Source organism: Arenimonas terrae (genome assembly GCF_006265115.1).
GTDB lineage: Bacteria > Pseudomonadota > Gammaproteobacteria > Xanthomonadales > Xanthomonadaceae > Arenimonas > Arenimonas terrae.
This window is the reverse complement of sequence record NZ_SMDR01000001.1, coordinates 1509613-1733216: the sequence shown is the minus strand read 5'-3', so window position 1 is coordinate 1733216 and position 223604 is coordinate 1509613. Positions and strand designations below refer to the sequence as shown.

Below are 223604 nucleotides of genomic sequence, written 5' to 3'. Positions count from 1 at the left end.
GCATCGGCCAGCGCGCGCCGCCCGGCACCGATTCGCCGATCGTGTAGGAATCCCCCAGCGCCAGGTAACTCGGCACGCGCGTGGCGATGGCTCAGGCCACGTGGCGCGAGCGCGCCTGCGCCGCGTGCCGGCCCAGCGCGCGTTCGATGCGCGCGAACACCTCGCGGATCAGCGCGGCGTCCGGCAGCAGGGTCACGCGGAAATGGCGCGAGTCGGGCACGTTGAAGCCGCTGCCCGGCACCACCAGCACGTCCTCGGTTTCCAGCAGCTCCAGCGCGAAGGCCTGGTCGTCGAAACCGACGGCGGCGTCGCCGACCACGCGCGGGAACGCGTACAGCGCGCCGGACGGCGCCACCAGGTCGAGGTGTTCGCTGGCCGCACAGCAGTCGATGATCGCGCGGCGCGATTCGTGCAGCCGGCCGCCGGGGCCGGTGAGCTCGCGGATGGTTTCCGGGCCGGTCAGCGCCGCGGGCACGGCGAACTGCGCCGGCACGTTCGCGCACAGGCGCAGCGCGCTCAGCAGGTCCATCGCATGGTGGTAGTCGCCCACGCGCACCGGATCGCCCGACAGCACCGCCCAGCCCACGCGCCAGCCGCAGGCGCGCCAGACCTTGGACAGGCCGCCGAAGCTCAGGCAGGGCACGTCGCCGGCCAGCGGCGCCAGCGGGGTGAACACCGCCTCGTCGTAGAGGATGCCGTCGTAGATCTCGTCGGCCATCAGCAGCAGCTTGTGCTTCGCCGCGATCGCGACCAGCTTCTCGAGCAGCGCGCGCGGGTAGTTCGCGCCGGTCGGGTTGTTCGGGTTGATCACCACCAGCACGCGGGTGCGCGGCGTGATCAGTTTTTCGATCTGCTCCGGGTCGGGCAGGAAACCGTTCTCCGGCGCGCAGCGGTAATACACCGGCCGGCCTTGGTTGAGGATGGTGGCCGCGCTCCACAGCGGGTAGTCGGGCGAGGGCAGCAGCACCTCCTCGCCGGGGTTGAGCAGGGCGCGCAGCGAGATGTCGATCAGCTCGCTGACGCCATTGCCGACGAACACGCGCTCGGCGGTGGCGTTGGGCGTGCCGCGGCGGCGATGGAATTCGGCGATGGCCTCGCGCGCCAGCGGCAGGCCCTGCTGGTGCGTGTAGGGATCGGACTCGTGCACATTGCCGGCGATCGCGGCCTGCAGATGCTCCGGGGCGCGGAAACCGAAGGCGCCGGGGTTGCCGATGTTCAGGCGGATCAGGTGGCGGCCCTGGCCCTCGAGCTCGCGGGCGCGGCGGGAGAGTTCACCGCGGATGTCGTAACGGACCTCGCGCAGGCTTTCGCGGGTCGGCAGGGGGCTGTGGGGCATGTCGCGGACGGCTCGGAACAGGGGACTGGCCCGAGATTAACGGAACTTTGACGGGCTTTCAGCCGGTTTTTCGGCGCAGGGCCGCGATCGCCGCCAGGGTGAAGCCGATTTCCCAGACCAGGGCCCCGGCGAAGAATCCGGTGAATTCGCCGCTCAGGCCGATGCCCAGCAGCCGGGCGGCTGCGATGCCACCGTTGGACAGCGCGACCAGCCACAGCCCCGGCTCGCGCCAGGCCGGCCGGGCCGCGCAGGCCAGCAGGAAGGCCGCCAGCCCCAGCTCCAGCCCGCCATAGAAGGCCCGCAGCTCGACCAGGCCCGGGGCCGAGCCGAAGATGCCCACCGGCGCCAGCACCGCCGCCGGCGCCGCCACGATCGCCAGCCCGAAGCCCAGGAAACCCAGGCCCGCCAGCACCAGCACCGCCACGCCGAATCGGTTCATGCCGTCAGCCTGGCCCCCGGCCGGTGAGCGGCGCGTGCAGGCGGGGCGCTATCATCCGGGGCAATGTTGCCCACTCCCGAAGCCCTCGACCGCCTGCGCGCCATCGGCTGGCCCGACGATGACGCCTGGCGCGAGGCCCTGGCCGCCGCCGACGGCGCCACCCTGGCCCGCGTGGTCGGCCAGCATCGCAGCGCCTACGACGTCGCCACCCGCGCCGACGAGGCCCTGAAGGTGCAGCCGCCCATGCCCTGGACGCGGCCGCGTTTTCCGCCGGAAGACCGCGCCGCCGTCGGCGACTGGGTCACGCTCGACGCCGCCGGCAAGAACATCCTGGCCCTGCTGCCGCGCCGCTCCATCCTCAAGCGCGGCGCCGCCGGCGAACACCACAAGCAGCAGCTGATCGCCGCCAACGTCGACCACGTGCTGGTCGTGGTCGGCCTGGACCAGGACTTCAACCCGCGCCGCATCGAGCGCTACCTGGTGCTGATCCGTGCCAGCGGCGCCGACCCGGTGCTGGTGCTGACCAAGGCCGACGAGTGCGACATCGTCCAGGACTGCATCGACCTGCTGCTGGAAGTGGAAGAGAGCGGCGTGCCGATCCACGCGGTCAACGCCAAGGACAAGGACTCGGTGGCGCAGCTGGCGCCCTACCTGGGCCCGGGCCGCACGGTGGTGCTGGTCGGCAGCTCGGGCGCGGGCAAGTCCACGCTCACCAACACCCTGCTCGGCCGCGAGAAGATGAAGACGAATACGGTGCGCGTGAACGATTCGCGCGGCCGCCACACCACCACCAGCCGCGTGCTGATGCCGCTGCCCCAGGGCGGTTGCCTGATCGACACGCCGGGCATGCGCGAGGTGAAGCTCAGCGGCGACGAGGACGTGGTGGACAGCTTCGACGACATCGAGGCCATCGCGGTCAACTGCCGCTTCCGCGACTGCGCCCACGGCAACGAGCCGGGCTGCGCGGTGCAGGCCGCGATCGAGGACGGCACGCTGGACGAGGCGCGCTACCTGAACTTCGTGAAGCTGCGCGACGAACTCGAGGCCGCGGCCACCTCGCAGGCCGAACGCAAGGCCGAGGCGCGGGTGATGGGCAAGGCGCTGAACAAACGCCTCAAGGACAAATACGGCCGCCGATGAACGAAGCCGCGCACGGTCCGCTGCAGCACCACGCCGCGCTCGATGCGCGCCTGGTGCTGGCGGTCCGCAGCCTGCGCCTGCTGCAGTCGGTGAGCTGGCCGCAGCAGGCGCAGCAGGATTTCCTGGCCGCCTGGCGCAGCGGTCGCGCCGTACTGCCGCAGGTGGTGTATCCGCGCCAGGACCTGTCGCCGGTGCGCGCCGAACTGGAAACCATCAGCCGCGCCGCCGACCCGGGCGACCCGATCGGCCTGTACCTCCAGCGCACCGCGCACAGCTGGGTCGTCGCGACCCACCTGCTGGAATCGCTGGGCACGCGCGAGGTGACCGAACACTCGGTGCGCCTGTTCGGCCGCCCGGGCGACACCCTGCCCGGCGACGGGCCCAGCAACCTCGAGGCCGCGCGCCACTTCATCGACCTGGCCGATGAACTGGACCAGGAGCTCGGTTCGGCCGAGGCCGACTACGTGCTGTCGGCGCAGACGGTGCAGGAAGAGCTTCAGATCTCGCTCGACCGCTTCTTCACCGGCCACAAGGTCACGGTGGAGCTCGACCCCGAGCTGATCGCCAAGGCCGCCGCCGGCCCGACCCGCATCCGCCTGCGCAGCGGCACCGGCTTCTCCGAATACGACCGCCACCAGCTGCTCGAACACGAAGCCTTCGTGCACACGCTCACCGCGCTCAACGGCCGCGAGCAGCCGCACTTCAAGTCGCTGGCGCGCAATTCGCCGCGCGTCACCGCCACCCAGGAAGGCCTGGCCACCTTCGCCGAGCTGATCACCGGTTCGATCGACATCGAGCGCATGAAGCGCATCAGCCTGCGCATCGTCGCCATCGACATGGCCCTGCGCGGCGCCGACTTCCTGGAGGTGTTCCGCTTCTTCCTCGCCGCCGGCCAGACCGAGTCCGACAGCTTCGCCTCGACCCAGCGCGTGTTCCGCGGCGTGCCGGTGACCGGCGGCGCCGCCTTCACCAAGGACACCGTCTACCTGCACGGCCTGCTCAGCGTGCACACCTTCTTCCGCTGGTGCCTGCGCCACCGCCGGCTGCGCCTGACGCGGCTGCTGTTCGCCGGCAAGATGACCCTGCAGGACGTTTTCGCCTTCGAGCCGCTGTTCGACGCCGGCGTGCTGGCCGAACCGCTGTACCAGCCGCCCTGGATCCAGCGGGCGAACGGCCTGGCCGGCATGCTGGCGTTCTCGCTGTTCGCCAACAAGATCCGCCTGGACCGGGTGGACGCCGACGACCTGGTGCTGGGCCTCTGAGCCCGGCCATACGCTCCCGTCACCGCCCGGTCAGCCGGCCCCGCTAGAATGGCCGTCCGCGGCTCCGCCGCACCGCATTCCCGACCCCCGAGCCCCATGTCCGAACAAGAAGATTTCAACAAGGCCGCCCTCGACTACCACCGCCAGGCGCCGGCCGGAAAGATCCGCGTCACGCCGACCAAGGCCATGGTGACCCAGCGCGACCTGGCCCTGGCCTATTCGCCGGGCGTGGCCGCGGCCTGCGAAGCCATCGTCGCCGACCCGGGCGAGGCCAGCGCGCTCACCGCACGCGGCAACCTGGTGGGCGTGATCACCAACGGCACCGCCGTGCTGGGCCTGGGCAACATCGGCCCGCTGGCCGGCAAACCGGTGATGGAAGGCAAGGGCGTGCTGTTCCAGAAGTTCGCCGGCATCGACGTGTTCGACCTGGAGATCAACGAAAACGATCCCGACCGGCTGGTGGACATCATCGCCAGCCTCGAGCCGACCTTCGGCGGCATCAACCTCGAGGACATCAAGGCGCCCGAGTGTTTCGTGGTCGAGAAGAAGCTGCGCGAGCGGCTGAAGATCCCGGTCTTCCACGACGACCAGCACGGCACCGCGATCATCGTCGGTGCGGCGCTGCTCAACGCCCTGCACGTGGTCGGCAAGGACATCGCCAAGATCCGGCTGGCCGTCAGCGGCGCCGGCGCGGCCGGCATCGCCTGCCTGGACATGCTGGTGGCGCTGGGCGTGCAGCCGCAGAACATCCTGGTCAGCGACAAGGACGGCGTGCTGCACACCGGCCGCCCCGACCTGCAGCCGGGTGGCTTCAACGCCGGCATCGTGCGCTATGCGCGCGACTGCAGCGCCCGCAGCCTGGCCGAGATCGTCACCGGCGCCGACGTCTTCATCGGCGTCTCCGCCGGTGGCGTGCTCAAGCCCGAGATGGTCAAGACCATGGCCGAGCGGCCGATCATCTTCGCGCTCGCCAACCCGACGCCGGAGATCTCGCCGGAGCTGGCCAAGGCCGCGCGTCCGGACGCGATCATCGCCACCGGCCGCAGCGACTTCCCGAACCAGGTCAACAACGCGCTCTGCTTCCCCTACATCTTCCGCGGCGCGCTCGACGTCGGCGCGACCACGATCAACGAAGAGATGAAGCTGGCCTGCGTGCGCGCGATCGCCGACCTGGCCCGGCGCGAGGCCACCGACCTGGGCGCCGCCTACGCCGGCGAAACGCCGCGCTTCGGCCCCGATTACCTGATCCCGCGCCCCTTCGACCCGCGCCTGCTGGTCTCGCTGGCGCCGGCCGTTGCCAAGGCGGCGATGGATTCCGGCGTGGCCGCGCGCCCGATCGCCGACCTCGACGCCTACCGCGACCGCCTCAGCAGCTGGGTCTTCCGCACCGGCCTGCTGATGAAGCCGGTGTTCGACCGCGCCCGCGCCGACCGCAAGCGCGTGGTCTACGCCGAAGGCGAGGAAGAGACCGTGCTGCGCGCCGTGCAGACCGTGGTGGACGAAGGCCTGGCCCGGCCGATCCTGGTCGGCCGCCCGGCGGTGATCGAACGCCGCATCCACCGCCTGGGCCTTCGCCTGCGCATCGGCATCGACGTGGACGTCACCAACATCGACGACGATCCGCGCTTCAACGACTACTGGCAGCTCTACCACGAGATCATGCAGCGCAAGGGCATCACGCCCGCGGCCGCCAAGGCCATCGTGCGCTCGCGCGACGTGGTGATCGCCGCCCTGATGGTCCGCCGCGGCGAAGCCGACGCGCTGCTCTGCGGCCTGGTCGGCCGCTTCGTGCGCAAGCTCAAGTACGTGCGCGAGATCCTCGGCGTGGAAAGCGAGTGCCGCGGCCTGTCCGCGCTCAGCGCCGTGCTCAACGACAAGGGCGTGTTCTTCTTCACCGACACCCACGTCAACGTCGAGCCCAGCGCCGCCGCGATCGCCGAGTCGGTGATCCAGGCCGCGTTCCGCCTCAAGCTGTTCGGCATCGTGCCCAAGGCCGCCCTGGTCAGCCACAGCAACTTCGGCTCCAGCGAATCCGAGCCGGCGCAGAAGATGCGCGAGGCGCTGCAGATCCTGCGCGAACGCGCGCCCAAGCTCGAGGTCGAGGGCGAGATGCACGCCGACATCGCCCTGAACCAGGAGGCGCGCGAGCGCATCTTCCCGAACTCGCGCCTGTCGGGCCGCGCCAACCTGCTGGTGTTCGCCAACCTCGACGCCGCGAACGCCAGCTACAACCTGGTGCGCAGCGTCACCGACGGCGTGGGCATCGGACCGATCCTGATGGGCCTGGCGGCGTCGGCACACGTGCTCACGCCCTCGGCGACGGTGCGCCGCGTGGTCAACATGACCGCGATCGCCGCCGTGGACGCCCAGATCCGCGCCGCCCGCGCCTGACATGGTCACCACGGCCGCGGCCCAGTCGTCGCTGTCCGGCGTCGGGACCGTGGCGGATGCCCCGCCGGTGGCGACGATCCTGCTCGTCGCCTACCGGATGCAGGACACGATCGTCGAATCGCTGGAATCGGCGCTGGCCCAGACCGTGCCCTGCGAGATCATCGTCTCCGACGATTGCTCGGGCGACGACTCGCTGCAGCGCATCGCGCCGATCGTGCGCGACTACCGCGGCCCGCACCGCCTGCGCGTGCGCAGCACCGCCAGCAACGTCGGCCTGTGCGCGCACCTCACCGAACTGGCGCCGCTGGCGAACACCGGCCTGCTGGTCTTCCTGGCCGGCGACGACATCGCCTACCCGCACCGCGTCGAGCGCCTGGTCGAACACCTGCGCCGGCACCCGCAGGCGATGATCGTCGGCTCGGCGGTGAACGACATCAATTCCCGCGGCGAGATCATCAAGCCGCGCAACCGCGGCCAGAAGCCGGTGCTGACCCAGCAGGCGCTGCGCCAGGCCGGGCGCCTGGTCACCGTGCTGGGCGCGTCCATGGCGGTACGGCGCGAGCTGTTCACCGGGTTTCCGGCGCTGCAGGGCCGGGTCGAGGACAACGCGCTGCAGCTGCGCGCCGTGTTGGTCGGCGAATGCCACTGCCTGCCCGAGCCGCTGCTGGGCTACCGCCGCCACGACAGCAACCTGGGCAGCTGGGTGTTCGACCGCAGCGCGAAGGACGAGGCCACCTGGCGCCGCCGCCAGCAGCGTGTGGCGCAGATGTACCACGAGGTCGCCGACGACCAGGACCGCTGCATCGACGCCCGCCCCGACCTGCCGGCCGAGCGCCGCGAACGCGGCCGCGAGCTGGCGGCGATGTATCGCCTCGAGGCGCGCATGCGCGAGGCCATGCTGGAATCCGACCGCCGCCGTTGGCTCGGCCCGCTCTGGGCCGGCCTGCGTTTCCCCGGCCTGCGCCGCAAGGCCTTCGAGCGCCTGCTGAAACTGCCGCTGCCGCGCCGCTTCTTCGGGCGCTGAGGGCGCCGGGTCGGGCCCCGCGGCCCTTGCCCCGCCGACGGTTTCTGGCCACTCTTCGCCGCAGGGGAGGGGCCATGAAGCTGCGTTCGGACATCACCATCAACGGCAAGGTGCACCGCAAGGGCGAAGCCGCGCCGATGGGCTTCATCTACCCCTTCTTCCTGTTCCACATGGGCATGTTCGGGCTGTCGGGCTTCTTCATGGCCTACGGCACCGACGACGTGGAGCTGATGTTCCTGTACCTGCACGGCGGCATCGCCATCTTCGTGTACGTGCTGTTCTACCTGGCCATCTTCGGCCTGGACGAAGTGCGCTGGATGTTCATCAACGCGGCGCTGGGCCTGCTGGGCATCTGGGCCGAGATCCGCTACATCCTGGGCTGGTTCGGAAAATCCATCGACGACTTCCCGCTGTCGGTGCACGTCACGCCCTTCCTCTACTACATCCTCTACACCTTCCTGCTGCGGCAGATGCTGCTCGACCTCACGCGCTCGCGCGACAACCCGGCGCGCAAGCGCCTGGTCGAGATGCTCTACGTGGTCGTTTCGCTGGTGGTGTACGGCACGCTCTGGCTCAAGAGCGGCTGATCAGCGCCGCACCAGCTTCAGCGCCAGCACCGTGATGTCGTCGGATTGCGGCGCCCTGCCGGCGAAGGCGTGCGCCGCCGCGACCAGCGCCTCGCACTGCTGGCGGGCGGAATGTCCGGGCACCAACGCGTCGAGCAAGCGCTGCTCGCCGAAAGCCTGATCGTCCGGATCGAAGGCCTCGGTGACGCCGTCGGTGTAGAGCAGCAGGGTGTCGCCGACGCCGAGCCGGCCTGACCACTCCGAAAACATTCCGTCCGCCTCGAAGCCCAGCGGCCCGCCGCCCTCGAAGCGCAGCAGGCTGCGGCTGCCGTCGGCGCCCAGCCGCACCGGCGGATCGTGGCCGGCGCTGGCCAGCACGAACTGGCCATTGCCCAGGTCGATGTGGCCGCACAGCACGGTCGCGAACATGCAGGTGTCGTTGCCCTCGACCAGGTGCCGCGCCGCTTCCGACAGCGCCAGCGCCGGCGTGCCGGCCATCTGCGCCGCGACTTCCAGCACCGTCATCGTGCGCGCCATGAACAGCGCCGCTGGAATGCCCTTGTCCGACACGTCGCCGATCAGGAACCACAGCCGCCCGTCGCCCTGGTCGAAGTGGTTGTAGAAGTCGCCGCCCACCGCCTTGGCCGGCTGCAGCATCGCGTGCACGTCGGCGCGCAGGCCCAGGCCGTCGTAGCTGCGGCCCGGCGGCAGCATGGCCTGCTGGATCTCGCGGGCGATGTCGAGTTCGCTCTCCAGCTTCTGGCGGTCGCGCGCCATGCCGGCGATCTCCGCGAGCTGGCCCCGGATCGAATCGCGGGCCCGCTCCAGTGCCCGCGCCATCACCCCGACCTCGTCGCCGCGGGTGTCGTGCGGCACCGGCCATTCGAACTCGCCGGCGGCGAAATGGCCGGCCGAACTGGTCAGTTCGCTCAGCGGCACCGTGATGCGCCGCGCCAGCCGGCGCACCAGCACCGCCAGCACCACCGTGGCCAGCCCCGCGCCCACGGCCAGCCAGCGGCCCAGCTGCCGCAGGTCCTGCAGGATCACTTCGTGCGAGAGCGAGAGCTGCAGCGTCCAGCCGGTGTCGACCACCGGCGTCAGCACCGAGAACCGGGTCTCGCCGGTGGGCAGCGTATGGGTGAGTTCCAGCGGCGTGCCGGCCAGCCGCGCGGCTTCCACCGGCGCAAGGTCGACGCGGCCGCTTTCGCGCATCAGGCTCGCGAAGGTGTGGTTGAGCGCGATGCCCGGATCCGGATGCACCGCCAGTGTGCCGCCCGGCGTCATCAATGCCGGCCGCTGCCCGGCCACCTGGCGCATGCTGTCGAGCAGTTCCGACAGTCGGCGCACCGGCACGTCCAGGCTCACCATGCCCACGGTCTTGCCCTGGCCATCGCGCAGCGGCAGGTTCAGCGTGACCATCCAGACGCCGCCGGCGGTCTCGTTGAAATACGGCTCCGACCACCAGGGATGCGTCGCTGCGAGCGTGCGCCGGTACCATTCCTGCGCATGCGCGTCGTAACCCTCGGCGACCAGGTCGCGGTCGACGCTGCCGCGGCGTTCGACGCCGGCGTAATAAGCCATGGCCTGGCCGTCGTCCAGCACGCCCGGCTCGAGCGCCACCAGGCCGCCGACTGCGCTGGCGTCGGCTTCCAGCATCGCGTTGAGCGCCTGCACCAGGCCGTCGCGCTGCAGGCCCAGGCCGTTGAACAGGCCGACCAGGCCTTCGCCGGTGATGCGCACCGAGCCCATCGCCGCCGCCAGCCGTTCGCTGGCCTGGCGGGCCTCGAAGCGGGTGCGGACCTCGGCCTCGCCGACGATGCGCTGTTGCGCCACGACGTAGGCCACGCCGAAGCCGGCGATCAGCAGCGCGGTCACCAGGGTGCCGAACCACAGCATCAGCCGCGTGCGCAGGCTGTCGCGCCAAGGCACCACGAGCTCGGTCGGCGGGACGGACTGGTTCATGCGGAAGCGGGCGTCCTCGGGGGTGGAGCCGGGTGCGGTGTCGCGGACTTCAGGAGCGGGCCGTGCGGGGCTGCCCCGACGCCGTCATTCGTCGTCGTCGCCGCGCAGGACCTTCTTCTGCATGGCGTCGAGGTAGGCGTCGGCTTCCTGCACCGACGAGAAGATCTCGTCCAGCGGCACCGCCTTCACCACGTCGAACACCTTCTGGATCTGCGGCTTCGGGTTCACCACGACGACCTTGCCGCCGCGCGCCGCCAGCGCCTTGCGCGCCTTGAAGATCGAACGCACGCCGGCCGAGCTGATGTAGTCCAGCCCCGCCAGGTCGAGGATCAGCGACTGCACCTGCGAGCCCAGCACCGGCGACAGCTGCTGGTCGAGTTCGCCGTAGGTGTGGGTGTCGAGCCGTCCGGCCAGGGACACGCGCTGGATGCCGTTGCCGGCGGGGGCGATCTCGATGCTCAGGCTCATGGGGGGCTCTCCGGGTAGGGGATGTGCAGCACGATGCGCAGTACGTTGTGGAAGTCGTCGCGGGTGTAGGCGACCTGTTCGGCCAGTTCCTTGATCAGGTGCACACCCAGGCCGCCGATCGGGCGGTCTTCGATGTCGGCGTCCAGGTCCGGGGGCGGCTGCGACAGCGGGTCGAAGGCGCGGCCGTTGTCGCGGAATTCCATCGCCAGCCGGTTGCCCTCGACCGAGGCCAGCAGCTCCAGGCGCGGCTCGCGGCCTTCCTCGACGCCGTGGCTGATCACGTTGCAGGCCACTTCTTCGATCACCAGGTGCACGTCGTGCATCACCATCGGCGGCAGGTCGTGGCCGGACAGGCCGGCATCCACCTGGGCGATCAGCTGGCGGATCGCGTCGGCAGGCAGCGGCGGCTCCAGCAGGGCCTTCACGGCGAAACGCTCGCGCACGCGGGCATCGCGCTTGTAGCGGATGGCCAGCACGGTGATGTCGTCGGACTGCTGGGCGCCGTCGGCGAAGGCGTGCACGTCGCGCACCACGGCGCGGCACTGCGCCTCGGCGTCGAGCGCTGGATCGAGCGCGGCGAGCAGGCGGTCGGTGCCATAGGCGTTGTTGTCACGGTCGAAGGCCTCGGTGACGCCATCGGTGTAGGTGAACAACGTGTCGCCCGGTTTCAGGCGGCCACGCCAGGCAGGATAGCCCTCGGCGACGGCCACGCCCAGCGGGCCTTCGGTGGGCACGGGCAGGTACTCGCGGCTGCCGTCGGCGCGCAGCAGCACCGGCGGCTCGTGGCCGGCGCTGGCCAGGGACAGCGCGCCGGTGCGCAGCTCGATCACGCCACACAGCACGGTCGCGAACATGCAGGTGTCGTTGCCCTCGACCAGATGCTTGGCGGCCTCCTGCAGCGCCCGCCCGGGCGAGCCGCCCAGCTGCGCCGCCACCTCCAGCACCGTCATCGTGCGCGTCATGAACAGCGCCGCCGGCACGCCCTTGTCCGACACGTCGCCGATGACGAACCACAGCGAATCGCCGTCGCGCTCGAACAGGTTGTAGAAATCGCCGCCCACCGCCTTGGCCGGCTCCAGCAGCCCGTGGAATTCCAGGTGCGATTCACCGGCGTCGAACTGGTTGCCGACCGGCAGCATGGCCTGTTGGATGTCGGCGGCGATATTCAGCTCGCCCTCCAGCCGCGCGCGCACCGCGCCCATTTCGGCGATCTCGCTCATCTGCTGCTTGATCGAGCCGCGCGCGCTGTCGAAGGCCCGGGCCAACACGCCCACCTCGTCCTCGCGCTGGGTGTGGCCCAGCGGGTAGTCGAAGTCGCCGCGGGCGAAATGCCGCGCCGACTCGGTCAGGTCCTCGATGGGCCGGGCGATCAGGCCTGAATAGCGCCGCACCGCCGCCACGCAGATGAAGACGCCGACCAGGCCGCCCAGCAATCCCCACAGCGTGATGCGCTGCAGCTGGGCCAGCACGAAGTCCTCGTCCACCGACAGCGTGAAGGTCCAGCCGGTGGCGCCCACCGGTTCGGCGAAGGTGTAGCGCACTTCGCCGGCGTCGGGGCCGCTCCCGGCCACCACGTGTTTCATCTCGAAGGTTTCCCGGCGCAGCACGCGGTCGGCCAGGGTCGCCAAATCGCTGCGGCCCCGTGCGTCGATCAGCGAGCGAACGGTTTCCTTGCCCTCGACCATGTCGTCCGGGTGCAGCACCAGCCGGTGTTCGGGCGACAGCAGCACCGGCAGGATCGCCGGGTCCTGCGGCAGCTGTTTCAGGATCGCGTCGAGCCTGGCCAGCGGCACGTCCACGCTGACCATGCCGATGGTGCCGCCCTCGGCGCCGTCGCCCGGCCGCCGCAGCGGCAGGTTGTAGGTGGTGAAGTCGACGCCGCCGGTGGCCTTGTTGCGGTAGGGCTCGCCCCACCACGGCGTGCCGCTGGTGACGGTGCGCACGTACCAGGGCATCACCCGGTAGTCGTAGCCCAGGTCTTCGACCGTCTGTTCGACGAAGCCCGCGCCCTGGCGGCGGATGTACCAGGTGAAGCCCGGGTCGTCCGGGCTCAGCCGGCCCGGCTCGATGATCAGCATGGCGCCGGCGATGTCCGGGTCCGAGGCCACGGTGGCCATCAGCAGCTGGCGCAGGGCCACCGGTTCGCGGCCGACCACGGTGGCGTTGGCGCTCAGGGTCTGGCCGCTGACCTGCACCGTGTCCAGGGTGGCCAGCAGGCCGCGCGCGGTCTGGCTGGCCAGGCTGCGCATTTCGGTCCGGGCGTTTTCGATCAGGACACCGCGTATCGCCGCGTAGAACACCGTGGCCACGCCGAGCAGCAGCAGGATGCTGGTCAGGGACGACCAGAACATCAGCCGCGTGCGCAGGCTGCGGCGCCAGCCGGGGCGGCGCGCGGGCAGGGTGTCGGCGGCAGCGCGGATCGAATCCATGGCCTCCCCGGGACAGGGCGGGACACGCCGCCCGGGCCAAGCATAGCCGCTGGGCGGGGCCCGGAACCGTGACCGCATACGGGGGCGTCGGGCCGGCCCCCTGCGCTAAACTCCGGGGACTCACAAATCACAAAGAACGGCCCTGCCGGAACACCGGCCCGGCCGCATGCAAGGGAAGGGTTATGAACTGGCTTACCGACGTCCTGGAAAACGACCTCGACCCCGTCGAGACCCGCGAGTGGATCGAGTCGCTCAAGGCCGTGCTCGACACCGACGGCCCCGAGCGCGCGCACCAGCTGCTCGAGCGCATGGTCGAACTGACCCGCCGCGCCGGCGCCCACCTGCCGTTCCAGCCGACCACCGAATACGTCAACACCATTCCCGCGCACCTGGAAGCCAAGAGCGACGGCGACGCCACGCTGGAATGGCGCATCCGCAGCATCATCCGCTGGAACGCGATGGCGATGGTGGTGCGGGCCAACCGCAAGCCGGGCGACCTGGGCGGCCACATCGCGTCCTTCGCGTCGTCGGCCACGCTGTACGACGTGGGCTTCAACCACTTCTGGCGCGCGCCCAGCGAATCGCACCCGGGCGACATCCTGTACATCCAGGGCCACAGCTCGCCGGGCATCTACGCCCGCAGCTTCCTGGAAGGCCGCATCAGCGAGAACCAGCTCGACAACTTCCGCATGGAAGTCGACGGCAAGGGCATCAGCAGCTACCCGCACCCGTGGCTGATGCCGGACTACTGGCAGACCCCGACCGTTTCCATGGGCCTGGGCCCGATCAGCGCCATCTACCAGGCGCGCTTCCTGAAGTACCTGGAACACCGCGGCCTGATCGCGCCTTCCGACCGCAAGGTCTGGTGCTTCCTGGGCGACGGCGAGACGGACGAGCCCGAGAGCCTGGGCGCGATCGGCGTGGCCGGCCGCGAAGGCCTGGACAACCTGGTCTTCGTCATCAACTGCAACCTGCAGCGCCTGGACGGCCCGGTGCGCGGCAACGGCAAGATCATCCAGGAGCTGGAGGGCAGCTTCCGCGGCGCCGGCTGGAACGTGCTCAAGCTCGTGTGGGGCAGCTACTGGGATCCGCTGCTGGCCCGCGACGGCGACGGCATGCTGAAGAAGCTGATGATGGAAACCGTCGACGGCGAGTACCAGAACTGCAAGGCCTTCGGCGGCGCCTACACGCGCGAGAACTTCTTCGGCAAGTACGAACAGACCCGCAAGCTGGTCGACAACCTCAGCGACGACGACATCCGTCGGTTGAATCGCGGTGGCCACGACCCGCACAAGGTCTACGCCGCCTACCACCAGGCCGTGAACCACAAGGGCCAGCCCACGGTGATCCTGGCCAAGACCGTGAAGGGTTACGGTATGGGTAGCTGGGGCGAGTCGCTGAACCCGACCCACCAGACCAAGAAGCTCGACGACAGCGCCGTGAAGGCCTTCCGCGACCGCTTCCAGATTCCGGTCAGCGACGACAAGCTGGGCGAGGTGCCGTTCTACCACCCGGGCAAGGATTCGCCGGAAGTGCAGTACATGCTGAGCCGCCGCGAGAAGCTGGGTGGCTTCCTGCCGCAGCGCCGCCGCAAGACGAGCCAGGCGCTCACGGCGCCCAAGCTCGAGGTGTTCGACCGCCTGCTGAAATCAACGGGCGACCGCGAGAACAGCACCACCATGAGCTTCGTGCAGGCGCTCAACATCGTGCTGCGCGACAAGCAGGTGGGCCCGCGCTGCGTGCCGATTGTTGCCGATGAGGCAAGAACGTTCGGCATGGAAGGCCTGTTCCGCCAGATCGGCATCTACGCGCCGCACGGCCAGAAGTACAAGCCGGTCGACGCCGACCAGCTGATGTACTACCGCGAGGACGTCACCGGCCAGGTGCTGGAAGAGGGCATCACCGAAGCGGGCGCCTTCAGCTCGTGGATGGCGGCGGCGACCAGCTACTCGTCGTCCGACCAGCCGATGCTGCCGTTCTACATCTACTACAGCATGTTCGGCTTCCAGCGCATCGGCGACAGCGCCTGGCAGGCGGCCGACATGCGCGCGCGCGGCTTCCTGCTGGGCGCCACCGCGGGCCGCACCACGCTCAACGGCGAAGGCCTGCAGCACGAGGACGGCCACAGCCACCTGCTGGCCGGCGCCATCCCCAACTGCAAGGCCTACGACCCCACCTTCGGCTTCGAAGTGGCGGTGATCCTGCAGCACGGCATGCAGCGCATGCTCGAGGACCAGGTGGACGAGTACTACTACCTGACCCTGATGAACGAAAGCTACCCGCACCCGGACATGCCCGAAGGCGCGGCCGAGGGCATCCTCAAGGGCATGTACCTGCTCAAGGACGCCGGCAAGCCCAAGAAGGGCGAGCTGCGCGTGCAGCTGCTGGGCAGCGGCACCATCCTGCGCGAGGCCATCGCCGCGGCCGAACTGCTGGACAAGGACTTCGGCGTCAGCGCCGACATCTGGAGCTGCCCCAGCTTCACCGAACTGCGCCGCGACGGCTTCGAGGCCGAACGCTGGAACCGATTCCATCCGGAAGACAAGCCGAAGCAGGCCTACGTCACCCAGTGCCTGGAAGGCCGCCAGGGCCCGGCCATTGCCGCCACCGACTACGTGCGCGCCTTTGCCGACCAGATCCGCGCCTTCGTGCCCATGAAGTACACCGTGCTGGGCACCGACGGCTTCGGCCGGTCCGATACCCGCGCCAACCTGCGCAGGTTCTTTGAAGTCGACCGGTACTACATCGCGCATGCCGCGATTGCGGCGCTGGCGGCGGAGGGGAAGATGAATGGGAAGGATGTGGCGCGGGCGATCAAGCAGTACAAGATCGATCCGGACAGGGTGAACCCGATAAACGCCTAACCGTTGCGGTTATAGGCGGTAAGTCGGAAGGCCGCCCAGCTATCGTTCACCAACTTGGGTCAGAGGGTCATTCATTGTTCCCAGTCGTTCAAGTTCCTTCGCGGGAGGCCGGAATCTTCGAGCCCTTAGGCACAAAGGCGAAGTTCTGGTTCGACGACAACCGATCTCTTTTCAAAGAGGGGCGTGTTGGCACGGGAGAGAATTGGGCTGAAGTCGTTTGTGCCGAGCTCGCTGAGTTGCTTGGATTGCCTCATGCGAGCTACCGTCTGGCAGAGTTTGTCGATCAGGGTCATGTTAGGAGGGGCGTTAGCACGCCCAATTTTGTCCCTACCAACGCACGCCTGGTGCTTGGAAACGAGCTGATTAAGCCAGTCGCATCTTTTGAGACGGCGGTGCGACAGATTCGGCGACAGGAGCACACCATCCGTCGAATCGCAACAGTCATGAAGATGTCGTCGCTGTTGCCGCCGTTGGACTGGACCCCTCCATCTGGCGTAGAAGGTGCTGGTGGAACTATGGCCGGATACTTGCTTTTGGATGCCCTAGTGGCGAACCAGGACCGGCATGAAGAGAACTGGGGCTTGGTCGTTCGCGACGGCCGGCTTTATCTCGCGCCGACGTTTGATCACGCTTCAAGTCTAGGTCGCAATGAAAGAGATGAGGTGCGGCGCAAGAAGCTCGATGCGACAGCTTCCGATCATTCAGTAGTTGGCTATGCGCGGCGTGCGAGAAGTCAGATTTTTTCGTCCGATGGCGCGAGACTGACAACCCATGATGCCTTTAGGCATATTTCGGCAATCTTTCCATCGGGCGCTCAGTTTTGGCTTGACCGATTGGGCACGCTGAGCGAAGCAAGCTTCCGCGACGTCCTGAACCAGGTCCCAAACGATTGGATTTCGGAAACGGCACGTGAGTTTGCCGTGCAGATGTTAGTAACGAATCGCTTAGCTTTGTTGGAGAAGTAGACATGAAAGCCCTTTTTCTTGCGTTGCAGGAGCAGGGAACTCACCGATGGTCGCCCGTGGCAAGGGTGATCAAAGAGCAGGGCCACTATAGGCTTTCTTACACCCGCGGCGCTTTGGACGTCGATGGATTTAAGGGCTTCGGGCGGATGGGGGAGTTGGGCCGCGAGTACGTTTCGGACGCTTTGTTTCCGCTGCTTCAGAACAGAGTTCTTCCGAGGTCTCGCCCTGAATATAAGCACTATCTTGAATGGCTCGGGTTGTCTGAGGTTGCGCATGATGAGCTGGAGGAGCTTTCTAGGACTGGCGGAGTTCGCGCAACGGACTCGATCGAATTAATCCCGTGCCCCGAGCCCACTCCCGAGAACTTCTACGAGGCGTACTTCTTTGTGCGCGGCATTCGTCACTTTCCATCTGAAGTTGAGGCAAGAGTGAGTCAGCTTAGAGCAGGCGATCGACTGTTCTTGATTAAAGATGTCCAGAATGCCCACGATCAGTGTGCTCTGTTGCTCCGAACGGCTGAGCCAATTAGCTTGATTGGCTATGCGCCTAGGTATTACTCGGAGGACTTTTCTGAGTTGGCATCAGGTGAAAATGTATCGAAAGTCGAAGTGGTTGTTGAGCGCATCAATATGGACGCGCCTCTTCCATACCGAGTTCTTTGTCGAATTCGCGCGCCATGGCCGAGTCTGTTTTCGGCGTGCGGCTCTGAGAAATTTGAGCTACTAAGCAGCTCTGTCTAGACAGCTAAGCAGGCACATTCAGTTTAGGAAGCAGAGCCGCCTTGAAGGAGGGTAACGTATGCATCCATCAGCCCGTGCTTGCATTGCTTATATTGCGGCTTGTTCGATTTCCGGAAAGAAAGCCTCGGGGATCTATGACTACTCGCAGTCAAAGCACATCTCGATCAGCGGCAACGCAGATAAGAGGAGCGCATCGCTGTACGACTACAGCCGAAGCTGCCATGTGTCTGGTCACTTTCCAACCCTTTTCGACTATGGTCAGGGAGCTCACATTTCATTTGGGTTCAACGGAAAAGCATTCTCCGGTTACAATTTTAGAACGGCGAGCCATTTCTCTGGCGCCGTTAACGGATCGAGCATTAGCCTCTACGACCACGGCGTTGGAATCAACTTCCAGTTCTCAATCTAGTAATTTTCTCGCTCAGTGAGAAGTCGGCTAGCCGACGATTGTCGGTCGTCTAAGCGCATGCGCACGATCCAGGGTTCCAGCCTGGAATTGTCACCACATGAGAGCCAAAGGGCTGAGGAGTGTCGTCAAGTTTCGATCGCTCGCTAATGAGGTTTTTGGCTAAGTGACAGCGAGTCAGGTGACGCTCCGCGCGGTCAACTAACGCCCTCTATCATCTTCCTGTCATGTGCCCCGTTCGATTCTGACTTCCCAGCATTAACGTCCCGCTGCTGCCGCCGCGCCTCGCTGGTTGTTCCCTCGCTTCCGGGCGAGGGGGCGGACGATCCGCCGTCGAACCGGCACCGGACGATCTGGATCTCCGACGTGCACCTGGGCACGTCCGGCTGCAAGGCGGCCTTCCTGCTGGGCTTCCTGAAGTGGAATGACGCCGACACCATCTACCTGGTGGGCGGCATCGAGCGGACAGCCGAGGCCACACACTGATCGGGCGCTTGAGTGTCTGGTCTGCGCCGTATCAGGAATCGGCACCGCAACGGGATGCGGCAGATGTCGGCGACTCGGACTTGCTCGCCACCTGTGCTGCCCGCGGGCAAGGCTTCCGCGGCGCCCGCACCGCTACTTCGGGATGCGCCTCAAGCCACGCAATCACCCGGGGCCAGCCCTGCAGCTCGGCCACTTCAAGAAAGTCCGAAGGCAGCTCCCAGCCACGCGGCCTGTGCGCCAGCTGCGCGTCCAGCATCTGCAGCGCCAGATCCTCCCCATGCCGCACGCTGAACCGCATGAACTCGCGTTCGCCCAGCGACGCCGGGTCCAGGCCGCGGGCCAGCAGGTAGCGCATGAATTCCGGGTCGTCCGCGTGGGCGGCGATCGACAGCAGGCCGGTGCCTCGGGAGGAAAGGGCCGACAGGTCGGCACCCTGGCCGTCGAGCCAGCGGGCGATTGCGAAGCCTTCCCAGGCCTTGTCGACGAGGTCCCGCTCCAGCAGCAGCGTCACCGGCAACGCTCGTCGGGGTGAGGGTCCTTCCTCGTTCGGGTCGGGGTAGGTCAGCGCGGGATTCGACTGCACGCCGGCGATGCGCCAGAGTCGCTGCACGGGCGCCAGGCGGCCGCCCTGGATGGCGGCGCGGAAGGCGGCGTCGATCTTGCCCTGGTCCGGTCGCCCGTCGGTCATCAGCACGCCGTGCGCGATCAGCGGCTCGACCAGGGCCGCGCGCCGCTCGCGCAGGGCGATGTCCAGCACCGTCCAGGGTTCGGGCGAGGCGGCGGTTTCGGCGGAGGCGCCCAGTTCGAGCAGGCGCAGGATCGCCGCTTCGTCCAGGCGGTGACGGTGGTGGAACGACCGCACCAGCAGGTCGCGGCCGGCGGGCGAGGCGAAGTCGAAGCCTTCCTTCTGCAGCACGTCGATCGTGTCGTCGGACAAATACACCCAGCGGTGCACGCCGGTGCGCTGCACGATCGCCTCGGCCAGGCGCCGCAGGGCGATGGGGGCGGCGGGGTGCGAGGCGGGGTAGACGAGGCTCTGCTTGCGCCGGCCGCCGGCGTCGACGCGGACCATGATCGTCTCGGCGTCGTGCACCTGCGCGCGGTAGTCGTCTTCCGCGGCCCACAGCCCGGGGTCGCGGGCCAGCGCCAGCAGCGGCGCGACCTCGGCCGCGGGCAGCTTCCAGGCGCGGTCGTCCGGGACGGCGACGTGGCGCAGGCCGCGATAGCCCACCCATCCGTCGCCGCGCACGGTGATCGCGTATTCGGCGCATTGCCAGAAGCAGCCGACGCGCACCAGGGTCACGCTGGTGTCTTCGGCGCGCACCGGGGGCACCTCGACCACGCGGCCCGGAAGGATCTGCACGTCGATCGGCTGCTGCACTTGCATGGCAACGGCGCGCCCCTCGCGTTCGAAGGGCCGGTAGCGCCAGCCGGGCACGGCGGCGGCCAGCTGGGCCCTGATTTTCGGCAGTCCTTCCTCCGACGCCAGGCCGCCAACGCAGGTGGGGCGTCCCGAGGCGTCCACGCCGACCGACAGCGCGAGGTAGTCGTCGACCAACGCGGGATCCGTTCCCGCGGGGTAGTCCACCACCGGCCGTTCGAACAGCCGGTGGTCGTCGGTGGTCTGTCGATCGGCCTCCGGAAGCTTCACTTTGGTGTCGGCGCAGGACGGAAGGTCGGCGGCCACTGCGGGCAGGGCCACCGCCAGCCAGCATGCCGCGGCGATGTTCGGGAAACGCGGCATGGCCAGTGGCTCCGCTCTGCTCGCCCCGATGCTCGCCGAAGAAGCGCGGCAACGCCAGCATCGAACGCACGTGGCCGCGTCGGGGCGGGCCTGTTCAGGCGGCGGAGGCCATGGCGGCGGCGCCGGCAGGCACAATGCCCGCATGGCCAAGCCCCGCCCCCGCAAACAATCCGTCGGACCGGCTGAAGGGGCGGGCTATGTCCACGTCCGCGGCGCCCGCCACAACAACCTCAAGGACCTCGACGTCGCCATCCCGCGCGATGCGCTGGTGGTGTTCACCGGGGTGTCGGGCTCGGGCAAGTCCTCGCTGGCCTTCGGCACGCTGTATGCGGAGGCGCAGCGGCGCTACCTGGATTCGGTCGCGCCGTACGCGCGGCGGCTGATCGAGCAGCAGGCGCCGCCCGAAGTGGACGCCATCGACGGCCTGCCGCCGGCCGTGGCCCTGCAGCAGCAGCGCGGCACGCCCAGCACGCGCTCCTCGGTCGGCAGCGTCACCACGGTGTCGAACTCGCTGCGCATGCTGTACTCGCGCGCCGGCGACTACCCGAAGGGGCAGGGCGTCATCTACGCCGACGGCTTTTCGCCGAACACGCCGGCCGGCGCCTGCCCGACCTGCCATGGCCTGGGTCGCGTGCTCGAGGTCAGCGAGGCCTCGCTGGTGCCCGACCCCTCGCTGAGCATCCGCGAGCGCGCCATCGCCGCCTGGCCGCCGGCCTGGCATGGCCAGAACCTGCGCGACATCCTGGTCACGCTGGGCTACGACGTCGACATCCCGTGGAAGAAGCTGCCGAAGAAGCAGCGCGACTGGATCCTGTTCACCGACGAGCAGCCGGTGGTGCCGGTGTACCCGGGTTTCACCCCGGCCGAGACCCGCACCGCGCTCAAGCGCAAGACCGAGCCCGCCTACATGGGCACCTACACCAGCGCCCGCCGCTACGTGCTGCACACCTATGCCAGCACCGGCAGCGCGATGATGAAGAAGCGCGTGTCGCGTTTCCTGCTCGGCAGTGCCTGCCCGGAATGCCATGGCAAGCGCCTGCGGCGCGAGGCGCTGTCGGTCACCTTCGCCGGGCTCGACATCGCCGAACTGTCGGCGCTGCCGCTGCACGACGTGGCAGAGAAACTGCGCGGCGCGCTCGATGGCCCGGCCGCGCGCAAGCGCCGCAAGGACCACCCGGAGCAGGCGCTGGCCGCCGAACGCCTGGCCGGCGACGTGCTGCACCGCATCGCCGCCATCGAAGGCCTGGGCCTGGGCTATCTGTCGCTGGACCGCAGCACGCCGACGCTGTCGCCGGGCGAACTGCAGCGCCTGCGCCTGGCCACCCAGCTGCGCTCCAAACTCTTCGGCGTGGTGTACGTGCTCGACGAGCCGTCGGCCGGCCTGCACCCCGCCGACACCGAGGCCCTGCTCGACGCGCTGGTGCAGCTGCGCGCGGCCGGCAACTCGGTGTTCGTGGTCGAACACGAGATCGACGTGATCCGCCGCGCCGACTGGATCGTGGATGTCGGCCCCGGCGCGGGCGAACAGGGCGGCCGCATCGTCTACAGCGGGCCGGCCAAGGGCCTGCATGCGGTGGCCGGTTCGCGCACCCGCGAATTCCTCGAAGCTCCGCGCGCCGCACCGCGCGCGCCGCGCAAACCCGCCGGCTGGCTGAAGCTGGCCGGCGTGTACCGCAACAACCTGCACGGCGTGGACGTGGATTTCCCGCTCGGCGTGCTGACCGCGGTCACCGGCGTCTCGGGTTCGGGCAAATCCACCCTGGTGACACAGGCGCTGGTCGACCTGCTGTCCGCGCACCTGGGCCACGAGCCGCCGCCGCCCGAAGAAGCCGACGAGCTGCTGCACGAGGACGCCGCGGGCGGCCTCACCGCCGGCCATGTCAGCGAAGGCCTGGACGCGGTGACGCGGCTGGTGCAGGTGGACCAGAAACCCATCGGCCGCACGCCGCGCTCCAACCTGGCCACCTACACCGGCCTGTTCGACCCGGTGCGAAAACTCTTTGCGGCGACACCGCTGGCGAAGTCCCGCAAGTACGACGCCGGCCGATTCTCGTTCAACGTCGCCAAGGGCCGCTGCCCGACCTGCGCCGGAGAAGGTTTCGTATCGGTCGAGCTGCTGTTCATGCCCAGCGCCTATGCGCCCTGCCCGGACTGCGGCGGCGCGCGTTACAACCCCGACACGCTGGCGGTGCGCTGGCGGGGCCGCAACATCGCCGAGGTGCTGCGGCTGACGGTCGACGAGGCCGCGGACTTCTTCAAGGACGAGCCGGCCGTGCGCCATCCGCTCGACGTGCTGCGCGAAGTCGGCCTGGGCTATCTGCGCCTGGGCCAGCCGGCCACCGAGATCTCCGGCGGCGAAGCGCAGCGCATCAAGCTGGCCACCGAACTGCAGCGCGTGCAGCGCGCGGGCACGGTATACGTGCTCGACGAACCCACCACCGGCCTGCATCCGGCCGACGTCGAGCGCCTGCTGGCCCAGCTGCAGCGCCTGGTGGACGCGGGCAACACGGTGATCCTGGTCGAACACGACCTGTCCCTGGTCGCGGCCAGCGACTGGGTCATCGACCTCGGGCCCGGCGCCGGTGCGGCCGGCGGCCGCATCGTCGCCACCGGCACGCCGCAGCGGGTCGCCGCGTCGAAGACCAGCCGCACGGCGCCCTACCTGCGCCGCGCGCTGGCCTGATCCCGCCCGGCGCGCTTACTCCGCCGCGCGGACCTCGACCGTCATGCCCAGCTTCTCCAGCTGCGGCTTCACGCTCGCGGCGTCGCCCACCACCACCCACACCAGGTCCTCGTCGCGGATGATGCGGCGGGCGGCGGCGTCCATGTCGGCGGCGCTCAGGGCTTCGTACTTCGGGCCCAGGGTTTCCCAGTAGGTGTCCGGGCGGCCGTACAGCGCGTTGCCGCGCAGCGCGTTCAGCACCGCCGCCGAAGTCTCGAAACCGCCGGGCAGGGAGCGCACGCTGCCGTTGATCGTGCGTTCGCGTTCGGCGGCGGTGACGCCCTTGTCGCCCAGGAAGGCCGCGTACTGGTCGATAAGCACCTGCACCGACTCGCCGGTGCGGTTGGCCTGCACCGGTGCGCTGATGATGTAGGGCGAGCGCTGTTCGGCCAGGCTGACGCGGCCGTTGAGGCCGTAGGACCAGCCGCGCGTCTCGCGGATGTCCTGGTTGATGCGCGACAGGAAGCCGTTGCCGATCACTTCGTTGGCGGCGTTGAAGGCCACCAGGTCGTCCTTGCCGCTCACCGGCAGCACCACCGCGCCCAGGATCAGCGACTGCGGCGATTGCGGCCGGTCGATCAGCACGATGCGCGGCTGCGGCGCCGGGATGTCGGCGCTGAAATCCTTGCGGCCCTTGGCGGCTTCCGGCGCCTGCCAGTCGCCGAAGCGCGCCTCCAGCAGCGGCTGCAGTTCCGCCAGCGGCCGGTCGGAGACGACGAAGATGCGCGCGTTGTCCGGGCGCAGCCAGCGCTGGTGGAAGGCGACCAGGTCGTCGCGGTCCAGCGCCGTCACCGCCTCCGGCCGGCCCAGGCCCGAGAACGGGCGGCCATAGGGATGCGCCTTGCCGTACAGCAGGCCGGGCAGGGCGCGCAGGCCGATGCCGTTGGGCGAGCTGCGTTCCTGGTCGATCGCCGCCAGCTGCTGGGCGCGCACGCGCTCCAGGTCGGCTTCGTTGAAGGCCGGGCGGCGCACCACGTCGGCCAGCAGGTCCAGGCCCGGCGCCAGGTTCGGGCTGACGATGCCCAGCAGCACCGCGGTGCGGTCCAGGCTGGCCTGGGTGGTCAGCGTCGCGCCGAGGCGTTCGCTGGTTTCGGCGATGGCGGTGGCGTCGCGCGTGGCGGTGCCCTGGTCGAGCAGCGACAGCAGCAGGCGCTGCGTGCCCAGCGCATCGGCGGGGTCGGCGGCCACGCCGGCGTCGAACTCGACCGCGACCTGGGTCATCGGCACCGCGGTCGAGCGCGCGTACACCACCTCCAGGCCGTTGCCCAGGCGTGCGCGTTCGACGTCGGGGAAATCCAGTGGCTTCATGGTGCCGACGCCGGGCATCTTCTCGCGCGGGGTGATCGCCAGCGGCGCGACCGGCGCCGGCGCGGGGCGTTCGGCCACGGCTTCTTCATAGGCTTCGCGCTCGCCGGGCGCGACCGTGATGGCGAGCACCGGGCGCGACAGCCAGGCCTGCAGCGTCTTGCGCACCGAGGCCGGCGTGGCCGCGGCGTAGTCGGCGGTGACGGTGCGCGGGTAGTAGCCGGGGTCGCCGGCATACAGCGCGCCCTCGGCCAGGATCACCGACTTGCCGCCGAAGCCGCCGGTCGGTTCGATGGCGCGGATGAAGGAGGCCAGCCACGACGTGGTCGCGCGCGCCACTTCGTCGGCGGTCGGGCCCTTGGCCACGTAGTCGGCGATCAGCGCGTCGAGCCGGCGCCCGACCGCCTCCGGATCCTGGCCGGGCTTCACATCCACCGTCACTTCGAACAGGCCCAGGCGGTGGAAGGGCAGGTAGCTGGTGGTGACCGCCACCGCCACCTGTTCGCGACGCACCAGCGCCTCGTCCAGGCGCGAGCTGTTCAGGCCGCCGAGCACGGTGGCGGCGATGTCCAGTTCGGCGGTCTGGTCGTCCAGCGTGCCCGGCACCACCCAGGTGCGGTACAGGCGGGTGGCGGGCACGCGGTCGTGCAGGGTCAGGTCGACGCGCTTTGGCAGGGTCGGGATGTCGGCCGCGGCCGGTTCGTTGGCCGCGCCGCGCGGGATGTGGCCGAAGTATTTTTCCACCAGGCGCCGCGCGGTGGCCACGTCGATGTCGCCGGCCAGCGACAGCACCGCGTTGTTCGGGCCGTAGTTGTCGCGGTGCCACTGGCGCAGGTCTTCCAGCGTCGCGGCGTCGAGGTCGGCCATCGAGCCGATGGTCGAATGCCGGTACGGGTGGCCTTCCGGGAACAGCGTTTCCAGCTGCGCGTACTCGACCATGCCGTAGGGCTGGTTGTCGCCCTGGCGCTTTTCGTTCTGCACGACGCCGCGCTGGTTGTCCAGGCGCTCCTGGTTCAGCGCGCCCAGCAGGTGGCCCATGCGGTCGCTTTCCATGTACAGCGCCTGCTCCAGCGCGCTGGTGGGCACGGTCTGGAAGAAGTTGGTGCGGTCGAACCAGGTGGTGCCGTTCCAGTCGGTGGCGCCGATGTCGCGCAGCGGCACCATCAGGCCGCCGGGCAGGTTCTCGGTGGGGTTGAACAGGCCGATGTGCTCGAACAGGTGCGCGAAACCGGTCTTGCCCTTGGGCTCGTCCTTGCTGCCGACGTTGTACCAGGCCTGCACGGCCACCACCGGCGCCTTGCGGTCGGTGTGCACGACCACGCGCAGGCCGTTGTCGAGCGTGAAGGCTTCGTACGGGATGGTGATGCTGCGCGCCAGTTCCGACGCGGGCGCGGCCGCGGCCGTCTCGGCGGAATGGGCGGATGGCGCGAACGCCAGGCAGACGGCGACGAACAAGGCGGCATGGCGCATGCGGTTTTCTCCCCGGGCTGAGTGCCCGAACCCTAACAAACCCCGGGCCTGGAGGCAGTGCCGGATGTCACGGCGGGGGCGGGGTGCCGTCGGCAGCCAGGCGTACCGGCGCCGGGTGGGCGCGCATTTCGCGGCGATGGACCCGGAGGCCGGGTCAGACCCGTGCGGGAGGTAGGCAGCCCAGCGGAAGACCCCGGTCATTTCCCACCTGCGCTAGCATGTCTGCCCGCACATCGGAGCCGCCCCATGGACCTCGGCAACTTCTCCGTCAGCCTCGCCGTGAAGGATATCCACGCCTCGCGCGCGTTCTACGAGGCGCTGGGCTTCACCGCCTTCCACGACCAGTCCCAGCACGGCTGGATGATCCTGAAGAACGGCGACGCGGTGGTCGGGCTGTTCCAGGGCATGTTCGAAAAGAACATGCTGTGCTTCAACCCGGGCTGGGACAACAACGGCCAGAACGTCGACCCGTACACCGACGTGCGCGAGATCCAGCGCCAGCTCAAGGCCAAGGGCATCACGCCCGTCAAGGAATTCGACGAATCCACCAACGGCCGCGGCCACCTGATCGTCGTGGACCCGGACGGCAATCCGGTGCTGGTGGACCAGCACCGCTGAGCGGCCGCGCGATGCGCCAACCCATCCACCTCGTCCAGACCCCCGACGGCGTGCACCTGGCGTGGACGCGCACCGGGCGCGGGCCGACGATGGTCAAGGCGGCGAACTGGCTGACGCACCTGCGCGACGACGTCACCAGCCCGGTGTGGCGGCACTGGCTGCTGTTCCTGTCGCGGCACTTCGACCTGCTGCGTTTCGACGAGCGCGGCTGCGGGCTGTCCGACCGCGAGGTGGCCGATGTCTCCGAAGCGCACTGGCTGGGCGACCTGGAATGCGTGATCGACGCCGCGAAGGTGCGGCCGCCGCTGGTGCTGCTGGGCATCTCGCAGGGCTCGGTGGCGGCCATCCGCTATGCGATCGAACATCCCGAGCGCGTGTCGCACCTGATCCTTTACGGCGGTTACGCACGCGGCTGGGCGAAGCGCGACGGCCATGCGGCGGACCACTACCGCGCGGTGTCGGAAATGGTTCGGCTGGGCTGGGGCAGCGACAACCCGGTGTTCCGCCAAGCCTTCACCCAGCGTTTCCTGCCCGGCGGCACGCACGAGCAGGTGGACTGGTACAACGACCTGTGCCGCAACACCGTGCAACCCGAGATGGCCGTGCGCCTGCTGTCGGTGCGCGCGCACGCCGACATCACCGCGCTGCTGCCGCAGGTGCGCGTGCCGACCCTGGTGCTGCACGCGCGCCACGACGAAGTAGTGCCCTTCGCCGAAGGCCGCACGCTGGCGGCGCGGATCCCCGGCGCCGAATTCGTCGAACTGGAATCGCGCAACCACGTGCTGCTGGAACACGAGCCGGCCTGGGCGGTGTTCCAGCAGGCGGTGCTCGACTTCGTCGGCGTCGTGCCCGGCGAAAAACCCGCACCCGGCGAACTCGAGCTCAGCCCGCGGGAGCGCGAGATCCTGAAGCTGCTCGGCCAGGGCCTGGGCAATGCCGACATCGGCCGGCGCCTGTTCATCAGCGAAAAGACCGTGCGCAACCACCTCAGCCACGTCTACCGGAAGCTGGGCGTGAGCACGCGTGCCCAGGCGATCGTGCGCGGCCGCGCCGAGGCCGGGGCTTAACAACCGGGACAAACGTCCCGGGATTGGCGCGATCTGGCCGCATGGCGGGGCGCTTGGCCCATGGTCCGGGTGCGGCGGCGGCGTAGCGTGGCTCGTGTCCTTCCCCCCGAGCCCGCGCCATGAAACGTACCGCCATCCTGCTGTTCGGCCTGCTCACCTACGGCGTGTTCTTCGCCACCTTCCTTTACCTGGTCGCCTTCACCGGCAACCTGCAGGCCACCGGCCTGGCGGATCTGATCCCCGTGCTGCCGGCGCTGGTGCCGCATTCGGTGGACATCGGCGGCGCGCCCACGGCCCTGCTGCCGGCGGTGCTGATCAACCTCGGGCTGGTCGCGGTGTTCGGCCTGCAGCACAGCGTGATGGCGCGGCTGGGTTTCAAGACCTGGCTGAAGCGGCATCTGCCGGCGTCGGCCGAACGCAGCGTGTACGTGCTGCTGGCGAGCATGGTGCTGATGCTGCTGTTCTGGCAGTGGCGGCCGCTGCCGGAGCTGCTGTGGTCGGCATCGTCGACGGCGGCGCAGGCCTTCGGCTGGATCGTGTTCGCCGGTGGATTCGGGCTGGTGCTGCTGTCGACCTTCCTGATCGACCACTTCGACCTGTTCGGCCTGCGCCAGGTCTGGCAGCAGTTCACCGGCCGCTTGCCGACGCCGCACAAATTCGTGACGCCCCTCATCTACCGCCTGGTGCGCCACCCGCTGTACCTGGGCTTCCTGCTGGCGCTGTGGGGCGGGCCGACGATGAGCATCGGCCACGCGCTGTTCGCCGGCGCGCTGACGGTGTACATCCTGATCGCCATCCAGCTCGAAGAGCGCGACCTGGTGCGCGAGCTCGGCGAGCGTTACGTCAGCTACCGCAAGCAGGTGCCGATGCTGGTGCCCGGACTGGCGCGGCCTTTCGACGAAGCGCGCGACACAGCGCCGACGGCCGCCGCGGATCCGTCGCGCTAGTCGACCGGCCCACTGTCCGGCCTCAGCTGCCCCACAGCACCTCGGGCGCCGCGGGGCAGCGGGCCACGGCTTCGGCCTCGTCCTTGCGGCTGTCGAGCAGCCAGCAGTCGTCGAGCACCGAGCAGTAGCAGGCGCGCAACCGCATCTTGTGACGCGCACCGTCGAGCGATTCCCACAGGCTGTCGTCGATGGCCGCGCGCGGGATGCGCACCAGCTGGATCCATTCGTCCGCGCCCAGCACGCGCTGGCGCAGGCCGCTGGTGAAGCCCGGGCTCTCGCCCTTGTAGCCGCAGCAGGCGGCCAGCAGCTCGCGCAGGTTGTGCACGGGGCGGCCGTCGTGGCTGAGCTCGGCCCAGCGGACGCGCGCCGGGCCGATGCCGCGGTTGAGCAGGTCCAGCGCGATCTGCGGTTCGCCGTCGGTGGAGGTGTTGCTGGTGCCGAACTGCAGGCTGGGCCAGACGCTGGCCGCCAGCATCTTCTCCTGGGTGCGGTTGGCGCTGACCGCGACCCACAGCGAGATCGCCGAGATCAGCAGCACGCCCAGGCCCATCAGCAGGTCGAAGCCGCGGCCGCCGAGGAAGGGTTTGTCTTCGGCGGGCGGCGGGGTGGGGCGCGGTGCGGTGTCGTCGGTCATGGCGGATTCCTGGGCGGGAGCGGCGGTCAGCGGTCGTGCTTGAGGATGAGGTGGGTGGTCAGCGCGCGCACCCGCGGGTCGGCCGCGAACCGGTCGCGCAGCGCATTCAATGCCGCGGTGTCGGCGACGCGCACGTGCACGATCAGGTCGGTCTCGCCGCCGACCGAGCAGCAGCTCACCACGGCCGCCTGTTCACACACGGCCTGGACCATGCCGGGGTCCGGCGTGCGCGCCAGCTTCATCAGCAGATAGGCCTCGACCGCGGCGGGCATCGCCTCGGGCGCGAGCTCGACGCGGTAGCCGCGGATCACGCCGCTGGCCTCCATGCGCGCGATGCGTTCGCTGACCGAACTGCGCGCCAGGCCCACGTCCGCGGCGATGGTCTTGAGCGGAACGCGGGCGTCGCGGTCGAGCAGTTCGAGGATGCGGCGGTTGATGGCGTCCATGGGGCTCCGGGCCGGCAAAACGTCGGCGGCACCGACGCATTGCGCGTTGCGGCCGGTTCCGCGGCTTCGGAATAATCGGGCAAACCCGACGCGCGCACCGGCATGACCGCCAATCTGCCATCCCGAACCCATGTCGCCAAGCCGCTGTGCGCGCTGCTGCTGGCGATCGCCCTGCCTGGATCCGCCATGGCCACGAGCTTCCGATCGATCGAGTCCGCACAGGCGCCCTCCGCGCAGGGCGGCTATTCCCAGGCCGTGCGCGTGGACGGCGTGCAGTCGCTGGTCTATGTCAGCGGCCAGATTCCCGTCGACCGCGCCGGTGCGGTGCCGGCCGATTTCGACGCGCAGTGCCGCCTGGTCTGGGCGAACGTGCAGCACCAGCTGGCGGCGGCGGGCCTGGGCCTGGACGACGTCATCAAGGTGACTACCTATCTGGGCAGCCGCGAGCACGCGGCGCGCAACTCCGCCATCCGCCGCGAAGTGCTGGGCGAACGCCGCCCGGCGCTGACCGTGGTGATCGCCGGCATCTACGATCCCGCCTGGCTGCTCGAGATCGAGGTGGTGGCGGCGGTGACGCGGCCGGAGCCGGGAGCGGCGCCATGATCGCGGTCATGGCCCTCGGCATCGGTGGCGCCCTGCTCGCGGCCGGAGCCGAGACCTTGGCCGAGCCGCAGGTGTGGACGCCGCCGGCGCTGTCCACGGCCGACTACGAGGCCACGCCGACCTTCTCCGCCGACGGCCGCGAGCTCTACTTCATGCGCAGCGACCCCGGCTTCGCGCGCTACAGCCTGTACGTTTCGCACTGCGGTCCCGACGGCTGGTCGGCGCCGGTGCCGCCGCCCTTCGCCCGGCCGCTGCCGGTGTTCGACGGCGATCCACAGGTCGCGCCCGATGGCCGCACGCTGTGGTTCATCTCGACCCGGCAGAACACCGCGGCCGGCGACGAGGACTTCGACATCTGGCGCGTCGAGCGCCGGGACGACGGCGGGTGGGGCGCCCCCGAGCGCCTGCCCGAACCGGTGAATTCGCCGGCCTCGGAGCTGCTGCCGCGCGCCACGGCCGACGGCCGCCTCGTGTTCGGCTCCGACCGCGCGGGCGGCCATGGCGGCACCGACATCTACGAAGCGCGTGCCGGCGCCGACGGCGAGTGGACGGTGCGCAACCTCGGCCCGCCGGTCAACAGCGCGCACAGCGAATACGAGGCGGACATTTCCGCCGACGGCCGCCACCTGGTGGTGGTTGCCGACCGCGGCGACCGTTCGCACCTCTACCGTTTCGAACGGGGCGCGGGCGCCTGGCGCGAAACCGGCCGCGTGCCCGCGCGCGCCGACGTCTTCCAGGTCGGCCCGCTGCTGTCGCCGCACGCCGACCGCCTGCTGTTCGCACAGGCCGAACCCGGTCGCTCCGGCGAGCTGATGCTCGTCGAGCTTCGCCCCGGCGCCGAACCGGGCTGGCCTCCGCGCTGCCCCGGCGCAAACTAGGGCGCATGCAGGCACCACAGCGTCCCGCGCCTGCGCTGCCGCGGCGCGGGGCGCCGCAGCTAAGCTCCACCGACCCCGCCGCCGAGCCGCCCATGTCCGACGTCCTGTTGCGCGACGCCACCGAAACCGACTTCCCGCGCATTCTCGCGCTCAACGATGCCGAGGTGCAGCACACCAGCGCCATGGACGCCGCGCGCCTGCAGTGGCTGCACGAGCGCGCCGGTTACCACCGCGTCGCCTGCGTGGACGGCGAGGTCGCGGCGTTCCTGCTGGCCTTCCGCGACGGCGCCGACTATCCGAATCCGAACTTCGACTGGTTCGCGGCGCGTTATCCGCGTTTCCTCTACGTCGACCGCGTGGTGGTGGACGCCGCGTTCAACGGCCGCGGGCTGGGTTCGCAGCTGTATCGCGACGTGTTTGAACACGCCCGCGCGCAGGGCGCGGCGGTGGTGACCTGCGAGTTCAACCTGGTGCCGCCGAACGAGGCCTCGGCGCGATTCCACGCGCGCTGGGGTTTTGCCGAAGTCGGGCGCCAGTGGCTCGACGGCGGAAAGAAGCAGGTGTCGCTGCAGGCGGCGCCGGTGCCCGGCTGATCCCCCGTCTCAGGCCGACTGCTGCTGCAGCCAGGCCCGCGGCGACAGCCCGGTGTCGGCGGTGAACGCCCGCGACAGCGCCGCGGCGCTGCCGTAACCCACCTGTTCGGCGATGCGTTCGAGTCGGTCGCCGCGCTGCAGGGCGTCGCGCGCCAGCGCGATGCGATAACCCGACAGATAGCCGGCCGGCGGCTGGCCGACGACCTGCGCGAACACTTCGGCGAAGCGGCTGCGCGACATGCCTGCCATCGCGGCCAGCGAATCCAGCGTCCAGGGTCTGGCGGGTTCGTCGTGCATCGCCACCAGCGCCTTGGCCAGCTGCGGATGGCCCAGCCCGGCCAGCGGCCCGTCGGTGATGTGGCCGCTGTCGAGCAGGTGCCGCAGCAGCAGGATCAGCACCACGTCGAACAGACGGTCCACCACGGCGAGCCGCCCGCAGCGCTGGGCGAAGGCTTCGTCGAACAGCAGCTCCAGCACCGCTTCGGCGCCGCGCAGCTCGGCCAGCGGCAGGCAGGTGAAGGCCGGCAGGGCGCGGCTGATCGGATTGCCGCCGCCCACGCGCGCCGAGGCCACGCCGCCGAAGTCGAGGTTGGCGCAGGCCATGTCGGCGCCGGTGCGCTCGTCGGAGATGAAGCGGTGGCTCAACGGCCGCGGATAGAACAGCAGGCTGGGCACGGTGACGTGGTGCACTTCGCCGGCATGCCGCACTTCCACCGGCCCGCGCCGCACCAGGTGCAGCTGGCCCTGGCCGTTGTCCTCGAACACGTTGATGCCGCACAGCGGCCCGCTGTGGAAGATGCGCGCGCTGACGGAAAAACGCTGGAGCAGGCCCTGCAGGCGGTCGACGGCCATATCGGACGATCCGTTATGAAATGGGGACGATTCGTCACCCTGGCGCCGAGCCTAGGCCCGATTCTGATCGGGCGCAATCCGCGCTCACTTCCAGGAGTTCCGCCATGTCCCGTCTTCCGCTTCCGACCGCCGCCACCGCCCCCGCCGCCAGCCAGCCGCTGCTGGCGCAGATCCACGGGGCCTTCGGCGCCACCCCGAACATGTTCCGCGCGGTGGCCAATTCGCCGGCCGCGCTGGCCTCGCTGTGGGGCAGCTTCGGCGCCCTGGGCGGCGGCGTGCTGTCGGCCAAGCTCGGCGAGCAGATCGCCGTCGCCGTCGCCGACCGCAACGCCTGCCACTACTGCCTGGCCGCGCACACGATGCTGGGCAAGAAGGCCGGCGCCACCGCCGACGAAATGACCGAAGCCCAGGCCGGCCGCAGCGCCGACCCGCAGACCGCCGCCGCGCTCACCTTCGCGCTGAAGGTGGTCGAGAACCGCGCCAACGTCAGCGAGTCCGACGTCAACGCGCTGCGCGAGGTCGGTTTCAGCGACGAGGCCATCGTCGAGATCCTGGCGCACGTGGCGCTGAACCTGTTCACCAACTACGTCAACGTGGCCTTCGAAGTGCCGGTCGATTTCCCCGGCGTGAAGCTGCGCAAGGCGGCGTGATCGATGCCCACCGGGCGGCCTCGCGCCGCCCGGTCAGGCGATTCCGGGAAGACGATCGGCGACCAGGTCGATGAAGGCCTCGTGCGTCTTGAAGCAGGCGCCGGCGTCGGTGGTCGCCAGTGCGCCCGCGAACACCGTCACCTTCAGCGGCGGCTGGCTGCGGTAGCGCACGACGACCCGATGCGTGGCGCGGGCCAGGGCTTCGCCCTCGTCGCTGAAGGGCGACGAATGGAACAGGGCGGGCAGAAACCATCGGATGTCCTCGGGCGGGATGTCCCGAGCCGCCGCGCCTTCGTGGCCCAGGGCCACCGACACCTCTGCCACGTCCTCCAGGGACATTCCGTCGGGGAAAACTTGCGCAGCCACCGCGTCCAGGCGCGGCTCATCCATCCGCTTTCTGGCCGGCGGCGGTGCCGGCGCCTGCCCGGGATCCTGACGGACCCAGCGGTGGCCCTTCTCCAGATGGATGCGGGTTCCGGTCAGCGATACCAGGCCGGTATAGGCGAACACGATGCGGTTGCTCACCTGCGACAGCTGTGCCATCAGCGAAGCGCCGAGCATGCCCTGGGCCACGGAACACGACAGCAGCAACAGGGCGCCCGAATACTTGAACGTGTTGCGTTCGGCGGTGGAAAAGCCGCCCCTGAAACGGGAAAGGCGCGAGAGGTGCGGTTCCCAGTCGTGGCGGTTGCCAAAGTGCACCTGCCGTGCCGAGCTCCACAGACGCGGGCCGTCGCCCGTTTCGAAGCCGCCCGGCGATCCGTGGCCGAGCAGCGCGATGAACGGCGCCTTGCCACGTTCGTACCAATCGAAACGTTCGCCTATTTCCGCCGTCGAACCGTGTCGGTGCTGACCGCCGAGCAGACCGCGCAGCCGTTCCACCGCTCCGCCGTCGGCGCCGGTAGAAGCCGAGATGTGTTCGGGCCTGGGGCGGTTGATGGACACCAGGCCGCCGAAGTCCGCGATCTGGAAGATGCGCTGCAGGGACGCCTCCTCGAAGAACGACGTCCTGGGAAGGAGCGGGCGGGGCCAGCGTACCCGCGGGGCGTCCAGCGTCATGCGGGGCGCGCGTCCGTGACGTCCCAATGGAAGCGTTGTCCCGTCGGGCCCGGGATCGGGCAGCCCATGCGGGTGTCGAGTGGCGACACGCCGGGGCCCGCGTTCGGGTTCGAGGGCAGCACATGCTCCTGGATCTCTTCGCGCTGCTCGCCGTTGTATATCCAGTGGTGGCGTACGGTGATCCGGATCGCGATGCGCGGATGGACGTTGCGGAAATAAAGGACCTTCGCGCCGAAGGGGCCGCAATCGGCCCCGAACACCGGCTTGATGTACTGCATCTTGATCTCGTCGACCGTGAGCTCGTGCTGCGGGCCATCGGCGGTCATGCGGCGCTCCCCTGGCGTTGTGTCCCCGAAGGGTAGCCGAGCTCCTGCTGTCGTCAAAGTGGCCTTGCTTCCGGAGCAGTGCCTGCGTCCCGGAGAAGCGAGCTGCGTGTATCGACGACGTACTGCTCCAGCTGCGGGAAAAAATCCTCGAAGCGTCGCACCACCGCGGCCTCGTGCTCGCGCAGGACCGGCAGGCACTGCACGAGCTTTTCGCCGTTGCGCGACAGGCGCGTGGCGATGCGGCGCACGGCATGGTCGATCTGGTCGCGATCGCGGTAGCTGCCCAGCCAGTCGTGGCGCACGAAGCTGGGAACGATGCGCTGCAGGCTTTCGGGCAGGTCGGGCTGCGCCTGCAGCACGGCGTAGAAGTGGCCGGTGAAGTCGTCCAGCGGAACGTCGCAATGGCGCGGCCAGTCGCGCGCCAGCAGGTGGTCGAAATAGACGTCGAGCAGGATGCCGGCGTAGCGGCGGCGGCCTTCGGGGAACAGGGACTTCGACGCCAGCACGTCCGGATGGCGGTCGGTGTAGCTGTCGATCTTCCGGTGCAGCAGGATCTCGCGCTGCACTTCCGGGCGGAAGCGGTCCAGGCCCGTCGTGCCGACGAAATCGCCCAGCAGCGCGCCCAGCATGGCGTCGTCGCTGTGCCTGGCCAGGTAGAGGTGCGCGAGGAAGTTCATCGGCGCCAGTCTACGCGGCGTGGGCGAACCTCAGCCGAACAGCGTGCCCAGGCGCGCCAGCACCTGTCGCACCGCGGGCACCAGGTCCTGGCCTTCGACGAGGGTCACCTCGCGTCCGATCATCAGTATCTGCGCCACCAGCGCCTCGGGTGAATCCGCGCCGACGCGCAGCAGGCTGTGGGTGTCGGTCTCGGGTTCGAGCAGGCCGCACCACACCGGAATCACCGACTCGAGTTCGGACACCGTGCCGGCGAGCCGCAGCGTGACCCGGCAGGTGAAGGGCGCATAGGCGATGCCGCGCTCGAGCTTGGCGGCGACATCGGGCGGCGGCGGTCGCGGCACGAAGGCCTCGCCCACGCTCGGCGCGCCTTCGAAACGGTCGACGCGGAAGCTTCGCCAGTCCTCGCGCGACGGGTCCCAGGCGATCAGGTACCAGCGGCGGCCGTAGTTGGCCAGGCGCAGCGGTTCGACCTCGCGCTGGCTCTTCTCGCCCGGATGGTTGCGGTAGCGGAAGCGCAGGCGGCGGCTGTCTCGGCAGGCCATCGCGAGTTCGCTCAGCAGCGAGGCGTCGACCAGGGGCGGGCCGGTGCGCAGCGACAGCGTGACCGCGTGCAGGGCGGTGGCGCGGCGGCGCAGCCGCGTGGGCATCAGCTGGTCGAGCTTGGCGAGCAGGCGCAGGGCGGTGGATTCGATGCCGCCGACGTTCGCGCTGGCGGCGCGCAGCGCGATCGCCAGCGCCACCGCCTCTTCGTCGTCGAGCACCAGCGGCGGCAGGTCGGCGCCGCGGCCCAGGCCGTAGCCGCCGCCGACGCCGGACGAGGCCTCGACCGGATAACCGAGTTCACGCAGGCGATCGACGTCGCGGCGTACGGTGCGGGCGTCCACGCCGAGTTCCCCGGCCAGGGCCTGTCCGGGCCAGTGCCGCCGCGATTGCAGCAGGCTGGCCAGGCGCAGCAGGCGGGCGGAGGTGGACAACACGGCGCCAGCCTATCGAGGACTGAATCTGTCCGCAATTGCCGATACCTTTATATCCACATCCAACGCCGAGGTTCCGCCATGTCCGTACCCGCCCTGACGCTGTACCACAACCCGCAGTCCCGCTCCGCCGGCGCCCGCGTGCTGCTCGAGGCGCTGGGCGTGGACTACGCGGTGGTGCCCATCGACTTCGCCAGCGGCCAGAACCGCACACCGGAATTCCTGGCCATCAACCCGCTGGGCAAGCTGCCGACCCTCGTGCACGACGGCGCGGTGGTCACCGAACAGGTCGCGATCACCATCTACCTGGCCGACCGCTTCTCGGCCGGCAAGCTGGCGCCCGCACTCGACGATCCGCTGCGCGGTCCCTACCTGCGCTGGCTGGCGTTCTACGGCGCCTGCTTCGAGCCGGCCCTGGTGGACCACGCCTACAAGCGCGAGCCCGTGGTGCCCAGCGCCGCGCCCTACCGCGACTACGACACCGTGATCGACATGGTGGCGACCCAGCTCGCGCGCGGCCCCTGGCTGCTGGGCGAACGGTTCACCGCCGCCGACGTGCTCTGGGGCACGGCGCTGCGCTGGACCACGGGCTTCGGCATCGTGCCGAAGCTGCCGGCGATCACCGGCTACATCGAGCGGGCCAGCGCCCTTCCGGCCTTCGTGCGCGCCGGCGAGAAGGACGCGGCCCTGATGGCCGAACTGTCGGCGGCGTCCGCGGCCGGCTGATCCGGCTGCCGCCGCCGCGACGGATGCGGCGGCGGCCAACGCGGCGCGCGCGGCGGTGAGTCAGACCATCCGCCGGCGTCCCCTGTCGCGCCCGGGCGCCGCCCGTCGCCCGCGGCCGTGGCCCGTCGCAAGCCCGTTCACGCGTGCGCCGCGCGTCGCCAGACTCGCCCCACATCCACGGGGAGTCCGGACATGAGTGCTTACGAAGATCGGCCCGTCGCGTCGTTGCCGAGGCTCGAGCTTCCGGCGCGCCGGGTCGATCGCGCCGGCACGACCCTTTCGGCCGCCGCCGCGGCCTGGTTCACGGTTGCGGCGCTGGGGCAATGGCTGTTCGTGGTCTACATCGCCGGTTTCTACGGCCGCAGTCTGCTGGCGGGCCGCATGCGGGACTGGAACCAGGTGCTGCCGGAAGGCCACACGCCCGGCGACACGCTGGGCAACCTGATGGTGATGCTGCACATCCTGCTCGCGCTGGTGGTGACGGCAGCCGGCACCCTGCAGCTGGTGCCGGCGATCCGGCGGCGCTGGCCGCGATTCCATCGCTGGAATGGCCGGATCTATCTGGCGACGGTGGTCGCGGTGGTGCTGGCCGGCCTGTACATGGTGCTGGCGCGCGACGGCGGGCTGCGCGTGATGCAGTTCGGCATCCTGCTCAACGCCGCGGTGGTGCTGGGCTGTGCGGCGATGGCGCTGCGGCATGCGCTGGCCCGACGCATCGACCGGCACCGGCGCTGGGCGCTGCGGCTGTTCGTGGCGGCGTCGGGCGTCTGGTTCTTCCGCATCGGCCTGACCTTCTGGCTGCTGGTGAACCAGGGGCCGGTGGGCTTCGACCCGGAAACCTTCACCGGGCCCTTCCTGGTCTTCCTGAGTTTCGCCCAGACCCTGCTGCCGCTCGCCATCCTGGAGCTGTACCTGCGGGCCCGCGACAGCGGCGGACCGGCGGCGCGCTGGACCGTGGCGGCGCTGCTGGCGCTGGCGACGGGAGTCACCGCGACCGGCATCTTCGCCGCCTCGCTGATCCTCTGGCTGCCGAGACTCTGAGCCGGCGGGGCCTGCCGTCCGCGACGGGCCGGCTGCTATCGTTCCGGCATGTCGACCCCCGCACCCGCTGCCGCGCCGCGTGGCCTGGCCCGCCTGCCGGGCTGGTCGCGGCTGCGGCCGCTGCTGGTCCTGTGCCTGGTGCTGAGCCTGCTGCTGCTGCCCGGCTGGCGCGCGTCCTGGGCCGTGCTGATCCTGCGGCTGGTGCTGGTCGCGGTCGGCCTGCTGGGCGTGTTCTCGCTGTTCGAGCGCTGGCCGCGGCGCCTGCCGTCATGGCTGGCGCGCTGGGCGCTGCAGGTGGCGATGGTCGCGGCGGCGGTGCCGTTCGTGGTGGCGGGGGTCTACTTCCTGACCACGATCGGCGACGCGCTGCCCTGGTACCGCGACGTCGACGGCCGGCTCCAGGGTTACCTGATGATGGTCGTGCTCAGCCTGTTGCTGGCGCCGTGGATCGCCGTCGCGGCGCTGATCGGCCAGATCACCGGCGCGGCGCAGCGCCAGGCCCTGGCCTTCGAACTCGAGCGCAGCGAGTTCGCCCGCCGCGAGGCCGATGCGCGCCTGCGGCTGCTGCAGGCCCAGGTCGAGCCGCATTTCCTGTTCAACACCCTGGCCAACGTGCGCGAGCTGGTGGACGCGCGGTCGCCGCAGGCCTCGACGGTGCTGGGAAGCCTGATCGCCTACCTGCGCGCCGCCGTGCCGCGCCTGCATGCGCCGACCACCACCGTCGCGCAGGAAATCGAACGGGTGCGTGCCTACCTGGAGGTGATGCACATGCGCATTCCCGACCGGCTTCAGTACGCGCTGCAGGTCGACGACGCCGCGCTGCCGATGGACTGTCCGCCGATGGCGCTGCTGACCCTGGTGGAGAACGCGGTGCGCCACGGCATCGACCCGAGCGAGGAGGGCGGTCGCATCGAGGTGCGCCTGCGCCTGCGCGACGGCCGCTGCCAGGCGGACGTGACTGATACCGGCGTCGGCCTGCGCGATGGCGGCGACGGCCTGGGCACCGGCCTGGCCAACCTGCGCGAACGCCTTCGGCTCGCCTTCGACGGCGACGCCCGCCTGCAGCTTTCGCCGCTGCGGCCGCAGGGCGTGACTGCGGCCATGGATTTTCCCGCGCGCCGGAGTGGGACATGAGCTCCGCGCGCCCCACGGCCCTGATCGCCGACGATGAGCCGCTGCTGCGCAAGTCCCTGCTGCGCCTGCTGGCGGCGGCGTGGCCGGAACTCGAGGTGGTGGCGCAGGCGCGCAACGGCCGCGAGGCGGTCGCGATGTTCGAGGCGCAGCAGCCGGACGTGTGTTTCCTGGACGTGCAGATGCCCGGCCTGAGCGGTGTCGACGCCGCGCGGGCGATCGGCCGCCGCGCCCAGCTGGTCTTCGTCACCGCCTTCGACCAGTACGCGCTGCAGGCCTTCGAGCACGGCGCGCTCGACTACCTGGTCAAGCCGGTCGAACCCGCGCGCCTGGCCGACACCGTGGCGCGGCTGCAGGAGCGGCTGCGCGCCGCCCGTCCGCTGCCCGACACCGAGGCCCTGCTCGACGCGCTGGCCGCGCGCCTGCGCCGCGACCCGGCGCCCGCACCGCTGCGCTGGATCCGCGCCTCGGTCGGCGCCACCGTGCGCCTGGTGCCGGTGGACGAGATCGACTACCTGCGCTCGGACGAGAAATACACGCGCATCGCCTGCCGCGGCGACGAAGGCCGGCCGGGGGAGGCCCTGATCCGTACGCCGCTGAAGGAGCTCGTCACGCAGCTCGATCCGGCGCAGTTCGTGCAGGTGCATCGCTCGGTGGTGGTGAACCTGCGCGCGGTCGGCCAGGTCGTGCGCGGCGACAACGAAACCGCCAGCCTGCACCTGAAGGGGCGCCCCGAGGTGCTGCCGGTCAGCCGCAGCTATCTGCATCACTTCAGGCAGATGTAGCGGGCCGGGGCGGACCGGTTCGGCCCGCCAAGATGCGAATGACTTGCAAATGCGAACGGCTCGCATCTAGAATGTGCGCCATCACAGGCCCAGCAGACGCCACGCCTGGTTCCCGCTTTGTCATTCAAGGAACCCTGCATGTCTGCTTCCGTCCGCATGGCCGTGCTTCCGGCCTGCCTGCTGGCCGCCCTGGCCAGCCTGTCCGCCCGCGCCCAGTCCGTTGAATCGCCCGGCGGCGCCATCGCCGAACTCGACACCGTCGAAGTGATCGGCCAGCGCCCGGACGGCTACGCGGCCGTGCCCAGCACCGGCCCGACCCGCCTGGAACTGAGCGCGCGCGAGACGCCGCAGTCGATCAGCGTGGTGACCCGCGAGCAGATGGACCACTTCGGCCTCAACAGCATCAACCAGGTGCTGGGGCTGGCGACCGGCATCAACGTCGAGCAGGTCGAGAGCGACCGCAACTACTACACCGCGCGCGGCTTCGACATCACCAACTTCCAGCGCGACGGCCTGGGCCTGCCGCTGCCCTACGGCATCCAGAACGGCGACATCGACACCGCGCTGTACGAGCGCATCGAGATCCTGCGCGGCGCCAATGGCCTGATGTCCTCGACCGGCAATCCCTCGGCGACGATCAACTTCGTGCGCAAGCGCCCGGGCCCGGACCGCGAGGGCAGTGCGCGGGTGACCCTGGCGAGCTGGGACAACGCCCGCGTCGACCTGGACTACGCCACGCCGATCACCGCCGACGGCCGCGTGCGCGGCCGCGTGGTCGCGGCCTGGCAGGATGGCGACAGCTACCTCGACCGCTATTCGCGCGAGAAGCAGGTCTACTACGGCGTGATCGAAGCCGACCTGGGCGAGGCCACCACGATCGCGGTCGGCGCCTCGCACCAGCGCAACCGACCCGAGGGCGTGCTCTGGGGCGCGCTGCCGCTGTTCCATACCGACGGCACGCCGACCGACTACGACGTCTCCACCAGCACCGCCGCCGACTGGTCGCACTGGTACACCGATGACACCCGCGCCTTCGTCGAACTCAGCCACGCCCTCGGCGGCGACTGGACCCTGAAGGCGGCCTACAACTTCGAGGACAAGCAGGAAGACAGCCAGCTGTTCTACGTCTACGGCACGCCCGACCCGGACACCGGCCTGGGCCTGTTCGCCTACCCGTCGGACTACGAGGGCCGCTTCAAGGCGCGTTTCGCCGACGTCTATGCCAGCGGCCGCGTGTCCATCGGCGGCCGCGCGCACGACGTGGTGGTCGGCGCCAACTGGGCCCGCGGCGAGAACACCGAGATCTCCTGGTACGGCAACGACGTCGGCACGCCGCTGCCGTCGCTCGACCAGTTCGACGGCAACTACCCCAAGCCGTCCTTCGACGCCTATTCCGACGGCGCCGCCTACGACTACGGCCGCGAAAGCCTGTACGCGACCGTGCGCTGGAACCTGGCCGACCACTTCAAGCTCATCACCGGCGCCAACCACACCCGCGTCGACACCCGCGGCTACAGTTACGGCGAACAGAACACCGTGGACGAAAGCCGCACCACCCCGTTCGCCGGCGCCGTGCTCGACCTCGGCGACACCTATTCGGTGTACGCCAGCTACGGCGAGATCTTCAGCCAGCAGGGCCAGACCGACGTCGACAACCGCCTGGTCGGCGCGCTCGAAGGCCGCAATGCCGAGCTCGGGCTGAAGGGCGAGTGGTTCGGCGGCGACCTCAACGCCTCGGCGGCGGTATTCCGCACCGAACAGGACAACCTGGCCGAATACGCCGGCTTCGATCCCGCCACCGGCCGTTCCTACTACGCCGGCCTGGATGCGCGTTCGCAGGGCGTCGAGTTCGACGTCGGCGGCCGCATCGGCGACCACTGGCAGCTCAACGGCGGCTACACCCTGCTCGACGTCGAGGACGCGGCCGGTGCGGACGCGCGCAGCTACGTGCCGCGCCGCCTGCTGCGACTGTCCACCGCGGTCGAACTGCCGCAGGTCCCGGGCCTGAGCCTGGGCGCGACGCTGAAGTGGCAGAGCGACATCCACCGCGACGCCGTCGCCTACGACGCGCTCGGCAACGCCACGCCGGTGCGCATCGAGCAGGAGGCCTATGCACTGCTCGGCCTGATGGCCCGCTACGAGTTCGCGCAGGCCTGGAGCGCGACGCTCAACCTCGACAACGTCACCGACGAGAAGTACCTGCCCAGCCTGTACTGGGAGCAGGGCTACTACGCCGCGCCGCGCAGCGCCTCGCTGTCGATCGCCTACCGCTTCTGACGTCCTGCCAGGCAAGGAGGCGGCGCCTGCCGCCTCCACCGACCCCGCCGGAGCAAGCATGACCCCGATGCCTTCCACCGCCACGCAATCGACCCGGGCCCGCACGCCCGCCTGGCGCACGCGCGTCCAGGCGGCGTCGCGCATCGGCGCCGCGCTGTTCGGCGGCTATTTCCTCGCCCACGGCGCCACCGCCTTCCTCACCCTGGTGCTGCCGATGGGCAAGGTCGACCGCGTGGTGTTCGCCAGCCTGCTGTCGTTCGCGGTGTGGTGCGCGGCGGCGATCCACGCGTTCGGCGCGCGCTCGGCCTGGCGCGCCTGGGGCTGGCCGGTGCTGGTCGGCGCGGCGCTGCTGGGTCTCGCCCTGGCGTTCCCGGAACAGGCGGCGCGGCCATGAAGAACACCTTCCTGCAGTCCATGGCCTGGCTGCACACCTGGGCCGGCCTGGTGGTTGGCTGGCTGCTGTTCGTGATCTTTGTCGGCGGCACGCTCGCCTGTTTCGACCAGGAGCTCGACGACTGGATGCGGCCCTGGCTGCACGACACGTCGCTGCCGCAGCAGCCGCGTTTCGACGCCGCCATCGCCCGCTCGCGCGCCGCGCATCCGGACGCGCACGCCTGGTACGTGCTCGCGGGCAGCGAGCGCGAGCGGGCGATGGCGTCGTATGTCTACTTCGACGACGGCAGCCACGTGCAGGAGGTGCTGGACCCGCAGTCCGGCCAGCCCGTGACCGACACCGCCGGCGGCGACTTCTTCTTCACCCTGCACTACGACCTGCACGCCGGCACCGCCGGCATGTACGTGGTCGGCCTGGCCGGCATGATGATGCTGGTGGCCCTGGTTGCCGGCGTGATCATCCACCGGCGCATCTTCAAGGACTTCTTCACCTTCCGCCCCGGCGCCGGCGGCCAGCGTGCCTGGCTCGACGGCCACAACCTGACCGGCGTGCTGGGCCTGCCCTTCCATCTGCTGATGGCCTACACCGGCGTGGCGATCTTCGTCGCCAACTACATGTTCGCCGGCATCAACGCCGCGTACGGCGGCGACGTGTTCAAGTTCTACGAAGAGGCCAGCGACAGCTTCGAGCGGCCGGAAGTCGGCCAGCCCCTGGCGCGCCTGCATTCGCTCGACGCCCTGGTAGCCGACGCGCGCCAGCGCCTGGGCCAGCCGGTGACCTGGGCCAGCGTGCACCATCCCGACGACGCCAGCGCCACGATCTCCTTCGGCGGCGACCATGGCCGGCGCGTGGCCTGGAACTTCGAGCAGGTGTTCTACGACGCCGTCGATGGCCGCTTCCTGCACCACACGCGGCCGCCGGGTGCGGGCTACACGACCTACAGCTTCCTGGGCGGCCTGCACATGGCGCAGTTCGGCGGCAGCCTGGTGCGCGGCCTCTACTTCCTGCTCGGCCTGGCCGGCTGCGTGATGATCGCCAGCGGCATGCAGGTGTGGGTGGCCAAGCGCGCCCGCCGCATCGCCGAGGCCGGTGCGCTGTCGGGTTATGGGCTGGTGCTGGGGCTGAACGTCGGCGTGGTCGCCGGGCTGCCGCTGGCCTGCGTGGCGATGCTGCTGGCGAACCGGCTGCTGCCGATGGGTCTGGACGATCGCCCCGGCGCGGAAGTGCTCGTGTTCTGCGCGGCCTGGATCATCGCGGCCGCCTGGGGCGCCTGGCGCACGCGGGCCGGCCGCGGCTGGCGAGACCTGTTCGCCGCCACGGCGGTCGCGCTCCTGGCCCTGCCGCTGGTGAACCTGGCCACGACACCGCGCAGCCACCTGCTGGAAACCCTGCCGCGCGGCGAATGGGCGCTGGCCGCGGTGGACATTGCAGCGTTCGCCTTCGCCGCCGCCTTCGCCTGGCTGGCGTGGCGACAGCCGGCCGGCGCAAAGGCCGCCGTCCTCGACGCGCAAGCGCAGGAGGCCTGAGCATGTTCGCGCTCGGAAGCGGCCTGATCCTCTGGGCCTGGGTCAATCTGAGCCTGGGCCTGCCGCGGCATGCCGGCATCGCCGTGCCGCCGCAGCGACTGCGCGCGCGGCGTCTCGCCGGCGGGCTGCAGCTCGCGCTCAGTCCCGCGGTGTTCGTCGCAGGCTGGGGCTGGGAATTCGGCCTCGTCTACTGGGCCGCGATGCTGATGCTGTGCGCGATCGCCTGGGTGCTGGTGCTGGCGCGCTGGCCGCGGCGGCGTCTGCGCGCGGCGGTCGTGCTGTCCCTCGTGATCCTGGCGCTGTCGTGGCTGGCGCCGAGCGTGTGAACCCCGTCACGTTTCCCGTCGTCCTTCCGGAGTGCCCCATGTCCAAAAAGATCCGTTCCCGACGTTTCGCCGCGCTGGCCCTGGTGGCCTGCGCCCCGCTGCAGGCCGCCGACGAGGCCGCGCTGCCCGCCGGCTTCGAGGCCTACGTCACGCAGGCGCAGGCCATCGTCACGGCGTTCGAGCAGGGCGCTGCGCCCGCCGCCCAGCAGCCGGCGCTGACCGCCCTGGCCGAACGCGCGGCCGAACTCGTGCCCGCCTTCTCGGCGCGGCATCCGGTCTGCCGCGACTACCTCGCCGCCGCGCTGCCGCTGCGCGAAACCTGGCCGACGCTGAGCCTGGCGCGGATCGAGCGCGACTACCACCACGACGCCGCGCTGCCGAAGATCGCCTCCGCCGGCGACCACGGCCTGTGTTACCAGATGAAGGACCTGCTGGTGCACCCGCTCACCGCGCTGCGCATGCTCGCCGAACCCGAGATCGACCGCGCCGGCATCGCCCACGAGATCACCGAGGTGGTGGCGCACGGACGGGCGCTGCAGGCGCTGGAGGCGGCGCGCTAGGCGGCGGAGAGGCGGGACCGGACACGGCTGGCACCAAGTGCCGCCGCGTGGCGCTTCCTCTAGACTGGCGGCGTCCACCTGTGGAGCCGCTTCCATGCCTGCATTGCGTCGTCGTGCCTGCTCTCTTGGGGCAGCGGTTCTTCTCGCCACGTTCGCAGGCGCACCGGCGGTGGCAGCAACGCTCAACTATGAATACGCCTGGCACGATGACCCGGATGACGTGGAGTTGGGCGAGGGACGGATCGCGGAGGCCGAAGCGGGAGACTTCGATGGCGACGGCCTGGACGACGCCTTCTACTACGCCGTCAACCACGGCTATTTCCTTTTCAGCCGTCCCGGGCAGGCGCCGCAACGGGCCAAGATTGAACTGCCCGGAGTTCCAACGGACAGCACCTCCGTCGGTGACCTGAACGGCGACGGCCGCCCGGAAGTGATCATGGGCAGCCACAAGGGCCTGCTTTCGATTTCGTCCAACGCCCAGCGCCAGCCCAGCGTCCGTCTGCTGGCCCCCGACGAGCGGTTCATCACCGGAGCGCCCGCCCTCGCCGACCTCGACGGCGATGGACACCAGGATGTCGTCACCCACGAGACCTGGCGCACCGAAGTGGAAACGGACATCGAGCCCGGCGAGCTCGTGATCCGCTATGGCGATGGCACCGGCGCCCTGGTCCGTACGCGCCTGATCCCCGTCGGCCAACCCAACCATCACCGGCTCGAGCTCGGCGACATCAACGGCGACGGGCATCTGGACCTGGTCAGCCTGGCCTTTCCCGACTACTGGGAAGGCCTGGGCATCCCGTCGATCCGCCTGGGCGACGGCACGGGCGGGTTTCGCGGCGACAATCTCGACGGCATTCCCCGGGGGTTCGCATCGTCGATCATTGTCGGTGACACGAACGGCGATGGGCGCGACGATGTGCTCGTGCTTGGCGTGCCCCGGAAGTCGCCGGATTCCGATGGATCCGAGCAGGGCTACATCTACCTGCAGGGAAGCGACGGCAAGCTCGCTGCCGAACCGATCCAGCTCCGTCTTCTAGAAGGTGCGAAGGGCTACGACCTGATCGACGTGGACGGAGACGGCCTCAACGAACTGGTCATGCTCAACGAGCCGAGGTCCTCGCCGAAACCCACCGTGGTGGTCATGCGCCAGCGCGACGGCCGCCTGCAGCTGGAGACGACCGCCACGGTGCCGTACGCGTCCTACCGTCCGTTTGCCCCCATCCGGTATTTCCGCGACAGCATCGCCCACGGCGACTTCAGCGGCGACGGCGTCATGGACGTGGCGGTCGCGTCGGTCTTCGGCTCGTTCTCCGCGCTGCACCTGAAGAAGACGCCGTATCGGACCGATGTCCGTCCGCCGGGTGCGCCGCGCCTGGTCACGGCGGCGCACTTGCCCGACACCGTCAGCGCGGTGGTCGATTTCCAGCCGCCGGCCGACGACGGCGGCAGTCCCATCACCCGCTACGTCGTTCGAACCGAGCCGGCCCCGGCCGGGCTCGACCGGTCGGCGTTCCAGACTCCGCTGGCGCTGAGCCGCAGGATGGAAGGGCTGCCGAACCCCGGCCGCTACCGTTTCCGGGTGCAGGCCTTCAATGCGGCGGGCCCGGGACCGCTGTCCGAGCTGTCGCCGGAAGTGCACGTCCTGGAGCAACCGCGGATCAGCGGCGACGGCAGCGTGCGCGAGCCGGTGACCGGAACGGCGCCGCTGCGTTTCGTGGTGACGTCGCAGTATCCCGCGCTGCCGGGCGGCATCACCTTCGACCTGGCCACCGGCGATTCGACCGCCATCGCGGGCGAGGACTACCAGGCGACCGTCCGCACGGGCCTGCACATCCCGGAGGGCGAGAGCAAGCTGGAGGTCGAGATCCCGATCCTTTCCGATTCCGGCACCGATGACGAAGGAAACGAGATCTTCTATGTGCGGATGACCAACATCTCCGGCGCGGCCAACGCAAGTTACGAGGGCGCCGGCATCATCCGGCGCGAAGGCGTGGCGCCGATGCCCGCGCTGACGCTGGGTTCCGCGACCGTGTTCGAGGGAAGCTCCGGCGTCACGGTCATGCGCTTCCCGGTGGACCTGGGCCTGCCGGCGAACGTCGATGTCCGGTTCGACATCGCCACCCAGAGTCAGCTCGGAGCGGCGGTCCCCGGCGTCGATTACATCGCGCGTAGCGTGACGGGGATGGTCATCCCGGCCGGCCAGACGCTGGCGTGGTTCGAGGTCGAGATCGTCGCGGACCAGGTGAAGGAAGTCAGCGAGTCGTTCGAGGTGGTGCTGTCGAACGCCGGCGACATCCCTGTTTTCTCGCCCGGATCCACCGGCACGATCCTGGATGACGACGTGGTCCGGACCGGTGTTCCCGAGGCCGTGGAGATCGATGCCGAAAAGGGCTACACCGACCGCCTGTTCAGCTACATCTCCACCCACGCGGCCAAGTACCGCGGCACCGATCTGGTCACGCCGGCCGAACGGGCGGCGACGCTCGCTTCCGATCCCACGCCCGCCGCGCCCTTCGACGCGCTGGCGACCGACACCGCGTGGCTGACTTTCCCCGTGCCGGCCAATCCGGGCGCGACCGCGATCGAGGTGCGGGTGCTGGCCCTGGTGGAGTCGGCGACGGCCAGCCATGTCGCGCTGCATGTGGGCCAGGGCAACGCGCCGTCGGCGGCGTCCGCGCAGTGCACGCGCACCGCGGCGGCCGCGGCGCAGGTCTGCGAGATCCTGCTGCGTCGCGAAGCGGGCGCGCCGGCGTCGACGTTCTGGGCGCTGGCCCGCAACCTGAGCACCGGCAGTGCACGCCGTGACGCGCTTCGCCTCGAAGCCGGCGCGGTGCGCATGATCGGGCGCAACCAGGAGCTGGTCGCCACCGGGCGCGCCCGTCTCGACGGCGACGATTTCCTGATGCGGGTCGGCTGGGACATTCCGTCGCTGCTGCCCGGCCAGCGGCGGCTCGGCTACCTGCTGGTGACCAATGCCGACGAGCAGGTGATCTACCACGAGCCGCTGCGCCTGCACCGCACCGGCGCCATCAACGCCCCGCACGTGCTCGCGCAGGGCGAGTCGCGCGAAGTGCACCTCGCGCCGGGGGCGGCGCAGGACCGCATCGTCTTCGACGTGCCGGTCAACGCGCAGTCGGTGGTGTTCAGCCAGCAGGGGCAGGGCGAGGTCAGCCTGTTTGCCTCGCACGTGCCGGATCCGTCGTCTCCCGTCATCGGTCCGGCGCCGCCGCGCAGCGAAGCGCTGGCCTCGGGCCTGGATCCCGGCGCCGAGCAGACGCTGGTGGTTTCCGGCGCGACGCTGCGGCCGGGCCGCTGGTACCTCACGCCGGTGAACCGCGGCAGCACGCCCGCGCGCATCACGCTGGCGGCCGACGTCGTGCGCCAGGGCGCGCGGCCGGCCTTCCGTCCCGGCCACTACTTCAATCCGGAGCGGCCCGGCCACGGCCTGTTCCTCGACTTCGCCGGCGACCAGTGGCTGATGGTCTGGTACACCTATCTGCAGGACGGCACGCCGACCTGGTACTACACGCAGTGGGCGGCGCCCGCGGCGGACCAGGCGCAGTGGAGCGTGGACCTTCTGCGGGTGACGCGGGTCGGCACCAGCCTCACCCACGCCGTGCGGGTCGGCAGCGCCACCTTCAGCGTGCACGAAGGCGATGCCGGGGCCTCGCCCAAGCTCAGCTTCAGCTACAACCTGGACGGCGATGCGGGTTCCGAACAGCTGACGCGCCTGGGTGACGACGCCTGCCCGTCGTACATGGGCAGGGAGCTCGACACCAGCGGCCATTGGTTCACGCCGAGCGACACGGGTTACGGCTTCAGCGCCCAGGTGCTGCCCAATACCGAGGTCTACGCGGCCTACATCTACGACGGCACCGGCTTCCCGCGCTGGGTGATCGGCCAGAAGGACTACGATCCGGCGGTGACCGACGTGACGATGCAGCAGCTGAGCGGCTTCTGCCCGACCTGCGACCTGGTGCCGGTGCAGTCGCGGGTGGTGTCGTCGATGACCCGCATCTTCAACAGCGACTCGCACATCGACGGACTGCCCGGGATTCGCGTGCTCGACATCGGCGTGCCGTTCGCGCCGCCGGTGTTTGCCTCGTTCCGCAGCTCCGGTTCGGTCTACCTGCTGTCGGCCCGCAAGGGCTGCCAGTGATGTCCCGGGGCGCAGGCCCCGGGACCGCCGCCGGGCTCAGCCGCCGCGCAGCCGCAGGGTCAGGCCCTTGAGGAAGTTGCGCAGCATCTGGTCGCCGCAGGCGCGGTAGTTCTTGTGCCCGGGCTGGCGGAACAGCGCCGACAGCTCGGGCTTGGTCACCGGGAAGCCGGCGTCCTTGAAACACTGCGCCATGTCCAGGTCCTTGAGCTCGAAGGCGACGCGCAGCTTCTTGAGCACCAGGTTGTTGGTGATGCGCTTCTCGACCGGGCGCAGCGGCAGGGCCGGGTCGCGGCCGCGGAAATGCACCACCAGGCCGTCGAGGAAATGCGCCAGCACGCGGTCGGGGCATTCGGCGTAACCCTCGTCGCCGTCCTTCTTCAGGTAGGACTGCAGTTCGGCCCGCTCCAGCGTCAGGGTCTCGTCCGCCAGCTTCGCGATCTCGATGATCTTCGGTTCGCCCAGGTCGAGCATGTAGCGGATGCTGCGCAGTACGTCGTTGTTGATCATGGCGGTTTCCGGTGACCCGCCGCGTGCGGGCCAGAGCGCGCACTTTACGCGGGTTCCCGCGTCGGCGCCGCCAGCGTTGATTCCGGCGCCGCGCGGCCCCATCTTCAGGGCCTCGGCGCTGCACGCGCCGCTTCCGGCCCAGTCCCGTGCCCTTCGAGTTCGAACACCGCTACGCCGCGCTGCCGGCCACCTTCTGGCGCGAGGTCTCGCCCACGCCCGTGAAGGCGCCGCGCCTGCTGGCCTGGAACGCAGCCCTTGCCGCCGATCTCGGCCTGCCGGCGACGCCGCCTGACGCGGCCACGGTTGCCGCACTCGCCGGCAACGGCGCGCTGCCGGGCGCGCGCCCGATTGCGATGGCCTACGCCGGCCACCAGTTCGGCCACTTCGTGCCCCAGCTCGGCGACGGCCGCGCGATCCTGCTGGGCGAAGTCATCGACCGCCGCGGCGCGCGCCGCGACGTCCAGCTCAAGGGGCCGGGCCCGACGCCGTTCTCGCGCAACGGCGACGGTCGCGCGGCGATCGGCCCTGTGCTGCGCGAATTCCTGGTCAGCGAGGCCATGCATGCGATGGGCGTGCCGACAACGCGCGCGCTGGCCGCCGTCGCCACCGGCGAACACGTGATGCGCGACGGCGTGCTGCCGGGCGCGGTGCTGACGCGGGTCGCGGCCAGCCACGTGCGCATCGGCACCTTCCAGTATTTCGCCGCGCGCGAAGACGTCGCGGCGCTGCGCGCGCTGTCCGAGCACGTGATCGCGCGCCACTACCCGGAGCTGACCGGCCGCGCTGATCGCCACCTGGCGCTGCTCGAAGCCATCGCCGAACGCCAGGCTGCGCTGGTGGCCGCGTGGATGCACGTGGGTTTCGTGCACGGCGTGATGAATACCGACAACACCGCGGTGTCCGGCGAGACGCTCGACTACGGCCCCTGCGCCTTCCTCGACGAATACCACCCCGGCAAGACCTTCAGCTCGATCGACCGCCACGGCCGCTACGCGTTCGGCAATCAGGCGCCGGTGTTGCGCTGGAATCTCGCGCGCCTGGCCGAGTGCCTGCTGCCGCTGATCGCGGACGAACCCGCCGATGCGCTTCCGGCCGCGACCGCGGTGATCGATGCCTTCCCCGCGCGCTTCGAACACCACTGGCTCGCCGGCATGCGCCGCAAGCTCGGCCTGGTTTCGGAAGACACCGGGGACCTCGCGTTGGCGCATGATTTCCTCGAGGCCCTGCAGGCGGTCGAAGCCGACTACACGCTGGCCTTCCGCGGCCTGTGCGTGGCGGCGGCGGGCGACGAGCCCGAGGGCTTGCTCGCCCTGCCGAAAACCCCGGCGATGGATGCGTGGCGGGCACGCTGGAACACCCGCCTCGCCAGCGATCCGCCGTCACCCGCCGACCGCGCCGCGGCGATGCGGGCCGTCAACCCGGCGGTGATCCCGCGCAACCACCAGGTGCATGCCGCGCTGCAGGCGGCGGAGCAGGGCGACCTGGCGCCGTTCGACGCCCTGCTGGCCGCCGTGCGCCGCCCTTGCGACGACGGCGATCCGGCCCAGCCCTTCATGGTTCCGCCGCAGCCTGCGCAGCGCGTGCTGCAGACCTTCTGCGGAACCTGAGGTTCAGTTCCTGAGCCGCCAGCCGGTGCGGAAGATCCACCACACGGCGGTCAGGCAGGCGGCCAGGAAAACCAGGATCGCACTGAAGCTCACCACCACGTTCACGTCCGCTACGCCGTAGAAGCTCCAGCGGAATCCGCTGATGAGGTACACGACCGGGTTGAACAGGGCGATCTTCTGCCAGACCGGCGGCAGCATGTCGATCGAATAGAAGGCGCCGCCCAGGAAGGTCAGCGGCGTGACGATCATCAGCGGGATGACCTGCAGCTTCTGGAAGTCGTTGGCCCACAGCCCGATGATGAAGCCGAACAGGCTGAAGCTGAGCGCCGTCAGCATCAGGAACAGCACCATCCACACCGGGTGCGCGATTTCGTAGGGAACGAACAGCCGCGCCGTGGCCAGGATCAGGATGCCAAGCATCATCGACTTGCTCGCCGCCGCGCCGACGTAGCCCAGCACCGCCTCGCCCCAGCCGACCGGCGCCGACAGCAGCTCGTAGATCGTGCCGGCCCACTTCGGCATGTAGATGCCGAAGGAGGCGTTGGACAGGCTCTCGTTGAGGATCGACAGCATGATCAGGCCCGGGATGATGAAGGCTCCGTAGCTGATGCCGTCCACCTCGCCCATGCGCGAGCCGATCGCCGCGCCGAACACGACGAAATACAGCGACGTGGACAGCACCGGCGAGGCGATGGACTGGGTGATGGTGCGGAAGGTGCGGGCCATCTCGAAACGGTAGATGGCGCGGACGGCGTGCCAGTTCATGCCGCGGCCCTCCGCCCGTGCACCAGGCTGACGAAGATGTCCTCGAGCGAGCTCTCGCTCGAGTGCAGGTCCTTGAAGTCGATGCCCAGCTCGTTGAGCTGGCGCAGCAGGCCGGCGATGCCGGTTTCCTCGCTCTGCACGTCGAAGGTGTACACCAGCGCGTGGCCGTCCTCGGCCAACTCCAGCGGCAGCGCGGCCAGCGCCGGCGGGATCGCCGCCAGCGGCGCCTGCAGCTGCAGGGTCAGCTGCTTCTTGCCGAGCTTGCGCATCAGCACCGCCTTCTCCTCCACCACCACGAGTTCGCCCTTGTTGATGACGCCGATGCGGTCGGCCATCTCCTCGGCCTCCTCGATGTAGTGCGTGGTCAGGATGATGGTGACGCCGCGGTCGCGCAGCCCGCGCACCATCTGCCACATGTCGCGGCGCAGCTCGACGTCCACGCCGGCGGTGGGTTCGTCCAGGAACAGGATGGTGGGCTCGTGCGACAGCGCCTTGGCGATCATTACCCGGCGCTTCATGCCGCCCGAGAGCGTCATGATCTTGCTGTCGCGCTTTTCCCACAGCGACAGGTCGCGCAGGATCTTCTCGAGCAGGGCCGGGTCGGGCGCGCGGCCGAACAGGCCGCGGCTGAACTTCATCGTCGCCCACACCGTCTCGAAAGCGTCGGTGGAGATTTCCTGCGGCACCAGGCCGATCTTGCGGCGCGCGCCGCGCGGGTCGCCGACGATGTCGTGGCCGTCGGCCAGCACGCTGCCGGTGCTGGCGTTGACGATGCCGCAGATGATGCTGATCAGGGTGGTCTTGCCGGCGCCGTTGGGGCCGAGCAGGGCGAAGATCTCGCCGCGGCGGATGTCCAGGTCGACGTTCCTGAGCGCCTGGAAGCCGGACGCGTAGGTCTTGCTGATGCCGCGGATGGAAAGGATCGGGTCCATGGTCGGGCTCGGGAGGAAACCCGACCATGCTAGCCGAGCAGGTGTGTGCCGACCCAGCCGGTTTGCGGGGAAAGACTTTCCCGAAAAGCGCCGGTTCCGGCCGGACGGCCAAGACAGGCCGATGACGGCGGGGTGTCGGACAGGTTGCGGAACTGTCACATACGCCCGGTAATCTGCGGCTCCCGGCCGGTCCGCGGCCGTTTTCCGCAGGAATCCGCCATGTCCGCCCCGTCGCTGCGTTCCGGCCTGCTGGTTATCGTGTTGATGACCCTGGCGACCTTCGCCCGCGCCGACGACCGCGCCTGGGTCGACCTCGAGCAGCGCCTGAGCGCCGAACAGCGCGCCGCCACCGGCCTGGACACGCTGACGCCGGAGCAGCTGGCCCTGCTCAACCGCCTGCTGCGCGAACAGGCCACGGCCCTGGTCGAAGCCGCGCGCAGCGAGGCCAAGGCCGAAGCCCGCGCCGAAGGCCAGGCCGCCGGCACCCAGCGAGATCCCGATCCCTCGCGCTTCATCGGCCTGGCCGACGAACCGATCACCGCGCGCGTGCAGGGCGAGATCACCGGCTGGAAGGAGGGCGATGAATTCCGCCTCGACAACGGCCAGGTGTGGAAGGTGCTCAAGGGCCACTTCCGCCTGCGCGAGGCGATGGTTTCACCGCAGGTCGTGGTGATGCCCGGCGTCGCCGGCCGCTGGTTCCTGCAGGTGCACGAGGACCTGCCGAAGGCGCGCGTCTACCGCATCGACTGACGCGGCGGCGCGCGCGGCGTACCCTGTCGGTCCACCGCCAGGAGAAGCGCCATGACCCGTCTGCTCGGAATTTCCGGAAGCCTGCGCCGCGGCTCGTTCAACACCTCGCTGCTGCGCACGGCGGCGGAACTGGCCGGCGACGGCGTGACGCTGCAGGCGGCCGGCATCCACGGCATCCCGCTCTACGATGCCGACCTCGAGGCCGAACAGGGCCTGCCCGCGGCCGTGGTGGCGCTGAAGGACCAGGTCGCAGCCTGCGACGGGCTGCTGCTGGTGACGCCGGAATACAACAACGGCATCCCGGGCGTGTTCAAGAACGCGATCGACTGGCTGTCGCGCCCCAACGACGACGTCAAGCGTGTGTTCGGCGACCGCCCGGTGGCGGTGATCGGCGCCTCGCCCAGCGGTTTCGGCACCATCCTGGCGCAGAACGCCTGGTGGCCGGTGCTGCGCACGCTCGGCACGCGCCCCTGGTTCGGCGGGCGCCTGATGCTTTCGCGCGCGGGCAAGGCCTTCGACGCCGACGGCCAGCTGGTGGACGAGGCGGCGCGCGAGAACCTGCGCGTGTTCGTCGCGGGTTTCGCCGACTTCTGCCGGCGCGGGTGAACCTGCTGCGGCGTCGGCGCCGGAGGCGCGATCGCGCCGCCGCCTGAACCGGGGCCGCCGACCGCGGCGCCGGATAACACAAAGATCACACCGCGACGCGCACTGTGCATGGGCACCGCGACGCAATGTCGCGACGGCGACTCAGGCGCTCAAGCCGCCAACCCCGATCTGAGCATCGTGCCCCCGCTGACGCGGGGGCCTGGCTTCGGCCATCCGCGTACCGATCCCTGGCGCGCACCCAAAGGAATCCCCCCATGAACAACACCCCCAGCACCAACACGTCCGTCGCCACCAAGAACGTGGTCGACAACGCCGCCGCCAACGGTTCCTTCAAGACCTTCGGCAAGGCCCTGCGCGAGTCCGGCCTGGCCGACACCCTGCGTGGTGCCGGTCCGTTCACGCTGCTGGCGCCGACCGATGCGGCCTTCGAGAAGCTGCCGGCGGGCAGGCTCGAGAGCCTTCTCAAGCCGGAGAACAAGAAGGAGCTGATTTCGATCCTGAACTACCACGTGCTCGACGGCCGCTCCAGCGCCGCCGACATCGGCAAGATGACCGAAGCCAAGACCGTCAACGGCGCCATGGCGCCGGTGAAGCTGTCCGACGGCAAGATCAGCTTCGGCGAGGCGACCTTCGTCACGTCCGACATTGCGTCCAGCAATGGCGTGGTGCACGGCATCGACAAGGTCAACATTCCGACCAAGCAGTAATCGGTCCGCTGCAGGGACGCACGGAGACGGCGGGGCGCAAGCCCTGCCGTTTTTTTATGCGGGGACCGGGCCGGCAGGCGGGGCGGCCGACGGTCCGGGCGCCTGTATCTGCTTGCAAGCCAGGGAAAAAATTCCCGGCGGCGGGGTGGCAGGCACGGCTCCTGCAGGTCTGTGCGTGCATCAACCCACGGAGTAGACCATGTCCCTGTCCATGATCCTGCTGATCGTCCTGATCCTGATCCTCATCGGCTCCATTCCGGCCTGGCCCTACAGCCGCGGCTGGGGCTACGGCCCCAGCGGCGTCGTCGGCGCCATCGTGCTGGTCCTGGTGGTGCTGTGGCTGATGGGTCGCCTGTGACCGCCCGGGGATGACCGGAGTTTCCCGGTCATCCCCGGATTACCTGCCGGCGCCCCGGCTGGCACGGCGGTTGCAACCCTTCCCAGGCCCGCGCCTTCCGGCGCGGCCAGCCCCCCCAAAGGAGATGGCCATGACCCACACCACCCCCCACAAGCCGCAGAGCGGCAAGCCCCAGAACGCCAACATCGGCGGCCTGGACTTCGCCGCCGAGGACAAGCACTGGCGCGACCAGTACAAGCGCGAGTCCTACTACAGCGCCGACCACAGCTACGACGACTACGCGCCGGCCTACCGGGTCGGTTACGAAGGTGCCGGGCGTTACGCCGGCCGCAGGTTCGACGAGGTCGAGACCGACCTGCGCCGCGACTACGACAGCCTGCGCGGCACCTCGAAGCTGAACTGGGAAAAGGCCAAGTCCGCGGCGCGGGCGGCCTGGGACCGGATCGAGCGTGCGATGCCCGGTGACGCCGACGGCGACGGCCGCTGAACCGCCTTTGCCGCATACACACCGGCCGTGTGCGGCAGGGAACTGCGGAGCGCAAGCTCCGCAGTTTTTTTGCCCCTTATTTCTTGTTGACGCTGAAGTTGCCCGGCCCCAGCAGGGCCACCGCGATGGCGCCGAACAGGAACATGCCCTGCAGCTCCAGCGCCCAGCCGCCCGTCTGGCTGAGGGCGAACAGCTCGGCCGAGTGCACCAGGAAGATCGCCACCAGCATGTTGAACGCGATCACCGCCGCACCGATTCGCGCATGCAGGCCGAGGATGACCAGGACCGGCGCGACCACCTCGCCGATGTAGACGCCGTAGGCCAGCACGCCCGGCAGGCCGGCGCCCTGCACGACCTGGGTGATGAAATCGATGCCGCCGGTGATCTTGGCGACGCCGTGCAGCAGCACCAGCAGGCCGAGCGACAGGCGCAGCACGAGCTTTCCAAGGTCCTGGTTGTTCTGGTTCATGGCCCCTCCCCGGGGTAGTGATGGTGGCCCCGATCATACGGCCCCGGCGCGTCGGAAGCCTGTGCTAGCGTCTGCGCCATGGACGACGAAGACCTGCGCCGGCAGGGCAATGCCCTGGCCGCCCGGCGCGACTGGGCGGGCGCCGCCGCGTGTTTCCAGACCCTGGCCGCGCGCCGGCCGGACGAGGCGGCCGCCTGGATCGCCCTGGCCAAGGCGCGCGACCTGGCCGGCCGGCCGCGCGCGGCGCGTGCCGCGGCCCGTGCCGCGTACTCCGCATTCATCGCAAGCCCCGCCAGCTGGACGCATAGCCTGGCCCTGGCCCGCCTGCTGCGGAACGCCCACGAGCTGCCCCTGCTGCGCGGACTCGCGGCGCAGCTGCCTGCCCGCGCCGTCGACGCCAGCGTGCCCGAGCTGGTCGAACTGGCCGACCTGCTGGCCCGCGAGGACGCGCACGAGGACGCGCTGCCCTGGCTCGACCGTGCGCTGGCCCGCGATCCTTCGCACGCGCCGGCCTGGTACCTGCGCGGCACCACACGCCTGTTCCAGGGTCGCATGGCCGCGGCCCGCGCCGACCTGGAGCGCGCGGTGGCGATCGCGCCGCATTTCGCGCACGCGCATTGGCGGCTGTCGGAACTGCGCGCAGGCGACCGCGCGGGTGCGCCGGCGCGGGTGGCGCGGCTGCAAGCCGAACGCGTTCGGGTGGCGCCGGGATCCGAGCACGACATGCACTTCAGCTACGCGCTGCACGCCGAACTGCACGACCTGGGCGACCACACCGCCGCCTGGGAGGCGCTGGTCCGCGGCGCGCGCGCCAAACGCGCCACGCTGCGCTACGACCCCGACACCGACCGGCGCCTGTTCGAAGCCATCCGCAGGACCTGCGGCGCCGCCTTGCTCTCGGGCGCCGGCCACGACGATGCGTCGGCGCCGGTGCCGGTGTTCATCGTCGGCCTGTTCCGCTCCGGCACCACCGTGCTCGAACGGCTGCTCGCGGGGCACCCCGATGTGGCCGACGGCGGCGAGAGCCTGGGCTTCACCGCCAGCCTGCGCGTCGCGGTGGACCACCGCGCCCCGGCCGGTCTGGACGAAGAAACGCTGCGCCGCTGCATCGACATCGACTGGCCGGCGCTGGGCGCGGACTTCATGGCCGGCTCGGCCTGGCGCGCCCGCGGCCGCCGCGTCTGGACGGAAAAGCTGCCGACGAACTTCCTCGCCCTGGGACTGATCGCCCGCGCCCTGCCGCGCGCGCGTTTCATCCACATGTGGCGGCCGCCGATGGACGTGTGTTTTTCCAACCTGCGCCAGCTTTATGGCGGCATCGCGCCGTACTCCTACGACCAGGCCGAACTGGCCGCCTACCACCGCGGTTACCGCGGCCTGATGGCGCACTGGCGTGCGCATCTGGGCGACCGCCTGCTCGACGTCGCCCACGCCGACCTGGTGCGCGACCCCGAAACCACCGCGCGCCGCGTGCTGGCGCACTGCGGCCTCGACTACGATCCGCGCGTGCTGGCGATCGGCGAGCGCGGCGGCAGCGTGTCCACGGCCAGCGCCGCGCAGGTGCGCGAAGGCCTCCGCGCGCCGCGGGCGCCGGACTGGGAACCGTATCGGGAACAGCTGGCGCCCCTGGCCGCGGCGCTGGCGGCCGCGGAAGGCGAGCGCGGCTGAGGCCGCCCGGCGGGGTTCAGCTCAGGAACCAGACTTCCACGGTGCCATTGGCCTTCATGGTCATGGCGTTGCCGCGGCGGTCGAGCGACTTGCCGACCGGCAGCCGGACCCAGCCTTCGCTGATGCAGTATTCCTCGACGTTGTGGCGCTCGGTGCCGTTGAAGCGCACGCCGATGCCGCGCTCGAGCGTGGCTTCGTCGTAGTAGGGGCTGCGCGGGTTGACGCAGAGGCGGTCGGGAGGGGTGTCGCTCATGGCGGGATCCGGAAAGGGGTCGGGGCGGCATTTTAGCCCTGTTGGCGGGGCTGGGGCGTCCGGGATCGCGCCCGTGAGATCCGGCGCCGGCAGCACCGGAGGAGAGAGGTCCTCTTTCTGCTCAGTGGAGCCTTTTATTTCGCAGAAAGAGGACCTCACTCCTCCGGCACTGCCGGTTCCACTCGCGCGGTTTCGTGAGGGGAGTTCCGGAGGGGTGTGGGCGATTTGCTTGCGCGTAGGCCTCGCGGGCTTCCGCGTGTGGGATTGTTCTTGCGCCATGAGTCGGTTGAACGGAGCGCGCTCACGAACGGAGCCGGGCGGCCTATCGTGGGGCGCGTTCCTTCGAACGCGTCCGGTGCCATTGCAGCGAGCTTGCGACAAGGACTCGCCGCTGCGCGGCGAACGGCAACCGCAACTGCGCCGAGCCAAGCCAAGCAAAACCAACCCAAGCCGGAGCCGCTCCGAAGCGGGCGCCCGTCTTCTGACGCCCATTCCGCTATGGCGTTTCGCCGCGCAGCGGCGAGTACTCCTGACCAATGTGCGGCAATGGCACCGGACGCGTTCGAAGGAACGCGCCCCACGGGAGGCGCGCGGCCGACAAGGGGCGCGCGCGCCTTAGCAAACGACAAGACGCAAGAAAGATCGCGCACGCGGAAGCCCGCCAAGCCCGGGCGCAAGCAAAGCGCCGACACCACGCAGGAACTCCGGTCAGCGGCCCGGACGACACGCACCGGAAGTGCCGGAGGAAGGAGGCCCTCTTTCTGCGAAATAAAAGGCTTCACTGAGCAGAAAGAGGGCCTCCTTCCTCCGGTGCTTCCGGCTCCAGATCCGGCCAAAGAAAAAACGCCGCCCCGGAAAGGAGCGGCGTCACGAGGTCAGCCCTTGATGCAGACCACCTGGCGCAGCGTGTGCACGACCTCCACCAGGTCCGACTGCGCGGCCATGACCGCGTCGATGGACTTGTAGGCGGCCGGGGATTCGTCCACCACGCCGGCGTCCTTGCGGCATTCGACGTGGGCGGTCGCCTCCCGGTGCTGCTTGAGCGTGATCTGCTGCTTGGCCTGGGTCCGGCTCATCACGCGGCCGGCACCGTGGCTGCAGCTGTGGAAACTGTCGGCATCGCCCTTGCCACGCACGATGTAACTGCGCGTGCCCATGCTTCCCGGGATGATGCCCAGCTCTCCGGCGCGGGCACTGACAGCGCCCTTGCGGGTCACCAGCAGCTCCTCGCCGAAGTGCGTCTCGCGGTTGACATAGTTGTGGTGGCAATTGACCGCCATCTTCTCCAGCTGGAACTTCGGCAGCTTGTGCCGCAGGTCGTGCAGCACCCGCGACATCATCGCCTCGCGGTTGTGGCGCGCGTAGTCCTGCGCCCACGACACCGCGTCCACGTAGTCCTCAAACAGCGGCTCGCCCTCCATGAAGAAGGCCAGGTCCTGGTCGGGCAGGTGGAAACCGAGCACGCGCTTCTCCAGCTGGCGGCGCGCCAGCTCGATGAAGTAGGTGCCGATCAGGTTGCCGGTGCCGCGCGAACCCGAATGCAGCATCACCCACACCTGGTCGGCCTCGTCGAGGCAGAGTTCGATGAAGTGGTTGCCGCCGCCGAGCGTGCCCAGCTGCTTGTCCAGCTTGTCGGGACGGATCTTCGGGTGCCTGGCGCGGATCGCCTGCAGCCGCGCCTCCAGCCCCGAGTCCACCAGCCGCGTGCCGATGCTGTCCGGGATCTTCCAGTGCTCGCCGCCGCGGCCGTTGCCGACCGGGATGGCGCGCTCGAGCGAGGCGCGGATCGGCGCCAGGTCGTCGGGCAGCTGGTCGGCGCGCAGCGTGGTCCGCACCGCGGCCATGCCGCAGCCGATGTCGACGCCGACCGCCGCCGGGATGATCGCGCCACGGGTCGGGATCACCGAGCCCACGGTCGCGCCCTTGCCCAGGTGCACGTCGGGCATCACCGCCACCCACGGCCCCACGAAGGGAATGCCGGCGATGTTCTGCAGCTGGCGGTGCGCGCCCTCGTCCAGCGGCACGCCCTTCACCCAGCCCTTGATCGGGGTCGGGCTGCCTTCGGCGTGCAGCAGTTCGTAGTTGTGTCCGTTCATGTCCTTTCCTTCCTTGAATAACCGGATGGCGGCGTCCCTGCCGCCATCCGGAGCTTACTGCTTCAACGTCACCAGCTGCTTCAGCACGCCGTCCAGGCCGCCGAACACGGTGAGCTTGTCGATCTTCTCGGTGACCTTCTCCAGCGCCTCGAGTTCCTTGAGGCGCATGAGCGTGGGGCTCTCCTCCACCAGGCGCGCGGTGTTGAGCAGGGAACGCGTGGCGTTCGCCTCCTCGCGACGGCGGATGACGTTGGCCTGGGCCGCCTTCTCCGCCTGCACCACGCCGTTGAGGATGTCCTTCATCTCACCGGGCAGGATCACGTCCTTGATGCCGACGCCGATCACCTCGACGCCGAAACCGGTCACCTGGCCGCGCACGTACGCGAAGATGTCCGCGTCCAGCGAGGCCTTGTCGCCCAGCAGTTCGTCCAGCGACTTGGCGGAGACCGCCTTGCGCAGGCCGTACTGCAGTTCGCGGTAGACCTGGTCGGCGTACTTGGCGACCTTGCTGCGTGCGGCGACCGGGTCGGTCACGCGCAGGCTGGCCGCCAGGTTCACGCGCAGCGACACCTTGTCGCGGGTCAGCAGTTCCTGGCCCGAGACCTCCATCGCCTGCACGCGCAGGTCCACCACATCTACCGCGACGTTCTTGCGGACGTTCCAGAACGCGGCCGCACCGGGCGCCAGAACGCGCACGAACTTGCCGTCGACGAACAGCAGACCCGCGGACTCCGACGGCACCGTCACGGCCACCGCCAGCTTGTCGAGCACGTTGAGCTGGCGCAGGCGGTGGGCGGTGCCGGCGTCGACCTCGAGGCCGTCGGACAGCGCGATGCGCTGCACGTCGATCTGCGTCAGGCCCTTCCAGTACAGCTTGCGGCTGCCCGGCGCCAGCACATCCACCAGCTTGCCCTGCTTGTGCACCAGGCCGATCTCCTGCATACCCAGGTCGACCAGCTGGAAGGTTTCCGCCAGCGTCGCGCCCAGGGCCTGCACCAGCGCCTCGATGTCCTTGCCGGTGTATTCGGCGGTGGCCAGGTCGTGCACGGTCACCTGCAGGCCGAAACCCCAGAGGCGGTACACGCCCGGGCCCAGCACTCGCTGGAACCGGCGGTTCTTGTATACGAGGGCGCGCTCGGCATCGCCGACCACGACCTTACGGATCATCAACATCGCGTCCTCCTTGATTCGTTGATGGTTCGACCCGGTTATCGGTTCGCGCCGCGGCGGCGGGTCGTCCGCGCGCGTCGTGTTCGGAGCGGTCGCTCCGGAAAAAGTGGGCACGCCCCTGCGCCGGACCCGCACGGAGTCGGCCGCGTGCGCGTGGCGGCGGTCGGCGCTTTGCGCCACGCGCGCTGGCCGTCCTGGCCCGCGTGCGTGGCGTTCCGCGCGTCCCGGCGCCTGGCGAAGGCGGCCGCCCGGTGCGGGCGGCGTGCGTGACGTTGCGCCGGCCGATGGGCTGGCCGTTGCGACGGCACGCGCGGGGCGTGTCCCTTGGGCTTGCGCCCGGTGTTGCATCACCAGCTGCCTTTACAAGCAGATGTGGAGCGGGAATCGAACCCGCGACACCAGCGTTTAACGCGCTGTGCTCTACCCGACTGAGCTATCCAGTGGTGGCGAGTCGGAATCGAACCGGCCTCATGCGGTTTCCCGCTGCTCTCTCCAGTGAGCAATCGCCTTGACGAAGCGGGCGCGCGAGGTCGAGGCAAACGCCACGGCAGAGCCGCGCGTTCCGGTCGGGGGTTTGAGCCCGATCCGCTTCGACGTCCGATGTTCCCGCTTCGTTTTTGCCGCCGGTCGCCCGGCGGCAAATCGTCCGGATCCTTCGATCCGATCTGTTCGCGTTTTCCTTCCGTCTCCGCCCGTGCCGAAGCACCCAGGCACAGCGCTGCCAGCGCCGTCTTGCGGATCTCGCCGTTACCTCGGACCGCCGGTCCGGGTGCTTCGTGGCGGGAAGGGAATCGCCGATTCGTTTCCTGTGCGAACGCCCAAAACAAAACGCCCCCGGGGCGGAACCCGAGGGCGTTCGCGAGGCCTCGGGAGATCGGGGTGACCGATCTCCCGTGCGCGGAAATCAGTCTGGAATGACGCCGTCCAGTGCCCGGCGATAATTCGCCGGGGCGCACGCGTCCGCGCCGAAGTTTTCGGGCTTCGGAAGTCGCAGGTCGGCGATGTGCGGTATGCGGAGGGTCATGGTGTGTTCTGTTTTATCTTCGCCGTCAGTGGCGAAGGTTGCGCACGATACGCCTTTGCGAAGCGCTGTCAATAGGTTTCGAAAAAAATACTCCGCGATGCCGGGCGCGCGCGACGGGCGGTGGTGCAACTGCGGACGGACGGAGAAAAAGAAACGGGGCGGCCAGGCCGCCCCGTCGGGGAACGCGCGGACGGACTCAGAGCCGCTCGATGCGCTCGGCCTTGCCGTCGCGAAGCGCCTGGTCGATCAGGCTCAGCGTCTCGCGGTTGGCGGCGTCGCTCAGCACTTCCATCTGCTTGCCCAGCGCTTCCATCTGCGCGCCCAGGTCTTCCATCGGCTTGCCGGCGAGCTCCATTTCCTTGCCCAGGGCGTCCATCGGCGCGTGCACGGCCTCAAGCTGCGCGCCCAGCGTTTCCATGCGCCGGCCCAGCGTCTCCATCTGCGCGCTCACGCTGTCGATCTCCGCGTGCAGGCGGTCGCGCTCCGCGTCGTCGTCGGTGCGGAGCATGGCCCGGGTCAGCGGCTCCATGCGCTCGCCGAGCGCGCCCATCTGTTCGCCCAGCTTTTCCATCTCGGTGCTGATCGGCTCGCTGCCCGCGGTCTGGCGCTCCATGCGCGCGCCGATCGCTTCCATCTTCTCGCCGTGGACTTCCATCTGGTCGCCCAGGGCGCCCATCCGGTTGCCGACAGGTTCGGTCGGCTGCCAGGCCTGGCGCGCCTGGCGCACCAGCGCCGGGTCGCGGATCACGTAGTCGCGGCCGTCGCGGCGGAACCAGATGAAGTTGTCGCCGAGCTCGCGGCGCAGCCGGGTGATGTCCTCGAGCTGGTCGTAGTGGCCGGTGAACTTGATCGAATCGTCGCCCTTGTCGCCGACCACGGCGTAGTGGGTGTCCTGGCCCGCGCGCACCGAGATGCGCGCCGGCTCCTCGTCCTTGGCGACGATGCCGGCGACATGGCCCTGCGCGAAGGCGGTCATGCAGGCGGCGCTGAGGCCCAGGATGGGCAGGGCGAGTTTCCAGCTAAGGGACTGCCTGCGCGGGCGGACGAGGCGTTGGATGCGGGACATGAGCAAACCTCCTTGGGCGGCCGGGGCCAGGTGCGGGTCGGGGGCGCGGAACTGCGCCAGTTCGTTGAGCGCGATCGCCAGCCGGCGCGGCTCGCCCAGGGCCTGGGCGGCGATGTCGTCGGCGATCTGCTCGCGTTCGATGCGGATGCGGCGCGACAGCCACCACACCACCGGGTGGTAGAACAGCAGGGCTTCGACCGCGCTCTGCACCAGGTTCACCAGGTAATCGTGGCGGCGCACGTGCGCCAGTTCGTGGGCGAGCAGGGCTTCGAGCAGGTCGGCAGGCAGGCGGGCGATCAGCGCCGCGGGCACGATCACCACCGGCCGCCAGATGCGCGCGGCCACCGGGCCGTCGAGGTCGTCGACCACGCGCAGCAGCACGCGCCGCGGCAGGGCCATGCGTTCGGACAGCGCATCGAGCTGCGCCTGCCAGTAGGCGTGCGTGCGGCCGTGTCCGGGGCGGGCGGCGCGCGCCACCCAGGCCAGGCCCAGGGCCATGCGCAGCGAGAACAGCCCGGTGCCCAGCGACCACAGCGCGACGATGCCCGGCAGCCAGGGCTGCAGCTGTCCGCGCCATTCGCGCGTGGTGTCGATCAGGGGCTGGCGCAGGCCCTCGACCACGCCGGCGGCGAAGGAAACCTCGCCGTCGGCCGGCGTGGCCACGCGCGAGGGTGCATCGGCCATCGTCGCCCCGCGCAGCGTCGTCGCCGCCGGCAGCAGCAGGCACAGGGCCAGCGCCGCGCAGGCCACCGCATATCGCAGCTGCGGCCGCGCATTGCCCAGCAGCGCCAGCACCAGGCCGGCGGCCAGGCCGACCAGCAGGCCCTGCCAGAGGAAGTGCAGCAGCGCCCAGCCGAGCGCGGCGGTGAGTCCCGATGCGGTGATCATTCTCCGTCCTCCTGCAGCAGCCTGCGGATTTCGTCCTTTTCTTCCTGGCTGACGTGGCCGCGCAGGGCCGCCATCACGAGCTCCTTGCCGGAGCCCGAGTAGGCCTTGTGGATCAGGTCCTTGAGCAGGCTGGTGCGCAGCGATTCCTGTGCGTGCGCCGGCGCATAGACGTGCGAGCGTTCGCTTTCGTCGCGGACCAGCAGGCCCTTGCCGTGCATGATCTGCAGCAGCCGCAGCACGGTGGCGTAGGCCAGCTCCGGGCGGTCGCGCTGCGCGACTTCGTGCACCTGCTTGGCGGTGGCGGCACCCAGCGGCCACAGCACGCGCAGCAGGTCGAGTTCGGCCGGGGTGGGCTTGGGCGGGGCGGGTTTGCGGGCCATGTCCATCCGATGCGCGAGGGCGACGGAGGGCAGCCTAGACCCACTAGAACAGTTTGTCTAGAACAAACTGTCTATGACTGATGGCACATCCCGGCGCCGCACTGCGTTGGTGGAAAACGTCCCCCGCCGCACCCGGAGCCCGCATGTCGCACGTGAAGCTGCCCGACATCCCCTTCGACCAGCTCGCCCTGGAGCCGCTGGAGGGCGAAAGCGCGCCGGCCCCCACCACGGGCCGCGCCAAATTCACCGCCAATACCCGCGACGGCGGCGACCGCCGCAAGGGCGAGGACCGTCGCGACAAGGTCCGCTACCAGGCCGACCGCCGCAAGACCGCCGACCGCCGGCCCGCCCGGGTGAAGGCCTGGGACAAGGGCGCCTGCTGATCCGGGGTGCGCGGCCGGCGCCGGGCCGGCTCGCCTGACCATCCCTTGCGCGGGCCGCGGACCGGCAGGCTCGTGCGTAATGCACGGTTTCGTAACATCCGGGACTGCAAAGTGCATGGCGCCTGGCCCGGGTGATCGCGGAAACGCCGGATCGACAGGGGTCCGGCGACTGGCATGTGTCTTGCTGACGTTCCTCCAGACCCGGAGCGCCCTGTGTCCGACAGCCCCGCCGCCCCCCTCGGGCGGATCCTCGCCATCGACGACGACCGCGACCTGCTCGAGAACTTCAGCTTCTGCCTGGAGTCCTCGGGCTTTCGCGTGCATACGGCGTCCACCCTCCAGGACGGCATGAAACTCGCCGCGAGCCAGCCCTTCCACGTCTGCCTGCTCGACCGCAGCATCGGTGCGGAGTCGGGGATGGACGCGCTGCCGCGCCTGCGCGAGCTCGCGCCGCAGATGCGCGTGATCATGGTCACGGCCCATTCGCGGGTGGACGACGCCGTGCGGGCGATCGCCGAAGGCGCCGCCGATTACCTGGTCAAACCCTGTTCGCCGGAACAGCTGCGCGTGGCCGTGGCCCGCCAGATGGACACCCAGCGCATGCTCGAGAAGCTCGAGCGCCTGGAGCGCGAAGGCCCGCGCGAACGCGCCGCGCCGACCAGTCGCAATCCGGCGATGGCCCGTCTGCTGACGCTCGCCGAACAGGTCGCGCGCACCGACGCCAACATCCTGCTGCTGGGCGAGAGCGGCACCGGCAAGGGCGTGCTGGCCAACGCGCTGCACGAGTGGAGCCCGCGCGCCGCGGCGCCGATGGCCACCATCAACTGCCCGTCGCTGCCGGCCGAGCTGCTGGAAAGCGAACTGTTCGGCCACGCCAAGGGCTCGTTCACCGGCGCCACCCAGAGCACCCAGGGCCGGGTCAGCAATGCCGACGGTGGCACGCTGTTCCTGGACGAGGTCGGCGACTTCCCGCTGGCGTTGCAGCCCAAGCTGCTGCGCTTCATCCAGGACAAGGAGTACGAGCGCATCGGCGATCCGGTCACGCGCCGCGCCGATGTGCGCATCGTCTCGGCCACCAACCGCGATCTCGACGCGATGGTGCGCGACAACAGCTTCCGCCTCGACCTGCTCTACCGCCTGAACGTGATCAGCCTGGTGCTGCCGCCGCTGCGCGAACGCCTCGAGGATCTGGAAGACCTCGCCATGACGTTCATCGCGCGCTACGCCCGCAGCTACCACCTGCCGGCCGCGCGCCTGGCGCCCTCGGCGCTGGCGCGCATGCGCGCCTATGCCTGGCCGGGCAACGTGCGCGAGCTGCAGAACGTCATGGAGCGGGCGGTGATCCTGTGCCCTGGCGAGGAGATCGGCGCCGACCTGCTGTCGCTGGGTTCGGCGCCGGCCGGCGCCGGTGACCCCGCGGCGGTCCTTTCGCCCGGCGCGCCGGTCACGCTCGACGAGCTCGAGCGGCGCCACATCGAAGCCGTGCTGGCCAATGCCGAGACGCTCGACGCGGCCGCACGCACCCTGGGAATCGACAGCTCCACCCTCTACCGCAAGCGCAAGGCCTACGGGCTGTGAGCGTGCGCGGAACCAATACGGAGGATCCGCACGTGCACGCCAAGGCCCCCGCCCCCCAGTCCGCGAACACCCGTCCGTCCCACGCCACCGTGCAACGGCCACCGCTGGATGCCCGGGCCATCGCCACCTGGCTGCTGTGGGTGCTGGCCGTGGTCGCGGCCGGTTCGCTGGTGGGCGTGCTGTTTTCACCCGGCGCCTGGTTCGCCGGGCTGGCGAAGCCGAGCTGGAATCCGCCGTCGTGGCTGTTCGGCCCGGTCTGGACCACGCTTTACGCGCTCATGGGCACCAGTGCCTGGCTGGTCTGGCGCGAACCCGCGGGCACCCCCGCCGAGCGCCGCGGCGCCTGGCTCGCCTTCGCCGTGCATGCGGCGCTCAACCTGGCGTGGACGCCGCTGTTCTTCGGGCTGCAGCAGCCGGGGTTGGCCTTCCTCGACATCTGCCTGGTCTGGCTGGCGCTGCTGGCGATGACGCTGCGCTTCGGCCGGCTCCGGCCGCTGGCGGGTTACCTGCTGCTGCCGCAGGTGCTCTGGGTCAGTTTCGCGCTCGTGCTCAACGGCACGATCTGGCTGATGAACACCTGACCCCCGCGACGCGGGACCACGCGACACCACAGGGGAACAGGGGACGCCATGCCACACCGCCCGCCAGCAACCTTCCGCTACCGCGTCTACAACGGCCTGCTGCTGTTTGCGGTCATGGTGGTCATGGGCACTTCGCTGCTGTCGCTGCGCGCCACCAACCAGATGCAGGCTTCGGTGGAGTTGGCCAGCCACACCCAGCGCGTGCTGCAGGAAATCAGCAGTTTCTGGGGCCTGATGGGCGACAGCGAATCGCACGGCCTGCGTTTCGCCATCACCGGCGGCGAACCTTTCCTGCTCGAATACCGGCGCACGGTGCTGGCGATGGACGAGGCGCTGGACCAGCTGCAGCAGCTGGTGCGCGACAACCCCTCCCAGGCCAACAACCTCGAGGCGCTGCGCCAGCTGCACACGCGCCGGCTGCAGTACGCCGCCACCACGCAGGCGCTGCAGCTGCAGGCCAACCGCGGCAGCGGCGCGGCGGCGCAGGCGGTGAGGCAGCGGCTCAACGAGGGTGTCGGCGCCCGGATGGGCGCCGAGATGCGGGTGCTGATCGAACAGATGATCCGCATGGAGGGCGAACTGCTGGAGCTGCGCAACGAAGAGCGCAACCAGATGATCCGGCAGAACTGGGCGACGGTGCTGGTCGCCAACGCCCTGGCCCTGGTCGCCGGCCTGTTCGGGTTTTCGGCGACGCGGCGCATGCAGGCGCAGGCGGCCGAGGCGTTCCGCGCCGCGGTGCAGGCCGAGCAGGCCCGCCGCACCAGCCAGGAAAAGTCGGTGTTCCTGGCCAGCATGAGCCACGAGATCCGCACCCCGATGAACGCGATCTTCGGTTTCACCAACCTGCTGGCCGAGCGCACCACCGACCCGGTGCAGGCCGACTACGTCGCCTCGATCCGCAAGAGCGGCCAGGCCCTGCTGTCGCTGATCAACGATGTGCTGGACCTGTCGAAGATGGAGGCCGGCAAGCTCGAGCTGCGCGAGGAGCCGACCGACTTGCACGAGGTGGTCGACCAGGTGCTGACGATGTTCAGGCAGGCCGCCGCCGACAAGGGCATCAGCCTCGCCGCGGAGTTCACCGGCCAGGCCGGGCTGCCGCTGCTGGTCGATCCGGTGCGGTTGCGCCAGGTGCTGATCAACCTGGTCAGCAACGCCGTCAAGTACACCGAGCAGGGCGGGGTGATCGTCCGCGTCAGCTGTGTTCCGTGCAAACGCGACGGCCGCTGCGACCTGCGCGTGGAGGTGGCCGACAGCGGCACCGGCATCGCCGCGCACCAGCTGGGCCTGATCTTCGAACCGTTCGAGCAGGGCGACAGCGTGGACGGCAAGAGCCGCGAAGGCACCGGCCTGGGCCTGAGCATCGCGCGCCGGCTCGCCGACCTGATGGGCGGCACGCTGCGCGCGCACAGCACGCTGGGCGAGGGCTCGTCGTTCACCCTGGAGATCCCCGACCGGGCGTTGACCGATGCGCCCGTGAGCGTGCAGCCCAGCACCGGACCCAGCGTGGACTTCAACCGCCTGCCCCCGCTGAAGCTGCTGGTGGTGGATGACGTGGCCTGGAACCGCGACCTGGCCCTGGCCTACCTGCGCGACACCCACCACACGGTGCGGCAGGCCGACGACGGCATCGCCGCCCTGGCCGACATCCGCGAACAGCGTCCGGACGTGGTGCTGATGGACCTGCGCATGCCGCGCCTGTCGGGCGAACAGGCGCTGCTGCGGATCAAGTCCGATCCGCTCAGCGCCAACTTGCCTGTCATCGCCGTGACTGCGTCGAGCATGAGCGAGGACGAGCACTGGCTGCGGCAGCGTTTCGACGGCTACGTGCGCAAGCCCTATTCGAAGGTGGACCTGTTCGAGGCCCTGGCCGCGCATTTTCCGCCGTCGCCCGAGGACGCCGCACCCGACGCCGGCGAGGCCCCGGTGGCCCGGGACGAACCGGGGCCGGGCCGCGACGATGCCGAGGCGATGGCCGAACTGCGCCAGCTCGCCGGCGACGCCCGCCAGCGCCTGCGCGCCAGCCTGCGCATGCGCGAGGTCGGCCACTACGCCGACCGCCTGCAGGCCCTGGCCGAAGCGTTGCGCTGGCCGGCGCTGGAAGCGCACGCCGCGCGCCTGCACGCGGCGGTCGAGGCCTTCGACGTGCCCGCCGTCAAACGCCTGCTCGATGCCAGCCCGCTGCCGGAGGAGCCCAGCGATGACTGACCCGGTCCCCGGCGCGGTGATCATGGTCGTGGACGACCAGGAGGCCAATGTCCGCACCGTCGGCAGCCTGCTGAGCCGCGCCGGTTTCGACGTGGTGCCCTGTTTCAGCGGCCTCGAGGCGCTGGACCGCATCGCGGTAGAGCCGCCCGACCTGGTGCTGCTGGACATGCGGATGCCGCACATGGACGGTTTCCAGGTGCTGCAGGCGCTGCGCGCCAGCGAGGCCACACGTGGCCTGCCGGTGATCTTCCTCACTGCCGACCACGAGCGCGAATCGCTGGTGCGCGCCTTCTCCAGCGGCGCGGTCGACTACGTCACCAAACCTTTCGTGCCGGAAGAGCTGCTGGCCCGCGTGCGCACCCACGCCGAACTCAAGCGGGCGCGCGACCGCGTCCAGCGCCTGGCGCAGGAGCGCCAGGCCAGCCTGGACCTGATCGCCCACGATCTGCGCAACCACTTCACCAACGTGCTGTTCGCCGGCGAGCTGCTGCAGGCCGCCGATCTCGATCCGGACCGGCGCGGCAAGCTGCTCGACTCGGTGCGCAGTTCGGCCAACAGCGGCCTGCTGTTCCTGCAGGCGGTGCTGGACCAGGCGGCGGACGAAGCCCACGGCGCGCCGTTGGAACCGCTGCCGGCGGCCCAGGTCGTCCAGGACGCGGTGGAGGGTTACGCCGCGCAGGCCAGCGGCAAGGGCATGCGCTTCGACCTGCGCCTGGACCGCAGCCTGCTGGTGCGTGGGCAGCGCGTGGCGGTCGCGCACGTGCTCAACAACCTGATCTCCAACGCGGTGAAGTACGCGCCGCGCGACAGCCTGATCACCGTCGCTGCGGCGCGGCACGAGGCGGCGGCGCGTTTCCAGGTCATGGACCAGGGGCCGGGCCTGTCCGGCCAGGACCGCGCGCGCCTGTTCCGCCGCTACGAGCCGCTCGCCAGCCAGGGAACCGGCGGCGAGGCCTCGACCGGCCTGGGCCTGGCCCTGGCCAAGCAGAAGGCGCGCGCCATGGGCGGCGACCTCTGGTACGACCCGAGGCCCGGCGGCGGCGCCTGCTTCACCCTCGAGCTGCCGCGGGTGGAATGAAAAAGGCGCCCGCAAGGGGCGCCTTTTTCACAACGGAGCGGACGGCGGCTCAGTTCTTGGTTTCGTCGGCCGCTTCTTCGACTTCCTCGCCCACTTCCTGGACGTCCTTGCCGACACCTTCGATGGTGTTGCACGCGGACAGGGAAGCGAGCATCAGGGCAAGCAGGGCCAGGGCGGAGCTCTTGCGCAGCAGAGTGTTCATGGCGTTGTCCTTGGTGTGCGATGGGGATGGAAAGCCCCGGACCGCGGTCCGGCACCGAAAGACCATCAAGTTCCGTGCCAGCGCCGCGGCGCATTGAAATCGCGTTCCTGGCGCGGTTTCCCGGCGGTGGACCGTGCGTTGTGCAGCCGCCACCGGCACGCGGCCGTGCAGGCTGCACGGCCGCGCGCGCTGCGACCGCGAGCAGGCGCCGTTTCACCGGGTTCTCGGCCTTGGCACGGTCCTTGCGACTCTTTTTTGGTCGGCACATGTCCCGGGCCACGCCAGGCCCGGGGCGCGCGACGAAATCCTTCCCCCACGGAGATCCCGCATGAACAGAATCCTTCTCTCCACCCTGTCGCTCGCCATCGTGCTCGGCCTGGGCGCGTGCAAGCCCGAAACGCCGGCCGAAGTCCAGGAGGACGTCGCCGAGGCGAATGCCGAGGCCGCCGACGAGGTCCGCGAACAGCAGGCCGACGCCAGCGAGACCGTCGCCGAAGCCAACCAGGAAATTGCCGAGGCCAATGCCGATGGCGACCTCGAGGACCAGGCCGAGGCGCGCGCCGACGCCACCGAGGACACCGCGCAGGCGCGTTACGACGTCGAGATCGCCAAGGCCGAAGGCGCGCTGTCCGTCGCCAAGGAGCGTTGCGACGGACTCGCCGACTCCGAGCGCGACGCCTGCAACGCCGATGCGCAGGCCGAGTACGAGGACGCCAAGGCGCGCGCCACGTCCGACCTCGAAGCGGCGAAGGCGCAGGCCGACGCGATCGACCGCTGATCGCGGACCCATCCATCGGCCGCATCGCGGCCGCTCCCTCCGGTCCACCGCGCTCCTGCGGCGGACCTCCCCCCACGGAGAATACCCATGACCAAGACCGCCACCACGCTCAATGGCCTCGTGCAGGCACTCAACGACGGCATCGACTTCTACGAGCATGCCGCCCGCCAGACCACCAACACCGCCTACCAGGACCTGTTCCTGAAGATGAGCCGGCTCAAGAGCATGATCGCCGCCGACCTGAAGGCCGAGATCGCCCACGAGGGTGATTCGCCCGACCAGGACGGCACCTGGCTTGGCAGCGTGCGCAAGGGTTATGCCGATCTCAAGGCGACCTTGTCCAAGGATTCGGACGCGGCCTACATCGGCTCGCTGGAAGAGCAGGAGGACCGCGTGCTGCACGCGTTCCGCGACGCACTGGGCGGCGACCAGCCGCCGAAGGTGCGCGAGCTCGCCACCCGCTACCTGCCGGAAGTGCAGCAGATGCACGACCGGATGCGGGCACTCAAAAAGGCCAAGGCCGCCTAGGCCCGGCCCCCGCGCGGAACGCCCGGCGTGCTGGCCGGGTCCGCGCGGGACCTTTGCTTCCGGGCGCCGAAGTCGCCCGGCGCGGCGCTCTCCTGGGGCATGGGGGCGCCGTATTTTTTTGTCCGCCGGTCGCTACACTCGGGCCATGACTCCGCCCGTCGCCCTGAATGTCCTCGGCCGCCCCCTGCAGCCCTGCGGCCTGGATCCGCCCACGGGTTATTTCCGCGACGGCTGCTGCCGCACCGACGCCAGCGACCGCGGCCTGCACGTGGTCTGCGCGGTGATGAGCGCGGAGTTCCTGGCGTTTTCGAAAGCCCGCGGCAACGACCTGTCGACGCCGCGCCCCGAGTTCGACTTTCCCGGCCTGCGCCCCGGTGACCGCTGGTGCCTGTGCGCGACCCGCTGGCTGGAAGCCTGGCAGGCGGGCATGGCGCCGTTCGTGGTGCTGGAAGCGACCCACCTCAACGCCCTGGGCGTGGTGGACCTGGAGCAGCTGCGGCTGTACGCGGCGACCTCGACGTGACTTCAGGACAGAAGGTGTCGCCCGGCCTACGTGCGGGCCGTATCGGCGTGTTGGTCGGCGCGTGGTGCGGGCTATGCCTGGCGCTCACCTTCGTGGGGTCCTGGTTTGGATGGGGTGTTGTCGCGGGTGACCACCTTACGGCACGCATTCTTGCGGAGGCGATCCAGCGGCGCTGGGGGGTGGATGCCGACTTCAGGGCGTTGGCCGCCACCCTTCTTCTCGTGCCGGTGCTGGCAGGTGCGCTGTCCGGCGGGGTGGTGGAAGTCATCGCGCGTCTGCTGCGCGTGGACACGCAAGGCCATTCCATCGCGGCATGGCGCTGGACCTGGGCCGTGGCACGCGGCTGGTGGCCGCTGCTGGTCCTGCCCCTGCTGGCACTGATCGTGCTTGAGTGGCTGGACATGACGTGGATCGCCTGGTTCACGGTCCTGCTGTACCTACCGCTGTCCTTTTTCGTGAGCGACAGGATCCTGCTCGCCGGCGATCCGGCCCGTTGGCGCCCGCGGTGGCGGTGGCCGGGAATGCACGCCTTGGCCGCGTTGCTGGTGCTGCTGTTGCTCGACTGGGGCGTCGACTTCGCATCCGGCCGGGCTGCAGGGCATCTGCGCGCGCAATCGTTCCCGCAAGCCGCCTGGCTGGGCCTGCCGTTCCTTCTTGCGGTCCTGCTGGTCTTCGGTGCCTGGACCAGTGCCGCCAGCGACGGCCTGTGGATCGACGGATCGGGCGAGCGCGGCGCGGTCCGCCGCATCCTTTGCAAGGCGCTGGATCGCGGCCGGATCGGCGCGTACGTGGCCATGGACTTCCGCATCGGCGCCGCCGTGGCCGCAATCGCGGTGCCGTTGTTGCTATGCAAAGTCCTGGGCATCTACGAGTGGCCCCAGGTCGCGTGGGACCTCCGCGAGCGGGGCGAAACCCTCCCGGTCCCGCTGCGGTTCCTTCAGGTGCTGTCCCGCGAGGGGGTCCTGCCGCTGCTTGCGGTTCCGCTGGCCGTTCCCGGGATGCTGCTCTACCGCCGGCTGTGGGTCGGCCTGGACCGCGATCAACCCACGTGAGAGGTGGGTTTGGCCGGACGTGGACCCGATCCATTCGGCCGCCCGCAAAAAAACCGGGTTTTTTTGCCGTTTTGGGCTTGGCGGCGGCGCGCTGTTGCCCTACATTCGCACTGCCGGAGGGTTTTCCAGGCACCCCAACAACCCAATCAAGCAACAACGGGAACAAAAAAACATGGCTACCAAGAAAGCTGCGAAGAAGAAGGCTGCCCCGAAGGCCGCTGCCAAGCCGGCCGCGCCGAAGCCGATCAAGGAAGCGCTCAGCAAGTCGGGCCTGGTCTCGCACATCGCCGAGTCCACCGGCGTCGCCGCCAAGGACGTCCGCGCCGTGATGGGCGCGCTCGAGGGCGCGGTGCACGGTTCGGTCAGCAAGAAGGGCGCGGGCAGCTTCACCCTGCCGGGCCTGCTGAAGATCACCGTCGTGAACGTTCCGGCCAAGCCGAAGCGCAAGGGCATCAACCCGTTCACCAAGGAAGAGCAGTGGTTCGCCGCCAAGCCGGCCACCGTCAAGGTGAAGGTGCGCCCGCTCAAGAAGCTCAAGGACGCCGCGGCCTGATCACCGCGCAGCGGCGGTGCGCCTGACGGCGCCCGCGGCGAAAAACACGGGGCGGGTCGCGCGAGCGGCCCGCCCCGTTCTTTTGTGGCTTCGCGGCGCCTCAGGGCTTGGCGTAGGTCACCAGCTCGCGGTCGCCTTCGCGGGTGACCGTGGTGCGGGTCTGCGGGCCGCGCGCCGGGTCCTGCTGGCGGGCCACGCCCAGGCGCAGGGTGTCGCGGATGACGATGCGGAACTGGACCACGCCGCTGCTGCTCAGCGCGCCCGAGCCCTGGACCAGGCTGGCGGTGCTGCTGCGATCGGCGGCCGCGTGGGCGGTGTCGGCGAAGGCGGTGCCTGCGAGCGCGAGCAGCAGCGCCAGGCCGAGACGGGCGGCGAGGTGGGGGCGGTTCGTGAGCGGGCGGTTCGCGTTCATGAGCCTTCTGCCTTCTTCCAGAGTCCTGCCGTGGGGGTACGGCGGATCGTTGGAGCGCAGTCTAGGCAGCTGTTTTTCAAGCGGTTGCGCGCTGCCTCACAGTTGCGTGCTGTGGGATTTCGCGCACGTTTTCGAGGCAAAAACGCGCGTGCTCACAGTATGTGCAACGACTGCTTCACAGTTTTCCGGCGATCTGTGCGCTGCCTCACGATGCGAAGCTGAGCGGCAGCTGCATGGAATCCAACGCCCGGCGCTCCGGGCATCGGCCACGCGCCGCGCGCGGGTGCGCAAACCGCGGTCCCGGCCGTATCGGTGGCCGTTGGCCAGGCCGGTGCGCGTTTTGCGCCGCGCTGAACGCTGAGTCCCGTCGCGGCGGTTGTGCGCGCCCGGTCTGGTCGGCTGCAATGGACGCCCCACCGGAAGGAGATCCCCCATGGAATACCGCTATCTCGGCCGCTCCGGCTTCCGCGTTCCCGTGCTCAGTTTCGGCACCGGCACCTTCGGCGGCGAAGGCGAGTTCTTCAAGGCCTGGGGCGCCACCGATGTCGCCGAGGCGCGGCGCCTGGTGGACGTCTGCCTCGAGGCCGGCGCCAACATGTTCGACAGCGCCGACATCTATTCGAAGGGCGCTTCGGAATCGATCCTCGGCGAAGCGCTCAAGGGCCGAGCGCGCGACCAGCTGATCATCTCCACCAAGGCCACCTTCCGCTTCGGCGAGGGCGAGAACGAGGTGGGCTCCTCGCGCTACCACCTGCTGCGTTCGGTGGACGCCTCGCTCAAGCGGCTCGGCACCGATTACATCGACCTGTTCCAGCTGCATGGTTACGACGCGCGCACGCCGGCCGAGGAAGTGCTGTCCACGCTCGACGGCCTGGTGCGCGCCGGCAAGATCCGCTACCTCGGCGTGTCCAACTTCAGCGGCTGGCACCTGATGAAGGGCCTGGCCCTGGCGGAACGCCACGGCTGGAGCCGCTACGTCGCCCACCAGGCCTATTACTCGCTGATCGGCCGCGACTACGAGTGGGAGCTGATGCCGCTGGGCCTGGAGCAGGGCGTTGGCGCCGTGGTCTGGAGCCCGCTGGGCTGGGGCCGCTTGACCGGCAAGATCCGCCGCGGCCAGCCGCTGCCGGCCGGCAGCCGTCTGAATTCCAAGGTCGCCGCCGACGGCGGCCCGCAGGTCGAGGACGAGTACCTCTACCGCGTCGTGGATGCGCTCGATGCCGTGGCCGCGGAAACCGGCCGGACCGTGCCCCAGGTCGCGCTCAACTGGGTGCTGCAGCGCCCGACGGTGAGCAGCGTGATCGTCGGTGCGCGCAACGAGGCGCAGCTTCGCCAGAACCTGGGCGCGGTGGGCTGGAACCTCACCGCGGAGCAGGTCGCGCGCCTGGACGCCGCCAGCGAGCGGCCCAAGCCCTATCCCTACTGGCACCAGGCGAGCTTCAAGTACCGCAATCCCACGCCGGTGTGAGCGGCGGCGGCGCGGCCGCCGCTCAGCGCGACAGCGCCGCCAGGATCTCCAGCGCCATGCGCCGCCGGCTCGGCGAGAAGTGCCGCAGGTAGCTCAGCGCCTGGCTTTCGTGCTCGTCGCGGGCGAAGTCGTCCAGGATCACCGGCGGCACCGGTTCGCTGCTGTTGCTGCGGGTCGGGCCGCGGCCGGTGGCCAGCCACTCGAAAGCGACGTCGGTTTCCATCGCGATGCGGATCAGGTGGTCCACGCTGGGGCGGGTGCCCGCCGGGTGTTCCCACTGGGTGACGGCGCTGCGTTTGACGCCGACACGAAGGGCGATTTCGGCCTGAGACAGGCCGGCCGTCGCCCGGGCCTTGCGGATACGGAGGGAAAGCGCACTCACGGAAGCTGCTCCTGGGAAACGGCGACGCCGGGGGGAGTCGTGCCGGATGCCCGCGGTGCTGCCAGTCCGGCCGGTGGATCCCCTGGCCTTTCACTGTCCGCGCCCGGAGGCGCCAGCGCCGCTTGCCTGTTGATCAACGGCCGGGAAAGCCGAGGCCGGTCACGCGGCCTTCCGGACCGGCCGGCGGACGCGCCGGTTCAGGCGGCCGGACGGTCCGCGGCGTACACCGCAAGCGGCTCGCCACCGAAGGCCTGCATGCGCTCAAGGCGCATGCCCAGCTTCTCCAGCACCCGCACCGAGCCGGCATTGGCCGGGGTGACGATGGCCAGCAGCCGGTCCAGGCCGGCCCGGGTGAAGGCGAAGTCCAGGGTCGCCGCGGCCGCTTCGAAGGCGTACCCCTGTCCGCGGAAGGCGGGCAGGTAGGCATACCCCAGGTCCGGGCCGGGCAGGGTGTCGCGGCTCACCAGCCCGCACATGCCGATCAGCGCGCCGTCCTCGCGGCGCTCCACCGCCCACAGTCCCCAACCGCGGCCGGCATAACTCGCCACCGGCCCGGTGGCGATGTAACGAAGCGCGTCCTCGTGGCTGTGCACGCCACGGTCGCCGATGTGGCGCAGGAAGTCGGGGTCGTTGAGCAGCTCGAAGATGAAACCGGCGTCGCCGTCGTGCAGCTCGCGCAGGCGCAGGCGGGGGGTTTCCAGGATCACCCGGCTCATCGGCACCGTTCCGTCGCTGCATCCATGCCGTGCCTCCGGAGTCAGGCGGGCAGCACGCCCGGCGTCGCCATTGCCGCGCCGTGCACGGTGACGCGGTCGCGACCCTCGCGCTTGGACCGGTACATGGCTTCGTCGGCGCGGGCGAGCAGGGCCTGGAAGTCGTAACTGGCGTCCGATGTGGCGGCGACGCCGAAGCTCGCGGTCACCCGGAACCGCGCGCCGGTGTTGGCGGTGTCGATGGCGGTGATGTTCTCGCGGCACTGCTGGGCCAGCTGGGTCCCGGCTTTCGCGTCGGCGCCGACCATCAGGAAGGCGAACTCCTCACCGCCCAGCCGCCCGAACAGGTCGTGCTTGCGGCCGACCCGACCGCAGGCCGCGCTGACCTGCTGCAGCACCCAGTCGCCCATCGCGTGGCCGTGCTGGTCGTTGATGGCCTTGAACTCGTCGAGGTCGAACATCACCAGCACCGCGTCCTCGCGGTTGCGGCGGCAGTAGTCAAGCGCCTGTTCGGCCTGGCGGCTGAAGTGCAGACGGTTGCTGATGCCGGTGAGCGCATCGGTTTCCGCCAGGCGCCGGAATGAGACCTGCATGCGCTTGATCTTCACCGCCCAGTAGGCGATCGAAGCCAGCAGCACGCAGAGCAGGGCCACCAGCAGCTGGGTGGCCTGCGTGCTCTTGGCGCTGACCTGCTGTTCGAGCTGCAGCACGCGGTTCTGGTTGTTGAGCAGTTCGATGGTCTGGTTCTTCTGCGCGGTCTCGTGCTTGATCGTGAGGTAGGCCTGCTCGCGGGCCTTGATCGAATCCAGGTAGGCCTTGTCGGCCTCGGCGTAGCGCCGGTAGTGGCCCAGCGCGGCGGCACTGTCGCCACGCGCGAGCGCGACCTCGTAGAGCACGCGGTGGGCGTTCACCAGCGGCAGCGAGAAGGCGATGTCATGGCTCTGGCGCACCGCCTGCTGGGCATAGGACTCGGCCTGCGCGTGCTGGCCCAGGGCCAGGTTCAGCTCCGCCAGAACGGACTGCGCGTCGCCGACCAGGCGCGGGTAGCGCGTGGATTCGATTTCCGGGAGCCGCGGCTCCAGCATCGCGATCGCGGCGCCGTGTTCCCCCTTCCGGGCCCACTGGCGCGCCAGCAGGGTGCGGCCGAGGTTGGCGACCAGGACCTCGCGCTGGGAATCGCACAGGTCCACCAGCGCACGGGTCTCGGCGTCGTTTCCGGCAAGTTCGCCCAGGTGCAGCATCGCCTCCAGCCGCTGCAGGCCGGCGAAGCAGCGGGTGCGCGGCACGGTGCTCGCCTCCAGCACGCGTTCGGCGTAGTGCCGGGCCAGTTCATGCTGTCCAAGCTGAGTGTAGAGCGAGGCCGCGGCGAACCAGGCGTGGCTGCGCAGCTCGGTGTCGGGGACGCGGTCGATCAGAAGCAGGGTCTGGTCGAGGTAGCGCAGGCCCTCGGGGAAATTGCGGGCGATGGCGTAGGAGTTGACGATCAGCGCTCCGGCGCGTAGCCGCAGGCGCGGGTCGTCCACCTCCTTCATCAGCTCGATGGCCGCTTCCGCGGCGAGGTCGAAACGGCCGGTGTAGCCGAGCTCGTAGGCCTTCAGGTAGCGCAGCTGCTGGCGCTGCGCCGGCGTTGCTTCCTGCACCCGGGCATTGAGCTCGCCCACCAGCGACTGGAAACGCTCCGGTTCGCTGCTGCGCAGCTCCTCGGCATTGTCGAGCAGGGACTGGTAGTCCTCCGCGGCGCCGGCTGGCGCCGCGGAGCACAGCAACGAACCCGCCAGCAGCAGGCTTGCGAGGAACGGGCGGAGTGCAATCACCCGGGGCCTCAGTGGCGACCGCGGCCGCCGATGGATTCCTTCTGCTCGTCGGGCGTGTCTTCCTGCGGGGTGTCGCCATCGTCGTTCTCGCGGGCCGGGGTGTCCTCGGCGGGGAACAGCGCGCAGACCATCGCCGGGCGGCCGCCCAGCAGGTCGTTCAGCGCGCCGGCATCCTTGGCGAGCAGCGCCTGGCGGGCATCGTCATCCAGCGGCAGCGCCCGAACGGCGGCGGCATAGTCGTCTCCGGACAGGCGGGCGAGGCGGGCATCCTGCCCGAGGGACTCAAGGAACGAGATCACGTTCGACATCGGTGTTTCCCCTAGTGGTGGTGGTGGAACGGTTCTGCGTGGAGCGGGTGCTTCGATCACTGGCTTCCAGCGCCGCCAGCCGGGCCAGCATGTCCTCGTTGGGCTGAAGGACGCGGCCGGGGGGCAGCACCACGGTCGTCTGCAGACGCAAACCGGACCGTGGCAGGTCACGCAGGGGCACCACCTCGATCCGCGCCGCCTGGATGGGCAGGGTCGCGGCCTCGTAGAGGGTGCACGGGTGGTCCAACGGGTAGTCCTCGGCCAGCAGGTCAACGAGCAGTTGCTGGTGGGCGGAGCTGGTGAGGAAGCGGCGGAAGCTGCGGTCGCCGGCGATGGCCGCCTGCCAAACCACCAGGTAGGCGCTGGGATCGATCCGGCGCCGGTAGAACATCAGCTGGCTGGCCTCGAAGTGCTGGCAGCCGACGGTGCCGGGGTCGATGCCCAGGTCGGCGTACAGGCAGTCCTCGGCCGAGATCCCCGGTTCCATCACGGCCTCGAACCCTTCGGCCCTGGCCTGTGCGATGGCGCGATGCGGAGCCTGTGCGAATACGCCCGGGTGGCCGTAGAACGCGCCGCAGACGCGGCGACCGGCGCGCACTTCGCAGAGCAGGGCCTCGACCATCTCGCGATAGGTGTCGTGGCGCGACTTGCCCTCGGCGTAAAGGGGCTGGAGGCTGCGCACGTCCGGGTGCATCTGCTGCAGCCAGAGTTCCACCACCGGGTCGGACACGGCCGCGAAGACCACGTCGGCGGTTTCGATATGGCTGCGCGCACGCGGGCTCAGGTGGGCGCCCAGGGTCATGCCGAGGCCGACGCAGGCAAGGCTTCCGGTGGTGTCCATATCCCCGGGGACGCGTGTGGCGGAAGGGCACTCAGGTTAGCGGATTCGCGGCTCCGCCGCTGCACCCGCCGGCGATCGGAGACGGGGCGGCCAGGGCCCAGTGGCGCTCACCGGGCGGCGCTGCCGCCGGCTCAAAACCCGCGTGGGCGAACAGCCGGTGGGCCGCCCGGTTGTCCAACCCGTGGCGCGCCGAGATCGACGACAGCGCCTGCTCGCGGAAGGCGTATGCGCACAGCGCGCGCACGGCCTCGCTCGCCAGGCCCCGGCCTTGCCAGGCCGGACGCAGCAGGATGCCCAGTTCAGCGCCAACCCCGGCATAGGCCAGGCCGGCAAGGCCAAAGGTTTCCGTCCCGTCGGGGGTCTGCAGCGTCCACCAGCGGCGGCGCGGCGGAACTTCCCGCTGCTGCCGGAGCGCCTCGGAAAAACTTCGCCGTGCCTCGGGTTCGGCCAGCGGCGGCCGCACGTGGCGCATCACCGTCACGTTGCCGTACAGCGCCACGTAGCTGTCGCCGTCTTCGCCGGCCAACGGTCGCAATTGCAATCGGGAGGTGACGAGCAGGTTCATGCCGCCGTCGCCAGCCTTACCTGGCCCTGGCCACTGCCGCCGCGCCGGTCGAATACGCTGTAGTGCCCGGCGAACAGCGGCAGCCCCAGGATCGCCTGGCGCGGGAAGTCGGGCAGCGGCGCCATCAGCAGGCACAAGGTCTGGCCATGGCGCAGCGCGTTACGCGGCCAGTAGTTGGATGCGGCGATGCGCAGTACGGCGTCGTGGCCGCCGGGCGCTTCCAGATGCAGGTGCAGGTCCGGCCAGTCGTGCGCGTACACCGCGTCGCAGGACAGGCCCTGGCCCGCGGCGAAGGCCTGCGCCGAGGCCGCCACCTGGTCGGGCAGACTCGGATCGTGGCGCGAGAAGGCCGCCATCATCGCCCGCCAGGTCGGGCCGTCGAACACCAGGAAACTGCTGCCGGTGTCGAGCAGGGCGTTGCTGTGCCAGCGCGCCGTTTCCGCCGCGTCCAATGGCGAAACCGGAATCGGATCTCCGCTGCCGACCCGCACCGCCCGCAGGTTGGCGTTGTAGTACAGATCGTGCACCACGCGCACATCCACGAACGGGCCGCGGTAGAGGTGCTGCTGCTCCGCGCCGCCGCCGAGCACCAGCACGCCGCGGTTGAGCGGATCGGCGGCCTGCGCCTGGCGCGGGCCCGCGTCGTCGGCGACATGCACGATCGCGCGCCCGACCGACAGCGCGAACCGGTCGCGGACCACGCCCTCCTGCTCGAGCGCGCTAAAGGCAGGCGTCAGCAGCGTGCGCGGCTGCTGCCGCAGCGTGTCGCCGAAGGCGTCCATGCCGAGCGCGTCGCCGACGGGGAAGGGCCAGGGCCAGGTCACGGCGGGCGACCCCTGGCGCGCCTGCAGCAGCGCACCGAGGTCGTAGGCCGGATCCAGCCCGCGGTACGCCAGCCCGAACAGGCCGTCGGCGCCGCGCAGGAAGGGGCTGTCGGTTTCGATCAGCGCGAACAGCGCATCGTCGATCGCCCGCGCGTGGTGGCCGTGGCCGAAGGCCAGACGCGAGCGCAGCACCGGCCCGGCCCAGGCGCCGCCGCCGTAGCGGATTTCCTGCGCCCAGGCGGTGGCGCGCAGGGCACGGTCGCGCGCCGGGTCGTAGGCCGGCGGCCGCACTGCCAGCGTGCTGCTGCCCGTGTCCAGGATCAGATGGGCGACGTTGCCTTCGCTGCCGAAGGCGGTCGCGACGGTGTAGGCGCCCTGGGCGTGGGCGAGGGTGGTGGCGAGTTCGATGGCGGCGGGCATGGTGCCAGCATAACCGCCGAAAAAAAAGGCGGAAGCCGGAAGGCTTCCGCCGTGCGCGCCCCCCAAGGCGCGTTCAATCGTCGCGCGAGACGCTACCGCGGGCCGAGGCCGAGGCGCCGACCGACGCGCCGCGGCGCGAGGCCCGGGCATCGGCGTCGGCATCCGCGTCGGCCGACGCGCGGGCGCCGGAGCGCGGGCTGCGCGGCTGGCGCGAACCCGGCTGCGGGCGCGGCGCCTCGGTGGCGTGCTCGTTCTCGTCCACGCGGCGCTCGTCCTGGCGCGCGTCGCCGCTGTCTTCGGCGTCCTCGCCGTCGTCGCGGCCCATGTCCACCAGCGGGATCTGCGCGGCCTGGGCGTGCGCGCGGCGCACCATGTCCATTTGGTCCGGCGGTTCGCCGGCGGCGCCGTCGGCCTGGCCGGATCCGCCGCGGCCTTCGCCCGAGAGCGCGCCGCTGGCTTCACCGATCAGCTCGCCGCTGCCCGAGCCGTTGCCCACATCACCGGCACCCGACAGCGCGCCGGTGGCTTCGCCCGCCAGCGAACCGGCGGCCTGAACGGCATCGCCGCCGCGGGAGGCTTCGCCAGCGATTGAGCCGGCGGCCTGGGCGGCGGCATCGAGCTGGGACACGGCGCCGCGCGCGCTGCCGCCGATCTCGCCGGCACCCGCCACGCCGTCGCGGCCGAGCGTTCCGTCGAGGCTGCCGCCGGCTTCGGCCGCGGCTTCCGCGGCCTTGCGCTGCAGGCGGGCTTCGCGCGCCAGGCGGCGCAGTTCGGCGCGTTCCTGGGCGGCCTCGCGGGTTTCGCGCAGGGTGCCGCGCGCATCCAGGCCGCCGAGGCCGCCGCGGCCGACGTCGCCGCCGAGCGTGCCGCTGACGGTGCCGCCGATGCGGCCGGTGGCGCCGCCGACCAGGGACTGCGACTGCGCCACCGGCGCGGCGGCGAGCAGGGCGGCGAAAATCGCGGAGGCGAGAAGTTTGCTGTTCATGACGGACTCCTTGGCGTCGCCGCGGGGAAATCCGCGGCTTCAAGGATGTCTACGAACCGGTGGCGGGGTTTCTTCCCGCGGGCGGGAATTTTTTCAGTCTTCGTTCATCGGCGCGGACCAGCGCGCGCGCTGCTCGCCGCCGAGCAGGCCGCGGCCGTAGCGCGCATCGTCGCCGCGCGGGCCGGCGTCGCGCGCCTGCGCGGCGAGCGCCGACTGCACGCGCAGCGCGGCGCCGGGGCTGGGCTGCGGCGCCTGCGCGCCCGCCAGCCGCGCCACCAGGGGCGCCGCGAACGACGTGCCGCGCACGTCCCACCAGCCGCCGCCGTCGCCGGCGGCCGACAGGCCGGCGCCGGGTGCGGCGAAATCCACCTGCTCGCCGCGTCCGGCTTCGGGCAGCACGCGGTCGCGCGCGTCCACCGCGGTGACGCCGATCACGCCGGGATAGGCGGCCGGATACAGCGGCGGCGCCGCCGGTCCGTCGTTGCCCACCGCCGCCACCAGCACGTGGCCGCGCGCCAGCATCGCCTGCACGCCGCGTTCGAGCAGCTGGTTCGGCGGGCCGACGAGGCTGAGGTTCACCACCGCGACCTTCTCCTGCGCGAGCCAGGCGAAGGCTTCGGCGAGCCCGGTCACGGCGCCGCCGGTCGGGCGGCCGCAGTAGATGTCGGCCGCGTAGAGGCGGTGCCGCGCCGGCGCCGCGCGCACGCGGCTGCCGACCAGCAGCGAGGCGACGGCGGTGCCGTGGCGGTGCGGTTTCGCTGCACCGCCGCAGCCCCAGGTGTCGACCCGCACGCCGGCCAGCGCCGGATGTGCGGCGTCCACCCCGGTGTCCACCAGGCCCACGCGCAGCGCGGTGCGCTCGGCCGATGCGGGCATCGGTGCCGGCACGCCGGCGGCCGTTCCCGATCCCAGGTAAAGGTGGTTGAAGTCGTAGCTGCCCGACGGATCGAGCCGGCGCAGCGCCTTGAGCGCGGCGCGGCTGCGCTGGCCCTCGCGCGCCTGCAGCACCACGATGCGCAGGCCCAGGCCTTCGAGGCGACGTTCGTCGCGCACGCGGAAACCGGCGTCGCGGGCGCGCTGCAGCGCCTCGGGCGTGGGGTCGATCGCGACCACTTCGCCGCGCACCACCGGCGCGCCGCGCGGGTCGGTGTCCAGGAATTTCCGGTGCTCGCGCAGCAGCTGGCGGACCTGCAGCTGCCGCAGTCCCGCCAGGTCGCGCGTGCTGCGGTCCAGCGGCTCGACCACGTCGCCGCGCAGGTCCACCGGCAGCGCGGGCAGCGGGGCCGGCAGGCCGAGCGCCAGCGCCGCCGGCGGGGCGAGCAGCAGCGGCAGCAGCAGGGAAAGGATCCGGGTCATGCCAATACCCTACGCGCGGAGAGGGCCGTTTCATCCGGGCTCCGCGCCGGCCGGTGCTAGCATCCGGCCAGCCCGGCGCCGCGGCGGTGCGGGCGGGAAGAAAATGCCCTCCCCGGACGTAATCGGACATGAAGGCAATGGAACCGGCCATGGACCTGCGTGAGGGACTGTGCGCGCTGCTGCCGCGGCTGCGGCGCTTCGCGCGGACCCTGGCGCGGGACCCCGCGGATGCCGATGACCTGGTGCAGGTGGCGCTGGAACGCGCCCTGGCCCGGGCGGCGCAGTGGCGGCCGGAGCAGGGCCTGGACGCCTGGGTGTTCGGCATCGTCCGCAACGCCTGGATCGACGAGGTGCGGGCCCGCCGGCGCGGCGGGCGGCTGTTCGCACCGGAGGAACAGGGCGCCACGGTCGGGGACGGTTCGGCCGAGGCGCGGGAGGTGGCGATGTCGGTGCACAGCGCGATGATGGGATTGCCGGAAGAACAGCGCGAGGCGATCGCCCTGGTGCTGGTGGAAGGCCTGTCCTACAAGGAAGCCGCGGCGGTCCTGGATATCCCGATCGGCACGCTGACCAGCCGCCTGGCGCGCGGCCGCGAGGCGCTGCAGGCGCGGCTGGGCGGTACGGACGGAGTAGGCGCATGAGGATCACCGACGAACAGCTGATGGCCTATGCCGACGGCGAGCTCGACGCCGCGGCCGTCGTCGAGGTCGAAGTCGCGATCGCCGCCGACCCGGCCCTGGCCGAAGCGGTGGCGCGCCACCGCGCACTGCGCCGGCAGCTGCGCGACGCCTTCGCGCCGGCGCTGGACGAGCCCGTGCCCGAACACCTGCTGGCGCGGGTGCGCGCGCCCGCCGCGCCGGCGGCAGCGGTCGTGCCGCTGCGGCCGCGACGCCGCTGGGCGCTGCCGGAATGGGCGGGCCTGGCGGCCGCGCTGGCGCTGGGCGTGGCGCTGTCGCAGGCCTTCCTGCAGCCGGGCGAGGCCGACCTGCGCACCGTCGCGGGCGGCGCACTGCGCGCCGACGGCGCGCTCGCCCAGGCCCTGGACCACCAGCTGGCCGCGGACAACCGCGCCGACGCCCGCATCGCCATCGGCCTGAGTTTCCGCGACGGCAGCGGCGCCTATTGCCGCAGCTTCGTGCTGCGCCAGGCGCGGCCGCTGGCCGGCCTGGCCTGCCGCGGCGACGACGGCTGGCACGTGCCGGTCACCAGCGAAGCGGCCGCCGAAAACGGCGAACTGCGCCCCGCCGCCGCGGCCCTGCCGCCGGCCGTGCTGCTGGCGGTGGAAACGCGCCTGGCCGGCGACACCCTCGACGCCGACGCCGAACGCCGCGCCCGCGACGCCGGCTGGCGCTGAGGCCCCGGCCCGCTCAGTCGGCGGTCGGCGCGGGCGCGCGCTCCAGCGGCATGCGCGGTTCGAACCAGCGGGTCAGCCGGTACGCGGCCGGCGGATCGAAGTGGCTCAGGCTCACCAGCACCCAGCCCGATTCCGGGAACACCCGGAAGTCGGCGTTCATGCCGTCCGCATCGCCGCCGTGGCCGAATCGCCGCAGTGGCCCTTCGCCAACGGTGATGAAGCCGAAGCCATACCAGTTTTCGGCCATCTGCGGCGTAGTGGCCTGGCGGAACATCTCCGGCGACAGCAGCTTTCCGTCCGCCAGCGCCTGCGCGAACTTCAGCAGGTCGCCCACCGTGGTGTAGCCGCCGCCGGCAGCCATGCCGCGCCAGGGCAGAGTGTCGGCGGCGTCCACCCACGCATCGCCTTCGCGGCGGTAGGCAAGCGCGCGGCCCTCGACGCGGGCCGATTCCGGTTCGGCGCCGGTGCGGGTCATGCCCGCGGGGGCGAACACCTTCTCCTCGAGCAGCGTGTAGTAGTCCTTGCCGCTGGCGTTTTCCAGGATCGCGCCCAGCAGCACGTAGCCATAGTTCGAGTAGTCCACCTTCGTGCCGGGCGCGAACGCGACGCCGCGCGCACCGTGGTGCTCCAGATAGTCGGCATGGGTGCGCAGCGCGCGCCGGTTGGCGGCGAACTCCGGACCGAAGATGTCGATGCCGCCGGTGCCGCCCGTGTGGGTCAGCAGCTGCCGCAGCGTGACCCGCGCCACGTCGCGGTTCGGGTAGCCCTGGAGGTAGTCGTCCACGGTGCCGTCGAGCGAGAGGGTTCCGGCCTCCACCAGCTGCAGCACCGCCACCGCGGTGAACATCTTGCCGGCGGAGCCGAAGCGGAAACGCGTGTCGAGCGTATTGGCCGTCTTCGCACGGCGGTCGGCCAGGCCGTGCGCCGCCTGGCCCAGGATCCGGCCGTCGCGGGCGACCAGCCAGGCGCCGGAAAACCGGTCGGCCTCGGCCAGCTCGCGGGCACGCTGCGCCAGCCCGGCGACGGCGGCGGCCTCGTCCAGCCGTCCGATGTCGAGGCCTTCCGGAGCCACCCCCAGCAGTCGGCCGTCAGGGTCGCCGGCGACGGTGGCCACCAGGCGAACGGGCGCCATCTGTCCGTCGCGTTCCTGCGCGCGCACGACCAGCCGGTGCGGCTGGCTGGATTCGACCGCGAGCAGGGTGAAGCCTCCGGTGAACTCGCGATAGCCGAGGGTGTCGTCGACCGGCTCGGGCGTCGCAAATGCCTGCTGCAGGGTTTCCAGACGGGCCCGGTCGGCGGCGTTGAACGCCTGCAGCCAGGCGTCGAAGGCGCGGCCGGCGGGCGTGTCGGGCAGGACCACCGTGGCCCGGACGGGCGCGGCGAGGGCAAGCAGCCACAGCGGAAGCAACAGGATGCGCAGCATGGTCGGCGGCCGACGGGGAAAGTCCACACGCTACCTGTCGGCAAGCGCGAAAGCGACGCCCCGGCACCGTGCCGGCGGCTGGCCGCCCGGCGCCCGATTGCGCGGCGCGGGCTTTGGCGTCAGTGTGGGCGCGGACCTCCGCCAGCCCATCGCCATGTACCGCGAAGACGACATCCTCGCCCGCCTCGAAACCCTCAACGCCATCGGCGTCGCGCTGTCGAGCGAACGCGACCTGCCTACCCTGCTCGAACGCATCCTCGAGGCCGCGCGCGAGTTCGCCGACGCCGACGGCGGCACGCTCTACCGCGTGGACGGCGACAAGCTGGTGTTCGAGGTGCTGCGCAACCACACGCTGGGTTTCGTGATGGGCGGCCGCCAGGGCCAGCCGATCGCCTTCCCGCCGCTGCCGCTTTACTGCGCCGATGGCCAGGGCAACCACGGCATGGTGGTGGCGCATGCGGCGCTGACCGGACGCACCGTCAACATCGCCGACGCCTATGCGGCCGAAGGTTTCGACTTCAGCGGCACCCGCGCCTTCGATGCCCGCACCGGCTACCGCTCGCAGTCCTTCCTCACCGTGCCGATGAAGGACCACGAGGGCCGCGTCATCGGCGTATTGCAGCTGATCAACGCCAAGGGCCCCGACGGCGCCACCCGCGCCTTCACCGACGCCGACCAGCACCTGGTGGAATCGCTGGCTTCGCAGGCGGCGATCGCGCTCAACAACCGCCGCCTGGTCGAGCAGCTGGAGAACCTGTTCGAGGCCCTGATCAAGCTGATCAACACCGCCATCGACGAAAAGTCGCCCTATACCGGCGGCCACTGCGAACGCGTGCCGGCCCTGACCAACCTGCTGGCCGATGCGGTCGCGCGCACCACGACCGGGCCGCTGGCCGAGTTCACGATGGACGATGCCGACCGCTACGAACTCAAGATCGCCGGCCTGCTGCACGACTGCGGCAAGATCACCACGCCGGTGCACGTGGTGGACAAGGCCACCAAGCTGCAGACCCTGTTCGACCGCATCGAGCTGGTGGACACGCGCTTCGAGGTGCTCAGGCGCGACGCAGAGATCGCCCACCTGCGCGGCGAACTCGATGCCGGCGCCTACGCCGCCCGCCTGGCCCAGCTCGAGGCCGACCGCGCCGCCGTGCGCGCCGCCAATACCGGCGGCGAGTTCATGGACGATGGCAAGGTCGAGCAGATCCGCCGCATCGCCGCCTATCGCTGGCGCGGCTCCGACGGCAGCGACCAGCCCTTCCTGAGCGCCGACGAGGTCGAGAACCTGACGATCCGCCGCGGCACGCTCAACAACGCCGAGCGCGAGATCATCAACCACCACATCACCATGACCATCCGCCTGCTCGAGGCGCTGCCCTGGCCGGCGCACCTGGTGAACGTGCCCGAATACGCCGGCGGCCACCACGAGCGCATGGACGGCAAGGGTTACCCGCGCGGCCTGACCCGCGAGCAGATGAGCGTGCAGGCGCGGGTGATGGGCATCGCCGACATCTTCGAGGCGCTGACCGCCAGCGACCGGCCCTACAAGCCGGGCAAGACCCTGAGCGAATCGCTGACCATCCTGGGCCGCATGAAGCTCGACCACCACGTCGACCCGGACCTGTTCGACGTGTTCCTGCGCGAACGCGTGTACCTGGACTACGCGCGCCGGTTCCTGCCGGCGACGCAGATCGACCGCATCGACTGGAGCCGCATCCCGGGCGTGTCGCCCGAACTGGCGGCCGAGCTGGCGGCAGGGGAGCCCGGCCTGGCCTGAGACGGGGCCGGCCGCCGTTGCTGAGGGAACCATCAAGGGGAGTTGATCCATGGGCAACCGGCATCCGCACTACCTGTTCGCGCTGTGCGCGGCCTGCCTGGCCGCGCCGGCGGTCGGCCAGGCCCAGGTCCAGACCACGACCGAATCCTTCGGTTACATGGAGACCTACGACTACGCCTACGACGGACGGCGCAACGACAGCTACCAGACCAACGTCATCGGCATCATCGACGGCCAGGCGGTCGTGTTCGACCTGACCTTCAACCGCGCCTTCGAGGATCCGGACGTGGTGAACGGCCTCGCCGGCCACATCGCCACCCGCGGCGTGAACGTCGGCGGTGCGCCCGGCGTGCTGACCTGGGGCGATGCGCAGCTGGTGGATGCCTACGAGGAGTTCCTCGACAGTTTCACCGAGACCAGCTACAGCACGGTCACCAGCAGCGTCGTCACCACCCAGCTGACCTCCGGCGACGCGCCCAACAACATCGCCTTCGTCGGCAACCGAGGCTACTGCTATTCCTTCGGCGTGTCCGGCGAGACCAACTTCGGCGGCCTCGACGGCTACTTCGCCGACTGCGACACCTCCGAGGAGTTCGAAGTCGCGGCGGGAACGGTGAACACCAACACCCATACGACGACCGTCGTGACGACCCTGGAGACCAGCTTCACCAACGAGGATTACCTCAACTACGGTTTCTACCAGTACACCGGCACCGTCACCCTCATCGGCGCGGTGCACACCGCCGTGCAGTCGGGCGCGTTCGAGGCCGGCACCGGCTTCCGGTCGCGCCTGCTGGGCGAAGGCGGGCCGCGCGGCGGCATCCGCGCCGCGCAGGCCGCGCGTGCCGGGGGCGGCGGGTCGCCGGTGCGGTTCTGGTTCGGCGGCCATGGCGGCGAGAGCGAAACGCCCGTGCGCGGCGCCGTCGCCGGCAGCCGGCGCAGCCGCTCGGGCCTGTCGGGCGGCGTGGTGTTCGCCCCGGCGGAAGGATTTGCCCTGGGCCTGGCGCTCGATCGCACCGAGTCGGATATTGATGCCGTCGGCGCCGTCGAAGCCGCCGATTTCGAGCTGACCCAGTACGGGCTGACGGCGGCCTGGGAAGGCGAGGCCTGGTTCGTGTCGTCGGCGGCGATGCAGGGGCGCGGACGGGTGGACGCCGTGCACGGCAACCTGGCACTGGGCGGCGTATCCACGGCGGACTACAGCCTGGACGTGCAGCAGCTGGCGGCGGAAGCCGGCTACCGTTTCCGCTTCGGCCGCTTCCACGTCGCGCCCCTGCTGGGCGCGGACTGGCAGCGGGTGCGCACCGGCGGTTTCGCCGAGCAGGGCGGCGTGGCCCTGGCGGCCGACGGCCACGGCGTGCGCCGCAGCAATGCCTGGGCCGGACTGGATGCAGGCCACGAATGGCGTTTCGGCGGTGAAGCCTACCTGCAGCTCGGCGGCCGTCTGACCTATACGCACGAACTGTCCGGCGATGCGCGCGCGCTGCCGGTGACCCTGGTCGGCGCGCCCGGCGATCCGCTGCGCATCACCGGCGCGACGGACGAGGACAGCCACGTCGCGCTGGCGCTCGAGGCGGTATGGGGCATCAGCCGCGAGGCGGCGATCTACGTCTCCGCCCAGGCCGAGCGCCACGACGGCAAGGACTTCCACCACGTCATGGCCGGCATGCGCATCGGCTGGTGACGCGGTGCCGGCTCAGGCCCGCGCGGTCGCGGCGCGCGGGCGCTCCAGCCACCACAGCAGGGCGCTGGCCAGCAGCCAGCCCAGGCCCCAGGGCCAGCGCGGGCCGGGCATCGCGGCCGGTATCGCCGCCGCATGCGCCGCCCCGGCGCCGGCGAGGGCTGCCGTGGCCTCGCGGCGTTCGGCGGCGGCCAGGCCGGCGGCGGCTTCCGCGGCGCGCACCGGGAAGGCGCTGCGGATATCTCCATCCACGCGTTCGTGCCAGCCGGCCTGCGCCGGCCAGTAGGCGGCGCAGGTGCGGGTGCCGCTGGCCGGGTCCACCGCCAGCGCGACGCCGGTGCCGTCCGGCGCCAGCACCGCGGTCTCCGCGGTGGCGGCGCAAAGCATCGTGCGTTCACCCACCCGCGCGTTTTCCGGCACGGCGCCTGCTGCCAGTCCGGCCGGACGTGCCAGCGTGGCGAAGGTCTGCGCCCACAGGCTGCCGTGCGCCGCGCGACGGCCGGCAAGTACCAGGCGGAAGCTGTCGGACAGGGTCCAGAGCGCGATGCGGCCGCGGCCCTCGGCGCGCCAAAGCGCGAACGGTTCGCCATCGGGCGCGCGCTGCAGCACCACGCCGTCGGCGGCGCGCAGCTGCAGCGGCCGGCGGCTGAGCAGGGGCGGGGTGTCGGTGGCGCGGGCCTCGGCGTCGTCGGCATCCGTGCTCGCGGCGACCGCGTCCGCCGCTTCGCTGCCCGGAAGGCGCAGGCTGCGCGCGAGCTCGGCGGTTTCGACCTGGAAGCCCCATTCCTGCAGCAGGCGGCGTTCGCCGGTGCCGGGATCGGCGGTGAGCCGCAGCAACACGCCCAGGCCTTCGCGCACCGCGTCGCGCAGTGCACCGCGGCCCCGTTCGCCCAGGTCGCGCCAGGCGCGGTCGTCGATCACGACCAGGTCGACCTCGCGCAGCGTCGCGGGCGTCATGGCCCGCGGTGGATCGCCCAGGTCGACGCCGCCGCCGACGGCGATCTGCGTGTGCAGGGACAGGCCGGCGTCGCGGGCCCAGCGGCGCAGGTATTTCAGTTCGGGGCCGGGACCGCCGGCCAGCAGCCACACGCGCAGCGGCGCGCCGGCGCGCACGTCCAGGGGCAGCGCGATCTCTTCCTGCACCTGCTCGTCGCGGGCCTTCGTGCGCAGGCGGTAGTCCACGCGTCCGGCCGGGCCGGCGACGGCGGTGAGCCGGAAACGGCCGGTGTCGTCGAGCGTCGCGCCGTCCACGCGCGCGCCGGCCGGATCCAGCAGCTCGACCTGGCCGCCCGCCAACCCTTCGACGCGGCCGGCGACCGCGAACTGCCGGCCGCTGCCGACCTGCACCGGCGCGGCCAGTTCGACCAGGCCGGCCGGCAGCGGTGGCGGCGAGAATTCCAGCGCCAGGCCGGTCGCGGCATCGCGGTCGCGCGCGGCCAGGCCCTCGCCGCGCACGCGCAGCGGCGACGCGCCCGGATACCGGCGCAGTGCGGTGCCCAGGTCGGGCACGCGCGCCACGCCGGGCAGGGCCGGGGCTTCCGGCAGCGCCAGCACGATCCCGTCGCCGGCCGGCGCCGCGTCTGCGGCGCTGCTGCCGGCAGTCAGCAGGGTGAGCGCGCGCGGCCGCGGCGTGCTGGCCGGCGGCAGCAGGAAGAAGTACAGCAGCGCGGCGGCGGCGAGCATCGCCAGCAGTCGCGCGGCGGCGTGCGGCCCGGCGCCGGGCGTGCGACGCGCGGCGGACAGGATGCGCAGCGCGGCGGCGGCGACGATCGCGGCCAGGACAGCGGCGAGGGCGAAGGCGGCGCTCATGGTTTCGACTCCGGCGCCAGCGCTTCGAGATAGGCCTGTCCGGCGCGGTCCGGCACGGCGCGCGGCAGCACCGCCGCCGCGGGCCGCGGCAGCAGCGGCCACAGGCGCTCGCGCAGGCGCGCGCGGCAGTCGCTGCAGGCCGGATCGGCGCGCACGGCTTCCAGCGCGGCGACCAGGTCGAGCGGATCGGCGAGGCGCATTTCGTTCTCGCGCAGCCAGGCCGCGAAGGCATCCAGCGCCGCGCCGGTTTCGGCATCGGCTTCCGGCGCCAGTGCCTGCCACAGCGCCAGCGCCGGGCTGTCCGGTGCGACGGCGGCGACCAGGCCGTCGCGGCGGTCGCCCAAGCCGGTGCGATCGCCGCCCATGCGCCGTGTTTCGTCGATCGGCGGCAGCTCCAGGCCGACACGCGCCAGGTAGATGCGCGTGGCCTGCTGCACCTGCTTGATGTAGCCGAGCGCGCGGTAGGCATGCGGCAGTGCGCGTCCGGGCTGGCCTTGGCGCAGCTCGCCCTCCGAGGACCACATCGCGTCCAGCGCCTTCTTCAGGATCGCGCGCGTTTCCGGGTCCAGCAGGGTGGCGGCTTCCGCGTCGTCGTGGGTGTGGCCGTAGTCCTCGAGCACGTTGACCGGGCCGCCGAAATCGGCCGGCGGTTCGGCGCCGTGGTCGTGGCCGTCGCCGGCGTGGTGTTCGTCTTCGGGCTGGCCGGCTTCTCCCGCGGGCGCGTCTTCGCCGCCGACGTTTTCCTCGCCGAGGAACTGGCCGTAGCGCATGCGCAGGATGCGCTGGTCCACACCCAGGCCGTCGGAGCGCGCCAGGAAGTCGTCCGCCGCCAGGCGCGGGCGTTCGGAGATCAGGGCCTCGGCATCGAGGATGATCTGACGCTGACTGCGGAAATAGGCCGGCAAGGCGCGTTTGACCAGGCCTTCCATGCCGGTGGCCTCGGTGGCCGGCGGCAGCGGCCAGCGCAGGATGTAGCTGGCGCTGCGGCGGGTCTGCGCCTGCGGGCGGCGATTGTCGTCCACTTCCAGGCGCACGATCAGGTCGTCGCCCTGGGCCAGGCCGAGCGCGGCCAGGTCGAGCCGGCGCGCGTAGCGGCGCTGCTTGGCGTCGCCTTCGCCGGCGAGCGCGAGGCGGCGTTCGCTCACCGTCACCTGTTCGCCGCTGCCCTGGGCCAGCGTGATCACCAGCCGCGCGTTGCCCAGGCCGTGGTCGTCGCTGGCCTCGAAGGACAGCGCCCAGTCGCGCTGGCCTTCGGCGCGCAGCGTCAGGTTGCGTTCCGGTGCGAGCACGCGCAGCTGCGGCGGCTCGTCGGCGATCGCATCGAGCCGGTGCAGGCGGCCGTCGCGCAGCGGCAGCGCGCCATCGGGCACGATGCGGTAGAGCGTGGAGCGCGCCAGCACGTGCCCGCCGGTCCAGTCCTCGCCCTCGCGCTGCAGTTCGATGCGCCGGCCGTCGTGCAGCACCAGCGCCACCGCCGGCGGCTGCGGCGAGAAGCGCAGCCGCCAGGCCAGGCGCGAACCTTCCGGCGCCTTGGCCCCGAGCTCGCCGCCGCCGCGCGCCGGCAGGCCGGTGTAGGCGGGCGGTGCGATGTCCAGGCTTGCGGAGACCAGGGCGATGTCGGTCGCGGGGGTGCCGGGCGCTTCGGCAGTGGCCGGCCCACGTTCGACCGGCGGCGCGGTGCGGGCCGGCCAGAACAGCAGCACCAGGACCAGCGGCAGTGCGGCCAGGAAAAGCATCGCCAACCGGCGCGCAGGCCAGGGCTCGCGCAGTTCGGGTGCGGCTCCGGTGGCAAGGCGTCCGCGCAGGCGTTCGCGCTGCAGCGCCTGCAGGCCGGACAGTGGCGTTGCCGCGAACAGCAGGTCGGCGCTGTCCTCCATGTCGGCGCGCCGGTCAAGCCGGCGCGCCAGCCAGCGGGCGTCCAGGTCCTGCGCGGCGCGCCACGCCAGCAGCGACAGGAGGCCGGCGGCGGCGATCGCCACCGCCACCGCGGCGCTTCCGCCGGACAGCCGCCAGGCGCCGGCGATGGCCACGGCCGCCGGCGCCAGTCCGGTAGCGATACGGATCGCGGCCCGCCGGTGTCGCGCCGCGGCAGCCGCCTGCTGCAGGCGCCGTTCAGCGCTCATGCCTGGGCCTCCGGGCGACGGCGTGTCGCCCACAGCCGTTCGAGCGCGAACAGCGCCACCGCCGCCCACAGCAGCGGCGTGTCGAGCGGCCGCGGTGTTTCCGGAAAGCCCGGGCCGCCCGCGAGCGGTACGTGCGCGGCGGCATCGGCGCGGGTCGGCGCCGGGGCGGGGGCGTGCAGCAGGTCGTGCAGGTGGCGCGGGAAGCCGGCGTCGAGCAGGGCCGGAAGGACGTCCGGCGCCAGCGGATGCTGCAGCTGGCTGAGGCGGCCGCGTCCGAACGCGGCGCTGCGCGCGAGCACGGTGCCGTCGTCAGCGCGCCAGGCCGGTACGCCCGGCGCGGGCAGCGGCCAGTTGCTGGCCGGTTCGATCAGCGCATGGCCGCCGCTGCGCAGCCAGTCGCGCAGTGCGGCCGGCAGTTCGCCCGGCACCAGCCAGACCAGGGGGCGGTCGGTCGCGGGCAGTGCGGCATCGGCACCCGCGACGTCCAGCGGTGCCGCCGAGGGTGCATCCGCCGAAGCGGCATCCGGCGCCGCGTCCGAAGCGGCGTGCAGAGCGGTCCAGGCCGCCGCTGCCGCGCGCAGGTAGCGCAGGGCGGGTTCGCGTTCGGGGGCGTGGCGCACCGCCAGTCGCGGTGCCGGCGATGGCGGGACGGTATCGGTCGGGGTCTCGCCGGCGACGATCCGCCAGTCGAGCCGGCGCGCCAGCCGCGGCCGCTCGCCGTCGGCGCCGTCGAACACGGCCGGCACCAGCACGGTGACGGGCGTCAATGCCGGCAGTTCGGCATCGAGCTGGCGCAGCAGGCTCGAGACCGCGACCGGTTCCGTCGGACGCGGCGCATCGAGCGACGGGAAACCGGGCGCGAGCCAGCGGCGCTGCGCGCCTTCGGGCAGCGGCGGCGCGGCGGTGGGATCCGCGCCGGGCAGCACCAGCAGCCAGGGCGCATCGCCGGCGCCGCCGAACAGCACCGGCCGCGCCAGCAGCAGCGCCAGCGTCGCGACCAGGGCCAGGCGCAGCGCAAGCAGCACCAGGTCTTCGAAGCGGATCCTGGCGCGCGGCTTGAGCCGCGCCGACAGCCAGCGCAGCGCGGCGAAATCGGTGGGTCGCTGCTCCTCGCGGCGCACCAGGTGGATCAACAGCGGCAGCGCCAGCGCCGCCAGCGCCGCCAGGCCGAGCGGGAACAGCAGGGCCAGGCTCATGCGCGCTCCGCCGGCGAGGCCGCGAGCAGGCGACGCAGCGGCGCGTCCAGCGCCTCGTCGAGCACGTGGGCGGTGTGGCGGATGCCGCTGGCGGCCAGGCGCGCCGATAGTGCGCGCCGAGCCTGCGCGAAGGCGGCGAGGAAGCCCTCGCGCGCCGACGCGCCGTCGCTCAGGGTTTCGGCGCCGGTTTCGGCATCGCGGAAGCGGTGGCCGCCGCGGAACGGGAAGTCGCGCTCCTCGGCGGTGAGGATCTGCAGGTTCAGCACCTCGCGGCGCGCGGCCGCCAGGCGTTCGCACAGCTGCACCGTCCCCTCGTCGAAATCGTCGCTCAGCACCAGCACCAGGTGGCCGGCGGCGATGCGTTCCCACAGCGGCCGCAGCGCCGTTTCTGCCGGCCAGTCGCCGTGCGCGCGCAGGCCCTGCAGTTCCAGCAGGCAGCGGTCGCGCTGGCGCGGGCCGGCGCCGGGCGGCACCAGGCGCAGGCCGTCGCCGCCGACCGCGGCCAGGCCGAAGCGGTCGCCCTGGCGCAGCGCGAGTTCGAACACGCAGGCGGCGAGCGCGCGCGCGGCCTCAAGGCGAGACCAGCCCGGCCGCGCCGCATCGCCCTGCGCCATCGATGCCGTGCAGTCGACCACCACCCAGGCGGTCAGCGGGCTGTCGCGTTCGGCCTCGCGCACGAAGAAGCGGTCCGAACGTGCATAGAGTTTCCAGTCGATCTGACGCAGTTCGTCGCCCGGTTCGTAGGCGCGGTACTGCGCGAACTCCAGCCCGGCGCCGCGGCTGCGGCTGGGGTGCTGGCCGAAGCCATGCCCGCCCGCGGTCCGGCGCCCGGCCAGGCGCAGGTCCTTGAGCCGGGCGCGCACCGGCGCGGGGATGAAGTCGGGTCCGGACATCGGGCTCAGGCGGCGAAGGGCACGCCGCGCAGCAGCACGCCGACCACGTCATCGGCCGACTTCTGTTCGGCTTCGGCGGCGAAGGACAGCAGAAGACGATGGCGCAGCACCGGCGCGGCCAGCGCCACCACGTCCTCGCGGGTGGCGGCGAAGCGTCCGTGCAGCAGGGCGCGCGCCTTCGCCGCGAGCACGAGCGACTGGCCGGCGCGCGGGCCGGCGCCCCACTTCACGTACTGCAGGATCTCCGGCAGCGCACCCGGCAGCGGCCGGCTGGCGCGCACCAGGCGCGTGATCCAGTCCAGCAGGTCGGCGCCCAGGTGCACTTCGCGCACGCGTGCCTGCAGGGCCAGCACGTCCTCGCCGCGCATCACCTGCGGCACCTGTGCCGACGTCGCGCCGGTGGTCTGTTCGATGATGTCGCGCTCTTCCGCCTCGCTCGGGTAGTCCACGCGCACATGCAGCAGGAAGCGGTCGAGCTGGGCTTCCGGCAGCGGGTAGGTGCCGGCCTGTTCCAGCGGGTTCTGGGTGGCGAGCACGAAGAAGGGCTTCGGCAGTTCGTGCGTCACGCCGGCGTAGCTGACGGTCTTTTCCTGCATCGCCTCCAGCAGTGCGGCCTGGGTCTTGGGCGGCGTGCGGTTGAGCTCGTCGGCCAGCAGCAGGTTGGTGAACACCGGGCCGGGCTGGAACTTGAAATGGCGGTGGCCGGTGCCGTGGTCCTCTTCCAGGATCTCGGTGCCCAGGATGTCGCTGGGCATCAGGTCGGGCGTGAACTGCACGCGCCGGAACTGCAGCTCCAGCGCCTGGCCCAGGGTGCGCACCAGCAGGGTCTTGCCCAGGCCGGGCACGCCCTCGAGCAGGCAGTGGCCGCCGGCGAGCAGGCCGATCAGCAGCTGCTCGACGACGTCGTGCTGGCCGACGATGGCCTGGGCGATGGCGGCGCGCAGGGGCTGGAGGCGGGCGAGCTGCGCTTCGAGGTTGGATGCGTTGGTCTTGTCGTTCATGTGTTCCTTGGGGAGCCTGTCCGAAAGGAAGTAGTGGGGAGGAAGTAGGAAGTAGAGAAAGCGGGGTCACGGAATTGCAGCTTTCTCTACTTCCTATTCACTACTTCCTACTTTCTCGATGCCATGTCGCTAACTGGTAAGTGCGTACATCACGATGTTGACGGCGAACTTGGTGTTGTCCTCGGCCAGCCAGCGCTTGTTGCGCCAGTCGTAATCCCACTCGCAACCGTAGTCCTTGTTGCTGTAAAGCACGCCCAGGCGGCCGTCGACGTGGATGCCCTTGAGGTAGTCGTGCACCAGGTCGTCGCCCCAGCCGTTGAGCTCGAAGCCGGTGGCGGGCGGGCCGTCGAACTTGAAGAAGCTCGAATAGATCGGGTGTCGCTCCGGCAGCTTCTGCAGGGCGCGTGGTCCGAAGATCGCCGCCATCTGTTCCTCGAAGGACTTGGCGAACAGGCCGTCGATGTCGTGGTTGCAGTCGTCCACGAACACGAAACCGCCGCCGCGCACGTAGCGCTCGAAGTTGCGGCGCTCGTCGGGATTGAACTCGACCAGCTTGTGCCCGGACAGGTAGCAGAACGGCGCCTGCAGCATGCGCGGGTCCGACAGCGCCAGCACGTGCTCCTTGGGGTCCACGCGCAGCTGTGTGTAGTCGATCAGCGAGGTGATGACGTTGGCCGGCATGCGCTGGTCCACGTCCCAGTCGCCCGAGTCGTACATCAGGCGGGTGAACCAGAAGTCGTAGTCGGCGGTCGCTGCGTGCAGCGGACGCGTGGCGCCGGCGGCAAGGGCGGCAGTGGCGGCGGTGAGGAAGCGGCGGCGGTTCATCGGAGGGCGAGGGCAGCGTGGCTTGGCGGCGGGCCCCCACCCCAACCCTCCCCCGCGCACGGGGGAGGGAGCGGAGCGGTCACACCGCGTCGGACAGGGAGCTGAAGGTGAAATCGCGCAGCTTCATCGGCGGGATCATCATCACGAACGGCGACTCGTCGCCGCTGAGCCGGATGGGCTTGCCCAGTTCCTCGATGTTGTTGAGCATGATCACTGGCGACTCGTTGAAGCGGAAGTTCTTCACCGGGTGCTTGATCTCGCCGTTCTCGATGTAGAAGGTGCCGTCGCGGGTCAGGCCGGTCAGCAGCACGGTCTGCGGGTCGACCATGCGGATGTACCAGGTGCGCGTGACCAGGATGCCCTTCTGCGTGCCCTTGACCAGCTCGGCCGTGGACTTGTTGCCGCCGGACATGATCAGGTTGCCGGGCTGGCCGATCGCACGCTTGCCCTTTTCCTTGGCCCAGTAGCGCGAGTACTGCAGGTACTCGACCTTGCCGTCCTTGATGATCGGATGCTTCTCGCGCGGCAGCCCGCCACCGTCCCAGGGCATGACCGCGGCTTCCGGGTGCCAGGGGTCGGCCTCGATGTTCACGCGCGGGTCGTAGACCTGCTCGCCGAGCTTGGTGCCGCCGCCCTTCTTGGACAGGAAGCTGCGGCCTTCGTCGGCCTGGCGGGCGTCGAAGAAGAACATCATGAAGCTGATCAGGCCCGCGGCCGCGGCCGGTTCCAGGATCACGGTGTATTTGCCCGGCTCCAGCGCCTTGGCCTCGGCCGAATCGCGCGCCTTCTGGATCGCCACCTGGATGTCGTCGGCGGCATTGAACTTGCCGATGTCGGCGGCGTTGCGCGAGACCCAGCCGGAACCGCGGCCGTCCTCGGTGCGCACCGTGCAGGTGTAGTCGAGGTTGGTGGCGCGCTGGTAGCCGAAGTTGCCCTTGGAGTTGGCGAAGGCGAAGAAGGTCTGGTCGTCCTGCAGGAAACCGGCCGCGATCAGCTTGTTGTCCTTGCAGGGGCCGATCGAGGCCTTGGCGACCTGGGCGCGCAGCTCCGGGGTGATGTCGGCGGTGGCCTGCACGAAGGTCGGGCTGGGGCGGTAGGTCTGCTTCTCCAGCGCCGGCATGTACTCCGGGTTTTCCGGGGCCAGCTTCGCCAGGTCCTCGGCGCGGCGCACGACGCGCTCGAGCGCGGCGTCGTCGAACTCGTTGATGGTGGCGATGCCTTCGCGCTTGCCGAACGCCGACTGCACGATCAGCTGGGTGTCGCTGACCTTGCCGCTGGTGGACACCGCGTTCAGCGCGAAGCGGATGTTGCCGGTGATGTTGCCGGCCAGCGTGGCGGTGCACTCGTCGGCGGTGGACAGCTTGAGGACCTTGTCCAGGATGGCCTTGGCCTGTTCTTCGGTGAAGATGCTCATGTCGTGGGCTCCTGGCCGGTCAGCCGATGTTGCGGGCGGTGTTGATGACGTTCATGCCGTCGAAGCGCGTGGTGCTGGCGCCATGCGACACGGCCGAGATCTGGCCGGGCTGGCCCTTGCCGTCGAAGAACGAACCGCCCAGGCGGTAGTCGGACTCGTCGCAGATGGCCGAGCAGGCGTTCCAGAACTCCGGCGTGCGGATCTGGTAGGCCACGTCCTCGAGCATGCGGGTGATCTTGCCGTTCTCGATCTCGTAGAACAGCTGCCCGCCGAACTGGGCGTTGTAGCGCTGCTGGTCGATCGAGAACGAGCCGTCGCCGACGATGTAGATGCCCTTCTCGACGTCCTTGATCATCGCGTCGACGCTGAGCGGGGTCTTGCCCGGCGCCAGCGACACATTGGCCATGCGCTGGAACTGCACGCTCGACCAGGAGTCGGCGTAGCAGCAGCCGTGCGATTCGGTCTCGCCGATGATGTGGGCCTGGTCGCGGATGGCCTGGTAGTTGACCAGGATGCCGTCCTTGACGAGGTCCCACTTCTTGCACTTCACGCCCTCGTCGTCGTAACCGACGGCGCCCAGGCTGCCTTCCTGCACCTTGTCGGCGAACAGGTTGACGATGCCGCTGCCGTACTGGAACTTGTTCTCGCGCTTGTCGAGCGTGGCGAAACTGGTGCCGGCGTAGTTGGCTTCGTAGCCGAGCACGCGGTCGAGCTCGAGCGGGTGGCCGACGTTTTCGTGGATGGTCAGGTACAGGTTGGTCGGGTCGAGCACCAGGTCGTACTTGCCGGGCTTGACCGAGGGTGCGGTCAGCTTCTCGCGCGCCTGCTTGGCGGCGGCGACGGCGTCCTCGAGCATGTCGTAACGGTCGCCGTAGTTGATCACGCCGTTGGGCGAGACGTATTTCTTGCCGCCGCCGTCGAGGTATTCGTAGCCCATGCCCATCGGCGCCGACAGGCCGTCGCGGGTGCGGAACTTGCCGCTGGCCTTGTCCACCGCGGTGACGGTGAACGGCGCCCAGATGCGGTGCACGTCCTGGTCGATGTAGCTGCCGTCGGTGCTGGCGAAGTACTTCTGTTCGTTGACCAGGAACAGGGTGGAATTGACGAAGTCGGCGCCGGCCTTGACCGCGGCCGCGTTCACGCCCAGCAGCAGGTCCACCTTCTCCTTGAGCGGCACTTCCATCGAGTTCTTCTTGATCGGCGCCTTCCAGCTGACCTCGCCCACGCCCTTGACTGGCGCCAGCTGCACCGGCTTGTCCTGCAGGCTGGAGTTGGCCTTGGCGATGGCGGCGGCCTGGCGGGCCGCGGCGGCGACGCCGGCGGTGCTCAGGTCGCGGGTGGCGGCGAAGCCCCAGGCGCCATTGGCGATCACGCGGATGCCGACGCCGGTGGATTCGGTGTTCACCACGTTCTGGACCTTGTCCTCGCGGGTGATGACGAACTGCTGCAGGTAGCGGCCGATGCGCACGTCGCAGTAGCTGGCGCCGGCATCGGTGGCGGCCTGCAGGGCGGCGTCGGCGATCGCCTTCTTGATCGCGATGTCGAGGCCGGATACCAGCTCCTCGGCGGCGATCGCGCGGCTGTAGGGGAAGATCAGGCCGGCAAGGCCGACGCCCGAGATCGCAAGGAAGTCTCGTCTGTCCATCGTGTCACTCCAACGGGGTTGGCAGGGCCGGGCAGCGAAATGATCGTCGCCGACGGCGAGAGGAAAGCCCGGCCGACTCTGGGCATGGCGCCAGAGAGCGTCAAGTGACGAATGGCCTAGGACGCGTGACCTCGCTCGCAGCGAGCGTGCCGCGACCCGGGCGGATCAGCGTTCGCGCGCCTGGGGTGCGGGCGGGCGGCGCAGCGGCGGGGTTGCCGGACGTGCCGGCGCGGTGGCCGGGCGCAGCCAGCGGTCGCGCGCCGGCACCACGCCGGCGCTGCAGGCCTGGGAATCGGCGTTGCAGACACGCCAGGGCAGCGACGGGCTGCCGCCGTGTTTGCCCAGCCAGCGGCCCTGGTTGTCCACGGTGGACACGAGCTGGTCGCCGCGCCAGACGTCCATGCGTTCGCCGCCGCCGGTCCAGTCCAGCTGCACCTGCATCGGGCCCCGGTGTTTCGCGATCAGGGTCGCGGTCAGTCCGGCGGGATCGGGCGCGTCGACGTTGCGCTCGCATTCCCAGGTCTCGAGGATGCGCGGCCCGGTGTCGAGCACGACGAAGTCCTGCGCCCGCACCGGCGAGCCGGGCACGGCCTGGTCGAAGATGCGCGAGTTGATGCCCTGCTCGGCCCAGGTGTGGTCGGTGTAGCGGTCGGATTCGGCGGTCAGGGCGATGTTGCCGCCGTCCGAGAGCACGATGCCGTAGCGCTGCATCGTCCGCAGGATCACCTGCGCCGCCGCCGGATACAGGTTCACCGGGAAATCCGCCCGCAGCCGCAGCCGCGAGCCGTAGGGAATGGTGCCCTCGGGTCCGTTCGGGCCGCCGGCGTGGCTGGCCGGGCGCACGTACTGGCCATAGCGGTCGCCATCCACGATCGTGCTGGCCATGCGCGCGTTGGGCAGGATGAAGCGGATCGCGTGGCCCAGGTCGCCGTTGGCCACCTGCATCGCGGCGTGCACCTCGTCGGCGTTGAACAGCAGCGGCGCGATCGGGAAGCCGGCGGCGTCGGCGCTGGTGCAGTGTTCGCCGCGGTTGTCGGCCGGATAGACCTGTTCGAGCTTCCACACCGCCAGGCACTGCGCCTGCAGGCCGTCCTGTCCGACCGCGTTGGCGCGGTAGGCTTCGTAAAGGCGGTCGCCCTGCACCACCAGCAGGTGGCAGTCGCCGTTGGCATTGGTGCAGCTCAGCCCGGCCTGGCCCTCGATGGCCGCGTCCAGCGGCACCGGCATCGGCGTGCCGATCGGTTCGCAGTCGGGCGCGTAGTACTCGCCGGCGCTTGGGTAGCCGATGATGTTGCGGGTCGGTGCGCCCGGCGCGGCGTTCACGATGTGGAAGCTGAAGTCGATCTGCATGCGGCCATAGCCGAAGCCGCCCAGGCCGACCCAGGTGCTGATCATCGACGCGGACTGCGGATGCACCGGCGCGCCCGAGATGTCCTGGTGCCAGACCGCCTGCGGCGGAAACCGCGGGGGCGCTTCGGCGCGCGCGGCGCAGGCAAGGGCCAGGCTCGTCAGCAGCAGGGACCAGCGTGCAGCGTTCATCGGGATCGGGCCGGGGAGCGGGTAGGCCACAGGATACTCCCGTGATGGGCCGGTGCCGCGTTCGGCCTGACTTCAGGCAGAAGAGGACAAGGTAGGGCCGGACACGAGCCGTGTTCCCGATGGAGGGTGGGTGATGGCCCGCAGTGTTTCCTATGGCCCCTGGCTGGCCGGCCTGGTGCTGGCCGCCAGCGGCGGTGCGCTCTGGTTCTTCTATCCGCGCGGCGCGCCCGCGCCGGCGCCCGCAACCGCCGCGCCGCCGCCGGCCCTGGCGACGGCGCCCGAGGCCGTGCCGGAAGTGCGCCATCCGATCGAACAGGTGGCGGTGCCGCCGGCCGAGTCGGCGGAGCCGCTGCCCGCCCTGGCCGACAGCGACGCCGCCGCGCTGGCGGCGCTGGGTGCGCTGATGGCGGGCACCGACCCGTCCAACTGGCTGGTGCCGCAGTTCCTGGTGCAGCGCCTGGTCACCACCATCGACAACCTGCCCAAGGCCAGCATGCCGCGCCAGGTGTACGCGGCGCAGCCGGTCGCCGGCACGCTGGCGGTGGCGCAGGCCGATGGACGGCGCTGGCTCGACGCCGCCAACTACGCCCGCTACGACACCGCGGTGGCGGTGTTCGAAGGCGCCGATTCGCGCCAGCTGGTCGCGGCCTACGTGCGCTTCTATCCGCTGTTCCAGCAGGCCTGGGCCGAACTGGGCACCGGCGGCCAGTTCAACGACCGCCTGGTGCAGGTGATCGACCACCTGCTGGCGGCGCCCGAGATCGCCGGTCCGATCGAGCTGGTGCCGGCCGCCGACGGCCGCCCGCGCCTGGCCTTCGCCGATCCGCGGCTGGAGGGCGCGTCGGTCGGGCACAAGGCGATGCTGCGCATCGGGCCGGACCACGCGGCGCGGGTGAAGACAAAACTGCGCCAGCTGCGCGACCTGCTGGCCGGGCAGCGCCCGGCCGGCTGAGCGCAGGGCTGCCGGCCCGCGGCGCTTGCGCTACGCTGTCGCGGTATTCACTGGTCAGGGGCCGGCATGTCGCCGCTGCAGTACCTCGGACGCCAGCTGGCCCGTTTCCTGGCCAAGCCGCGCGACCGCAACAGCCATATCCCGACCAGCCCCTACGGCCTGCTGGCGGCGACGTTGCGCAAGGGCGACGTGGTGCTGGTCGAGGGCAGCAGCCGCTTCGCGACGGCGATCAAGTACCTGACGCAATCCACCTGGTCGCACGCCGCCCTCTACATCGGCGACACCCTGGGCCCTCCGCCCGAAGGCGAAGAGCCGCGCGTGCTGGTGGACGTGGACGTGGTGGAGGGCGTGCGCACGATTCCGCTGAGCACCTTCTCCGGCCTGCACACCCGCATCTGCCGTCCGGTCGGACTGAACAACGCCGAGGTGGATGCGGTGATCCGCTTCATGCTCGATCGCAAGGGCATCACCTACGACCTGAAGAACATCTTCGACCTGGCGCGCTATTTCATCCGCACGCCGCCGCTGCCGGGTTCGATGCGCCGGCGCGCGCTGTCGCTGGGCAGCGGCGAGCCGACCAAGGCGATCTGTTCGACCCTGCTGGCGCAGGCCTTCGCCTCGGTGCGGTATCCGATATTGCCCGAGGTCGAGCTGATCGACGCCGACGCGCCGGGCGTGCGGCGCGCACGCCGCGAGATCCTGCACATCCGCCACCACAGCCTGTATGCGCCGCGGGATTTCGACGTCTCGCCCTTCTTCGCCGTGGTGAAGCCGCGGCTGGAGCAGGGCTTCGACTTCCGCCAGCTCGAGTGGCGCGCGCCGGAACCCGAGGCCGCGGCGTCGCCGGCGCCTCAGGGCGCGGCTTCGGTCGCCAGCCGCTTCTCGAGCCCGGACGCGCCGCCCTCGGCATAGGTCCGGCACGACTGCGGATCGAGCAGGGCGTTGACCGAAGGGTCGGCCTCGCGCCGCGCGAGTTTTTCCATCAGCCCCGAGGCCGAAGGATGCGCCGACACGACCAGGTCGCAGGGCAGGCCGGCGACGCGGGCGATCGATTCGCGCAGTGCCGCCACCTGCTCCGGATGGTCGCTGAAGCGGTAATCGGGCGAGGACACGGCGCTGAGGCTGTCGGCGAACACCAGATCGCGGCAGTCGTCTCCCGCGCAGCTGCGCCAGGTCCAGGTGCTGCCGCCGTCGGTATGGCCGGGCGTGGCGTGCATCGTGAAGGTGGTGCCGCCCAGCGTCAGCGTGCCGCGGTCGGCAATCGTCCGGATCACGGCGATCGGCGGATAGGCGTTGGCCTTTTCGCCGAAGCCGGCCTGCGAGTCGCCGTGCGGCGAGTTGCCGCGGCGCATCGCCGCGGCCGCCGCGGCGCTGGCCACCACGGGCGCGCCGGTCAGGCGCTGCAGCGCGGCCAGGCCGCCGGCGTGGTCCCAGTGCGGATGCGAGTTCAGCAGATAGCGCACGTCGCCCAGCTCGAAGCCCAGTGACTGGATGTTCGCGGCGATCAGCGGCGCGCTCTGCGGCAGGCCGCCGTCGATCAGCACGAGTCCCTCGGGCGTGGCGACCAGCACCGCGCTCAGCCCCTTCGTGCCTACGTACCAGCTGTCGCCGTGCAGGCGGAACGGCGCCTGCGCCTCGTTCCAGGCCGCGCAGTTGCTGCAGTTGATCGGCGCCAGGTCGGCGGGCGGGGCCGTGGCAGCGGCAGCGGCGAGCAGCAGGGTCGTGAGCATGGGCGGGCGCGTGGGGAAGGGAGCACGGATTGTGAAACGCGCCCGGCCGCCGCGGCCACCCCTGACCTCAAGCCCATTACTTCGCGGTACAGGCCGGTGCAAAGTGGGCGCCGGAGACCGCCCATGACCCGCTGCCACCGCTCCCTGATCGTCCTGGCCGTGTTCGTGTCCTGCGTGCTCGCGGGCTGCGCCTCGACGCCTGCATCGCCGCCGTCCGAAAACGCGGGGGTGCGGGCGCTCGCGCCCGGCGTGTTCCTGCTGCGCGGCGACTATGCGCCGCCGCGGCAGCCCGATGGCAACAGCGTCGTGTTCGAAGGGCCGGACGGTCTGCTGGTGGTCGACACCGGCCGCCACGCGGCGCACGCCCGCCGTCTGCTCGAGCTTGCGGCCGCGCGCGGCAAGCCGGTGCAGGCGGTGCTCAACACCCACTGGCATCTGGATCACATCGGCAACAACCCGGCGCTGCGCGCGGCTTTCCCGAGGCTGGAGGTGCACGCCAGCGCGGCGATCGACGGCGCGCTGGTGGGCTTCCTCGCCGACTACCGACGGCAGCTGCAGGCGCAGCTGGCGGGCGGCGGCGACGCGGCGGCGCGCGCCGACTGGCAGGCCGAGATCGCCCGGATCGATGCCGGTGCGGCCCTGCGCCCGGACCGGGTGGTGCAGGCGGACGCCGAACGCATGCTCGCCGGTCGCCCGCGCCGGATCGGCCATGCCGCCGATGCGGTCACGGCCGGCGATCTGTGGCTCTGGGACGCGGCCAGCGGAGTGCTGGCGGCCGGCGACCTGGTCACGCTGCCGGCCCCCTTCTTCGACACCGCCTGCCCGCGGCGCTGGTCCGCGGAGCTGGCGCGGATCGAGGACGTGCCGTTCACGACCCTGGTGCCCGGGCACGGCGCGCCGATGGACCGGGATGGTTTCCGCACCTATCGCCGCGCCTTCGGGCAGCTGCTGGCCTGCGCCGACGGCACCGCGCCGGCCGCGGACTGCATCTCCGGCTGGCAGCGCGATGCCGCGCCCCTGCTGCCGGATCCGGCCCAGGCCGCCCTGGCCCGCGACCTGCTGGCCTACTACTTCCAGGCGGTGCTGCGCGGGCCGCGCGCCGGCCGCCATTGCCCGGTGGACGGTTCCGCTTGACGGGGTCGGCGGGCTGGCCGACTGTGGCCGCTGGACCGCGCCCCGGCGCGGTTCATCCGGGGGCGAGGCATGGCGCTGACTGATCCAGCCATCGATAGCGGCCAGGGCGCGCGCGACTGGCGCCGCCAGCAGGTGGTGGCCGACACCTACCAGCGTTCCAAGCTCGCCGGTTTCCTGTATCTGTTCGGCTGGACGGTGGTGGCCCTGATCGGCCATGTCCAGGAATTCGAGCCCATGGCGGCGATCGGCATCGGCCTGGCCTTCCTGGGGCTGGGCGTGCTGCGCCTGCGCATGCGGCCCCCGGCCGGCTCCGACGCGGCGGCGAACCGGCGCTGGCTGCGTCACTACGCCTGGGTGCTGCCGCTGGCGCCGGCGCTGTGGTCGACGGTGCAGGTGTGGATCCTGCTCGATCCGCGTTTCGACGGCAGCACGCGCCTGGTCGCGCTGATCGCCACCATCGGCTACGCCACCGTGTTCGCCAACCTCTATTCGACCCTGCGCACACTGGCGGCGATCGGCGTGGGCCTGCTGTTCCTGCCGATGCTGGCGGTGCTGTGGTCGGACCCGGTGCACCGCGCGCTGGCGATCGCGATGTCGTTCTACCTGCTGTACCTGGCCGGCGCCCTGCTGCGCAGCCACGCCGAGTACCGCCGGCGCCTGGACCTGGATCTGGCCCTGCGCGAGCAGCGCGACCTGTTCCAGCAGCTCAGCCGCACCGATCCGCTGACCAGCGTGCACAACCGCCGCCACTTCACCGCCAAGCTCGACGAGGCGGCGCAGTTCGCCGCCGCGGGCGGGCCGGTGTTCTCGCTGCTGATACTGGACATCGACCACTTCAAGCGCGTCAACGACCAGCACGGCCACGCCATCGGCGACGCCTGCCTGGTGGCGGTGGCCGACCGCCTGCAGCGGGCCTTTCCGCCGCCGGCCAACCTGCTGGCGCGGCTGGGCGGCGAGGAGTTCGGCGTGCTGATCCCCGGCGATCCGCGCGTGGCCTCGGCCGTGGCCGAGACCTTCCGTTACGACCTGGCCCGTCATCCGCTCGAATGCGAGGGCCGGCGCCTGGAGATCACCGCCAGCATCGGCATCGGCGCCTTCGACCCGGCCAAGCACCGCGACGGCGACGGGCTTTACCGCGCGGTGGACCTGGCGCTGTACGCGGCCAAGTCGCAGGGCCGCAACCGCGTGCAGCCGACCCGCACCGCCGACGTCTGAGCGCGGAGGTCGCGGGGCCTTCCTATAGAATCGCCGCCTTCCCCCGCGGAGCTCCCCGCTTGGCCGTGCCCGCCGAAGATCCCGCGCTCGACGTGCTGTTCCTGCCGCTCGATTCCGGCGCCCTGGCCTGGCCGGCGCCGGGCGCGACGCTGTTCCTGCGCGCGCGCGCCGGCGTGGCCCTGAATGCCGTGCGTCGGTACCGCCCGGTCTGCGAGCAGAGCTTCCGGCCCTGGGCCGGGGCGCTGGAGCGCGACGGGCTGGCGGTGTCGGACGCGAACTCCGGCCGCTTCGCCCAGGTGCTGGTGCTGGCGCCGCGCCAGCGCGACGAATCGCGGGCGCTGCTGGCGCGCGCCATCGCCCAGGCCGAAGCCGGCGGCGTGGTGGTCGCCTGCGCGCCGAACAAGGAGGGCGCGCGCTCGCTGGAAGACGACCTGGCCCGGCTCGCCGGCCCGGTGCACAGCCTGTCCAAGCGGCACTGCCGGGTTTGCTGGACCGCACCGCTGGGCGAGGGCGTGGACCGCGCCCTGGTGGAGCAATGGCGCGCGCTGGATGCGCCGCGGGCGATCGCCGACGGGCGGTTCCGCAGCCGGCCCGGGCTGTTCGCCTGGGACCGCGTCGACGCCGCGTCGGCCCTGCTGGCCGCGGAACTGCCGGCCGGGCTGGCCGGGCGCGCCGCCGATCTCGGCGCCGGCTGGGGCTACCTGTCGGCCGAGCTGCTGGCGCGCTGCCCGGGCATCACCGCGCTCGACCTCTACGAAGCCGAAGCGCGCGCGCTGGCGCTGGCGCGCGAAAACCTGGCGGATGCGAGTGTGCCGCTGGGGTTCCACTGGCACGACGTGGCGGCCGGACTGCCGTCGGCCGGCTACGACGTGATCGTGGCCAATCCGCCCTTCCACCAGGGCCGCGCCGACGATCCGGACCTGGGCCGCGCCTTCATCGCCGCCGCGGCGAAGGCGCTGCGTCCGGGGGGGCGCTTCTGGCTGGTGGCCAACCGCCACCTGGCCTACGAACAGGCGCTGGCCCGCGGTTTCGCCAGCGTGCGCACGGTGCGCGAACAGGACGGATTCAAGGTGATCGAGGCGGTGAAGGCATGAAGCTGGTGAAACTGATCGCCAACCTCGGTTACGGCAGCCGCAAGCAGGTGGCGCTGATGTTCCGCGAGGGCCGCATCACCGATCCGCAGGGCGAGGTGCTTTACGCCGACGACGCCGTAGCGCACGCCGACGTGCGCGTGGACGGCGAGCCGCTGGATCCGCCGCAGGGCCTGCTGATCCTGCTGCACAAGCCGATCGGCTACACCTGTTCGACCAAGGACCCGGGCCGCGTGGTCTACGACCTGTTGCCGCCGCGCTTCCGGCTGCGTGATCCGGTGCTCTCCACCGTCGGCCGGCTCGACCGCGATACCTCGGGCCTGCTGCTGATGACCGACGACGGCGGCCTGCTGCACCGGATCACCTCGCCCAAGGCCAACCTGCCCAAGGTCTACGAGGCGACGCTGGCGCAGGATTTCCGCGGCGACGAAGCCGCGGTCTTCGGCAGCGGCACCCTGATGCTGGAATCGGAAAAGACGCCACTGGCGCCGGCCGGTTTCGAGGCCCTGGGCCCGCGACGCGCGCGCATCGTCCTGGTCGAGGGCCGCTACCACCAGATCCGGCGCATGTTCGCCGCGGTCGGCAACCACGTCGAAACCCTGCACCGGCATTCGTTGGGCGGGCTGGGCCTGGGCGGCCTGGAGCCGGGCGCGTGGCGCGAGCTCGGCGAGGCCGATCGCGCCGAAATCTGGAACACAGACTCCGGGGTCGGAGTGCCTTTATCGAGATAAAGGCACTCCGACCCCGGATTTTTTCAGTCGCGGAAATTGTCGAACTGCAGCGGGATCTCGAGGTCGGTCTTGCGCAGCAGGGCCATCGCCTCCTGCAGGTCGTCGCGCTTCTTGCCGCTGACCCGCAGCTTGTCGCCGTTGATCTGCGCCTCGACCTTGAGCTTGGCCTCCTTGAGCGTGGCGACGATCTTCTTGGCCAGCTTCTGCTCGATGCCCTGCTTGATGGTGACCTTCTGGCGTGCACCGGCCAGATTCACCTCGGGCTCGGCCGCGTCCAGGCAGCGGATGTCGATGCCGCGGGCGACCAGGCGCGCGCGCAGGATGTCGAGCATCTGCTTTAGCTGGAAATCGCTCGGCGCCTTCTGCGTGACCACGAAACCGTCGAGCTCGAAGCTCGCGTCCTGGCCCTTGAAGTCGAACCGGTTGCCCAGTTCGCGGTTGGCCGTGTCCACGGCATTGGTCAGTTCGTGCTTGTCGACTTCCGAGACGACGTCGAAGGAGGGCATGGCGGTGGCGTGAAGGGGGTCCGGGGCCGGATTCTAGCCGGTCGGCAGCCGGCGGGGCAGGTCCCGACAAGCTGACTGGGCGGCAACCCTTGCCGGCAGGGTGAAAAATGTTCAACACGAATTCAGTCGTCCGGGAGCGAAGATTCGCGCCGTGGATCAAACGGTCCGCGCCCCGAAACCGAGGTGGAAAATGAACAAGCTGAAGCTCGCTACCCTGACCCTGTTGCTGGCCGGCGCAACGGCTCTTCCAGCAGCGGCCGACGACGACCGCCGGGGCGGCCGCCATGAACGAGGCGACCGCAGCGAACACCGGGACGATCGGCGCGGCGACCGCCGCGACTGGCGTGAGGACCGTCGTGACGACCGCCGCGAGTGGCGGGGCGACCGTCGCGAATGGCGCGACGACCGCCGCGACTGGCGCGACGACCGCCGCGAATGGCGCGACGACCGCCGCGACTGGCGCGACGACCGCCGTGACCACGGCCGCTACGCCCGCCACGACGACCGCCGCTGGCACGGCTACCACTGGTATCCGCAATACCGCTACCGCGCGCCGGTGCGCTACGTCTACCCGCCGGGTTATCGCGCTTACCAGTGGCGTGTGGGCCATCGCCTGCCGCGCGGCTACTACGACCGCCACTACTACGTCGACTACCGCCACTACCGCCTGCCGCCGCCGCCCTATGGCCACCACTGGGTGCGCGTCGACCGCGACGTGGTGCTGGTCGCGATCGCCACCGGCCTGGTGCTGGACGTGCTTTACGGCGTCTACTACTGACGGATCGCGCATAGTGCAGCCCGAAGGGCCGGCCTTGCCGGCCCTTCTTCTTTTGCCAGGACGGGTTGCAGGCGGCATCCGTCGGAAAAATTTTCACGGTGACGGTCCGCGCTAACGCAATGCTTACTTTTCGCTCAGCGCCCGTTGTTTTTCGCTGAGGCATGGTGGCCTCGAAGCCGGTGGCTTCATCCCCCCAAGCGATAGGAGTTCGACAATGAACAAGCTCAACTCGACCGTGCTGGCGGCCTCGCTCACCCTGCTGCTCTCCGGTACCGCTTTCGCCAGCACCATGCCCCCGCCGGCCGACCCGGCCCCGACGCCCGCGGCCCCCGCCGAAGTGACCTTCGAGCAGCTCGACACCGACGCCGACGGTTATGTCGCCAAGACCGACATCCCGGTCGAGCACGAACTGTCCCTGCAGTTCGCGGTCGCCGACAGCAACCAGGACTCGCGCCTGAGCCGCGACGAGTTCAACGCCTACCAGGACCAGCCGGAGGAAGAGGAAGCCGAGGAATAAACCTTCCGGCTCCGCTTTCCCTGAAGGACGGGCGGCCTGCGGGCCGCCCGTTTTTTTCAGGGCCCGAACAGCTCCGGCTGCGGCGGCAGCTCGTCGTGCCGGCGGAAGTTCGCCAGCCCCACGCCGACCAGGCGGTAGCGCGTGCGCACCGGCAGCTCGACCCGCGAACGCAGTTCGAGCGCGATCGCCACCACCTGGGCCAGCGAAGTCGGCGGCGCCTGCGGCGTCAGGCTGCGGGTGAGGATGCGGAAGTCGGCAGTCTTGAGCTTGAGCACCACGGTGCGGCCGCTGCGGTCGCTCTCGCGCATCGCGGCCTCCCAGGCCTTGCCCGCCAGCCGCTCGATCGCCTCGGTGGTGGCCTCCAGCGGCACATCGGTGGCGAAGGTGTCTTCCGCCGAAACCTGGGTGGTCGGACGTTCGGATTCCACGGCATGTTCGTCGATGCCCAGCGACAGCTCGTGCAGGCGCCGGCCCCAGCGGCCGAAGCGGCGCTCCAGTTCGGCGCCGCCGTGCGCGCGCAGCTGCCCGACGCTGGCGATGCCCAGCTGCGCCAGTTTCGCCTCCATCACCTTGCCCACGCCCGGCAGTTTGCCCACCGGCAGCGGCGCCAGGAAATCGAGCACCATCGCCGGCTTGATCACGAACTGGCCGTCGGGCTTGCGCCAGTCGCTGGCGATCTTGGCCAGGAACTTGTTGGGCGCGATGCCGGCCGAGGCCGTGAGCTTGGTCTCCTCGCGGATCGCGGCGCGGATGGCCTCGGCCACCGCGGTGGCGCTGGCCAGCCCCTGCTTGTTGCCGGTGACGTCCAGATAGGCCTCGTCCAGCGACAGCGGTTCGATCAGGTCGGTGTGGCGGGCGAAGATCTCCCGCACCTGGCGCGACACCGCCTTGTAGCGCACGAAATCCGGCGGTACGAACACGGCCTGCGGGCACAGCTTCTCGGCCCGCAGCGCCGGCATCGCCGAGCGCACGCCGAACTTCCGCGCCTCGTAGCTGGCCGCGCACACCACCGAGCGCGCGCCGCGCCAGGCCACCACCACCGGCCGGCCGCGCAGCGACGGGTCGTCGCGCTGTTCGACCGACGCGTAGAACGCGTCCATGTCCACGTGCACGATCTTGCGGGGGCCGGCCATGGCGCTATTCTCCTCCAGGTCGTCCACGCCGAGGGGCCCCGATGGCCGCGGATCCGCCCATCTCCACGCCTGTCCGCATTCCGGAGGCGGTCGCGCGTTATCGCGACGATTACCGCGCCGCCTGGATCCCGCCGGGCTACCGCGGCGGTGCACATGCGCTGTTCACCTTCGGCGTCGGTTCGGCGGTGCTGCTGGCCTGCCTGGCGCAGCTGCAGGACGTGCGGCCGATGGAATGGCTGGCGGTGCCGCTGTCGCTGCTGTACGCGAACCTGGCCGAGTATTTCGGCCACCGTTTCCCGATGCACCGCCCGTTCCGCGGGCTGGGCCTGGTCTACCGGCGGCATGCCGGCCAGCACCACCGCTTTTTCACCCACGAGGCGATGCCGGTGGAATCGGCGCGCGATTTCCGGGCGCTGCTGTTCCCACCGGTGCTGGTCGTCTTCTTCTTCGGGCTGTTCGGGGTGCCGGTCTGGTTCGCGCTGGAATGGCTGCTGTCGGCCAACGTGGCCTGGCTGTTCATCGCCTCGGGCCTGGCCTACTTCCTCAACTACGAGCTGCTGCACACGGCCTACCATCTGCCGCCGGAGCACTGGCTGGCGCGTCATGCGCTGGTGCGGCGGCTGCGCGGGTTGCACCAGGCGCACCACGATCCGCGGCTGATGGCGCACCACAACTTCAACATCACCTATCCGCTGGGCGACTGGCTGTTCCGCACCCGGCATCGCTCCCGAGTTTGAGGGCCCTGCGTGTGAGGTTGTTGTGCCGGGATCGCGCTAGGCGATAGGCCGCCGCGTGTGAGGTCGTTGTGCCGGGCTCGCGCTAGGCGATAGGCCGCCGTACGTGAGGGCTTTTTCCGGGAACGCCGTGAATCCATCCATGGAGGCTCTTCGAAAACGTCCATGTTTTCGAAGCCCCGGAAAAAGCCCTCACGCACGACGGCCTGCGGACCGTCCGGGCCGGGTTATCGAGCTTGAGAAGCTCGCTTGGAAAAGGCTTCTGGCATTTCCTCCGCTGACTTGCGGCTCGCCCGGATCTGTCCTTGAAGCCGATTCCACCCAATCTGCGAGCTTCCGTGCCTTCCGGGGGCACGCGCTTGTCCCATCGGCTCGCGAAGGTGAGTCGTGGCGACGACGTAGACCAGAGGGGGTACCTGAAGTGGAGGGTAGGATGCCCGCAACGGCCGCTCGTGAGTTGGGCAGGATGCCGCTCACGCCCGAGCGGGCAGGCACCCCCTCTGGTCTGCGGCGGCGCACGCCGGATCAACCGCCCTCGAGTACTTGACCTGCTTGCGAACGCAAGCGCTGTCTGCGGCGGCGCACGCCGGATCAACCGCCCTCGAGCACTTGACCTGCTTGCGAACGCAAGGGCTAAACCGCCCGGTCGCGGAGGGCGGAGCGGTAGCGGCGGCTGCAGGGCAGGGTGCTGCCGTCCTTGAGATGCAGCCGCGCGTCGCCGGTGTCGAGCGGCTCGATCATGGCGACGTGGTCGAGATTGACGATGTGGCTGCGGTGCACCCGCTGGAACCGCGCCGGGTCCAGCCGCGCCTCGAGCGCGGCGATCGTGCTGCGCAGCGGATAGTCCCGCCCGCGCACCCGCAGGTTGACGTAATTGCCCGACGCCTGCAGCGACTCGATGTCGGCTGCGGCCACCAGGAATTCCCGGCCCAGCTTGCGCACCAGGAAACGCTCCGGTCGGTCCACCGGCTCCACCGGCGGCGCATCGTCGTCTGGCGCGTCGAGCAGGCTCGCTTCGCCCTGCAGCCGGCGCAGAAGGAAACGGTAGGCCTCGATCGTCAGCACCGCGCCGAGGAAGGTCCGGGCGTCCTTGATGTACTCGTACAGCAGCTGCCGCGGCCAGTCACCGAAGTCGTAGCTTTCGCCCGCCGCCGCGTAGATCGCCTTGCGGACCCCCACCATCGCGACCACATGCAGCAGGCAGTAGGCACCGCTGGCCAGCACGTACCAGGGCAACTGCCGGCGCCAGGTGTCCAGGTGCAGTGGAAAGCGCCGGGTGAACCAGACCATGGCCGGTACCAGGAGCAGATGCACGGCATTGCTGCTGCCCTCCCAGATCGCCGGCTCGGCCGGGTGGAAGGGCAGGCCGGCCCGTGTCATCTCCATCGTCACCGTGATCGTGTTGCCGACCGCCGCCAGCAGAGCGAAGAAGACCCAGTAGCCGACCTCGACCCAGCGCCGATGCGGCAGGTAACGCTCGTAGGCAGAGGGTCTACGCGGGGCGGGGTCGGTCATGGCGTCATTCTAGGCGCCGCGCCGCCGCGGACGGTCGCGGTTCGTCCCAGGGTTCCGCCTTTCGTCCCCGGGGACGGGCGGGACATCCCCCGGCGCTGGGCGGTTGCGGGTCGCCACCCGCAGTCTGGCGGCCCTTTCCCACGGAGCGCTCCATGGAACGCCGCCACGACCTCGACGCCCTGCGTGTCCTCGCCCTGCTGTCCCTGATCGCCTACCACTGCGCCATGCTCTACGTGGCCGAGTGGGACTGGCACCTCAAGAGCAGCTACCTGCAGGACTGGCTGCAGTGGCCGATGCTGGCCATGAACCGATGGCGCATGCCCCTGCTGTTCCTGGTCTCGGGCCTGGCGATCGGGCTGTACCAGCCCTGGCGGGCGCCGGGTCGTTTCGCCCTGACCCGCACCTGGCGGCTGTTCGTCCCCCTGCTGTTCGGCATGCTGGTGACGGTGCCGGTCCAGCCCTACTGCGAAGGCGTGGCCAACGGCGACCTGGCGCCGGGTTTCGGCAGCTTCATGCTCAGCTACTGGGGCCTGCAGCCGTTTCCGCCGGGCCTGGAGCCGGGGCGCTACGACCTGACCTGGAACCACCTGTGGTACCTGGCCTACCTGTGGCTCTACACCCTGGCGCTGACGGCCCTGCTGCCGCTGCTGGAATCGGGGCCTGGCCGGCGCGTCCAGGCCTGGGCCGGGGCGCTGCGCGGGTGGCGGCTGGTGCTGTTGCCGGCGCTGCCGCTGGTGCTCTGGCTGACGGTGCTGCTGCCGCGCTACGGCGACGCCGACCGCAACTTCGTCGAGGACTGGTTCCGCAACGCCGAATATTTCACCGTCTTCCTCTACGGCTACGTGTTCGCGCGTTCGGCCGGTTTCTGGAACGAGTTGCTGCGGCTGCGCCGGCCGCTGCTGTGGGCGGCGCTGGCGATGATGGTGGTCTACGTCGGGCTGCTGAAGTCCGACGTTGTTTTCCCGGAACCGGCGGTGACGGCGATCCGGGCGCTGCGCGGCCTGTTCGTCTGGACCACGCTGCTGGCCATCCTGGCCTGGAGCCGGCAAACGCTGGACCGACCGTTCCGCTGGCTGCCCTATGCCAGCGAGGCGGTGTTCCCCTGGTACGTGATCCACCAGACCGCGACCGTGCTGATCGCGTTCTGGCTGGTGCCGATGCACCTGGGCGCGCCGCTGGAAGCCCTGCTCGTGGTGGGCGGCACGATCGTGGCCTGCTGGCTGGGCCACGAGATCGTGCGCCGCGTGGCCGTGCTGCGGCCGCTGTTCGGCCTCAAGTGGCGGGCGGGCTCAGGCCGCCCGCAGCCGGAAGCGCTCGCGGTAGTCGGCGGGCGTGAGTGAGGTCGCGCGCTTGAACAGCTTGCGGAAGCTGGAGGCGTCGCTGTAGCCGCAGCGCTCGACGATCTCGTCGAAGCTCAGCAGCGTCGTCTCCAGCAGCGCTTTGGCGCGCTCGACCCGCAGGTGCTGGATGTGGCCCAGCGGCGAGTTGCCGTAGTGCTGGCGGAAGTGCCGCAGCAGGCTGCGCTCGCTGGTGCCGCAGGCCTCGGCCAGTTCGCCGATGCTCAGCTCGCGGTGCAGCTCCTTCTGCAGGAAATGTTCGGCCTTTTCCGACAGCGAGTGGCGCGGGCGTTCGGTCAGGGCCAGGCTGATGTAGGGCGCCTGGCTCTGGCGGTCGGGGTCGATCAGCATCATGCGGCCGGTGTGCTGGGCCAGGGCCGGGTCGACCTTGCTGGCGAGCAGCTGCAGCACGTAGCTCATCACCGCGGTGCTGGCGCCGGTGGTGGTGACATTGCCGTCTTCGACCACCATGCGCTCGATGTCCACCTTCACCCGCGGGTAGCGCTTGCGGAAGGCCGCGTGCAGCCACCAGCTGGTGGTGGCTTCGCGGCCGTCGAGCAGGCCGGCTTCGGCCAGCAGGAAGGTGCCGCAGCAACTGCCGGCGATCGCGACGCCGCGCAGGTTCATGGCGCGCAGCAGCTCCATCTCGGGGCCGTAGCCCTGCACGCGCTCGAGCAGGTCCTCGGCGCTCGAATGCATGAAGCCGGGCACCAGCAGCAGGTCCAGCGCCACGTCGGGCGAGCGCACCGGGCCGACGCTCAGGCCTCCGCTGCCCGAGACGCTGCCCTGGCCGCGGGCGCCGACCAGCACGGTCTGCAGGCGCAGGGGCGTGGCGGGGTCGCGCACCTCGGCCAGCTTCTGCGCGACCCGCAGGATGTCCATCGGCCCCGTCAGGCTGGAGAGGATGCAGCCGTCCATGGCCAGCAGGCCGATGGTGAAGCGCTTTTCCGGGCGGTGCGTATCAGTGAGCGACATAGATGGTTCCCGAGTTCTGCTGCAGCCAGGCGATCAGGCCGGGCGGGAGGGCGAGGGTGGCGTCGCCGGCGGCGACCGGCTGGTCGCAGCCGACCAGGCGGATATGGCCGGGATGGCCGGCGGGCAGCGGCGTCGCCGAGGGCGCGACCAGCTGCGGGCGGCCGCGGCCGTCCAGGGTCAGCAGCCACAGGCCGCGCGGTGGAGCCTGGCCGGCGCGGCAATGCTCGGCGACGTTGAGCCGCAGTTCGCCGCCGGCGGCGGGCAGCAGGCGCCAGGCGTTGGCGCCGCGGCTGAGCACCGCGGTGTAACGCGCGCCTTCGACGAAGACGGCATCGTCCGCCGCCGGCGCCGCGGCCAGGGCGGCGGGGGCGATCAGGGTCAGGGACAGCAGGGCGGTCAGCATCAGACGTTTCATGGTCGTACTCCGTGCGGATCGGGCCGGGGCCCGGGGCAGGCACAGGGTCGCGCTGGCCGGACCGGCCCGGCAGTGGCGAAAACGACACTATGGAGGTGAATCCGGCCAAATGCACCGTCCGGGGCGATTTCCGACAGCCAGCGGGCCGCTGCAGTCCCGGGCCCGGGCGGGACCCGCCGGAAACCGGGCATTCCGGCCACCCCGGAAACAAGACGGGCCGCTTGCGCGGCCCGTCGGTTCTGCCGGGTCTGCAGGCCTCAGCCGGTGGGGCAGCCCTGGGTGTAGTGCAGGTAGCCGCGCACGGTGTCGCCCACGTCCATCACCCGCTCGACCTTGCCGCAGTCGAGCACCGGCGGCGTGTCGCCGGCGGGCAGCCAGAGCGGGCCGGCCTGTTCGGCGGGGGTCGGTTCGCCGGCCGGCGCGACCGATTCGATCTCGCCGGTTTCCAGATCGATCAGGCAGTCGAAGCGGTCCTTGCCGGCATCGCGCAACCGCACCATGGCCTTTCCGCGGTTCATCGGCCAGGCGGCCGTGACGGCTTCGGTGGCGACGCCGGCATCGAGCGCGCAGCGGTCGATCGCGTCGGAAAGTTCGGCCAGGTGCCGCGTCCATTCCGCCTCGGGTTTGGCCGAGGCCTCGAAGGCCGGCGCCGTGGCGAGGTCGAGACCGAATTCGACGCTGCAGCAGCCGCTGCCTTCGCGGCCTTCGCCCATGCGCACGACCGCACTGTAGGGCGAGGCGGGGCCGTCGGCCATCGAGTCGAAACACTGGCCGGGCGTGATCATCGCTTCCACCGCCGCTTCCGGCTCGTCCTCGGGTGCGCCGCGGAAGGCGAAGGCGCCGGTACCGGTGGCCTCGAGTTCGCCGGCCAGCGCGGTTTCGGCGTCGGGGGTCTTTAGCAGGGCGCTGCCGGCGCTGATGTCCAGGGCCCAGAAGGGTTCGTTGCCGCGGCAGAGGAAGGCGCGCGGCACCTGGCCAGCGGGTGGTTCGGCCGGTGCGGCGACGGGTTCGGCCGGTGCGGCGGCCACGGCGGGTTCGACGGCGGGCGCGGGTTCCGGCGCCGGGTCCTGGCGGCAGCCGGCGAGCGCGATCACGAGCAGCAGGGGCAGATGGGCGCGGGACATCGGCGGTCTCCTGGCGTGGGGGGGCGGCATGACCATGCCGCAGCCGCTGCGTCCGGGCAAGTTCGGCTCGCGGCTGAACGGCGCGGCATGGGCGTCAACGCGGGTCCGGCCCGGACGTTCTTGCAGGCACAGGCGGACTTCACCGCCCACTACGGAGACGATCATGTTCAAGCCCCTGTTCTGCACCGCCCTGGTCCTGGCCAGCGGCTTCGCGCTGGCCCAGTCCGGCGATGCCGACCGCGAGGCGCGCCGCGCCGAGTGGCAGGCCAAGGCCGAAGCGCGTTTCGCCGAGGCCGACACCGACCGCGACGGGCGCCTCGACCGCGTCGAAGCCCGGGCTTTCGGCGAACGTTTCAACAAGCACTTCGACCGCATCGACGCCAACAAGGACGGCGAGGTCGACAAGCAGGAGATTGCCCAGGCCCGCCAGCACATGCGCAAGGGCCGCCACGGCATGCGCGCCGGCATGGCTTACCAGCGCGGCCTGATCAAGGGCATGGACGACGATGGCGACGGCGCCATCAGTCGCGCCGAGCTGGGCAGCAAGGTGCCGCGCTGGAGCGACAACTTCGCCACCATCGACAGCAACGGCGACGGTGAACTGAGCCGCGAGGAGCTGCATGCGGCCAAGCGCGCCGCCCGCGAAGAGCGCCAGGCGTCGCGCGAGGGCTGATGCCGCGGGTGCGGGGCGGGGCGGCGTGGCCGGGGGGCCGCGCCGCCCCCTTTTTTAGAAGCGCAGGCCGGCGCTGAGGCCGTAGACCAGCGGATCGACTTCGGCGGTGCCGACATTGCCCAGCGTCTCGACCGTCACCTCGGTGTCGAAGTCGAGGCGGCGGACGTCGGCGCGCAGGAAGAAGCGGTCGGTGACGTAGTAGTCGGCGCCGAGCGTGAAGCTGATGCCGTTGGCGTTGTCGCCGTCGATGCCCAGGCCCGCCAGCGCGCCGCGGCTCTGTTCTCCGCTGACGTTGATCCAGCCGTAGCCGACGCCGACGAAGGGCCGGAACTTGCTCTCGGGCAGGAAGTGGTAATTCACGCTCAGGCTGGTCGGACGATGTTCGACCGTGGCCACGGTGCCCAGCCCCTGCAGCGAAACCTCGTGCTGGAACTTGCCCAGGCCGCTCCAGAGTTCCACCGACCACTGGTCGTTGAAGCCATAGGCGAAGCTGCCGGTCAGGCTCCAGTCATCGTTGACCGAGGCATCGGCGCCCGCGAGCGTGCCGTTGTCGGATTTGGGATCGGTGTTCTGGTAGCCGAGCGTGGCGGTGAATCCCTCGGCAGCGGCCACGGGAGACGCGAGCGCGGCGGCAAGGGCAAGGCAGGACAGGGCAAGGCGGGGCATGGAAGGACTCCTCTGGGATTCGGGGGGCGCCGGACCGGACCGGCGCGAAAGGGTGGCCCGGGGCACTTCAAGCTGCGGTGAGCCCGGCGTTGACGGCAGGTGAACATGCGACCCGCGGAACTTGTCCCGGGGTTCGCGGTCCATGGCTTCGTCAAGCCGGGCGATACCGGCCGAATGGCACAGGTGCCGGTGATTCCCCTGGTCCACACTGGCACCGCAAGTTCTCGGGTTCCGGGCGTTTCTCCCGCGGGCCCGGCAGGATTCCTCTTGCGCTCGGGTTTGGTCACCGAACCCCGCCAAGGCGCGAACAGCACGCGCGCCTCCCGCGTTTGCGCTCCCCAAAGCCCTCCGGAACCACGGAGGGTCTTTTTTTTGTCCCGTCGGGCCAATACGCCCGCGTAGGCGTGGCCGCGCACCGCGGCGCTTGGCCCCCAGTGGCCAACGGGGCGAGAATAGGGCCGAGACTCTAACGCGGGATCCAGGTGGAACCATGGCCGAGCTGAAGGAAGCGCGGGTGCCGGATATCGGCGACGACAAGGATGTGCCGGTGATCGAGCTGCTCGTGCAGCCCGGCGACACCGTGAAGAAGGACCAGGGCCTGGTGACGCTGGAATCGGACAAGGCCACGATGGAAGTGCCGGCGCCGTTCGACGGCATCGTGCGCGAGCTCAAGGTCAAGATCGGTGACGAGCTGTCGGAAGGCTCGGTGGTGGCGCTGATCGAGCCGGTCGCCGGTGCGGCCGCGCCCGCCGCCAAAGCCGGCGCCGCGCCGGCATCTGCCGCGAAGCCGGCGCCCGATGCCGCGCCGGCGGAAAAGCCGCTGCCCGCGCCCGACACCCGTCCGGCGGCGGAGGCCGCGGCGAAGACGCCGATGGCCGCGGCCCATTCCGATGCCGCGGTCGCGGCCGTCGCGCCGACCCGTTCGCCGCCGGTCGCCTTCGACGCCGATGCGCTGATGCCCGGCAAGGTGCCGCATGCCAGCCCGGCCGTGCGCTTGTTCGCGCGCGAGCTCGGCGTGGACCTGGGCCAGCTCAGCGGCACGGCCCGTGCCGGCCGGATCACAAAAGAAGACGTGCAGGCTTTCGTCAAGGCTGCGTTGGCCGGCGGCGCCGCACCGCGCGCCAGCGGCGGTGGCGGCGGGCTGGACCTGATTCCGTGGCCGAAGGTGGACTTCGCGAAGTTCGGTCCGGTCGAAAGCCGTCCGCTCACCCGCATCCAGAAGCTCAGCGGCGCCAACCTGGCCCGCAACTGGGCGATGATCCCACACGTCACCCAGCACGACGACGCCGACATCACCGAGATGGAGGCCTTCCGCAAGAAGCTGGGCGAAGAGAACAAGGACACCAAGGTCACGCCGCTGGTCTTCCTGATCAAGGCCGCCGTCGCCGCGCTGAAGAAATTCCCGAACTTCAACGCCTCGCTCGAGGGCGAGAACCTGGTGCTCAAGCAGTACTTCCACATCGGCATCGCCGTGGACACGCCCGACGGCCTGGTGGTGCCGGTGATCCGCGACGCCGACCGCAAGGGCCTGCTGGAGCTGGCGAAGGAGCTGGGCGAGATCAGCGCCAAGGCGCGCGAAAAGAAGCTGACGAGCGCCGACATGCAGGGCGGGTGTTTTTCGATCAGCTCGCTGGGCGGCATCGGCGGCACCGCGTTCACCCCGATCATCAACGCGCCGGAGGTCGCCATCCTGGGCGTGTCGCGCAGCGCGACGAAGCCGGTCTGGAACGGCAAGGACTTCGAGCCGCGCCTGATGCTGCCGCTGAGCCTGAGCTACGACCACCGCGTGATCGACGGCGCCGCCGCCGCGCGCTTCACCGCCTACCTGGCCCAGGTGCTGGGCGACCTGCGCCGGCTGCTGCTCTGATGCCCCATCCGCTGCCCGCGGTTCCCGGCCAGCCGCCGGCGCGCGTGCGCGTCGCGGCGGTGCAGTACGGCCAGCGCAGGGTGGCGGGTTTCGACGGTTTCGCGGCGCAGGTGGAGGAGTTCGTGCGGGTGGCTGCGGATTACGGCAGCGACTTCGTGGTCTTCCCCGAACTGTTCACCCTGCAGCTGCTCAGCGCCGAGCCGCGCATGCTCGATCCGGCCGCGGCGATGGAGCGCCTGAGCCAGCACACCGGCGAGTTCACCGCGCTGCTGCAGCGGCTGGCCAGGCAGTACCGCGTCCATGTGGTCGGCGGCACGCACCCGACCCGCACGCCCGAGGGCACGCTGCGCAACATCTGCTACGTCGCCACCCGCGACGGCAAGCTGCACCGGCGCGACAAGCTGCACATCACCCCCAGCGAGCAGGGCAGCTGGGCGGTCGGCGGCGGCGACAGCGCCGGCGTGATCGAGACCGACGCCGGCCCGGTCGGCGTCATGGTCTGCTACGACAGCGAATTCCCCGAGCTCGGGCGGCACCTCACCGACCAGGGCGCGCTGATCCTGTTCGTGCCCTACTGCACCGACCTGCGCAGCGGCCACCTGCGGGTGCGCTACAGCTGCCAGGCGCGCGCGGTCGAGAACCAGGTCTACGTGGTCGCGGCCGGAAACGTCGGCCACTGCCCGAACGTCGCCAACTTCGACATCCAGTACGCGCAGTCGGCGGTGTACACGCCCTGCGACGTGCCGTTCCCGCCCGAGGGCATCGCCGCGGAGGCGGCGCCGCAGGTGGAACAGCTGGTCTTCGCCGACCTCGACCTGGCCGCGCTGCAGCAGGCCCGCCGCGACGGCACGGTGAAGAACCTGATCGACCGCCGCCCCGAGCTGTATGCGCAGTGGCGCGGTGAAACGAACTGATCCGAACATTTGATCCAGGACGGTGCGCCCGGCGCGCCAGGCTCAAGGAGAACCACATGGCCAAGATCGAACTGCGGGTGCCCGACCTGGGCGACGACAAGGATGTGCCGGTCATCGAACTGCTGGTCGCGGTCGGCGACACCGTGAAGAAGGACCAGGGCCTGGTGACGCTGGAGTCGGACAAGGCGACGATGGAAGTGCCGGCGAGCGCCGCCGGAAAGATCGTCGAGTTGAAGGTGAAGCTGGGCGACACGGTGTCGGCGGGTGATGTGATCGCGATTGCCGAGGGCGAAGGCGCGGCCGTCGAAGCCCCGAAGACGAGTGCGCCCGCGGCCGCGGCGACGCCCGCTCCGGCGAAAAGCACCCCGGCGCCCCAGCTCGCTCCCGCAGGGGGCGCTGCGTCCGCGGCGGCCGCGCCGGTCGCGTCGCCCGGCGTTGGACGCAAGGCCGACATCGAATGCCGCATGCTGGTGCTGGGCGCCGGCCCGGGCGGCTACACGGCGGCCTTCCGCTCCGCCGACCTGGGCATGGACACCGTGCTGGTCGAGCGTTACGCGAGCCTGGGCGGCGTCTGCCTCAACGTCGGCTGCATCCCGTCCAAGGCCCTGCTGCACGCGGCCGAAGTGCTGACCGAGGCGAAACACGCCGCCGATTTCGGCATCAGCTTCGGCGAGCCGAAGATCGACCTGGACAAACTGCGCGCGCACAAGGACAAGGTCGTCGGCCAGATGGTCAAGGGCCTGTCGGGCATGGCCAAGGCGCGCAAGGTGCGCACGGTCACCGGCACCGGCGTGTTCGTGTCGCCCAACGAGATCGAAGTGACCGGCGACGAGGGCAAGAAGCTGGTTCGCTTCGAACACTGCATCATCGCCGCCGGCTCCCAGCCGGTGAAGCTGCCGGGTTTCCCCTGGGACGATGCGCGCGTGATGGACTCCACCGACGCGCTGCTCTTGGTCGACATCCCGAAGCAGCTGCTGGTGGTCGGCGGCGGCATCATCGGCCTCGAGATGGCCTGCGTGTACTCCGCGCTCGGCAGCCAGGTCACCGTGGTCGAGTTCATGCCGCAGCTGATGCCGGGCGCCGACCCCGACCTGGTCAAACCGCTGGCCGACCTGCTCAGGAAACGCGGCGTCGCCGTGCACCTGGGCTGCAAGGTCGCCAAGGTGGACGCGAAGAAGGACGGCCTGCACGCCAGCTTCGAAGGCGAATCGGTGCCGGCGAACACGAAGTACGACCGTGTGCTGGTGTCGGTGGGCCGCACGCCCAACGGCGGCAAGCTCGACGCCGGCAAGGCCGGCGTGGTGGTCAGCGACCGCGGCTTCATTCCGGTGGACCGGCAGATGCGCACCAATGTGCCGCACATCTTCGCCATCGGCGACCTGGTGGGCCAGCCCATGCTGGCGCACAAGGCCACGCACGAAGGCAAGCTCGCCGCCGAAGTCGCCTTCGGCGAAAAGAAGGAATGGGTCGCCCGCGTGATCCCGTCGGTGGCCTACACCGACCCCGAGATCGCCTGGGTCGGCGTCACCGAAACCGAAGCCAAGGCCAAGGGCCTGGCGATCGGCGTCGCCAAGTTCCCCTGGGCGGCGTCGGGCCGCGCGGTCGGCATCGGCCGCACCGAAGGGTTCACCAAGCTCATCTTCGACGAACACACCGACCGCATCATCGGCGCCGGCATCGTCGGCGTGCACGCCGGCGACCTGATCGCCGAACTGGCGCTGGCGATCGAGATGGGCTGCGAAGCCGCCGACATCGGCCACACCATCCACCCGCACCCGACGCTTAGCGAGTCGGTGGGCATGGCGGCCGAGATCCAGGAAGGCAGCATCACCGACCTCTACATCCCGAAGAAAAAATGAAGACGATCCTGTGCTTCCTGCTGGTCCTGTGCGCCACGCCGGCGCTGGCCTGTTCCTGCCTGGCGGATGAGCGCACGCTGGAGCAGCGCGTGGACGCCGCCGAGCGCGTCGTCCGCGTCCGGATCGTGGCCGCCGAGCTGGCGGGGGATCCCGGGCCCACGGCGGAGGCCTTCGAGCGCTGGGAACAGGAGCGGATCAGCTACCGCCTGCGTGCGATCGAAACCCTCAAGGGAGCCGACCAAACCCTTCCCCGGCTGGTCGGCCTGGCCGGCACCGGCGGCGGCGACTGCACCGTTCGCCTCGAGGTCGGTCGCGACCTGATCCTGTTCATCGGGGCGGGCGAACAGGAAATCAGCTTCAGCCAGTGCAGCCAGCCCTACGAGCTGCTGCCGTGGTACGAGGATTCGACGCTCCTGCTCGAATCCGTCCGCCAGTACGCCCGCGACCGCACGCCGATCCACGCCTGCGACAACCTGCGTTCGGCCGCATGGGAGCGCACCGCGGAGTGCGAGGCGCGGCAGGAAGACTGGTCGCGGCGTCGCGAGCAAGAATCCAGCGCAGGGTCGTGACACAACCCGATCCGTCCGGCCTTCCGGAGACCAGATGAAAGACGCCCCGGCGCGGACCGCCGGGGCGCCCGAACCTGCCGCGGCGCTCCTGCCCCGGTGCGTGGGGCGGCAAGGGTCGAGGGGTGGAAACTAGATCCGCAGCGGCTGCAGCGACCGCGCGGCGCGCCGGGCTTCGATGCGCCGCCAGACCTTTTCGTGGAAGTAGTAGGCCACGGTGTTCACAGCGGGCTCGACCAGGGCCATTACGCTGCCGACCACGACGCTGCCGGTGAGCGCATAACCGACGCCAAAGGCGACGGTGAAATGCACGGCGGCGAAAGACAGGGTCTTGGTCATGGCGGCACTCCGGTGTTTCCGTGGCCAAGATGCTGGCCCCGCACCGCCGGCCCGTCCATTCGATTGTTCGGATTCCCCCGATTGGCATTGCCTATCGTGGGTTTGCGGGGTTGGATTCTGCTTGGCGCCGGGCTTGTTCCCGGCGATAGGCCGCCGTACGTGAGGGCTCTTTCCGCGGACGCCGTGAATCCATCCATGGAGGCTCTTCGAAAACCTCCATGTTTTCGAAGCCGCGGAAAGAGCCCTCACGTACGGCGGCCTGCGGACCTTCCGGGCCGGTCTATCGAATCTGTGAAGCTTGCTGGGACATGGCTTCTGGCATCTCCGTCGTTGGCTTGCGCCTCGCCCGGATCCGCCCTTCAAGCCGATCCCGTCCAATGTGCGAGCTTGCGTGCCTTCTGAGGGCACGCGCTTATCCCATCGGCTCGCCTCGACGATCCGTGGCGACGACGTAGACAAGAGGGGGTCCCTGAAGTGGAGGGCAGGATGCCCGCAACGGCCGCTCGTGAGTTGGGCAGGATGCCGCTCACGCCGGACAGGAGTCCAAGTGCCGCGAAGGGCAGGATGCCCGAGAGCGGCCGCCCGAGCGGGCAGGGACCCCCTCTTGTCTACGGCGACGCACGCCGGATCACCCGCCAGCGAGAACTGGATCTACTTGCGCCAGCAAGTCCTAGACAAAGGCGAGATAGCAGACCACGCAGAGAACGACCACGCCGACCAGGTCCAGCACCGCGCCCTCCCGCAGCATGCGCTGCGCATCGACCTCGCCACTGCCATAGGCGATCGCATTCGGCGCCGTCGCCACCGGCAGCATGAAACCGACGCTCGCGGCCAGCACCGCCGGGAACATGAAGAGCGCCGGATCAACGTCCACCGCCATTGCCGTCGCTGCCAGGATCGGCATCAACAGCACCGCCGTGGCGGTGTTGCTTGCGATCTCAGACAACAGCACCACCCCGCCGACGATGCCCAGCAGCAGCAGCGGCAAGGGCAGTGTGTTGAGCCCCGACAGCCCCTGCGCGACGGCGCTGCTCAGGCCCGAACTCTGGAATGCCGCGGCCAGCGCGATGCCGCCGCCGAACAGCACCAGCGCGCCCCAGGGAACCCGCTCGGCGGTTTCCCAGTCGAGCAGCCGGCCGCCGCGCCCGTCGGGGATCACGCACAGCGCGACCACGGCGATCAGCGCGACGCTGGCGTCGTTGGCGCCGGGCAGCCCCAGCAGCGCGCTCCAGCCGCCGAAAGGTTCGCCGCGAAAGATCCAGGCGGCGGCGGTGAGCGCGAACACCGCCATCACGCGTTTTTCCGCCCGCGTCCATGCCCCGGATTCCGGCAGCTGCGCCGCCGGCGCGCCCGCCAGGTCGCGGCCGAGCCACAGTGCCATCAGCGGCAGGAACAGCAGCACCACCGGCACGCCGATCGTCATCCAGTCCAGGAAGCCGTAGGCCTGGCCGGTGGTTTCGGCGTAGACCTGCATGAAGACCAGGTTGGGCGGCGAACCGATCGGCGTGCCCAGGCCGCCGACGCTGGCGGCGTAGGCGATCGAGAGGATCAGCGGCGCGTGCAGGCGGCGGTCGGCATAGGTCTCGAGGATGGCCAGCGCGACCGGCAGCATCAGCAGCGTGGTCGCGGTGTTGGAGATCCACATGCTGATGAAGCCGGTGGCGAAGATGAAGCCCCAGAGCAGGCTGCGGCCGCTGCCGCCGCCGAACGCGCGCACCATCGTCAGCGCCAGGCGCCGGTGCGCGCCGCTGCGCTCGAGCGCGCGCGAGAGCATGAAGCCGCCGCCCAGCAGCAGGATCAGTTCATGGCCGTAACTCTGTGCCACCTGCTTGGCATCCAGCACGCCCAGCAGCGGCAGCACCGCCAGCGGCAGCAGCGCGGTGACAGGCCCCTTCACCGGCTCCAGGATCCACCACAGCGCGCACCAGGAAGTCAGCGCCACGGTGACGGCCATTGCGTGCCCGGCGCCCTGTCCGTGCAGCACCAGATAGGCGGCCGCGGCCAGCGCCGGGCCGGCAGGCAGGGCGAAACGCTGCAGGCTCGAGGTCACGTGGGCTCCGCGTCGGCGATCCGGGGCGGCCACCATACAACGGCGGGCGGCGCGTCCGGCAGTCGTCGGGACCGGTTGGCCGGCGATGGGCCCGCAACGCGGTCTGTCTATAATCGACTCTGGAATCGCCCCGGAGTCGCGCCGATCATGCCCCCTGCTGTCCAGACGCTGGCGCAACGCGCCGCCAAGGAGTTCGCTGATTTCATCCGGCTCGAATCCTTCGGCGGCATGCTGCTGGTGATCACCGCGGCGCTGGCGCTGATCGCGGCCAACTCGCCGCTGTCGGGGCTCTACGCCGAACTCTTCCATCTGCCGGTCCAGGTCCGCGTCGGCGCGCTGAACATCGACAAGCCGCTGTTGCTGTGGATCAACGACGGCCTGATGGCGGTTTTTTTCCTGCTCGTGGGTCTGGAACTCAAGCGCGAGATGATCGACGGCCAGTTCGCCGACCGCGCCCAGATCGTGCTTCCGGCGGCCTGCGCCGCGGCGGGCATGATCGTTCCCATGGGCATCTATGCCTGGATCAACCGCGGCGACCCGGTGGCGATGGCGGGCGTGGCGATTCCCGCCGCCACCGACATCGCCTTCGCGCTGGGCATCTTGGCCCTGCTCGGCAGCCGCGTGCCGTTGGCCCTGAAGATGCTGCTGACCGCGATCGCGGTCGCCGACGACCTGGGCGCGATCATCATCATCGCCGTCTACTACACCAGCGACCTGTCGATGTTTTCGCTGGGTGTGGCCCTGGCCGCTCTCGCCGCGCTGGCCTTGATCAGCCGCCTGGGCGTGACCCGGCTTTCGGTCTACCTGGTGATCGGCGTGGTGATGTGGGTGGCGATGCTCAAGTCTGGCGTGCACGCGACGCTGGCCGGGGTGATGCTGGGCATGACCATCCCGATGCGCGGCGGCCCGGAGGAAGAAGGGCCGCTGGAGGCGCTCGAGAACGCGCTGCATCCCTGGGTGGCGTACGGCATCCTGCCGCTCTTCGCCTTCGCCAACGCCGGCGTGTCGCTGGCAGGTCTGGGCCTGGAGAGCCTGTTGGAGCCGGTGCCGATGGGCATCGCGCTGGGCCTGTTCGTCGGCAAGCAGGTCGGCATCTTCGCCACCGCCGCGGCCCTGATCGGCCTGGGACTGGTGCGCCGGCCCGAAGGGGTGACCTGGGGCGGGCTGTACGGCATGTCCGTCCTGTGCGGCATCGGTTTCACCATGAGCCTGTTCATCGGCGCGCTGTCCTTCGACGCCAGCCACGCCGATCTGCTGGTGGCGAACCGCATCGGCATCCTGGCGGGTTCACTGGTGTCGGCCGTCGTCGGCTATTTCGCGCTGGCATGGCTGCTGCCGCGCCGCAGCCCATGAAACGCTGGCTGGTTTTCGGGCTGAGCGGGCAGGTCGGAGCCGCCCTGCGCGAACAGCTGATGCCCGGAGAGGCGGACATCCTGGCGATTTCCCGCCAGCCGCAGGAGGACCTGCCCGGATTGCGCTGGCGCCGGGCCGGCTACTGGGACGCCTTCGACTATCAGGGCCAGTTCGATGCCGTGGTCAGCCTCGGGCCGCTGGACGTGTTCGCCCGATGGCTCGAAGCCGACTCCGGACTGGCGCCGCCCCGACTGGTCGCACTGGGTTCGACCAGCGTGCACAGCAAGCTGGCGTCGCCGGATCCTTCCGAGCGCGGGCTGGCGCTGCGCCTGGCCGATGCCGAGGCCAGGCTGGCCGACTACTGCCGCGAGCATGGTTGCGCGTTGAGCCTTCTGCGGCCGACCCTGATCTATGGCGGCGGTGAGCGCAGCCTGAGCCGGATCGTTGCTCTGGCCCGGCGCTGGCGCTATGTCCCCCTGCCCACGGATGCCACGGGCCTGCGTCAGCCGGTGCATGCCGGCGACCTGGCTGCCGCCGTGCTCGGCTGCCTGCGTGCGGAACGGCCGGTCCCCGGCAGCTACGACCTGCCGGGCGGCGAGACCCTTTCCTATGGCGAGATGATCCGGCGCACGCTGGCGGTCACCGTGCCCGATGCCCGCCTGGTGCGCCTGCCGGGCTTCCTGTTCCGGTCCGGGATGCGGGCGCTGGCCGCCGTCGGCGCGGCGGACGTCGGCGAGGGTCATCTGGCCCGGCTGGACCGGGACCTGGTCTACGACGACACGCCGGCGCGGCGGGATCTCGGCTATTCGCCCCGGCCGTTCCGTCCGGAAGCCGCCATGTTCAAGGGCTGATGCTGCGTCGCAGCAGACCGTATGGACAGGGACCATACGCGGGAGCATTGCCATTTCGTAACGAACATTTAATATGCCTAGAGGAAATGCTCTAGAGTCTGGGGGGAGCCAGAACGTTATGAAGAACAGTTCCATCACGACGCGCTCACGGCCGTCGATTCCGCCCGCCGCCGCCGGCGGTGCTCCGAATTCCGCACGCACGCACTGACCCGAGGAAGCACCCATGAAGAAACTGCACGCACACCACGGGCTGGTCGCTCGTGCCCCGCTCGCCGCCGCCGTCGCGCTCGGCCTGCTGATGGCCCCGGCCGCACAGGCCTTCGAGTTCTCCCGCGGCGAGCTGACCGGCAGCCTGGACACCACCGTGTCCTATGGCTACTCCTGGCGCGTCGACGAGCAGGATCCGAACCTGATCGCCAAGTCCTGGTTCAACCCGCTGCTGTGCACGCAGAACGTCCCGCTGGGCGCCATTCCGGTCGGTCCCGGCCGCTGCACCAGCACCGGCGGCGTGCCGGGCTCGCCGACCCAGATCGCGGCCCCGGGCCGCTTCTCGGCCAACCGTGACGACGGCAACCTCAAGTACGACGAGGGCGATGCGATCTCCAGCGCCGTCAAGATCACCTCCGAGCTGAGCCTGAACTGGCGCAGCTGGGGCGCCTTCATGCGCGCCACGTATTTCCACGACTTCGAGAACGAAGGCCGCGACGACCTGACCGAAATCGCCCAGGACCGCATCGGCCAGCGTTTCCGCATGCTCGACGCGTTCGTGTTCAAGGATTTCACCCTGGGTGACGACGGCGCCCTCGGCGGCACAGTGCGCGTCGGCCGCCAGGTGGTGAGCTGGGGCGAGGGCACCTTCATCCAGAACGGCATCAACGTCATCAACCCGGTCGACCTGTCCGCGCTGCGCGTGGCCGGCGCCGAGCTGAAGGAAGCCTTCCTGCCGATCGACATGGCCTGGGGCTCGATCAACCTCTCCGAGAACGTCGCCCTCGAGGCGCTGTACATGTTCGAGTTCGAAGAGATCGAAGTCGACGCCGCCGGCACCTACTTCAGCGCCAACGATTTCGGCACCCCGGGCGGCACCTACGTGATGCTGGGCTTCGGCACCACGCCGCAGCCGGTCTACAACCCGGAGCGTTTCTTCAGCACCTGCTATGCCGGCCCGGCCGGCTACGCGACCTCGGACCGCTTCGCCGATCTGTCGGCGCAGTACGGCGCCGCCACCGCGGCCCAGATCATCGCCATCGGCTGCGGCAACGCCGTCGGCCGCATCGAGGACCGCGCCGCGCGTGACGACGGCCAGTTCGGCCTGGCCCTGCGCTGGTACGCGGAGGCCCTGAACGAAACCGAGTTCGGCTTCTACTTCCTGAACTACCACAGCCGCGTGCCGCTGCTCTCGGGCCGCGCCGTCAACAATCCGGCGGTGGGCGCCGCCAGCGGCCGCTTCTTCGTCGAGTATCCGGAAGACATCCAGATGTTCGGCGTGAGCTGGAACACCACGCTGCCCGGCGGCGTCGCCTGGCAGGGCGAGATCAGCCACCGCCCGAACGCGCCGCTGCAGGTCGACGACGTCGAACTGCTGTACGCCGCGCTCAGCCCGCTCAACCCCTTCATCCCGGTGCCGGCGCTGAAGTTCAACAGCCAGCTCGGCCAGTACGCGCTGGGCCAGGAAGTGCGCGGCTGGCGCGAGCACGAGATGAGCCAGCTGCAGATGACCTTCACCAAGGCCTTCGCCCAGGTGCTGGGTGCCGACCAGATCGCCGTGGTCGCCGAAGTCGGCGCCACCGAGGTCTGGGATCTGCCGTCGCATTCCGAGCTGCGTTACGAAGGCGAAGGCACCGACACCGGCGGCGGCTGCGACGTCGCCGATTCGCTGGCGGGCGGTTTCCCGGGCCCCGGCGCCCTGCTGTTCGGCTGCATGCGCAACCCGCAGACCCTGACCGGCGGTTTCCCGACGGCGTTCTCGTGGGGCTACCGCCTCGCCGCGCGCGCCGACTACGCCAGCGCCTTCGGCACGCCGTTCACGCTGTCTCCGCGCCTGGCGTTCAACCATGACGTGAGCGGCACGACCCCGGGACCGGGCGGCAACTTCCTCGAAGACCGCAAGTCGCTCACGCTGGGCGTCGAAGCCAACTACCTCAACCAGTGGATCTTCGACCTGAGCTACACCCGTTTCAGCGGCGCCGAGCAGTTCAACCAGATCCACGACCGCGACTTCGCGTCGTTCACCGTGAAGTATTCGTTCTGAAGCCACAGGGAGGCAGAGGATGAAAATCAACAAGAAGCACGCCTTGACCGTTTTGGTCGGGGCCGCGGTACTCGCCACCGGCATGGCTCAGGCCGCGGTCAGCGCCCAGGAAGCGGCGAAACTCGGCACCACGCTCACCCCGGTGGGCGCCGAGAAGGCCGGCAACGCGGCCGGCACGATCCCGGCCTGGGAAGGCGGCATCGTCCGCCCGCCCGCGGGTTTCCGCGTCGGCACCTTCCACCTGGATCCGTTCGCGGCCGACAAGCCGCTGTACTCGGTGACGCGCGCCAACCAGGCCACCTACGCCAACGTGCTCACGGCCGGCCAGAAGGCGATGTTCGCCAAGTACCCGACCTTCCGCATGGACGTGTACCCGACCCGCCGCAGCGCCTCGTTCCCGCAGCGCACGTACGAATTCTCCAAGCGCAACGCCACGCAGTGCCGCCTGGTGGCGGACGGCGAGGGCATCCAGAACTGCGCCGAGGGCATTCCGTTCCCGATCCCGCAGAACGCCTACGAGGTCATCTGGAACCACAAGCTCAAGTACAAGGGCCTGTCGGTGAGCAGCTACTCGAACCAGGCGGCGCCGACCGCCGGCGGTGCGTTCACGCTGATCAAGCTGCGCGAGGAGATCCTGGGCCTGTACTACAAGCCGGGCAACACCACCGAGAACATCAACAACATCCTGCTGTACTTCAAGCAGGAAGTGCTCGGTCCGGCGCGCCTGGCCGGCCAGGTGCTGCTGGTGCACGAAACGCTGAACGCCAAGGCGGCTCCGCGCCAGGCGTGGGTGTACAACCCGGGCCAGCGCCGCGTGCGCCGCGCCCCGAACGTCGCCTACGACAACCCGGGCACCGCGTCCGACGGCCTGCGCACCAATGACATGACCGACATGTTCAACGGCGCGATGGACCGCTTCACCTGGACCCTGGTCGGCAAGAAGGAAATGCTGGTCCCGTACAACTCGTACCGGGCCCATTCCGACAAGACCAAGGTGCGCGACCTGATCCGCCCGGGCCACCTCAACCCCGACTTCATGCGCTACGAGCTGCACCGCGTGTGGGTGGTCGAGGCCAAGCTCAAGGCCGGCCAGCGCCACATCAACAGCCGTCGCACCTTCTACATCGACGAAGACAGCTGGCAGATCCTGCTGATGGACCACTACGACGGCCAGGGCAACCTGTGGCGTTATTCGGATGCGCCGTCGGTGAACTACTACGAGGTGCCGACCTTCTGGTCCACCCTCGAGACCCACCACGACCTCAAGTCCGGCCGCTACATCACCATGCTGCTCGACAACGAGGACAAGCCGCGCGACTTCGGTTACCAGAGCACTCCGGCGAACTACTCGCCGCAGAACCTGCGCACCGCAGGCGTCCGCTGATCCGAAGCACTTGAACCAACCAGCCGCGCCCGAAAGGGCGCGGCTGCGTTCCAGGCCCCCCGCGTGCCGGGCCATGGAGGAGGAAACGATGCCCAGAACCCCGATTCGCAGCACGCGCCTTTACGGTGCCCTGTTGTTGGCCTTGGCCCTGCCGCTTGCGGCGCAGTCGCCCGAAGACGAAGCCACGACCGACGACCCGGCGGCCCATGCCGCCGAAGCGCCGCCCGCCGACGCGGCCCCGCTGGACGCGACCGCGGAAACGCCGGTCGAAGCACCCGCCGAAGCGGCCCGTCCCGCCCCGACCGACCCCGCCCTGCTCGACGCCGAGATCATGCCGCGTGCCGGCCGCTCGATGCTGCTCGATGCCGTGCGCACCAATTCCGGTTACTTCGCCGTCGGCGAACGTGGCCACGTGCTGGTTTCCGAGGACGGCCAGTCCTGGAAGCAGGCCGCCATCCCCACCCGCGCCACCCTCACCTCGATCGCCACCGCCGACGGCATGCTCTGGGCCGCCGGCCATGACGGCGTGATCGTGCATTCCACCGACGGCGGCCAGACCTGGGCCCGACGCCGCGCCGCGCCCTGGAGCTACGACATCGTCGACCCCAGCGAAGGCGTGCCGGTGCTGGACCTGCTGTTCACCGACGCCACCCACGGCTTCGCCATCGGCGCTTACAGCCTGATGCTGGTCACCACCGACGGCGGCGTCACCTGGACCGCGCGCAGCGTGCTGGGCGACAGCGCCGCCGATGCGGCGCCCGTCGCGGAAACGCCTGCCGCCGAAGAGGGCGACGACTGGACCTTCGACGAATCCGACCTGGCGCTGGACGCCGAGTCCGACCCGCACCTCAACGCGATGGCCCGCGCCGGCTCCGGCGCCCTGGTCATCGCCGGCGAGCGCGGCACCTTCCTGCGCTCGCGCGACAACGGCGAGACCTGGGAGAGCAAGCGTCTGCCCTACGAGGGTTCGATGTTCGGCGTGCTGGCCTGGGACGGCGACCACATCCTGGTCTTCGGCCTGCGCGGCAACGTCTACGAATCCCAGGATCTCGGCGACAGCTGGACCCGCGTCGAAACCGGCGTCGGCACCAGCCTGATGGGCGGCACCGCACTGCCCAACGGCGGTGCCGTCCTGGTCGGCGCCAACGGCGTGGTGCTGCACCGCGCCGACGGCTCGGCGCCGTTCGCGGCGACCACGTTCCAGACCGCGACCGGCGAAACGCCGCTGCTGTCGGGCGTGCTCCCCGCCGGCGACGCCGGTTACCTCGTGATCGGCGACAAGGGCGCCGACCTGTACCGCCCGCAGTGACGGAGATCCAATGAGCCTGCCCAACAGCCAACCCGGCCCGTTCGCCCGCTTTGCCGAGAACCTCGTTTTCGGCAACCGGCCGCTCATCCTCATCGTCTTCGCGGCGGTCACCCTGGCGATGCTGTACTTCGCCAGCCAGCTGAAGGTGGACGCCGGCTTCAAGAAGCAGGTGCCGCTGCAGCACGAGTACATGCAGACCTTCCAGGATTACGAGCTCGAGTTCGGCGGCGCCAACCGCGTGCTCGTGGCCGTGATCGCCAAGGACGGCGACATGTTCGACCAGGACTTCATGAAGACCCTGGAGAACGTCACCAACGAGGTCATCAACCTCGACTCCACCGACGACGCCCGTTCGCGTTCGCTGTTCACGCCCAACGTGCGCTTCATCGAGGTGGTCGAGGACGGCCTGTCCGGCGGCAACGTCATTCCGCAGACCTTCACCCCGAACGTCGAGGGCTTCCAGTCCGTGCCGGAAGACTTCGAAGCCATCCGCGGCAACATCGTCAAGGCCAACATCGTCGGCCGGCTGGTGGCCAAGGACTGGTCCGGCGCGATGATCTGGGCCGACCTGATCCCGGAGAGCGCCACCAACAAGGTCGACTACCAGCAGGTCGCCGACCAGTTCGAGGCGATCCGTACCAAGTACGAAGACGCCAACCACACCGTCCACATCATCGGTTTCGCCAAGGTTGTCGGCGACATCAGCGACGGCGCGCGTTCGGTGATCAAGTTCTTCGCGCTCACCATCGCCTTCACCTGGCTGCTGCTGTTCCTGTATTCGACCTCGGGCAAGCTGGCCAGCCTCACGGTCGCCGCGGCCCTGGTGTCGGTGGTGTGGATGCTGGGCGCCCTGAAGCTGATGGGCTTCGGCATCGATCCGATGAACATGCTGACGCCGTTCCTGATCTTCGCGATCGCGGTCAGCCACGGCGAGCAGATGATCAACCGCTTCCGCGGCGAGATCTTCTTCGGCGGCCTGGAAGAGGGCACGGTCGAGGAGCTGCGCGCACGCGCCAAGGATGCCGTCGAGCCGCTCGAGGCCGCGCGCCTGTCCTTCCGCATGCTGCTGATCCCGGGCACCGTGGCCCTGCTGGCCGGCTGCATCGGCTTCGCCGCGATCATGGTCATCCCGATCGCGATGGTGCGCGAACTGGCGATCACCGCCACCGTCGGCGTCGCCCTGACCATCCTCACCGACCTGGTGCTGCTGCCGGTGCTGCTCAGCTACACCAGGCTGCGCAACCTCGACCGCAAGCGCGAGTTCCGCCTGCGCCAGCTCACCCGCTTCGACCGCATCTGGGCCGCGCTGTCCAAGCTGTCCAAGCCCGGCGCCGCCGGCGCGGTGATCCTGGTCGGCCTGGTGGTGTGGTTCTTCGCCTGGCAGCACGGCAACAAGGTGATGATCGGCGACGCCCAGAAGGGCGTGGCCGAGCTGCGCCCGGAAGCGCGCTACAACCAGGACGCGCTGCTGATCGCCGAGAAGTTCTCGCTGGGCGTGGACATGCTCAATGTCATCGCCGAAGCCGGCCCCTCGGCCTGCACCACCAGCTTCGCGGCGATGGAGACCATCGACCGCTTCGCCTGGCACATGGAGAACGTCGAGGGCGTCGAGCAGGTCATCACGCTGCCGGCCATGGCCAAGATCGTCAACGCCGGCTGGAACGACGGTTCAGTGCGCTGGCGCGTGCTGCCGCGCGATCCGGACACGCTGCGCCAGGCCACCCAGAGCTTCGAGACCGACTCGGGCCTGCTCAACGCCGACTGCAGCGCGATGCCGGTCACCATCTTCACCTCCGACCACCAGGCCACCACCATCGACCGCGTGGTCGCGGCGGTGAAGGAGTTCCGCGAGAAGAACGACGCCTTCACGCCGGGCAACCTGCAGCGGAAGCTCGCCGCGGAAGCCGCCGAAAATCCCGACTTCACCAGCGACCAGGTCAACCTGCGCCTGGGCACCGGCAATATCGGCGTGGCCGCGGCCACCAACGACACGGTGCGGGCCTCCGAGCACACCATCCTGTACCTGCTGTACGCAGCGGTGTTCCTGATGTGCTGGCTCAGCTTCCGCAACCCGCTGGCCGCGCTCTGCGTCCTGGCGCCGCTGGTGCTGGTGACCGAGCTGGGCCATTCGCTGATGGTCGAGCTCGACATCGGCATGAAAGTGAACACGCTGTGCGTGGTGGCCCTGGGCGTGGGCATCGGCGTGGACTACGGCATCTACATCTTCGCGCGCATGCGCGAGGCGATGCAGCAGGGCCGCACCCTGTCGGAGAGCTACTTCATCGCGCTCAAGACCACGGGCATCGCGATCTTCTACACCGCGCTGACCCTGGCGGTGGGCGTGGCGATGTGGATCTTCTCGGACCTGAAGTTCCAGGCCGACATGGGCATCATGCTGACCTTCATGTTCGTGGTGAACATGATCGCCGCCATCATCTTCCTGCCGGCCCTGTGCCGCTGGTTCCTGCGCCCGCGCGAGAAGGATGACTGGACGCCCAAGCTTTAATCGATCTAGGCTTCGGGCAGGCCGGGCCTGCACCAGAAGGGCGCCCCTCGGGGCGCCCTTTTTTTTCGCGGGGCGGCGACTTCCAGAGAGGCCCTGCCCATGCTGCGTTCTTCCCCGCTGCTGCTTTCTCTCGCGATCGCGCTGGCCCTGCCCGCCGGCCAGGCCGCGCACGCGGCCGACGCTCCCGCAGCGGCGGACGAACGCAGCGTCTACATCGTTGTGTTCGAAGAACCGGCGGTCGCGGAGTTCCGCGGTTTCGCCGCCACCGACAAGCAGCGACCGGGCCTGAAGCCCACCGCGCCCGCAGCCACCGGTGCCGGCCGCCTCGACCCGCGCAGCGAGGCGGTGGCCGCCTACCGCGACTATCTCGGCGGCATGCGCCGCATCCGCCTGGGCGATGCCTCCGCCCGCATCGGCCGCGCGCTGGCGCCGCGGTTCGTCTACGACTTCGCGCTCAATGGCGTGGCGGTGGAACTTTCGGCCGCGGAGGCCGCGACCCTGGCTTCGCAGCCGGGCATCCGGCGCGTGCAGCGCGAATTCGTGCACCGTCCGATGACCGACCGCGGCCCGGCCTGGGTGCAGGCGCCGGCGGTCTGGGACGGCACCGCCACCGGCACGGCGCGCCGCGGCGAGGGCGCGGTCGTGGGCATCGTCGACACCGGCGTGCGCGCCACGCACGCCAGCTTCGCCGCGGTCTCGGCCCTCGACGGCTACGCGCACGCCAATCCGCGCGGCGTTTTCCTCGGAAACTCAGGCACCGGCAGCACGCCGGCGCCCAAGAACAACAAACTCATCGGCGTCTGGGACTTCACCCTGGGCACGGGCGATGCCGAGGCCAACGACGGCGGCGACCTCGACGGCCACGGCACCCACGTCGCGGCCACGGTCGCCGGCAATCCGGTGGACTTCACGGCCGGTGTCTATTCGGCCCGGATGTCGGGCGTCGCGCCGCGCGCCAACCTGGTGTCCTACAAGGCCTGCGAACTCGAGGCGCTGTGCCGCGGCTCCTGGACCCTGGCGGCCATCAACCAGGCCATCGCCGACCAGGTCGACGTCATCAACTATTCGATCGGCGGCGACGCCGAGGACCCGTGGCTGCGCTTCGGCGGCACGCCGACCGCCGACGATTCCGCCGAGGCCATGCTCAACGCCCGCGCGGCCGGCATCACCGTGGTGGTCGCCGCCGGCAACGACGGCCCGCAGCCGGGAACGCTCAACAGCCCGGGCAATTCGCCCTGGGTGGTCGGCGTGGCGGCCGTCAGCCACGACCGCGCGGTGATCAACACCCTGACCGGCCTGGCCGGGGCCGGTACGCCGCCGGGCGGGGGCAGCCTGGTCGGATCGGGCAATACCAACCTGGGCACGGGCACCGCCCTGGTCCCCATCGTCCGCGACCCGGCGCATCCCTACTGCGCGGCCGGCAGCAATCCCGGCGCCTCGCCGCCCACCGGCGCGACCCTGCCGCCAACCTGGACCCCGACCACCTTCAGCGGAATGATCGTCGTCTGCGAGCGCGCGACCGTGCACCCGGTCGGTTATGCGCGGGTGGAGATGGCCCACAACGTCCAGCAGGCCGGCGGCGTCGGCATGATCCTGCTCAACCAGGACGGCGACGGCCTGAGCACGGTCGCGGACAGCTATGTGATCCCGATGGTCCATCTCTCGGCGACCGATTCGCAGGCGATGCGCGCCTGGCTGGATTCGGGCAGTGGCCAGGTCGGGCGGCTGACCGGGGCGATGACGCAGACCGCGCCTTCGTTCGGCGATCGCCTGGCCAGTTTCAGCGGCCGCGGGCCGGTGCCGGCGATGGGCGTGCTCAAGCCCGACGTCGCGGCGCCGGGCGTGTCGATCTACGCAGCCGGCATCACCTCGGACAGCAGCGTGGCGGTGAAGGGCGGCACATCGATGGCGTCGCCGCACGTGGCCGGCGCTGCGGCCCTGCTGCGCTCGCTCAATCCCGCGCTCACGCCGAGCCAGATCGGATCCGCCCTGGTGATGACCGCGCGCGATTCGGTGCTGCTGCCCAGCGCCGCACCGGCCACACCGCACGACCAGGGCGCGGGCACCATCGACGTGGCCCGCGCGTCCCGCGCCGGCCTCTACCTCGAGGCCACGGCGGCGGAGTTCCGCGCCGCCCGGTCCACCACCGCGCACACCCTGAACCTGCCGGCCATCGCCAGCCAGCGCTGCTTCGAGACCTGCACCCTGAGCCGCCGCTTCCGGCTGATGCCGGGCGTGGCCAGCGGCCAGTACAGCATCAGCGTCGACATGCCGGTCGGCACCTCGGCCACGCCGAGCGTATCGGCACTGAGCCTGAGCGGCGTCGGCACCGCCACGCTGGATCTCACCTTCGACGTCGCCGCGCTCGCCAACCAGTGGGTCTACGGCCGGCTGAACCTGGTCAACACCTCGGGCGATGGCCGGCCCGACCTGCACCTGCCGATCGCGATCTATTCCGATCCCTTCCAGAGCGGCAATGCGCCGGCCGACGTCGAGCGGACCGTCACGCTCGAGCGCGGCCATTTCGACGTCGTCCTGTCTGGGATGGTCGCGATGCCGGACGCACGTTTCATCGCCTCCGACCTGGTGGAGCCGGTCACCCGGAACGCGAGCCTGGGCCAGGACCTGACCTCGGACCCCTACGACGACCTGAGCGTCATCGAGATCAATCCCAAGAACGTGCGCTACACCGGCACGGTGCCGGCGAGCGGCGCGCAAGGCGCGGTCGACTACCGCGTGCGCACCGCCATCACCTCGCCGGCACCGGACCTGGACCTGTTCATCGGCCTGGATACGAACGGCGACGGCCTGCCCAGCCTGGCCGAAGAGCTGTGCCGCGCCACCGGCCCGACGGCGATCGAGCAGTGCGCGTTCACCGTGCGCTCGCGCAGCACGCCGCAGACCTACTGGGTGCTGGTCCAGGGCAGCAATGTCGGCGGCGGCCTCCAGACCGTGGCCGCCGAGTCCAGTGCGATCCCCTTGGACGCCGGATCGCCGCGCGGCCTCGTCGCCACCGGGCCCGGCATGACCGACAGCACCGAGGCATTCACGCTCCGCCTGGGTTATGACGCCCCGGGCCTGGTCGCTGGCGCACGCCGGGTCGGCGTCGTGACGATCCAGTCGCGCGAGGGCAACACGATCGCCGAGTTGCCGGTGGGCCTGGTCCGCTCCGGCAGCGGCGTCGCGCCGTTCGCGCTCGCGGACAACGTAGGGCGCAGGCTGACGCTGCCGGCCGGAACGGCCCAGGACCGCCTGTTCTTCGACGTGCCGCCGCACGCGACCGAAGTGGTCTTCCGCACGCAGAGCGCCGCCAATGTCGACCTGTACGTGGCGCGCGTCGCCAATGGCGCGGCGAGCGCCGATTCGACCATCGCCCCAGCGCCGGCGCGCGCGCAGGCGAGCGCTTCCGCGACTACGGCCAGCGGCGACGAGACGATCACGCTGAGCGGTGCCGCCCTGTCCGCGGGCCGCTGGTACGTGACGCCGGTCAACGGCTCGGGCGCCGCCGCCGACGTCATCGTGACCGCGCAGGTCAGCGCCAGCGGCGCGCGGCCGGGCTTCCGCGCCGGTCACTACTTCAATCCCGCGCGCTCGGGCCACGGCGCCTTCATCGACTTCGCGGGGCCCGCCGGCAATCCCGACCAGTGGCTGATGGTCTGGTACACCTATCTCGAGGACGGCACGCCGACCTGGTACTACACGCAGGGCGCGTCGCCTGGCGCCGACGGCATCTTCCGCGGCGACCTGATGCGCGTGGTCTGGAACGGCAGCGCCAGCCACGCCACCGACGTCGGCGACGTCAGCCTGACCGAGCTGGGCGCCGAGAGCGTCGCCTTCAGCTACAACCTCGACGGCAGCAGCGGTTCGGAAACCCTGTCGCGGCTCGGCGCCGGCGGCGGCTGCGCGACCTTCAATGCCCAGCCGCTGGACGTGTCCGGCCACTGGTACTCGCCGAGCCTGTCCGGCTTCGGCTACAGCTACCAGGTGATCGGCGGGGCGTCGCCGCAGGAAGTGTTCGTGCCCTACGTCTACGACGGCAACGGCTTCCCGCGCTGGGTCTACGGCCAGCGCGCCTTCGATGGCGGCGCTTCGGCGCTGACGCTGCAGTGGTTCGACGGCTTCTGCCCGACCTGCGCGGCGTCGGGCCTGGTGCCTTCCGCCGCCGGTTCCGGAACCCGCAGCCTGGTGACCAATGGTGTCGGCGCCATGTCCAGCAGTCTCGTGTTCACCGGCGCGCTCTCCGGTGCCTGGAACCAGTCGCGGCCGGTGGCCCTGCTGTCGCAGCCCAAGTCCTGCGACTGAGGGCCCGATGGGGCGGGCCTGCCGGAGGCGCCGCGCGCGATCGCGGCGTACGCGCGGCCAGGCACCGCGCCAGCCGGTTCGCGCGCCGGGTCAGACGTCTTCCGCCACCGGCGCCGGTCGCGATGTCGCCTGGCTGCGCAGCGCGATCACCAGGATGCCGGCCAGGGTCATGGCGCCGCCGATCCACAGCTTCGGCCCCGGCCTATCGCCCCAGTAGGCCATGCCCAGGCCGGTGACGAACACTGGCGTCAGCAGCAGCCAGGGCATCACCCTCGCCACCGGGTGGCGTTGGATCAGCGTGTAGTAGATGCCGTGGCCGAACAGTGAGGCGACCACGGCCGCGTAGGCGACGCCGAACCAGGCCGTCGCGCTGAGTCCGCCCAGGCCGGCGAACCCGCCCGGCTCCAGCCACAGGCTCAGGCCCAGCAGCGGGCCGACGCCGATCGCCGCGGTCCAGCCCAGCATGCCGTAGCGGTCCATGCCACCGAGCCCGCGCATCAGCACGGTGCCGACCGCCAGGAAAAACGCCGAGGCGAGCATCAGCCCGAGCGAGGCCGGGTTGTCGAGCACCAGCGGATCGAAGCCCAGCACCAGCACGCCGCCGAAGCTGATGGCGATCGCCGTGCCGGTGCGCCAGGCGAAACGTTCGCCCAGCAGCATCCAGGCCAGCAGCACCGACATCGGGATATAGCTCTGCATCACGATCGCGGGAGACGAGAGGTCGCCGGCCAGCTTCAGCGACCAGAAGCTCAGCCCGAAATGCAGCACGCCCGTGCACAGGCCGATCGCCAGCAGGCGCGGCCACTGGCCCGGCGCCGGCCGCCGAAGCAGGGCGCCGAGCAGCAGCGCAAGCAGCGCCAGGCGCAGGCCGGAAAACAGCAGCGGCGGCATTTCCCGCAGCGCCAGCGCCGAGCACAGGAAGTTGCCGGCCCAGGCCAGGCAGATCAGCAGGGCCAGCAGGATGTCGCGCGGGGGCATCGGCGGGCTCTTGGGGTCGGAGCGGCATTATCGGCCGTCGCGGGAGCGGCGTCTTGCCCCGCCGCCGGGCGTGGGGCAGAGTTCGAGCGCGTTTCGCGCAATCCAAATCGACTGGGGAGAGATTCGATGGACATGGCGGTAGTGGGGGGGATGCTGGTGGGTTTCCTGGTGGCGGCGATCATCGGCCTGCTGTTCGCGGGCCTGGTCCTGAAGTTCTCGGTGCGCCTGGTCGAGGGCTTCTCGCCGGGTTACGGCCGCTCGCTGCTGGTGGTGTTCCTGGCCGCGGTGACTGGTTTCATCGTCAACGTCGTGACCACGATGGTGCTGGGCGTCGGCACGAACATGGCGGCGATGGGCGCCGACGCCGACCCGGCCGCCGCGATGGCGGCGATGGGCAGCAGCATGCTGCTGGTCTGGGGCATCAGCCTGGTGGCGGGCCTGGTGATCAACGCGGCCTTCATCAACCTGCTGATCAAGCACCCCGATGGCCGCGCGATCGGCTTCGGGCGCTCGCTGCTGGTGGCCTTGCTCTACTTGATGGTGATGGTGGTGCTGACGGTCGTGATCAGCATCGTGCTGGGCGTCGTGCTGGGCCTGGGCGCCGCCGGCATGGCCGGCGCGATGGGCTGACGCCCGCCGCCAGGGTTGTCGACGCGGGCGCTTCGGCGCCCGCGTTCTTTTTCAATGCGCCCAGCCGAACTTTCGGTAGAGCTTGTCGAGCGTCCACAGCGGCCCGACCAGCAGGTAACTCAGGTCGGTGAGGAAGCTGGGCTTGCGCCCTTCGATCTTGTGGCCGATGAACTGGCCGATCCACGCGACCACGAACACGCCCAGGGCCAGCCAGCCAAGATTGGCCGCGCCCAGGCGTTCCCACAGCAGCCGGTTGATCACGCCGAAGGCGACGAACACCACCAGCATGCCCAGGGCCAGCGGCCGCGACAGCCGCCAGTACCAGGCCCAGGCCAGGAACATCGCCACCGCCATCCAGGTGCCCGGCTGGGCGAAGGCCGCCGGCACCGGAATGATCCAGAAACCGGCGGTCACCGACCAGACGATGGCCGGCACGCAGATCAGGTGGATCAGCTGGTTGGTCGGATGGACGTGGTCGCCGGAATAGCTGAACAGCCAGCGGTCGATCGGGCGGCGCGGGTCGGGCACGTCCGCGAGGTCGGGTGAAGTCGCCATGGCCGGTCTCCGAAGGGCGGGGATGGACCCATCATAGACCCGGCCCGGGCCCGGAACATCAGTCCAGGCGCAGGTCGGCCAGCCGGTCGAGGGCCTCGGCGTACTTGCGGCGCGTGCCCTCGATCACGTCGGCCGGCACCTTCGGCCCGGGGGCCGTCTTGTTCCAGTCCAGCGTCTCCAGGTAGTCGCGCACGAACTGCTTGTCGTAGCTGGGCGGGCTGATGCCGACCCGGTACTGGTCGGCCGGCCAGAAGCGCGAGCTGTCCGGCGTCAGCATCTCGTCCATCACGTGCAGCACGCCATTTTCGTCCAGGCCGAACTCGAGCTTGGTGTCGGCGATGATGATGCCGCGCTCGGCCGCGTAGGCCGCCGCGAACCGGTAGATCGCCAGCGTCGCGTCGCGCACGTGGCCGGCGAGTTCCGCGCCGACCTTGTCCACGACGGCGTCGAAGCTGACGTTTTCGTCGTGGTCGCCGACGGCGGCCTTGGTCGAAGGCGTGAAGATCGGTTCCGGCAGCTGCTGCGCCTGCTGCAGGCCGGTGGGCAGGGTGATGCCGCAGACTGCGCCGGTCTTCTGGTAGTCCTTCCAGCCGCTGCCGATGAGGTAGCCGCGGGCGATGGCTTCCACCGGCACCGGCTTCAGGCGCTTGGTCACCACCGCGCGGCGCGCATACAGCGCCGGGTCCACGCCGGCCGGCAGCACCGACGCCACGTCCTCGTGGGTGAGGTGGTTGGGCATCAGGTGGGCGGTCTTGTCGAACCAGAAGTTGCTGATCTGGCAGAGCATCTCGCCCTTGCCCGGGATCGGGTCGGGCAGCACCACGTCGAAGGCCGAAAGCCGGTCGGTGGCGACCATCAGCAGGCGGTTGCCCGGCAGCTCGTAGACGTCGCGGACCTTGCCGCGGTGGACCAGGCGCAGGCCGGGCAGGTCGGAGGTATGCAGGGTGGTGGGCACGGCGGGCTCGGGCGAACGGGGCAGGGCGCCATTGTAAGGGCGCGTCCGGCCGCCCGGCACCGGTGGGGGACGGAAGGAGCCGGCGCGCAGGGGCCGGCGCCCGGACTCCGCTGCTAGACTTCGGCCATGCTCAAGCGCCTCCTGCTGCTCCCCCTCGCGGCCGCCTCCCTGGCGGCCTGCGCCGAATCCGCCGCCCCTTCCTCCGCGTCGGCCACCCCGCCGGCCGCGAGCCCCGAACGTCCGGCCAAGCTGGGCCTGTGCGTGGCCTGCCACGGAGAAGATGGCATCAGCCGCATCGCCGGCACGCCGCACCTGGCCGGCCAGGACGGCCAGTACCTGGAGCGCGCGCTGGTCGACTACCGCAGCGGCAAGCGCCAGCACGTGCCGATGACCAGCCTGGCCAACAGCCTGCAGCCGGCCGACATCCGGGCCCTGGCCGCCTGGTATGCCTCGCGGCCGGGATTCCACGCGGGAGACGCCCGATGAGGTGGTATGGAAAGCTGCTGGGGTTTGTCGCTGGCTGGCTGCTGCTGCGCCACCCGGCCGGCGCCCTGATCGGCCTGCTGATCGGCCACGCCTTCGACGCCGACTGGCTGCGCCCGAAAAAACACGATCCCTATGCCGTGCTCGGCCTGGGCGAGGACGCCACCGACGGTGAAGTGGACCGCGCCTATCGCCGCCTGATCGCCCAGTACCACCCGGACCGCCTGACCGGGGCTGCCGAGGAGCTGCGCCACCAGGCCGAAAGCAAGGCGCGCGAGATCAACGCCGCCTACGACCAGATCCAGAAGCTGCGCCGCAAGTAGGCCCGCGCGGCGGCCCCGGCCCGGCCGGGGCGCTAGAATCGTCCCGTCGCGGGCCCGGCCCGCTCCCGCCGGAACCGCCCATGTCGTCCTGCCTGATCGCGCCCTCCATCCTGTCCGCCAACTTCGCCCGTCTCGGCGAGGAAGTGGACAACGTGCTCAAGGCCGGCGCCGACTGGGTGCACTTCGACGTGATGGACAACCATTACGTGCCCAACCTCACCATCGGCCCCCTGGTCTGCGAGGCGCTGCGCAAGCACGGCGTCACCGCGCCGATCGACGTGCACCTGATGGTCAAGCCGGTGGACCGCATCGTGCCCGACTTCGCCAAGGCCGGCGCCACGCTCATCAGCTTCCATCCCGAGGCCAGCGAGCACGTGCACCGCACCGTGCAGCTGATCAAGGCCAACGGCTGCCAGGCCGGCCTGGTGCTCAACCCGGCCACGCCGGTCGAGGTTCTGGACTACGTGTTGCCCGAGCTCGACCTGGTGCTGCTGATGTCGGTGAACCCGGGCTTCGGCGGCCAGGCCTTCATTCCTTCGGCGCTGGACAAGCTCAAGCGCGTGCGCGAGCGCATCGACCGCCTGGGCAAGGACATCCGCCTGGAGATCGACGGCGGCGTGAAGGCCGACAACATCCGCGAGATCGCCGCCGCCGGCGCCGACACCTTCGTCGCCGGCTCGGCCATCTTCAACGCGCCGGATTACGCGACGGTGATCGCGCAGATGCGCGCCGAAGTGGCGGCCGCGCGCCGCTGAGCCCGTGTTCCGGCGCCGCCGCGGCGCCGCGTCGTCCACCCGCTGCGGGAATCGAACCATGGCCCTCAAGACCGCCGACCTCTGCGACGCCCACGACCACGCCTGCGTGCTCGACCTGCCGCTGCGCGACTACGGCGGCCGCATCGCCTTCCACGGCCCGGTCAGCACCGTGCACGCCTTCGAGGACAACTCGCGCGTGCGCGAGGCGGTGGCCGAAGCGGGGCAGGGCCGGGTGCTGGTGGTGGACGGCGGCGGATCGATGAAACGATCGATGCTGGGCGACAACCTGGCGGCGATGGCGGTGAAAAACGGCTGGGCCGGCGTGCTCGTGTTCGGCGCGATCCGCGACACGGAGGCGATCGGCCGGCTCGACCTGGGCGTCAAGGCGCTGGGCACCTGCCCGCGCAAGACCGAAAAACTCGGCAAGGGCCAGCGCGACGTGGCCTTGGACATCGGCGGCGTGCACATCGAACCCGGGCACTGGCTATACGCCGACGAGGACGGCGTGGTCCTCCTTCCTTCCGAGGTCTAGTTTTTTCCGCGGGCCAACGCGGATGGAAGTCGATGAGCGGATCAAACGGGCGTCAGGGGTGCCAATGCTCCACTTGGAATATCGCAAGCTGTTTGCCATCAACGGACTCATTGACGATTTCGTTCTATACGGCAAGCCGAGCGATTACGTCGAATTCTCCAGAGCCGTTGAAGCGGCAATCCGCGGCAAGACGGTTGCGACCCTTTACACCGCGTCGCACATCCGGATCGAGATCGACAGCGACTCTGAAGCAGGAATTCTGATGACTTCGCTTCAGAATCAGGACAACCGCTATCCCTCGGTGAGTGACTGGGAGCAGCGCGACATCCTCCGCATCTGGGGGAGTCCCGCCGTTCTCGAGCAGCTTCGCCTGTTCTTGTTGGACTTGGCTGGGCGCGGAAAGGGATACAGCTACCTGGCGGAGTTCTCCGAAGAATACGCTTGCCATCAGTCCTCACCGGAGTGGAGGCTCCATGTCCTTTACTAGGCTGTAGGACCCAGGCCCCCGCGGCTGCACCCTCTCATGCTTCCACCGCCACCAATGTGACCAGATAGCGCATCGGGCCGCGCGGCGCGGTGGCGTCGAAGGGCCAGCAGGTGACTAGTACGAGCTGGTCGTGGTCGGTGGCGGACAGGCGATGGCGACGGGAATCGACGACGTCGAAGGCGGTGACGCGGTAGTCGCGCTGGCCGCCGCCGTGTTCGAGCCGCACGATGTCGCCGGCCCGCAGGTCGCGCAGCCACGCGAAGTGGGTGTCGCGATGGCCGCTGATGACTACCGTGCCGGCCGCGCTGCCCGGCCGTGCGCTCGATTCCGCCCAGCCGGGACCGAAGGCCAATGGCCGGCCGGCATCGCCGGCCAGCACCACCTGCGAGATGCCCAGGCGCGGCTGCTCGATGCGCGCGACGGGGTGGGTGTCGGCCCAGGGCCAGGGGCGGTGCGGGTAGCCGTCGTGCTTGCTCGATTCCCACGACGAGGCCAGAAGTTGCTGGGCGAGCACCGCCTTGGCCGGGAGCCAGCTCGCATGAAGCGCCAGCGCTAGTGAACCGACCATCAGGCTGCGTTGGAGCCAGCATCGCAACTCGTTGGGTGGGGCTTCCTTGCCCCGAGGGTACATCCCTGATGCGGACCGCGCGCGACGGAAGATCACGGCGCCTCCTGCGCCGTCGGTGACGAAGACAGGAAGCTCGCCCGGCGCTGCACCAGCGGGCTGGCGTCGCCCGGAAGGAAGTGCCAATGCATGTGCTTGAGCGCGCGCTCGAGCGAACGCGGGCCGGGATCCACGATGGCCGTGGGCGACGGGGCATCGCGGCGTTCGACGATCAGGACCATGGCGCATTTCTCCAGGGTGGCGTGGGATCAGGCCTGTGCGGGATCGCGCAGCAGGCAGAGCAGGGCGACGCAGAACAGGCAGGCGACGAAGCGGGCGATCATGGGTCAGCTCCGGAAACGCATCAGGACGAAGGCGGTGAGGGCGAGCACCAGGGCGATCAGCAGCTCGCGCTGCCAGCCGAGGCTGCCCTGGGCGAACTGCAGCGACCCCTCGGGCGTGGCATTGAGCAGGCGTGTGCTGCCCATCGCCTCGTCCTTCGGCCGCGCCGGCGTGCGGTCCACCGCCACCAGGCTGGTGTAGGTGCTGACCAGCCCGTGGCGCAGCGCGACGTCCACCACCTGGGCGCGCAGGCTGTGGGCGTCGCCGCCGCGGCGAAGTTCGTCCTCCAGCGAATCGATGCGGGCGCGGGCCCAGAGCCGGCCGATGCCGGGCGAGGCAGTGGCGTGGCCGCCGGTCAGCGGCACGCGGCGCACCCAGGGCTGCGGACGCAGGCCGCGCACGGTGACGGCGTCCTGCAGGCGGTCCAGGCGCGCGATCACCTGCACGGCCTCGCCGGCGTAGAGGTCGGGAACGCGTGCCGGGTACATCTCGGCCACGCCCGGCCAGTCCAGCTGCACGTCGCGCATGGCAGGCTTGTCGAGCTTGGCCAGCAGCGCGTCCATGCGCTCGGTGACTTCATTGACGTCGCGGATCAGGGTCTGGGTGCCGCGGCCGGCCTCGGCGGCCTTGCGCAGGAAGTGGCCGTTGGGCGCACTGCCGATGCCGATCGGGAACAGGCGGGCCTCGCCGCGCGCGCTTTCGATCAGCTGCAGCAGCTCGTCCTCGTTGCCGACGGCGGCGTCGGTGGCCAGCACCACCTGGCGCAGGAAACCGGCCGGCGCCTGGCCTTCGAAAGCCGCGCGCAGGGCCGGCAGCATCTCGGTGCCGCCGTCGGCGGTGAGCGAGCGCACGTAGGCGCGGGCGCGGGCGACATTGCCCGGCTGCGCCGGCACCGGCGTCGGGAACAGCAGGTCGAAGGTGTCGTCGAAGCGCACCACGTTGAAGCGGTCGCCCGGCTGCAGGCGGGCCAGGGCGCGGTCGGCGGCCTCGATCGCCTGCGTCATGGACGCGCCGGACATCGAGCCGGAGTTGTCGATCACCAGGATCAGTTCGCGGGGCAGCGGCGCGGTCGGCAGGGTCGGCGGCACCAGCATCACCAGGGCGAAGTCCTCGCCGGCGTAGCGGTCGGTGAACACCGCGCTGCGCGGCGCCTTGCTCGGCACCGGCTCCCAGCGCAGCTCGAAATCGCGGTCGCCGGACTCGACGAGCTGGGCCAGCGTGACCCGATAGGTCGGGCCCTCGGCCGCAACGGTCACCGCGTGGCTGGGGCTGGTTAGGCTCTGCAGCGGCAGGCCGGGCTCGATCTCGGCGGTCACCGACACGGTCGGCGGCAGCGCCGAACCGGCGTCGTGGGCACCGGCGACGGCGGGCAGCGCTTCAGGCGCATTTGCGGCGGGCAGCATCCGGAAGTCTTCGGTCTGCTGCGCATAGGATCCGCCGTCGTTGCCCGGCAGGTAGCGCGGCGTCAGCGTCAGCGGCAGGGTCAGCGAGAACACGCCGTCGCGGTAGAGCACCGGCTGCCAGTAGCGCACCTCGATCTCCACCTCTTCGCCCGGGCCGATGTTGGCAACGGCGGTCTGGAACAGGTTCGGGCGGTTCTGTTCCACCAGGCTGGCGCGCTGGCCGCTGGCGACCGCCGCGGCGTATTCGGCCTGGGCCTGCGCCTTCTCGCGGATTTCGCCTTCGATCAGGCGCTCGCCGATGCGCAGGGTCAGCGCACCCACCGCGCCGTTCTCGGGCAGCGGCAGCAGGTAGCGGCCTTCGCGCCATTCGCTGGTGTCGTTGCGGTAGGTCTGGCGCACGCTGACTTCGGCAAGCAGTCCGTGCACCTGCATGTCCACCGTGGTGTCCATGGCGATGGACGCGACCCACTGGTCGCCGGCGCGCAGCATCAGGCCTTCGGGCTCGGGGTCGGTGGCCTGCGCCCGCTCGCTGGCGAAGGCCGGCAGGCAGGCGAAGACCAGGGCCACGGCCAGGCTCAGCCACAGGTAGAACCAGATCACCGGCCGCGGCGGCAGGCGGCGGGATCGGAAGAGGCGGGGCTTTCGGGTTTCGCGCTGGTGCATGGTGGGCTCCTGGGTGACGGGGCCATTCCACGCCCGTTGCGGGCGGGCGCCGGGGCCCGCTGCGGGCAGCGCGGCGATGAAATGTGGCGATTTGCGGGCAGCGCATTGCCCGCGCCCCTGCGGCTGGCCTAGGCTGGCCGCCATGTCACGCACCGTCGCCATCGTCGAAGACGAACCCGCCATCCGCGCCAACTACGCCGAGGCGCTGCGCCGCCACGGCTACGGCGTGCTTCCATTCGCCAGCCGCGCCGAGGCCAGGGCCGGCTTCGCGCTGAAGCTGCCCGACCTGGTCATCATCGACGTCGGCCTGGGCGACGAGCCCGAGGGCGGCTTCGACCTCTGTCGCGAGCTGCGTGCGCGCTCGGCCACCCTGCCGATCCTGTTCCTGACCGCGCGCGATTCCGACTTCGACGTGATCTCGGGCCTGCGCCTGGGCGCCGACGACTACCTGAGCAAGGACACCAGCCTGCCGCAGCTGACCGCGCGCATCCACGCGCTGTTCCGGCGCCTGGATTCGCTGGCGGCGCCGCAGGCGCGCGAGTCGGTGTTCCGGCTGCGCGGGCTCACGCTCGAGCTCGAGCGCATGCGCATCACCTGGAACGAGCAGGACGTCGCCCTTACCGTCACCGAGTTCTGGATGGTGCATGCGATGGTGCGCTACCCCGGCCACGTGAAATCGCGCGAGCAGCTGATGCGCGAAGCCCAGGTAGTGGTGGACGACGCGACGATCACCTCGCACATCAAGCGCATCCGCCGGAAGTTCCAGGCCCTCGACGCCGCCTTCGACGAGATCGACACCGTGCACGGCGCCGGCTACCGCTGGCGCGCCTGAATGACCCTGCGCGGAAAACTGCTGCTGGTCGCGCTGTCGATCCTGGTGCTGCCCTGGGCCGGCTGGCAGTTCGTGCGGCAGATGGAGTTCCTGCTGCGCCAGGGCCAGGAGCAGGCGCTGCTGGCCTCGGCGGAAGCGCTGGCGCGCAGCGTCGCGGTCCGCCCCGGGCGCCTGCCGCCGGCGCAGCCGGGCTGGTTCGTGCATCGCCTCGATTTCGCGCCGCGCCTGGATGGCGAGGCCGGCGACTGGCAGGGCGCGCAGGCCGATCCCTACACGTTCGGCAGCGGCCGGCCCTGGCTGCGCCTGAGCGCCGCGCGCGCCAACGAGCGCCTGCACCTGCTGGTCCAGGTCGACGACACCAGCCGCCAGCGCGGCGAGGCGCACTGGCCGGCCGATCTCGAGTTCGACCGCCTGCGGCTGCGGGTGTCGGGTCCGTCCGGCGACCTGGTGCTGCGCCTGGCCAACAGCGCCAGCGGCGAACTGCACGTCGCCGGCGAGGACGGACTGCCGCCGCCGATCCGCGTGGAAGGCTTCTGGCGCGAACACGAACAGGGCTACACCGTCGAACTGGCGCTGCCTCAGGCCGTGGTCGTGCGTGCGCTGGCGATCGAGGCGCGCGACCTGGACGCCGACGGCGGCCGCCGCACCGCCGGCAGTCTCGATGCCGAGGGCCGGCTGCAGCTGCGGCCCGTGCACGGCTATGTCGGCGCGCTGGAGCCGGAGCTGCTGGCGCTGGCGCCGCCGGGCATGCGCGTCACGCTGACCGACCGCGAGGCCTGGGTGATCACGCGCGCCGGCCGCCTGCAGGCCGACGACACCGAAGAGGACCTTCTGCCCTGGCGCCGCGGCCTCTATCGCGGCCTGCTGTTCCGCGACGTACGCGCCGTCGCCGACGACGCACCCGACGCGCGCCGGCTGATGCGTGCCGAGCTGGCCGCCGCGATCGCCGGTGAACCCGGCGTGGCCTGGCGCCGCGACCCCTACGGCACGCGCCTGCTGCTGTCGGCCGCGGTGCCACTGCGGGTGGACGGCCAGGTGCGCGCGGCCCTGCTGCTCGAACGCACCAACTCCGAAGTGCTGCTGCTCACCGACCGCGCCTTCTCCGGCCTGCTCGGTGTCAGCGTGGTGGCGCTGCTGGCCTCGGGTGGCGTGATGTTCCTGTTCGCCTCGCGCCTGAGCGCGCGCATCCGCCGCCTGCGTGACGCCGCCGAACGCGCGCTCGACCGCGAGGGCAAGGTCACGCCCTTCCCGCGCACGGCGGCCAGCGACGAAGTCGGCGACCTTTCGCGCAGCTTCGCCAGCCTGCTCGACCAGGTCTCGGCCTACACCGACTACCTGCGTTCGCTGTCGGGCAAGCTCTCGCACGAGCTCAACACGCCGCTGGCCATCGTGCGCACCTCGCTCGACAACCTCGAGTCGGCGGCGCTGCCGCCCGAGGCGCGGCCCTACGTGCAGCGCGCCCGCGACGGCGTCGAGCGCATGGGTACGCTGGTGCGCACGATGAGCGAGGTGACGCGCATCGAGCACGCGATCGAATCGTCGGAAGCCGAGGCCTTCGACCTGCGCGCGCTGATCGAGGGCTGCGCCGAGGGCTATCGCAGCCTGCTGCAGCCGCGCGCATTCACGGTCGAGCTTCCGTCGGCGCCGCTGCCGATGCGCGGCGCGCCGGAGCTGGTGGTGCAGGCATTGGACAAGCTGGTCGACAACGCGCGCGGCTTCTGTCCGGACGACGGCTGGGTGCGGCTGTCGCTGCAGTCCGACGGCGAAGGGGCGCGGCTGGTGCTGGCCAACCAGGGGCCGACGGTGCCGGAGGCGATGCGGGCGCGGCTGTTCGATTCGCTGGTCAGCCTGCGCGGCAAGCCGCAGCGGGCCGAGGGCGGGGCGCACCTGGGTTTCGGCCTGTACGTGGTGAAGCTGGTCGCCGAGCTGCACCGGGGCCACGCGGAGGCGCGCAATCTCCCCGCCGGCGACGGCGTCGAATTCATCCTGCGTCTGCGCGGCATGCCCTGAGGCGTGGTCGGGGGCGTCCCTGCCCCCTGCGGTCGTCCCTGGTCAAGCCGGTCGCTTCCGCGCCACGCCATCCTGCCTGCGGAATATTTCTTTTCTCCCCGTTCGCCGGCGCACGCTTGCGTCTTGCGCGTTGCGCAAGCAGGTCATTTGCTCGGGTCCTTGTTGGTCTGGTGCCGGGACCGGTTCTGGCGATGGTCCGCCGTACGTGAGGGCTCTTCCCGGGGACGCCGTGAATCCATCCATGGAGGCTCATCGAAAACGTCCCTGTTTTCGAAGCCCCGGGAAGAGACCTCACGCACGACGGCCTGCGGACCCTCCGGGCCGGCTTGTCGAATCCGTGAAGCTCGCTTTGGCGAAGCATTTGGCGCCTACGCTTTCGAGCTGCGGCTCGCCCCGGTCTGCCCCGAAGCCATTTCTATCCAAGCAGCGAGCTTCCGTGCCTTCTGGGGGCACGCGCTTGTCCCCTCGGCTCGCCAAGATGAGTCGTGGCGACGCCGTAGACAGGAGGGGGTGCCTGAAGTGGAGGGCAGGATGCCCGCAACGGCCGCGAGTGAGTTGGGCAGGATGCCGCTCACGCCCGAGCGGGCAGGCACCCCCTCCTGTCTGCGGTGGCGCACACCGGAACAACCGCAAGCGAGCAAGTGACCTGCTTGCGCGCCAAGCGCAAGGGCAAGGGGCGCGGATATACTCCAAGGCCGCCTGGAACCGACCGAAGCCCGTGATCGACGCCGAAGAGTTCAAACGCCTCGCCGCCGAAGGCCACAACCGCATCCCCGTGGTGCGCGAAGTCCTGTCCGACCTGGATACCCCCCTGTCGGTGTACCTGAAACTGGCGGACGGCCCCCACACCTACCTGTTCGAATCCGTCGAGGGCGGCGAGACCTGGGGACGGTATTCGATCATCGGCCTGCCCGCGCGACGCACCTACACCTTCCGCGGCCATGCCTTGGAAGTGCGCGAACACGGCGAACTGACCGAGACCCGGCAGCTCGACGACCCGCTGGCCGAAGTCGACCGCCTCCGCGAATCGTTCGCCGTGCCGAAGATGCCCGACCTGCCGGCGTTCACCGGCGGCCTGGTGGGCTATTTCGGCTTCGAGACCATCGGCTGGATCGAGCCGCGCCTGGCCGGCCCGATGTCCGACGGCACGCAGAAGCCCGACCAGCTCGGCACGCCCGATGCCCTGCTGATGCTCAGCGAGGAAGTCGCGGTGTTCGACAACCTCAAGGGCCGGCTGTACCTGGTCGTGCACGCCGATCCGGCCGAGCCGCAGGCTTATGCCAAGGCCGTGCGCCGGCTTGACGAGCTGGTTTACCGCCTGCGCCACTCCGGCCGCAGCTATCCCGACGTGCTCGACCCGTCGCTGCTGAGCGAACAGGACTTCGTTTCCGGCTTCACGAAGGAAGGCTTCCTGGCCGCGGTCGAAAAGTCGAAGGAATACATCCGCGCCGGCGACATCTTCCAGGTGGTGCTGAGCCAGCGCATGAGCGTGCCGTTCCGCGCGCGGCCGGTGGACGTGTACCGGGCGCTGCGCGCGCTCAATCCCTCGCCCTACATGTATTTCCTCGACCTCGGCGGCACCCAGGTGGTGGGCAGCTCGCCGGAGATCCTGGTACGGCTGCAGGGCGGCGAAGTGACCGTGCGCCCGATCGCCGGCACCCGCCCGCGCGGCGCCACGCACGAGCGGGACCTGGCGCTGGAAGCCGAGCTGCTGGCCGACCCGAAGGAACGTGCCGAGCACCTGATGCTGATCGACCTGGGCCGCAACGACGTCGGCCGGGTCGCGCAGCCCGGCAGCGTGCGCGTGCCGGACCGCTTCATCATCGAACGCTATTCGCACGTCATGCACATCGTCAGCGAGGTGCAGGGGCGCCTGCGCGAGGGCGTGGGTTTCGCCGAAGTGCTGCGCGCCACATTCCCGGCCGGCACGGTCAGCGGCGCGCCGAAGATCCGCGCGCTGGAAGTGATCCGAGAGCTCGAGCCGGTCAAGCGCAACATCTATTCCGGTGCGGTCGGCTACCTCAACTGGTGGGGCGATGCCGATACCGCCATCGCCATCCGCACCGCGGTGATCCAGGATGGCCGCCTGCACGTGCAGGCGGGCGCCGGGATCGTGCACGACTCCGACCCGCAGAAGGAGTGGGAGGAGACGATGAACAAGGGCCGTGCCCTGTTCCGGGCAGTGGCGCAGGCGGCGGGCGGACTGTAAGTTTCGGGGCGTGCCCTTGGACCTGCGCGCCCTCGCCGACCGCCTCCGCCCCCGCAGCGCCGGCCTGCGCCTGTGGCTGGGCCTGAGCTACGGCGTGCTGGCCGTGGTGCTGGTCGGCGCCCTGTCCCTGTTGGTCGAGCGCGCGGCCACCCAGAAGCTGCGCGAGGACATCGGCCTGCGTCTGGCCGGCACCTCGCGCTCGCTCGCCGACCGCATGGACGAGGGGCTGTACGAACGCCTCAACGACATGCGCGCCCTGTCGCTGCTGCCGGGCCTCGACGAGCCGATGGCCAACCAGTCCTTGCTGCGCGACCTGTTCGGGATGATGCAGCTCAATTACCCCGACTATGCCTGGATCGGCGTCACCGACGCCGAAGGCCGCGTGCAGATCGCCAGCCGCGGCATGCTCGAGGGCATCAGCGTGGCGCAGCGGCCCTGGTTCCAGGCCGGCCGCAAGGAACCCTACGTCGGCGACATCCACGAGGCGGTGCTGCTGGCCAAACTGCTGCCGGTGCAGGGCGACGAACCGCTGCGCCTGATCGACGTCGCGGCGCCGATCCACGACGACCACGGCGTGGTGATCGGTGTGCTGGGTGCGCACCTGTCCTGGCAATGGGCCGAGACCATGCGCCAGGGCCTGCTGCAGCCGCTGATGCTCACCGACCCGGTCGAGATCTTCGTGGTCAACCGGCAGGGTGAAGTGGTGCTGGGGCCGAAATCCTGGCGCGGCCAGCGCCTCGACATCCCGAGCGTGCAGCAGGTGCTGCGCGGCGAAAGCGCGGCGGTGCTGGAGACGTGGCCGGACGGCGGCGAGTACCTCACCGGCTTCGCCCCCACCATCGGTCGCGAGACCTTCCATAGCCTGGGCTGGGCGGTGCTGGTGCGCAAGGACGCGGGCCTGGCCTTCCAGCCGGTGGCCGAGCTGCGCCGGCAGATCTGGCTCGCGGCGGCCGCGCTGACCCTGAGCTTCCTGTTGGTCGCCACCGTGATGGCGCGCCTGATCGGCGCGCCGCTGCGCGCGCTCGCCGGCGCGGCGCGGCGCATCCAGGCCGGCGAGCCGGACGCCCGCTTTCCACGCGAACGCGGCTACCGCGAGGCCCGCCAGCTGACCGCCGCGCTGCGCAGCCTGGTCGAGGACCTGACCCAGCACCAGGACGAACTGACGGCGCTGACCCAGCAGCTCGAGCAGCGGGTGCGCGACCGCACCCTGGAACTGCGCGAGGCCAATGCCCAGCTCGAAGTGCTGGCCATGACCGACGCGCTCACCGGCCTGGCCAACCGCCGCCACTTCGGCGACCAGCTGGCGCGCGAGGTCACGCGCTGCGCCGAGGCCGGAAAGCCCATCGCCCTGGTCACCCTCGACATCGACCACTTCAAGGCCATCAACGACCAGTACGGCCACCCGGCCGGCGACACCGTGCTGCGGCGGGTGGCGATGCTGCTGGAAGAGCAGGTGCGCGGCGGCGACCTGCTGGCCCGGGTCGGCGGCGAGGAGTTCGCGGTGCTGGCGGTGGAAGCCGCACTGTCCGAAGCCAGCCAGTTGGGCGAACGGCTGCGCGCCTGCATCGAGAACGCCGGGCCGATCTCGGTCGGCCGGGCGGCGGTGCCGGTGACGGTCAGCGTCGGCGTGGCCGCGCTGTGGGCCCGCCAGGGCGAAATCCTGAAGGCGCCCGAGCGGCTGTTGGCCGCGGCGGACGATGCGCTGTACCGCGCCAAGCGAAATGGCCGGAACCGCGTCGAAGTGGCCGCGCAGTAGGGCGGGCGGCCTTATACTCAGCGGCCCCTCCGCGCCGGCCGTCCCCATGCTGTTGATGATCGACAACTACGACAGCTTCACCTACAACCTCGTGCAGTACTTCGGCGAGTTGGGGCAGGACGTGAAGGTCGTGCGCAACGACGCGCTGACGGTGGCGGAAATCGCCGCCCTCAAGCCCGAGCGCATCGTGATCTCGCCCGGCCCGTGCACGCCCAACGAAGCCGGCGTGTCGCTGGAGGTGCTGGAGAAGCTGTCGGGCACGGTGCCGATCCTGGGCGTCTGCCTGGGCCACCAGAGCCTGGGCCAGGCCTTCGGCGGCGAAGTGGTGCGGGCGCGCACGATCATGCACGGCAAGACCTCGCCGATCCGGCACACCGGCGTGGGCGTGTTCGCCGGCCTGCCCGATCCCTTCGAGGCCACGCGCTACCACTCGCTGGTGGTGCGCAAGGAGTCGCTGCCCGACTGCCTGGAGGTGACCGCGTGGACGGAAAATCCCGATGGCTCGGTCGACGAGATCATGGGCCTGCGCCACCGCACGCTGCCGGTCGAGGGCGTGCAGTTCCACCCCGAATCCATCCTCACCCAGCATGGCCACGACATGCTGCGCAATTTCCTCAGCCGCTGAGGCCGCCATGCCCATCACCCCGCAGGACGCCCTGCAGCGCATCATCGAGAACCGCGAGATCTTCCACGACGAGATGGTCGAGTTGATGCGGCAGATCATGCGCGGCGACGTGTCGCCGGTGCTGACCGCCGCCATCCTGTCCGGCCTGCGCGTGAAGAAGGAAACCGTCGGCGAGATCGCCGGTGCGGCGCGGGTGATGCGCGAGTTCGCGGCCAAGGTGGTCGTGCCCGACGCGCACAACTTCGTCGACATCGTCGGCACGGGCGGCGACGGCGCGCACACCTTCAACATCTCCACCGCCAGCATGTTCGTGGTGGCGGCGGCCGGGGCGAAGGTCGCCAAACACGGCAACCGCAGCGTCTCGTCCAAGTCCGGCAGCGCCGACGTGCTGGAGGCCCTGGGCGCGGTGATCGAGCTGCAGCCCGAGCAGGTTTCGGCCTGCATCGCCGAGACCGGCATGGGCTTCATGTTTGCGCCGATCCACCACCCGGCGATGAAAAACGTCGCACCGGTGCGCAAGGAGCTCGGCGTACGCACCCTCTTCAACATCCTCGGCCCGCTGACCAATCCGGCCGGCGCGCCGAACATCCTGATGGGCGTATTCCATCCGGACCTGGTCGGCATCCAGGTGCGCGTGCTGCAGCGCCTGGGCGCCAAGCGCGCCCTGGTGGTCTGGGGCCGCGACGGCATGGACGAGATCTCGCTGGGCGGCGCCACCATGGTCGGCGAGCTGCGCGGCGACGATGTCGTCGAATACGAGATCCATCCCGAGGACTTCGGCATCTCGATGGCGGCCAGCCGCAACCTGCGCGTAGAGAATTCGGCCGAGTCGATGGTCCTGTTGAAGGAAGCCCTGGACGGCAAGGACGGCCTGCCGCGCGAGATTGTCGCGCTCAACGCCGGCGCCGCGCTGTACGCCGCCGGGCGCGCGGTGTCGATCGCCGACGGCATCGACCAGGCGCGCAGGGCGATCGCCTCCGGCCTGGCCCGCGCCAAGCTCGACCAGTTCGTCGCCACCACCCGCCGGCTTGCCGGCAAGTAGGAATCATGTCCAACGAGGGTTTCGCCCGCACGCCAGCGCCGCCGTACTACGCGGTCGTCTTCACCAGCCAGCGCCGCGACGGCGACCAGGGCTACGGCGCCACCGCCGACCGCATGGCCGAGCTGGCGGCGCAGCAGCCCGGCTACCTCGGCGTCGAAAGCGTGCGCGACGCCAGCGGCCTGGGCATCACCGTGAGCTACTGGGAAAGCGAGGCCGCGATCCTGGCTTGGCGCCGTCACGCCGAACACACGCTGGCGCGCGAACGCGGCCGCACCGAGTGGTACGAACACTTCGAACTGCGCGTGGCGAAAGTCGAGCGCGCCTACGGCGGTCCGGCAATCCGGGGTCAGAGTGCATTTAACTCCGACTCCGGCATGCCTTCGGACCCGCCGGAAGAATAAATGCACTCTGACCCCGGATATTCATGAGCGATATTTTGCAGACGATCCTGCGCCGCAAGGCGGAAGAAGTGGCCGAGCGGGCCGCGCGGCTGCCGCTGCGCGAGCTGTCGGCGCGCTGCGAGGGCCTGGCCCCGGCCCGCGGTTTCGCCGCCGCGCTGCAGGCGAAAATCGCCGCCGGCCTGCCGGCGGTGATCGCCGAGGTGAAGAAGGCGAGCCCGAGCAAGGGCGTGATCCGCCCGGATTTCCATCCCGCGCAGATCGCCGCCAGCTACGAACGCGGCGGCGCCGCCTGTCTGTCGGTGCTGACCGACGTGGACTTCTTCCAGGGCGCCGACGATTACCTGGTGCAGGCCCGCGCTGCCTGCACGCTGCCGGTGCTGCGCAAGGATTTCACCATCGACGCCTGGCAGGTGTACGAGGCGCGCGCGCTCGGCGCCGACTGCATCCTGCTGATCGTTGCAGCTCTGGGGGACGCGGCGCTGGCCGAACTTTCGCACCTCGCCATGGACCTGGGCATGGATGTGCTGGTGGAAGTGCACGACATCGACGAACTCGAGCGCGCGCTGCAGGTGGGCGTGCCGCTCGTGGGCATCAACAACCGCAGCCTGCGCACCTTCGAAGTGTCGCTGCAGACCACGCTCGACCTGCGCGACGCCGTGCCGCGCGACCGCGTCCTGGTGACCGAGAGCGGCATCGCCACGCCGGCCGACGTGGCGCGGATGCGTGGCCAGGGCGTGCACGCCTTCCTGGTCGGCGAGACCTTCATGCGCGCTCCCGACCCGGGCGCCGAGCTGGCGCGGCTGTTCGCATGAGCGCGCGCCCGGCCGCGGTACTGTTCGACTTCGACGGCACCCTGGTGCGGGGCGACTGCGCCGCCGCCTGGCTGCGCGGCCAGCTCGGCAGCCACCCGCTGCGCCGGCTTGCGGCGGGCCTGAGCTTTCCCTTCCTGGCGCCGGGCTTCGCCTGGTGGCGCAGCGCCTGGCTGCCCGCAAGCTTCTACACCTGGCTGGCCACGGTCGGCCGCACCCAAGAGGCGATCACCGAGGCGCGCGAGGACTTCCTTCAGGACTGCGCCGCCCGCCGCGACGAGCTGCTGATCGCGCCCGCGGTCGCCCGCCTGCATGCCCACCTCGCCGCCGGCGACCGGGTGGTAATCGTCACCGGCGCCGAAGCGGGCCTGGCCCGCGACCTGTGGCGCGCCCTCGGGCAGCCGGACGTGCCGGTGGTCGGTTCGACGGTGAAGCCGGCCTTCGGCGGCTACATCGGCGTCGAACACACGATCGGCCCGCGCAAGCTGGTGGCCCTGGCCCGGCACGACATCCGCCCGCCCTTCGCCGCCGTCTACAGCGACAGCGCCCGCGACCTGCCCATCCTGTGCGAAACGGCGCGGCCGGTGCTGGTGCTGCCGGACCGGCGCAGCGTCGCGCGGGTCAACCGCCGGCTGCGCGGCGCCTTCGAACTGCTGCTCTAGGCGGTTCGCCGGGGCTCAGGCGCCCAGGCGCTTGAGGAAACGCAGCGCGCTCTCGCCGAAGCCGCAGGCCCGGTAGAACTCGTGGGCTTCGTGCCGGTGCGTGGCCGAGGTCAGCTCGATGCGTGCGGCGCCGGCCTGGCGGGCCCGGGTTTCCGCCTCGCGCAGCAGCAGGCGGCCGACGCCGCGGCGCTGCTCGCCGTCGGCGACCACCAGGGCGGTGATGCGGCAGGTGCGTGCGCCGAGCGGCAGGTAATACATCAGGTCCAGGGCCAGCAGGCCGACCAGGCAGCCGTGGCGGTCCGCGACCAGGATCTGCTGGTCGGCTTCGTCTTCGATGGCACGCAGCCGGGCGGCGGCTTCGGCGCGGTCGCAGGGATAACCCAGCACGCCCAGCAGGGTGGCGACACCGGCCGCGTCCTGCGCGGACGCGGGGCGGACCAGCAGCGATTCGCTACCGGCGCTCGAGGCCATGGATCAGCGCGTGCCGTACACCACGATGGTCTTGCCACGCGCGTGCAGCACGCCCTGCTCCTGCAGCTGCTTGAGCACGCGGCCGGCCATCTCGCGCGAGCAGCCGACGATGCGGGCCAGCTCCTGGCGCGAGACCCGGATCTGGGTGCCCTGCGGGTGCGACAGCGCATCCGGCTCCTGGCACAGATCATTCAGGGTCCGGACGATGCGGCCGCTGACGTCCAGGAAGGCCAGGCGGCTGGCCTTGCGGCTGGTGTCGAGCAGGCGCTTGGACAGCTGCAGGCCGATGGCGTACAGGATGCGCGGACACTCGGACTGCAGCGGGCCGGCGAACAGCTGGTGCAGGCGTTCGTAGTTGATCTCGGCCAGCTCGCAGGCGCTGCGGGTGCGGACCACCACGGCGCGCTGGTCGGCGGCGAAGAACAGGCCCATCTCGCCGATGAACTCGCCGGCGTTGATGTAGCCCAGGATCAGTTCGCGGCCGTCCGGCTCCTCGCTGACCACGCTGAGCGAGCCGCTGACGACGTAATAGAGCGAGGTGGCGGGCGTGCCCGGGCGGAACACGTCTGTCCGCGACGGGTAGCGGCGGCGGTGGCAATGGTCGAGGAAGCGGCCCAGCGTGGCCGCGTCGGGCGCGAGCGGGCTGTTGACGACCTTGTGCGGCTGCAGCGGCATCGGTGAACTCCTGTTCAGCGCCATGGCGGTGCCTGGGCCCCGGTTAGGCATTCAGCTTAGGCCGTGAGGCCGGCCCCGGCAATGGCGGCGGGGCCCCGGCCGGGCGGAGGTTTCCCCCGGGGGCGGTTTGGCCGATAATGCGCCCCCTCGCTCCACCCCCCTCCGCACGCAGGAACGCCCACGTGGTCAAGCCGCTTCCTCGCCTCAGGCTCCAGGGTTTCAACAACCTGACCAAGGCCCTGAGCTTCAACATCTACGACGTCTGCTACGCGGTGTCGGAGGAGCAGCGCCAGCGCTACATCGAGTACATCGATGAAGCCTACAACGCCGAGCGCCTGACCCAGATACTGACCGACGTGGCCGAGATCATCGGCGCCAACATCCTGAACGTGGCCCGCCAGGACTACGACCCGCAGGGTGCCTCGGTGACGATCCTGATCTCCGAAGAACCGGTGATCGACAAGAAGGCCGCCGGCAAGGAGCTGATCTCCGACGCCGTGGTCGCGCACCTGGACAAGTCGCACATCACCGTGCACACCTATCCGGAAACGCACCCGCACAACGGCATCGCGACCTTCCGCGCCGACATCGACGTCGCGACCTGCGGCGTCATCTCGCCGCTGAAGGCCCTGAACTACCTGATCGAGAGCTTCGAGTCCGACATCGTGGTGATGGACTACCGCGTGCGCGGTTTCACCCGCGACGTGAAGGGCAAGAAGCACTACATCGACCACAAGATCAACTCGATCCAGGACTTCCTGTCCAAGCCGATCAAGAACAAGTACGAGATGATCGACGTCAACGTGTACCAGGAAAACCTGTTCCACACGAAGATGCACCTGAAGGAATTCGACCTCGACACCTACCTGTTCGAGGAGAAGGCCAAGAACCTCGGCTTCAAGGACCGGCTGCGGATCGAGAGCCAGCTCAAGCGCGAGATCGTGGAGCTGTTCAACGGCCACAACCTGGCCGACTGATCCCTCACTGCGGGACGACCCGCGGCCGGGACCGTTCCCGGCAAGGCATCACCGACGACGGTCCGGAGCGCAGGCTCCGGGCCGTTTTTTCTGGCGAAGGAAGGAGAAGGGAGATGGCGTGGATCTATCTGGCGATCGCCGGCGTGCTCGAGATCGTCTGGGCGATCGGGCTCAAGTACACCGAGGGCTTCACCCGCCCGCTGGCCAGCACGATCACGGTCGCGGCGATGGCGGCGAGCATGTGGTGCCTGGCGCTGGCGCTCAAGGAGATCCCGATCGGCACCGGTTACGCGGTCTGGGTCGGCATCGGCGCGGTCGGCACCGCGATCCTGGGCGTCGTGCTGTTCGGCGAGTCGGCGGCCTGGCCGCGCCTGGCCTGCATCGCCCTGATCCTGGCCGGCATCGTCGGCCTCAAGCTCACCTCGCCCTGACTCAGAGGCGGTAGGCGACCAGCTTCATCAGCTGGGAGCTGAGCGCCATCAGGCGCGGGATGGGCTGGGGAAGCTTGCGGGCGCCGGCCTGTTCGGCGTGGTCGGCGTGGCGGGCCTCGTCGGCCTTCATCGTGCGGATGATGGCGCGGCTGCGCTCGTCGCCGGCCGGCAGGCTGCCCAGGTGTTCGTCCAGATGGGCCTCGACCTGGCGCTCGGTCTCGACCACGAAACCCAGGTTCCAGCCATCGCCGCGCAGGCCCGCGGCCAGGCCGATGGCATAGCTGCCGGCATACCAGAGCGGGTTGAACAGGCTGGGCCGGCTGTCGAGTTCGCGCAGGCGGTCGCCGCACCAGGCCAGGTGGTCGGTTTCCTCCTGGGCGGCGTGCAGCAGCTGGGCGCGGGTGGCCTCGTCGCGGGCGACGGCAGCCTGGCCGACATACAGGGCCTGGGCGCAGACCTCGCCGGTGTGGTTGATGCGCATCAGGCCGGCGGCGTGGCGTCGGTCGGCGACGTCCAGCGCCGGGTCGCGCAGGGAGCCGGCCGGATTCGGGCGTTCCGCCCGGGCCTGGCCCAGGCTGGTACCCAGGGCGTGCTGCGCTTCGATCAGCAGGCGGTCCAGCGGGCTGTAGCGGCGGGTCGCGCTCATGTCAGGTGCTCGGCCAGGAAATCAATCGGATGCCGGACGGGGATTGTAGTGCCCCCGGCCAGATGCAGGCGGCAGCCGATGTTGGCCGAAACCAGTTCGGTGGCCCCGCTGGCGGCCAGGGCCTCGAGCAGGGGCTGGCGCAGCGCGGCCGCGCGCGCGGGTTCAGCCAGCTGGTGCAGGCCGGCGGCGCCGCAGCAGCCGGTGTCCGGCAGTTCGACAAGGTCCAGGCCGGGCACGCGGGCCAGCAGCCGGCGCAGCGCGGCGTCGCTGCGGACCACGCTGCGCTGGGTGCAGGGCAGGTGCAGGGCGACCCGGCCCCGGGCCGGCCGGAAGCTGAGCCGGTCGCCGACCCGGTCCAGGGCCTGCAGGGCGTCCTCGACCGCCGGGCCTTCGCCCAGGCTGCGGGCCAGGCTGTCCTGGCAGCCGCTGGCCAGGCAGAGCACGCGATCCTGGCCGGCGAAGGCGGCGCGGTTGGTGGTGGCCAGGCGGGTGGCGGTGGCGGCGTCGCCAGCGTGGGCCGCCGCCGCTCCGCAGCAGGTCTGGCCGGCCGGCTGCACGACCTGGATGCCGGCCCGGGCCAGAAGGCGGGCAAGGGCGGCGCGGCTGCCGGATTCATATCTATCCGCCACGCAGCCCGAGAACAGGGCCAGGGTCGGCGCGGCCAGCACCGGCGCGGCCAGCGGGACCGGGGCGGGCGGGCGCGGCAGCGGCGGCCGCAGGGCGCGGGGCAGCATGCCGCCCAGGTGACGATAGAGATCGAGCAGCGGACCCAGCAGGGCGGGGCGCGCCAGCAGGGCGCCGGCCCAGCGCAGGCGCCGCGGCGGCGGTTGCCGCTGCACCTGCGCGGTGCGCGCACCGACGAGCAGTTCGCCGTAGGAAACGCCGGCCGGGCAGACCGGTTCGCAGCGGCGGCAGCCCAGGCAGTGGTCCAGATGCGCATCGCCGGCGGGGCTCGGTGCAAGCCGGCCTTCGGCGACGGCCTTGACGTAGGCGATGCGGCCGCGCGGCGACTCGGCTTCGCTGCGGTCCAGCCGGTAGGTGGGACAATGCGGCAGGCACAATCCGCACTGCACGCAGCGGTCGGCCAGGGCGACCAGGCCGTGGGCGGCGGGGCTTTCCGGCGCGGGGCGGGGGCCCTGGACAGGCGTAACGGGCATGGCCGGATGCTAACACGGGGTTAATTCGGGCTTGCGCGGGCCGGAAAGGGCCGCTATCATTCCGCCTCTTTCCAACCCCGAATTCTTATTGGAGCCGTCATGAAGTCCATGACCGTCAGCGCCAAGCCGGAGACCGTCAAGCAGGACTGGTATGTGGTCGATGCCAGCGGCAAGACGCTTGGTCGCCTGTGCTCGGAACTCGCGCGCCGTCTGCGCGGCAAGCACAAGCCTGTCTACACCCCGCACGTGGATACCGGCGATTACATCGTCGTGATCAATGCCGAGAAGATCCACGTCACCGGCAACAAGCTGCAGGACAAGAAGTACCACCGCTTCACCGGCTACGTCGGCAACCTGAAGACCGAGTCGCTCGGCCAGGCGCTGGACGCGCACCCGGAGCGCGTGATCGAGATCGGCGTCAAGGGCATGCTGCCCAAGAATCCGCTCGGCCGCGCCATGTTCCGCAAGCTCAAGGTCTACAAGGGCTCGGAGCATCCGCATTCCGCCCAGCAGCCGCAGGCTCTGGACTTCAAGGCTTAAGGCATCCACATGGCTACCCAGCAGAATTACGGCACCGGCCGTCGCAAGTCCTCCACCGCCCGCGTGTTCCTGCGCTCCGGTAAGGGCGCCATCGTCGTCAACGGCCGTCCGGTCGACGAGTTCTTCGGCCGCGAGACCTCGCGCATGATCGTGCGCCAGCCGCTCGAAGTGACCAAGATGGGCGACAAGTTCGACATCACCGTCACGGTCGAGGGCGGTGGCATCACCGGCCAGGCCGGCGCCATCCGCCTGGGCATCGCCCGCGCGCTGGTCGAGTACAACGAGACGCTGAAGCCGGACCTGCGCAAGGCTGGCCTCATGACGCGCGACGCCCGCGAGGTCGAGCGCAAGAAGGTCGGCCTGCACAAGGCCCGCCGCGCCACCCAGTTCTCGAAGCGCTAATACGCTTCAAGGTCTGGCGGCGACCCCGAATTGGGGGATCGTCTAATGGTAGGACTGCAGACTCTGACTCTGCCTATCTAGGTTCGAATCCTAGTCCCCCAGCCAAAATAGAAGGGCCCCCGAAAGGGGGCCCTTCTATTTTGGCTGGGGGAAAGGCAAGTCGGACCTCGTTCGAGAAAATTGTCCGGAACAATTTTCGTCGGCGCAGCCGACCCGGAGCGAAGCGCAGGGCCAAGGACATGGATGTCCTTGGCAATCCTGGTCCCCCAGCCCCCGCGAAGCGGGCGCTCTTGATCTTCGCCAGAGGTCGGCAGTCGAAAGTCCTGCGTCCCCGCTACCGCATCCCACCTTCACAGCGATAGACTCGACCCATCCAGCGCCCGGAGCCACTTCCATGCCCGTCCCCGCCACCGAACTGGCCCGTCTGTTCCAGCTCGACACCCTGCGCCCGGAAACGCGCGACCAGCTCGCCCGCGAAGCCATGGTGTCGGACTACCAGCGGGGCGAGAACGTGTTCGAAGCCGGCGACCTGGACGACGATACCGTCTATCTGCTCGACGGCGAGCTCAAGTGCAATTACCCCGACGGCCGCAGCGTGAGCCATATCGCCAGCGCGCCGCATGGCCGTTATTCGCTCAACGACGCCATTCCGCGCCGATTCACCGCCAAGGTCGTCTCGGGCAAGGCGCGCGTGATGCGCCTGGACCGGCGCTACCTCGAGAAGCTGATCACCTGGGACCAGCTGAGCCGCGACGAAAACTACCGCCATTTCGGCGGCGCGCCCGGCGGCAACAACTGGGTGTTCCGGCTGCTGCGCGCGCCGGCTTTCGCGCGCCTGCCGACCGGCAACATCGAGAAGATGTTCCAGATGTTCGAGCCGGTGACGGTCAAGCCCAGCGAGATCGTGATGCGCGAGGGTGATGCGCCGGACTACTTCTACGTGGTGCGCGAAGGCACGGCATCGGTGTCCAAGTACCTCGACGGCGCGCCGCAGGTGGTCGCCTATCTGCGCGAGGGCGATACCTTCGGCGAGGACGCGCTGCTGTCGAACCTGCCGCGCAACGCCACGGTGCGCATGATGCAGGGCGGCCAGCTGATGCGGCTTTCGCGCGAGGCCTTCGAGGCGGTGCTCAAGCCGCCGATGCTGTCCTGGGTGCTGCCGGCGGAAGCCGCGCGCCTGGTGCATGCTGGCGCGGCGCTGCTGGACGTGCGCATGCCCGAAGAACATGCGCAGCGGGCGATCGACGGTTCGGTCAACGTGCCGCTGTACCGGCTGCGCGAGGACGTCGCCAACGTGCTGCCCTCGGGCAGCCGCGTCATCGTCTACTGCAACACCGGCGAGCGCTCCGCCGCCGCGGCTTTCGTGCTCAAGCGGCTCGGCTACGAAGTGAGCGCGCTGCATGGCGGCCTCGGCGCCATGCTGCGCCTGCTGGCGGCCAACACGCCTGCCTGATCCCTCCCGCGCTTGCGCCATGCGCAAGCAGGTCACTTTCTCGCATCTGACTGGGTGCGGTTCGCCGGGATCGTTCTTGGCGATTGGCCGCCGTATGTCGGTTTACGGCGCCGGGCTCGTTCCTGGCGATAGTCCGCCGCACGTGAGGGCTCTTTCCGCGGACGCCGTGAATCCATCCATGGAGGCTCTTCGAAAACGTCCATGTTCTCGAAGCCGCGGAAAGAGCCCTCACGCACGACGGCCTGCGGACCATCCGGACCGGAACGCCGAGCCTGGGCGAGCTCGCGAGCAGCCTCTTCGGGCGAGCTTGACGTGTGCGGAGAGCACGCGCTTATCTCTTCGGCTCGCGATGACGCTCCGTGGCGACGGCACGCATCGTGATAGCCCCCTGAAGTGGAGGGCAGGATGCCCGCAACGGCCGCGAGTGAGTTGGGCAGGATGCCGCTTACGCCCGAGCGGGCAGGGGGCTATCACGATGCGGGGCGGCGCACGCCGGATGAGATGCCCGCGAGCACTTGACCTGCTTGCGCAGAGGCGCAAGTCCGGGATCAGGTGAGTTTGCGGAGAGGGCGCAGTTGGCCGTTGATGACCACCTCGTCGGCCGGGCGCGCCGCGAACAGCCCGTTCGCCACCACGCCGACGATCTGGTTGAGCTTGGCCTCGAGGCCGACCGGGTCCTGGATGCGCCAGTTGTGCACGTCCAGGATCCAGTTGCCGTTGTCCGTCACCACGCCCTCGCGCCACACCGGCAGCCCGTCCATGTCGGCGATCGCGCGTGCGACGTGGCTGCGCGCCATCGGGATCACCTCGACCGGCAGCGGGAACTTGCCCAGCAGCTCGACCTGCTTGGCCTCGTCGATGATGCAGATGAAACGATCGCTGGCCGCCGCGATGATCTTCTCCCGCGTCAGCGCCGCGCCGCCGCCCTTGATCAGGCGGTTGTAGGGATCGCACTCGTCGGCGCCGTCCACGTAGAGCTTCAGCGGCCCGACCGCGTTGAGGTCGAACACCGGGATGCCGTGCGACTGCAGCTGGCGCGTGCTCTGCTCCGAGCTCGACACCGCACCCTCGATGCGCGACTTCATCCGCGCCAGCCCGTCGATGAAGAACGCCACCGTCGAACCGGTGCCGACGCCGACCACGCTGCCGTCCTCGACGAATTCCAGGGCCTTTTCGGCGGCGAGTTTTTTCTGGGCGTCGCGCGACATCGGTGGCTCCGGCTTATTCGAGGGAAAGGATGTGCTTGTACTGCGCCGCCGTCACCGGCAGCACCGACAGCCGGTTGCCGCGATTGAGCAGGGCGAACTCGCCGAGCGCGTCGGATTCGGCCTTGAGCTGCTCGAGCGTGATCACGCGCTTGAGCTTGCGCTTGAAGCCGACGTCCACCAGCCACCAGCGCGGCTCTTCGGGCTTGCTGGCCGGATCGTAGTAGTCGGACTTGGGCTTGAACTGGGTCGGGTCCGGGTAGAGGTCCGACACCACCTCGGCGATGCCGACGACGCCGGGCACCGCGCAGCTGGAGTGGTAGAACAGGATCGGGTCGCCGACCTTCATCGCCTTCATGAAGTTGCGCGCCTGGTAGTTGCGCACGCCGCTCCAGGGCTCCCGGCCGACCTTCTTGAGGGCGTCGATCGAGAATTCGTCGGGTTCGGATTTCATCAGCCAGTGGTTCATGGCCGGCATTATCGCCCGATCGCGAGGAAACCGTCCTCGGTCGCGACCCCGTCCAGGTGCACGTCCCAGGCCTCGGCGGGCAGGGCCGGCAGCTCCTGGCAGGCATAGCCGACGCCGACCAAGTGCGGCGGCGCCGGCTGCTGCTGGCGGAAGGCGAAGGCCCGGTCGTAATAGCCGCCGCCCATGCCCAGGCGGGCGCCACGGCGGTCGAAGCCCAGCAGGGGCAGCAGGACCAGGGAAAGCTCCTGCGGGGCCAGGGTGACCGCGGCATCGGGTTCGGGAATGCCGAAACGGTTGGGGACCAGCGGATCGCCGGCGCGCCAGGGCGCGAAGCGCAGGCCGCCGTCGGCCTGTACCACCGGCAGGCACCAGACCTGGCCGGGGGCCAGACGCAGCTGCACCGCATGCAGGGGCAGTTCGCCGTTCACGGCCCAATAGCCGCCGACGTAGCCGGGCTGGCGCAGTTCTTCGCGTCCGCCCAGGTGGCGGGCGACGGCGTCGGCGGCGGCCAGGCGTTCGCCGGGCTTGAGCGCCGCGCGGCGGGCGCGCAGGTCGGCGCGGAGTTGGGCGCGCGTGCGATCCAGAAGAAGTTCCTCCACCATGCCGATGCGTACGAAACGACCTTGATCCCAGGGATCAAGTGGGTACCCGAACCGCCGCTTCAGGCTTTCCGCAACAGGGCGGACATGCACACCACGGACGGGGCGGATTCCCGGGTCGTGTTTATGGGACAAGGTGTAATGTTAAGCACGCTGTCAAACACGGCAGAGGACGGCGCGATTATAGGCCGGCCACCGGAAAAAATCGTGAACGGAAACGCGCGGTTTCAGCGCGGCGCGTCGAACAGGCCGTCGAGCTTGCGGTTCAGCTCGCCCAGCGTGCGGTTGAGCGCCTGGTCGCGCTGCTCGGCGGCCTGCTTGAGCTGCAGCAGTTCGTGGGCCAGGTTCAGGGCGGTAAGCACCGCGACGCGGTCGAGAGCGGCCATGCGGTTGCTGCCGCGGATCTCGCGCATGCGGGCGTCGAGCAGGTGCGCCGCGGCCATCAGGCTTTCGCGCTCGTCCGGCTCCACGCCCACGGTGAACTCGCGGTCGAGGATCTTGACGTTGACCGGTTCGCTCACGCGTTGTGCTCCAGCGACTTGAGCCGCGTGATCATGGCTTCGACCCGGGACCGGGCCTGCTCGTTCTTGTTCAGCAGCTGGGCGCGTTCGGCCACCAGCTGTTCCTGGCCCTGGCGCAGGCTCTTGTTTTCCTCGAGCAGGCGACGGTGCTGCTCGGCCAGGCGCTCGAAGCGCTCGGCCAGGGCCTGCAGCTGGGTTACCGGGTCGGTCTGGCTCATCGCGGCCACCTTAGGCGGGGCGGGTGACGGGGTCAATACGGCGCCGGGATGGCGGCGACCGTGGCGGGTTGCCAGCTGCGGATGAAGGCCAGGCAGCGGTGCGCGTCCAGCGGCGGCGACAGCCAGAAGCCCTGGATCTCGTCGCAGCCCTGTTCGCGCAGGTAGCTCAGCTGCTGCTCGCTCTCCACGCCCTCGGCGATCACGTTCAGGCCCAGGGAATGGCCCATGGTGATGACGGTGGCGGTGATCGCTTCGTCATCCGGGTCTCGGGTCAGGTCGCCGATGAATTCCTTGTCGATCTTCAGGGTGTCGATCGGCAGGCGCTTGAGGTAGACCAGCGACGAATACCCGGTGCCGAAGTCGTCGATCGCCAGGGTGACGCCGAGCTTGCGCAGCTCGTTGAGCACCGTCGTGGTCTGTTCGGCGTTCTGCATCACCATCGACTCGGTGACTTCCAGCTCGATGCGGTTGGCGGGCACGCCCAGTTCATGGATCAGGTTGCGCAGCTGTTCGGGCAGGTTGCCGCGCAGCAGCTGCAGCACCGAGACGTTCACGCCGATCGAGATTTCGTTCAGGCCGTGGCTGCGCCAGCGCTTGAGCGTCTGCAGCGCCTCGCTCAGCACCCAGTCGCCGATCTGCAGGATCAGGCCCGATTCTTCCGCCAGCGGGATGAACACCGTCGGCGGGATCTCGCCCAGCTCGGCGCTGTGCCAGCGCAGCAGCGACTCGACGCCGGTGATGCGGCCGTCGGCCAGGGCCATGCGCGGCTGGTAGACCAGGCGGAATTCGCCGCGGTCGAGCGCCTTGCGCAGCGAAGCCAGCACGGTGGCGCGCCGGCGCGACTCGGCGTCCATGGTCTCGTTGTAGATCTGGTAGGTGTTCCGGCCTTCGGCCTTGGCCTGGTACATCGCCGTGTCGGCGAACTTCAGCAGGTCGGTCGGCACCAGGGCGTGGTCGGGATAGAGGCTGATGCCCAGCGAGGGCGTGATCGAGACGTCGTGTCGTTCGTCGACTTCCAGCGGCATCGAGAAGGCGGTGAGGATCTCGCGCGCCATGCGCTCGACCGCCGGGATCGACTCGACGTCCTCAAGCACCACGGTGAACTCGTCGCCGCCCAGCCGCGCCACGGTGTCGGAGGCGCCGACGGTGGCCTGCAGGCGCGTCGCCGCGGCCTTGAGCAGTCGGTCGCCGGCGGCGTGGCCCAGCGAGTCGTTGATGTCCTTGAATCGGTCGAGGTCGAGGAACAGCACCGCCACCCGCGTCTCCTGCCGGCGTGCCCGCACGATCGCGCGGCCCAGGCGTTCGCTCAGCAGCGCGCGGTTGGGCAGGCCGGTCAGCGTGTCGTAGTTGGCGAGGTAGCGGAGCTCCTGCTCGGCGCGCTTCTTGTCGGTGATGTCGTTGACCACCGCCACGAAGTGGCTGCGCAGGCCCATCGCATCGCGCACCTCGCTCATCTCGATCCAGCCCAGGAACTCCTCGCCGTCCTTGCGCCGCTGCCACATCTCGCCGGCCCAGTGGCCCGTGCGCTCGAGCACGTCGCGCACGCGGCGGTAGAACTCGGCGCTGTGCTGGCTCGAGTCGAGCAGGCGGCTGTTCTGGCCGATCACTTCCTCTTCGCTGTAGCCGGTGATGCGCGAGAAGGCCGGGTTGACCGAGATGAAGCGGAAGTCGAGGTCGATCACCGCCACGGCTTCGCTCATGCTGCGCAGCACTTCCAGCGCGACGCGGCGCTCGCGCTCGGCGCGGCGGATGACGGTGATGTCGCGGGCGGTGCCGGCCATGCGCAGCGGGCTGCCGGCCGCGTCGCGTTCGACCACCTTGCCGCGCGAGCGCACCCAGACCCACTCGCCGCGCGCGTTGCGGATGCGGTGCTCGGACTCGAACACGTCGGTGTGGCCGACGATGTGTTCCTGCAACAGCTTCTGCACCCGCGGCAGGTCTTCGGGGTGGATCGAGTGCGTGCGCCAGTCGTCGGTGCTCAGCTCTTCGCGGCTGCCCTGGCCGAGCAGCTGGTTGGCGCCGAGCCGGTAGAGGCTGTTGTCGCGGATGTTCCAGTCCCAGAACTCGTCGCCGGACCCCCACAGCGCCAGGTTCAGGCGCTCCTCGCGCTCGCGGATCTCGCCCAGCAGCGACTTCTCCTGGCGCCGGCGGTGGCTCCAGACCCGCCAGAGCAGCCAGCTCAGGAACAGCGCGATGCCGAACAGCACGGCCTGCAGCAGCCAGCTCGCGCCCGGCGCGGACACCGGTCCGACCGCCGCGCCTGCCGGCGCGGCCAGCACGGAAGCGATGCAGGCGCCCACGACGGCTGCCGGACCCATGCCCCTGTTTCGCCACTGCCTCATTAGGCCCGGAGGTCCCCTGATTCGTTCCGTGCTATCGCTCGCAGTGTAGGGTGGCGCTAACAGCCCCACAAGCCGCCATTTCCGGGCGCCCCGGCCCGGCCTTGCTAGAATGCGGGCACTTCCACGGCACCGACCCCATGTCCGAACCCCTGCTGCCTGAACACGCCGAAATCGCCGCCGAACTTCGCGCGCTGGAAGCCGGCCTGGACCCGTCCGAACTGCACGGCTCGCTCTGCGGCTACCTGTCCGGGGGCGGCCGCCACGACCGCGGCAGCTGGTTCGCCCTGGTGATGTCCGACCCGCTGCTGTCGCCGCCGGTGGCCGACGGCGCCCTGGACCGCCTGTACGTCGCCAGCACCCGCCAGCTCGATTCCCCGGATTTCGAGTTCGAGCTGCTGCTGCCGCCGGAAGACCGGCCGGTGAGCGAGCGTGGTGATGGCCTGCTGGCCTGGGGCCGCGGTTTCCTGGGCGGTTTCGGCCTGGCCGCCGGCGCCAACCCGCCGCTGTCCGAGGAGTCGCAGGAAGCCCTGGCCGACCTCGCCCGCATCGCCGCCAGCGACCTGAGCTACGAAGACCCCGAGGCCGACGAGGAAGCGCTGGAGGAGGTCTCCGAATTCGTCCGCGTGGCGGTGATGCTGCTGCACAGCGACTGCGTGCTGGGTCCCCGGCACCGCCGCAAGCTGAACTGAGCGCCGCCATGGTCAAGCCGGCCGAGTTCGCCCGCCGCCGCAAGCAGCTGATGCGCATGGCCGACCAGGACGCGATCCTGATCCTGCCCAGCGCCCCGCAGCGGATCCGCAGCCACGACACCCATTACCCGTACCGCCAGGACAGCGACTTCTGGTACCTCAGCGGCTTCGCCGAGCCGGAAGCGGTGCTGGTGCTGGTGCCGGGCCGCAAGCACGGCGAGACCCTGCTGTTCTGCCGGGAGCGCGACCCCGAACGTGAAGCCTGGGACGGTCCGCGCGCCGGGCCCGAGGGCGCGGTGGAAACCTTCGGCTTCGACGACGCCTACCCGATCAGCGACCTCGACGAGATCCTGCCGGGCCTGCTCGAAGGCCGCAGCCGCGTCTACTACCACTTCGGTCGCGACACCGACTTCGACCTCAAGCTGATCGGCTGGGTGAACCGGGTGCGCTCGCAGGTCCGACACGGCGCGCAGCCGCCGCACGAGTTCCTCGAGCTCGGCCACCTGCTGCACGAGCTGCGCCTGTTCAAGAGCCCGGGCGAGCTCAAGCTGATGCGCCGCGCCGCCGCGATCGCCTGCGAGGCGCAGATCGCGGCCATGCGCGCCACCCGTGCCGGCGGCCGCGAATACGAGGTCGAGGCGGCGCTGCAGTACGTGTACCGGAAGAACGACGCGGTCGCCGCCTACGAACCGATCGTCGGCAGCGGCGCCAACGCCTGCGTGCTGCACTACCGCGCCAACAACGCGCCGATCGCCGACGGCGACCTGCTGCTGTGCGACGCCGGCGCCGAATACGCCGGCTACGCCTCGGACATCACCCGCACCTGGCCGGTGAGCGGCACGTACTCGAAGGAACAGCGTGCGCTCTACGAGGTCGTGCTGGCGGCGCAGGCCGCGGCGCTCGCCAAGGCGCGGCCCGGCCAGTCCTGGATCGCGGGCCATGACGCCGCGGTGGAAACCCTGACGGACGGCCTATTGTCGCTGGGTCTGCTCAAGGGCACGCTCAAGGCGGCGCTGGCATCGGGCGCCTACAAGAAGTTCTACATGCACAAGACCGGACACTGGCTGGGCCTGGACGTGCACGACGTCGGCGAATACAAGCTCGCCGGCGACTACCGCGAGCTCGAGCCGGGCATGGTGTTCACCATCGAGCCCGGCCTGTACATCGCGCCCGGCAGCAAGGGCGTGCCGGCGAAGTGGCAGGGCATCGGCATCCGCATCGAGGATGACGTGCTGGTCACCGCCGACGGCCACGAGGTGCTGACCGGCGCCGTGCCCCGCGACATCGAGGCGGTGGAAGCCGTGCTCGCCACCCGCTGAAGGACATCCACATGCCCCTTGCTTCGTTCCGCCCCTTCGCCGTCGCCGCGCTGCTCCTGGCGGTCGCCCTGCCGGCCCACGGCAATGAAACCGAAACGGACACCGCGCCGGCCGCGGACGCGCCGCCGCCGATCACCGTGGTCCGCGGCGGCGGTGTCGCCGAGGTCTACCGGGAAGAGGGCGCCGGCTTCGCGGCCTACGGCCCGGACGAAAAGCAGCCACCGGCGGTGTCGGAATCGACCGAATCGCTCGTGCTGCGTGCGCTGAAGGGCGCCACCACCATCGAGCTGGTCGCCCTGTCGACGACCGCCGGCCAGACGGCCGATGGCTCCTGCGGCAGCGCCTGCGTGGGCGGTTATGCCGTGGCCGGCCGCGTGCCGGTGGAGGACGAAGGCGGACTGGCCCAGGTCCGGGCCATCGCCGCGTCCTGGATCGGCGAGCCGGGTGCCGCGCCGTCCGACTGCGCCGCGACCTACACCCACGCGCTGAAGTTCACCGACGGCAGTTTCCGCTACGAGCTGCTGCTGGCGCCGGACTGCCGCCGTTACCGGATCCTGCGCGGCGGACTGGTCGGTGCCGAGGCCGAGCTGGCCAGCGCGCCGTCGCTGGATGCGATCGACGCGCGCCTGCGCGCGCGCTGATCAGACGGCGACCGCGGTTTCCGGCGGCTCCGGAAGGGGCGGCGGTTCGGCCGCCGAGGCGAAGCTGCGGTCCTGCGCTTCCCGCACGCGGCGTGCGATGCGCACGAATACCAGCGCGAGCGGGATGCTGAGCACGCAGACGGCGATGCCGAGCCACTGCGACACCCGCAACCACTCCAGCGTCTCGGCATTGAGCGCCAGCCGGAAGTTGATGTTGCCCAGGATGTTGCTGCTGATCCAGAGCGCCCACCAGAGCGACAGCAGGCCGACACTGCCGGGCTGCCAGCGGTGCGGGTCGTGGCTGGCGTGCCAGATTTCCTTCATCGCGCGGAATGGAAAGACCAGGTTCGCGAACGGAACGAAGTACCAGCCCACCGACCAGCCCGGGCTGAACTCGAGCCGGCGGGCGCCCAGGTGCCGCACGTTCCAGGCCGCACGGAAGATCCAGCGGGCGATCAGCACGACCAGCAGCAGGCTGACCAGGGTCGCGGGGATGGCGATCAGGGCCTGGATGATTTCCGAGGGTGCGAGCGCTTCCGGGTCGGTGACGGTCACGCGGCCGGACTGCAGGTCGCCGATGTAGCCGATCACCGCCAGGCTGGACAGCGCGTACAGCGCCTGCAGGACGATGTCGATCCAGAGAAAGGCGATCACGATCCCGCCCAGGCGGGTCAGGGATTCATAGCGGTCCTTCGCGGCCATCCGTCGACTCCCCTGGGTCACATGTCGTGTTTGCCGAGCTCCACGCCGCGCGCCTGGTACTGCTTCCAGCGCTCGCGCAGCGGGCCGCGCGCCGATTCGTCGGCGGGCACCACTTCCAGCACGCGTTCGAAGCCGTCGGGCACGGCGGCGTCGCGCAGGTTCAGCACCAGCGGACGCAGGGCGGCGTCGTGTTCGGGCGCGGCGATCAGCACCGGCACTTCGTCCTCGTCCTCGTCGGCGCCGACGATCTGATGCGGCACGTAGGCGTCCGGGTCGAAGGACCACAGCAGGTCGTCCAGCGCCTCGGCCTGGGCGGTCGAGGCGCACAGCACCAGCATCGGCAGGCCGGCGTCGCTGGCCTTGCGCGCCAGCTCGCACACCAGCAGCAGCGGCTGCTCGCGGAAGCGCGGTTTGCCGATCAGGTAGAAGTCGGCGCGTGGCATCAGCCCGCCTGGTCGATCAGCCACTGGGTCAGCAGGCCGACCGGGCGGCCGCTGGCCAGGCCTTTGCGGCCCTCGCCATTGCTGACGCCGGCGATGTCCAGGTGCGCCCAGCGCTGGCCTTCGGTGAAGCGGGCCAGGAAGCAGCCGGCGGTGATCGCACCGGCGTTCTTGCCGCCGATGTTGTAGACGTCGGCGAAGGCGGACTCGAGCTGGGTCTGGTACTCGTCCCACAGCGGCAGGCGCCAGGCGCGGTCGAACACGGTCTCGCCGGCGGCCAGCAGCTCGTCGGCCAGGTCGTCGTGCTTGCTCATCAGGCCCGAGGCGAACTTGCCCAGCGCCACCACGCAGGCGCCGGTGAGAGTGGCCACGTCGACGGTGGCCTGCGGCTCGAAGCGCTGCACGTAGGTCAGCGCGTCGCAGAGGATCAGGCGGCCTTCGGCATCGGTATTGCCAACTTCGATGGTCTTGCCGGACATCGAGGTCAGGATGTCGCTGGGCCGGTAGGCGTCGGCGTCGGGCATGTTCTCGACCGCGGGCACCACGGTGACCAGGTTGAGCGGAAGCTTCATCTTCGCCACCGCGGCGAAGCTGCCGATGACGGTGGCGGCGCCGCACATGTCGAACTTCATCTCCTCGATGCCGCCCTGCACCTTGAGGTTGATGCCGCCGGTGTCGAAGGTGATGCCCTTGCCGACCAGCGCATGCGGCCTGGCCGCACCGGCGCCGGTGTAGCGCAGCACGATGAGCTTGGGCGCATTGGCCGAACCGCGGGCGACCGCCAGCAGCGAGCCCATGCCCAGCTTCTCCATGTCCGCGCGTTCGAGCACTTCCACGCTGACGTCGGCATGCTCGGCGGCGATCTTGCGCGCGGTTTCGGCCAGATAGGCCGGATTGCAGATGTTGGGCGGCAGGTTGCCCAGCTCGCGCGCCAGCTCCACGCCGGCGGCGATGGCGACGCCCTGGTCGAAGGCGCTGCGTTCGCCGACGTCGCCCAGCAGGGTAAGGGCCTGCACGCCGTCTTCGCCGTTCTTGCGGCTGCGGGTGGCGGTGTAGCTGTAGGCGGCGTGGTCGGCGGCGATCGCGGCCTGGCGCAGGTTCCAGCCGATGTCGCGGCCGGGCACGGCCAGTTCCGTCAGCGTCAGCAGGGCGTGGCGGGCCGGACCGGTCTTGAGCGCGCGCACGGCGTCAGCCACGGCCTTGAGGTACTGCGGCACGGCGAACTTGCCGGCATCACCCAGGCCCACGACCAGCACACGCGGCGCCTTCACGCCGGCCAGGTCGGGGATGAGTGCGGTGCGGCCGGTCTTGCCGGACACGTCGCCGCGCTGCGCCAGCGCCGCCAGGCGGCCGCCGCTGGCCCGGTCCAGGGCCTGGGCCGATGCCGGCAGGCTGCCGTCGGCGAAGAGGCCGACGACGATGCAGTCGGCATCGGCGGTAGCGGGGTCGGTGCGGTTCAGGCGGAGTTCGAGGGCCATGGGTCGTGATTCCGTACAATCAGGGGGGATTCGGGGTCGGCGCCGCCAGCAGAGGGGCGGACGGCCGCGTTGACCCGGACGATTCTAGCAAGCCCACTCCCACCAGGCCGCGCAACCGCATGCTTCTGATCGAGCGATACCTGTTGCGCCAGTTCGCCGCCAGTGTCCTGGCCGTGGCCGCGGTGCTGCTGCTGGTGGGCCTGGGCGGCCTGCTCGTGGACCTGATGTCCGAGATCGCCCGCGGCAAGGTCCCGGCCGCCCTGCTGCTGTCGCAACTCGGCCTGCGCTCGATCCAGGTGCTGCCGATCCTGCTGCCGCTGGCCCTGTTCGTGGGCCTGTTGCTGGCGATCGGCCGCCTGTACGGCGAGAGCGAGATGGCCGTGCTGTCCTCGGTGGGCCTGGGTCCGCAGAGGCTGTGGCGGCCGCTGCTGCTGGTTACCCTGCCGGTGGTGGGGGTGGTGGCGGCGACCTCGCTGTGGGCGGCGCCCTACGGCGCGCGCCTGGCGCGCGACATGATCGAGACCGCCAACCGCTCCTTCCTGGTCGCCGGGCTCGAGGCCGGGCGTTTCATGGAGCTGCCCGGCCGCGGCGGCATCCTCTATGTCGGTGAACTCAGCAGCGATGGCACCCAGTTCGGCAGGATGTTCGTGCAGTCCGAGCGCGACGGCCGCCTGGACGTGATCACCGCCACCGAGGGCGAGCTTTTCTTCGAGGGCGACACCGGCCGCTTCCTGCGCCTGCGCGACGGCTTCCGCGTCGAAGGCGTGCCGACCGGCAAGGATTTCCGCCTGATGCGCTTCGCCGAGAATGAGCTGCGCGTACCCGACCGCGAGATCGAAGCCGAAAGCAACGAGCTCGAGGCCCGCGGCACCCTGGCCCTGATGGCGCAGACGGATGCACCCGCGCGCGCCGAATTCAACTGGCGACTGGCGACGCCGCTGCTGGCCCTCACCCTGGGGTTCCTCGCGCTGCCGCTGGGGCGCGGCGAGGCCCGGCAGGCGCGCTACGGCCGCATCCTCGCGGCGCTGCTGATCTACATCAATGCCATGGTGCTGCTGATCCTGGGCAAGGGCTGGCTGAGCACCGGCGCGATCCCGGCCTGGCTGGGCCTGTGGTGGCTGCTGCTGCCGATGGCGCTGCTGGCCGCCTGGCTGTTCCGCATCGACGGCCGCCTGCGCCGGCCGCGCCCGGAGGCCGCATGAGCTTCAGCCTGCGTCCGCGCGTGGTCGACCTGTACCTGTCGCGCTGCGTGCTGGTGGCGACCCTCGGCGCCTGGGCGGTGCTGGTGGGCTTCGACGTCATCCTGGCCCTGGTCAACGAACTCGACGAGATCGGCGAGGGCGGCTACACGCTCAGCCATGCCGTGCTGTATTCGGCCTACACCGTGCCGCGCCGCATCTACGAACTGTTTCCGACCGCGGCCCTGATCGGCTGCGTGCTCGGCCTGGGCGGGTTGGCCGCGCGGTCGGAGCTGACGGCGATGCGCGCCGTCGGCATGTCCAGGCTGCGCATCGGCCTGGGCGCGCTGCTGGCCCTGGCCGGCGTCACCGCGCTGATGGTGGTGAACGCTGAGACGGCGGCGCCCTACGGCGAGCAGAGCGCGCAGTCGGTCGCCAGCGCGGCCAAGACCGGCGACGTGGTGATGGCGCGCGTGTCGGGCCTGTGGGCGCGCGAAGGCAATGTCTTCCTCAATGCCCGCGACGGCGTGCGCCGCCAGGTCGATGGCCAGGAATGGACCGAGCTGCAGGGCGTGCGCCTGTTCGAGTTCGACGCCGAAGGCAAACTGCTGTCGCTGGCCGAGGCGCGCACCGCCGAACACCGCGGCGACGGCTGGGTGCTGCGCGACGTCACCCGGTCCACGTTCGGCGAGCGCTCGGCGCAGAGCCAGACGCTGGCGGAAGAGCGCTGGGAAACCGGCCTGGACGACCAGGCGCTGGCCGCGGCGGCCTCGCGCCCGCGATACCTCAGCAGCGCCGAGCTCAGCCGCAACATCAGCTACATGCAGCGCAACGGCCTGGACCCCAAGGCCTTCGAAAACGCCTACTGGGCGCGCTGGTTCTACCCGGTGAACGTGGCGGTGCTGTGCCTGGCGGCGCTGCCTTTCGCCTTCGGTTCGCTGCGCTCGGGCGGCTTCGGCAAGCGCCTGTTCATCGCCATCGTCATCGGTGTGGCCTACCTGCTGGTGCAGCGCCTGGTGGTGAGCCTGTCGGACGTCTACCGCTTCGACGCGCGCCTGGCCTACCTGATTCCGCCGGTCGCGCTGATGGGGCTGTGCTGGGGCGTGTTCGCGCGCCGCGACTAGGGCGGGGCGGGCATCAGCCGGACCAGCACGGTGCCGCTGGCGAGGTCGTGCCAGGTGCGGCGTTCGCGTTCGAACAGCGACCACCAGAAACCCAGGCCGAAGGCCGCCAGCGACAGCGTCGCGACCGCGTAGCGCAGTGCGAGCGCGCCCAGGCCGGCGCGCTGGCCGTCGGCCGCGGTGACCTTCAGGCGCCAGGGGCGCATGCCCAGGGTCTGGCCGCCGCGGCGCCACGACAGCAGGGCATAAGCGCCGGTGACGGCCCAGAGCAGGAACAGTTCCAGCCACGAGGCCGGCGTGCCCGGCGCCACCGGCACGCCGCCGCGCACCAGCAGCAGCAATCCGCCGACCGCGAACCACAGCGCCAGCGCCGGGAAAAAATCGTAGACCAGGGCGAACAGGCGCCAGCCCAGGTGGGCGGGGCGCGCGGGGGTGGGCGAAGGGGCATTCATCGCCACAGCATAGCGGCGCCCGGCGGCCGAGGCTAAGCTGGGGCCATGCCCGCCAGCCGTCCCGCCGACCGTCGCGCCCGTGCGCAAGCGCAGCCGCCGGCCTCGGCCGAGGACCAGCGCGCGATCGCCGGTTTCCTCGACCGCGCCTGGGCCGAGTCCGGCCTCTCGCGGCTGACGCTCGACAGCTATCGCCGCGACCTCGAGGGCCTGGCGCGCTGGCTGGGCAATCGGGGCCGCGGGCTTTCCGGCGTCGACCGCCAGGTGCTGTTCGACTACCTCGCCGAACGCACCGGCGCCGGCTATGCCGCGCGCAGCAACGCCCGCCTGCTGTCGTCGCTGCGCGCCTTTTTCGGCCAGCAGCTGCGGTTGGGCCTGCGCGACAGCGATCCGACCGCCCTGCTGGACCTGCCCAAGCTCGGCCGCTCCCTGCCCAAGGCCCTGTCCGAAAGCGAGGTGGAGGCGCTGCTGAACGCGCCCGACCTGGACTCGGCGGCCGGCCTGCGCGACCGCGCCATGGTCGAGCTGATGTATGCGACGGGCCTGCGCGTGAGCGAACTGGTGAACCTGCCCGCGACCGGCGTGAACCTGCGCCAGGGCGTGCTGCGGGTGATGGGCAAGGGCAGCAAGGAGCGGCTGGTGCCGCTGGGCGAAGAAGCGCAGCACTGGCTCGAACGCTACCTGGCGCAGGCGCGGCCGCAGCTGTCCGGTGGCCGCGCGGTGGCAGCGCTTTTCCCCGGACGGGACGGCGGCGCCCTGAGCCGGCAGCAGTTCTGGAATGTGGTCAAGCGCCTGGCGGCGGCGGCCGGCATCGACCCCGCGCGCGTCAGTCCGCACGGCCTGCGCCACAGCTTCGCCACCCACCTGCTCAACCACGGCGCCGACCTGCGCGCCCTGCAGATGCTGCTGGGCCACAGCTCGCTCTCGACCACCCAGATCTACACGCTGGTCGCGCGTGAAGGCCTCAAGCGCCTGCACCAGCAGCACCATCCGCGGGCATGAGCCGGGCCCCGCGTGCGAGAATCCGCGAACTTTCCGCTCCGCCCGGGGTCGGAAGCGCACTGAATCCAAGGAATCGACGCATGCTCCGCCGCCCCCTGTCGCTGCTGATCCTGCTGGCCAGCCTGTCGGCCTGCGCCGCCGAACCGACGCCGGCGAACGCCCCGGCCAAGGCGGCCCCCGGGGAGGCGGCCGTGCGCGCGGCCCTGGCGACCCTGCTGCCCGACGCCCGCCCGGTCTACGTCAAGCCGGCGCCCTTCGCGGGATTCAGCGAGGTTGGCATCGACGGCCGCGTGCTCTACGTCAGCAACGACGGCCGGCATCTGATCCAGGGCGCCCTGGTGGACGTCGCCCGGCGCGAGAACCTGACCCTGCTGGCCGAGGCGGGCCTGCGCAAGACCGCCCTGGCCGCGGTCGGCCCCGAGCGCCGCATCGTGTTCGCGGCGGCCCAGCCCAAGCACACGGTCACCGTCTTCACCGACATCGACTGCGGCTACTGCCGCAAGCTGCACGAGCAGATCGCCGAGTACAACCGACTCGGCATCAGCGTCGAGTACCTGTTCTACCCCCGCGAGGGCATCGGTTCGGAATCCTTCGAGAAGGCCGTGTCGGTCTGGTGCGCCACCGACCGCCGTCAGGCGCTGACCGCCGCCAAGGCTGGCCAGGCCCTGCCGCGGGGCACCTGCAAGAACCCGGTGACGATGGACTACGACCTGGGCCGCCGGATCGGCCTGGACGGCACGCCGGCCATCTACAACGCCGACGGGCGCCAGATCGGCGGTTATGTGGCCCCGGCCGATATGCTGGCCCGGCTGGAGGAGCTGGCGGCCAAGCCCTGAGGGCGGGGCCGGGCCAGGGGCCCGGTCTTCCTCTACAATACGGCGCTCGTTTCCCACGGAATTGTGCGGACATGATCGTCCTCGAGGGCCTGCCGGCCCTGTCGCCCTTCCGGCGCGACCGCTTGCAAGCCCGCCTGCAGTCACTGGCCAACGGCCTCCGGGTCACCGGGGCCTGGCACATCTACTTCATCGAGCCCGAGGCCGGCGCGTCGCCCGACCTCGAGGCCCTGGGCCGCATCCTGGAAGGCTGCGTCGCGCGCGAGGCGCCCGAGGCTGGGGCGCAGTCCCGCTTCGTGGTGCCCCGTCTGGGCACGCTGTCGCCCTGGGCCAGCAAGGCCACCGAGATCCTGCGCGGCGCCGGCCTGGCGGTGAAACGCGTCGAACGCGGCCTGCGTCTGGACCTGGCCGGCCTGCCGCCCGCCGGCGACGCCGCCTGGCCGAAGCTGGCCCGGGCGCTGCACGACCCGATGACCCAGTCCCTGCTGACCGACCGCGAGCAGGCGGCGCGCCTGTTCACGGTGCCGGCCGCCGGCCAGGTCGAGCGCATCGCGCTCCCGACCCTGGCCGCCGCCAACGCCCGCCTGGGCCTGGCGCTGTCGGAGGACGAGATCGACTACCTGCAGCAGCGCTACGCCGAACTCGGCCGCGACCCGTCCGACGCCGAGCTGATGATGTTCGCGCAGGCCAACTCCGAACACTGCCGGCACAAGATCTTCAACGCCGACTGGACCATCGACGGCGAGCCGCAGCCGCTCTCGCTGTTCAAGATGATCAAGAACACCCACGCCCAGTCCCCGCAGTTCACCCTGAGCGCGTACAAGGACAACGCGGCGGTGGTGGAAGGCCACCCGGGCGCGCGTTTCCGCGCCGACGCCAGCGGCGAATACGGCCACAGCGCGCCGATGGATTCGGCCTTCTGCATCAAGGTCGAAACGCACAACCATCCCACCGCGATCTCGCCCTTCCCCGGGGCCGCCACCGGCGCCGGCGGCGAGATCCGCGACGAGGGTGCGACCGGCCGCGGCGGCAAGCCCAAGGCCGGCCTCACCGGCTTCTCGGTCTCGCACCTGCGCATTCCGTCGCTGCCGCGCCCGTGGGAAGCCGAGCGTCCGCTCAACCCGCGCATGGCCACGGCGCTGGAGATCATGACCGACGGCCCGATCGGCGCCGCCGCGTTCAACAATGAATTCGGCCGTCCGGCGCTGACCGGCTATTTCCGCAGCTTCGAGCTGCCGACCGACCAGCCCGGCCTGAGCCGTGCCTACGACAAGCCGATCATGCTGGCCGGCGGCCTGGGCGCGATCGACCGCGGCCAGGTGAAGAAACTCGACCTGCGCCCCGGCGACGCCGTGGTGGTGCTGGGCGGCCCGGCGATGCTGATCGGCCTGGGCGGCGGCGCCGCTTCGTCGGTGGCTTCGGGCCAGAGTTCGGAAGACCTCGATTTCGCCTCGGTGCAGCGCGACAACGCCGAGATGCAGCGCCGCTGCCAGGAAGTGATCGACCGCTGCTTCGCCCAGGGCGAACGCAACCCGATCCTGACCGCGCACGACGTCGGCGCCGGCGGCCTGTCCAACGCCATCCCCGAGCTGCTGCACGACTCCAACGTCGGCGGCGTGATCGAGATGGCGAAGGTCCCCAGCGACGATCCCTCGCTGAGCCCGATGCAGCTGTGGTCGAACGAAGCGCAGGAGCGCTACGTGCTCGGCGTCGCCGCCGACCGCGTGGCCGACTTCGAGGCGATCTGCCGGCGCGAGCGCGCGGTGTTCGCGGTGGTCGGCCACGCCACCGCCGAAGAGCGCCTGGTGCTGAAGGCGCCGGACGGCTCGCTGCCGATCGACCTGCCGATGGACGTGCTGTTCGGCAAGTCGCCCAAGATGCACCGCGACACCCAGCGCACCCCGGCGCCGCGCTGGCCGCGCCTGGACATGGCGAAACTCGAGCTGCGCGACGCCGGCCTGCGCGTGCTCGCGCACCCGACCGTGGCGGCCAAGAACTTCCTGGTCACCATCGGCGACCGCAGCGTCGGCGGCCTGTGCTCGCGCGACCAGATGGTCGGGCCGTGGCAGCTGCCGCTGGCCGACGTCGCCGTCACGCTCACCGACTTCAACGGCCGCGCCGGCGAAGCCATGGCCGTGGGCGAACGCACGCCGCTGGCCCTGATCGACGCCGCCGCGTCCGCGCGCATGGCCGTGGGCGAAGCGATCACCAACCTCGCCGCCGCGCCGGTCGCGGCGCTGTCGGAAGTGAAACTCTCGGCCAACTGGATGGCCGCGGCCTCGTTCCCGGGCGAAGACGCGCTGCTGTTCGACGCCGTCAAGGCGGTCGGCATGGAGCTGTGCCCGGAACTCGACCTGAGCATCCCGGTCGGCAAGGACTCGCTGTCCATGCAGGCGCAGTGGCAGGCGCCGGAAGGCCCGCAGAAGTCGGTGTCGCCGGTGTCGCTGATCGTGAGCGCCTTCGCCCGCGTCGCCGATGCCGGCCAGACCCTGGTGCCGGTGCTCGACCGCGCGGTCGAGTCCGAGCTGTGGCTGATCGGCCTGGGCGCCGGCCAGCGCCGCATGGGCGGGTCGATCCTGGCGCAGGTGCACGGCGCCTTCGGCGGCGCCAGCCCGGACCTGGACGAACCGCAGCGCCTGCGCGCCTTCTTCGAGCTGATCCAGGCCGCCCGCGCCGACGGGCTGCTGCTGGCCTACCACGACCGCTCAGACGGCGGCGCGTTCGCGGCGTTGTGCGAGATGGCCTTCGCCAGCCACTGCGGCCTCGAGCTCAGCCTCGACGGCTGGGGCGACGACCCGTTCAGTACCCTGTTCAACGAAGAGCTCGGCGCGGTCGTGCAGATCGCCGCCGAGGACCGCGCGGCCTTCGCCGACCTGGTCAACCGCCACGACCTCACGCACTGCGCGCAGCGCATCGGCAAGCCGAGCACGGCGCCGGTGGTGCGCATCAGCGAAGGGCGCGAAACCCTGGCCGAGTGGAGCTGGCAGGAGCTGTTCGAGGCCTGGTGGTCGGTGACGCATGCGATCCAGTCGCTGCGCGACGACCCCGCCGGCGCCGACAGCGAGCGCGCCGCGCGCCTGGACTTCAACGACCCCGGCCTGGCGCCGAAGCTGGCCTTCGACCCCATGCAGGACATCGCCGCGCCCTACATCGTCACCGGCGTGCGTCCGCGCGTGGCGATCCTGCGCGAGCAGGGCGTCAACGGCCAGGTGGAAATGGCGGCGGCCTTCGACCGCGCCGGCTTCACCGCCGTGGACGTGCACATGTCGGACCTGATCAGCGGCCGCGTCGCGCTGGAATCGTTCAAGGGCCTGGCGGCCTGCGGCGGCTTCAGCTACGGCGACGTGCTGGGCGCGGGCCGCGGCTGGGCGACGTCGATCCTGGAGCGGCCGGACCTGCGCGAGCAGTTCGCGCGTTTCTTCGAGCGCGCCGACAGCTTCAGCCTGGGCGTCTGCAACGGCTGCCAGATGCTGGCCCAGCTCAAGGGCCTGGTGCCGGGCGCCGAACACTGGCCGCGTTTCCTGCGCAACCGCAGCGAGCAGTACGAAGCGCGCCTGGCCCAGGTGCAGGTGCAGGACTCGCCATCGATCCTGTTCGCCGGCATGGCCGGTTCGCGGATTCCGGTGGTGGTGGCGCATGGCGAGGGTTACGCGCGTTTTGACGCTCCCGAGCACGAATCCGCGGCGAAGATCGCCCTGCGTTTCGTCGATGGCCACGGCCAGCCGACCGAAGCCTATCCGGCCAACCCGAATGGCTCGCCGGCCGGCATCACCGGCCTGACCAGCCGCGACGGCCGCGCCACGCTGATGATGCCGCACCCGGAGCGGGTGTTCCGCACCCTGCAGATGAGCTGGCATCCGGCGGAGTGGGGCGAGGATTCGCCTTGGCTGCGGATCTTCCGCAACGCCCGCGCCTGGGTCGGCTGAGCCGCGCCATGTTCCGGATCCTCGCCTTGCTGCTGCTCCTGCCGCTCGCCGCCACCGCGGCGGTGCCGCTGCCGGCGCCGGATGCGCACTATCTCGAGCCCGACCCGGCGGCGATGGCCCTGCAGGCCAAACCCGGCGACGACGCCGGTTTCCGGCGCAAGCTCAACGCCGCGATCCGCAAGGACCCGCGCAACAGCTTCGCGCTGGTGCATCGCGGTTATCTGCTGCACGCCAGTGGCGACGCCGCCAAGGGCGACCGCGACTACCTGCGCGTGCTCGAGCTGACCGACGCCGATCCGGTCAACCGCCGGCGCGCGTTCTGGTCCCTGGGCTGGAGCGCCTTCAACCGCGGCGAACCGGCGCATGCGCTGGCGTACTGGCGGCAGGCCGGCGAACTGCATGGCGGGTTTCCCTTCTGGTACCCGTATACGGTGGCTGTCGGCCTGTGGGCCCAGGGTGACCGGGAGGCCGCCCTGGCCTGGTACGACGTCGCCGCCCGGAGCAATCCGCAGTGGTCCCAGGAAGAGGGCGTCGCCCTGCGCACGCGGCACTGGCGCGACCGGGAGAGGCAGATCGTCCAGGCCCTGTTCGAGGCCTGGACGGCGCGCTCCAGGAGCACCGGCGTCTGATCCCGCGGGACGGCGAGACCTGCTAAATTTCGGCCTCCCCGTGACGGAGTCGCCCGTGGCCGAGGCCATTCAGGAATCGATCGAAAGCGCCGACGGACGCATCGCCGCGGCCCTGATCGCGCGCGGCCGCCTGAAGGACGCCGACCTGGGCCGTGCGCAGCGCCTGCACGGCGAAGCCGGCGGTTCGCTGTCGGCCCTGCTGCTGCGCCTGGGCATGGTGTCCGAACGCGACATGGCCGAAGCGGCCGCCGAAGTGCTGGACTTGCCGCTGCTGTCGGCCAAGGACTGCCCCGACGCGCCGCCGCCGGGCGTGCAGCTGTCGCTGCGTTTCCTCAAGCAGCTGTCGGTCTGCCCGGTGGGCGAGGACGAACAGCACGTCGACCTGCTGGTCGCCGAGCCGCAGGATCCCTATGCCGCCGGCGCCGTGGCCCTGGCCACCGGCCGCCGCGTGCGGGTGAAGGTCGGCCTGCGCGCCGAGATCGCCGACCTGATCGAGCGCTATTACGGCTCCGGACGCTCCGCCATGGGCGCGATCGTCGAGAACCTCGGCGACGAGAGCAGCGGCGACGAAGCCGACGTCGAACAGCTGCGCGACCTGGCCTCGGAAGCGCCGGTGATCCGGCTGGTCAACCTGGTGATCCAGCGCGCGGTCGAACTGCGCGCCTCCGACATCCACATCGAGCCCTTCGAAAGCCGGCTGAAGGTGCGCTACCGCGTCGACGGCGTGCTGGAAGAGGCGGAGTCGCCGCCGGCCAACCTCACCGCGGCGGTGATCTCGCGCATCAAGATCATGGCCAAGCTCAACATCGCCGAGCGCCGGCTGCCGCAGGACGGCCGCATCATGGTGCGCGTGCAGGGCAAGGAGCTGGACCTGCGCGTCAGCACCGTGCCGACCGCGCACGGCGAAAGCGTGGTCATGCGACTGCTCGACCGCGAGTCGGTCGTGCTCGACTTCAAGGCCCTGGGCTTCACCGACGAATTCCTCGGCCAGTTCCTGAAGGTGCTCGAGCAGCCGCACGGCATCCTGCTGGTCACCGGCCCCACCGGCTCGGGCAAGACCACCACGCTCTACGCGGCGCTGAGCCAGCTCAACACGCCCGACGTGAAGATCATCACCGTCGAAGACCCGGTCGAATACCAGATCGAGGGCATCAACCAGATCCAGGCCAAGCCGCAGATCGGCCTGGACTTCGCCCACGCCCTGCGCAGCATCGTGCGCCAGGACCCCGACATCATCATGATCGGCGAGATGCGCGACCTGGAAACCTCGCGCATCGCCATCCAGTCCGCGCTCACCGGCCACCTGGTGCTGTCCACGCTGCACACCAACAACGCCGCCGGCGGCATCACCCGCATGATGGACATGGGCGTCGAGGACTACCTGCTCACCTCGACGGTCAACGGCATCCTGGCCCAGCGCCTGGTGCGCCGGATCGAACCGACGCACATGGAGAAGTACGAAGCGCTGCCGGAAGTGATCGCAGAATTTGGCCTGCGCAAGTTCCAACCCGAAGGCACGATCTGGCTGTACCGGCCCAAGCCCTCGGCGCTGACGCCCACCGGCTACCTCGGCCGCACCACCATCATGGAATTCCTGGTGATGGACGACAGCCTGCGGCGCCTGGTGATGCAGCACGCCGGCATGGGCGAGCTGGAAGAGGCGGCGCGCGCGCGCGGCATGCGCACCATGTACGAGGACGGTCTGATCAAGGCGATGCAGGGCCTGACCACCATCGAGGAAGTCCTGCGCGTCACGCAGGAAGCCTAGGCCGATGGCGCTGTTCCGCTACAAGGCACTGTCGGCGGCCGGCGAAACCCTGGACGGGCAGATGGAGGCCGCCAGCGCCGAGGAAGTGATCGTGCGCCTGCAGGACCAGGGCCACCTGCCGGTCGAGGCGCGACGCGCCGATGCCGGCGGCGGCGAAGGCTTGGGATCGCTGTTCAAGCGCAAGCAGTTCAGCGACGAACAGGTGCTGCAGTTCACCCAGCAGCTGGCGACCCTGCTCGGTGCCGGCCAGCCGCTGGACCGCGCGCTCGGCATCCTGCTCGAACTGCCCGACAGCGCCGAGGCCCGCCGCGTGGTCGAACGCGTGCGCGAATCGGTGCGCGGCGGCACGCCGCTGTCGACCGCGCTCGAGCAGCAGCACGGTCTCTTCTCGCGCCTGTACGTGAACCTGGTCCGCGCCGGCGAGGCCGGCGGCAGCCTGCAGGAAAGCCTGCGCCGCCTGGCCGACTACCTCGAGCGCAGCGCCGCGCTGCGCGGCCGCGTGGTCAACGCGCTGATCTACCCGGTGATCCTGCTGGTGCTGGTATTCGTGTCGGTGACCTTCCTGCTGGCGGTGGTGGTGCCGCAGTTCCAGGCCCTGTTCGAATCGATGAATGCCGAAATCCCGTGGTATTCGGCGGCGGTGCTGCACGTGAGCCTGTTCCTGCGCGCCTGGTGGTGGCTGCTGCTGCCGGTCACGGCCGGCGGGCTGGCCTGGGCCGGCTGGCGGCTGAACCAGCCGTCCGCACGCCGCGCGCTGGACCAGCGGTTGCTGGGCTGGCGTTTCGTCGGCGACCTGGTGGCCAAGCTCGACACCGCCCGGCTGACCCGCACGCTCGGCACCCTGGTGCGCAACGGCGTGCCCCTGCTCAACGCGCTGAACCTGTCGCGCCCGGTGCTGTCGAACCGGGTGCTGGCCGAGGCGGTCGAGGCGGCCAGCGAAGAGGTGAAGACCGGCAGCGGCCTCGGTTACGCACTCGGGCGGCAGAAGGTGTTTCCGCGCCTGGCCGTGCAGATGATCCAGGTCGGCGAGGAGTCGGGCGAACTCGACGCCATGCTGCTCAAGGTCGCCGACACCTTCGACCAGGAGACCGGCAACGCGCTCGACCGCCTGCTGGCTGCGCTGGTGCCGCTGTTGACCGTGGTGATGACCGGCATCATCGGCGCGATCATGCTGTCGGTACTGTTGCCCATCTACGACCTGACTTCCTCCATCTAGGACCGGACCCATGCATCGAATCCCGCAATCCCCGCGCCGCGTCGGCGGTTTCAGCCTCGTCGAGATCATGATCGTCATCGTGCTGATCGGCGGCATCCTGGCCCTGGTCACCAACCGCGTGATGAACTCCCAGTCGCAGGCGAACGTGCGCCTGGCCGGCGTGCAGCTGACGACGCTGGCCGGAAAGGTCGACCAGTTCCGCTCCGACACCGGCAAGCTGCCCGAGTCGCTCGAGCAGATGGTCACCTCGCCGGGCCTGCCGGGCTGGCTCGGCCCCTACGCCAAGGCCGAGGAGCTGCGCGATCCCTGGGGCACGGCGATCGAATACCGCCGCCCCGGCGAAAACGGCCCCTTCGAACTGGTGAGCCTGGGCGCCGACGGCGCGGCCGGCGGTGAAAGCGTCGACGCCGACATCCGCAAGCCCTGAAACCCCGGGTAGCCCGCCGATGAAACGCCTGCGCGGGTTTTCCCTGATCGAGCTGACGGTGGTGCTGGTGCTGATCGCCACGCTCGCCGGCATCGGCGCGATGGTGATCACCGCTGCGCTTCCCGGCCAGCAGCTGCGCAGCGCCGCGCGCGAGGTGGCCGTGCAGCTGCGTTTCACCCGCGCCCAGGCCATCGCCACCGGCCGCCCGCAGACCTTCTCGATGGACGTGATCGGCAGGCGCTGGAGCGCGGCGGGGCAGCGCGAGGGCGCACTGCCCGCCGAACTCGAGCTCGTCGCCACCACCGCGCGCGAAGCGCAGCCCGCCGACCGCACCGCCAGCGTGCGGTTTTTCCCGGATGGCGCCGCCACCGGCGGGCGTTTCGTGCTCAAGCGCGGCGACGCCGCCTGGCGCGTGGACGTGGCCTGGCTCACGGGCGAAGTCACGCTCAGCCGCGGCGAGGGCCGGCCGTGACGCCGCGGCAGAAACGACCGCAGAGCGGCTTCAGCCTGCTCGAGGTAATGCTGGCCTTCGCCCTGCTGGCGGTGGGCCTGGGCATCCTGATCGCCATCCTCGGCGGCGGCCTGACCCAGGTTCGCGACGCCGGCGACGCCAGCGAAGCCACCCTGCATGCGCAGTCGGTGCTGGACGAACTGGGCGTGCTGGCGCCGATCGAACCGGGCCGCCAGGAAGGGCAGAGCGAGGACGGCCGCTACCGCTGGGTCATGGAGATCCGCGAGACCGAGGATCCGCTGCCGGTCGATCCCGTCGACCCCGGCACCGCGCCGGTGGAGACGGTCGGCCTGCAGATGGCCGGCGCGCCGGTGCTCTACCGCGTACAGCTCGACATCGCCTGGGGCGAGGACGCCTATGCGCGCAGCCTGCGCTTCGCGACGCTGCGCGCGCGCCTGCCGACGCCGCCGGCCGGAGCCCTGCCGTGAAGCGCGTGCGCGGCTTCAGCCTGATCGAGGTGCTGCTGGCCACGGCCCTGCTCGCGACCGGGTTGGCCCTGGCCTTCGGCGCCCTGGTCAACGCCACTCGCGCCACCGAACGCGCCGAGGCCATGGCCCAGCGCCAGGAGCGGCTGCGCGCCGTGCAGGGTTTCCTGCGCCGCCAGCTCGACGGCGCGCTGAACCTGCCGTTCGAGTTCAACGAAGGCACCGGCGAATCGAAGGTGTTCGAGGCCGACGAACGCCTGCTGCGTTTCGTCGCGCCCATGCCCGGGTATCTCTCCCGCGGCGGTCCCTACCTGCAGACCTTTCGCCTGGTGCCCGGCGGCGACGGCCTGCGGCTGGAGTTCGAGCACCAGCTGCTGACGCCGGAAGGCGCGATCGAGGCCGAGCGCGAGCCCGAGGTGCTGCTCGAGGGTATCGCCGAGGGTGCGTTCGCGCTGCGCACGCTCGACGAGCAGGGCCAGCTCGGCGGCTGGCTGCCGCGCTGGGAGCGGCCGGAGACGATTCCGCGGCTGGTGCGGCTGGACCTGCGGATGCGGGATCCGGCCTCCGCCTGGCCGCGCCTGGTCGCCGCGCCCCGCCTGGGCGGTGGCCTCTCCATCCAGCCTGCGCTCGGCGGGCCGACGCCCGATGCCGAGGAGGGCCAGCAGTGATCCGGCCGATGCGCGGCGCCGCCCTGCTGCTGGTGCTCTGGCTGCTGATGCTGCTGGCCGGCCTGGTGTCGGTGTTCGCGCTGTCGGCGCGCACCGAAGCGCTGCAGGGCAGCGCGCTGCGCGTGCAGGCCGCGGCGCGGCACGCCGCCGACGCCGGCATCGAGCTGGCCGCGCTGCGCATGTCGGCGCCGGACAGCCGCCAGCGCTGGGTGCCCGATGCGCGCGCCAACGAATTCCCCTTCGAGGGTTACCGCATCCAGGTGCGGGTGCAGGACGAGGCCGGCAAGTTCGACCTCAACGTGACCGACCCGACGCGTCTCGCGGCGCTGATGGTGGCGCTGGGTGTGGAGGAGTCGCGGGCCCGGGTCCTGGCCGGCACCATCCAGGACTGGCGCGACCCGGACGAACTGCTGGCGCTCGAAGGCGGCGCCGAGGACCGCGACTACGCAGCCGCCGACCTGCCTTACGGCGCCAAGGACCAGCCCTTCACCACGCTGTCGGAACTGCAGCAGCTGCTGGGCATGGACGAGGCCACCTACCGGCTGCTGGTGCCCTACGTCACCGTGTTCACCGCGCGCGCCTCGCCGGAAGCGGCCTTCGCGCAGCCGCCGGTGCTGCAGGCGATGGGCCTGGAGCCGGCGCAGATCGCGCAGCTGGTGGCGGCGCGCGAGTCCTGGCGGCCCGGCCTTCCGCCCCCGCTGATGCCCGATGGCAGCACCCTCGCCGCGGTGGGGTCCGGCACGTATAGTGTGGCCAGCCGCGCCACCCGCCCGGACGGCTCGCAGGTCGAAGTCACCGCCACGCTGCGCATCGGCGCCGGCACCGGCTTCGGCCAACTGTATGCTCCGCTGGCCTGGCGGGCGGGAGAACCTGACTGATGCCCGCCGCCGATCGATTCTCCGCACTGGTCGAACCCCTGAGACTGCGCCTGGCGGCGAGCCCGCTGCCGCGATGGTCGCGCGACGCCGCGCAGACCGTGCTCGGCCTGCTGCCGGCGCGCTGGCGCGACTGGGTCGTCGGCGAACAGCAGCGCCTCTACCTGCTGCGGCACCAGGACGAGATCGCCCTGATCGCCGGCGGCCGCAGCGGCGACCGCGAGCTGGGCCGCCTGCCGCTGGAGGAGTCGGTGCTGGCCTCGGTGCGCCAGCGGCTGGACGACGCGGCCATCCCGGCCTGGCTGCTGCTGCCTTCGGCCAATGTCCTGCGCCGCAGCCTCAGTCTGCCCACCGCCGCCGAACCGCGCCTGCGCGAAGTGCTGGCCTTCGAACTCGACCGGCAGACGCCGTTCAGCGCCGACCAGGTCAGCCACCAGGGCCGCGTGCTGTCGCGCGATCCCGCCACACAGCAGATGCAGGTCGAGCTGCTGGTGCTGCCGCGCGCCCGTCTGGAGGCCGAGCTGCATGCGTTGGGTCCCCTGGCCGAGGGCCTGGCCGGCGTCGACGCGATCGAACCCGACGGCCGTCGCCTGGGCCTGAACCTGCTGCCGGCCGGTCGCCGCGAGCAGGGACGCGATCCGGTGCGCCGCCTGAATGCCCTGCTTGCCCTGGTCGCCGGTGCCGCGCTCCTGGGCGCGCTGCTGCTCACCCTGCACAACCGCAGCGAGCGGCTCGAGGACCTGCGCCGCCAGGTCGCCCAGGCCACCGACGACGCGCGCCAGGCGCGCCAGGTGCGCAACCAGCTGCAGATATCCGCGCAGGCGGCGAACTTCCTCGCCACCAGCCGCGCCAGCCGGCCGACGATGCTCGAACTGCTCGACGACCTGAGCCGGCGCATTCCCGACGACACCTCGCTCGACAAGCTGGCGGTGAACGAGGGCAAGCTGGTGATGGTCGGCCAGAGCCGCGCCGCGCCCGCCCTGGTCGGCCTGCTGCAGGCTTCGCCGCTGCTGTCGGGCCCGGCGCTGTCGGGCGCCGTGCAGGCCGATCCGCGCAGCGGCCGCGACCGTTTCACCCTGACCGCCGACGTGGTCGAACAAGGCAGCCCGGAGGCCGGCGATGACGTCCGCCGCTGAGCGCCTGCGCGTTGCCGCGATCGCCACCGCGGCCCTGGCGTTGGTCTACCTGGTCACGCTGCACTGGTGGTTCACCGCACCGATGCTGGCGATGGGCGACCAGATCGCCAGCCTGCGCGACGAAGAACTGGCGCTGCGCATGGAGATCGCGCAGCGTCCCGAACTCGAGCGCGAGCTGGCCCGCGTCCGCGAGTTCGAGGCCGGCAACCCGGGCTTCCTGCCCGAAGCCAACCGCCAGCTCGCCACCGCGGCGCTCGTGCAGCGGCTCGAGTCGGTGGTCGGCCAGGCCAGCCCACAGGCCTCGCGCTGCCAGATCACCGCCCGTACCCCCTCCGACACCCGCAGCGAAGAACCGTTCGAGCGCGCCACCGTGCAGGTGCGCCTGCGCTGCGGCATGGCCGAGCTGGGCGCGGTGCTGCACGCGCTGGAAAGCGGCAGCCCGCAGCTGTTCGTGGACAATCTCGACCTGCTGTCGCGGCGCAGCTACCTGGGCACCGGCCTGGAGGGCGGCGCGCTGGACGTGAGCTTCGACCTGTACGGCTACCTCAAGTCCTCGCCCGCCGCGGGAGCCGCGCCATGATCGGTGCGCTGCGGCCGACGGGTGCCCTGCTGGCGGCATTGGCGGCCTGGTCGCTGGCCCTGCTGGCGCTGGCGATCATGGGGCTCGGCGCGCGCGTCGGCCTGCATCCGTCGAACGCCACGCTGGCGCCACCGCTGCCGCAGGTGTCGCTGACCCCGACCGACTCGCGCCTGGGTCCGCTGTCGGACTATCTGGAAGTCGGCAGCCGGCCGCTGCTCAGCGCCGATCGGCGTCCGCCGCCGGTCACCGACGCCGGCGACGGCAGCGACGAAGCCCCGCTCGACGTGATCCTGACCAGCGTGCTGATCGCCGGCGACGTGAAACTCGCGATCGTGCAGCGCCAGGGTGATCCGGCCAGCCTGCGCGTGCGCCTGGGCGAAACGGTGGCCGGCACCGGTTGGCGGCTGGTCGAACTGCAGCCGCGCCGCGCCGTGTTCGAAGGCCCGCAGGGGCGGCGCGAGCTGGATCTGCGCGTGTTCGACGGCAGCGGCGGCACCACCGTCGTCTCGGGCACGCCGAGGCCGCCGCCTGCGGCCGCGCTGCCCGCTCCGGCCGCACCCAAGCCCGCGGGCGGGGCCGTCACCCAGGGCGGCACCGAAGCGGTCGCCGCGGCACCGGCGCCGTCCGAGGATTCGCAGCCCGCGGCCGAGATGACCCAGGAACAGCAGGTCGAAGCGATCCGTCGCCGCATCGAGGCGCGCCGCGCCCAGATGCGCGCCGAGAACGCGCGACGCGACAGCCAACAGGTAGAGTAGCCGCATGAATCGAGCGTTCCGTCCCCGCCTCTTCGCCGCGACCGTGCTGCTGGTCTTCCTGTCGGGCTGCGTCACGGCGCCCCGGCCGGTGCTCAGCCGCGGCGGCGACCCGCTGGCCGGCCGCGCGCCGGCCCAGGCGCCCGCCGCCGGCAGCGACACGGCATCCGCCGAAGCGGCGCCGGTCGCCGCCGAAACGCCGGGCGCCAGCCTCACGCCCGGCACCGGCCGCGTCATCGACCAGCGCATCGCCGCGCAGCCGGCGCCGTCGCTGGACATGCCCGGCGAGGCGACCTTCAACTTCGAGGGCGAACCGGTGCACGCCGTGGTCAAGGCCATCCTCGGTGACCTGCTGCAGCAGAACTATGTCATCGCCCCGAACGTGCAGGGCCAGGTGACGCTGGCGACGCCGCGCCCGGTCAACGCGGCGCAGGCGCTGAGCCTGCTGGAGATGGTGCTGGGCTGGAACAACGCCCGCCTGGTCTGGTCCGACGGCCGCTACAACGTGCTGCCGACCGAACAGGCCATCGCCGGCAACCTCTCGCCGCGTACCGGCGGCGCCGCCGATGCACGCGGCTACGAAGTGCGCGCGGTGCCGCTGCAGTACATCTCGGCCAGCGAGATGAAGAAGGTGCTCGAGCCGTACGCGCGCCCGAACGCGGTGGTCAATGTCGACAACGCCCGCAACCTGATCACCCTCGCCGGCACCCGCGCCGAGCTGCAGAACTACCTGCGCACGGTGCAGATTTTCGACGTCGACTGGCTGGCCGGCATGTCGGTGGGCGTGTTCCCGCTGCAGTCGGGCGAAGCCACCAAGATCGTCGACTCGCTCGAGGGCATCTTCGGCGACGGCGGCAACACGCCGGTGTCGGGCATGTTCCGGTTCATGCCGCTGGAAGGGCAGAACGCGGTGATGGTGATCACGCCGCAGCCGCGCTACCTGCGCGAGGCCCAGATCTGGATCGAGCGCCTGGACGCCGGCGGCGGCGAAGGCGCGCGGCTCTACACCTACGAAGTCCTGTACATGAAGGCCGTGGACCTGGCCGAGCAGCTGAGCCAGGTGTTCGGCGGCGGCAGCGGCGGCACCCAGGAGGGCCCCGCCGGCCCGCCCTCGCTGATGCCCGGCCTGGAGCCGGTGCAGATACGCTCCATCGACCAGCCCGCGCCCGACGCCGCCGACCCGAAGGCGCGCGCCGAAAGCGCCGCCCGGGCCGCCGGCCCGTCCGGCGCCGCCGGCAAGGGCGGCGAAGGCATCGCGCTGGGCAACAGCAGCGACGTGTCCATCAGCGCGGTCGAAGAATCCAACGCCCTGCTGGTGCGCGCCACGCCCGGGCAGTGGGAGTCGATCCGCCGCGCCATCGAGCGCCTGGACACGATGCCGCTGCAGGTGCACATCGAGGCGCAGATCATCGAGGTGCAGCTGCAGGGCCAGCTCAGCTACGGCGTGAACTGGTTCTTCGAGAATGCGGTGGTGGACGAGGCCGAGCTGCCCAGCGCGCTGGGCCGCAACATCTGGGGCGACATCACCGGCAGCGCCGGCCAGGGCGGCCTGGGCTGGACCTTCCTGGGCCGCAACGCCGCCGCGGTGATCACCGCGCTCGACGACGTCTCGGACGTGCGCGTGCTGTCGACGCCCTCGGTGGTGGTGCGCAACAACGCCGAGGCCAAGCTCGACGTCGGCACCAAGATCCCGGTCAACAGCACCAGCTTCAACCCGATCGCCGGCGACCCGGGCTCGGGCAACGGAACCTTCACCCAGGTGCAGTACCTGGACACCGGCGTGATCCTGACCGTGACCCCGCGCATCAGCCGCGACGGCACCGTGTTCATGGAGATCGAGCAGGAAGTCAGCTCGCCCGGCGACACGCCGGACGACAACGGCAACCTGCCGATCAACAAGCGCAACCTGATTACCGAGGCGGCGATCCAGAGCGGCGAGACCGTGATGCTGGCCGGCCTGATCTCCGACAGCACGCTCGACGGCAGCGTCGGCGTGCCCGGCCTGAGCCGCCTCCCGGTGATCGGCGCCCTGTTCGGCAAGAAGACCCAGAACTCGCTGCGCACCGAGGTGGTGATCCTGGTCACGCCGCGCGTGATCCGCGACCCGGCCGAAGCGCGCAAGCTCACCGACGAGTACGGCGAACGCTTCCGCGCGCTCGAGCCGTTGCGCAAGGCGGAAGCCGAAGCCCGCTGACATGGGCCCGGCCGTACCCGCCGTCTTCCGCGAGCTGTTGCGCCGCGAGCTGGAGGAACGCTATCGCGGCAGCGTGCTGGGCGTGGCCTGGCTGGTGCTGCTGCCGCTGCTGCAGCTGGCGGTGCTGGCCTGGGTCTTCGGCCACCTGCTGCCGGCCCGCGCGAACGCCGGAACCCTGCCGTACGCCGCCTTTCTCGCGCTGGGCCTGTGGCCCTGGAACCTGTTCGCCAACGCCGCCAACCGCGGCGTCACCGCGCTCACCGACAACGCCGCGCTGATCGGCAAGGTCGCGGTGCCGCATCGGCTGTACCCGGACGTGCGCGTGACGGCCAGCGTGGTGATCGACCTGGTCGGCTTCGCCCTGGTGCTGGTCGCGCTGCGGCTGATCGGGGTCGAGCTGCACGTCGCGGGCCTGCCGGCGGCGCTGGCCGCACTGGCGGTGATCGGCATGTTCGCGCTGGCGGCGGCGCGGCTGCTGGCGGTGCTGCAGGTGTTCCTGCGCGACATCGCCACCCTGGTGGGCCAGCTGCTGGTGCTGGGCTTCTTCCTGACCCCGGTGCTGTACGAGCGCAGCCTGCTGCCGGCGGCCGCGGCGCACTGGCTGGTGTTCAACCCGCTGGTGGTGCCGGTGGAAAGCGTTCGACATGCGCTGGAGGGAGCGCCGGTGGACTGGCCCGCGCTGGCGCTGTGCGCGGTGCTGGCGGGGGTGCTGCTGGTGCTGGCCACCGCCTTGTTCCGCGCCGCGCGCAGCCACCTGGAGGATTTCCTGTGAGCGTCGAACCGCTGGTCCGGGTCGCCGGCCTGGGCAAGCGCTATCCGGTGCTGGGCCATCGCGGCGACCGCATCAGCGCGCTCTGGGACGTGGTGCGCGGCCGGCCGCCGCGGCGCGTGGTCAGCGTGCTAGAGGACGTGAACTTCGAGGTGCGCCCCGGCGAGTCGCTGGCGGTTATCGGCGAAAACGGCGCCGGCAAGTCCACCCTGCTCAAGCTGCTGACCGGCGTGCTGACGCCCAGCCGCGGCAGTGTCTCGACCCGCGGCAGCATCGGCGCGCTGCTGGAGCTGGGCGCGGGCTTCCACCCCGAGCTCAGCGGCCGCGACAACGTTCGCCTGTCGGCGGCGCTGCACGGGCTGGACGCCTCGACGCTGGCGGCCAGGCTGCCCGAGATCGAGGCCTTCGCCGACATCGGCGGCTATATCGACGAACCGGTGAAACACTACTCGTCCGGCATGGTCGTGCGGCTGGGGTTCGCGGTGATCGCCGCGGTGCGGCCGCAGCTGCTGATCACCGACGAAGTGCTGGCCGTGGGCGACGAGAACTTCCAGCGCAAGTGCATCCGCTGGCTCGACGACTACCTGGCCACCGGCGGGACCCTGTTGCTGGTCTCGCACAGCATGTACCACGTGCAGAAGCTGTGCCGCCGCGCGATATGGCTGCACGAGGGGCGGGTGGCCGCGTTGGGCGACGTGTTCGAGGTCAGCCAGCGTTATCTCGCGGCGCAGGAGGCGCGCCAGGCGGTCGAAGCCGCGGCGCCTGTGCCGGCGGGGCGCCCGGAGTTCAGCGTCGAATCGGTGGCCATCAACGGCAGCGACGGCCAGGGGCCGGCCACGGTGCTCGCCGGCGACCGCCTGGTGCAGGACGTGGTGCTGCACAGCCGCGACGGCCGCGCGCCGGTGATGCTCAACGGCTGGGTGCGGGCCGACGGCACCCCGGTCTACGGCGTCAGTTCCGAGATGGACGGCATCGCGGCCGAGGCGCTGGGCGACGGGCGCTTTCGTTTCCGCCTCTGTTTCGAGCCGTTGACCCTGCTGCCGGGCAGTTACCGGCTGCGCACGCACGCGCTCGACCCCGAGGGCCTGCGCCTGTTCGACACCCTCGACCGCGAAGTCGAGGTCGCCGGCCAGGCGCGCGAATACGGCCTGGTGCGGCTGCCGCACCGCTGGCTGGAGCCGGGCGCATGAGCCGGCGGCCGACCGTGGTCGTGCCGGTCTACAACGCGCTCGACGACCTCGACGCGTGCCTGGCCTCGCTCGACCGTACCCTGCCGGCAGCCAGCCCGGTGCTGCTGGCCGACGACGCCTCGACCGACCCGCGCATCGAGCCGCTGGCCCGCGGCTGGTGCGAACGCAGCGCGCTGGCGGCGCGCTACCTCCGGCGCGAATCCAACCTCGGCTTCCCCGGCAACTGCAACGCCGCCTTCGCCGACACCGGCGACGCCGACGTGGTGCTGCTCAATTCCGACACCGTCACCACGCCGGGCTGGCTGGAGCAGATCGCCCGCTGCGCCGCCAGCGACCCGCGCATCGCCACCATCACGCCGTGGTCGAACAACGCCGAGATCTGCTCCTTCCCGCGCTTTTGCGAGGACAACCCCGTGCCCGAGCACCCGGACGCGGTGGCCGAAGCGGCCGCCGGCCTGCATCCGGCGCAATACCCGGAACTGCCGACCGCGGTCGGCTTCTGCATGTTCCTGCGCCGCGCCGCCCTGGACCAGCTGGGCGGTTTCGACGCCGCCACCTTCGGCCAGGGCTATGGCGAGGAGAATGATTTCTGCCTGCGCGCCGCCGCCATGGGCTGGCGCAACGTGCTGTGCGAGACCGCCTATGTGGTGCACCGCGGCGGCGCTTCCTTCGGCCCCTTGGGGCTGGCGCCCAACGGCGACAACCTGGCCCGGCTGCTGGCGCGCTGGCCCGACTACAACGAACGGGTCGCGCGTTTCATCATGGCCGACCCGCTGCGGACGCTGCGCGGGCGGCTGCAGGAGCGCATCGAGGCCCTGGCGCGTTCGGGCCCGCAGCGTGACCTGTTCGGCTAGCATTCGCGCATGGACGAGCCGATCCTTCCCTTCACCGGCGAGCGCTACACGCCCGAGCGCGATCGCGAGATCGCCTACGAGCACTGGCACCGCTACGCCTTCGCCCGCGCCTTCGCGCCCGGCCGCCGCGTGCTCGACGCCGCCTGCGGCGAGGGCTACGGCAGCGCGCTGCTGGCCCGCGGCGGCGGTCAGGTGCTGGGCGTGGACATCGAACCCGGGGCCGTGGCGCATGCGCGCGCCCGTTACGCCGGCGTGCCCGGCCTGCGCTTCGAGGCCGGCGACGCCACCGCGCTGGACGCGCTGCCGGACGCCGGCTTCGACCTGATCGTCAGCTTCGAGACGCTGGAACACGTGCACGCGCACGAGCGCCTGATGGACGGCTTCGCCCGCCTGCTGGCGCCGGGCGGGCTGCTGCTGGTCTCGACGCCCGACAAACACACCTACACCGACCTCACCGGCGAGCAGAACCCGCACCACGTACGCGAGCTCTACCGCGACCAGTTCGAGGCGCTGCTGGCGGCGCGCTTCCCGGCGCGGCGGCTGTACGCGCAGAAGCTGCTGTTCCAGTCGGTGCTGTGGTCGCTCGACGGTGCGCCCGGCGCGGTCGCAGGGCTGACCCAGGACGGGCAGGGCATCGCCGACGGGTTCGGTTACGCGCCGATGTACTACGTCGCCGCCTGCGCCCGCAGCGATGGGGACCTGCCGGTGCTGCCGGCGCTGTCGCTGTTCGGCGATTCCGCCGAATCGGTGTACGCCGACTACCGCGACGAAGTGCGGCGCAACCGCGCCGCCGCCGCCCATATCGCCCATCTCGAAGCCGAGCTGGCGCGCCTGCGGGGCCAGGGGTGAGCAACACCACCCACGATTTCCCGGTGATCGGCGACACCGGCCAGCGCGACTTCAACGCGCGCGACATCGGCGTGGTGGTGGTGAGCTATGCCAGCGCCGCGACCATCGAGGCCTGCCTGTTCCGCCTTCTGGCCGCGCGCGATGTCGCCCGGGTGGTGGTGATCGACAACGCCTCGCCCGACGACAGCGCCGACCGCGCCGAACGCATGGCCGCGCGCGACCGCCGCCTGACCGTGGTGCGCAACGCCGAAAACCGCGGCTTCGCCGCCGCCTGCAACCAGGGCGCGACGGCGATGTCGCAGTCCTGGGTGGCCTTCGTGAACCCGGACGCCTACGTCGAGCGCGACACGCTCGCGCGCCTGGTATCGCACGCGCGCACGCGGCCGGGCGCCGGCCTGCTGGGTGTGGAGCTGGTGGACGAGGCCGGCGTCGTGGACCTGGCCTCGCGCCGCGCCGATCCCTCGCTGCGCGCGCAGATGACCGGCCTGGGCAACCGCGACGACCTCTATCTGGGCCGCGATCCCGCGCTGGCGCTGCAGCCCGTGGACGCGGTGTCCGGCGCGCTGATGCTGATGCCGCTGGGCCTGTTCGTGCGCCTGGAGGGTTTCGACGAAGGCTACCGCCTGCACGCCGAGGACCTGGACCTGTGCCGCCGGGTGCGCGCCGCCGGCTACGAGGTGGTCGTGGCCAACGACCTGCGCGTGGTGCACGTGCGCGGCGTGTCGAGCCGGCGCCGCCCGTTCTGGGTCGAATGGCAGAAGCACCGAGGGCTGTGGCGCTACTTCCGCAAGTTCGAGGCCGCCGACACGCCGGCCTGGCAGCGGCCGCTGCTGTGGTGCGCGGTCTGGGCGCATTACGGACTGGCCGCGCCGCGCGCCTGGTGGCGCGCCCGCCAAAACTGATCCGGGGTCAGAGTGCATTTATCTTCGGTCGCGACCGAAGATAAATGCACTCTGACCCCGGATTTCCGCTTACTTGAGCGCCTTGTAGCGCAGGCGGTGCGGCCGCGCGCCTTCTTCGCCCAGGCGGCGCTTCTTGTCTTCTTCGTACTCGCGGTAGTTGCCCTGGTAGAACTCGACGTGCGAGTCGCCTTCGAAGGCGATGATGTGCGTGGCGATGCGGTCGAGGAACCAGCGGTCATGCGAGATGACCAGGGCGCAGCCCGGGAACTCCAGCAGCGCGTCTTCCAGCGCACGCAGGGTTTCGATGTCGAGGTCGTTGGACGGTTCGTCGAGCAGCAGCACGTTGCCGCCCTGCAGCAGGGTCTTGGCCATGTGCAGGCGGCCGCGTTCACCACCCGAGAGCGTGCCGACCAGCTTCTGCTGGTCGCTGCCCTTGAAGTTGAAGCGGCCGATGTAGGCGCGCGATTGGATCTCGACCTTGCCGATCGTGATGATGTCGCTGCCGCCGGACACCGCCTGCCAGACGTTCTTGTCGGCTTCCAGCGCGTCGCGGCTCTGGTCGACATAGGCGATCTTGACCGTGTGGCCGACGTTGACTTCGCCCTTGTCCGGCTTCTCGGCGCCGGTGATCATCTTGAACAGCGTCGACTTGCCGGCGCCGTTGGGGCCGATGATGCCGACGATGGCGCCCGGCGGGATGGTGATGTTGAGGTCGTCGATCAGCAGGCGGTCGCCGAAGCTCTTGGAGACGTTCTTGAACTCGATCACCTTGTCGCCCAGGCGCTCGCCCGGCGGGATGAAGAGTTCGTTGGTCTCGTTGCGCTTCTGGTATTCGACCGACTGCAGGTCCTCGAGCCTCTGCAGACGGGCCTTGCCCTTGCTGCGGCCGCCCTTGGCGTTCTGGCGCGACCACTCCAGCTCCTTCTGCAGGGCTTTCTGACGGCCCTTCTCGGCCGACTCTTCCTGCTTCAGGCGCTCGGTCTTCTGGGTCAGCCACTCGCTGTAGTTGCCCTTCCACGGAATGCCGCGGCCGCGGTCGAGTTCGAGGATCCACTCGGCGGCGTTGTCGAGGAAGTAGCGGTCGTGGGTGACGGCCACCACGGTGCCCGGGAAGCGGGTGAGGAACTGTTCCAGCCACTCGACCGACTCGGCGTCGAGGTGGTTGGTGGGTTCGTCGAGCAGCAGCATGTCGGGCTTGGACAGCAGCAGGCGGCACAGCGCCACGCGGCGCTTCTCGCCGCCGGAGAGCTTGCCGCAGATCGCGTCCCAGGGCGGCAGGCGCAGCGCGTCGGCGGCGATTTCCAGCTGCAGCTCCAGCGTGGCGGCGTCGCCGGTGGCCAGGATGGCCTCCAGGCGCTGCTGCTCGGCGGCGAGCTTGTCGAAGTCGGCGTCTTCTTCCGCGTACGCGGCATAGACCTTGTCCAGCAGCTCCTGCGCGTGAAGCAGGTCGCCCACGCCTTCCTCGACGGCCTGGCGCACGGTGTGCTCGGGGTTCAGGCGCGGCTCCTGCTCGAGGTAGCCGACCTTGATGCCCGGCTGCGGGCGCGCTTCGCCGGTGAAGTCCTGGTCGACGCCGGCCATGATGCGCAGCACGGTGGACTTGCCCGAACCGTTCAGGCCCAGCAGGCCGATCTTGGCGCCCGGATAGAAGGACAGCGAGATGTCCTTGATGATCTGGCGCTTCGGCGGCACGGTCTTGCTGACGCCGATCATGGTGTAGATGTACTGCATTGCACGCTCTCTCTGGCGCAGGGCGCGGCCGCGCGGTGGAACGGCGGGGCCGGGCAGGGTGGGGCCGCGCGCGAAGGGCGTGCAGCCGGTCCGGAATCGGAGGGTGGCGCATTATACCGGTAAGGAATCCGGGGTCAGAGTCGATTTATCTTCGGGACGCCCAGAGCCTTCAGGCCTGTTCCGCCGAAGATAAATCGACTCTGACCCCGGATTTCCCGGTTTTCTGCCCGGGGATTGCCAGAATTCGCCCCGCGCCTGCCCCGGCCGCCTGTTTTCATGCCCCTGCCGCGCTGGGCGGCGTTAGTGGGGGAGCGCGCCATGCGCATTGGATTGAAACTCGGGCTGGTCGGATTCCTGCTGCTGTTGCTGCTGATCCCGCTGGCCATGCTCGGCGGCCTGGTCGAGGAGCGGCAGGCGCGCGGCCAGGAAGTCGCCGCCGACATCGCCCGGTCCTCGGCCGGCGCGCAGGACCTGGTGGGCCCGCTGCTGCTGGTCGAGGCGCAGAAGATCACCGAGAAAAAGCGCGTCGTCAGCCGCGACGGCCACCTCACCCAGGAAACCGAGCAGGCCGCCGAAACCGTGCACTACCTGGTCAGCCCGGCCAAACTGGCCGTGGACAACCGCCTGCGCTTCGAGCGCCGCGGCCGCAGCCTGTTCACCGTGCCGCTCTACCACGGGGCGCTGAGCCTGAAGGGCCAGTTCCGGCACAGCCTGCCGCCGTCCGACGACGGCCTGCTGCGGCCGGTGCGGGCCTGGCTGGTGCTGGGCCTGGGCGACAACCGCGGCGTGCGGGCGCTGACGATCAAGCTCGACGGCCGCCCGGTGAACGCCGACCCCGGCACCCGCATCGGCTGGCTGCCCGAAGGCCTGAGCGCGCCGGTGCCGCTGGCCGCGCTCGAGCGCCCCTTCGACTTCGACGTGGCCCTGGACCTGAGCGGCACCGGCCACCTGGGCTGGCTGCCGGTCGGCGCCGAAACCACCGTGACGGCCAGCGGCGCCTGGCCGCACCCCGCCTTCGAAGGCCGCCACCTGCCGGAAACCCCGCAGGTCGGCGATGCCGGCTTCAAGGCCCGCTGGGCGGTATCGCGGCTGTCGAGCCGGGTGCAGCAGGTGCTGGCCGGCTGCCCGCCGGTGAGCGGCGAATGCGCCGGCCTGGCCGACGGCCGCTTCAGCCTGCGCCTGGTCGAACCGGTGGACCGTTACCTGATGACCGACCGGGCGATGAAATACGCCCTGCTGTTCCTGGCCCTGGTGTTCGGCGCGGTGTTCCTGGTCGAGGCCCTGGCGGCGCGGCCCGTGCACTTCGTGCAGTACGGCCTGACCGGGCTGGCCATGGCGATGTTCTACCTGCTGCTGCTGTCGCTGTCCGAGCACATCGGCTTCGGGCCGGCCTATGCGACCGCGGCGACCGCCTGCAGCGCCCTGATCGGCCATTACCTGGGCGGGGTGCTGGGCGGGGGCTGGCGCGGCCTGGCCTTCGGCGCGGGCCTGGCGACGCTGTACGGCCTGCTCTACGTGCTGCTGCGCTCGGAAGACCACGCCCTGCTGGTGGGCGCCGGCGTGCTGTTCGCGGCCCTGGCCACGGTGATGGCGCTGACCCGTCGGGTGGACTGGAACCGCCTGGGTTCGACCTGAGGCCCGCTCCCCCTGTCCGCAGGGGGAATCCGCCCCGGCGCTAGGCGCAAGTCCGCGCCGGGGCTACAATTTCGGGCCCCCACGCTGCCCAGGAAGCCCGCGCCGATGTTCGCCAAGGATATGAAGATTGCCGGTTACGACGACGTGCTGGCCCAGGCCATGGTCCACGAGCGGCAGCGCCAGGAAGACCACGTCGAACTGATCGCCTCGGAGAACTACGCCAGCCCGCGCGTGCTCGAAGCCCAGGGCAGCGTGCTGACCAACAAGTACGCCGAGGGTTACCCCGGCAAGCGTTATTACGGCGGCTGCGAGTTCGTCGACGTGGCCGAGAAGCTGGCCATCGAGCGCGTGAAGCAGCTGTTCGGCGCCCACTACGCCAACGTGCAGCCGCACTCGGGTTCGCAGGCCAATGCCGCGGTGTACCTCGCGCTGCTGCAGCCGGGCGACACCATCCTGGGCATGTCGCTGGCCCACGGCGGCCACCTGACCCACGGCGCCAAGGTGAACTTCAGCGGCAAGCTCTTCAACGCCGTGCAGTACGGCGTGAACGAGGCCGGCCTGATCGACTACGACGACGTGCAGCGCCTGGCCACCGAACACAAGCCCAAGATGCTGGTCGCCGGTTTCAGCGCCTATTCGCAGGTGATCGACTGGGAGCGCATGGCGGCGATCGCCAAGTCGGTCGGCGCCTACTTCTTCGTGGACATGGCGCATGTCGCCGGCCTGGTGGCCGCGGGCGTGTATCCGAACCCGGTGCCGTTCGCCGACGTCGTCACCTCGACCACGCACAAGACCCTGCGCGGCCCGCGCGGCGGCATCATCCTGGCGCGCCCGAACGAGGAGCTGGAGAAGAAGTTCCAGTCCATGGTCTTCCCGGGCACCCAGGGCGGCCCGCTGATGCACGTGATCGCCGCCAAGGCGGTCGCGTTCAAGGAAGCGCTGGAGCCGTCCTTCACCGACTACCAGAAGCAGGTCGTCAAGAACGCCCAGGCCATGGCCAAGGCGATGATGGCGCGCGGTTACAAGATCGTCTCGGGCGGTACGGAAAACCACCTGATGCTGATCGACCTGATCGGCCGCGATGTCACCGGCAAGGACGCGGAGGCCGCGCTCGGCGCCGCCCACATCACCGTCAACAAGAACGCCGTGCCGGGCGACCCGCGCTCGCCCTTCGTCACCTCGGGCCTGCGCATCGGCACCCCGGCCGTAACCACCCGCGGCTACAAGGAACCGGAGTGCGTGGCGCTGGCGAATTGGATCTGCGACGTGCTGGACGCGCCCACGGATGATCGCGTGATCGCGGGGGTTCGGGACAATGTCACGAAGCAGTGTCGCGCCTTCCCGGTTTACGGATGAATCGAGGAAGTAGTGAAAGACAGGAAGTAGGAAGTAGAGAAATGCCTTCCCACTCCCCGGCGCCCTCCACCTCTACTTCCTAATTCCTAGCCACTACTTCCTAAATCATGCACTGCCCCTTCTGCCAGCACGAAGACACCCGCGTGATCGACTCGCGCGTGTCCGAGGATGGGTCCACCATCCGGCGCCGGCGCGAGTGCGAGAAGTGCAACGAGCGTTTCAACACCTTCGAGGTGGCCGAGCTCAAGCTGCCGGCCATCGTGAAGAGCGACGGCCGCCGCGAGGCCTTCGACGAGCGCAAGCTGCGCGTGAGTTTCGACCGCGCGCTGCAGAAGCGGCCGGTGTCGGCCGAGCAGATCGACGACGCGGTGCGTTCGGTCATCCACTCCCTGCGCCTGAGCGGCGAGCGCGAACTGCCCTCGCTGCGCGTCGGCGAGTTCGTGATGGCCGAGCTCAAGAAGCTCGACCAGGTCGCCTACGTGCGTTTCGCCTCGGTCTACCGCAAGTTCGAGGACGTGCAGGCCTTCCGCGAAGAGATCGAGCGCCTCGAGCGCGACCTGCCCGGCCTCGAGGGCCTGCAGCTGCCCCTGCTGGACGTGCCGGCCCCCGACAAGGCCAGGCGCTGAGTCCCATGGACATCCGCTACCTGGCCGACCACCCCGGCCACGTGCCGGCGCTGGCGCGCTGGCACCACGCGCAGTGGGGCCATCTGTACGACGACTGGACGCTCGACGTCGCCGAGGCCGAGCTGCGCGACCACGCCACCCGCCGCGTGATGCCCACGACCCTGATCGCGCTCGAAGGCGATCAGCTGCTCGGCTCGGTCAGCCTGGTGGAAGAGGACGCGCCGGAACTGCGCGACCACGGCGACGCCTGGCTGGCCAGCCTGTACGTGCGCCCGGAAGCGCGCGGCCGCGGCCTGGGCGCGCTGCTCACCCGCGCCCTCGTCGCCTTCGCGGCCGACCAGGGCATCGAACGCCTGTGGCTGTTCACGCCCGAGCACGAGCACTTCTACCGCCAGCTCGGCTGGCGCAGCGACGGCACCGCCACGTTGCGCGGCACGCCGGTGCATCTGATGGATATCCTTCCCGCATGAGCTTCACCGCCGCCGACCACGCCCACATGGCCCGCGCGCTCCAGCTGGCGGAGCGGGCGGCGTTCACCACCAAGCCCAACCCGATGGTGGGCTGCGTGATCGCCGACGGCGAACGCGTGCTGGGCGAAGGCTGGCACGAACGCGCCGGCGAGCCGCATGCCGAAGTGCATGCGCTGCGCGCCGCCGGTTCGCGCGCGCAGGGCGCCACCGCCTACGTCACGCTGGAGCCGTGTTCGCACCACGGCCGCACGCCGCCCTGCGCCGATGCGCTGGTCGGCGCCGGCGTCACCCGCGTGGTCGCCGCCAGCCGCGACCCGTTCTACCAGGTGGCGGGGCAGGGTTTCGCCAAGCTGCAGGCCGCCGGCATCACGGTCGAACACGGGTTGATGGAGGCCGCGGCGCGGCACCTCAACCGCGGCTTCTTCTCGCGCATCGAGCGCGGCCGCCCCTGGGTGCGGGTGAAGCTGGGCATGAGTCTGGACGGCCGCACCGCCCTGGCCAGCGGCGAATCCAAGTGGATCACCTCGGACGCCTCGCGCGCCGACGTGATGCGCTGGCGGGCGCGCTCCGGCGCGATCCTGACCGGCATCGGCACCGTGCTGGCCGACGACCCCAAGCTCACCGTGCGCCTGCCCGACGACCAGGCTTTCGTGCCGCCCCTGCGCGTGGTGCTGGACGAACGCGGCCGGCTGCCGGCCAGGTCCGCCCTGCTCACCGACGGCGCCGCGCCGACGATGGCCGTGCACGCCGACGACGTGGTGCCCGACTACGGCGACGAAGTCACCGCCTTCGCGGTGCGCCGCGGCGGCCTGGGCCTGGACCTCAACGCCGTGCTGTCGCAGCTGGCCCAGCGCGGCGTCAACGAACTGCAGGTCGAGGCCGGCGCTACCCTTTCCGGGGCGCTGATCAAGGCCGGCCTGGTCGATGAACTGCTGCTCTACGTCGCACCCGTGCTGCTGGGCGAACGGGGCAAGCCGCTGTTCGCGGGTATCGACTCGGCGACGATGTCGGAACGGCTGGGGCTGCGGCTGGTCGAGACCCGGCAGATCGGGCCGGACCTGCGACTGCTTCTGGCGCCCTAGGCCCGTTCCCGCAAGCCAGCGTTCCAGCCGCAATGGGCCTGCGCAGAGGCTCGGCTGCCGCGCAGCGCTTACAATGACGGCCCCGCCCGCCGCTTCGGCCGGCCTCTGGTCCTGCTCATGTTCACTGGCCTGATCCAATCCGTCGGCCGCCTGGTCGCCCGCGAGACCCGCGGCGGCGACCAGCGCCTGCGCTTTTCCTGGGGCACGATGCCCGCGCACGACATCGCCCTGGGCGAGTCCATCGCCGTCAGCGGCTGCTGCCTGACGGTCGTCGCCTTCGATGCCGAAGGCTGGGATGCGGACGTGTCGAACGAGACGTTGGCCCTGACCACGCTGGGCGCACTGGAGGAGGGGAGTGCGGTGAACCTGGAACGTTCGCTGCTGCCGACCGACCGCCTGGGTGGCCACCTGGTCTCCGGTCATGTCGACGCCGTCGGCAAGGTCGACAAGGTCTGGGACGACGGCCGCAGCCAGCGTTGGCGCTTCAGCGCGCCGGCGTCGGTGCTGCGCTATGTCGCGGTGAAGGGCTCGATCGCGGTGGACGGCACCAGCCTCACCGTGAATGCCGTGGACGCCGGCGGTTTCGAAGTGAACCTGGTGCCGCACACCGTCGCCCACACCGCCTTCGGCGAAACCGCCGTCGGCGCCGCCGTCAATCTCGAGGTCGACACCGTCGCCCGCTACGTCGAGCGCCTGCTGGTGGCTCGCGAGGAAAAGGCATGAGCTTCGCCACCGTTCCCGAACTGCTGGAAGAGATCCGCCAGGGCCGCATGGTGGTCATCGTCGACGACGAGGACCGCGAGAACGAAGGCGACCTGATCATGGCCGCCGAACTGGTGCGGCCCGGCGACATCAACTTCATGGTCACGCACGCGCGCGGCCTGGTCTGCCTGTCGCTGACCCGCGAACGCTGCCGCCAGCTGGGCCTGGGCCCGATGGTGCGCGACAACAACTCGCCCTACCACACCAATTTCACCGTCAGCATCGAAGCGGCCGAGGGCGTAACCACCGGCATCAGCGCCTACGACCGCGCCCACACCATCCGCACCGCGGTGCGCCCGGATGCCGGCGCCGAGGACCTGACCCAGCCGGGCCACATCTTCCCGCTGATGGCCCAGCCGGGCGGCGTGCTGACCCGCAGCGGCCACACCGAGGCGGCCAGCGACCTGGCCCTGCTGGCGGGGCTGGAGCCGGCGGGCGTGCTGGTGGAGATCCTCAATGCCGACGGTTCGATGGCGCGCCGTCCGGAGCTCGAGAAGTTCGCGAAGGAACACGGCCTGAAGATCGGCTCGATCGAAGAGCTGATCCGCTACCGCCTGGAAACCGAACACACGGTCGAGCGCGTGGACGAACGCGCGATCGACACCGCGCACGGCCCGTTCACCCTGGTGACCTACCGCGACCGCGTCAGCCGCGACCTGCATTTCGCCCTGGTGCACGGCCAGCCGACCGCGGACAAACCGACGCTGGTGCGGGTGCACGTCAAGAACCCGCTGTCGGACGTGCTGGCCTGGCGCCGCCCCGATTTCGGCGTCAGCGCCGGCCAGGCCCTGGCGGCCGTGGCCGCGGCGGGCGAGGGCGTGGTGGTGATGCTGTCCGAACCGGTCAGCCCCGACGACCTGCTGGCCCGCATCACCGAAACCGACCAGGCCGCCGCGCCCAAGACCCGGGAATGGCGCCGCAACGGCGCCGGCGCCCAGATCCTGGCCGACCTGGGCCTGGGCAAGCTGCGGGTGCTGGGCACGCCGCGCCGCCAGGTCGGCCTGGCCGGTTACGGCCTGGAAGTGGTCGAATACGTCACCCCCTAGCCAGAACCCGCCAGAAATCCGGGGTCAGAGTCGATTTATCTTCGGGATGTCCGGGCCACGGCACCTGCCACGGCCGAAGATAAATCGACTCTGACCCCGGATTTGATGGCCGCGGGGTAAACTGGCGCACCTTTCGCCCCGGTCGTCCCCATGAGCCACTACGAAGGCGACGTGCAGAGCCCCGGCTCCGCCCGCTACGCCATCATTTCCAGCCGCTGGAACCCGCGCATCACCGACACCCTGGTGGACGGCGCGCGCCGCGCCTTCCTGGCCAACGGCGTGCCGGCGGAGAACGTGGACGTGATCCGCGTGCCCGGCGCCTGGGAACTGCCGGTGGCCGCCGCCAACGCCATCGACCGCATCGGCTATGCCGGCGTCGTGGCCCTGGGCTGCGTGGTGCGCGGCGACACCCGCCATTTCGAGCAGGTGGCCGACGAATGCGCCCGCGGCCTGATGCGCGTGGCCCTGGACACCGGCGTGCCGGTCGCCAACGGCGTGCTCGCCGTCGACGACTACGCCCACGCCGAGGCCCGCGCCGGCGGCAACCACGGCAACAAGGGCGAAGAAGCCGCCCTGGTCATCATCGAGATGGCGAACCTGATCGGAAAACTCGCATGAAGCATCCCCGTCCCGACGGCGTCGACCCGCACGCCCGCTCCCGCGCCCGCCGCCGTGCGCTGCAGGCCGTCTACGCCTGGCAGCTGTCGAACACCGCCATCAACAAGGTGATCGACCAGTTCCGCAACGAGCAGGACATGGAAGTGGCCGACCTCGAATATTTCGAGGACCTGGTGCGCGGCGTCGAAGCCAACCTGGGCACGCTGGACGAAGCGCTGGCGAACTTCCTGGACCGCGACATCGCCCAGGTGGACCCGATCGAACGCGCCGTGCTGCGCATCGCCGCCTACGAGCTGCGGCATCGTCTCGATGTGCCCTACCGCGTGGTGATCAACGAAGCCATCGAAACCACCAAACGTTTCGGCAGCGAACACGGCCACACCTACGTCAACGGCGTGCTCGACCACGCCGCGGCGCAATGGCGCAAGGCCGAGGCGCAGGCGCAGCGCAAGCCCTGATGCCGGGCGAGTTCGCCCTGATCGAACGCATCCGCGCGCGTGTGCGCGCCCGGCCCGACGTGGCCCTGGGCATCGGCGACGATGCCGCGCTGCTGGACGTTCCCGCGGGCCACCAGCTCGTGGTCACCAGCGACACCCTGGTGGCCGGCGTGCATTTCCCGCCGGAAACCGCGCCCGCCGACATCGGCTGGAAAGCCCTGGCGGTGAACCTGAGCGACCTGGCCGCGATGGCCGCCGCCCCGGCGTGGTGCACGCTGGCATTGACGCTGCCGGAAGCCGACGACGTGTGGCTCGACGGTTTCCTGGATGGTTTTTTCGAGTTGGCCGATGAACACGGCGTCTCGTTGGTCGGCGGCGACACCACCCACGGCCCGCTCAGCATCACGATCACCGCGCACGGCTTCGTGCCCGAAGGCCAGGCCCTGCGCCGCGACGGTGCCAAGGCCGGCGACGAGGTCTGGGTCACCGGCACGCTCGGCGACGCCGCCGGCGCCCTGCAGCAGTGGCGCGCCCGCGGCCCCTTCAGCGCCAAGCTGCGCTACCGCCTCGACCGCCCCACGCCGCGCATCGAAGCGGGCCTGGCCCTGCGCGGCCTGGCCACCGCCGGCATCGACCTCAGCGACGGCCTGGCCGCCGACCTGGGCCATGTGCTGACCGCCAGCGGCCTGGGCGCCCGCATCGACCTGGGCCGCCTGCCGACCTCGCGCACCCTGGCCGACCACTTCGACGAAACCGCGCGCTGGCCGCTGCAGCTGTCCGGCGGCGACGACTACGAACTATGCTTCACCGCCCCCGCGTCCGCCGCCTTCGCCATCGAACAGGCGCTGTCGGAACGCGGCGTCACCGCCACCGTCATCGGCCAGCTCGAGCCACAACCCGGCCTGCGCTGCACCACGCCCGACGGCGCCGACTACGCGCCGCCGCGCGCCGGCTACCAGCATTTCCAGGGAGTGCACTGATGGCCGTGCTGCCGGTCGGCACCCGCCGCAAACTGATGAAACACCCGCTGGGCTGGATCGCCGCCGGCTTCGGCGCGGGTTTTTCGCCCAAGGCCCCGGGCACGGTGGGCAGCCTGGCCGCCCTGCTGCCCTGGTGGTTCCTGATGAAGGACCTGCCGCTGCCGGCCTACCTGGCCGTGCTGGCCGCGGGCTTCGGCATCGGCGTGTGGGCGTCGCACTGGGTGATCACCCGCACCGGCATCGAAGACCCGTCCCTGGTGGTGTGGGACGAATACATCGGCATGTGGATCACCCTGCTGATGGCGCCGGCCGGCTGGCCCTGGATGGTCGTGGCCTTCGTGCTGTTTCGCCTCTTCGACATCGCCAAGCCCTGGCCGGTGAGCTGGGCGGATGAGAAAGTGCACGGCGGGTTCGGCGCCATGCTCGACGATGCGATCGCCGGCGTGTATGCGCTGCTGGCCCTGCAGCTGATCGCCTTTTTCCTACCCCGCTGAGCGGCTGATTCGCCGGGCCGGCCGCCGTAGCGGCGGCCAGACTTCGTGCCCAGAGAGGCGCACGAATGTCCCTGCCGTTGTTCCGCACCGAGGCCCTGCAGGCGCGCCGGCACAGCTGGCTGGGCGAGGTCGTGCTCGACCAGCCGGTGTCGGCGCGCGCGTTGGCTGTCGGCGTGCTGCTGGCCTGCGCCGGCGTCGTCTGGTTGCTGGCCTGCGGCGACTACACGCGGCGCACGCGCGTTGTCGGGCAGCTGGTGCCGACGCAGGGACTGGCTACCGTGGTCGCGCCCGTGTCGGGCGTGGTCGCCGACCTGCCGGTGCAGGAAGGCCAGCGCCTGTTGCCGGGCGACGTGCTGGCGCAGCTGGTTGTTCCCGGCGCGACGCGCGATGTGGGCAATACCCGCGATTCGGTTGAACGCTCGCTGCTGGCCCGCCGCGAGGGTGCGCGGTCCGGGTATCGGGCCCAGCGCGAGCGTCTGCGGGCCCAGGCAGATGGCCTTCAAGCGCAGGCGGCACTGGTCGGATCCGAGCTCGGCCAGATCGAGGCGGAGCTGGTAACGCGCCGGCAGCAGCAGGGGCTCGCGGAACAGGCGCTGCAGAAGTTCAGGCGGCTGCACGCGCAGCGCTATGTCACCGACCTGCAGCTGCAGCAGCAGGAGAACCAGACGCTCGACCTGCAGGCGGCCGTACAGGCGCTGCAGCGCCAGCGTGCGGCCGCGGGCCAGCGGCGGGCGCAGCTGCAGCAGGCGCTGCGGGAAGTTCCGCAGGAGCTGGCCGCCTCGGAAGCGGCGGAGCTGCGCGAACTCTCTGCGCTCGAACAGGAGCGCATCGAACTGCGTGCGCGCGGCGAGGCCGTGGTGACGGCGCCGATCGCGGGCGCGGTCGGCGTGCTGTTCGTGCACGCCGGCCAGGCCGTGCAGGCCGGGCAGCCGCTGCTGGCGCTGTTGCCGGCATCGAGCCAGCTGGAAGCGCACCTGGCCGTGCCCGGTGCGGCCATCGGTTTCATCGCCCCGGGCGACGAGGTCCGGCTGCGTTATGCCGCCTATCCGCACCAGAAGTTCGGCCAGCACCGCGGGCGCGTTGCGCGCATCAGCCGCAATGCGCTGGCGGCGGGCGAGGGCGGCGGTGAGCCGACCTATCGCGTGGTCGTGGCGCTGGAGCGGCAGAGCGTGCGCGCCGCGGGAACCGAGCGACCGCTGCGGCCAGGCCTGGTGCTGGAGGCGGACATCCTGGGCGAGCGTCGCCGTTTGTGGGAATGGCTGGTCGAACCGCTGCAGACGCTGCGCGGACAGCTGGCGGCTGCAGGAAACGGGCGGGCCGATGTGTCGGCGGATGGCGGCGCCGCGATTGAAGCTTCCGCTCATTCCGCCGCAGCGCATGCCTCGATGCAGGTGAAGACGGTTCGCGCGATGGCGCCGCGGCGCGGTCTTGCGGTGGCGGCGACGTCGATCCGGCGACGGAGCAGGGAGCCGACAGCGCCGTGGTTCCGTCTTGCGACCTACCTGGGTAGGCGCGGTGAGGTGGGCCCGCCCGCAATCAGCGGGCTTTCAACGAGGGATGTGCCATGCGTGAACTGAGCCATGTCGAGCTGGAAATGGTGGAAGGCGGCAACCCGGTGGTTGTCGCCGGCCTGGTGATCGGCGGCGCGCTGCTGATCGGCGGCCTGGTCGTGGTGGCCTACGGCGTCAGCCAGGGTTGCAGCGGTTCGGTCGAGGTCAGCAAGGAAGCGATCAAGGTCGAAGTCACCTGCCCGCCGAAGACGAACTGAGCACACCGGCGTTGGCTGCCCGCAGCCAACGCCTTTCCAGGAGGCAAGATGAAGACGATGTTCCGCAACTGTCCCGAACTGCTCGGCATGATGCTTGGCCTGAGCGACGCCCTGTTCCGGGCGATCGCCGCCTTCGCTTTCAATCCGGGCGAAGCGCGGATCTACGGCGCCCTGCTGCTCGGCAACGTGCACCACCACAACGAGGTCCGCGCCTTCGGCTTGCCGACCATGGCCTGGTTCGGCATTGCCGCGGTGGTGTTCGCCATGCTTTATGCCGGCGTCCGCATCGCCGAATACGGCGCCCGTCCGGGCAACACGGGGTTCCTGCTTTGCCGCGCCCTGCTGGGGGCGGTGGCGGGCGTGCTGACCTTGAACATGATCGAGTCCCTGGCCACCGCCAAGGTGACGAACTACATCGGTTGGGTGCTCGGCGGCCGCTTCACCGCCATCAACTTCGGCGATGTGCTCACCTGGCTGTGCCTGGCCCTGCTGGTGCCGGCGTTTGTCACCGCGTTGGCCCAGTACCTCGCGGGCCGGCCGCGCATCGGATGAAGCCGATCCTGCAAGCGGAGGCCGCCGAGTGCGGCCTGGCCTGCCTGGCGATGGTGGCCAGCCACCATGGCCATCGCTGCAGCCTGGCGGAACTGCGGCAGCGTTTCGGCCTGTCGCTGAAAGGCGCCAGCCTGGCCCGGCTGACGGACATCGCGCGGAGCCTTGGTCTGCAGCCCCGGCCGCTGCGCCTGGAGCTGGACGATGTCGACAAGCTGCGCCTTCCCTGCATCCTGCACTGGGACCTCAACCACTTCGTCGTGCTGACCCGCTGCGGGCGGCGCGGCGCAACTGTCGTGGACCCGGGGTTTGGCGAGCGGGTGCTACGCCCGGAGGAGTTGTCGACGCACTTCACCGGCGTGGCGCTCGAACTCTCGCCCGGCCACGACTTCGTGCGTCGTGCCGCACCGCCGGCGATCGGTCTCCGGCAGCTGACCGGGCGCATCCGCGGCCTCGGCGGCGCGCTGGCGCAACTGCTCGGGCTCTCTCTGGCCCTGCAGGTGTTCGTCGTGCTCGCCCCGTTCTACCTGCAGTGGGTGATCGACCAAGTCCTGGTGTCGGCGGACCGTGGCCTGCTGTCGCTACTGGCGCTGGCCTTCGGCGGACTGCTTCTGCTGCAGGTGGCGACCGGCTGGGTGCGCGGTGCGGCGGTGCTGCACCTGTCGTCGCGGCTGGGCCAGCAGTGGACCGGCAATGTGTTCGCGCACCTGCTGCGGCTGCCGCTGCAGTTCTTCGAGCGTCGGCAGCTGGCCGACGTGGTGTCGCGGCTGGGCGCGGTGCAGGCGATCCAGCGCTCGTTGACCACCAGTGCGGTGGAGGCCGTGGTCGACGGCGCCATGGCCCTGGTCACGCTGGCGATGATGCTGGCCTACAGTCCGCGGCTGGCCATGTTTACCGGCGTGGCCGTGCTGGTCTATCTCGCGATGCGCACCGCGACCTACGGGCCGCTGCGTCGCGGCACCGAACGCCAGCTGGTCACCGCGGCCCGGCAGCAGGGCCACCTGCTGGAGACCCTGCGCGGCATGCAGAGCCTGAAGGTTTCCGGACAGGAGGCGTCGCGGCAGTCCGCCTACGCCAACCTGCTGGCGCGCACGCTCAACGCTGAAGTCGGGCTTGCGCGGCTCGGGCTCGGGCTGTCGGGCGCCAATCTGGCGGTGTTCGGGCTGGAGCGGCTGCTGGTCGTGTGGTTCGGCGCCGGCCTGGTGCTCGACGGCGCGTTTTCGGTGGGCATGCTGGTGGCCTACCTGGCCTACAAGGACCAGTTCGCGCAGCGGGTCGCGGGCCTGATCGACAAGGGGTTGGAATTCCGCATGCTGCGGCTGCACGGCGAACGGCTGGCGGATGTCGTGCTGGCGCCGCCGGAGTCGGATGCCGCCGATACGCGGCTGCCCGAAGTGGCGGGCGAGCGCGGGCTGCGGGTCGACGGGCTCGGGTTCCGCTACGCCGACGGCGAACCCTGGGTCCTGCGCGAGTGCGGCTTCAGCATCGGTGCCGGCGAGTGCGTGGCGATCGTCGGGCCTTCGGGCTGCGGCAAGACCACGCTGCTCAAGCTGATGCTGGGCCTGCTTCCGGCCAGCGAAGGCCAGGTGCGCGTGGATGGCCGGCCGCTGGCGGCGATCGGGTTGCGCGAGTTCCGCGCAACCGTGGGCGCGGTGATGCAGGACGACACTCTGTTCGCCGGTTCGATCGCCGACAACATTGCCTTCGGCGAAGTCGATCCGGATGCAACGCGCATCGAGGCCGCGGCGCGCCTGGCGGCCGTGCATGACGAGATCGTGGCCATGCCGATGGGCTACCACAGCCTGATCGGCGACATGGGCAACAGCCTGTCGGGCGGGCAGCGCCAGCGCGTGATCCTGGCACGTGCGCTTTACCGGCAGCCGCGTTTCCTGTTCCTGGACGAGGCCACCAGCCACCTGGATGTCGAACGCGAGCGGCAGGTGAACGACGCCGTGCGGCGGCTGCGCATCACGCGGGTGATCATCGCGCACCGGCCGGAGACGATCGCGTCGGCGGACCGGGTGCTGGTGATGCATCAGGGCCGGATCGTCGCCGATCATCGGGTCGAGCGCCGCCCCGTCACGCCGGATCCACTAGCGGCATCCGAGGCCTCGCCCGTCACCGCCTGATCAATCGGCTTTACCCAGTACGCCCTGCACCTGCTGGCGCAGCGCCGGCACCACTTCCTTCTCGAACCACGGGTTGTGCATGAACCACCCGACATTGCGCGGGCTGGGGTGGGGCAGGGGGAATACGGCCGGGGCGTACTCGCGCCAGGCCTGCACGGTTTCGGTCAGGGTCTTCTTGCGGCGTTCGCCCAGGAAGTAGGCCTGCGCGTACTGGCCGATGGCCAGCACGGTGGTCACGTCCGGCAGCAGCGGCAGCAGGCGCGGGTGCCAGGTGGCGCGGCATTCGGGCCGGGGCGGCAGGTCGCCGCTGGTGCCGCGGCCGGGGTAGCAGAAGCCCATCGGCACGATGCCGATCTTCGTCTCGTCGTAGAAGGCGGCCTTGTCCAGGCCCAGCCAGCCGCGCAGGCGCACGCCGCTGGCGTCGTCCCAGGGCACGCCGCTGCCGTGCACCAGGGTGCCCGGGGCCTGGCCGACGATCAGCAGTTTCGCGGTGGCGCTGGCGCGCAGCACCGGGCGCGGGCCCAGGGGCAGGTGGGCTTCGCACAGCCGGCAGGCCCGGATCTCGACGAGCAGCTGGTCGAGCTCGCTGGGGGCGCGGCTCGGGCTCAATCGGGCAGCACCTTGCCGGGGTTGAGGATCCCGTCCGGGTCGAACTGCGCCTTGATCGCCCGCATCAGCGCCATCGCCTGCGGGCTCAGGGCGCGGGCCAGCAGTTCGCGTTTGGCCAGGCCGATGCCGTGTTCGCCCGACACCTGGCCGTCGAGCGCGATCACCGCGTCGAACACCGCTTCCAGCGCGGCGTCGGCACGCGCGGCTTGGGCGGCATCGGCCGGGTCGTACAGGATGTTCACGTGCAGGTTGCCGTTGCCCGCGTGGCCGAAACACACGATCGGCAGCGTCTGCGCGGCGGCGGTGGCGCGCACCGCGGCCACCAGCTCGGGGATGCGCGACACCGGCACCACCACGTCTTCGTTGATCTTGCCCGGCGCGATCGTGCGCAGCGCCGGGGACAGGGCCTTGCGGGCGGCCCAAAGGGATTCGCGCGAGGCCTCGTCCGGGGCGGCGGTTACTTCCAGGCAGCCGGGTCCCCGGGCCGCGGCGGTGAGCGCGGCCACGGCGGCATCGAGCACCGCGGCCTCGCCATCGGCCTCGATCATCAGCAGCGCGCCGGCGGCGGGGCGCCGCTCTTGCGCATCCTGCGCTCGCGGCATTAGGCCATCCATGGCCGGCATGTCCGCACCGCCCACCTCGCGCGCCAGCCGCACGCACTCGCCGTCCATGAATTCCAGCATCGACGGCGTCACCGGCTGCGCCATCAGCCGCGCCACCGCAGCGGCGGCGCTGTCCACGTCTTCGTACAGCGCGCGCAGGGCGCGGCGCTGGCTGGCGACGGGCGTCAGCTTCAGCGTGGCCTCGACGATCAGGGCCAGCGTGCCTTCGGAACCGATCAGGATGCGCGACAGGTCGTAACCGCTGGCGCCCTTGGTGGTGGGCGCGCCGAAACGCACCAGTTCGCCGGTGCCGGTGACGGCGGTGACCGCCAGCACGTTGTCGCGAGTGGCGCCGTATTTCACCGCGCGCGGGCCGCCGGCATTGCAGGCCAGGTTGCCGCCGATGCTGCAGTAGGCCGCGCTGGTCGGGTCCGGCGGCCAGAACAGCCCGTGCGGCGCCAGCGCCGCCTGCAGGTCGCCGTTGAGCAGCCCCGGTTCGACCACCGCCACCCGGTCCCCGGGCCGGATCGCCAGCACCCGGTTCATGCGTTCGAAGGACACCACCAGCGCATCCTCGCCCGGCACGCTGGCCCCGGTGGTATTGGTGCCGCGCCCGCGCGCCACGATCGGCAGCTTCGCCGCCCGGCACCGCCGCACGATGCCCTGCACCTGCGCCGCCGTGGTCGGCAGCGCCACCGCCAGCGGCAGCCCCTGGCGGCGGGAGTTGTCGTAGCCGTAGGCCAGCCGCTCGGCCGGGTCCACCAGCAGGCCGTCGGGGCCGAGCAGGGCGGTGAGGTCGGCGAGCAGCGGGGCGGGAAGGGTGGGGCTCATGGCCGGGCAATCATAGCCCGGGGCTCGCGACCCGTTCGACGACTATGCTTTTCCGCTTCCCTTGGTGACAAAGAATAGTGTCGTTATCACAAGTACTAATAGGAGAAAAGCTATGGAAAGAAGTAAAGAAATCCAAAGCCATTTCGGAAGTGTCCCGTGTAGAAAGCAAAGCGCAAGGAATGCAGTCAAAAGAAGATAGTCAGCCGCAATGAGGTTGTTCTTGGTTATTCGCATGATGTCTCCGTGGTGCAGCTTTGGTAGCCAGTTGCAAACCCAACTCCCCAGCCCTTAAGTCCTCCGCTAACGCTCGCAGAGTCGTCAGAGAAATCGGCGGAAATGAAGAAAAGCTGAGCGTGTACTGGTTCCAGAATCGCTGAAGTCGCTAAGAAAAGAAGTTAACCTGACCCCGTTCTTGTTCTTGTCGTTATTAGGCAGCTGGCGATGGTCCAGGGCATCTGCCTCGCGCCCGAACTGATGTTCTCGACCTCGCAGGGCTTCGGCCGCTGCCTTCGCCCGAACTACAGACACCCGCTGGATACGCGAATGGGCGAGGCGCTGCGCCATGTCGGCGAGATGGCGAAGCAGTTGGCGGGGTGAGGTGCATTTGCCAATCGGATGGGCTGCACCGATATCGGGGACCTTCAGGTCGGTAGGTTTCTATGAACCCCGGCGCGATTCAATCAGTCGCCGCCTCTAGCGAAAGTGCGAGCAGGATTCTCTGGCCTGAGTCCAGGGTGCCATCCGAATCCCAGTCGGTTCGAAAAATATCGTCACTCCACATGTTGTTCCGCAAAAGATACCCGCGTATCGCGTCGGCAAAGAGGTACATGTCGCTCAATGGATCGATTTTGCTGCAAATGCGCTTCCTCACAAACTCGGCATGAAGCTCTCCAACAATTTCCGTCCTTAACTCGTCGGTAGCTGTGATCTGTCCTCTCAGACTATTGCCTGCGACGCGAGTAAGAATTTCGCGCTCTTGAGACGGTAGGGACAGCCAGATGTGTTCACGAATTTCGCCAGGCGATCCGTTCGGGATTTTTCCTTCGAACGCCAGTCGGATCTTTTCCCTGTACGCTCCTATGCATTCATCTTTCTCTGCAATCTTTGCCATCCACAGCGAATCGTCTTGATCGTCTCGCCCATCCGAAGGAGTAGCGCAGCCGCCGGCGGTCAGAATCAAAAGAGAAAATAGAAGAGCCTTCATGATTAGCAATCTCCATGGATGCATGTGCCTTCAGCTCCGCCAAACCTTTGGATGTGATGATCAACGTCTCGCGACCTCGATCTTCGAATCTCTCTCTCTTTAGAATTGCTTTGTTCAGGAGTCGAACTTGGCCTGCTTGATTCCTCATAAAATAAGTCCAATTCCCCATGCCTCGAACATCGTCGGGCGAAAAACGCAAGTTTCTATCAAAGTGGGTATGGACAAGCCCACGAAGCTTGAGGCCGTGCACGGCCTTAAGTGCTTCGGAGTACTCTCGCATTTGAACAATGGTCTCCCCTTTCGCGCCCCAGATCGGGTTTGTGTATCCGAAGTTTTCTGATCCTATTTCTACAATCCCCGCATTCGGCTCTGAAGAGTCTTCTTTTGCTTTTTCAGCGGTATCCTCACCGAACGCAATAGCGGCATCTTCCGCGGTCTTGTGGCCAGAGGAAACAATCCTTACCAGTTCCTCTTGTCGCTTTTTCATTTCCCCCCATGCTTGCCGCAATTTTTCACAGAACATGCCGCATGTGAGTCCTGAAATCCGACGCCCGTCTGGGTCGACGAATCTATATGGATTATTCGCCGCGTAGCTGTTGCGATTGAAATTCCACCCGTTCTGTGTATCTGAAATCATTGGATCAGCTGACAAGAACCGCCCCACCACCGGATCGTAATACCGCTGCTGCATGTAAACGAGCTTCGAGCTGGCATCCATCTGATGCCCCGTGAACCCGGGCCCGGCCTGCCAGGTGCCATCGGCCGGTTCGCCGTAGGCGGTCAGGCGCTCGCGGGGTTGGGCCAGGGCGCCCGCTTCGTTGGTCTCCGCCACCGGGCTGCCCAAGGCGTTGGTGTGCTGGTAGCGGATGCTGGTGGTGCCGCTGAACGGCACCAGCCGCTTGGCCACCAGGCTGCCGGCCAGGTGGATGTGGTTGTAGCGGTTCACGCCGTCCTGGCTGAACAGCAGTTGCCCGGCCTGGCCGTAGACGAAGTAGGACGAGACCCCGGCCTCGGTCTGCTGCATGCGCCGGCCCAGGCCGTCGTAGCGGTAGGTGCTGGCCACGCCGTTGATGCTGGTGGCCTTGAGGCGGTTGGCCTTGTCGAAGGTGAAGGTATCGGTGACGGCGCCGGTGGTGCGCTGCACCAGGTTGCCGCGCGTGTCCTGTACGTAGGTCGACAGCGTGGTGCCCGCGGCGTTGGTGATCGCGCTGAGGCGGTTCGAGGTGTTGTAGGTGTGCCGCACCGTGCGCGTGCCTTGGTCGAGCTGGCGGATGTTGTCGAGCACGTCGTAGGCGAATACGGCGTTGCCACCTTGGGCGCTGCCGGCGGTCACGCCGATAAGGGCAGCTATTCCGTATACCAGCCGCGGGCGCAGAACAGCGAGACCAGGCCTGCAAGGTCGCTCGGGGCCGGAGCTTCATCGGGGCTCGCACGGGCCAGGCAAGAGCGCAGGAACCCCGCCAGCTCCGCCGATCCGTCGCTTGCGGTCTCCGGAACCACCAGGTGGACCGGCGAAAGGCTGGCCAACCACCGCGAGGGTTTCGGCGCGGGCCCCTCCGCCTCAAGCGAAAGGCGGCGGCCTTCCGCGTCGAAAACCCTGTACCCGGGGATGTCGGGGGACTCGACGTACTGCTCGAGCGCCGTCGCCGAGCGGAACATCAGCACATCGCCATCGTCGATCACGAAAAGCGGGAGGGTCATCGGGAGGGGTGCCTGGAAGGAGTCCTGACGTGGAGTCGTTGCCACGGCGGGCGGCGATGACGCTGCCAGCGACACCCACGCCTGAGTGTAAAAGGTCGCAGCGGCGGCGGCGACGAAGTAGGCGATGGGCAGCAGCCCGAACAGGACCCAGCCCGGCGGGGCGAACAGGATCGCGACCGGGAACACGGCGAAAGGAAGCATGCCGAAGACGGCCGAAACCAGCGGCATCTGCGGACCCCGGACGGCGCGGTACTCGACGCCGCATTGCCGGCATGTCTGATGGCCGGTCCGGAACCTGTCCAGCCTGGCCCCGCAGCTGCAGTGGGTCATCGGTTTGGGTTTCCTGTGCAGACCGCATCCTAGCCCAGGCGGCTGGCCGCGGTCCGCGCCGGAGCTCCGTGCTTCCGGTAACCTGCGCGCTTTCCGCCGCGCCCCCGGAGGGCGACGCATGATCTGGCTGCTCCCCTGGAAGTCCGACGCCGAGCTGCGGCACCTGCCGCTGCTGACCTGGACGCTGATGGCGGTGAACATCGCGGTGTTCCTGTTCGCGCCGCGCGAGAGCCCCGAAGGTTTCGCCGCCT

General features: G+C 70.3%; 213 protein-coding genes, 2 tRNA genes and 1 other RNA gene (2 of these 216 only partly in view). 133 read left to right on the top strand and 83 right to left on the bottom strand.

Annotated features, from left to right (window positions below; genetic code table 11):
- The 3 genes in view from E1B00_RS08245 to E1B00_RS08235 are tightly spaced (at most 58 nt apart) and all read right to left on the bottom strand, a layout consistent with a single transcriptional unit that may run on beyond the window.
- Positions 1-76: the 5' portion of an SGNH/GDSL hydrolase family protein gene (locus tag E1B00_RS08245; RefSeq protein ID WP_139447454.1), read on the bottom strand. Its footprint begins 533 nt before the window's first position; only the first 76 of its 609 coding nucleotides appear in the window; it begins with the start codon at positions 74-76; its stop codon lies off the left edge, out of view.
- Between the two features lie 15 nt (positions 77-91).
- On the bottom strand, positions 92-1336 hold the full coding sequence (locus E1B00_RS08240; protein WP_139447452.1) for an aminotransferase class I/II-fold pyridoxal phosphate-dependent enzyme: 1245 nt from the start codon (positions 1334-1336) through the stop codon (positions 92-94).
- Between the two features lie 58 nt (positions 1337-1394).
- Positions 1395-1775 (bottom strand): DUF4345 family protein, encoded by a 381-nt coding sequence (locus E1B00_RS08235; protein WP_139447450.1) that lies wholly within the window; start codon positions 1773-1775, stop codon positions 1395-1397.
- Positions 1776-1838: 63 nt separating this feature from the next.
- Between E1B00_RS08235 and rsgA the strand changes: the two genes are divergently transcribed.
- From rsgA to E1B00_RS08210, 5 genes are all read left to right on the top strand, one after another.
- A complete protein-coding gene (gene rsgA / locus E1B00_RS08230; protein WP_139447448.1) occupies positions 1839-2915 on the top strand; it encodes a ribosome small subunit-dependent GTPase A in 1077 nt (358 codons plus the stop codon).
- A complete protein-coding gene (locus tag E1B00_RS08225; protein ID WP_139447446.1) occupies positions 2912-4177 on the top strand; it encodes a peptidase MATCAP family protein in 1266 nt (421 codons plus the stop codon). Before rsgA ends, E1B00_RS08225 begins: the two co-directional genes overlap by 4 nt.
- A 96-nt stretch (positions 4178-4273) precedes the next feature.
- A complete protein-coding gene (locus tag E1B00_RS08220; protein ID WP_139447444.1) occupies positions 4274-6568 on the top strand; it encodes an NADP-dependent malic enzyme in 2295 nt (764 codons plus the stop codon).
- Position 6569: 1 nt separating this feature from the next.
- Positions 6570-7592 (top strand): glycosyltransferase, encoded by a 1023-nt coding sequence (locus E1B00_RS08215; RefSeq protein WP_139447442.1) that lies wholly within the window; start codon positions 6570-6572, stop codon positions 7590-7592.
- Positions 7593-7666: 74 nt separating this feature from the next.
- Positions 7667-8179: a hypothetical protein gene (locus tag E1B00_RS08210; RefSeq protein WP_139447440.1), complete on the top strand. Its 513-nt coding sequence runs from the start codon at positions 7667-7669 to the stop codon at positions 8177-8179.
- On the opposite strand, the gene E1B00_RS08205 is transcribed toward E1B00_RS08210, so the two are convergent.
- The 3 genes from E1B00_RS08205 to E1B00_RS08195 form a co-directional block, all read right to left on the bottom strand.
- Positions 8180-10120, bottom strand: coding sequence for a SpoIIE family protein phosphatase (locus tag E1B00_RS08205; RefSeq protein ID WP_139447438.1), 1941 nt, complete (start codon positions 10118-10120; stop codon positions 8180-8182).
- Between the two features lie 84 nt (positions 10121-10204).
- On the bottom strand, positions 10205-10588 hold the full coding sequence (locus E1B00_RS08200) for an STAS domain-containing protein (protein ID WP_139447436.1): 384 nt from the start codon (positions 10586-10588) through the stop codon (positions 10205-10207).
- A complete protein-coding gene (locus E1B00_RS08195) occupies positions 10585-13017 on the bottom strand; it encodes a SpoIIE family protein phosphatase (RefSeq protein ID WP_176693167.1) in 2433 nt (810 codons plus the stop codon). The genes E1B00_RS08200 and E1B00_RS08195 overlap by 4 nt, the downstream gene beginning before the upstream one ends.
- Before the next feature lie 182 nt (positions 13018-13199).
- Here E1B00_RS08195 and aceE point away from each other — a divergent pair, with 182 nt between their 5' ends.
- From aceE to E1B00_RS08180, 3 genes are all read left to right on the top strand, one after another.
- A complete protein-coding gene (aceE, locus tag E1B00_RS08190; RefSeq protein WP_139447434.1) occupies positions 13200-15881 on the top strand; it encodes a pyruvate dehydrogenase (acetyl-transferring), homodimeric type in 2682 nt (893 codons plus the stop codon).
- Between the two features lie 74 nt (positions 15882-15955).
- Positions 15956-16846: a HipA domain-containing protein gene (locus E1B00_RS08185; protein WP_139447432.1), complete on the top strand. Its 891-nt coding sequence runs from the start codon at positions 15956-15958 to the stop codon at positions 16844-16846.
- 2 nt (positions 16847-16848) lie between these two features.
- A complete protein-coding gene (locus tag E1B00_RS08180; protein ID WP_139447429.1) occupies positions 16849-17586 on the top strand; it encodes an HIRAN domain-containing protein in 738 nt (245 codons plus the stop codon).
- Positions 17587-18509: 923 nt separating this feature from the next.
- Here the strand turns inward: E1B00_RS08180 and E1B00_RS08170 are convergent.
- Complete coding sequence (locus tag E1B00_RS08170; protein WP_139447425.1) at positions 18510-20222, bottom strand: DUF6438 domain-containing protein; 1713 nt, start codon at positions 20220-20222, stop codon at positions 18510-18512.
- A 142-nt stretch (positions 20223-20364) separates the two neighbouring features.
- Here E1B00_RS08170 and E1B00_RS08165 point away from each other — a divergent pair, with 142 nt between their 5' ends.
- Entirely contained in the window at positions 20365-22905 is a 2541-nt protein-coding gene (locus E1B00_RS08165) for an excinuclease ABC subunit UvrA (protein ID WP_139447423.1), read from the top strand.
- A 15-nt stretch (positions 22906-22920) separates the two neighbouring features.
- Here the strand turns inward: E1B00_RS08165 and E1B00_RS08160 are convergent, their stop codons facing one another.
- On the bottom strand, positions 22921-25719 hold the full coding sequence (locus E1B00_RS08160) for a M16 family metallopeptidase (protein ID WP_139447421.1): 2799 nt from the start codon (positions 25717-25719) through the stop codon (positions 22921-22923).
- 246 nt (positions 25720-25965) lie between these two features.
- On the opposite strand from E1B00_RS08160, the gene E1B00_RS08155 reads away from it, so the two are divergent.
- The 3 genes from E1B00_RS08155 (at position 25966) to mddA (ending at position 28351) form a co-directional block, all read left to right on the top strand.
- Entirely contained in the window at positions 25966-26337 is a 372-nt protein-coding gene (locus E1B00_RS08155) for a VOC family protein (RefSeq protein ID WP_139447418.1), read from the top strand.
- An 11-nt stretch (positions 26338-26348) separates the two neighbouring features.
- A complete protein-coding gene (locus E1B00_RS15875; protein ID WP_220396245.1) occupies positions 26349-27404 on the top strand; it encodes an alpha/beta fold hydrolase in 1056 nt (351 codons plus the stop codon).
- 119 nt (positions 27405-27523) lie between these two features.
- On the top strand, positions 27524-28351 hold the full coding sequence (gene mddA, locus E1B00_RS08145; RefSeq protein WP_139447416.1) for a methanethiol S-methyltransferase: 828 nt from the start codon (positions 27524-27526) through the stop codon (positions 28349-28351).
- A 22-nt stretch (positions 28352-28373) separates the two neighbouring features.
- Here mddA and E1B00_RS08140 read toward each other — a convergent pair whose 3' ends face one another.
- Together E1B00_RS08140 and E1B00_RS08135 are read right to left on the bottom strand one after the other, a co-directional pair.
- Positions 28374-28985, bottom strand: coding sequence for a hypothetical protein (locus E1B00_RS08140; protein WP_139447414.1), 612 nt, complete (start codon positions 28983-28985; stop codon positions 28374-28376).
- 26 nt (positions 28986-29011) lie between these two features.
- The gene (locus E1B00_RS08135; protein WP_176693166.1) at positions 29012-29431 is read right to left on the bottom strand and encodes an Lrp/AsnC family transcriptional regulator; all 420 of its coding nucleotides are present in this window, start codon (positions 29429-29431) and stop codon (positions 29012-29014) included.
- A gap of 102 nt (positions 29432-29533) precedes the next feature.
- Here E1B00_RS08135 and E1B00_RS08130 point away from each other — a divergent pair, with 102 nt between their 5' ends.
- The 3 genes from E1B00_RS08130 to E1B00_RS08120 all read left to right on the top strand — a co-directional run bounded on the left by E1B00_RS08130 (position 29534) and on the right by E1B00_RS08120 (position 31505).
- Positions 29534-30034, top strand: a complete 501-nt coding sequence (locus E1B00_RS08130) for a RidA family protein (RefSeq protein ID WP_220396244.1) — start codon at positions 29534-29536, stop codon at positions 30032-30034.
- A complete protein-coding gene (locus E1B00_RS08125) occupies positions 30031-30912 on the top strand; it encodes a TolB family protein (protein ID WP_139447401.1) in 882 nt (293 codons plus the stop codon). The genes E1B00_RS08130 and E1B00_RS08125 overlap by 4 nt, the downstream gene beginning before the upstream one ends.
- A 92-nt stretch (positions 30913-31004) precedes the next feature.
- Positions 31005-31505 (top strand): GNAT family N-acetyltransferase, encoded by a 501-nt coding sequence (locus E1B00_RS08120; RefSeq protein WP_246048527.1) that lies wholly within the window; start codon positions 31005-31007, stop codon positions 31503-31505.
- Positions 31506-31514: 9 nt separating this feature from the next.
- Here E1B00_RS08120 and E1B00_RS08115 read toward each other — a convergent pair whose 3' ends face one another.
- Positions 31515-32357, bottom strand: coding sequence for an AraC family transcriptional regulator (locus E1B00_RS08115; RefSeq protein WP_139447399.1), 843 nt, complete (start codon positions 32355-32357; stop codon positions 31515-31517).
- A gap of 104 nt (positions 32358-32461) precedes the next feature.
- Between E1B00_RS08115 and E1B00_RS08110 the strand changes: the two genes are divergently transcribed.
- Positions 32462-33007, top strand: coding sequence for a carboxymuconolactone decarboxylase family protein (locus E1B00_RS08110; RefSeq protein WP_139447397.1), 546 nt, complete (start codon positions 32462-32464; stop codon positions 33005-33007).
- Positions 33008-33040: 33 nt separating this feature from the next.
- Here E1B00_RS08110 and E1B00_RS08105 read toward each other — a convergent pair whose 3' ends face one another.
- Genes E1B00_RS08105 through E1B00_RS08090 form a run of 4 tightly spaced genes read right to left on the bottom strand, consistent with a single transcriptional unit; the run spans position 33041 to position 36047 of the window.
- Positions 33041-34066 carry a hypothetical protein gene (locus E1B00_RS08105; protein ID WP_139447395.1) on the bottom strand — a complete coding sequence of 342 codons (1026 nt, stop codon included), beginning with the start codon at positions 34064-34066 and terminating at the stop codon, positions 33041-33043.
- Complete coding sequence (locus E1B00_RS08100) at positions 34063-34392, bottom strand: hypothetical protein (protein WP_139447393.1); 330 nt, start codon at positions 34390-34392, stop codon at positions 34063-34065. Before E1B00_RS08100 ends, E1B00_RS08105 begins: the two co-directional genes overlap by 4 nt.
- A 53-nt stretch (positions 34393-34445) precedes the next feature.
- Positions 34446-35069: an acyl carrier protein phosphodiesterase gene (locus tag E1B00_RS08095; RefSeq protein ID WP_139447391.1), complete on the bottom strand. Its 624-nt coding sequence runs from the start codon at positions 35067-35069 to the stop codon at positions 34446-34448.
- Between the two features lie 30 nt (positions 35070-35099).
- A complete protein-coding gene (locus tag E1B00_RS08090) occupies positions 35100-36047 on the bottom strand; it encodes a helix-turn-helix transcriptional regulator (protein ID WP_139447389.1) in 948 nt (315 codons plus the stop codon).
- Positions 36048-36125: 78 nt separating this feature from the next.
- On the opposite strand from E1B00_RS08090, the gene E1B00_RS08085 reads away from it, so the two are divergent.
- The 10 genes from E1B00_RS08085 (at position 36126) to E1B00_RS08040 (ending at position 48969) form a co-directional block, all read left to right on the top strand.
- Entirely contained in the window at positions 36126-36770 is a 645-nt protein-coding gene (locus E1B00_RS08085; protein WP_139447387.1) for a glutathione S-transferase family protein, read from the top strand.
- 192 nt (positions 36771-36962) lie between these two features.
- Entirely contained in the window at positions 36963-37811 is an 849-nt protein-coding gene (locus E1B00_RS08080; protein ID WP_139447385.1) for a DUF2306 domain-containing protein, read from the top strand.
- Positions 37812-37859: 48 nt separating this feature from the next.
- On the top strand, positions 37860-38945 hold the full coding sequence (locus E1B00_RS08075; RefSeq protein WP_139447383.1) for a sensor histidine kinase: 1086 nt from the start codon (positions 37860-37862) through the stop codon (positions 38943-38945).
- Positions 38942-39727: a LytR/AlgR family response regulator transcription factor gene (locus E1B00_RS08070; protein ID WP_139447381.1), complete on the top strand. Its 786-nt coding sequence runs from the start codon at positions 38942-38944 to the stop codon at positions 39725-39727. Before E1B00_RS08075 ends, E1B00_RS08070 begins: the two co-directional genes overlap by 4 nt.
- Before the next feature lie 138 nt (positions 39728-39865).
- The gene (locus tag E1B00_RS08065; protein ID WP_139447379.1) at positions 39866-42004 is read left to right on the top strand and encodes a TonB-dependent siderophore receptor; all 2139 of its coding nucleotides are present in this window, start codon (positions 39866-39868) and stop codon (positions 42002-42004) included.
- Between the two features lie 58 nt (positions 42005-42062).
- Complete coding sequence (locus E1B00_RS08060) at positions 42063-42398, top strand: hypothetical protein (protein ID WP_220396243.1); 336 nt, start codon at positions 42063-42065, stop codon at positions 42396-42398.
- The gene (locus tag E1B00_RS08055) at positions 42395-43924 is read left to right on the top strand and encodes a PepSY-associated TM helix domain-containing protein (protein WP_139447377.1); all 1530 of its coding nucleotides are present in this window, start codon (positions 42395-42397) and stop codon (positions 43922-43924) included. Before E1B00_RS08060 ends, E1B00_RS08055 begins: the two co-directional genes overlap by 4 nt.
- 2 nt (positions 43925-43926) lie before the next feature.
- On the top strand, positions 43927-44250 hold the full coding sequence (locus tag E1B00_RS08050; protein WP_176693165.1) for a DUF3325 domain-containing protein: 324 nt from the start codon (positions 43927-43929) through the stop codon (positions 44248-44250).
- A gap of 38 nt (positions 44251-44288) precedes the next feature.
- Entirely contained in the window at positions 44289-44810 is a 522-nt protein-coding gene (locus tag E1B00_RS08045; RefSeq protein WP_139447373.1) for a hypothetical protein, read from the top strand.
- Between the two features lie 169 nt (positions 44811-44979).
- Positions 44980-48969 carry an FG-GAP-like repeat-containing protein gene (locus E1B00_RS08040; protein WP_176693164.1) on the top strand — a complete coding sequence of 1330 codons (3990 nt, stop codon included), beginning with the start codon at positions 44980-44982 and terminating at the stop codon, positions 48967-48969.
- Between the two features lie 36 nt (positions 48970-49005).
- Here E1B00_RS08040 and E1B00_RS08035 read toward each other — a convergent pair whose 3' ends face one another.
- A complete protein-coding gene (locus E1B00_RS08035; RefSeq protein ID WP_139447369.1) occupies positions 49006-49476 on the bottom strand; it encodes a YehS family protein in 471 nt (156 codons plus the stop codon).
- Between the two features lie 146 nt (positions 49477-49622).
- Between E1B00_RS08035 and E1B00_RS08030 the strand changes: the two genes are divergently transcribed.
- Positions 49623-51083 (top strand): protein adenylyltransferase SelO, encoded by a 1461-nt coding sequence (locus E1B00_RS08030; RefSeq protein WP_139447367.1) that lies wholly within the window; start codon positions 49623-49625, stop codon positions 51081-51083.
- A 3-nt stretch (positions 51084-51086) separates the two neighbouring features.
- On the opposite strand, the gene E1B00_RS08025 is transcribed toward E1B00_RS08030, so the two are convergent.
- Together E1B00_RS08025 and E1B00_RS08020 are read right to left on the bottom strand one after the other, a co-directional pair.
- Positions 51087-51848, bottom strand: a complete 762-nt coding sequence (locus E1B00_RS08025; protein WP_139447365.1) for an ABC transporter permease — start codon at positions 51846-51848, stop codon at positions 51087-51089.
- Positions 51845-52780: an ABC transporter ATP-binding protein gene (locus E1B00_RS08020; protein WP_139447363.1), complete on the bottom strand. Its 936-nt coding sequence runs from the start codon at positions 52778-52780 to the stop codon at positions 51845-51847. The genes E1B00_RS08025 and E1B00_RS08020 overlap by 4 nt, the downstream gene beginning before the upstream one ends.
- A gap of 219 nt (positions 52781-52999) precedes the next feature.
- Here E1B00_RS08020 and E1B00_RS15605 point away from each other — a divergent pair, with 219 nt between their 5' ends.
- The 5 genes from E1B00_RS15605 to E1B00_RS07995 all read left to right on the top strand — a co-directional run bounded on the left by E1B00_RS15605 (position 53000) and on the right by E1B00_RS07995 (position 55688).
- Positions 53000-53530, top strand: a complete 531-nt coding sequence (locus E1B00_RS15605; RefSeq protein ID WP_176693163.1) for a hypothetical protein — start codon at positions 53000-53002, stop codon at positions 53528-53530.
- Between the two features lie 51 nt (positions 53531-53581).
- Positions 53582-54136, top strand: coding sequence for an NADPH-dependent FMN reductase (locus E1B00_RS08010; protein ID WP_139447361.1), 555 nt, complete (start codon positions 53582-53584; stop codon positions 54134-54136).
- Between the two features lie 254 nt (positions 54137-54390).
- The gene (locus tag E1B00_RS08005) at positions 54391-54843 is read left to right on the top strand and encodes a fasciclin domain-containing protein (protein WP_139447359.1); all 453 of its coding nucleotides are present in this window, start codon (positions 54391-54393) and stop codon (positions 54841-54843) included.
- A gap of 199 nt (positions 54844-55042) precedes the next feature.
- On the top strand, positions 55043-55201 hold the full coding sequence (locus E1B00_RS08000) for a DUF3309 family protein (protein ID WP_139447357.1): 159 nt from the start codon (positions 55043-55045) through the stop codon (positions 55199-55201).
- A 130-nt stretch (positions 55202-55331) separates the two neighbouring features.
- On the top strand, positions 55332-55688 hold the full coding sequence (locus E1B00_RS07995; protein WP_139447355.1) for a hypothetical protein: 357 nt from the start codon (positions 55332-55334) through the stop codon (positions 55686-55688).
- Positions 55689-55764: 76 nt separating this feature from the next.
- On the opposite strand, the gene E1B00_RS07990 is transcribed toward E1B00_RS07995, so the two are convergent.
- The gene (locus E1B00_RS07990; RefSeq protein ID WP_139447353.1) at positions 55765-56157 is read right to left on the bottom strand and encodes a DoxX family protein; all 393 of its coding nucleotides are present in this window, start codon (positions 56155-56157) and stop codon (positions 55765-55767) included.
- A gap of 78 nt (positions 56158-56235) precedes the next feature.
- Here E1B00_RS07990 and E1B00_RS07985 point away from each other — a divergent pair, with 78 nt between their 5' ends.
- A complete protein-coding gene (locus E1B00_RS07985) occupies positions 56236-57825 on the top strand; it encodes a tetratricopeptide repeat-containing sulfotransferase family protein (RefSeq protein WP_139447351.1) in 1590 nt (529 codons plus the stop codon).
- A gap of 16 nt (positions 57826-57841) precedes the next feature.
- Here the strand turns inward: E1B00_RS07985 and E1B00_RS07980 are convergent, their stop codons facing one another.
- The 6 genes from E1B00_RS07980 to E1B00_RS07960 all read right to left on the bottom strand — a co-directional run bounded on the left by E1B00_RS07980 (position 57842) and on the right by E1B00_RS07960 (position 64702).
- Entirely contained in the window at positions 57842-58078 is a 237-nt protein-coding gene (locus E1B00_RS07980; RefSeq protein WP_139447349.1) for a DUF3297 family protein, read from the bottom strand.
- Between the two features lie 875 nt (positions 58079-58953).
- A complete protein-coding gene (locus E1B00_RS07975; RefSeq protein WP_139447347.1) occupies positions 58954-60174 on the bottom strand; it encodes an RtcB family protein in 1221 nt (406 codons plus the stop codon).
- Positions 60175-60228: 54 nt separating this feature from the next.
- The gene (locus E1B00_RS07970) at positions 60229-61347 is read right to left on the bottom strand and encodes a slipin family protein (protein ID WP_139447345.1); all 1119 of its coding nucleotides are present in this window, start codon (positions 61345-61347) and stop codon (positions 60229-60231) included.
- 442 nt (positions 61348-61789) lie between these two features.
- Positions 61790-61854 (bottom strand) — tRNA-OTHER (locus tag E1B00_RS15600).
- A 710-nt stretch (positions 61855-62564) separates the two neighbouring features.
- Positions 62565-64322: a M56 family metallopeptidase gene (locus tag E1B00_RS07965; RefSeq protein ID WP_139447343.1), complete on the bottom strand. Its 1758-nt coding sequence runs from the start codon at positions 64320-64322 to the stop codon at positions 62565-62567.
- Complete coding sequence (locus E1B00_RS07960; protein WP_220396242.1) at positions 64319-64702, bottom strand: BlaI/MecI/CopY family transcriptional regulator; 384 nt, start codon at positions 64700-64702, stop codon at positions 64319-64321. Before E1B00_RS07960 ends, E1B00_RS07965 begins: the two co-directional genes overlap by 4 nt.
- A 143-nt stretch (positions 64703-64845) precedes the next feature.
- On the opposite strand from E1B00_RS07960, the gene E1B00_RS07955 reads away from it, so the two are divergent.
- The 5 genes from E1B00_RS07955 to E1B00_RS07935 all read left to right on the top strand — a co-directional run bounded on the left by E1B00_RS07955 (position 64846) and on the right by E1B00_RS07935 (position 70527).
- A complete protein-coding gene (locus tag E1B00_RS07955) occupies positions 64846-65085 on the top strand; it encodes a hypothetical protein (protein WP_139447339.1) in 240 nt (79 codons plus the stop codon).
- A gap of 213 nt (positions 65086-65298) precedes the next feature.
- Positions 65299-66663, top strand: coding sequence for a sigma-54-dependent transcriptional regulator (locus E1B00_RS07950; RefSeq protein WP_246048522.1), 1365 nt, complete (start codon positions 65299-65301; stop codon positions 66661-66663).
- Between the two features lie 32 nt (positions 66664-66695).
- Entirely contained in the window at positions 66696-67244 is a 549-nt protein-coding gene (locus E1B00_RS07945; protein ID WP_220396241.1) for a TspO/MBR family protein, read from the top strand.
- 48 nt (positions 67245-67292) lie between these two features.
- Positions 67293-69449, top strand: coding sequence for an ATP-binding protein (locus tag E1B00_RS07940; protein WP_139447336.1), 2157 nt, complete (start codon positions 67293-67295; stop codon positions 69447-69449).
- Complete coding sequence (locus tag E1B00_RS07935; RefSeq protein WP_176693162.1) at positions 69442-70527, top strand: hybrid sensor histidine kinase/response regulator; 1086 nt, start codon at positions 69442-69444, stop codon at positions 70525-70527. The genes E1B00_RS07940 and E1B00_RS07935 overlap by 8 nt, the downstream gene beginning before the upstream one ends.
- Positions 70528-70576: 49 nt before the next feature.
- Here E1B00_RS07935 and E1B00_RS07930 read toward each other — a convergent pair whose 3' ends face one another.
- Positions 70577-70729, bottom strand: a complete 153-nt coding sequence (locus tag E1B00_RS07930) for an entericidin A/B family lipoprotein (RefSeq protein ID WP_139447332.1) — start codon at positions 70727-70729, stop codon at positions 70577-70579.
- A gap of 328 nt (positions 70730-71057) precedes the next feature.
- Here E1B00_RS07930 and E1B00_RS07925 point away from each other — a divergent pair, with 328 nt between their 5' ends.
- The 5 genes from E1B00_RS07925 (at position 71058) to E1B00_RS07905 (ending at position 74163) form a co-directional block, all read left to right on the top strand.
- Positions 71058-71507, top strand: a complete 450-nt coding sequence (locus tag E1B00_RS07925) for a hypothetical protein (protein WP_139447330.1) — start codon at positions 71058-71060, stop codon at positions 71505-71507.
- 87 nt (positions 71508-71594) lie between these two features.
- Positions 71595-72035, top strand: coding sequence for a ferritin-like domain-containing protein (locus E1B00_RS07920; RefSeq protein ID WP_139447328.1), 441 nt, complete (start codon positions 71595-71597; stop codon positions 72033-72035).
- A 145-nt stretch (positions 72036-72180) separates the two neighbouring features.
- Entirely contained in the window at positions 72181-72558 is a 378-nt protein-coding gene (locus tag E1B00_RS07915) for a DUF2237 family protein (protein WP_139447326.1), read from the top strand.
- Entirely contained in the window at positions 72555-73610 is a 1056-nt protein-coding gene (locus tag E1B00_RS07910; protein WP_139447324.1) for a hypothetical protein, read from the top strand. Before E1B00_RS07915 ends, E1B00_RS07910 begins: the two co-directional genes overlap by 4 nt.
- Positions 73611-73782: 172 nt before the next feature.
- Positions 73783-74163 carry an HU family DNA-binding protein gene (locus E1B00_RS07905; protein WP_139447322.1) on the top strand — a complete coding sequence of 127 codons (381 nt, stop codon included), beginning with the start codon at positions 73783-73785 and terminating at the stop codon, positions 74161-74163.
- Positions 74164-74263: 100 nt separating this feature from the next.
- On the opposite strand, the gene E1B00_RS07900 is transcribed toward E1B00_RS07905, so the two are convergent.
- Positions 74264-74575: a hypothetical protein gene (locus E1B00_RS07900; RefSeq protein WP_139447320.1), complete on the bottom strand. Its 312-nt coding sequence runs from the start codon at positions 74573-74575 to the stop codon at positions 74264-74266.
- Positions 74576-75008: 433 nt separating this feature from the next.
- Here E1B00_RS07900 and E1B00_RS07895 point away from each other — a divergent pair, with 433 nt between their 5' ends.
- Positions 75009-76043, top strand: a complete 1035-nt coding sequence (locus tag E1B00_RS07895) for an aldo/keto reductase (protein ID WP_139447318.1) — start codon at positions 75009-75011, stop codon at positions 76041-76043.
- Positions 76044-76065: 22 nt separating this feature from the next.
- Here E1B00_RS07895 and E1B00_RS07890 read toward each other — a convergent pair whose 3' ends face one another.
- The 9 genes from E1B00_RS07890 to E1B00_RS07850 form a co-directional block, all read right to left on the bottom strand.
- A complete protein-coding gene (locus tag E1B00_RS07890) occupies positions 76066-76425 on the bottom strand; it encodes a helix-turn-helix domain-containing protein (RefSeq protein WP_139447316.1) in 360 nt (119 codons plus the stop codon).
- A gap of 197 nt (positions 76426-76622) precedes the next feature.
- Complete coding sequence (locus tag E1B00_RS07885) at positions 76623-77141, bottom strand: GNAT family N-acetyltransferase (RefSeq protein WP_139447313.1); 519 nt, start codon at positions 77139-77141, stop codon at positions 76623-76625.
- 41 nt (positions 77142-77182) lie between these two features.
- Positions 77183-78952, bottom strand: coding sequence for a diguanylate cyclase (locus E1B00_RS07880; RefSeq protein WP_139447311.1), 1770 nt, complete (start codon positions 78950-78952; stop codon positions 77183-77185).
- A gap of 8 nt (positions 78953-78960) precedes the next feature.
- Positions 78961-79260 (bottom strand): hypothetical protein, encoded by a 300-nt coding sequence (locus tag E1B00_RS07875; protein ID WP_139447309.1) that lies wholly within the window; start codon positions 79258-79260, stop codon positions 78961-78963.
- Positions 79235-80101: an SAM-dependent methyltransferase gene (locus tag E1B00_RS07870; RefSeq protein WP_139447308.1), complete on the bottom strand. Its 867-nt coding sequence runs from the start codon at positions 80099-80101 to the stop codon at positions 79235-79237. The genes E1B00_RS07875 and E1B00_RS07870 overlap by 26 nt, the downstream gene beginning before the upstream one ends.
- Before the next feature lie 31 nt (positions 80102-80132).
- Entirely contained in the window at positions 80133-80666 is a 534-nt protein-coding gene (locus tag E1B00_RS07865; protein ID WP_139447306.1) for a GNAT family N-acetyltransferase, read from the bottom strand.
- Complete coding sequence (locus E1B00_RS07860; RefSeq protein WP_139447304.1) at positions 80663-81910, bottom strand: pepsin-like aspartic protease; 1248 nt, start codon at positions 81908-81910, stop codon at positions 80663-80665. The genes E1B00_RS07865 and E1B00_RS07860 overlap by 4 nt, the downstream gene beginning before the upstream one ends.
- Positions 81911-81983: 73 nt before the next feature.
- Positions 81984-82895: a hypothetical protein gene (locus tag E1B00_RS07855; protein ID WP_139447302.1), complete on the bottom strand. Its 912-nt coding sequence runs from the start codon at positions 82893-82895 to the stop codon at positions 81984-81986.
- A 93-nt stretch (positions 82896-82988) separates the two neighbouring features.
- Positions 82989-84251: a S8 family serine peptidase gene (locus E1B00_RS07850; protein ID WP_246048520.1), complete on the bottom strand. Its 1263-nt coding sequence runs from the start codon at positions 84249-84251 to the stop codon at positions 82989-82991.
- Positions 84252-84400: 149 nt separating this feature from the next.
- On the opposite strand from E1B00_RS07850, the gene E1B00_RS07845 reads away from it, so the two are divergent.
- Together E1B00_RS07845 and E1B00_RS07840 are read left to right on the top strand one after the other, a co-directional pair.
- Positions 84401-84892, top strand: a complete 492-nt coding sequence (locus E1B00_RS07845) for a sigma-70 family RNA polymerase sigma factor (RefSeq protein ID WP_425456455.1) — start codon at positions 84401-84403, stop codon at positions 84890-84892.
- Positions 84889-85605 (top strand): anti-sigma factor, encoded by a 717-nt coding sequence (locus tag E1B00_RS07840; RefSeq protein WP_139447298.1) that lies wholly within the window; start codon positions 84889-84891, stop codon positions 85603-85605. The genes E1B00_RS07845 and E1B00_RS07840 overlap by 4 nt, the downstream gene beginning before the upstream one ends.
- 13 nt (positions 85606-85618) lie before the next feature.
- Here the strand turns inward: E1B00_RS07840 and E1B00_RS07835 are convergent, their stop codons facing one another.
- Entirely contained in the window at positions 85619-87028 is a 1410-nt protein-coding gene (locus E1B00_RS07835; protein WP_139447296.1) for a serine hydrolase domain-containing protein, read from the bottom strand.
- Positions 87029-87152: 124 nt separating this feature from the next.
- Here E1B00_RS07835 and E1B00_RS07830 point away from each other — a divergent pair, with 124 nt between their 5' ends.
- Positions 87153-88805: an HD family phosphohydrolase gene (locus E1B00_RS07830; RefSeq protein WP_220396240.1), complete on the top strand. Its 1653-nt coding sequence runs from the start codon at positions 87153-87155 to the stop codon at positions 88803-88805.
- A gap of 49 nt (positions 88806-88854) precedes the next feature.
- Entirely contained in the window at positions 88855-90489 is a 1635-nt protein-coding gene (locus tag E1B00_RS07825) for an autotransporter outer membrane beta-barrel domain-containing protein (protein ID WP_139447292.1), read from the top strand.
- Between the two features lie 12 nt (positions 90490-90501).
- Here E1B00_RS07825 and E1B00_RS07820 read toward each other — a convergent pair whose 3' ends face one another.
- From E1B00_RS07820 to E1B00_RS07780, 9 genes are all read right to left on the bottom strand, one after another.
- Positions 90502-92295, bottom strand: coding sequence for a carboxypeptidase regulatory-like domain-containing protein (locus tag E1B00_RS07820; protein ID WP_139447290.1), 1794 nt, complete (start codon positions 92293-92295; stop codon positions 90502-90504).
- Entirely contained in the window at positions 92292-94418 is a 2127-nt protein-coding gene (locus tag E1B00_RS07815) for a DUF4175 domain-containing protein (protein ID WP_139447288.1), read from the bottom strand. Before E1B00_RS07815 ends, E1B00_RS07820 begins: the two co-directional genes overlap by 4 nt.
- On the bottom strand, positions 94415-95614 hold the full coding sequence (locus tag E1B00_RS07810) for a BatA domain-containing protein (protein ID WP_139447286.1): 1200 nt from the start codon (positions 95612-95614) through the stop codon (positions 94415-94417). The genes E1B00_RS07815 and E1B00_RS07810 overlap by 4 nt, the downstream gene beginning before the upstream one ends.
- Positions 95611-96507 carry a DUF58 domain-containing protein gene (locus E1B00_RS07805; RefSeq protein ID WP_139447284.1) on the bottom strand — a complete coding sequence of 299 codons (897 nt, stop codon included), beginning with the start codon at positions 96505-96507 and terminating at the stop codon, positions 95611-95613. The genes E1B00_RS07810 and E1B00_RS07805 overlap by 4 nt, the downstream gene beginning before the upstream one ends.
- A gap of 5 nt (positions 96508-96512) precedes the next feature.
- Positions 96513-97508, bottom strand: a complete 996-nt coding sequence (locus E1B00_RS07800; protein WP_139447282.1) for an AAA family ATPase — start codon at positions 97506-97508, stop codon at positions 96513-96515.
- Between the two features lie 129 nt (positions 97509-97637).
- Positions 97638-98333 (bottom strand): DUF4159 domain-containing protein, encoded by a 696-nt coding sequence (locus E1B00_RS07795; RefSeq protein ID WP_139447280.1) that lies wholly within the window; start codon positions 98331-98333, stop codon positions 97638-97640.
- A gap of 79 nt (positions 98334-98412) precedes the next feature.
- A complete protein-coding gene (locus E1B00_RS07790) occupies positions 98413-99747 on the bottom strand; it encodes a TldD/PmbA family protein (protein ID WP_139447278.1) in 1335 nt (444 codons plus the stop codon).
- A 19-nt stretch (positions 99748-99766) separates the two neighbouring features.
- On the bottom strand, positions 99767-101392 hold the full coding sequence (locus tag E1B00_RS07785; protein ID WP_139447276.1) for a TldD/PmbA family protein: 1626 nt from the start codon (positions 101390-101392) through the stop codon (positions 99767-99769).
- A 165-nt stretch (positions 101393-101557) separates the two neighbouring features.
- The gene (locus E1B00_RS07780) at positions 101558-102961 is read right to left on the bottom strand and encodes a hypothetical protein (protein WP_139447274.1); all 1404 of its coding nucleotides are present in this window, start codon (positions 102959-102961) and stop codon (positions 101558-101560) included.
- 103 nt (positions 102962-103064) lie between these two features.
- Between E1B00_RS07780 and E1B00_RS07775 the strand changes: the two genes are divergently transcribed.
- Both E1B00_RS07775 and E1B00_RS07770 read left to right on the top strand, forming a co-directional pair.
- Positions 103065-103883: a DUF3014 domain-containing protein gene (locus E1B00_RS07775; protein WP_139447272.1), complete on the top strand. Its 819-nt coding sequence runs from the start codon at positions 103065-103067 to the stop codon at positions 103881-103883.
- Positions 103884-103949: 66 nt separating this feature from the next.
- On the top strand, positions 103950-104795 hold the full coding sequence (locus E1B00_RS07770; protein ID WP_139447270.1) for a C40 family peptidase: 846 nt from the start codon (positions 103950-103952) through the stop codon (positions 104793-104795).
- Here the strand turns inward: E1B00_RS07770 and bla are convergent.
- Positions 104735-105613: a subclass B3 metallo-beta-lactamase gene (gene bla / locus E1B00_RS07765; protein ID WP_139447268.1), complete on the bottom strand. Its 879-nt coding sequence runs from the start codon at positions 105611-105613 to the stop codon at positions 104735-104737. The genes E1B00_RS07770 and bla overlap by 61 nt on opposite strands.
- A gap of 123 nt (positions 105614-105736) precedes the next feature.
- Between bla and E1B00_RS07760 the strand changes: the two genes are divergently transcribed.
- From E1B00_RS07760 to E1B00_RS07745, 4 genes are all read left to right on the top strand, one after another.
- Positions 105737-106747 carry an MBL fold metallo-hydrolase gene (locus E1B00_RS07760; RefSeq protein WP_139447266.1) on the top strand — a complete coding sequence of 337 codons (1011 nt, stop codon included), beginning with the start codon at positions 105737-105739 and terminating at the stop codon, positions 106745-106747.
- A gap of 69 nt (positions 106748-106816) precedes the next feature.
- Positions 106817-107962 carry a GGDEF domain-containing protein gene (locus tag E1B00_RS07755; RefSeq protein ID WP_139447264.1) on the top strand — a complete coding sequence of 382 codons (1146 nt, stop codon included), beginning with the start codon at positions 106817-106819 and terminating at the stop codon, positions 107960-107962.
- 65 nt (positions 107963-108027) lie between these two features.
- A complete protein-coding gene (locus tag E1B00_RS07750; protein WP_139447786.1) occupies positions 108028-109056 on the top strand; it encodes a class I SAM-dependent methyltransferase in 1029 nt (342 codons plus the stop codon).
- Complete coding sequence (locus E1B00_RS07745; protein ID WP_139447262.1) at positions 109053-109784, top strand: pseudouridine synthase; 732 nt, start codon at positions 109053-109055, stop codon at positions 109782-109784. Before E1B00_RS07750 ends, E1B00_RS07745 begins: the two co-directional genes overlap by 4 nt.
- Before the next feature lie 23 nt (positions 109785-109807).
- Here E1B00_RS07745 and E1B00_RS07740 read toward each other — a convergent pair whose 3' ends face one another.
- Positions 109808-110290, bottom strand: coding sequence for a YajQ family cyclic di-GMP-binding protein (locus E1B00_RS07740; protein ID WP_139447260.1), 483 nt, complete (start codon positions 110288-110290; stop codon positions 109808-109810).
- Between the two features lie 190 nt (positions 110291-110480).
- Here E1B00_RS07740 and E1B00_RS07735 point away from each other — a divergent pair, with 190 nt between their 5' ends.
- Positions 110481-111068 (top strand): RcnB family protein, encoded by a 588-nt coding sequence (locus tag E1B00_RS07735; protein ID WP_139447258.1) that lies wholly within the window; start codon positions 110481-110483, stop codon positions 111066-111068.
- 214 nt (positions 111069-111282) lie between these two features.
- Positions 111283-111585: an EF-hand domain-containing protein gene (locus E1B00_RS07730; protein ID WP_139447256.1), complete on the top strand. Its 303-nt coding sequence runs from the start codon at positions 111283-111285 to the stop codon at positions 111583-111585.
- A 56-nt stretch (positions 111586-111641) separates the two neighbouring features.
- Here E1B00_RS07730 and dinB read toward each other — a convergent pair whose 3' ends face one another.
- Positions 111642-112718, bottom strand: coding sequence for a DNA polymerase IV (gene dinB, locus E1B00_RS07725; RefSeq protein ID WP_139447254.1), 1077 nt, complete (start codon positions 112716-112718; stop codon positions 111642-111644).
- A 41-nt stretch (positions 112719-112759) separates the two neighbouring features.
- On the opposite strand from dinB, the gene E1B00_RS07720 reads away from it, so the two are divergent.
- Entirely contained in the window at positions 112760-113455 is a 696-nt protein-coding gene (locus E1B00_RS07720; protein ID WP_139447252.1) for a sterol desaturase family protein, read from the top strand.
- A 630-nt stretch (positions 113456-114085) separates the two neighbouring features.
- Here the strand turns inward: E1B00_RS07720 and E1B00_RS07715 are convergent.
- Positions 114086-114967, bottom strand: coding sequence for a LytTR family DNA-binding domain-containing protein (locus E1B00_RS07715; RefSeq protein ID WP_139447250.1), 882 nt, complete (start codon positions 114965-114967; stop codon positions 114086-114088).
- 152 nt (positions 114968-115119) lie between these two features.
- Here E1B00_RS07715 and E1B00_RS07710 point away from each other — a divergent pair, with 152 nt between their 5' ends.
- Positions 115120-116307, top strand: coding sequence for an acyltransferase family protein (locus E1B00_RS07710; RefSeq protein ID WP_139447248.1), 1188 nt, complete (start codon positions 115120-115122; stop codon positions 116305-116307).
- On the opposite strand, the gene E1B00_RS07705 is transcribed toward E1B00_RS07710, so the two are convergent.
- The 3 genes from E1B00_RS07705 to E1B00_RS07695 form a co-directional block, all read right to left on the bottom strand.
- Positions 116257-117279 carry a GlxA family transcriptional regulator gene (locus E1B00_RS07705; RefSeq protein ID WP_139447246.1) on the bottom strand — a complete coding sequence of 341 codons (1023 nt, stop codon included), beginning with the start codon at positions 117277-117279 and terminating at the stop codon, positions 116257-116259. The genes E1B00_RS07710 and E1B00_RS07705 overlap by 51 nt on opposite strands.
- Positions 117266-117694 carry a hypothetical protein gene (locus tag E1B00_RS07700; protein WP_139447244.1) on the bottom strand — a complete coding sequence of 143 codons (429 nt, stop codon included), beginning with the start codon at positions 117692-117694 and terminating at the stop codon, positions 117266-117268. The genes E1B00_RS07705 and E1B00_RS07700 overlap by 14 nt, the downstream gene beginning before the upstream one ends.
- Before the next feature lie 257 nt (positions 117695-117951).
- On the bottom strand, positions 117952-118818 hold the full coding sequence (locus tag E1B00_RS07695) for a hypothetical protein (RefSeq protein ID WP_176693160.1): 867 nt from the start codon (positions 118816-118818) through the stop codon (positions 117952-117954).
- Between the two features lie 163 nt (positions 118819-118981).
- Here E1B00_RS07695 and E1B00_RS15595 point away from each other — a divergent pair, with 163 nt between their 5' ends.
- Complete coding sequence (locus E1B00_RS15595) at positions 118982-119491, top strand: EF-hand domain-containing protein (protein ID WP_176693159.1); 510 nt, start codon at positions 118982-118984, stop codon at positions 119489-119491.
- Between the two features lie 54 nt (positions 119492-119545).
- Here the strand turns inward: E1B00_RS15595 and E1B00_RS15590 are convergent, their stop codons facing one another.
- Entirely contained in the window at positions 119546-120157 is a 612-nt protein-coding gene (locus E1B00_RS15590; protein WP_176693158.1) for an OmpW/AlkL family protein, read from the bottom strand.
- Positions 120158-120647: 490 nt separating this feature from the next.
- On the opposite strand from E1B00_RS15590, the gene E1B00_RS07680 reads away from it, so the two are divergent.
- The 4 genes from E1B00_RS07680 to E1B00_RS07665 are packed head-to-tail and all read left to right on the top strand — an operon-like array spanning position 120648 to position 125366.
- Positions 120648-122024 carry a dihydrolipoyllysine-residue acetyltransferase gene (locus tag E1B00_RS07680; RefSeq protein WP_139447236.1) on the top strand — a complete coding sequence of 459 codons (1377 nt, stop codon included), beginning with the start codon at positions 120648-120650 and terminating at the stop codon, positions 122022-122024.
- The gene (locus E1B00_RS07675) at positions 122024-122938 is read left to right on the top strand and encodes a carbon-nitrogen hydrolase family protein (protein WP_139447234.1); all 915 of its coding nucleotides are present in this window, start codon (positions 122024-122026) and stop codon (positions 122936-122938) included. The genes E1B00_RS07680 and E1B00_RS07675 overlap by 1 nt, the downstream gene beginning before the upstream one ends.
- A gap of 56 nt (positions 122939-122994) precedes the next feature.
- Positions 122995-124797 carry a dihydrolipoyl dehydrogenase gene (gene lpdA, locus E1B00_RS07670; protein WP_139447232.1) on the top strand — a complete coding sequence of 601 codons (1803 nt, stop codon included), beginning with the start codon at positions 122995-122997 and terminating at the stop codon, positions 124795-124797.
- Complete coding sequence (locus tag E1B00_RS07665; RefSeq protein WP_139447231.1) at positions 124794-125366, top strand: hypothetical protein; 573 nt, start codon at positions 124794-124796, stop codon at positions 125364-125366. The genes lpdA and E1B00_RS07665 overlap by 4 nt, the downstream gene beginning before the upstream one ends.
- Before the next feature lie 129 nt (positions 125367-125495).
- Here E1B00_RS07665 and E1B00_RS07660 read toward each other — a convergent pair whose 3' ends face one another.
- Complete coding sequence (locus E1B00_RS07660; protein WP_139447229.1) at positions 125496-125702, bottom strand: DUF2061 domain-containing protein; 207 nt, start codon at positions 125700-125702, stop codon at positions 125496-125498.
- 670 nt (positions 125703-126372) lie between these two features.
- Positions 126373-127752: an SLC13 family permease gene (locus E1B00_RS07655; protein ID WP_176693157.1), complete on the bottom strand. Its 1380-nt coding sequence runs from the start codon at positions 127750-127752 to the stop codon at positions 126373-126375.
- Positions 127753-127899: 147 nt separating this feature from the next.
- Here E1B00_RS07655 and nhaA point away from each other — a divergent pair, with 147 nt between their 5' ends.
- The 7 genes from nhaA (at position 127900) to E1B00_RS15585 (ending at position 141708) form a co-directional block, all read left to right on the top strand.
- On the top strand, positions 127900-129105 hold the full coding sequence (nhaA, locus tag E1B00_RS07650; RefSeq protein ID WP_139447225.1) for a Na+/H+ antiporter NhaA: 1206 nt from the start codon (positions 127900-127902) through the stop codon (positions 129103-129105).
- Positions 129102-129956 carry an NAD-dependent epimerase/dehydratase family protein gene (locus E1B00_RS07645; RefSeq protein WP_139447223.1) on the top strand — a complete coding sequence of 285 codons (855 nt, stop codon included), beginning with the start codon at positions 129102-129104 and terminating at the stop codon, positions 129954-129956. Before nhaA ends, E1B00_RS07645 begins: the two co-directional genes overlap by 4 nt.
- Before the next feature lie 223 nt (positions 129957-130179).
- The gene (locus E1B00_RS07640) at positions 130180-132207 is read left to right on the top strand and encodes a DUF1302 domain-containing protein (RefSeq protein WP_139447221.1); all 2028 of its coding nucleotides are present in this window, start codon (positions 130180-130182) and stop codon (positions 132205-132207) included.
- A 19-nt stretch (positions 132208-132226) separates the two neighbouring features.
- The gene (locus E1B00_RS07635; protein WP_139447219.1) at positions 132227-133591 is read left to right on the top strand and encodes a DUF1329 domain-containing protein; all 1365 of its coding nucleotides are present in this window, start codon (positions 132227-132229) and stop codon (positions 133589-133591) included.
- A gap of 88 nt (positions 133592-133679) precedes the next feature.
- Positions 133680-134900, top strand: a complete 1221-nt coding sequence (locus E1B00_RS07630) for a WD40/YVTN/BNR-like repeat-containing protein (protein ID WP_139447217.1) — start codon at positions 133680-133682, stop codon at positions 134898-134900.
- A gap of 10 nt (positions 134901-134910) precedes the next feature.
- Positions 134911-137406 carry an efflux RND transporter permease subunit gene (locus E1B00_RS07625; RefSeq protein WP_139447215.1) on the top strand — a complete coding sequence of 832 codons (2496 nt, stop codon included), beginning with the start codon at positions 134911-134913 and terminating at the stop codon, positions 137404-137406.
- 99 nt (positions 137407-137505) lie between these two features.
- On the top strand, positions 137506-141708 hold the full coding sequence (locus E1B00_RS15585; protein ID WP_176693156.1) for a S8 family serine peptidase: 4203 nt from the start codon (positions 137506-137508) through the stop codon (positions 141706-141708).
- Between the two features lie 90 nt (positions 141709-141798).
- Here the strand turns inward: E1B00_RS15585 and E1B00_RS07615 are convergent, their stop codons facing one another.
- Positions 141799-142686, bottom strand: coding sequence for a DMT family transporter (locus E1B00_RS07615; RefSeq protein ID WP_139447213.1), 888 nt, complete (start codon positions 142684-142686; stop codon positions 141799-141801).
- Positions 142687-142812: 126 nt separating this feature from the next.
- Here E1B00_RS07615 and E1B00_RS07610 point away from each other — a divergent pair, with 126 nt between their 5' ends.
- The gene (locus E1B00_RS07610; RefSeq protein WP_139447211.1) at positions 142813-143316 is read left to right on the top strand and encodes a hypothetical protein; all 504 of its coding nucleotides are present in this window, start codon (positions 142813-142815) and stop codon (positions 143314-143316) included.
- A gap of 51 nt (positions 143317-143367) precedes the next feature.
- Here E1B00_RS07610 and E1B00_RS07605 read toward each other — a convergent pair whose 3' ends face one another.
- Together E1B00_RS07605 and E1B00_RS07600 are read right to left on the bottom strand one after the other, a co-directional pair.
- Positions 143368-143871, bottom strand: coding sequence for an Mpo1 family 2-hydroxy fatty acid dioxygenase (locus tag E1B00_RS07605; protein WP_139447209.1), 504 nt, complete (start codon positions 143869-143871; stop codon positions 143368-143370).
- Between the two features lie 58 nt (positions 143872-143929).
- Positions 143930-144826, bottom strand: coding sequence for a phosphoribosylaminoimidazolesuccinocarboxamide synthase (locus E1B00_RS07600; protein ID WP_139447207.1), 897 nt, complete (start codon positions 144824-144826; stop codon positions 143930-143932).
- A 126-nt stretch (positions 144827-144952) separates the two neighbouring features.
- Here E1B00_RS07600 and E1B00_RS07595 point away from each other — a divergent pair, with 126 nt between their 5' ends.
- The 5 genes from E1B00_RS07595 to E1B00_RS07575 all read left to right on the top strand — a co-directional run bounded on the left by E1B00_RS07595 (position 144953) and on the right by E1B00_RS07575 (position 147406).
- Positions 144953-145312, top strand: a complete 360-nt coding sequence (locus tag E1B00_RS07595) for a c-type cytochrome (protein ID WP_246048518.1) — start codon at positions 144953-144955, stop codon at positions 145310-145312.
- Complete coding sequence (locus E1B00_RS07590; protein ID WP_139447205.1) at positions 145309-145632, top strand: J domain-containing protein; 324 nt, start codon at positions 145309-145311, stop codon at positions 145630-145632. Before E1B00_RS07595 ends, E1B00_RS07590 begins: the two co-directional genes overlap by 4 nt.
- 80 nt (positions 145633-145712) lie before the next feature.
- Positions 145713-146387, top strand: a complete 675-nt coding sequence (rpe, locus tag E1B00_RS07585; protein WP_139447203.1) for a ribulose-phosphate 3-epimerase — start codon at positions 145713-145715, stop codon at positions 146385-146387.
- 58 nt (positions 146388-146445) lie between these two features.
- Complete coding sequence (gene rraA, locus E1B00_RS07580) at positions 146446-146919, top strand: ribonuclease E activity regulator RraA (protein WP_139447201.1); 474 nt, start codon at positions 146446-146448, stop codon at positions 146917-146919.
- A 22-nt stretch (positions 146920-146941) separates the two neighbouring features.
- Positions 146942-147406, top strand: a complete 465-nt coding sequence (locus E1B00_RS07575) for a hypothetical protein (protein ID WP_220396239.1) — start codon at positions 146942-146944, stop codon at positions 147404-147406.
- 34 nt (positions 147407-147440) lie between these two features.
- Here the strand turns inward: E1B00_RS07575 and E1B00_RS07570 are convergent, their stop codons facing one another.
- The 3 genes from E1B00_RS07570 to E1B00_RS07565 all read right to left on the bottom strand — a co-directional run bounded on the left by E1B00_RS07570 (position 147441) and on the right by E1B00_RS07565 (position 150418).
- Positions 147441-147974: a class GN sortase gene (locus E1B00_RS07570; protein WP_176693155.1), complete on the bottom strand. Its 534-nt coding sequence runs from the start codon at positions 147972-147974 to the stop codon at positions 147441-147443.
- Between the two features lie 92 nt (positions 147975-148066).
- Positions 148067-148252 carry a hypothetical protein gene (locus E1B00_RS15580; protein WP_176693154.1) on the bottom strand — a complete coding sequence of 62 codons (186 nt, stop codon included), beginning with the start codon at positions 148250-148252 and terminating at the stop codon, positions 148067-148069.
- Between the two features lie 105 nt (positions 148253-148357).
- Entirely contained in the window at positions 148358-150418 is a 2061-nt protein-coding gene (locus E1B00_RS07565; RefSeq protein WP_176693153.1) for a marine proteobacterial sortase target protein, read from the bottom strand.
- 142 nt (positions 150419-150560) lie between these two features.
- On the opposite strand from E1B00_RS07565, the gene pdsR reads away from it, so the two are divergent.
- The 9 genes from pdsR (at position 150561) to E1B00_RS07520 (ending at position 160764) form a co-directional block, all read left to right on the top strand.
- Complete coding sequence (gene pdsR / locus E1B00_RS07560; protein ID WP_139447193.1) at positions 150561-151250, top strand: proteobacterial dedicated sortase system response regulator; 690 nt, start codon at positions 150561-150563, stop codon at positions 151248-151250.
- Positions 151251-153260 carry an ATP-binding protein gene (locus tag E1B00_RS07555; protein WP_139447191.1) on the top strand — a complete coding sequence of 670 codons (2010 nt, stop codon included), beginning with the start codon at positions 151251-151253 and terminating at the stop codon, positions 153258-153260. It begins immediately after the preceding gene.
- A gap of 718 nt (positions 153261-153978) precedes the next feature.
- Positions 153979-155469, top strand: coding sequence for an anthranilate synthase component I (trpE, locus tag E1B00_RS07550; RefSeq protein ID WP_139447189.1), 1491 nt, complete (start codon positions 153979-153981; stop codon positions 155467-155469).
- Between the two features lie 16 nt (positions 155470-155485).
- Positions 155486-157225: a sensor domain-containing diguanylate cyclase gene (locus E1B00_RS07545; RefSeq protein ID WP_176693152.1), complete on the top strand. Its 1740-nt coding sequence runs from the start codon at positions 155486-155488 to the stop codon at positions 157223-157225.
- A gap of 46 nt (positions 157226-157271) precedes the next feature.
- Positions 157272-157850, top strand: coding sequence for an anthranilate synthase component II (locus E1B00_RS07540; RefSeq protein WP_139447185.1), 579 nt, complete (start codon positions 157272-157274; stop codon positions 157848-157850).
- Between the two features lie 7 nt (positions 157851-157857).
- Positions 157858-158892, top strand: coding sequence for an anthranilate phosphoribosyltransferase (trpD, locus tag E1B00_RS07535; RefSeq protein WP_139447183.1), 1035 nt, complete (start codon positions 157858-157860; stop codon positions 158890-158892).
- Positions 158893-158897: 5 nt separating this feature from the next.
- Entirely contained in the window at positions 158898-159293 is a 396-nt protein-coding gene (locus tag E1B00_RS07530; RefSeq protein ID WP_139447181.1) for an antibiotic biosynthesis monooxygenase family protein, read from the top strand.
- A 23-nt stretch (positions 159294-159316) separates the two neighbouring features.
- Positions 159317-160105, top strand: coding sequence for an indole-3-glycerol phosphate synthase TrpC (gene trpC / locus E1B00_RS07525; protein ID WP_139447179.1), 789 nt, complete (start codon positions 159317-159319; stop codon positions 160103-160105).
- Positions 160102-160764: a haloacid dehalogenase-like hydrolase gene (locus E1B00_RS07520; protein ID WP_139447177.1), complete on the top strand. Its 663-nt coding sequence runs from the start codon at positions 160102-160104 to the stop codon at positions 160762-160764. The genes trpC and E1B00_RS07520 overlap by 4 nt, the downstream gene beginning before the upstream one ends.
- Positions 160765-160779: 15 nt before the next feature.
- Here E1B00_RS07520 and E1B00_RS07515 read toward each other — a convergent pair whose 3' ends face one another.
- Entirely contained in the window at positions 160780-161235 is a 456-nt protein-coding gene (locus E1B00_RS07515; protein ID WP_139447175.1) for a GNAT family N-acetyltransferase, read from the bottom strand.
- Between the two features lie 3 nt (positions 161236-161238).
- Entirely contained in the window at positions 161239-161910 is a 672-nt protein-coding gene (gene crp / locus E1B00_RS07510) for a cAMP-activated global transcriptional regulator CRP (protein ID WP_139447173.1), read from the bottom strand.
- Between the two features lie 182 nt (positions 161911-162092).
- On the opposite strand from crp, the gene speD reads away from it, so the two are divergent.
- Together speD and sugE are read left to right on the top strand one after the other, a co-directional pair.
- Entirely contained in the window at positions 162093-162887 is a 795-nt protein-coding gene (gene speD / locus E1B00_RS07505; RefSeq protein ID WP_139447171.1) for an adenosylmethionine decarboxylase, read from the top strand.
- Between the two features lie 113 nt (positions 162888-163000).
- Positions 163001-163318: a quaternary ammonium compound efflux SMR transporter SugE gene (gene sugE, locus E1B00_RS07500; protein WP_139447169.1), complete on the top strand. Its 318-nt coding sequence runs from the start codon at positions 163001-163003 to the stop codon at positions 163316-163318.
- A 1-nt stretch (position 163319) separates the two neighbouring features.
- Here the strand turns inward: sugE and coq7 are convergent, their stop codons facing one another.
- The gene (gene coq7 / locus E1B00_RS07495) at positions 163320-163964 is read right to left on the bottom strand and encodes a 2-polyprenyl-3-methyl-6-methoxy-1,4-benzoquinone monooxygenase (protein ID WP_139447167.1); all 645 of its coding nucleotides are present in this window, start codon (positions 163962-163964) and stop codon (positions 163320-163322) included.
- A complete protein-coding gene (locus E1B00_RS07490) occupies positions 163961-165121 on the bottom strand; it encodes a (Fe-S)-binding protein (protein ID WP_139447165.1) in 1161 nt (386 codons plus the stop codon). Before E1B00_RS07490 ends, coq7 begins: the two co-directional genes overlap by 4 nt.
- Positions 165122-165229: 108 nt before the next feature.
- Between E1B00_RS07490 and rplM the strand changes: the two genes are divergently transcribed.
- The 4 genes from rplM to E1B00_RS07470 all read left to right on the top strand — a co-directional run bounded on the left by rplM (position 165230) and on the right by E1B00_RS07470 (position 167516).
- Complete coding sequence (gene rplM / locus E1B00_RS07485) at positions 165230-165661, top strand: 50S ribosomal protein L13 (RefSeq protein ID WP_139447782.1); 432 nt, start codon at positions 165230-165232, stop codon at positions 165659-165661.
- A 9-nt stretch (positions 165662-165670) separates the two neighbouring features.
- The gene (gene rpsI / locus E1B00_RS07480; RefSeq protein WP_139447163.1) at positions 165671-166063 is read left to right on the top strand and encodes a 30S ribosomal protein S9; all 393 of its coding nucleotides are present in this window, start codon (positions 165671-165673) and stop codon (positions 166061-166063) included.
- Between the two features lie 31 nt (positions 166064-166094).
- A tRNA-Gln gene (locus E1B00_RS07475) sits at positions 166095-166168 on the top strand.
- Positions 166169-166457: 289 nt separating this feature from the next.
- Positions 166458-167516 carry a cyclic nucleotide-binding domain-containing protein gene (locus tag E1B00_RS07470; protein ID WP_139447161.1) on the top strand — a complete coding sequence of 353 codons (1059 nt, stop codon included), beginning with the start codon at positions 166458-166460 and terminating at the stop codon, positions 167514-167516.
- 548 nt (positions 167517-168064) lie between these two features.
- Here the strand turns inward: E1B00_RS07470 and rpiA are convergent.
- The 7 genes from rpiA to E1B00_RS07435 all read right to left on the bottom strand — a co-directional run bounded on the left by rpiA (position 168065) and on the right by E1B00_RS07435 (position 172846).
- Positions 168065-168724 carry a ribose-5-phosphate isomerase RpiA gene (gene rpiA / locus E1B00_RS07465; RefSeq protein WP_139447159.1) on the bottom strand — a complete coding sequence of 220 codons (660 nt, stop codon included), beginning with the start codon at positions 168722-168724 and terminating at the stop codon, positions 168065-168067.
- A gap of 13 nt (positions 168725-168737) precedes the next feature.
- Positions 168738-169202 carry an EVE domain-containing protein gene (locus E1B00_RS07460; protein ID WP_425456472.1) on the bottom strand — a complete coding sequence of 155 codons (465 nt, stop codon included), beginning with the start codon at positions 169200-169202 and terminating at the stop codon, positions 168738-168740.
- Positions 169199-169792, bottom strand: a complete 594-nt coding sequence (locus E1B00_RS07455; protein WP_139447155.1) for a 5-formyltetrahydrofolate cyclo-ligase — start codon at positions 169790-169792, stop codon at positions 169199-169201. The genes E1B00_RS07460 and E1B00_RS07455 overlap by 4 nt, the downstream gene beginning before the upstream one ends.
- A non-coding RNA gene (gene ssrS, locus E1B00_RS07450) (6S RNA) lies at positions 169779-169964 on the bottom strand. Before ssrS ends, E1B00_RS07455 begins: the two co-directional genes overlap by 14 nt.
- 52 nt (positions 169965-170016) lie before the next feature.
- Positions 170017-170310 (bottom strand): cell division protein ZapA, encoded by a 294-nt coding sequence (locus E1B00_RS07445; RefSeq protein ID WP_139447154.1) that lies wholly within the window; start codon positions 170308-170310, stop codon positions 170017-170019.
- The gene (locus E1B00_RS07440; protein WP_139447152.1) at positions 170307-170528 is read right to left on the bottom strand and encodes a TIGR02449 family protein; all 222 of its coding nucleotides are present in this window, start codon (positions 170526-170528) and stop codon (positions 170307-170309) included. Before E1B00_RS07440 ends, E1B00_RS07445 begins: the two co-directional genes overlap by 4 nt.
- A gap of 32 nt (positions 170529-170560) precedes the next feature.
- Positions 170561-172846: a putative bifunctional diguanylate cyclase/phosphodiesterase gene (locus E1B00_RS07435; protein WP_176693151.1), complete on the bottom strand. Its 2286-nt coding sequence runs from the start codon at positions 172844-172846 to the stop codon at positions 170561-170563.
- A gap of 161 nt (positions 172847-173007) precedes the next feature.
- Between E1B00_RS07435 and E1B00_RS07430 the strand changes: the two genes are divergently transcribed.
- The 3 genes from E1B00_RS07430 to E1B00_RS07420 are packed head-to-tail and all read left to right on the top strand — an operon-like array spanning position 173008 to position 175519.
- A complete protein-coding gene (locus E1B00_RS07430) occupies positions 173008-173559 on the top strand; it encodes a UPF0149 family protein (protein ID WP_139447147.1) in 552 nt (183 codons plus the stop codon).
- A gap of 8 nt (positions 173560-173567) precedes the next feature.
- On the top strand, positions 173568-174878 hold the full coding sequence (locus E1B00_RS07425) for an aminopeptidase P N-terminal domain-containing protein (RefSeq protein ID WP_139447145.1): 1311 nt from the start codon (positions 173568-173570) through the stop codon (positions 174876-174878).
- A gap of 11 nt (positions 174879-174889) precedes the next feature.
- Positions 174890-175519, top strand: a complete 630-nt coding sequence (locus E1B00_RS07420; RefSeq protein WP_139447143.1) for a hypothetical protein — start codon at positions 174890-174892, stop codon at positions 175517-175519.
- Here E1B00_RS07420 and E1B00_RS07415 read toward each other — a convergent pair whose 3' ends face one another.
- Genes E1B00_RS07415 through E1B00_RS07405 form a run of 3 tightly spaced genes read right to left on the bottom strand, consistent with a single transcriptional unit; the run spans position 175520 to position 178139 of the window.
- Positions 175520-176221 carry a DUF4328 domain-containing protein gene (locus E1B00_RS07415; RefSeq protein WP_139447142.1) on the bottom strand — a complete coding sequence of 234 codons (702 nt, stop codon included), beginning with the start codon at positions 176219-176221 and terminating at the stop codon, positions 175520-175522.
- 17 nt (positions 176222-176238) lie between these two features.
- Positions 176239-176664, bottom strand: coding sequence for a DNA polymerase III subunit chi (locus tag E1B00_RS07410; protein WP_139447140.1), 426 nt, complete (start codon positions 176662-176664; stop codon positions 176239-176241).
- Positions 176664-178139 (bottom strand): leucyl aminopeptidase, encoded by a 1476-nt coding sequence (locus E1B00_RS07405; RefSeq protein WP_139447138.1) that lies wholly within the window; start codon positions 178137-178139, stop codon positions 176664-176666. The genes E1B00_RS07410 and E1B00_RS07405 overlap by 1 nt, the downstream gene beginning before the upstream one ends.
- Before the next feature lie 119 nt (positions 178140-178258).
- On the opposite strand from E1B00_RS07405, the gene lptF reads away from it, so the two are divergent.
- Both lptF and lptG read left to right on the top strand, forming a co-directional pair.
- Positions 178259-179341: an LPS export ABC transporter permease LptF gene (gene lptF / locus E1B00_RS07400; protein ID WP_139447137.1), complete on the top strand. Its 1083-nt coding sequence runs from the start codon at positions 178259-178261 to the stop codon at positions 179339-179341.
- Entirely contained in the window at positions 179338-180441 is a 1104-nt protein-coding gene (gene lptG, locus E1B00_RS07395; RefSeq protein ID WP_139447134.1) for an LPS export ABC transporter permease LptG, read from the top strand. The genes lptF and lptG overlap by 4 nt, the downstream gene beginning before the upstream one ends.
- Here the strand turns inward: lptG and E1B00_RS07390 are convergent.
- On the bottom strand, positions 180438-180890 hold the full coding sequence (locus tag E1B00_RS07390) for an RDD family protein (RefSeq protein ID WP_139447132.1): 453 nt from the start codon (positions 180888-180890) through the stop codon (positions 180438-180440). The two genes, lptG and E1B00_RS07390, sit on opposite strands and share 4 nt — an antisense overlap.
- Positions 180891-180935: 45 nt before the next feature.
- Here E1B00_RS07390 and xerD point away from each other — a divergent pair, with 45 nt between their 5' ends.
- From xerD to E1B00_RS07300, 20 genes are all read left to right on the top strand, one after another.
- Positions 180936-181889 carry a site-specific tyrosine recombinase XerD gene (gene xerD / locus E1B00_RS07385; RefSeq protein WP_139447130.1) on the top strand — a complete coding sequence of 318 codons (954 nt, stop codon included), beginning with the start codon at positions 180936-180938 and terminating at the stop codon, positions 181887-181889.
- 80 nt (positions 181890-181969) lie between these two features.
- Entirely contained in the window at positions 181970-182725 is a 756-nt protein-coding gene (locus E1B00_RS07380) for a thioredoxin fold domain-containing protein (protein WP_139447128.1), read from the top strand.
- A gap of 71 nt (positions 182726-182796) precedes the next feature.
- Positions 182797-186648, top strand: a complete 3852-nt coding sequence (gene purL / locus E1B00_RS07375) for a phosphoribosylformylglycinamidine synthase (protein ID WP_139447126.1) — start codon at positions 182797-182799, stop codon at positions 186646-186648.
- An 8-nt stretch (positions 186649-186656) separates the two neighbouring features.
- Positions 186657-187277: a tetratricopeptide repeat protein gene (locus tag E1B00_RS15785; RefSeq protein ID WP_246048515.1), complete on the top strand. Its 621-nt coding sequence runs from the start codon at positions 186657-186659 to the stop codon at positions 187275-187277.
- A gap of 55 nt (positions 187278-187332) precedes the next feature.
- Entirely contained in the window at positions 187333-189045 is a 1713-nt protein-coding gene (gene gspE, locus E1B00_RS07370) for a type II secretion system ATPase GspE (RefSeq protein WP_246048512.1), read from the top strand.
- Positions 189046-189049: 4 nt separating this feature from the next.
- Entirely contained in the window at positions 189050-190261 is a 1212-nt protein-coding gene (locus E1B00_RS07365; protein ID WP_139447122.1) for a type II secretion system F family protein, read from the top strand.
- 10 nt (positions 190262-190271) lie between these two features.
- Complete coding sequence (gspG, locus tag E1B00_RS07360) at positions 190272-190688, top strand: type II secretion system major pseudopilin GspG (RefSeq protein WP_139447120.1); 417 nt, start codon at positions 190272-190274, stop codon at positions 190686-190688.
- A gap of 19 nt (positions 190689-190707) precedes the next feature.
- A complete protein-coding gene (xpsH, locus tag E1B00_RS07355) occupies positions 190708-191160 on the top strand; it encodes a type II secretion system protein XpsH (protein ID WP_139447118.1) in 453 nt (150 codons plus the stop codon).
- Positions 191157-191627, top strand: a complete 471-nt coding sequence (locus E1B00_RS15575) for a type IV pilus modification PilV family protein (RefSeq protein ID WP_176693150.1) — start codon at positions 191157-191159, stop codon at positions 191625-191627. The genes xpsH and E1B00_RS15575 overlap by 4 nt, the downstream gene beginning before the upstream one ends.
- A complete protein-coding gene (locus tag E1B00_RS15570; protein ID WP_176693149.1) occupies positions 191624-192292 on the top strand; it encodes a prepilin-type N-terminal cleavage/methylation domain-containing protein in 669 nt (222 codons plus the stop codon). Before E1B00_RS15575 ends, E1B00_RS15570 begins: the two co-directional genes overlap by 4 nt.
- Positions 192289-193170, top strand: a complete 882-nt coding sequence (locus E1B00_RS07345; protein WP_139447114.1) for a type II secretion system minor pseudopilin — start codon at positions 192289-192291, stop codon at positions 193168-193170. Before E1B00_RS15570 ends, E1B00_RS07345 begins: the two co-directional genes overlap by 4 nt.
- A complete protein-coding gene (locus E1B00_RS07340; RefSeq protein WP_139447112.1) occupies positions 193170-194303 on the top strand; it encodes a PilN domain-containing protein in 1134 nt (377 codons plus the stop codon). The genes E1B00_RS07345 and E1B00_RS07340 overlap by 1 nt, the downstream gene beginning before the upstream one ends.
- Positions 194287-194883: a type II secretion system protein GspM gene (gene gspM, locus E1B00_RS07335; protein ID WP_139447110.1), complete on the top strand. Its 597-nt coding sequence runs from the start codon at positions 194287-194289 to the stop codon at positions 194881-194883. Before E1B00_RS07340 ends, gspM begins: the two co-directional genes overlap by 17 nt.
- The gene (locus E1B00_RS07330) at positions 194880-195638 is read left to right on the top strand and encodes a hypothetical protein (RefSeq protein WP_139447107.1); all 759 of its coding nucleotides are present in this window, start codon (positions 194880-194882) and stop codon (positions 195636-195638) included. Before gspM ends, E1B00_RS07330 begins: the two co-directional genes overlap by 4 nt.
- 4 nt (positions 195639-195642) lie before the next feature.
- On the top strand, positions 195643-197829 hold the full coding sequence (gene gspD / locus E1B00_RS07325; RefSeq protein WP_139447104.1) for a type II secretion system secretin GspD: 2187 nt from the start codon (positions 195643-195645) through the stop codon (positions 197827-197829).
- A 1-nt stretch (position 197830) separates the two neighbouring features.
- On the top strand, positions 197831-198601 hold the full coding sequence (locus tag E1B00_RS07320; RefSeq protein ID WP_139447102.1) for an ABC transporter permease: 771 nt from the start codon (positions 197831-197833) through the stop codon (positions 198599-198601).
- Positions 198598-199788, top strand: a complete 1191-nt coding sequence (locus tag E1B00_RS07315) for an ABC transporter ATP-binding protein (RefSeq protein WP_139447100.1) — start codon at positions 198598-198600, stop codon at positions 199786-199788. The genes E1B00_RS07320 and E1B00_RS07315 overlap by 4 nt, the downstream gene beginning before the upstream one ends.
- Positions 199785-200642, top strand: a complete 858-nt coding sequence (locus E1B00_RS07310) for a glycosyltransferase family 2 protein (protein WP_139447098.1) — start codon at positions 199785-199787, stop codon at positions 200640-200642. Before E1B00_RS07315 ends, E1B00_RS07310 begins: the two co-directional genes overlap by 4 nt.
- A gap of 9 nt (positions 200643-200651) precedes the next feature.
- Positions 200652-201491, top strand: a complete 840-nt coding sequence (locus tag E1B00_RS07305; RefSeq protein WP_139447096.1) for a class I SAM-dependent methyltransferase — start codon at positions 200652-200654, stop codon at positions 201489-201491.
- Between the two features lie 65 nt (positions 201492-201556).
- Positions 201557-202393, top strand: a complete 837-nt coding sequence (locus E1B00_RS07300; protein WP_425456471.1) for a glycosyltransferase family 2 protein — start codon at positions 201557-201559, stop codon at positions 202391-202393.
- A gap of 69 nt (positions 202394-202462) precedes the next feature.
- Here E1B00_RS07300 and ettA read toward each other — a convergent pair whose 3' ends face one another.
- Positions 202463-204124, bottom strand: coding sequence for an energy-dependent translational throttle protein EttA (ettA, locus tag E1B00_RS07295; RefSeq protein WP_139447092.1), 1662 nt, complete (start codon positions 204122-204124; stop codon positions 202463-202465).
- A 318-nt stretch (positions 204125-204442) separates the two neighbouring features.
- Between ettA and creD the strand changes: the two genes are divergently transcribed.
- The 15 genes from creD (at position 204443) to E1B00_RS07220 (ending at position 218076) form a co-directional block, all read left to right on the top strand.
- On the top strand, positions 204443-205759 hold the full coding sequence (creD, locus tag E1B00_RS07290; protein WP_176693147.1) for a cell envelope integrity protein CreD: 1317 nt from the start codon (positions 204443-204445) through the stop codon (positions 205757-205759).
- A 105-nt stretch (positions 205760-205864) separates the two neighbouring features.
- Positions 205865-207115, top strand: coding sequence for a serine hydroxymethyltransferase (glyA, locus tag E1B00_RS07285; protein ID WP_139447088.1), 1251 nt, complete (start codon positions 205865-205867; stop codon positions 207113-207115).
- Positions 207116-207222: 107 nt separating this feature from the next.
- Entirely contained in the window at positions 207223-207741 is a 519-nt protein-coding gene (gene nrdR, locus E1B00_RS07280; protein WP_139447086.1) for a transcriptional regulator NrdR, read from the top strand.
- 5 nt (positions 207742-207746) lie between these two features.
- Positions 207747-208211 carry a GNAT family N-acetyltransferase gene (locus E1B00_RS07275; RefSeq protein WP_139447084.1) on the top strand — a complete coding sequence of 155 codons (465 nt, stop codon included), beginning with the start codon at positions 207747-207749 and terminating at the stop codon, positions 208209-208211.
- Positions 208208-209293: a bifunctional diaminohydroxyphosphoribosylaminopyrimidine deaminase/5-amino-6-(5-phosphoribosylamino)uracil reductase RibD gene (gene ribD / locus E1B00_RS07270; RefSeq protein WP_139447082.1), complete on the top strand. Its 1086-nt coding sequence runs from the start codon at positions 208208-208210 to the stop codon at positions 209291-209293. The genes E1B00_RS07275 and ribD overlap by 4 nt, the downstream gene beginning before the upstream one ends.
- Before the next feature lie 117 nt (positions 209294-209410).
- A complete protein-coding gene (locus tag E1B00_RS07265) occupies positions 209411-210016 on the top strand; it encodes a riboflavin synthase (protein WP_139447081.1) in 606 nt (201 codons plus the stop codon).
- Complete coding sequence (gene ribB, locus E1B00_RS07260) at positions 210013-211101, top strand: 3,4-dihydroxy-2-butanone-4-phosphate synthase (protein ID WP_139447079.1); 1089 nt, start codon at positions 210013-210015, stop codon at positions 211099-211101. The genes E1B00_RS07265 and ribB overlap by 4 nt, the downstream gene beginning before the upstream one ends.
- A gap of 150 nt (positions 211102-211251) precedes the next feature.
- Positions 211252-211719 (top strand): 6,7-dimethyl-8-ribityllumazine synthase, encoded by a 468-nt coding sequence (gene ribH, locus E1B00_RS07255; RefSeq protein WP_139447077.1) that lies wholly within the window; start codon positions 211252-211254, stop codon positions 211717-211719.
- A complete protein-coding gene (gene nusB, locus E1B00_RS07250) occupies positions 211716-212177 on the top strand; it encodes a transcription antitermination factor NusB (protein ID WP_139447075.1) in 462 nt (153 codons plus the stop codon). Before ribH ends, nusB begins: the two co-directional genes overlap by 4 nt.
- The gene (thiL, locus tag E1B00_RS07245) at positions 212177-213136 is read left to right on the top strand and encodes a thiamine-phosphate kinase (protein ID WP_139447073.1); all 960 of its coding nucleotides are present in this window, start codon (positions 212177-212179) and stop codon (positions 213134-213136) included. The genes nusB and thiL overlap by 1 nt, the downstream gene beginning before the upstream one ends.
- A complete protein-coding gene (locus E1B00_RS07240) occupies positions 213136-213630 on the top strand; it encodes a phosphatidylglycerophosphatase A family protein (RefSeq protein ID WP_139447071.1) in 495 nt (164 codons plus the stop codon). The genes thiL and E1B00_RS07240 overlap by 1 nt, the downstream gene beginning before the upstream one ends.
- Before the next feature lie 65 nt (positions 213631-213695).
- Positions 213696-215207 (top strand): HlyD family secretion protein, encoded by a 1512-nt coding sequence (locus E1B00_RS07235; RefSeq protein ID WP_139447069.1) that lies wholly within the window; start codon positions 213696-213698, stop codon positions 215205-215207.
- Positions 215195-215398 (top strand): hypothetical protein, encoded by a 204-nt coding sequence (locus E1B00_RS07230; protein WP_139447067.1) that lies wholly within the window; start codon positions 215195-215197, stop codon positions 215396-215398. The genes E1B00_RS07235 and E1B00_RS07230 overlap by 13 nt, the downstream gene beginning before the upstream one ends.
- Before the next feature lie 48 nt (positions 215399-215446).
- Positions 215447-215950, top strand: a complete 504-nt coding sequence (locus tag E1B00_RS07225; protein ID WP_139447065.1) for a hypothetical protein — start codon at positions 215447-215449, stop codon at positions 215948-215950.
- Positions 215947-218076: a peptidase domain-containing ABC transporter gene (locus E1B00_RS07220; protein ID WP_139447064.1), complete on the top strand. Its 2130-nt coding sequence runs from the start codon at positions 215947-215949 to the stop codon at positions 218074-218076. Before E1B00_RS07225 ends, E1B00_RS07220 begins: the two co-directional genes overlap by 4 nt.
- On the opposite strand, the gene E1B00_RS07215 is transcribed toward E1B00_RS07220, so the two are convergent.
- Complete coding sequence (locus E1B00_RS07215; protein WP_220396237.1) at positions 218077-218685, bottom strand: uracil-DNA glycosylase family protein; 609 nt, start codon at positions 218683-218685, stop codon at positions 218077-218079.
- Positions 218682-220118, bottom strand: coding sequence for an FAD-binding oxidoreductase (locus tag E1B00_RS07210; protein ID WP_139447062.1), 1437 nt, complete (start codon positions 220116-220118; stop codon positions 218682-218684). The genes E1B00_RS07215 and E1B00_RS07210 overlap by 4 nt, the downstream gene beginning before the upstream one ends.
- A 441-nt stretch (positions 220119-220559) precedes the next feature.
- Between E1B00_RS07210 and E1B00_RS15565 the strand changes: the two genes are divergently transcribed.
- Positions 220560-220715 (top strand): hypothetical protein, encoded by a 156-nt coding sequence (locus E1B00_RS15565; protein ID WP_176693146.1) that lies wholly within the window; start codon positions 220560-220562, stop codon positions 220713-220715.
- Between the two features lie 79 nt (positions 220716-220794).
- Here the strand turns inward: E1B00_RS15565 and E1B00_RS07205 are convergent, their stop codons facing one another.
- From E1B00_RS07205 to E1B00_RS07195, 3 genes are read right to left on the bottom strand one after another with little or no spacing between them, the layout of a single operon-like run.
- Positions 220795-221229: a hypothetical protein gene (locus E1B00_RS07205; protein ID WP_139447060.1), complete on the bottom strand. Its 435-nt coding sequence runs from the start codon at positions 221227-221229 to the stop codon at positions 220795-220797.
- Positions 221204-222655, bottom strand: a complete 1452-nt coding sequence (locus E1B00_RS07200) for an RHS repeat domain-containing protein (protein ID WP_246048509.1) — start codon at positions 222653-222655, stop codon at positions 221204-221206. The genes E1B00_RS07205 and E1B00_RS07200 overlap by 26 nt, the downstream gene beginning before the upstream one ends.
- Before the next feature lie 14 nt (positions 222656-222669).
- Complete coding sequence (locus tag E1B00_RS07195) at positions 222670-223251, bottom strand: hypothetical protein (protein WP_139447058.1); 582 nt, start codon at positions 223249-223251, stop codon at positions 222670-222672.
- Positions 223252-223471: 220 nt separating this feature from the next.
- Between E1B00_RS07195 and E1B00_RS07190 the strand changes: the two genes are divergently transcribed.
- Positions 223472-223604 carry the 5' end (the start) of a rhomboid family intramembrane serine protease gene (locus E1B00_RS07190; RefSeq protein ID WP_139447056.1) on the top strand. It continues 650 nt past the right edge of the window, so only the first 133 of its 783 coding nucleotides appear in the window; its start codon is at positions 223472-223474; its stop codon lies off the right edge, out of view.

Bases quoted from the DNA above. Each gene is read 5' to 3' on its own strand.
- E1B00_RS07870 (WP_139447308.1), bottom strand. From the start codon at position 80,101: ATGGACACCACCGGAAGCCTTGCCTGCGTCGGCCTCGGCATGACCCTG.
- E1B00_RS07955 (WP_139447339.1), top strand. From the start codon at position 64,846: ATGTCGCACGTGAAGCTGCCCGACATCCCCTTCGACCAGCTCGCCCTG.
- E1B00_RS08085 (WP_139447387.1), top strand. From the start codon at position 36,126: ATGTCCGTACCCGCCCTGACGCTGTACCACAACCCGCAGTCCCGCTCC.
- E1B00_RS08205 (WP_139447438.1), bottom strand. From the start codon at position 10,120: ATGAACCAGTCCGTCCCGCCGACCGAGCTCGTGGTGCCTTGGCGCGAC.
- E1B00_RS07845 (WP_425456455.1), top strand. From the start codon at position 84,401: ATGGACCTGCGTGAGGGACTGTGCGCGCTGCTGCCGCGGCTGCGGCGC.
- E1B00_RS08050 (WP_176693165.1), top strand. From the start codon at position 43,927: ATGTTCGCGCTCGGAAGCGGCCTGATCCTCTGGGCCTGGGTCAATCTG.
- E1B00_RS08055 (WP_139447377.1), top strand. From the start codon at position 42,395: ATGAAGAACACCTTCCTGCAGTCCATGGCCTGGCTGCACACCTGGGCC.
- E1B00_RS08010 (WP_139447361.1), top strand. From the start codon at position 53,582: ATGACCCGTCTGCTCGGAATTTCCGGAAGCCTGCGCCGCGGCTCGTTC.
- E1B00_RS07840 (WP_139447298.1), top strand. From the start codon at position 84,889: ATGAGGATCACCGACGAACAGCTGATGGCCTATGCCGACGGCGAGCTC.
- E1B00_RS08025 (WP_139447365.1), bottom strand. From the start codon at position 51,848: ATGAACTGGCACGCCGTCCGCGCCATCTACCGTTTCGAGATGGCCCGC.
- creD (WP_176693147.1), top strand. From the start codon at position 204,443: ATGCGCATTGGATTGAAACTCGGGCTGGTCGGATTCCTGCTGCTGTTG.
- E1B00_RS08180 (WP_139447429.1), top strand. From the start codon at position 16,849: ATGAAAGCCCTTTTTCTTGCGTTGCAGGAGCAGGGAACTCACCGATGG.
- E1B00_RS08120 (WP_246048527.1), top strand. From the start codon at position 31,005: ATGTCCGACGTCCTGTTGCGCGACGCCACCGAAACCGACTTCCCGCGC.
- ribH (WP_139447077.1), top strand. From the start codon at position 211,252: ATGAGCCACTACGAAGGCGACGTGCAGAGCCCCGGCTCCGCCCGCTAC.
- E1B00_RS07675 (WP_139447234.1), top strand. From the start codon at position 122,024: ATGCCCCATCCGCTGCCCGCGGTTCCCGGCCAGCCGCCGGCGCGCGTG.
- E1B00_RS08140 (WP_139447414.1), bottom strand. From the start codon at position 28,985: ATGACCGACGACACCGCACCGCGCCCCACCCCGCCGCCCGCCGAAGAC.
- E1B00_RS07530 (WP_139447181.1), top strand. From the start codon at position 158,898: ATGTCCAACGAGGGTTTCGCCCGCACGCCAGCGCCGCCGTACTACGCG.
- E1B00_RS07640 (WP_139447221.1), top strand. From the start codon at position 130,180: ATGAAGAAACTGCACGCACACCACGGGCTGGTCGCTCGTGCCCCGCTC.
- E1B00_RS08155 (WP_139447418.1), top strand. From the start codon at position 25,966: ATGGACCTCGGCAACTTCTCCGTCAGCCTCGCCGTGAAGGATATCCAC.
- rsgA (WP_139447448.1), top strand. From the start codon at position 1,839: ATGTTGCCCACTCCCGAAGCCCTCGACCGCCTGCGCGCCATCGGCTGG.
- gspD (WP_139447104.1), top strand. From the start codon at position 195,643: ATGAATCGAGCGTTCCGTCCCCGCCTCTTCGCCGCGACCGTGCTGCTG.
- E1B00_RS08060 (WP_220396243.1), top strand. From the start codon at position 42,063: ATGACCCCGATGCCTTCCACCGCCACGCAATCGACCCGGGCCCGCACG.
- E1B00_RS07380 (WP_139447128.1), top strand. From the start codon at position 181,970: ATGCTCCGCCGCCCCCTGTCGCTGCTGATCCTGCTGGCCAGCCTGTCG.
- E1B00_RS07520 (WP_139447177.1), top strand. From the start codon at position 160,102: ATGAGCGCGCGCCCGGCCGCGGTACTGTTCGACTTCGACGGCACCCTG.
- E1B00_RS07820 (WP_139447290.1), bottom strand. From the start codon at position 92,295: ATGAGCGCCGCCTTCGCCCTCGCCGCTGTCCTGGCCGCGATCGTCGCC.
- E1B00_RS07635 (WP_139447219.1), top strand. From the start codon at position 132,227: ATGAAAATCAACAAGAAGCACGCCTTGACCGTTTTGGTCGGGGCCGCG.
- E1B00_RS07225 (WP_139447065.1), top strand. From the start codon at position 215,447: ATGAAGACGATGTTCCGCAACTGTCCCGAACTGCTCGGCATGATGCTT.
- E1B00_RS08110 (WP_139447397.1), top strand. From the start codon at position 32,462: ATGTCCCGTCTTCCGCTTCCGACCGCCGCCACCGCCCCCGCCGCCAGC.
- E1B00_RS15580 (WP_176693154.1), bottom strand. From the start codon at position 148,252: ATGGTCCTGATCGTCGAACGCCGCGATGCCCCGTCGCCCACGGCCATC.
- E1B00_RS07790 (WP_139447278.1), bottom strand. From the start codon at position 99,747: ATGAGCATCTTCACCGAAGAACAGGCCAAGGCCATCCTGGACAAGGTC.
- E1B00_RS07430 (WP_139447147.1), top strand. From the start codon at position 173,008: ATGTCCGAACCCCTGCTGCCTGAACACGCCGAAATCGCCGCCGAACTT.
- E1B00_RS07915 (WP_139447326.1), top strand. From the start codon at position 72,181: ATGACTCCGCCCGTCGCCCTGAATGTCCTCGGCCGCCCCCTGCAGCCC.
- E1B00_RS07930 (WP_139447332.1), bottom strand. From the start codon at position 70,729: ATGAACACTCTGCTGCGCAAGAGCTCCGCCCTGGCCCTGCTTGCCCTG.
- E1B00_RS07735 (WP_139447258.1), top strand. From the start codon at position 110,481: ATGAACAAGCTGAAGCTCGCTACCCTGACCCTGTTGCTGGCCGGCGCA.
- E1B00_RS07995 (WP_139447355.1), top strand. From the start codon at position 55,332: ATGACCCACACCACCCCCCACAAGCCGCAGAGCGGCAAGCCCCAGAAC.
- E1B00_RS08235 (WP_139447450.1), bottom strand. From the start codon at position 1,775: ATGAACCGATTCGGCGTGGCGGTGCTGGTGCTGGCGGGCCTGGGTTTC.
- E1B00_RS08000 (WP_139447357.1), top strand. From the start codon at position 55,043: ATGTCCCTGTCCATGATCCTGCTGATCGTCCTGATCCTGATCCTCATC.
- E1B00_RS07980 (WP_139447349.1), bottom strand. From the start codon at position 58,078: ATGAGCGACACCCCTCCCGACCGCCTCTGCGTCAACCCGCGCAGCCCC.
- E1B00_RS07265 (WP_139447081.1), top strand. From the start codon at position 209,411: ATGTTCACTGGCCTGATCCAATCCGTCGGCCGCCTGGTCGCCCGCGAG.
- E1B00_RS07275 (WP_139447084.1), top strand. From the start codon at position 207,747: ATGGACATCCGCTACCTGGCCGACCACCCCGGCCACGTGCCGGCGCTG.
- E1B00_RS07715 (WP_139447250.1), bottom strand. From the start codon at position 114,967: ATGACCGACCCCGCCCCGCGTAGACCCTCTGCCTACGAGCGTTACCTG.
- E1B00_RS07455 (WP_139447155.1), bottom strand. From the start codon at position 169,792: ATGGTGGAGGAACTTCTTCTGGATCGCACGCGCGCCCAACTCCGCGCC.
- E1B00_RS07310 (WP_139447098.1), top strand. From the start codon at position 199,785: ATGAGCCGGCGGCCGACCGTGGTCGTGCCGGTCTACAACGCGCTCGAC.
- E1B00_RS15605 (WP_176693163.1), top strand. From the start codon at position 53,000: ATGTCCGCCCCGTCGCTGCGTTCCGGCCTGCTGGTTATCGTGTTGATG.
- E1B00_RS08080 (WP_139447385.1), top strand. From the start codon at position 36,963: ATGAGTGCTTACGAAGATCGGCCCGTCGCGTCGTTGCCGAGGCTCGAG.
- gspG (WP_139447120.1), top strand. From the start codon at position 190,272: ATGCATCGAATCCCGCAATCCCCGCGCCGCGTCGGCGGTTTCAGCCTC.
- coq7 (WP_139447167.1), bottom strand. From the start codon at position 163,964: ATGAGCGCGACCCGCCGCTACAGCCCGCTGGACCGCCTGCTGATCGAA.
- E1B00_RS07440 (WP_139447152.1), bottom strand. From the start codon at position 170,528: ATGAGCCAGACCGACCCGGTAACCCAGCTGCAGGCCCTGGCCGAGCGC.
- E1B00_RS07605 (WP_139447209.1), bottom strand. From the start codon at position 143,871: ATGGCGACTTCACCCGACCTCGCGGACGTGCCCGACCCGCGCCGCCCG.
- E1B00_RS07425 (WP_139447145.1), top strand. From the start codon at position 173,568: ATGGTCAAGCCGGCCGAGTTCGCCCGCCGCCGCAAGCAGCTGATGCGC.
- E1B00_RS07755 (WP_139447264.1), top strand. From the start codon at position 106,817: ATGGCGCTGACTGATCCAGCCATCGATAGCGGCCAGGGCGCGCGCGAC.
- lptG (WP_139447134.1), top strand. From the start codon at position 179,338: ATGAGCTTCAGCCTGCGTCCGCGCGTGGTCGACCTGTACCTGTCGCGC.
- E1B00_RS07940 (WP_139447336.1), top strand. From the start codon at position 67,293: ATGCCACACCGCCCGCCAGCAACCTTCCGCTACCGCGTCTACAACGGC.
- glyA (WP_139447088.1), top strand. From the start codon at position 205,865: ATGTTCGCCAAGGATATGAAGATTGCCGGTTACGACGACGTGCTGGCC.
- E1B00_RS07490 (WP_139447165.1), bottom strand. From the start codon at position 165,121: ATGCCCGTTACGCCTGTCCAGGGCCCCCGCCCCGCGCCGGAAAGCCCC.
- E1B00_RS15785 (WP_246048515.1), top strand. From the start codon at position 186,657: ATGTTCCGGATCCTCGCCTTGCTGCTGCTCCTGCCGCTCGCCGCCACC.
- E1B00_RS07935 (WP_176693162.1), top strand. From the start codon at position 69,442: ATGACTGACCCGGTCCCCGGCGCGGTGATCATGGTCGTGGACGACCAG.
- E1B00_RS07810 (WP_139447286.1), bottom strand. From the start codon at position 95,614: ATGAGCCTGGCCCTGCTGTTCCCGCTCGGCCTGGCGGCGCTGGCGGCG.
- xerD (WP_139447130.1), top strand. From the start codon at position 180,936: ATGCCCGCCAGCCGTCCCGCCGACCGTCGCGCCCGTGCGCAAGCGCAG.
- E1B00_RS07330 (WP_139447107.1), top strand. From the start codon at position 194,880: ATGATCGGTGCGCTGCGGCCGACGGGTGCCCTGCTGGCGGCATTGGCG.
- E1B00_RS08220 (WP_139447444.1), top strand. From the start codon at position 4,274: ATGTCCGAACAAGAAGATTTCAACAAGGCCGCCCTCGACTACCACCGC.
- E1B00_RS07340 (WP_139447112.1), top strand. From the start codon at position 193,170: ATGCCCGCCGCCGATCGATTCTCCGCACTGGTCGAACCCCTGAGACTG.
- E1B00_RS08195 (WP_176693167.1), bottom strand. From the start codon at position 13,017: ATGGATTCGATCCGCGCTGCCGCCGACACCCTGCCCGCGCGCCGCCCC.
- E1B00_RS07595 (WP_246048518.1), top strand. From the start codon at position 144,953: ATGCTCAAGCGCCTCCTGCTGCTCCCCCTCGCGGCCGCCTCCCTGGCG.
- thiL (WP_139447073.1), top strand. From the start codon at position 212,177: ATGCCGGGCGAGTTCGCCCTGATCGAACGCATCCGCGCGCGTGTGCGC.
- E1B00_RS07590 (WP_139447205.1), top strand. From the start codon at position 145,309: ATGAGGTGGTATGGAAAGCTGCTGGGGTTTGTCGCTGGCTGGCTGCTG.
- bla (WP_139447268.1), bottom strand. From the start codon at position 105,613: ATGCTCACGACCCTGCTGCTCGCCGCTGCCGCTGCCACGGCCCCGCCC.
- E1B00_RS07740 (WP_139447260.1), bottom strand. From the start codon at position 110,290: ATGCCCTCCTTCGACGTCGTCTCGGAAGTCGACAAGCACGAACTGACC.
- E1B00_RS07745 (WP_139447262.1), top strand. From the start codon at position 109,053: ATGAAGCTGGTGAAACTGATCGCCAACCTCGGTTACGGCAGCCGCAAG.
- E1B00_RS07470 (WP_139447161.1), top strand. From the start codon at position 166,458: ATGCCCGTCCCCGCCACCGAACTGGCCCGTCTGTTCCAGCTCGACACC.
- E1B00_RS07390 (WP_139447132.1), bottom strand. From the start codon at position 180,890: ATGAATGCCCCTTCGCCCACCCCCGCGCGCCCCGCCCACCTGGGCTGG.
- trpD (WP_139447183.1), top strand. From the start codon at position 157,858: ATGCCCATCACCCCGCAGGACGCCCTGCAGCGCATCATCGAGAACCGC.
- E1B00_RS07415 (WP_139447142.1), bottom strand. From the start codon at position 176,221: ATGGCCGCGAAGGACCGCTATGAATCCCTGACCCGCCTGGGCGGGATC.
- dinB (WP_139447254.1), bottom strand. From the start codon at position 112,718: ATGGCCGGCCCCCGCAAGATCGTGCACGTGGACATGGACGCGTTCTAC.
- E1B00_RS07420 (WP_139447143.1), top strand. From the start codon at position 174,890: ATGCCCCTTGCTTCGTTCCGCCCCTTCGCCGTCGCCGCGCTGCTCCTG.
- lpdA (WP_139447232.1), top strand. From the start codon at position 122,995: ATGGCCAAGATCGAACTGCGGGTGCCCGACCTGGGCGACGACAAGGAT.
- E1B00_RS07305 (WP_139447096.1), top strand. From the start codon at position 200,652: ATGGACGAGCCGATCCTTCCCTTCACCGGCGAGCGCTACACGCCCGAG.
- E1B00_RS07700 (WP_139447244.1), bottom strand. From the start codon at position 117,694: ATGAAACGTCTGATGCTGACCGCCCTGCTGTCCCTGACCCTGATCGCC.
- E1B00_RS07235 (WP_139447069.1), top strand. From the start codon at position 213,696: ATGTCCCTGCCGTTGTTCCGCACCGAGGCCCTGCAGGCGCGCCGGCAC.
- nhaA (WP_139447225.1), top strand. From the start codon at position 127,900: ATGCCCCCTGCTGTCCAGACGCTGGCGCAACGCGCCGCCAAGGAGTTC.
- ribB (WP_139447079.1), top strand. From the start codon at position 210,013: ATGAGCTTCGCCACCGTTCCCGAACTGCTGGAAGAGATCCGCCAGGGC.
- E1B00_RS07815 (WP_139447288.1), bottom strand. From the start codon at position 94,418: ATGAGCGCTGAACGGCGCCTGCAGCAGGCGGCTGCCGCGGCGCGACAC.
- E1B00_RS07805 (WP_139447284.1), bottom strand. From the start codon at position 96,507: ATGTCCGGACCCGACTTCATCCCCGCGCCGGTGCGCGCCCGGCTCAAG.
- rpe (WP_139447203.1), top strand. From the start codon at position 145,713: ATGTCGTCCTGCCTGATCGCGCCCTCCATCCTGTCCGCCAACTTCGCC.
- ribD (WP_139447082.1), top strand. From the start codon at position 208,208: ATGAGCTTCACCGCCGCCGACCACGCCCACATGGCCCGCGCGCTCCAG.
- E1B00_RS07610 (WP_139447211.1), top strand. From the start codon at position 142,813: ATGGACATGGCGGTAGTGGGGGGGATGCTGGTGGGTTTCCTGGTGGCG.
- xpsH (WP_139447118.1), top strand. From the start codon at position 190,708: ATGAAACGCCTGCGCGGGTTTTCCCTGATCGAGCTGACGGTGGTGCTG.
- E1B00_RS08105 (WP_139447395.1), bottom strand. From the start codon at position 34,066: ATGACGCTGGACGCCCCGCGGGTACGCTGGCCCCGCCCGCTCCTTCCC.
- E1B00_RS07320 (WP_139447102.1), top strand. From the start codon at position 197,831: ATGGGCCCGGCCGTACCCGCCGTCTTCCGCGAGCTGTTGCGCCGCGAG.
- E1B00_RS07695 (WP_176693160.1), bottom strand. From the start codon at position 118,818: ATGTCCCGCGCCCATCTGCCCCTGCTGCTCGTGATCGCGCTCGCCGGC.
- E1B00_RS08045 (WP_139447373.1), top strand. From the start codon at position 44,289: ATGTCCAAAAAGATCCGTTCCCGACGTTTCGCCGCGCTGGCCCTGGTG.
- E1B00_RS07925 (WP_139447330.1), top strand. From the start codon at position 71,058: ATGAACAGAATCCTTCTCTCCACCCTGTCGCTCGCCATCGTGCTCGGC.
- mddA (WP_139447416.1), top strand. From the start codon at position 27,524: ATGAAACGTACCGCCATCCTGCTGTTCGGCCTGCTCACCTACGGCGTG.
- E1B00_RS07825 (WP_139447292.1), top strand. From the start codon at position 88,855: ATGGGCAACCGGCATCCGCACTACCTGTTCGCGCTGTGCGCGGCCTGC.
- E1B00_RS07665 (WP_139447231.1), top strand. From the start codon at position 124,794: ATGAAGACGATCCTGTGCTTCCTGCTGGTCCTGTGCGCCACGCCGGCG.
- crp (WP_139447173.1), bottom strand. From the start codon at position 161,910: ATGCCGCTGCAGCCGCACAAGGTCGTCAACAGCCCGCTCGCGCCCGAC.
- nrdR (WP_139447086.1), top strand. From the start codon at position 207,223: ATGCACTGCCCCTTCTGCCAGCACGAAGACACCCGCGTGATCGACTCG.
- E1B00_RS07875 (WP_139447309.1), bottom strand. From the start codon at position 79,260: ATGTCGAACGTGATCTCGTTCCTTGAGTCCCTCGGGCAGGATGCCCGC.
- E1B00_RS15565 (WP_176693146.1), top strand. From the start codon at position 220,560: ATGGTCCAGGGCATCTGCCTCGCGCCCGAACTGATGTTCTCGACCTCG.
- E1B00_RS08100 (WP_139447393.1), bottom strand. From the start codon at position 34,392: ATGACCGCCGATGGCCCGCAGCACGAGCTCACGGTCGACGAGATCAAG.
- E1B00_RS07730 (WP_139447256.1), top strand. From the start codon at position 111,283: ATGAACAAGCTCAACTCGACCGTGCTGGCGGCCTCGCTCACCCTGCTG.
- E1B00_RS15595 (WP_176693159.1), top strand. From the start codon at position 118,982: ATGTTCAAGCCCCTGTTCTGCACCGCCCTGGTCCTGGCCAGCGGCTTC.
- E1B00_RS08125 (WP_139447401.1), top strand. From the start codon at position 30,031: ATGATCGCGGTCATGGCCCTCGGCATCGGTGGCGCCCTGCTCGCGGCC.
- E1B00_RS08225 (WP_139447446.1), top strand. From the start codon at position 2,912: ATGAACGAAGCCGCGCACGGTCCGCTGCAGCACCACGCCGCGCTCGAT.
- lptF (WP_139447137.1), top strand. From the start codon at position 178,259: ATGCTTCTGATCGAGCGATACCTGTTGCGCCAGTTCGCCGCCAGTGTC.
- gspM (WP_139447110.1), top strand. From the start codon at position 194,287: ATGACGTCCGCCGCTGAGCGCCTGCGCGTTGCCGCGATCGCCACCGCG.
- rplM (WP_139447782.1), top strand. From the start codon at position 165,230: ATGACCGTCAGCGCCAAGCCGGAGACCGTCAAGCAGGACTGGTATGTG.
- E1B00_RS07625 (WP_139447215.1), top strand. From the start codon at position 134,911: ATGAGCCTGCCCAACAGCCAACCCGGCCCGTTCGCCCGCTTTGCCGAG.
- E1B00_RS07515 (WP_139447175.1), bottom strand. From the start codon at position 161,235: ATGGCCTCGAGCGCCGGTAGCGAATCGCTGCTGGTCCGCCCCGCGTCC.
- E1B00_RS07565 (WP_176693153.1), bottom strand. From the start codon at position 150,418: ATGCACCAGCGCGAAACCCGAAAGCCCCGCCTCTTCCGATCCCGCCGC.
- E1B00_RS07660 (WP_139447229.1), bottom strand. From the start codon at position 125,702: ATGACCAAGACCCTGTCTTTCGCCGCCGTGCATTTCACCGTCGCCTTT.
- E1B00_RS07990 (WP_139447353.1), bottom strand. From the start codon at position 56,157: ATGAACCAGAACAACCAGGACCTTGGAAAGCTCGTGCTGCGCCTGTCG.
- purL (WP_139447126.1), top strand. From the start codon at position 182,797: ATGATCGTCCTCGAGGGCCTGCCGGCCCTGTCGCCCTTCCGGCGCGAC.
- E1B00_RS07230 (WP_139447067.1), top strand. From the start codon at position 215,195: ATGCGTGAACTGAGCCATGTCGAGCTGGAAATGGTGGAAGGCGGCAAC.
- E1B00_RS08115 (WP_139447399.1), bottom strand. From the start codon at position 32,357: ATGGCCGTCGACCGCCTGCAGGGCCTGCTCCAGCGTTTTTCCGTCAGC.
- E1B00_RS07575 (WP_220396239.1), top strand. From the start codon at position 146,942: ATGGAAGTCGATGAGCGGATCAAACGGGCGTCAGGGGTGCCAATGCTC.
- E1B00_RS07920 (WP_139447328.1), top strand. From the start codon at position 71,595: ATGACCAAGACCGCCACCACGCTCAATGGCCTCGTGCAGGCACTCAAC.
- E1B00_RS08005 (WP_139447359.1), top strand. From the start codon at position 54,391: ATGAACAACACCCCCAGCACCAACACGTCCGTCGCCACCAAGAACGTG.
- E1B00_RS07775 (WP_139447272.1), top strand. From the start codon at position 103,065: ATGGCCCGCAGTGTTTCCTATGGCCCCTGGCTGGCCGGCCTGGTGCTG.
- E1B00_RS07970 (WP_139447345.1), bottom strand. From the start codon at position 61,347: ATGTTGATGATCCGTAAGGTCGTGGTCGGCGATGCCGAGCGCGCCCTC.
- sugE (WP_139447169.1), top strand. From the start codon at position 163,001: ATGGCGTGGATCTATCTGGCGATCGCCGGCGTGCTCGAGATCGTCTGG.
- E1B00_RS07205 (WP_139447060.1), bottom strand. From the start codon at position 221,229: ATGGCAAAGATTGCAGAGAAAGATGAATGCATAGGAGCGTACAGGGAA.
- trpC (WP_139447179.1), top strand. From the start codon at position 159,317: ATGAGCGATATTTTGCAGACGATCCTGCGCCGCAAGGCGGAAGAAGTG.
- E1B00_RS07960 (WP_220396242.1), bottom strand. From the start codon at position 64,702: ATGGCCCGCAAACCCGCCCCGCCCAAGCCCACCCCGGCCGAACTCGAC.
- E1B00_RS07240 (WP_139447071.1), top strand. From the start codon at position 213,136: ATGGCCGTGCTGCCGGTCGGCACCCGCCGCAAACTGATGAAACACCCG.
- E1B00_RS07210 (WP_139447062.1), bottom strand. From the start codon at position 220,118: ATGAGCCCCACCCTTCCCGCCCCGCTGCTCGCCGACCTCACCGCCCTG.
- rpsI (WP_139447163.1), top strand. From the start codon at position 165,671: ATGGCTACCCAGCAGAATTACGGCACCGGCCGTCGCAAGTCCTCCACC.
- E1B00_RS07630 (WP_139447217.1), top strand. From the start codon at position 133,680: ATGCCCAGAACCCCGATTCGCAGCACGCGCCTTTACGGTGCCCTGTTG.
- nusB (WP_139447075.1), top strand. From the start codon at position 211,716: ATGAAGCATCCCCGTCCCGACGGCGTCGACCCGCACGCCCGCTCCCGC.
- E1B00_RS08170 (WP_139447425.1), bottom strand. From the start codon at position 20,222: ATGCCGCGTTTCCCGAACATCGCCGCGGCATGCTGGCTGGCGGTGGCC.
- E1B00_RS07365 (WP_139447122.1), top strand. From the start codon at position 189,050: ATGGCGCTGTTCCGCTACAAGGCACTGTCGGCGGCCGGCGAAACCCTG.
- E1B00_RS07975 (WP_139447347.1), bottom strand. From the start codon at position 60,174: ATGAACGGACACAACTACGAACTGCTGCACGCCGAAGGCAGCCCGACC.
- E1B00_RS08020 (WP_139447363.1), bottom strand. From the start codon at position 52,780: ATGGACCCGATCCTTTCCATCCGCGGCATCAGCAAGACCTACGCGTCC.
- E1B00_RS08075 (WP_139447383.1), top strand. From the start codon at position 37,860: ATGTCGACCCCCGCACCCGCTGCCGCGCCGCGTGGCCTGGCCCGCCTG.
- E1B00_RS07785 (WP_139447276.1), bottom strand. From the start codon at position 101,392: ATGGACAGACGAGACTTCCTTGCGATCTCGGGCGTCGGCCTTGCCGGC.
- E1B00_RS07570 (WP_176693155.1), bottom strand. From the start codon at position 147,974: ATGGTCGGTTCACTAGCGCTGGCGCTTCATGCGAGCTGGCTCCCGGCC.
- E1B00_RS07555 (WP_139447191.1), top strand. From the start codon at position 151,251: ATGACCCTGCGCGGAAAACTGCTGCTGGTCGCGCTGTCGATCCTGGTG.
- E1B00_RS08130 (WP_220396244.1), top strand. From the start codon at position 29,534: ATGACCGCCAATCTGCCATCCCGAACCCATGTCGCCAAGCCGCTGTGC.
- E1B00_RS07895 (WP_139447318.1), top strand. From the start codon at position 75,009: ATGGAATACCGCTATCTCGGCCGCTCCGGCTTCCGCGTTCCCGTGCTC.
- E1B00_RS08200 (WP_139447436.1), bottom strand. From the start codon at position 10,588: ATGAGCCTGAGCATCGAGATCGCCCCCGCCGGCAACGGCATCCAGCGC.
- E1B00_RS15585 (WP_176693156.1), top strand. From the start codon at position 137,506: ATGCTGCGTTCTTCCCCGCTGCTGCTTTCTCTCGCGATCGCGCTGGCC.
- E1B00_RS07860 (WP_139447304.1), bottom strand. From the start codon at position 81,910: ATGCCCGCCGCCATCGAACTCGCCACCACCCTCGCCCACGCCCAGGGC.
- E1B00_RS07540 (WP_139447185.1), top strand. From the start codon at position 157,272: ATGCTGTTGATGATCGACAACTACGACAGCTTCACCTACAACCTCGTG.
- E1B00_RS07710 (WP_139447248.1), top strand. From the start codon at position 115,120: ATGGAACGCCGCCACGACCTCGACGCCCTGCGTGTCCTCGCCCTGCTG.
- pdsR (WP_139447193.1), top strand. From the start codon at position 150,561: ATGTCACGCACCGTCGCCATCGTCGAAGACGAACCCGCCATCCGCGCC.
- E1B00_RS07615 (WP_139447213.1), bottom strand. From the start codon at position 142,686: ATGCCCCCGCGCGACATCCTGCTGGCCCTGCTGATCTGCCTGGCCTGG.
- E1B00_RS08070 (WP_139447381.1), top strand. From the start codon at position 38,942: ATGAGCTCCGCGCGCCCCACGGCCCTGATCGCCGACGATGAGCCGCTG.
- E1B00_RS15590 (WP_176693158.1), bottom strand. From the start codon at position 120,157: ATGCCCCGCCTTGCCCTGTCCTGCCTTGCCCTTGCCGCCGCGCTCGCG.
- E1B00_RS07855 (WP_139447302.1), bottom strand. From the start codon at position 82,895: ATGAACAGCAAACTTCTCGCCTCCGCGATTTTCGCCGCCCTGCTCGCC.
- E1B00_RS07800 (WP_139447282.1), bottom strand. From the start codon at position 97,508: ATGAACGACAAGACCAACGCATCCAACCTCGAAGCGCAGCTCGCCCGC.
- E1B00_RS07905 (WP_139447322.1), top strand. From the start codon at position 73,783: ATGGCTACCAAGAAAGCTGCGAAGAAGAAGGCTGCCCCGAAGGCCGCT.
- E1B00_RS08095 (WP_139447391.1), bottom strand. From the start codon at position 35,069: ATGAACTTCCTCGCGCACCTCTACCTGGCCAGGCACAGCGACGACGCC.
- E1B00_RS07965 (WP_139447343.1), bottom strand. From the start codon at position 64,322: ATGATCACCGCATCGGGACTCACCGCCGCGCTCGGCTGGGCGCTGCTG.
- E1B00_RS07680 (WP_139447236.1), top strand. From the start codon at position 120,648: ATGGCCGAGCTGAAGGAAGCGCGGGTGCCGGATATCGGCGACGACAAG.
- E1B00_RS07835 (WP_139447296.1), bottom strand. From the start codon at position 87,028: ATGCTGCGCATCCTGTTGCTTCCGCTGTGGCTGCTTGCCCTCGCCGCG.
- E1B00_RS07220 (WP_139447064.1), top strand. From the start codon at position 215,947: ATGAAGCCGATCCTGCAAGCGGAGGCCGCCGAGTGCGGCCTGGCCTGC.
- E1B00_RS08065 (WP_139447379.1), top strand. From the start codon at position 39,866: ATGTCTGCTTCCGTCCGCATGGCCGTGCTTCCGGCCTGCCTGCTGGCC.
- E1B00_RS07760 (WP_139447266.1), top strand. From the start codon at position 105,737: ATGACCCGCTGCCACCGCTCCCTGATCGTCCTGGCCGTGTTCGTGTCC.
- E1B00_RS07865 (WP_139447306.1), bottom strand. From the start codon at position 80,666: ATGAACCTGCTCGTCACCTCCCGATTGCAATTGCGACCGTTGGCCGGC.
- E1B00_RS07410 (WP_139447140.1), bottom strand. From the start codon at position 176,664: ATGCCACGCGCCGACTTCTACCTGATCGGCAAACCGCGCTTCCGCGAG.
- E1B00_RS08210 (WP_139447440.1), top strand. From the start codon at position 7,667: ATGAAGCTGCGTTCGGACATCACCATCAACGGCAAGGTGCACCGCAAG.
- E1B00_RS07795 (WP_139447280.1), bottom strand. From the start codon at position 98,333: ATGAACCGCCGCCGCTTCCTCACCGCCGCCACTGCCGCCCTTGCCGCC.
- E1B00_RS07885 (WP_139447313.1), bottom strand. From the start codon at position 77,141: ATGAGCCGGGTGATCCTGGAAACCCCCCGCCTGCGCCTGCGCGAGCTG.
- E1B00_RS07705 (WP_139447246.1), bottom strand. From the start codon at position 117,279: ATGTCGCTCACTGATACGCACCGCCCGGAAAAGCGCTTCACCATCGGC.
- E1B00_RS07985 (WP_139447351.1), top strand. From the start codon at position 56,236: ATGGACGACGAAGACCTGCGCCGGCAGGGCAATGCCCTGGCCGCCCGG.
- E1B00_RS08240 (WP_139447452.1), bottom strand. From the start codon at position 1,336: ATGCCCCACAGCCCCCTGCCGACCCGCGAAAGCCTGCGCGAGGTCCGT.
- aceE (WP_139447434.1), top strand. From the start codon at position 13,200: ATGAACTGGCTTACCGACGTCCTGGAAAACGACCTCGACCCCGTCGAG.
- E1B00_RS07900 (WP_139447320.1), bottom strand. From the start codon at position 74,575: ATGAACGCGAACCGCCCGCTCACGAACCGCCCCCACCTCGCCGCCCGT.
- E1B00_RS08135 (WP_176693166.1), bottom strand. From the start codon at position 29,431: ATGGACGCCATCAACCGCCGCATCCTCGAACTGCTCGACCGCGACGCC.
- E1B00_RS08215 (WP_139447442.1), top strand. From the start codon at position 6,570: ATGGTCACCACGGCCGCGGCCCAGTCGTCGCTGTCCGGCGTCGGGACC.
- rpiA (WP_139447159.1), bottom strand. From the start codon at position 168,724: ATGTCGCGCGACGCCCAGAAAAAACTCGCCGCCGAAAAGGCCCTGGAA.
- ettA (WP_139447092.1), bottom strand. From the start codon at position 204,124: ATGCAGTACATCTACACCATGATCGGCGTCAGCAAGACCGTGCCGCCG.
- E1B00_RS08035 (WP_139447369.1), bottom strand. From the start codon at position 49,476: ATGATCAACAACGACGTACTGCGCAGCATCCGCTACATGCTCGACCTG.
- E1B00_RS07435 (WP_176693151.1), bottom strand. From the start codon at position 172,846: ATGGGTCCGGCAGCCGTCGTGGGCGCCTGCATCGCTTCCGTGCTGGCC.
- E1B00_RS07850 (WP_246048520.1), bottom strand. From the start codon at position 84,251: ATGACCCGGATCCTTTCCCTGCTGCTGCCGCTGCTGCTCGCCCCGCCG.
- E1B00_RS08165 (WP_139447423.1), top strand. From the start codon at position 20,365: ATGGCCAAGCCCCGCCCCCGCAAACAATCCGTCGGACCGGCTGAAGGG.
- E1B00_RS07405 (WP_139447138.1), bottom strand. From the start codon at position 178,139: ATGGCCCTCGAACTCCGCCTGAACCGCACCGACCCCGCTACCGCCGAT.
- E1B00_RS07195 (WP_139447058.1), bottom strand. From the start codon at position 223,251: ATGCCGCTGGTTTCGGCCGTCTTCGGCATGCTTCCTTTCGCCGTGTTC.
- rraA (WP_139447201.1), top strand. From the start codon at position 146,446: ATGGCCCTCAAGACCGCCGACCTCTGCGACGCCCACGACCACGCCTGC.
- E1B00_RS07645 (WP_139447223.1), top strand. From the start codon at position 129,102: ATGAAACGCTGGCTGGTTTTCGGGCTGAGCGGGCAGGTCGGAGCCGCC.
- E1B00_RS08160 (WP_139447421.1), bottom strand. From the start codon at position 25,719: ATGCGCCATGCCGCCTTGTTCGTCGCCGTCTGCCTGGCGTTCGCGCCA.
- E1B00_RS15875 (WP_220396245.1), top strand. From the start codon at position 26,349: ATGCGCCAACCCATCCACCTCGTCCAGACCCCCGACGGCGTGCACCTG.
- E1B00_RS07720 (WP_139447252.1), top strand. From the start codon at position 112,760: ATGGCCGCGGATCCGCCCATCTCCACGCCTGTCCGCATTCCGGAGGCG.
- E1B00_RS07770 (WP_139447270.1), top strand. From the start codon at position 103,950: ATGTCGCCGCTGCAGTACCTCGGACGCCAGCTGGCCCGTTTCCTGGCC.